The organism is Limnoglobus sp., assembly GCF_059499385.1.
Genome location: NZ_JCABYM010000111.1, coordinates 1 through 230,686, shown reverse-complemented (window position 1 = coordinate 230,686; position 230,686 = coordinate 1). Strand labels below are relative to the sequence as shown.

The window sequence follows — 230,686 nt, the reverse complement described above, 5'->3', positions numbered from 1 at the left end:
GAACAAGGCCGAGGAACTGAGGGCGATCCTTGACGTGTCGTTGCCGAAAGCGGGCGAGAAGCTCCGCGACTGGCAGGCGGTCGTGATCGGCGGGGGAATCATCAACGGCGTTAGCCAGCTGAACGTCTGGCCGGCCCCGCGCGTCCGCGAAGTCATCGGCCGGGACGCCGCCCTCGCCGCGCGGTGGGCCGCGGCGCTCGATGCCTCCGTGAAGATGGCCGACGACCCGAAGGTCCCGACCGGGACGCGGTACGACGCCCTGCGGATGATCCCCTTACTCGGATGGCAGAAGTCGGGGGAGCAGCTCGCGAAGTACCTGGCGAAGGGCACGAACGCGGAGTTGCAAATGGGGGCCGTGAGCGGCTGCGTGGACGTGGACGCGGCCGCGGCGACCGCCGCCCTCGTCGCCGCCCTGCCCCACCTCGCGGGGCAGAACCGCAAGCTCGCCCTCCAGGGGTTGCTGCGCACCGACAGCCGCACGGAGGCGTTGCTCGACGCGGTCGAAGCCGGCAAGGTGGCCCGCGACGCGCTGGACGCCGCGGCCGTCAGGTCGCTCCGCGAGTCGAAGTCCGAGACCGTCCGCACCCGCGCCGCGAAGCTGTTCGGCGGGCGGTGACCGCACCTCTTCGCCGCGTCCGCGTTTCGCTATTCTTGTCGGTGGCCCCCTCCCCGCGGTTCGAGAGAAATGGACCAACCGGACGCGACGAAAGTTCAGACCCACTTCCCCGCCGCAAGCACCCTGGCCCGGACGTTCGCCGAATCGCAGCCCGAGGAGTTGGCCCGCGCCTTCCACCGGCCGAACTGGTCGCACGACTACGAGTTGCTCGAGGAAATCGCCCGCGGCGGCATGGGCGTCATCCACCGCGCCCGCGACCGGCGGTTCGGCCGCGACATCGCCATGAAGATCGTCCGCGCCGACCAGGCGGACGCGGACACCGTCCGCCGGTTCCTGACGGAAGCGACCATCACCGGCCGGCTGGAACACCCCGGCGTGCCGCCCGTCCACGACCTCGGCACGCTCGACGACGGCCGGCCGTTCCTGGCGATGAAGTTGATCCGCGGCCGCACACTGGCGGACGGGCTCAAGGCGTCGGCGGGGGCCGACCGCGGGTCCTTCATCGACATCTTCGAGAAGGTCTGCCAGACGCTCGCGTTCGCCCACCGGCAGGGGGTCATCCACCGCGACCTGAAGCCGGCGAACGTCATGGTCGGCGAGTTCGCCGACGTGCAGGTCATGGACTGGGGCCTCGCGAAGGAGCGGCACGCGGCGGACGTTCCCGTTGCGGTCCCGTATTCCGACACGGCCGCGCGGGACATGACGCAGGCCGGCGTCGTGATGGGCACGCCGGCGTTCATCCCGCCGGAGCAGGCGCGGGGCGAGACGAACGGCGTGGACGAGCGGAGCGACGTGTTCGGGCTGGGGGCGATCCTCTGCTTCATCCTGACCGGGAAGCCGCCGTTCGACGGCGGCGACGCGCTCACGACGGTCAAGCTCGCCGCGGCAGGGGACACGGCGGCGGCGCTCGAACGGCTGGACGGCTGCGGCGCGGACGCGGAGCTGGTCGCCCTCGCGAAGCGATGCCTCGCCGCGAACCCCGCCGACCGGCCGGCGGACGCCGGGGCGGTCGCGGCGGCCGTCGTCGCGTACCGGGAGGGCGTCGCGGCTCGGCTCCGCGCGGCCGAGGTCGCGCGGGCGCGGGAGGCCGAGGCCCGCATGCGGCGGCGCGTCTCGTCGGTACTCGGGGCGGCGGTCCTCGGCCTCATCGCCCTCACCGTCGGCGGCGTCTGGTGGGCCGACCAGCAGGAGCAAAAGCGCCGCGGCGAGGCGGCCGTCCGCGCCGCCGGAACGCGGTCGGCCGTGGAGGCGGCCCTTTCCCAAGCCGACACCGCCGTGCGCGCGGGAAAGGTCGATGAGGCGGAGATCGTCGTCCGCCAGGCGGAGCAGCGCGGGGCCGAACTCAACGACGCGACGTTAGGGGAGGGGATCCAAGAACTGACGGCCGACATCCGGACGACCCGCGACCTCGACGCCGCGGCCGACGCCCGGTGGGCGTTGCACAAGAACCGTACCGACTACGCCGAGGAAGTCGCCCGGTACCAGCAAGCCTTCGACCGCGCCGGCTACACGGTAACGGCGGGCGATGCCGCACGAACGGGGGAACGGGTGCGGGCCTCGCGGGTCCGCGACCGGCTCGTCGCCGGGCTGGACGAGTGGCTGGAGATCGGCCCGGAGCAGCCCGGCCTGACCGACGTTCTCGCCGCCGCCGACCCCGACCCGTTCCGCAACCGCGTCCGGGCGGCCATCGCGAAGAAGGACTTCCAGCAGGTCCGCGAACTGTTGAACGGCGTGGACGGGGCCACGCTGCCGCCGTCGTTCGCGGCGACCGTCGGGAGCGTGAAAATCATCCCGGCGGAAGACGCCGAGCGGCTGCTCCGCCCCGCCTACGAGAGGCACCGGGACAACTTCGCCCTCGCCCTGTCCCTGGGGGCGGCGACGCTCCGGCCGCACGGCCTGACGGGCGACATGGACGAACCGCTGAGTTACTTCCGCGCCGCCGTCGCCCTACGGCCGAGCAACGTGCGGGCGCGGCTGATGCTCACGCTGGTCCATTCGACGCGCGGCCGGCACGACGAGGCGATCGCCGAGGCGCGGGCGACCGTCGCCCTCGCGCCGGACACGGTCCGCGTCCGCAACGCCCTCGGCAACGCGTACTACCAGGCCCGCCGGTACGCGGAGGCGGAGGCCACCTTCCGCGACGCGATCGCCCGATCGCCCGACCCGCAGCAACTGTCCGACGCGTACACCGGCATCGCCGGCGTGCGGTTCGAGCTGAGCGACTACGCCGGGGCCGCGGCGTGGTATCGGAAGGCGCTCGAACTGTTCCCCGCCCACGCCAGCACCATCTCCTACCTCGGCGACGCGCTCGAGGCCGACGGGCAACTCGACGCGGCGCTGGCCGAGTACCGGCGGGCCGTGGCGGCCGCGGCGGACGAGACGTACCCCCGGTACGCGCTGGCCCTCGCCCTCCACGGCCGGCGGCAGTACGCCGATGCCGAGGCGGCGATGGACCGCGTGCTCGCCTCGAAGCTCGTCGTCCTGGAAGAGACCTACCTGCTGGCCTCCCAGATCGCCCTGGAACGCGGCGACGTGCCCCGCGCCCGCGGGATCGTCGAGCGGCAGCTCGCCCTCACGCCCGCGCACTCCCCGTTCCGCGACGCCGCGGCGGCCGCGGTGGACCGCGTGACGGCCTACGAGAAGCTCGCGACGATGCCCGAGGCCGAGCGGTCCCGACTGGCGAAGCGAACGGACAATCAGAACCTGTCCAACCTGTTCATGCTCGGCGAGGTCTACCGATTCCTGGGCCGGTTCCCGGAGGCGGCCGCCTGCTACCGGCTCTGGATTCGGCAGGCGGATCGGTTCGGCATCCCGTTGCTTTCCGGCACGCTGCTCAGCGCGTCCCGGTCCGCGTGCCGGGCGGCCCCCGGCCGGTCGCCGGCGGACCACCGGTGGGCGATGGACCTGCTCTGGCGGTTGACGGAACGGATCGCCGAGGATCACACGACCTCGACCGGGCACGCCCGGCTCAAGGCGCGGAAGCTGGCCCTGTTCCTGGCGGTCGATCCCGACTACCGGGGCGTGCGGGACGCGGCCGAGTTGGCGAAGCTGCCCGCCCACGAGCGCGCGTTGTGGGAGCGCGTCTGGGCGCGGGCGCGGGCCGTCGCGGAACGGTCGGACAATTCGCCGCGGGAAACCGCGCCGCCGGCCCGCGCCGCGAACTGACCCTACCGCCCGGCCGCGGCGATCAGGTCGTTGATTCGCCGCGCGAACCCGACCGGGTCGGCCACCTTCGACCCCTCGGCAATCACCGCCTGGTCGAGCAAGAGCTGCGCGTAGCTGCCGACCCGCGGGTCGTCGGGGGCCGCGGCGTGGATGTCGCGGAGGAGCGCGACGGCCTTGTGATCCGGGTTCAGCTCCAAGACTCGTTTGTTGTCCGCGACCGCCTCGCCGAACTTCCGCATCAGCCGTTCGAGGTTCGCCGTCATCCCGCCGGCCGCCGCGACGAGGCACGCGGCGCTGTCCGTCAGCCGCTTCGTCAGCCGCACGTCGGCCACGTCCGGCAACTTCACCTTCAACGCCGTCAGCAAACTCGCGTACCAGTCGGCCGTCTCCGCCGGGATGTCGCCGCCGGTCTCCTTCAGGTCGCCGCGGTCCGCGGCTTGCAACTGCTTGCCCTTGTACGCCCCGTACTGCGGGATCGCGAACTCATCGACCGGGTCGGTGAGGAGCAGCACGTCGTACCCCTTCGCCCGGAACGATTCGAGGTACGGCGAGTTCCGCAACTGCCCGCCCGACTCGCCGGTGAGGTAGAAGATTTCCCCCTGCCCCTCCGGCATCTTCTGCACGTAGTCGGCGAGCGTCGTGTACGTACCGGCCGGGGTGTTCGCGGACTCGAACAAGAGCAGGTCGGCGACCTTGTCGCGGTTCGCCCAGTCGCGGGCCAACCCCTCCTTCAGCACCGGCCCGAGGCCCTGGTAGAACTTCACGTACTTGTCGTACTCGACGTTCTTCAGCCCCTCCAGCCCCGAGAGGATGTTGCGGACGACGTTCTTGCGGATCGTTTCGAGGTGCGGGTTCTGTTGCAGCAGCTCGCGGGAGACGTTGAGCGGCAAGTCGGCCGCGTCCACCACGCCGGTGACGAACCGCAGGTAGGGGGGCAGCAGTTCCTCGCAGTGGTCCATGATGAGCACCCGCTGGGCGTATAGCCGAAGCCCGCCCTTCGGCTCCTCCCAGTCCATCGCGAACGGCCGGTGTGCCGGGATGAACGCGAGCGCCTTGAACTCCGTCTTCCCCTCGACGGCGAAGTGCAGCACCTTCGCCGGCGGCTCCGGGTCGTGCGAAATCTGTTTGTAAAACTCCGCGTACTCCTCCGGCTTCACCTCGTTCTTCGGCCGTAGCCACACGGCCTGCCGGTTGTTGACGACTTCCTCCCGCGTCGTCTTCTCGCCGTCCTTCTCCTCCGTCACGTCGAGAACGATGGGGTGTTCGACGAAGTCCGAGAACTTGCGGACGAGTTGCCGCAGCCGATACGGGTCGAGGAACTCCTGGGCGTCGTCCTTCAGGTGCAGCGTCACGTCCGTGCCGCGGGCCGGCTTCGGCGCGTCCTCAACTGTGAATTGCCCCTGCCCGTCCGAGACCCACTTCACGCCGCGGTCCTGGCCGCCGGGCGGGCGGGTATGGACGGTGACCGTGTCGGCGACCATGTATGCGGAATAGAACCCGACGCCGAATTGCCCGATCAGCCCCGGCGCGTCGGCCTGCTTCCGCTCCTTGATCGCGGCGAGGAACGCCTTCGTGCCGGACTTCGCGATCGTGCCGAGGTGGTCGATCGCCTCGTCCCGCGACATGCCGACGCCGTTGTCGGAGATCGTCAACGTCTTCGCCGCCGGGTCCGGCACGATCTTGATCTTCCAGTCGCGATCGCCCTCTAGCAGCTCCTCCTTGTTGACGGAGTCGAACTGCACCTTCTGGATGGCGTCGCTCGCGTTGCTCACCAGCTCCCGCAAGAAAATCTCGCGGTCGGAGTAGAGCGAGTGCGTGATGAGGTGCAGGAGTTGCTTCAGTTCGGCCTTGAATTGCAGCGTTTCGGCGGACATGGTCGGTGGGTCTCCACAAAAAACGGGGTGAACGGAGTCGGTCCAAGCCCGATCGCGTAACGAGACGGCAGTGGTTGTTTTACGAGCGGTCGGCGCGAATCCATACAGTATCGCCACCTCCCGAAAAGCATTTCTCGGAGACCCCAGATGCGCGTCGTTACCCTCGCCCTGTTCGTCCTCGTCGGTTCGATCTCGGCACAAGAAAAAACGACTCGCGAACACCTCTCGCCATACGGCCTCGCGAAGCCGGTGCTGATCGCGACCGGCGGGTTGCCCGAGGGGTTTGAGAACAAAGACGACATCCCGGTGTTGGACGCGAAGAAGGACGCCCCGCCGACGGGCTTTCAGTTCCTGAAGGCTGCCGACGAACAACCGGCCGTCGGCAAAGTCGGCATCCACGTCCCGGCCGGGGCGGTCTTCCGGATTCAGAAGCGGACAATGGCGAACCTCGGCGAGGGCGTCGTGACGCTCCGACTCGCGAAATCGCCGACACGCGACGCGCGGGCGGTCGAGTTGGAGGGGAAGAAGACGGCCGATTACAACGAGCTGCGGCGGTGCGCGACGGAGCGGGCCGACGGCAGCCCGTACCCGCCGAAGGAGCCGGGCGTGCCGCACGTGCCGAAGGGGACGCTCGTAATCGTCGGCGGCGGCGGCATGACGCCGGACATCGGCAAGCGGTTCATCGACGCGGGCGGCGGCGAGGCCGGGCACTTCGTCGCGCTGCCGATCTCCATGCCGGACCCGATCCGCACGCAGCGGGAGGAAGACTTCCTCAAGAAGTTGGGCGCGAAGAACTTCACGGTCATCCCGTACCGCGAGCAGAAGGACCTGGAAGACCCCAAGGTGATCGAGACGCTGAAGAAGGCGACCGGCATCTGGTTCGGCGGCGGGCGGCAGTGGAATTTCGTGGACGCATACGAGGGCACGAAGCTGCCGGCCTTGTTCCGGGCCGTGCTCGACCGCGGCGGCGTCATTGGCGGGAGTTCCGCCGGGGCGACGATCCAGGGCGACTACATGGTCCGCGGCGCGCCGGCCGGGCCGCACATCATGATGTGCGAGGGGTACGAGAAGGCGCTCGGGTTCCTGCCGGGTGTCGGCATCGACCAGCACTTCTCCGCCCGCAACCGGTTCAAGGACATGACCGCATTCATGAAGGTATACCCGCAGTTCCTCGGCATCGGCCTGGACGAGAGCACGGCCATCGTCGTGGCCGGCTCGACGGCCGAAATCCTGGGCAAAGGGAAGGTCCACTTCTACGACCGGCGGAAGCCCGTGAAGGAGGGCGAACCCGATTACGAGGCTTACCCAGCCGGGGTGAAGTACGACCTGAAGAAGCGGGCCGTCATCGCGGACAAGTAATCATTCCGGCGCGGCCGGGTCGGTCGAGGCGGGGGCGTCCAGGGCCGCGACCAGCCCGTCGATCTTGACACGGAGTTCCTCGTTCTGCTCCTCGCCGACGCGGGCCTTCAACCGCTCTCGGAACCGCTTTCCCGCTTGGCCGAGTGACGCGAGGACATCGACGGCGATGCGCCGAATTCGCAACGCCGGGTCCGCGAGGGCGGCGGTCACGACGTTCGCGGCCTCGGCGTGGTCGGGGTCGTCGGCCAGCACCGCCCCGGCCGCGACGAGGCGGACCCGCGGGTTCGGGTCGTCGATCAGCCGGGGCCACACGTCCCGCGTTTGTTCCGCGGGCGTCGCCTTGAGCGCGACCGCCGCGTTCAGCCGCAGGCCGTCGTTCGGGTCGGCGACGCACTCGGTCAGCAACGGGACCGCCGCCGGGGGCAGCTGCTCGAGCCGGGAAACGGCGAACGCCGCGTTCGCCCGTACCTGCACTTCCGGGTCGCGGAGGCAGTCCACGAGCGATTGCACCGCGGCCTCCGGGATGCTCGCGGCCTTCATCCAGCCGGCCGTGGCCATCTTGCGAACCTCGGCGTTGCCGTCCTTCATCCCGTCCACGAACGCGGCCGCCGCTTCCGGCGGCTGGACGTAGGCCATCGCCCGCAGTGCCTGCTCGCGGACGGACGCCTCGCCGGTCCGCACGGCCCGCAACAGTGCGTCGCCGGCCGTCGCGGCCGCGGCCCCGATCACCCCGAGGGCCTGTGCCGCGGTGGCCTGTATCCACGGGCTGTCGTCTTCCAACAGCCGGCGGCACAAGCCGTCCACCACGGCCGGCGACGGGCCGAGGACTCGCGGCAACGCGAGGATCGCCTCGTACTTCACCTCGTCGTTCGCGTCCTCCAACAGCGGCAGCAGCTGATCCGCGGTCACGTCCGACGCCGGCCCACTCTTCCCCAGCGTCTCGGCGGCCGCGGCCCGCACGCGCGGGTCCGGGTCGCACAGGCCGGCGTGAATGACCCGCCGCGTGTTCGCCTCGGCCGGCGCGATCTCGCCGAGGGTTTGCAAGACGCGGGCCCGCACGCCCCCGTCCGGGTCCGCGACTACGGCGTCGAGCGCGGCGACGGCACTGGTCGCGGCCGCGCCCATCTTGCCGAGGGCCTCCGCGGCGTTCGCCCGGACGAGCGGGTTGATGTGCCGTAGCGACCGCACGAGCGCGGGGACGGCGTCCTCGGCCGACTCGCCGATTTCGCCGAGCGCCTCGGCCGCGACTGCGCTCACCCACGTGCTCTGGTCCCGCAGCGCCCGCACCAGCCCCGGCACGGCGACGGCCCCGGCCGCGTCGCCGATCTTCCCGAGCGCCTCGGCCGCCTTCGCGCGGACGTGGTCGTCACCGTTGGTCAGCGACGCCACCAGCGCCGGGGCGGCCTCCGGCGCGGCCTTGCCGATGACGACGAGCGCCTCCGCCGCCTGCACCCGGACCAGGCTGTCCGGGCTTTGAAGCCCCTCGACGAGCGACGCGGTCGCCTCCTGGGGTAACGAATCCATCCCGCCGAGGGTGTCCATCGCCGCCTGCCGGACCCCTTGCTCCGGGTCCTTCAGAAGCTCGATCAGCTTCGGCACGATCGCGGCCTTGGCCTGCTTGAACCCGCCGAGCGCCTTCGCCACCTCCGCCTTGACCGTCGGGCTGGGGTCGGCCAGCTTCTCGACGAGCGGCGGGACCGCGGCCTCGCCGCCGATCTGCCCGAGCGACTCGGCCGCCCGGCACTGCACCGTCTCGTCCGCGTCGGCCAGCAGGCGGACGAGTTCCGGCACGGCGTCAGCCGCCGGCGACCCGACGAGTCCAAGGGCGTGAACGGCGGCCAGCCGGACCGTCGCGGCCTCGTCGGACAGGGCGGCCCGAAGTGTTCCGACGATCAACTCGACCCGGTCCGGTTCCGGCTGATCCCCGACGGAAGCCCGGCGACGGAAAGGCCAGAACGAATGCCGCGACGCCCGTGCGGAAGCGGACAGGCGGGACCGCTTGCTCGCCGTCTTCAGGCCGGGACCGCCGATGACGCCCAGGGCTTCGACCACCTCCTGGCGGACGATTTCGCTCGCGTCGGTCCGGACCGCGACCAATCGCGGCAGCGCGTCGAGGGCGTTCAGCCGCCCGAGGGCCGCGGCGGCCACGGCGCGGACGCCCTCGTTCTCGTCGTTCAGGTGTTCGACCAGCGCCGGGATCGACGCCGGGCCGAGGGTGGCAATGACCTGCGGCAGCTGGTCCCGCTGCTCCCGCGTCATGGCCGGGATCGACCGGAGCGAGGCGAGCAGCGGCCGGACGACGCCGACGCCGTGCTGCGGGAGCGAGTTCCGTGCCCGCTCGTGGATCGGCGGGTGCGGGCTCCAGAAGTCGGCGATCGCCTCCGCGAGCGCCTGCCCCTGGCGGATCGACGCGAAGATCTGTTGCAGCAAGACGAGGGTGAAAAACGTCTTGTACGCGGTGAGCAACAGCCCCGCCGGCCACTTCGCCTGCGTGACGTGGTTGAGGCGGAGGAAGTTGTACGAGTTCACCACGTCCAGCAGATCGACGACGCGGTACAGGCTGATGAGCGAGTACGCCAGGAAGTCGGCGTAGCCGATCGACATTTTGTCGTCCCCCATCCGGAACCAGCTGCGGCCGACGGACTCGTACAGCCCCTGGTTCAGGAGCGCGAACCCGCCGATCGCGCCGACGGCGGCGGCCGCGAGCAGCAGGACGCCGACCCGGTCGCCGTGGCGGATCAAATGGACGGCGAGGGCCTGGCCCTTCATCGGGTTGTGGACGGCCTTGTACCCGCGTTCCACCTCGTACCGCTCGATGTCGATGAACATGTACGCGAGGCACGCCGTCACGCCCATGAACACGGCCGCCCCGCCGCACAGGACCGTGACGACCGGGGCGACGGCCGCGACCAGGTAGCCGTTCGCGATGAGGGCGAGGACGACGACGAGGAACTGCCACCACGCGGCGGACGAGAAGTATTGCTCCCAGAGGCGGAACCCGCGGGCCACCGTCCCCCGGACGACGGCGCTGAAGACGCGGAGGACCGCGCCGATGAACCCGACGCGGAACAAGACGTACGCCGCCACGGCGACGGCGGCGACGGCCAAAAGGATGATATAAGACGGCGAAACCCCGTCCGCGACGGACGGGGCGGTCGAGGCCCCTGGGAGTTGGTCCGCGAAGACGGGCATGGCGGGCTTTCGGGTCGATGGTCCGGGCCGAAAGTTATCTTACGGCCGCGCCGCCGGCGCGGATTGGTCGAGCAAGCGCTGCAGCGCAGCGGGGTCGATCGGCTTCACCAGGTGGTGGTCGAACCCGGCCTGCTCGGACTCCGCCCGGTCCTGTTCCTGGCCCCACCCGGTCTGGGCGATCAGCAACATGTCCTTACCCCACGGCTGCTCGCGGATGTGGCGGGCCGCCTCGTACCCGTTCATCTTCGGCATCCCGATGTCGAGCAGCACCACCCCCGGCCGGAACTCGGCCGCCACCTCGACGGCGGCGAACCCGTCGTGCGCCGTGCGAACGTCGTTGCCCATGAGTTCGAGCATCATGCCGAGGCTGTGCGCCGAGTCCACGTTGTCGTCCACGACGAGGATGCGGTGCGGCCGGGCCGTCGCGGGGCGGTCGGCGTCCACCGCCCGGCGGTCGTCCGGCGGGGCGGTCCCGGCGTGCGGCAGCCGGACCGCGAACTCGCTCCCCTGCCCCGGCCCGTCGCTGGCGACCTCGACCGTGCCGCCGTGCATCTCGACCAGCCGGCGGACGAGGCTCAGCCCGATGCCGAGGCCGCCCTGCGCCTTCTCCTCGTGGAGATCGACCTGGGAGAACAGGTCGAAGATTTGCGGCATCGCCTCCGGCGGGATGCCGATGCCGTCGTCCCGGACGCGGAGGACGATCGCGTCCGCCTCGCGGGCGGCGGACAGGCGGATGTTGCCGCCCGGCTCGGTGTACTTGGCCGCGTTGTTCAACAGGTTCGACAGCACCTGCGCCAGCCGGGTCGGATCGACCTCGACCCGGACCGGGTCGTCCGGGACCGATACTTGCAGCCGGTGGCCGGCGGCCTCGATCATCGGGCGGCTCGTCTCGATGGCGGCGTCGATCACGTCCTTCAGCGGCACCCACTCCTTGCGGAGGTCGAGCTTGTTCCGGTTGATCCGGCTGATGTCGAGCAGGTCGTCCACCAGCCGGACCATCTGGTTCACCTGCCGCTCCATGATGACTCGGGATTGCTCCATCGCCTGCCGGTTGTCCCCGGAGAGGCGGAGGATTTGCAGGGCGTTGCGGATCGGCGCGAGCGGGTTCCGCAGCTCGTGGGCGAGGGTGGCGAGGAACTCGTTCTTGCGGCGGTCGCCGTCCTGGATGTTCCGCACGAGGGCCGCGTTGTCGAGCGCGATCCCGGCCCGGCCGGACAGTTCCTGGGCGAGCGACAGGTCGTTCGGCTCCCACTGCCGGCCGGACACGCCGAGGCCGAGGGCCAGCGCGCCGAGCGTCCGGCCGCGGGCGACCAGCGGCAGCGCGAGGAGTGTCCCGACCGTCGGGCCGGGGTCGATCGGGCCGTGCGCGGGGACGTGGTTGATGGCGGGCATCGGCCGGAAGAGGTACGCCGGCTCCGGCAGCCGGGGCAGGAGTTCGAGCTGCCCGGTCTTCAGCACCCGCCGGACGACCGGGGCGAGCCAGTCGGCCAGGCCGGCCGGGTCGGCGAGCGAGTCGAAGTAGACCGTCGCCGACTCGTCGATCCACGCCACCTCGGTCCGGGCGGCGGCCCCGTGCTCGTCGATCAGCGTGACGAGCGCGATGTCGGACAACTGCGGCAGCGGCACGCGGGCCAGTTCGCGGAGCGTCGTCTCGTAGTCGAGGGAGCGGGCGAGGGCGCTGGTCGTGTTCGCCAGGAACGCCGCGCGGCGGGCCGCCTCCTCGGCGGCCGTCCGGCGGACCTCGGCCTCCGCCTGCCGGGCGATCTGCTGCCGCATCCGGTACAGGTCGATGAACACCCGGACCTTCGCCCGCAGGACCTCCGGGACCACCGGCGTCGGCAGGTAGTCCACCGCCCCGCTCGCGTACCCCTGGGCCGTCCGCACCTCGTCGGCGAACGCCGTCAGGAAGATGATCGGCGTGTGGGCCGACCGCTTCCGCGACCGGATCATCACCGCCGTCTCGAACCCGTCCATGCCCGGCATGTTCACGTCGAGCAGGATGACGGCGAAGTCGTGCTTGAGGATTTGCTTGAGCGCGTCCGGCCCGGACTCGACGGCGACGACCTCCGCCCCGAGTTCCTCCAGGACGGTCCGGTAGACCAGCCGCTTGTCCGGCAGGTCGTCCACGATCAGGACCTTCACGGGAATCGTCTGGCCCGTGGCGTCCCACCCGCGGTCGTCGTCGCGGCGGGGCGTGAGCGTCGGCGTGTCGGCGATGAGCATAAGCGTCGGGTGAGGTATCGGGGCAACGGTGTAGGTCAGTCGCGGTGCAGCCACGCCTGGAGGACGCCGATCATCAGTTGCGGGTCCACGGGCTTGGAGAGGTAGTCCCACGCCCCGGCCTCGATGCACTTCTCGCGGTCGCCCTTCATGGCCTTAGCGGTCACGGCCACGATCGGCAGCTTCTTCAAACGCGGGATCTTGCGGATCTCCCGCATCGTCTCCAGGCCGTCCATCTCCGGCATCATGATGTCCATTAGGACGATGTCCACCGTCGGGTCGTCCTCCAACGTGCGGATCGCGTCCCGGCCGTTGTCGGCCGAGAGGATGACCATGTTGTACTCCTCCAGCACCGTGGACAGGGCGAAGATGTTCCGCATGTCGTCGTCCACGATCAGCACCTTCTTGCCCTCCAGAATCTTGCCGGACTGGTGCAGTTCGTTGAGCACCTGCCTTTTCGCGGCCGGCAGCTTCGCGACCTTCCGGTGGGTGAAGTAGGTGCTGAGGTCGAGTAGCCGGTCCGGGGAGTGGATGACCCGGACCGTGCCGGCCCGGGTGAGCGTGTGCCGGGCGCGGTCGTCGAGCCGCGGGTCGAGCCGGCCGTAGACGATCATGGGCGTGCGGGTAAAGTCGGTGGCGAACGTCGCGAGCGCCTCCACGTCGGGGGTCGCGGCCGCCGCGCCGAGGACGACGCAATCGACCGGCTGCCGCCGCAACTCGGCCAGCGCCGCCGCCGGGTCCGGGACGGTCTTGACGAGCAGGTCGTCGGCGGCCACGGTCTCGACGATCTCGCCCGCCCGCGCGGCGTCGGGTTCGACGACGATCAGGCTCTTCGTCTCCCGCTGGATCGACTCGGTGAGCGCGTCCAGCAGGTTGTCCAGGATTTCCCGCCGCTGCACCGGCTTGGCGGTGAACCCCCACGCCCCGGACGCGAACGCCCGGTCGCGGGACTCGTCCGTGGACACGACGCAGACCGGGATGTGCCGGGTGAGCATGTCGTTCTTGAGCCGTTCGAGTACCCGCCACCCGTCGATGTCCGGCAGGTAGATGTCAAGAGTAATCACGTCCGGCTTGTACTCGTGCGTCATCGCCAGGGCGGTCGCGCCGAACGACGTGACGAGCCCCTTGAACCCCTTCTCGCGGGCCGCGTCCATGAGGAACTTCGCGAACCCGATGTCGTTCTCGACGATCAGGATGACCCGATCGCCGGGCCGGATGTCGTCGCGGTCGTCGCCGACCTCGTTGTTCGGCGCGGCGAGCGCCTCGATCATCCCGTCGTCCGGCCGGCCGTGCGGCAGCCGGCCGTTCCTCGGCTCCGCGTCGTCGCCCGGCCGGGCCGGGAACTTCTCCGCGGCGGGCAGGAGGCGGTTGGTCGGCCCGCCGGCCGTCATCTCGCTCCCGGACGGTTTCCGCGCCGCCCGCGGGAACGTGTAGACCGACGGCAGGTAGAGGGTGAACGTGCTCCCGACGCCGGGCGTCGAGGACAGGCGGATTTCGCCGCCGAGCAGCCGGGCCAACTCCCGGCTGATCGCCAGGCCGAGGCCGGTGCCGCCGTACTTGCGGCTGGTCGAGCCGTCCGCCTGCTGGAACGCCTCGAAGATGATCTGCTGCTTGTCCGGCGAAATGCCGATGCCGGTGTCCGTCACGGAGAACGCCAGCACCTCGGTCGCCCGGCTGAGTTCCTCGTGGATCGAACTCCACCCCTTCTCCACCACGTCCACGCTGAGCGTGACCTTGCCGTGGTGGGTGAACTTGAAGGCGTTCGACAGCAAGTTCTTGATGATCTGCTGGAGCCGCTTCGCGTCCGTGAACATGGACTTCGGCAGCCGCGGGTCGAAGTGGATGTGGAACCCGACGTTCTTCGCGTCGGCGACGTGGTTGAACGTCCGGGACACGTACCCGCGGAGTTCGTCCAGCCGCAGCTCGTTCGCGTCCACCATGACCGTGCCGGACTCGATCTTCGACAGGTCGAGGATGTCGTTGATGAGCATCAGCAGGTCGTTGCCGGACGAGTGGATCGTCTTGGCGAACTCCGTCTGCTTGCCGGACAGGTTGCCGTCCGCGTTCTTGCTCAGCTGGTCGGACAGGATGAGCAGGCTGTTGAGCGGCGTCCGGAGCTCGTGCGACATGTTCGCGAGGAACTCCGACTTGTACTTCGACGTGAGGGCCAACTGCTTCGCCTTCTCCTCGAGTTCCTGCCGGGCCTGCTCGACCTCGCTGTTCTTCCGCTCGACCTCGTGGTTCTGCTGGGCGAGCAGCCGGGCCTTCTCCTGCAACTCCTCGTTCGTCTGCTGGAGTTGCTGCTGCCGCGTCTGGAGCTGCTGCGCGAGCGACTGGGACTGCTTGAGCAGCCCTTCCGTCCGCATGTTCGCCTCGATCGTGTTCAACACGATCCCGATGGACTCGGTGAGCTGGTCGAGGAACGCCTGGTGCGTCGGGTTGAAGCCCTCAAAGGACGCGAGTTCGAGGACGCCCTTGACTTGGCCTTCGAAGACGAGCGGCAGCACGAGGACGCTGCGGGCGCTCGCCTCGCCGAGGCCGGACGAGATGCGGATGTAGTTGTCCGGCAGGTTCTCCAGGAGAATCTTCTGCTTCTCTAGCGCACACTGGCCGACGACGCCCTGGCCGAGGCGGATCTGCTTGCCGATGGCTTCTTTCCCCTCCGAGGCGTAGCTCCCGAGGAGGGTTAGGACTTCGGAATCCTCCTTCGTGTCGAAGACGTAGAACTCGGCCTGTTGCGCCGTGACGACCGGGCAGAGTTCGGACAGCACCATCCGGCCGACGTTCGTGAGGTCCCGCTGCCCCTGGAGCATCCGGCTGAATTTCGCGAGGTTCGTCTTCAGCCAGTCCTGCTCGCTGTTCTTGAGCGTCGTGTCCTTCAGGTTGCGGATCATCTCGTTGATCGTGTCCTTGAGCGCCGCCATTTCCCCCTGGGCGTCGAGGGCGATGGACCGCGTCAGGTCGCCCTTCGTCACGGCCGTCGCGACCTCGGCGATGGCCCGCACCTGCCGGGTCAGGTTGTCGGCGAGCTGGTTGACGTTCTCGGTGAGCGCCTTCCACGTCCCGGCCGCGCCGGGGACCTTCGCCTGCCCGCCGAGCTGCCCCTCGACGCCGACCTCGCGGGCCACCGTCGTCACCTGGTCGGCGAACGTGGCGAGCGTGTCGATCATGCTGTTGATCGTGTCGGCCAGTTCCGCGATCTCGCCCTTCGCCTCGACGGTGAGCTTCCGCTTGAGTTCGCCGTTCGCCACGGAGGTCACGACCTTCGCGATCCCCCGCACCTGGCCGGTCAGGTTCGCGGCCATCATGTTCACGCTGTCCGTCAAGTCCTTCCACGTCCCGGACACGCCCTCGACCTTCGCCTGCCCGCCGAGCTTCCCTTCCGTCCCGACCTCCCGCGCCACCCGCGTCACCTCGGCCGCGAACGACCGCAACTGGTCCACCATCGTGTTGATCGTGTTCTTCAGCTCCAGAATCTCCCCCTTTACGTCCACCGTGATCTTCCGCGACAGGTCGCCGGCGGCGACGGCCTTCGTCACTTCCGCGATGTTCCGGACCTGGCTCGTCAGGTTCCCGGCCATCGAGTTCACGCTGTCCGTCAGGTCCTTCCACGTCCCGGCCACGCCCTGCACCTCGGCCTGCCCGCCGAGCTTCCCTTCCGTCCCGACCTCGCGGGCCACCCGCGTCACCTCGGACGCGAACGACCGCAACTGGTCCACCATCGTGTTGATCGTGTCCTTGAGTTCGAGAATCTCGCCGAGAACGTCCACCGTGATCTTCTTCGACAGGTCGCCGTTCGCCACGGCCGTCGTCACGGCGGCGATGTTCCGGACCTGGGCCGTCAGGTTCCCGGCCATCGAGTTCACGGAATCGGTGAGGTCCTTCCACGTCCCGGCCACGCCCTTCACGTCCGCCTGCCCGCCGAGCTTCCCCTCCGTCCCGACCTCGCGGGCCACCCGCGTCACCTCGGACGCGAACGAGGAAAGTTGGTCCACCATCGTGTTGATCGTGTCCTTCAGCTCCAGAATCTCGCCGCGGACATCGACGGTGATCTTCTTGGACAGGTCGCCGTTCGCCACGGCCGTCGTCACGGCCGCGATGTTCCGGACCTGGGCCGTGAGGTTCCCGGCCATCGAGTTCACGCTGTCCGTCAGGTCCTTCCACGTCCCGGCCACGCCGGGCACGTCGGCTTGCCCGCCGAGCTTCCCTTCCGTCCCGACCTCCCGCGCCACCCGCGTCACCTCGGCCGCGAACGACCGCAACTGGTCCACCATCGTGTTGATCGTGTTCTTCAGCTCCAGAATCTCCCCCTTCACGTCCACCGTGATTTTCTTCGACAGGTCGCCGTTCGCCACGGCCTTCGTCACGTCGGCGATGTTCCGGACCTGGCCGGTGAGGTTCCCGGCCATCGAGTTGACGCTGTCCGTCAGGTCCTTCCAGGTGCCGGACACGCCCTCGACCTTCGCCTGCCCGCCGAGCTTCCCTTCCGTCCCGACCTCGCGGGCCACGCGGGTGACTTCCGACGCGAAGGAAGAAAGCTGGTCCACCATCGTGTTGATCGTGTTCTTCAGCTCCAGAATCTCGCCCTTCACGTCCACCGTGATCTGCCGCGACAGGTCGCCGTTGGCGACGGCGGTGGTCACGTCCGCGATGTTCCGCACCTGGCTCGTCAGGTTCGACGCCATGAAGTTGACGTTGTCCGTCAGGTCCTTCCACACCCCGGCCACGCCGGGCACTTCCGCCTGCCCGCCGAGCTTGCCTTCCGTGCCGACCTCACGGGCCACCCGCGTCACCTCCGACGCGAAGGAGCCGAGTTGGTCCACCATCGTGTTGATCGTGTTCTTCAGCTCCAGGATCTCGCCCTTCACGTCCACCGTGATCTTCCGCGACAGGTCGCCGTTGGCCACGGCGGTGGTGACGGCGGCGATGTTCCGAACCTGGGCCGTCAGGTTCCCGGCCATCGAGTTGACGCTGTCCGTGAGGTCCTTCCACGTCCCGGATACGCCCTCGACCTGCGCCTGGCCGCCGAGCTTGCCTTCGGTGCCGACCTCGCGGGCCACGCGGGTTACTTCCGACGCGAACGACCGGAGCTGGTCCACCATCGTGTTGATGGTGTTCTTCAGCTCCAGAATCTCGCCCTTCACGTCCACGGTCACTTTCTTGGATAGGTCGCCGTTGGCCACGGCCGTCGCCACCTCGGCGATGTTCCGCACCTGGCCGGTCAGGTTCCCGGCCATCATGTTCACGCTGTCCGTCAGGTCCTTCCACGTCCCGGCCACGCCCTTCACCTCGGCCTGCCCGCCGAGCTTGCCTTCGGTGCCGACCTCCCGCGCCACGCGGGTTACTTCCGACGCGAACGAGCCGAGCTGGTCCACCATCGTGTTGATCGTTTTCGCCGTCTTGAGGAACTCGCCCTGGAGCGGCCGGCCTTCGATGTCCAGCGCCATGAGTTGCGACAGGTCGCCCTGGGCCACGGCCCCGATCACCCGCGCCGTCTCGCTGGTGGGGTGGACGAGGTCGTCGATGAGGGTGTTGACGGACTCGACGGACGCCTGCCAGAACCCGCTCACGTCGCCGAGCGACGCCCGTTGGCTGAGCTTCCCCTCCTTGCCGACGACGCGGCGGAGCCGGGCCAACTCCTCGGCCATCCGCTCGTTCAACTCCACGACATCGTTGAAGGCGTCCGCCACCTTGCCCGCCACGCCGGTCCATTCGAGCGGCAGCCGCACGGCCGTCTTCCCCTTCTTGAGGGCGACGAGCGCGGTGAGCAGGCTGGTCATCTCGCTGACTTCGAGCGCGGACCCGTTGAGCGATTGCATGGCGACGCCCCGGAGGAGTGATGGTCAATGCGGCAGGCAGCGGCTCGCGACGGTGGGGCGTCCGAGACGGTATTGAGTTAGTGTCGCCGACCCCTAACGGAATGCAAGGGCAAGTTTCGCCAGAATCTACGGGGAACGGAAAGAGTCGGGGAAACGCGGTGTACGCAGCCGTGGGTCCGTCCGTCGGCGAAACTTTTCACCCCGATTGAAACGGCTTGTGGGCGATTTCCCGACCCGCTACCGTGTGAGTAATCCCACCCGAGGCGGTCGTATGGACCCTGACACGGCGCAAGAAATCTCCGAGCGGGACCAGTTGTGGGCCAGCTTGCGGTCGCTGCGGCCGGAGATCGACCGCCTCGCGGCCGGGACCTACGACGGGTCGCCGCGGCAGAACGAGGTGGTCCAGCTGGTTGCCCGGATCGTGGCCGCCGAAATGAGCTTCCGCGACCGGCAGGGGGCGGCCGCGAGTTGACCCGGTCAGCGGAAAAAGTACGACGCCCGCTCGCCGGGTTGCCGCGGCGTGACCGGGTAGGCGTCCGCCCCGATGATTGACAGCAACCAGGGGTGGGTCGTGCCGCCGTCGGTCAGGACCCCGGCCCGGAGGTAGCGGGCGGCGAGCCGGCTCGTGCCGTTTTCGCCCGCCGCCGGCGTCGGCTGGAGGTACTTCTCGCCGACGACCGGCGACGCCCGCGAGAACGACTGCCCGCAGTTGCTGACCGGCCCGGTCCGGGTGAACGCGCCGATCGCCCGGTAGCGGACCTCGCCGCTTTCCAACCGCTCCTTCCTCGCTTTCAACCGCTCGAAGTGGTCCGCATCAATATCGAACGGCCCCCACACCGACGCGCGGCCGCCGAACGAAGCGACGAACCCGAACGACTCGGCGAGCGTGAGGTTCACGCCCGGCTCCGTCCGCAGGGCGTAGGGGCGAATCTTCAGGGTCGCGGGCATCCAACTGATGGCGTGGCTTTCGACGACGACTTCCCCCGTCGGCGTCGCGGCCGTCCGCGTGAACGCGGCCCACGTGTGCGTGAACGGAACCCGGTACGGAACGGACTGCGCGCCAAATATCGTCAGGTAGTATCGGTCGCCACCGGGCCCCTGCGCGGACGCGCTTCCTGTCGCGAGTCGCAAGAGTATCGCTACCGCCACCGACACGCGAATCGACACGTCGTTCCCTCGTAACCCGGCCACACCCTTCCACTCGGCCCTCGTTCCCGAACGGCTTGAGGCGGAACCGACCGTTGCCCGGACGATCCGGTCCGGGGTCCGCTGCAACCGCTATCGACCGACCCGGCCCGTGGGGGAACCTGGATGATCGGCCGCGAACGGCTAGTTTCATTTCATGCGATTGCTGACGTACAACATCCACAAGGGCATCGGCGGGCGGGACCGGCGGTACGACCTCGACCGGATCATCCGCGTCATCGAGCACGAGAACCCGGACCTGATCTGCCTGCAGGAAGTGACCCGCGACGCCCCGCGGACGGCCCACGCCAACCAACCGGTGCTGCTGCGGTCCGCGTTCGAGGTGGCGGACCTCGCGTTTCAGATGAACGTGCATTACCGCGTCGGCGGGTACGGCAACCTCGTCCTGTCCCGGTGGCCGTTCGCCCGCCGGCATCAGGTGTCGCTCCGGCTCAAGTGGCGGAAGGCCCGCGGGTGTCAGCTCGTCGTCGTCGAAACGCCGGAGGGCGCGCTGCACCTCGCGAACTTCCACCTCGGCCTCGCCGAACACGAGCGGCACTGGCAGCTCAAGCACCTCCTGTCGCACGCCCTGTTCCGCGAGTCGGCCCACCTGCCGACGCTGATCGTCGGCGACACGAACGACTGGCGGAACACGCTCGCGGCCGGGTCGCTGGCGGCGCACGAGTTCGTCCAATTCACGTCGCCGCCGTCGCGGTTCCGGACGTTCCCGGCGTTCCTGCCGAGCCTGTCGCTGGACAAGGCGTACCACCGCGGGCTATTCGTCCGCGAGGCGCGGGTCGTCCGCACGCCGCTCGCGCACCGGGCGTCCGACCACTTGCCGGTGGTCATCGACTTCCACCTCCACGAGCGTCACCTGGGCTGAGGCCGCATCGCGACGGCGGTGGGAACGACGGTACACGCGGCCGCGGTCACGACGCCCGCCCACGTGGGCAACGACAGCGGGTGCAGTACGAAGAAGTCCGCCGCGAGGGGCCAGTACATCGCCGCGGCGTACAGCGGAAGGGCGACGACGGCCCACAGGAACAGCTTCCGGTCCTCGTTCGCGGCGACGACGGCATTCCCCACGCCCGCGAGGATCAACACGGACAGCACGACCGTCCGGGCGAACACCCGTTCCGCATCCGCGTGCGAGCCCAGCCACAGGTACAGTCCGACCGCGACGGCGCTCGTGGCCGCACCCGCGGTCAACACGAATCGGCCCACGTCCGCGAAAAACGCCGCGCGAACGGCGGTCGTCCGGGCCGTCCGGTCCGACAGGATGATGAGGGCCGGCCCGCCGATAGTTAGCGCGTTCAAGAGCGTCACCTGTTGCGGCAGGTACGGGAACGGCAGCCCGCAGACGCCGACCGCGATCAAGACGAGGGCAACGGTATAGACGTTCTTCAGGAGGAACAGCTTCGCCGCGCGGCGGACGTTCTGGACGACGCACCGGCCCTCCGCCAGCACCCGCGGGAGCGTGCCGAAGTCGTTCGTTTCCAGGACGATCCCGGCCACCGCCTTCGTCGCCGGGCTTCCCGCGCCCATCGCCACGCCGAAGTCGGCCCGCTTGATCGGCAGGATGTCGTTCACGCCGTCGCCGATCATGCCGACGTGCCGGCCGTTCTTCTGGAGCGTCTCGACGAGCGCGAGCTTTTGTTCCGGCGCCACGCGGCCGAACAGCCCGACACGCTCGGCCACGGCAGCCCGGTCGGGCGACTTCGCCCACTCGTCGCCGGTGACGAGGCGGTCGTCGTCGAGCACTGCGGACACCTCCCGGACCGTCGCCCGCACGGTCTCCGGGTTGTCGCCGGACACGACCTTGAAATGAATGCCCTGCTCGCGGAGCTGCTGGAGCACCGCGGCCGCCTCCGGCCGCAGCTCGTCCCGTAGCGCGACCAGAGCGAGCGGCCGGAATCGAACGTCGGGCAGCTTCCCGTCGAACCGGTTGCCGTCGGCCGGGCCGTCGGCGAACGCGAGGAGCCGTAGGCCGCTCGCGAGTAGTTCTTGCCACGTCTTTTCGACCGGTCCGCGTTTCTCTTCAGGGAAATGATCTTTCAGCGCTTCAAAGCTGCCGAGGACGAGTACCCGTTCCTCCGCCCCGACCCGCACGCGGACGGCGCTGTACCGGTTCTGAGATTTGAACGGGAGTTGATCCAGAACCTCCCCGCCGGGTGGGTCCGGGAGGAACGCCCGGATCGCCTCGATGCTCTTGTTCTTCTTGTCGATGCCGGCGTGGGCGAAGGCCGCGATCCACCCCCGGACCCGCGTCTCGTCTTCCTCGAACGGCACGACGCGGTCCACGGCCTGCCGCCCGGTCGTCAGCGTGCCGGTCTTGTCCGTGCAAATCAGATCGACGGCCGCCATCGACTCGATCGCGGAGAGCCGTTGCACGACCGCCCCGGTCCGGCTGAGCCGGACCGCGCCGAGGACGAACACGAGCGTCGTGAGCAGCACCAGCCCCTGCGGGACCATCGACGTGATCGTCGCCGCGACCATCTGCACCAGTTCCGTCGTCGAGAAACCGCGGACGAAGTAGAGCACGCCGTAGCCGAGGCAGAGGACGACGGCGATGACCGTGAGCCAACTCACGAGCCGGTCGAGCGTCCGCTGCGTCGGCCCCGGCTGATAGCGGTACTGGCGGGCGGCGGCCGAGGTCTGGTTCGCGAACGACTCGCCGCCGACCTTCTCCGCGACGTACTCCCCTTCCCCCGCGACGCACACGCTGCCGGACAGCACGCGGTCGCCGACGTCGTGGGGAACCGGGTCGGACTCGCCGGTGAGCAGCGCCTCGTCGATTTCCAAGAAGTCGGCCCGGACGAGCCGGCCGTCGGCGACGACGGTGTCGCCGGTCGCGAGCAGGACGCAATCGTCCTGCACGACCTCGCCGGACGCGACGACCTGCTCTTGCCCGTCGCGGCGGACGCGGACCTTCGACTCGCCGAGCAGCGAGAGGTGTTCGAGATGCCACTTCGCCCGCAGCTCGTGGGTCAGGCCGATGACGGTGTTCGCGACCGCCATCGCACTCACGGCCCACGCCCCGCGGTAGTCTTCCAACAGGAACAGCGCGACCGCGGCCGGGACGACGAGGGCGTTGAAGACCGTCAGCGTGTTCCGCCGCAGGATGTCGAGGTACTCGCGGGTGGCGTTCGACTTCGCGCGGTTCACCCGGCCCGCGGCCACGCGGCTCGCCACCTCTTCCGCCGTGAGGCCGTTCTCGGGGGTCGGGGGCATGCGCACAGTTCCGAATCAGAGGTAGGGCGAGGCGAGGCGGACGACGCCGTCGCGGAGCTTCTGGAACAAGTTCCGCCGGTTCAGGTCCGCCGTCGTCAACGGTCGGCTGACCTTTTGCTTCCGGTCGCACAGCTCGATCAACTGGGCGACGAGCGGCTTGTCGTAGCACTCCACGTCGAACTCGAAGTTGAGCCGCAGGCTCCGCGGGTCCCAGTTCGCGGACCCGAACAAACACCATTCGTCGTCCACGATCAACAATTTCGAGTGGTCGAACGGCAGCGGCGTCAGCCACACGTGGCAGCCGTGCTCGAGTACCTGCCCGATCTGGCCCATCATGGCCCAGTGGACCAGCCGCAAGTTGTTCTGCTCCGGGACGAGGATGTCCACGCGCACGCCGCGGAGGGCGGCGACGCCGAGAGCCGTGACGAGGCCGGAGTCCGGCAGGAAGTACGGCGTCATGACGCGGACCGACCGCCGGGCGCACGCCAGCGCGCCGAAGTACGTCGTCCGGAGCTTTTCGAGGTCGTCGTCCGGGCCACTACTGATGCCGCGGGCATCGACCGTCCCAGCCGGTTCGAGCGGCGGGTTCCATCGCGCGCCTTTGAGTTCCTCGCCGGTCGTGAACTCCCAGTCGGCGGCGAACACGGCTCGAAGGTCGGCGACGACCGGGCCGTCGAGCCGGGCGTGGAAGTCGAGGATCGGCATCCGCGGGTTGGTCCGCAGGTCGTGCCCGTCGCGGATGTTCATGCCGCCGGTGAACCCGACCGTCCCGTCGATGACGAGTATCTTCCGGTGGTTGCGGAGTTGCGCGTAGGCGAAGTGCCAGGGCAACAGCGACGGCATGAACCGGGCCGTCGGCACGCCGCCGCGCCGCAGGCGGCCGACGATGGACGGGAACGAGTACCGCGCGCCGATGGCGTCCACGAGGACACGGACTTCGACGCCACGGACGACGGCGGCGCTGAGCGCGTCCGCGAACACCTTCCCGGCCTGGTGGTTGTCGAAGATGTACGTCGAGAGCGCGACGGATTGCTTCGCCGCGGCGATGGCGTCGAGCATGGCCGAGTACGCGGCCTCGCCGGTGAAGAACGGCTGGACGCGGTTGCCGGTCCACACCGGGCGGCCGGTGAGCCGGTAGTTCAACCGCGCGAGTTGGCGGAGCTTACCCTCGTGCGGGTGGGGTTCGTGGGAGTCCGGCGTGACCGGGGCAGGCGACCGCTGCTTCTTCCGCTTGAGCCGCTTCGCCCGCCGCTGGATGCGGTTGATCCCGAAGAGAAAGTAGAGGAGGACCCCGAAGAGCGGGGCGAACCAGATCAGCCCGACCCACCCGACGACGGCCCGCTGGTCCCGCTTCTGAAGGACGGCGTGACCCGTTGCCCAGACCGCGGCGATAACGAGCGCGGCGCTCGTTATCCACGGCCAGTACGTCTCGAACAGTGCGGCCATGCCCCCATCTTACTCGCGCGCGGCCGCCGGTTCGGTCGGGCCGAGCGCAGGGGCGGGCCGGCCGACGCGGTCTTCCAGTACCACGGTCGTCGGTCGGTCCTTCCCCGGCACGATCACCGCCGCGTCCGGCGTGCGGTGCCGCCACACGTCGATGAGGGCGACGGTGACGACCAGGACGCACGGGCCGAGGACCATGCCGGAGATGCCGAACACGGCCAGCCCGCCGATGAACGCGATGAGCGTCGGGACCGGGTGCATTTTCATCCGGTCCCCGGCGGCGTAGGCGTAGACGTAGTTGCTCATCGGCCCCGCCATGAACAGCCCCCACGCGACGAGCGCGGCGATCGCCCCCCACCGGTCGAGCGTGGCCAGGTAGAAGCAGGCCGGTATCCACACCAGGAACGCGCCGAGGAACGGCAGGACGCTGAGGACGAAGATGACGAACCCCCAGAGGACCGGCACGGGCAGCCCCAGCCACCAGAACAACAGCCCGCCGGTGACGCTCTGGATGACGGCCGTGAGGAGCGTGCCGTAGACCGTGGCGTGGACCGCGTCGGCGGCGCGGTCGATGACCTTGTTAGCCGCGTCCGTCGGGAGCGGGAGGAGTTGTCGGACGGCGTTCAGCAGGTGGTGGCGGTCACGGAAGCAGAAGAAGAGAACGAACACCGAGACGAGGGCCTGGAGGACGCCCTCCATGACGGTCCCGATCACGCCGAGGGTCCGCATGCCGAGTTGGGCTACCGCCGTCCGGAGTTGCCCCTCGACCTCGTTCACGTCGATCCGGGACAGGCGGTCGCCGTAGTACGGGACCCGCGCGGCGTACTCCCGCCACCGGCCGCTGTACGTCTCCGCCTCGACCCGCTCGGCCGCTTTCGTTGTTTCCACGCCGAGCTGCATCCCGACTAGCACGACCGGCACGGCGATCACGAGGACGACGATGGCGGTGCTCAGCCCCGCGGCCCAGTTCGGGCTGTCCGTTGCCCGCAGGATTCGCCGATGCAGCGGTAGTCCGACGACGGCGGCGGCGACGGCCCACGCCACCCCCGGCAGGAACGGCACGGCGATCAGGTAGCAGAGGTAGATGCCGATGGCGGTGAGAGCGGTCAGGGCCGCGACGCGATGCCAGTCAAAGGAAGACCGCTCGGCGGGGGGTTCGGTATTCATGTTCAATGCTTGGGCAAGTTAAGTGCCGAGCGGCCGGGTGGCAAAACGCGAGCGGCCCGTCCGAACCGGACGGGCCGCGGTCGCGAGGGCGACTTCCCATCACGCGGAACAGGACTCGCACGCCTTCGCGTCCGGCTTCCAGCCTTGCTGCGTCTCGACGGAGTTCTTCGTCAAGTGGACCTTGTTATCGACGCTCTCGACCCAGCTCATTGGAATGAAGTGGTGCTGCCCGTCCGGGCTGTCGTTACGGGTCAACTTGATCGACTGCCCCTCCACGTGATCGACGACGCCGACCTTCGTGCCGCAGCAGGCGACCACGTCCATCCGCTCCTTCACGTCCGCGGCTTGGTTCTTGGTGCTCAACATGGCGTTCCTCCAAAACGACGATCCAACGGGCGACAACTGTTGGGGAGCAATCGGGATGCCGGACGGCACACGTCTTGCTCCTGACGATCCCGTCCCACGAGGTCCCTCATGAGCGCCTTCAACAACGCCGACTACCGCATCCTGGTCGTGGACGACAACCAGGACGCCGCGACCAGCCTCGGGTTCTTGCTGTCGAGTGCCGGGTTTCAGGTCGAGACCGCGTTCGGCGGGCCGCGGGCCATCGAGATCGCCCGCGACTACCGGCCGCACGCCTGCGTCCTGGACATCAACATGCCGGAGATGACCGGGTACGAGCTGGCCCGCCGCCTCCGCGACATGCACCCCGACCAGCCGCCGGTGTTCGCGACCGTCACGGCCTACAGCGACGACGCCCACCTGACGCAGGCCGTGGCGTCCGGCTTCGACCTCCACTTCACCAAGCCGGCCGACCCCACCGACCTGGCCGAGCAGCTCGAAGACGCGCTCCGCGAACACTACGCGACGACGGTTGCCAATTCGTGACCTCCGACTCGGCACTGGAGTTGCCTCAAGGCAATCGCTCACCGGCCCCTTCCGACGCTCCTGTCGGACGGGCCGGTGACGGCCTTTACCGGGAGGGGAACATGTCGATCCGGAAAATCGGTGGGGTGGCGACCGCCGCGGTGACGCTCGTGGCCGTGGTCACGTTCGCCTACGCCCAGAATGAAACGAAAAAAGCCGATCCCGCCGGGCACAGCGAGGCGATGATGGCCTGCGCGAAAGCCTGTTCGGACTGCCAGCGGGTGTGCGACATGTGCTCGACGCACTGCGCCCGGATGATCCAGGAGGGGAAGAAGGAACACTTCACGACGCTCCTGACCTGTCAGGACTGCGCGACCGTGTGTGTGGCCGCGTCACAGATCGTGGCGCGTGGCGGGCCGTTCACGAATGCGATTTGTCAGACCTGTGCGGACGTGTGCGGCAAGTGCGCCGCCGAGTGCGAGAAGTTCCCGAACGACACCCACATGAAGGCGTGCGCGGAGGAGTGCCGCAAGTGCGAGAAGGCGTGCAAAGACATGCTCGCCCACGCCCCCGGAAAGTGACTTCCTGAATTCGAGCAACACTTTTCCCACCCTGACGCCCGGCGTCAGGGTTTTGCGTTTCCCCACCCACTGGTGGAAATAACACAGGGAGGCAGCCTGAACCGGTTTCGTTCTTATGCTGAATCGGTAGCCCCACTTCCAGAAAGGATGCCTCGCCATGCCCTCCCTAACGATTCGCCCGCGCACCCTCGCCCTGCTGACCACCGCCGCCGTCTGCGGGTTCGCGATCGCCGCCGACCCGCCGAAAGGGAAGGTCGAAGGGTACACGGACACGCCGCTCATCCCCGGCAGCAAGTGGCACATCCACGACCCGAACCGGCCGCAGCCGCCGGTCGTCACGCCCGGCGAGACGTTCAGCCACCTGGCCCCGCCGCCGTCCGACGCGGTCGTCCTGTTCGACGGGAAGGACCTGGCAAAGTGGGTCGGCGAGAAGGGGAACGCGCCCGAGTGGAAGGTGGCCGACGGCTACACGGAAGCGACCAAGGGGAAGATTCGCACCCGCGACGAGTTCGGCGACTTCCAGTTGCACCTGGAGTTCGCGACCCCGGCGAAGGTCGAGGGGAAGGGCCAGGGCCGCGGGAACAACGGCGTCAACATCTTCGGGCGGTACGAGATTCAAATCCTCGACTCGTTCGAGAACCCGACGTACCCGGACGGGATGGTCGGCGCGATCTACGGCCAGCGGCCGCCGCTGGCGAACGCGTCGAAGAAGCCCGGCGAGTGGCAGACCTACGACATCATCTTCGAGTCGCCGCGGTGGGACGACGCGAAGAAGCTGGCGAAGAAGGCTTACGTCACGGTCCTGCACAACGGCGTCCTGCTCCACCACCGGCAGGAGTTGATCGGCCACACGCCGTTCCGCGCGGCGTCGAACTACGACCGCCCACACCCGCCGAAGGGGTTCATCGAGCTGTACTACCACAGCAACCCGGTCCGGTTCCGCAACGTCTGGATTCGTCCCGTGGCGGAGCGGACGAGCGATTGAAGCCGAACGCGGTCGAAACCCACGCCGGTCCGTTAACAAAGTGTAAACCCTTCGCATCGCGCTCGCCGCCGGTCGTGCATTTCCGGCGCGAGCGCGGCCGTCCCGTGGCGTAAAACGACCATTCCGTGCTAGTCTTTGGGCGAAAAGGATTTCCTCCTGCGGGACCATCCTTGCGGTCCTGTCACGGTATCCTTGTCTTGGATCGCCCGCCCATGAAGCCCACGCCGCCCGAAACCCCGGCCACCAGCCTCGACACGCACCCGGCCACGCAAGTCGTGGCGGTCGAAGCCGAGTTGCCGTGTACCCTGGTCACCACGCCGGTCCCGGCCGTCTTCGCGAAGGGCGACACCGCGTTCGACGAGGAGTCGCTCGTCAATTCCGCCAGCGGCCAGCGAACGGCGGCGCTACCCGTGCCCATCCTCGTGCCATGGGCCGAGCCGCAGCCGACGACCGCGAACGCGGAGATGCCGTTCCCGGCCGTCGGGACGAAGTTCCTCGGGTTCAACCTCATCGAGGAACTCGGCCGCGGCGCGTTCGGCCGGGTCTACCTCGCCGAGCAGGGCGACTTGGCCGCCCGCCGCGTGGCGCTCAAGGTGGCCCGCGACATGGCCAACGAGTCGCAGACACTCGCGCAACTTCAACACACGAACATCGTCCCGATCTACTCGTTCCACCGCGTCGGCACGTTCCAGGCGGTGTGCATGCCGTACTTCGGCCGGGTGACGCTGGCCGACGTGCTACGGAACGTGAACAGCCAGCCGCACCTGCCGAGTTCCGGGCGGCAGCTTCGGAGCACGATGCACCGGCATGGGGACGAATCGACGTGCCTGACCGGCCCGCGGTCGGCCGTGAAGCCGGAGCCCGACGTGCCGGAAACAGCCCGGCCGGTGATGCCGATCCCGGCCCTGGCGACCGACGGTTGGGGCCGGCTGGAAGAGTTGACCTACGTGGAGGCGATCCTGCTCCTCGGCTCGCAGCTCGCGGACGGGCTGGCCCACGCCCACGCCCGGGGCGTCCTGCACCGGGACCTGAAGCCGGCGAACGTGCTTCTCACCGACGACGGCCGGCCGATGCTCCTCGACTTCAACCTGTCGGACGACACGAAGGCCCGCGGCGGGGCGGAGCGGGCGAAGTTCGGCGGCACCCTGCCGTACATGGCCCCGGAGCACATCACCGCGTTCGCCCTGAACCACGGCGGCGGGGTCGTCGACGAGCGGAGCGACGTGTTCTCCCTCGGCGTCATGCTGTACGAACTGCTCACCGGCCGCCACCCGTACCCGACCCGGACCGGGAAAATTGGGACGGTGCTGACCGAGATGATCCAGGACCGGTACGTCCCGGTGACGCCGATTCGCGGGCTGAACCCGTCCGTCTCCCCGGCGGGCGCGGCGATCGTCGAGAAGTGCATGGCCGTCGAACGGACGGAGCGGTACGCCTCGGCCGACCAGGTCCGCGAGGACATCGAGCGCCACCTGAGCCACCTACCCCTCCGGCACGCGCCGAACCCCTGCGTCCGCGAGCGGGCGAGGAAGTGGGTCCGCCGTCACCCGCGGCTGGCGTCGTCCACGTCCGTGGGCGTCGTCGCCGCGGCGGTCGTGTTCGCGTGCGTCGGGTTCGCGTACCGCGCCTGGGACCGCGGCCGGGACGACGCGGCGGCGACGTTAATGGCGGAGCACCGGACGGCGTTCGCGGACGCGCAACTCTTCCTCGACGACCGCAACCAGTCGCGGCCGCGGCTGGACGCGGCACGGGAACGTCTCGGCGGGCTGTTGACCCGCTACGGCGTTCCGGCCGACGGAACCTCGGACGCTTGGCTCGCCGCCGACGCGGTCCGCCGGTTGTCCGCGCACGATCAGGAAAAAGTTCGGGCCGATGTCGGCGAGACGTTTTACCAACTCGCGGAAACCTCGCTCGTCCAGGCGCTCGGCACGACGGACGCGGCGGGCCGCGAGACGCACCTTCAACACGCGGTCGCGTGGAACCGCGCCGCCGGGCGGTACGCCGACGGCCGCCTCCCACGGGCCGTGCGGGAACAGGCGGTGGCCATCGCGGACCTCCGCGGCGAGCCGGGCGCGGCCCGACAGTTCCAGCAAGAGGCCGCGGCGACGCAACTGCACTCGCCCCGCGACCACTACCTGACCGGCGCGGCCCTGGCCCGCCTCGGCCGGAACCGGGAAGCCCTCCAGCACCTCCAGACGGCGACGCAGACCGACCCGAAGAACTTCTCCGCGTGGTTCGTCCGCGGCACGGTTCACAACACCCTCGGACAGGACGACCTCGCCGCGGCCGCCTTCTCGGCGTGCCTCGCGGTCCGGGACGACTTCGCCCCGGCCTGGATGAACCGCGGTCTCGCGTACGCCCGCCTCCGGTTCCAGGACCTCGCGGTTGAGGACTACAACCGCGCCATCGCCCTCGACCCGAAACTGACGCAAGCCTACCTCCTCCGGGCGGCCGCGAAGGACGTTCGCGGCGAGTTGGCCGCCGCGGAAGAAGACCTGTCGCTCGCGCTGGGGGCGGAGACTGCGCCGGTGCGGGCGTACTTCCTGCGGGCCGACGTGCGCGACCGCCGCGGCGACAAGGCCGGAGCCGCCGCCGACCGCGCCGCCGGGTTGAAGCTGACCCCGAAGGACGAACTGAGCTGGATCGGCCGGGCCGAGATGCGGGCCGCGACGGAACCCGCCGGCGCGCTGGCGGACGTGGAGGAGGCTTTAGCCCTCAACCCGTTCTCGCTCGACGCCCATCAAATGAAGGCGCACCTGTTAGCCGAGCGGCTGAACCGGCCGGCCGACGCCGTGGACGTGCTGAACCGAGCCGTGAAGTTTTACCCCGAGTCCGCCCCGGCCCGCGCCGGCCGCGGCGTGCTACTCGCCCGGTTGGGGAAGCGCGACGCCGCCCTCCAGGACGCCCGCGACGCGCTTCTCGCGGACCTGCACGCCCCGAACCTGTACCAGGTCGGCTGCATTTACGCCCTCACGTCGAAGGCGAACCCGGCCGACCGGGACGAGGCGTTCCGCCTCGTCTGGGCGGCGCTACGTTCCGGGTTCGGCCGCGACATCTTCAAGACCGACCCGGACCTCGACCCGGTCCGGAACGACCCGGCCTACGCCCGTCTGGTCGAGCGGGTCGCGGAGTTGGACCGGGCCGAGCGGGACGGGCGGACCAAGTAGATCGCATTTCAATATTTGCAACCGGCGCACAGTCAGGGTAGCATTGGCAGCACCTGCCGGGGCTTCTCCCCTGCCCCATGCCCCACCCGCCAAACGGGGGCGACATGCGTTCGGTCCTCGCGTTGTTGATTTGTTCCATCCTTATTCATCACGGTCGGTCGGCCGAGCCGGTGGACTACGCCCGCGACATCAAGCCGGCTCTCAAGGAGCGGTGTTACGCCTGCCACGGGGCCCTCAAGCAGGAGGCGGAGCTGCGGGTCGATACCGTCGCGTCGCTCATGAAGGCGGAGGTCGTGTCGCCGGGCAAGCCAAAGGACAGCGAACTCCTGTCTCGCGTTTCAGCACGTGACGCCAAGAGGATGCCGCCGGAAGGGAAGCCGCTGACTCCGGACGAGATCGCGAAGTTTCGGACGTGGATCGAACAAGGCGCGAAAGCCCCGGCCGACGAAAGGCCGGAGGAAGACCCGAAACAGCACTGGGCGTTCCTGAAGCCGGTTCGGCCGAAGGTCTCAGACACGTCCGCAAACCCCATCGACGCCCTGCTCGAAGTCGAGCGGTCGGCCCGCAACATAAAGTCCGCCGGCGAAGCGGACAAGGCGACGCTCCTCCGCCGCGTGTACCTCGACCTCATCGGCCTACCGCCGACGCGGGAGCAGCTTCACGCCTTCCTCAAGGACACGTCGCCGACGGCCTACGAGAAGGTCGTCGATCAGCTCCTCGCGTCGCCGCAGTACGGCGAGCGGTGGGCGCGGCACTGGATGGACGTGTGGCGGTACTCGGACTGGTACGGCCGCCGCGGCGTGCCGGACGTGCTGAACAGCTACGGGCAAATCTGGCGGTGGCGGGATTGGATCGTCCGGGCCGCGAACGAGGACCGCGGGTACGACCGCATGGTCCGCGACATGCTCGCGGCGGACGAGCTGACGCCGACCGACGACGCGAACGTCGTGGCCACCGGGTTCGTCGTGCGGAACTTCTACCGGTGGAATTACAACAACTGGATGCGGGACCAGGTCGAGCACACGGCGAAGGCGTTCCTCGGGCTGACGATGAACTGTTGCCACTGCCACGACCACAAGTACGACCCGATCACGCAGGAGGAATACTTCCGCCTGCGGGCCGTGTTCGAGCCGATCGAGATTCGCCAGGACCGCGTGCCCGGCGAGGCCGACCCCGGCGTCTACCCGAAGTACAGCTACGGGGCGTCGTACAAGCCGATCACGACGGGGATGGTGCGGGTCGTCGAAGAGAAGCTGGACGCGAAGACGCACTTTTACACCGGCGGCGACGAGCGGAACGTGGCGAAGAACCGCGACCCGATCCCGCCCGGCGTGCCGGAAAGCCTCGGCGGGACGTTCGAGGCGACGGCGGTGCAGCTACCGCCGGAGGCGTGGTATCCGGGCCTGAAGGCGTTCGTGCGGAAGGAAGAGACCGAACTTCGCACGAAGGCGATCGCGACCGCGGAGGCCGGCCGCGACGTGGCCCGCCGGGAGTTGACCACTGCCGTCGGCAAGGACGTGCTGCCCACGCCCGACGAACTGGAACCGACACTGCACGCGGTCCGAGTGGCGGATTTGACCCTCGCCGCGGCGAAGGCCGACCTCGCGGCGTTGCAGGCCCGCATCGCGGCGGACGACGTGGCGTACCTCGGCAAGCCCGGCGACAAGAAGGCGACGGCCGAGGCCGCGAACCGTGCAGAGTCGGTTCACCGCGTGGCGGCGGCGCAGCTGGCGGTCGCGAAGGCGGAACAGGCTGTGGCGACGGCGCGGCGGAAGAAGGAAACGGCCGCCCAGGTTCCGAACCTGGAGAAGCAAGTGACGGCGGCCAAGGCGGCGCTCGTCCAGACGGAAACGGCCGCGAAGGTCGTGACCGACAAGTACACGCCGCTGTCGCACCAGTACCCGAAGGCGACGACCGGCCGGCGGTCGGCCCTCGCGAAGTGGATCGCCAACCGGGACAACCCGCTGACCGCCCGCGTCGCCGTCAACCACCTCTGGGGTTGGCACTTCGGCCGGCCGCTCGTCGAGACGACGAACAACTTCGGCCGCAGCGGGAAGAAGCCGACGCACCCGCAACTGCTCGACTGGCTCGCGGTCGAGTTCATGGACAACGGCTGGAAGGCGAAGCCGCTGCACAGGCTGATCCTCACGTCGAAGGCGTACAAGATGTCGTCGAAGTCCGACGCGGCTCAACACGCCGCCGACCCGGACAACGTCTACCTCGCCCGGTTCCCGAGCGCGCGGGTGGAAGCCGAGGTCGTCCGCGACAGCCTGCTGCACGTCGCGGGTGAACTCGATCTCAAGATGGGCGGCGTCGAGATTCCACAAGACCAAGGAATGACGGTGAAGCGGCGGAGCCTGTACTTCGCGCACCACGGCGAGAGCCGGATGACGTTCCTCGACCTGTTCGACGCCGCGAACCCGTGCGACGCCTACCGCCGCAGCGCCGCCGTGCTGCCGCAGCAGGCGCTCGCCATGAGCAACAGCAACCTCGCGCTGCAACTCGGCCGGTCGCTGGCGGCGAAGCTGCCGGCCGCGGACGACCGCGCGTTCGTCGTCGCCGCGTTCGAGCAGGTGTTGTCCCGCCCGCCGACGGACGCGGAAGTTTCGGCCTCGCTCGCGTTCCTCGCCCGGCAGGTGAAACTGTTCGAGACGAGCAAGGCCGACGGTAAGCCGACGGCCCGCGCGAAGGAAAACCTTGTTCAGGCGTTGTTCAACCACACCGATTTCGTCACGGTCCGATAGCCATGAATCGTCGCACGTTCCTCGCCGACGTCGGGATGGGCTGCACCGGCCTCGCACTCGGGTCGCTCTTGCTCAACGACGGCCTCGCCCGCGCCGCGGGCACGGCCCCGCACTTCCCGCCGAAGGCGAAGTCGGTCATCTGGATTTACCTGTCCGGCGGCGTCAGCCAGATGGAGAGCTGGGACCCGAAGCCGGCGCTGACGAAGTACGCGAACAAGACGTTCGCCGAGACGCCGTTCCCGGACCCGCTCAAGTCGCCGCTGTTCGCGAAGCACTCCCGCGACGTGGTCGGCGGCGTCCGGCCGTACCCGAAGATTTTCCCGATGCAGGTCGGGTTCAAGAAGCACGGGCAACTCGGCGTGGACGTCGCCGACTGGTTCCCGGAGATCGCGAAGTGCGCCGACGACCTGGCGTTCGTGCGGTCCATGTACACGACGGACAACGACCACGGGGCCGAGTTCCAGTTCCATACCGGCCGGCACCAGCTCGACGAGCAGCAGCCGTGCATCGGGTCGTGGGCGAGCTACGGCCTCGGCACGCTGAACGAGAACCTGCCGCAGTTCGTGTTCCTCGGCACGTACACGGACACCCGCGTGAAGAAGAACTTCGCCGCCGACTACCTGGGGCCGCAGCACGCCGGGGTCGAACTCTCGCTCGACCCGGCGAACCCGCTGCCGTTCGCGGCCCGCGGCAAGGGCGTGCTGGCGAAGGAGCAGGAGAACCAGTTCGCGTTCGTGAACGAGTTGAACAAACTCACCCAGGTCGAGTACCCGGACGACGAGCAGTTGAGGGCAAGGATCAAGAGTTACGAGCTAGCATTCCGGATGCAGTCGGCCGTACCGTCGGTCCTCGACCTCGCTAAGGAGACGGCCGAGACGAAGAAGCTGTACGGCATCGACAACCCGACGACGGAACTCTACGGCCGCCGCCTCCTAGCCGCCCGGCGGCTTGCGCAGCAGGGGGTGCGGTTCACGCTCGTCTACCTCAGCGGGTACGGCGAGTGGGACTCGCACAACGACCTGAAGAAGCTCCACGCGGCGAGTGCGGCGAAGGTGGACCTGCCCATCGCCGGTCTGATCCGCGACCTGAAGCGGACGGGGCTGGACAAGGACACGCTCGTCGTCTGTTGCAGCGAGTTCGGCCGGACGCCGGGGCTGGAAACGCGGGACGCGTACAAGATGCCGACCGGCCGGGACCACCACCCGCACGGGTTCTCCGTCTGGCTGTTCGGGGCCGGGATCAAGCGGGGCGTGATCCACGGGGCAACGGATGAGTTGGGCTTCCACGCCGTGGAACACCCGCACTACGTGACGGACATTCACGCGACCGTGCTGAACCGCCTGGGCCTCGACTCGCACAAGTTGAACATCCCTGGCCGCAAGCGACTCGAAATCGACTACGGCGAGACGATCAAGGAGATTTGCACGTAGGGCGGGGCTGTATTCCCCTTCGCGGGCAACTCTCCATATAGCCGCCGGCTTGCCGGCGGGGTTTTGCGACGCCCAAAACCCTGCCGGCAAGTCGGCGGCTATATAAGTCGTCGATTTACCCTCCGAATACAATCCACCTACCTCTCATCACCAAGGCTACAAGAGAACGCGCCATGAGGTTTGCCACGTTGTTCGCGCTAGGAATCCTTTCATTTCCGGCCGGAGCTGATGACCCGAAGGCCGCGGCCGAGCGAATGGCGGCCGACGTGAAGACGCTGGCCAACGACCGGTTCGAGGGCCGCGGCCCCGGAACCCGCGGTGAAGAGCTGACCACCGACTTCATCGCGACCGCCTTCAAGAAGGCCGGGCTGAAGCCCGCCGGCGGGCGGGGGACGTACTTCCAGCCCGTGCCGCTGCTCAAGATCACGACCGACGCGAAGGCCACGCTTTCCGCGACGAAAGGCGACCAGCGCCTGACGTTCCGCGTGGAGGAAGAGTTCGCCGGCGTCGGCCAAACGCAGCAACCGCTGGAGGAGATCGACGCGGAGGCGGTGTTCGTCGGCCACGGCATCACGGCCCCGGAGTTCGCCTGGGACGACTACAAGGGTGTCGACGTGAAGGGCAAGGTGGTCGTGCTGTTCACGAACGAGCCGCCGTCCGACGACGCGACGTTCTTCGGCGGCAAGGCGCTGACGTACTACGGCCGGTGGTCGTTCAAGTACGAGGAGGCCGCCCGCCGCGGGGCGAAGGCGTGCTTCATCATCCACACGGACGAGACGGCCGGCTACCCGTACTCCGTGGTCAAGCGGCTGGAAGGGGCGCAGCTCGGGAACAAGGCCGACGACCCGAAGCTGGCGTTCGCCGGGTGGCTCTCGCGGCAGGCGGGGGACAAGCTGCTCGCGCTCGCCGGCCGTACCGTCGAGAGCGCGCTGAAGGAGGCCGACGCGAAGGGGTTCAAGGCCGTGCCGCTCGGGTTCAAGCTGACGGGGTCGTTCCCGACGAAGGTGGAACAGATGGTCAGCAACAACGTCATCGGCATGGTCGAGGGGAGCGATCCGGCGTTGAAGGACGAGGCGGTAATGTTCACCGCGCACTGGGACCACCTCGGCGTCGGCCGGGCCGTGATCGGGGACACCATCTACAACGGGGCCGCTGACAACGCGACCGGCTGTGCGATCTTGATGGAACTGGCCCGGCAGTGGGCCGCGCTGTCGCCGAAGCCGAAGCGGTCGGCCCTGTTCCTCGCGGTGACGGCTGAGGAGAAGGGGCTGCTCGGCTCGAAGTTTTACGCCCAGCACCCGGTCGTCCCGCTGGGGAAGACGGCGATCGACTTGAACTTCGACATGATCCTGCCGCTCGGCGTGCCGGAAACGGTCGTCGTCAACGGCGCGGAGCGGACGACGGCGTGGCCGGTGGTTCAGGAAATGGCGTCGAGGCACGGCCTCGTCATCGAGCCGGACTCGCGGGCGCACCTCGGCGTCTTCTACCGGTCGGACCACTTCTCGATGGCCCGCGCCGGCGTCCCGGCATTCTCCGTCGCCGCCGGGAAGCGGATCAAGGGGAAGCCCGCGGACTTCGGAAAACAGGCGGCGCAGGCATTCAACGACAAGGCGTACCACACGCCGCAGGACGAGGTGCGGCCGGACTGGGACTTCGCCGGGTTCCCCGTGCTGGCCGGGTTCGCGTTAGACGTGGCCCGTGCCGTCGCGGACGCCGATCGGCTGCCGACGTGGGTGGCCGGCGACGAGTTCCGCCCGGCCCGTGAGAAGAGCGGCGTGAAGTAGGGGCAACGGCGTGGCGAAATTGGTTTACTACTCCGGCAACGTGCAGGGCGTCGGCTTCCGTGCGACGGCCGCGTGGGTCGCCCGCCGCCACCCGGTCCGCGGCTGGGTTCGCAACTTGGCGGACGGCCGCGTCGAGCTGTTCGCCGACGGCACGGCCGCGGACGTGGACCGATTCCTCGCCGACGTGCGGGAGCGGATGGCCGAGAACATTTCGCGGGAAGAGAGTTTCGACCGCGACCCCGACGACACGCTGCACGGGTTCCGCGTCGTCGGCTAACCGTCACGGCCGCACGAACTTCGCGACCCGACCCTTCGGCCCAGCCGCCCAACCGTGGCCGTCCTTCGTGAAACTGACCGCGTTGTAGTTCTCGCGGTCGAGTTCCCGCCACGTCGCCCCATCCGACGATTCGTGCGACCCGGACGTGCCGACCGCGACCCATCGGTCCTTCGCCCACGCGACGGCGGAGCGGAACGGCAACGCCTTCTCGACGGGCTTCCACGTCTTACCGCCGTCGGCCGTGATTGCCGCGGTCGCGCCCAACTCCTTCGGCTTCTTGTAGTCGCCGCCGACGATGACCCCGTGGTCGCGGTCGCGAAAGGCGATGGAGAACGCCCCGGCCGACGCGGCCTCGGCGGCGACCGGCGTTACGGTCACGGTCCAGGTTCGCCCGCGGTTCGCGGAATGGAACACCCGCGCCGCCTTCGCGCCACCCGTCACGAACCACACGTCGTTCTCTCCTCGCGTCGTCAGGCACGTCCCGCTCGCCGCGAACGCGCCCTCGTCCTTCCGCGCCGCCGGCGTGTCCGCCGTCGGCAGCGGCTTCCACGTCGCGCCGCCGTCGTCGGTGGCGACCTGCCGGTAGTGCCCCTTCACCGGGTCGCTCATCGCGACGCCGGTGCGTTCGTCCCAGAAGGCGATGGCGTCATAGAAAGCATCGGGGTCCGCGTTTTGAAACTGCAATGCCCAGGACTTGCCGCCGTCCGTGGTCTTGTAGATGCGAGAGGCGGTGCCGGGGCCGATGCTCAGGACGTAGGCCGTCGAATCGCCGAACGCCTCCACGTCGCGGAAGTCGAGCTTCTCCGCGCCGGGCACGCTCACGATCTGCCACGTCCGGCCACCATCGGTCGTGCGGCCGACCGTCCCCTTCGTGCCGCTCACCCAGGCGACCGTCTTGCTGACTGCGCACAGGCCGCGGAAGTCGGCGTCGGTCGGGATTGCCTGCTTGTGCCACTGGGCACGGGCGTGGCCGGCCCAACACGCGAGGGCGGCGGCGAGGAGTGCGTGTCTCATTTCGTCTTTCTATCGGCGACGGCCACCGCCCTACGGCCGAAGAGCTGGTTCAGTTCCGCCTCGTAGCCGTCGAGGAGGTCGTCCGTCACCGACTCGTCGCCGGTCACGGTGCAAACCCAGCCGAGAACCTGCCGGCAGTGCCGTTCCTCGTCGCACGCGCCGGGGTTGAACTTGCGGAACAGCTCGAAGTTGAAGTCGGGGTTCTGCTCGTCGATCTCGCGGAACATCGCCCCGGCTTCGAGGAGCGTCCGCCTTCCGCGGACGAGGGCGAGCGCGACTTCCTTCTTCCGCTCCTGCCGGCACGCGACCAGTTGCCGCTTGTCGTCCAGGCTTTGGCCGAGGGCGTCGTCCGCGGCGGCGTACTGGATGCCGCGGAAGCCGGGGTCCGCGTCCGGCGGCGGCCGGTCCGCCGACACGGCCGCGATCAACGTGACGATCAAGACGAGGGCGACGCTGATCGCCGACGAGTAATGGGAATGAAACGCCCGCATGGCCGACCCCCGAATGAGAAGTGTGGTGCGAGGCCCGGTTCGCCCCAGGAACCGATGCGCTTGTGGGGAGTTCGTCGCGCTGGTGAGCAATTTCTCATCATTGCCCCGCCGTGTCAACAACCCGTTGGCGGCGGTTACGGTTTTGTTGCAATCGCGAATGAGAGTGGGGTGTCACCCGGCCCCCCTCGTCCGGGGTTTAAACGTGAGGCCAACGGGAATTCGACTCACACTTCAAAGAGGAACTGATGTAAAATCGCGCGAACGAGTTCGGAGGTCGGGACATGATTCGGATCGTGGGCGGGTGTCCGGCGGACGCGACGGCGATCACGCGACGCAGCTTCCTGCAAGCGGGCGTCCTCGGCGGACTGACACTCGCGGACGTGGCGCGGGTTCGCGCGTCGCAACCGGCGACGCGGAAGGACACGGCCGTGATCCTGTTCTGGATGAGCGGCGGCCCCGGCCACATGGAGACATGGGACCCGAAGCCGGACGCCGTCGAGCAATTCCGCGGGCCGTTCGGCTCGATTCCCACGGCCGTGCCCGGCGTGGCGTTCGGCGAGTTGCTACCCGAACAGGCGAAAGTGATGAAGAACCTGGCCGTGGTGCGGACGGTCAACCACGGGTCCGGCGACCACACGAAGGCCAACCACTGGATGTTGACCGGGTTCGAGGGGCCGGCGTTCAACGCCCCGGACTTCATGTCGCAGAAGCGGCCGAGCCTCGGGGCGGCCGTGTCGAAACTCCGCGGCCCGAACCGGCCGTCGCTGCCGGCCTACGCCGCCGTGCCGCACCTCCGCGGCGGGACGGACAACTTCTTCCACTACGCCGCGTACCTCGGCCGCCAGTTCAACCCGTTCGTCACCGAGTCGGACCCGAACGCGAAGGATTTCCGCGTCCGGAACCTGACGCTGCCGGTCGATCTGCCGATGACCCGGCTCGAAGACCGCCGCGGGCTGCTTGAAACGCTCGACCAACACCGGCGGACCAGTGACACGCTGGCGACCGACGACCCGTACCGGACGCAGGCGTTCTCGCTGCTGACCAGCCCGGCGGCGGCGAAGGCGTTCGAGATCGGCGCGGAGCCGGCGGCCGTCCGCGACCGGTACGGGCGGCACACATACGGCCAGAGCGCGCTGCTCGCCAGACGGCTGGTGGAGGCAGGCGTCACGTTCGTCACGGTGAACTGCGTGCCGTGGGACCACCACGCCACGGCCGGGCGGCACAGCACGGCCGAGGGCGGCAAGCTGTTCATCCCGCCGTTCGACAAGGCTCTGGCGGCTCTCGTCGCCGACCTGATCGACCGCGGGCTGTACGACCGCACGCTCGTCGTGGCGATGGGCGAGTTCGGCCGGACGCCGCGGATGAACGCCGAGGGCGGCCGCGACCACTGGGGCAACACGTTCAGCGTGCTCTTCGGCTGCGGGTCGATGCGAATGGGCCAGGTGATCGGCCGCAGCACGGCGAAGGGCGAGTACGTGGCCGACCGGCCGGTGACGCCGCAGGACGTGACGGCGACGATCTTCCGCCATCTCGGGATCGACGCGCGGAAGGTCCACTTCAACGACACGCTCGCCCGGCCGACGGCGCTCGTCGAAACCGGCGAGCCGATCCGAGAACTGTTCCTGTAACGAGAACGCGGCCCGGAAACATTGGCGGGCCGCGTGGGTTGGACACTCAGTCGGTCGCACAGAAGCACGACGCCGGGATGGTCACGTCCGCCCGCTGGAAGACCTTCGCGAACCGCTCACGCGCCTCCTGGGCCTCCGCCTTCTTGCCCTGGGCTTCGAGCGCCGTCCCCAGGCCGTGCAGCGACCAGCCGTTGTCCGCCCACCGCCGCAAGTCCTCGCGGTACACCTTCTCGGCGTCCGCCAGTTGTCGGTCCTTAAGCAGGAACGCGCCGAGGGCGTGGCGGACCGGGACGAACCAGTCCGGCGGCTCCGCGTACCGCAGCTTGTCCTCCGCCGCGACCGCCTTGCCGAGGTGCTCGATAGCGTCCTTCACCTTCCCCTCGCGGGCCAGGATTTCGCCTTCGAGCATCGGGTCGGCGACGGCGTACAGGTCCGCGGCCGTGTTGTTCCCGAACGTCGCCTCCTTCGGCGTCGCCTTCGCGGCCGCCCGGAACGAGGCGAGTTCCTCCCGCGCCTTCTTCGGCTCGCCCTTTGCCGCGAGCGCGACGCCGCGGGCGTGATGCCGCAAGGCGCGGGCGATGGGGAACAGTTCGGCCGCCTCCGGTTCCTCCAGAATCTCGTCCCACATCCCGAACCGCATCATCACCTCCAAGGGTGCGGCCAGGAAACCGTCGGCGATGGCCGCGTTCTCCTTCACCGCCACCCACTCCTTCGGCACGCCCGCGATCATCGTCCGGACGGCCGCCAGCGCCTTCTTCGACTCCCCCTGCATCATCGCGGCGAACGCTAGCATGTGGTGGTTGTGGGCCATGTACAGCCGGTAGAACCCCTGCTTCTCCGAAACCGCGCGGTAGGCGTCGTCGGCCCGGATCGCCTTCTCGTTCGCCTCGACGGCGTGCTGCCACCGGCCGCGGCGGACGTCGATGTGCGACGGCATGTGGACCATGTGCCCGAGCGCCGGCTGCAGGTCGCGGAGCCGGTCCGCGGCGGCGTCCGCCTTCTCCGGGTGCGGCGACGCCTCGACCGCGTGGATGTACAGGTGGCACGCCAGCGGGTGGGCCGGGTTCAGCTTCATCACCGCTTCGAGCGTCGCCACGACCTCCGGCGTCTCCGGCTGCGGCTTGCCGTCGGCCGTCCACAGGTCCCACGGCCGGAGGTTCATCAGCGACTCGGCGTACAGCGCGCCAATGTCCCCGTCCGTCGGGTGCTTCTCCCACGCGGCCTTCATCGCCTTCGCGTAGGCTTCGTCGAACTTCCGCGGGTCGGCCGGGGCGGGGTCCGCGAACCGCACCGCGGCCGCGGCGATCAGCGGGAGGTCCGCCTCCTTCGCCTTCAGTACGTGCCGCTCGGCCCGCTTCATCGCCTCGTGGGCCGCCCTCGCGCGGGCCGGCTCCACGGCCGTCTTATTAATGTGCATCCCGTTCGCGGTCGCCACACCCCAGTGCGCCATCGGGCACTCCGGGTCGAGGCCCGCGGCCTGCTCGAACGCCCGGATCGCCTCGTCGTGGTTGAACGCGAACAAGAACGCGAGGCCCTGGTCGAAGTAGGCTTGCGCCTCCTTGTTCTCACAGACCGGGCGGGTGTGCCGGCCCAAGCCGTCGAACCGCGGGACGCGGTCCGCCGGCCGGGCCAGGGCGGTCGGATGGAGGGCCGGCTTCGTCGCGAAGAAGGCCGCGAACAGCAGGCCGGCGACGGCGGCCGGGATCAGGTATCGGTGCATCGGTGTTCTCGGTTTCAGAGCCTCATGGGAAAGGAAACGGCGGACGCCAACCGGCGTCCGCCGCGGTGGTGGTTGTCCGTTAGCCTTGAATCTCAACGTCGTCGCCGTCGCCGCCGTCGAGCACGTCCAGGCCCGACCCGCCGACGAGCACGTCGTCGCCGGCCCCGCCGATCAGAACGTCGTTGCCCTCGCCGCCGACCAGCACGTCGTTGCCGTCGCCGCCGTCGGCCGTCAACTGGATCGCGCCGGCGGCCAGGCCGGACGCCTCGACCACGTCGTCCCCGGCCAGCGCGTTCACGGCCAGCCGGTCGTTCGCGGCTTGCGCCCCGGTGATGTTCACCTGGGCCGCCAAGCCGAACACGCTCGTCCCGGCCGCGTCCCCGACCACGAGGGCCACGTCGTCCCCGTTCGTACCTCGTACGGTCACCGTGTCGGCCGCGGCAACGCCCTCACTGAGGTTCAGGTTGATCTCCGTCACGTCCGTACCGGACAGGTCGTTGACGACGATGTTGTCCGCCCCGCCCAGGGCGTTGAACGTGATGGCTTCCGTGTCGTTCAGGTCCATCACGACGTTGGCGATGTCGCGGAAGAAGATGACCCGCCCGCCGTTGGCGGAGATGTTGATGTTCTCGGACACGTTCGCGCCGTTGAACACCATCTCGTCGAACCCGGCCTGCCCTTCGAGCGTGTCGTTGTCGTCGCCGGGGTTCCACACGAACACGTCGTCCCCGGCCCCCATCAGCGCCACGTCGTTGCCGTCACCGCCGTTGATGAGGTCGTCCCCCTCGCTGCCGATGAACACGTCGTTGCCCAGGCCGCCGTTCATCGTGAGCCGGATGCCGTCCGCTTCCAGCGACTGCGCGTTAATCACGTCGTCCCCGCCCAGGCCGTTGAGCGTCAGCCGGTCGTTCGCCTGCTCCTGGAAGAAGACGTTGACCTTCGCCGACAGGCCGAAGACGCTGACCCCGCCGGCGTCGCCGGCCGCCCCGAACTGGTCGGCCCCGTTCGTGCCGTTGACGGTCACGGTGTCGGCGGCCCCGTCCCCGCCCCCGTTCGGCCCGCGGAGGTCGAGGCTCACGTCCTTCGCGTCCGTGCCGGACAGGTCGCCGACGACGACGTTGTCCGCCCCGCCGAGCGCCCGGAACTCGATCGCCTCCACGTCGTCCAGGTCCATCGTGACGTTCGCCACGTCGCGGAAGAAGATGACCCGCCCGCCGTTGGCCGAGACGTTGATGTTCTCGCTGGCGTTGCTGCCGAAGAACAGCATGAGGTCCTTGCCGTCTTGGCCCTCGATGGTGTCGTTGCCGTCGCCCGGGTCCCACTGGAACACGTCGTCGCCCGCCCCGAGGAGGGCCACGTCGTTGCCGTTGTCGCCGAAGACGAAGTCGTTCCCATCGCCGCCGAGGAACACGTCCGCCCCCTGGCTGCCGAGGAGGGTGTCGTTCCCGGCCCCGCCGTCGAGGGTCAGCTTCACGACGCCGGCCGGCGTGGTCGTCGCCGTCACCCCGTCGTTCCCGCCGAGGGCGTTGATGACGAGGGAATCGTTCGCCCCTTCCGTCCCGGCCAGCGACACGACCGCGTGCAGCCCGACGACGGCCGCCAACGAACCGGCCCCGAACACGTCGATGATGTCGTTCCCGTTCGTGCCGTTCACGATCACCACGTCGGCCGCGCCGTCGCCGGCCTCGCCTCCGATCGTGCCGGACTGGAGGACGTTGACCTCCACCAGGTCCGTGCCGCTCAGGTCATTGATGGTCGTCGTGTCGGTCCCGGCGAGGGTGTTCAGGTCGATGGCCTCCACGTCGTCGAGGTCCATGACGATGTTGCCGAGGTTCCGGGTGAACAGCACCCGGCCGCCGTTGGCCGACGCGGCGAAGATTTCGTTCCCCGCGCTGCCGTTGAACAGCATCGTGTCCCGGCCGTCCTGCCCCTCGACGATGTCGCTGCCGTCGCCCGGATCCCACTGGAACACGTCGTCGCCGGCCCCCATGAACGCCACGTCGTTCCCTTGCTGGCCGTCGATGAAGTCGTTGCCGTCGCCGCCCCGCAGGAGGTCGATCCCGTTGCTGCCGAGGATGGTGTCGTTGCCGGTCCCGCCGTCCACCGTGATCTTGATGAGCGCGGCCAGGTTGCCGGTGGCGGAGAACTTGTCATCCCCGCCGTTCATGTTGACGACCAGGTTCTCGGACGTGCCGATGTCGATGGCGAACGGGGCCGGGTCGAGCCGGTCGAACCGGACGCGGGTTCCGTTCGCCGTCACGGTGAACGTCTCCGTCCCGTTGCCGCCGATCACCTCGACGGTGTCGTTCCCGGCCCCGCCCTCGTTCAGGTCGGTGTCGTCGCCCGGATTCCAGACCATGCGGTCGTCGCCGGACTCGCCGAACACCTGGTCGTCCGCGTCGCCGCCGGTCAGCACGTCGTTCTCCGTGCCGCCGAACAGGAAGTCGGTCCCGCCCTTGCCCAGCAGCGTGTCGTTTCCGGACTGGCCGAACAGCATGTCGGTCCCGCTGCCGCCGGTCAACACGTCGTTGCCGGTCCCGCCGAACAGGTTCGCCCGCGGCAGCGCGCCGTTCGTCTCACTCAGCGTGATCGTGTCGTTCCCACCGAGGCCGAAGACCTGAATCTGCGCCGTGTTCGCCACGGTCGGCGTGCCACCGAGGACCGGGACGGCCCCGCCGTTGACCAGTAGGTTGCCGGCCGCGTTGCGGCTGACCGTGACGTTGTTGTCCAGGTTGTCGCCGAAAACGGACAGGATGCCGCCGGCGAATGGGGTAAATGTGGCGATGACGGCCGGAACCTCGCGGCCCTCCAGCGGCGTCAGGCTCGGCGCGAACCGGCTCGGCTGCGGCGTCTTCCGCCCGGTCCGGCGGCGGGAGCCGCGAAGCAGGGCCTTGAACATGTCGCGTAACATTCTCGTCTTCTCCGGTGTCTGGGGCGACGGTGGGAAAGCAGTCGATCGGGACGCCGTTCGGGTACAATGATCGGGTTCGTCGGATCGTTCGGTGCTCACCCGTCAATCCGGGCCGGATCAAAACCCGGCCAAGATTTTCGGAGAACTTTTTCCGAGGCGGCGGAATGTCGATTCACGACTCGTTCGCTGAGCTGATGGCGCGGCTAAAGAGCGACGAGGACGCGGCCGCGCGGATGGTGTTGGAGCGGTTCACCCGCCGGCTCGTCGGCCTGGCGCGGGTGTCCCTGGACGCGCGGCTGCAACAGAAGGTCGATCCCGAGGATTTGGTGCAATCCGCCTACAAGAGCTTCTTCGTAAGGCATCGGGGGGGCGAGTTGGAGATCGGCGGGTGGGACGGCCTCTGGGGCCTGCTCACGCTCATCACCGTGCGGAAGTGCGCCGACCGGGCCGCGTTCTTCCGCGCCGAGAAGCGGGACGTGCGGCGGGAAATCGTCACCGACGGCGACAGCTTCGCCACCCCGTTGAACGAGTTGGTCCTCGACCGCGACCCGCGGCCGGAAGAAGCCGTGCAGTTGTCCGAGATGGTCGAAGGGCTGTTCCAATCCATCGACGACGCCGACGAGCGGGCGATCCTGGAATTGAGCCTCCAGGGGTACACGGCGGCCGAGATTAGCGAACAGACGGGCCGTGCCGAGCGGTCGGTCCGGCGGCTGCGGGAGCGGACGCGGAAACGGTTAGAACGGATGCAGGCGGAGGTCTAAACTTACCCTTTCGCCCACCACCGCCGCGACGCGGCGATGACGGGATTTCCTTCCAATGGGCAAGCCGGACGCGGACCACGAGAGCATTTGGGCCGAGCACGAGGCGGTCATCCGTTGCTTCGAGGACGCCTGGAAGAGCGGCGGCCGGCCCGACCCCTTCTCGTTCATCCCGACGAACACCCGCGACGCCGACCCGCTGCTCGCCGAGTTGGTGCAGATCGACCTGGAGTTCCGCTTCCGCGCCGGCGAGCGGCCGCGGGTGGAGGACTACACGGCCCGCTACCCGCAACTCGCAACGGGCGAGCGGCTCCTCGACCTGATCGCGAGCGAGCGGTCGCACCGGGCGGGGACCGCGTCGCCGTTAAGGGAAGACGAATTCGTCGCCCGCTTCCCGGAGTTGAAGGGCCGGCTGGCGACCCTCTTCGACGTGAAGACCGAGAACCAGCGGACGGCCGCGCACGTCCCCCGACAAGATTCTCCTACGCCGACCGCCCGGCCGGCCATCGCGGGGTACGAGATCACGGCCGAACTGGGGCACGGCGGGATGGGCGTCGTCTACCGGGCGGAGCAGTCGCCGCTCGGCCGGGCCGTGGCCGTGAAGACCGTGGCCGGCGTCGTCAGCGAGCGAACGCGGGCGCGGTTCCGCCGCGAGGCCGAGGCGATGGCCCGGCTCGACCACCCGAACATTGTGCCGATCTACGAGGTCGGCGAGTGGTCGAACGCCGGGCAACTCGTGCCGTACTTCGTGATGAAGCTCTACCCCGGCGGCAGCCTCGACGCCGACGCGGGGGCGAAGACGCCGCCGGAGAAGCACGTCCGGACCGTCGAGACGATCGCGCGGGCCGTCCACCACGCGCACCAGCGGGGCGTGCTGCACCGCGACCTCAAGCCGTCGAACATCCTGCTCGACGAGACGGGCGAGCCGGCCGTCGCCGACTTCGGCCTCGCCGGGTGGTACGACCCGAACGACCCGAAGCCGCTGACGGAAACGATCGTCGGCACGCCGGCGTTCATGGCCCCGGAGCAGGCCCGCGACCCCGGCCGGGTGACGACGGCCGCCGACGTGTACGGCCTCGGCGCGATCCTCTACCACCTGCTCACCGGCCGCCCGCCGATCGAAGGCCCGTCGCCCATCGCCATCCTCGAGCAGTTGTGCGTCCAGTACCCGAGCAAGCCGTCGTCGATGAACCCGGCCATCTCGCGGGACCTCGAAACGATCTGCTTGAAGTGCCTCGAAAAGGACCCGATGCACCGGTACGCGAGCGCGGGCGCGCTGGCGGACGACCTCGCCCGGCTGCGGCAAGGCCGGTCGATCTCCGCCCGCCGCCCGTCCGTGTGGGAGCAGGCGTGGCGGACCGTCCGCCGCCACCCGATCATCACCGGACTGACGGCGCTCACCGTGCTCTCCCTCCTCGGCATGGTCGCGACGCTCGCGGTGAGTTACTTCCGAATCCGCGAACAGAAGAACGAGACGGCGACGCTCCTCGACCGCGAGCAGAAGGCCCTCTACCTGGAACGGGTCGCGTCGGCCGCGCGGCTGTACCAGATGAACCACCTCGAGCAGGCGTGGCACACGCTCGACGAGTGCCCGCCGACCCGCCGGGATTGGGAGTGGTACTACCTCGACGGCCTCCGCCGGGCGACCGCCGTGGTCCGCCGCGGCCACGCGAACGGCGTCGTCGCGACGGCGTTCCTGGCGGACGGCCGCGTCGTCACCGCGGACGGGGCCGGCGAGGTCCGCGTCTGGGCGAACGACGAGCGGCCGACGTACCTGGACGTTCGCGGGTCGATGCTCTCGGCCCACCCGACAAAGAACTGGTTGGCCGTGGTGGACAAGGACAAGGAACTGAGCGTTTGGGACGCGGACGCGAAGACGGCTCTGTTCAAAACCCCCGCCACCAGCTGGGTGGGCTTCAGCCCCGACGGGAGTACGCTGGCGACCGCGGATGGGGTTCATCTAAAACTCTGGCAGGTCGGGACGTGGCAACCACTCGGCCCGTTAATCGGACACGCGCAAGCGGTCGTCACCGGCGTCTTCAGCCTAGATAGTAAGCTGATGTTCACGTCCGGCCAGGATCGGGTGGTCCGCCGCTGGGACCTCGCCACGCGAACGCCCGTCGGCAAACCGCTGGAGCGGCCCGCGGTCGTGCAGGCCCTCGCCCTCACGGCCGACGGCAAGACGCTGATCGAGGCGATGCCGACGTTGGTCCAGTTCACGGACGTTGAAACCGGCCTGGCGGTTCGGACGGCCGAGAACCTGACCGGCCGCCCGTGCCTCGCGACCGGTCCCGATTCCGCGGCCGTTTTGATGAACACGCCGACCGGCGAGTTGCTGGTCCGGCACGTCGGCACGGGGCACACGCTGCGGGCCTACCGCGGGCACGGCGGCGCGATCTACTCGGTCGCGGTCAGCCGGGACGGGAGCCGCTTCGCCACCGGGGGGGCCGACAACACCCTCCGCATCTGGGACGTGAAGCAGTCCACGGAGTTCGCGAAGGTGGCCGACCTCGGCGACCGGGCCGGCAGCCTGACGATCACCGGCGACGGCAAGCAGTTGGTCGTCGCCCCGCGGCCGTTCAGCAGCTACGGCGAGGACGAGGTCCGCGTCTACGACCCGACCACCGCGACGGAAACGGCCCGCGTCCCCGGACGGGGCGAGGCCGCGATCGACCACGGCGGCCGGTGGCTGGCGGCCGGCCGCGGGTCCGGCGATGTCGTCATCCGCGACGCCAAGACCGGGGCCGAGTTGAAGACGCTCGCGACCCGAACGTCCATCACCCGCATCCGGTTCAGCCCGACGGGGATGTTCCTGGCCCTCGGGGATTTGCAGGGGAACGTCCGCGTTTGGAACACGCTATCCTGGGCGGCGAGCGAGCCGTTGACCAAACTGGAAGGCCCGATCTACACGCTGTCCTGGGCACCGACCGGCGACCGGCTGGCCGTGAGCGGGACGGACCGAATCGAGGTTTGGGACGTGGCCAACCGGGTTCTCGAAAAGACCATCCCCACCGATCAGGTGACCCTGGCGCTCGACTTCAGCCCGAACGGGTACACGATTGCCGTGGCCGGACGGAATCGGACGCTGAGCCTCTTGGACGTTCGCACCGGGGAGGTGGCGAAGGCGTTCATCGGCAACCCGAGCCTGACGAACGCGGTCGCGTTCCACCCGTCGGCCTCCCGGCTAGCGACGGCCGGGGTGGACGGCATGATCCGGTTGTGGGACACCGATTCCGGCAAGGAGCTGCTCACCCTCGACGGCGGCAACTCCGACCTCGTCGGCCTCGTCTGGTCCGCGGACGGGCAGCGGCTCTACTCGTCCGGGACGACCCTCCGCGGCTGGATCGCGGAACGATGAATGAAATTTCTTGCCGACAACTGGACGACACGAATCGCAGGAATGCGGTCGCGGATGAGTTCTACGTTCGGAAAGAAAGGGGCGAGAGGGACGACGCGCGGGGGTGAGCAAATCGCCGCTCACGGCGGGTCCGGGTTCCACCGGTACAACACCAGCCACACGGCCAGCGCCGACACCAGGCACACCGTGTCGGTCACGCGAGCGACCGCGGCGCGTGCCAGCGGCCAGAACCGGTTGTGGTGTGTTTCCCCGGCGAGCATCAAGGTTGCCATGAGGATGTCCCCCGTTACCCCCACATCTTCAACGATTTGGGAGTGGCAACCGGTGTGCCCGATTCACGCCATTTCTCAGCCTTGTAAACCCTGTTTACAAGGCAACACCATGAAAACTCGCCGGGGCATGAAATCACCCGACGAAGACCCCGGCGGTGAGGGTTGAGACCCCGAACGGGTCGAGTTCCTGGTCGGCGGCCCCGTTCGCCAGGAGCGTCGGCGCGCGGTAGACGCGGACGCGGGACGGTTCCCGCTCGCCGCTGCCGGCGAGGAGGTCGGCCCGGCCGTCGCCGTCCACGTCGCGGAGGGCGGGGCGGACGCCGCCGCGAAGGGCCGGGTTGCCGGCGAAGAAGTTCGCCAGCCCGACGCCGGCCGCGGCCGCGTCGTCCAGCGACGCCGGGCGGACGGCCATCAGCCGGGCGGCGCTGACGATCCGGATGCGCGGCCCGCCGCTCGGCCCGCCGCCGAACGCAAGGTCGGCCTTGCCGTCCCCGTCCACGTCGCCGACGGCCACGAACGCGCCGTTGCGGAGCGTGGCCTCGAACGCGAAGAAGTCCGGGACGAGTCGAACCACGCCCTGGCCGACGCCGATCGGCTGGCCGTCGTAGACGGCGATCCGCGGGCCGCCGCGGAACCCGGCGGACACGACCAGGTCGGGCGTGCCGTCGCCGTCCACGTCCCCGGCCGCGGCGCGTGCGCCGCCGCGGAAGTTCGGGTCCTCGATGCCGAAGAACCGGTTCACCTGCCCGCCGGCGCTGTTGAACACGGCCACGACCGGGCCGCCGCCGCGGTCCGGGGTGACGATGACCTCGGACTTGCCGTCGCCGTTCAGGTCGGCCCCGGCGACGAACACGCCGCCGGTGAACGTTTTCTCGAACGCGAGCAGGTTGAAGACGGTCGCGCCGCTGACGCCGTCGATGACGAGGACGCGGGGTTCGCTCCCCGGCCCGGCCCCGGCGATGATGTCCGCCACGCCGTCGCCGGTCACGTCCGCGCCGGCGGGCCGCACGTCGCCGGTGAAGCCGGGGATCGGCATGAGCGTGTTGCCGAGCGTGTACGAGCCGGACACGGGGTTTAGCAACCGGACCAGCCCGCCCTGCCCGCCGACGACGGCCGGACCGATGTTCGGCCCCGACCCGTTGCCGTCGCCGCCGCTTCCACCACCCCCTCCGCCGCCACCGCCGCCACCGCCACCGTCACCCCCCCCGCCAGAACTGCCGCCGCCCCCGCCGAGTGGGAGGTCGCCGAGCAACTTGATGACCTCCGGCTTGTTACCCGCGACGGCGATCGACCGGTTCGGGTTGTTCGTGCCGACGATCACGATCTCCCCGCGGTCGTTCGTCGCCACCGCGCCGGTGAGGTCGGTGCCGCCGAAATCGTAGGTGCGGACCGCCCCCCCGTTGAACGCCGGGTCCGGGGCGAGCGTGTCGGCGGCCAGCCGCGTGGCGACGACGGACCCGGTGCTGCTCACCGTCCCGCCGGTGCTCGTCGTACCGACGAGGACGACGCGGCCCTGCGGGTCGAGCGTGATCCGGTCGTAGGGCGTGCCGGCCCCGAGCCGCACGGCCGTGCGGGCCTGCTCGTTCAGGTTGGCGTCCAACCGCAGCACGCCGATCTTGGCGTCGGTCGTCGTCGTCAGGATCGACCCGCCGACCACGACGGACCCGGTCGTCGGGTTCACGGCCACCCGGTTGGCGATGGCCCCGAGCAGCGGGCCGGGGACGGTCGGCGTCCAGTCGAAAGACTTCGCCACCACGCCGCCGAGGTCGGGGTTGAGCCGGGCCACGACGAACGTGCTGCCGCCGCCCGGCCCGGCGACGAACAGCTGGCCGGCCGCGTTCACCGCGAGCGCGTAGGCCGCGCCGAGGGCCGGGGCGACCTCGCCGACGAAGTTCAGGGCCGCGTCGTACCGGTAAACGGCGAACGTCTGCCCGGTCACCCCGCCGGCCAGGTAGATGTCGCCGGTGGACGGGTTCACGCCGATGGTGTTCGCCTCGTTGTTCCCGCCGGCCCCGCCGAGGTCGCGGGTGCGGACCGTCGCCGTCGCGCCGTCGGCCGAGACGCGGACGAGGGCGGCGTCCGCCTTGCCGTTCGCGTCCGTCGTCCGCCCGGCGACGAGGATCGTGCCGTCGGCTAGCACCGTGACCGCGTTCCCGGCGTCGGCCCCGCCGTTGACATCGATTGTCTTGATCCCGTCGCCGTCGAACGTCCGGTCCGGCGTCCCGTTCGCGTTGAACCGGGCGACGAGGATGTCCGTGCCGGGGTTCGTCACCGTGCCGACGGCAACGATCTTGTCTCCGGCCACGACCGTCACGTCGTTGAAGACCGCCTCCCCGGCGGTCGTGAGGATCACCCGCCCGCCGGCGGCGAAGGTGGCGTCCAGGTCGCCGGCGGCGGGGGCCAGCCGGTCTTCGAGGGCGGTCACGGTCGGGACGAATCGCGGGTTCGCGTCCATGAATGAGTCCTTTGTGTCGAGCGACGATGTCAATTCGGAAGGGGCGAACCGGCGAGTGTTTTTACGACGCGGGCGGGGTTCCCGGCAACGACGCAGTCCGGCGGCACGTCGCGGGTGACGACCGACCGGGCCGCGATGATCGCCCGGTCGCCGACGGTCACGCCCTTGAGGATGACCGCCCCGGCCCCGACCCACACGTCGTCCCCGAGGGCGACGGGGGCGACCTGCTCCGGCGGCGTCGGCAGCGCGGCCCGGCGGTCGGCGGCGTCCAGCGGATGGCCGTCCAGGTCATAGATCAGGGCACCGCCCGCGAGCAAGCAGTGCCGGCCGATACGGACCGAACGCGCGACGAAGAACCCGCACCCGTGGCCGACGAACGTGCCGTCGCCGATGACGAGTTCCGGCGGCGCGGCCCCGGCCCGGCCGAACGCGATGCTCGGCTTCCCGGACAGCCGCACGTTGTCCCCGATCACGATCCGGCCCTGGCCCTGGATGTACGGCAGGTCCTCCATCCAGAACCCGGCCCCGACGGATTCGCACTGCCCACGGAAAAGCGGCTCGAACCAGAAAAACCGCTTCGCCCAAATCAGCCCCTCGCGAACGGCGACGTGGACGCGGTAGAGGAACCGCGCGACCGGGCGGGTGATCGCATTCACCGGCAGGTGGAAGGACAGCACGGCCTTCGCCGTCCGTTTCATCGGCCCCCAGACCGGCCCCTGCCCCCGGCGAATCGCGGCCGTCCAGCTCATGGCGCTGCCCCCCGGCGGGTCATCATCCGCACCAACGACCGGGCCAGCAGCCGACCGCGGACGCAGGGCAACTTTACCTCGTCCCGCGGGAGCGGGACCGGCCACACGGCCAGCGCCTTCGCCGCCCGGACCGCCGCCGCCGCCGGCCGGCCGGCCGTCAGGTACGTGTACGCCGACGACAGCAGCATGTGCGCCCTCGCCTTCCGCCGGAGTTTCCACCGGCCCCGCAGCTCCGGGAGCGCGAACGACCGGTCGATCACGACGCGGTCGAAGTGTTCCATCCGCTCCGGGTGGCGGGACATACTCCCCGGCGTCTGCCGAATCCACGTCAGCGGCGCGGCCACGACCGCGGCCGGGAACTTGGCGCACACCCGCACCCACATGTCGCGGTCTTCCACCGACCGCAGCGCCGTGTCGAAGTCGCCGACCGCGTCGAAACAATCGCGGCGGACGAGAACGCTACTGGGGGCGAAGAACGTCCGCACGGCGACGGCCCCGGCCGTCACCGGCACGACCGGCGGTGCGGCCGGGATGTCGGCCCACGCCACCGGCTCGTCCGAGAACGCGGCGGTGGCCGCCAGTTTCAACTTCGGGTCCGCCGCGAGCGCGGCGAGTTGTAGTTCGAGTTTGCGGGGGTGGAAGGCGTCGTCCGAGTCGAGGAACGCGACCCACTCGCCGCGAGCCTCGCGGATGCCGGTGTTGCGGGCGGCGGACAGCCCTTGATTCTCTTTGCGAATCGCGCGAATGCGGTCGCCGTACTTCGCGAGGACGGCCGGCGTGTCGTCCGTGCTGCCGTCGTCGATGACGACGACTTCGAGTGGCGGCGCGGTCTGTGCGAGCGCGCTGTCGATCGCGTCGCCGACGTACCGGGCGTAGTTGTACGTCGGGATCACTACGCTGACGGTCGGCCCGGTCATGACGCCCTCCCCGCGGTTCGGCGGACGACCTGTTCGTAGAAGGCCGCCGCGTCCGCGGCCATTCGGTCGGAACTGAACCGCGCCTCAACGTCGGCGCGGCCCGCCGCGCCGAGTTTCATTCGCAGGCTTTCGTTCGTAAGCAACCGGACCAGCGCTGCGGACAGCTGCGTCGCGTCGGCGGGCGGGACGAGCAGGCCGGTCTCGTCGTGCTTCACCACTTCGGGGATGCCACCCGCCGTCGTGCCGACGACCGGCGTGCCCCACCGCATCGCTTCCGGGAAGACGAGGCCGAACGACTCGTACAGCGACGGCGCGACGAACACGTCGGCCGACTGCAGCCAGCGGTCCACGTCCGGCTGCGGCAACCGGCCGGAGAGTGTGACGCGCTCTTGGACCGCGGCCGGGAACTCTTGCTTCAAGTAGTCCGCGTGCGTCCGGTTGCCGGGGCAGTGCGGGCGGTCGGAGCCGATGAACACGAACCGCGCGTCGGGAACTTTCGCCAACACCTGCCGGACCGCCTGCAACAGTTCGGGCGTCCCCTTGCGGCGTTCCATCCGACCGAGGAACACGACCGTCGGCGGGCCGGGCGGCCGCGGCGGGCGGACCCACTCGCGGAAGACCGGCACGCCGTGCGGCACGACCGCGATGCGGTCTTCCGGCACGCCGACCTCTTCCGCCATCGCGCGGCGGTGGGCGGCGCTGTGCGTGACGAGCGCGGCCGCGCGGCGGGCCTGCCGACGTTCTCGCCACACGTCCCACCGCAACCGGCGGGTGTCCGGCAGGCCGTCGATCAGCTGCGTCTCTTTCGCGGACGTGTGCAGCCGCACCACGGTCGCGGTCGGGCCGACCGCCTGATAGACGAGGCCGAGGCCGTCCCAGTTCGGGAATTCGACGAGGTCGAGCTTCTCCCGCTTCGCCACATGCCGCACCGCGCGGCCGACCCGCCAGCACGCCCCCGCGCCGGGGAAGAACCGGTCCACCAGCGGCAGGTGGTTCGCGCGGCAGGTGTGGACCGTCACCGGGCCGTCGGTCGCGGCGTCGCCGTCGGCGGGCGTGACGACATGGACGCGAACCCCCAAGCGGCTCAGCCCGTGGGCCAGGTCGCGGGTGTACGTCCCGATCCCGCCGTCCCCGCTGACGCCGGGGTACGTCGGGGTGAAGAACCCGATCCGCATCAACTCAACCTCACGCAAGGACCCTGCTTTCCGTGGAACCCTGAGCGGAAGCGACGGGGTGTTAGTCACTCACCCCGTCGCTTCCGCTCAGGGTTCCACAACCGCAGACGCATCACGCCACCACTACCGGCTCGCCCCGCGCCTTCGCGACATCCAACGCCTCGCGGTAGACGGCCAGCGTCGCCTTCGCCGTCGCCGCCCAGGTGAACGCCGCCGCCCGCTGCCGCCCGGCGTCCGCCAGCTTCGCGCGAGCCGCGTCGTCGGTTCGGAGCGTGTGAACTGCCCGCGCGATCTCGTCTTCAGAGAACGGGTCCACGGCTAGCCCCGCGTCGCCGACCAGTTCGCCGGACGCGCCGACGTTCGCCACCACCGCCGGCGTGCCGCACGCCATCGATTCCAACGGCGTGAACCCGAACCCTTCCGTCAGCGCGACGTGTACCAGCCCCCGCGCCGCGGCGTACAGCCCCGGCAGCGCGCCGTCCGGCACGTACCCGATCGGCCGCACCCGCCCGTCGCCGGCGGCCAGCACGTCCTTCAGCGCCGGGTGGTCGTGCCCCTTCGCCCCGGCCAGCACGAGCGGGCAGTCGGCGTCCGGCGGCACGGCCGCGAGGTACGCCTTCACCATTCGGTCCACGTTCTTCCGCCGCTCCAGCGACCCGACGAACAGGAAGTACCGCCCGGCCGTCAGCCCGTGGGTCGCGAGCAACTCCTGCGGCAGCGGCACGTCCGGGTGGAACATGGCGTGGTCGATGCCGTAGTACGTGACCCGGAGCTTTTCCGCCGGCACGTTCGTCAGGCGAAGGATGTCGTCGCGGACGGCCCGGCACGGAACGGCGATCAGGTCCGCGTACTTTCGGTGCCCCTCGACGAGGGCCGCGTGCGTCTCCGTACTCATCAAGCACGAGCCGGGATAGAGGGCCGGGATCATATCGATGATGGAACCCACCGTCGCGCGGCAGCGTGGCCGGCTGCGGGACACGGTGACGGCGTGGTACACGTCGCACCCGGCGACGGCCCGGCTCATCAGCCCGCGGCGGACCCACGGCCGGTACACCAGCGGCACGAGCTTGTCCCACGGCACGTACCGCCCGCGGCGGCGGCTCATCCCGTCCAGCACGTCCACCCGCGACGTGAGCGGCCCGGTCCGAACCCGCGCGCCGGTCGCCCGGACTTCGTCCAGCAACTCCTCCGCCAGCGGCTCGAACACCGGGACGCGGACGGCCCCCTTCGGTAGCGACTCGGCGAGGCCGCGGGCCAGCTCGACCCCGTACCGCCACGTCCCGCCGCGGGGGTTCGCCGCCCCGGTAAAGTCCACCGCCACGCGCATCGACTAGGCCCCCACCAGTTCGGATTGCTTCCGCTTCACTGCCGCGCGGATCGCCGCGAGGTACAACTCGGCCGTGTGCGTCCAGGAAAACTCGGCCGCCCGCCTCAGCCCGCGGGCCGACAGGTCGGCTTGAAGCGTCGGATTCGTTAACACCCGCTCGAGCGCGTCCGCGATCTCCGTCGGCCGGTCCGGGCGAACGAGTAGCCCGGCGTCGCCAACGACTTCGGGTAGGGAGGTCGCGTCCGCGGCGATCGTCGGCGCGCCGCACGCCATCGCTTCCAGCGGCGGCAGCCCGAACCCTTCGTACAGCGACGGGTAGACGAACGCCGCCGCCCCGTTGTAGAGCGCCGCCAGGTCCGGGACGCGGCCGAGGAACTTCACCCGGTCGGCGATACCGAGTTCGCCCGGCAGGGCGACGATGCCTTCGCTCATCCACCCGGTCGGCCCGGCGACGGCCAGCTGGAGTTGCGGCACGCCGGGGCGGTTCAGGTACTGGGCGTACCCGCGGAACAGCGCCGCGTGGTTCTTTCGCGGCTCCAGCGTGCCGACGGTCAGCACGTACCGCCCGTACTCCAGGCCGTGCGGCGCGAGCTTCTCCCGAACATCCGCCTCCGGCAGCCGGCGGTAGCAATCCGCCGCCGCGAGCGGGACTGCTTGCACCACGTCCGGCCGGAGGCCGAGTTCGGCGACCGCTTCCTGGCGCGTGTGTTCCGAGTACGTGAATGCCACGTCCGCGTGCCGGCGGGCGGCGGCGAACACCTCGGCCCAGTGCTCGCGGTTCGCGGCCGTGTGGTGCTCCGGCGTGCGGAGGACGGTCAGGTCCGGGATCAGATACGCATTCACCCGGCGGCGGGACGCGCGATACCACGGGCAGGTGAACGTCAGCAGGGCGTCCACCCGGTTCACCCCGGACCGCACGGCGGCGGCCCAAGCCCGCACGGCGTACAGGCGGCCGCGGGGCCGGTCGAACCCCCGCACCGGGAACGCGATGCCGTGGTCGGCCGCGACCCGCTCGGCCGCGGCGCGGGCCGCCCGCCCGCCGGCCACGAACAGCACGACATCGGCCTTCAGTGCCGTTAACCCGCGGAGCAACCCGACCGCGTGGTAGAACAGGCCGGCCCGCTGCTCGTCGTGCGTGAAGTGGTGAACGTCGATGCCCAGCCTCATGCCCGCACCGCCCCTTCCGGGGCCGACCCCTTCGCGCGGATCGCGGCCCGCGTCGCCGCGAGGTAGCCGGCAGCCGTCCGGTCCCAGGTGAACCCGGCCGCTCGCGCGAGGGCGCGACGGGCGAGGTCGTCCCGGTACGGCCGGTCGGTCAGCACCCGCTCGAGTTGCGTCGCGAGGGTCGCGTCATCGCCGGGCGGGAACAGCAGCCCGGCGTCCCCGACGACTTCGGGCAGCGAGGTCGCGTCGGCCGCGAGGGTGGGCGCGCCGCACGCCATCGCTTCGAGCGGCGGCAGGCCGAATCCCTCGTACCGGGACGGGAACACGAACGCGGCCGCGGCCGCGTACAACTCAGGCAGTCCGTCGGCGTAGCCGAGGTACGACACCCGATCGGCCACGCCGGACGTGCGAATCAGGTCAAGGACCGGCTCGCCACTCGCCCACTTGCCGCCGACCAGTACCAGTCGGTTCGGCAGGGCCGGGTCCTTCGCCAAGAGCCGGGCGAAGGCCCGGATCAGCGTCGGGTAGTCCTTCCGCGTTTCGAGCGTGCCGACCGACAGGACGAACGGCACCCCCGTCAGCCCGTACCGCGCGAGGACGGGGGCGACGGCGGCCGCGGGCCGGGGCGTGAACTCCGGGCCGGCCGCCAGCGGCACCACATGGATTCGCTCCGGCCGACCGCCGACACGGGCCCGCACGTCTTGCTTCGTGTGCTCACTCCAGACGACGATCGCGTCCCCGGCCCGCACCGCCGTTTCGTAATACTCGCGGCACCAGTCGGTGTAGCCCGGCTCGCCGTAGTCCACCGCCAGTGGGATCACGTCCGGCACGGTGTACACGTTCGCGGTCGCCGGGCTGTGCGGGACGAGCGAGTTCATCAGGTGCCACACGGCGTCCAGCCGGCCGAGCCGGCCGTACCGCAGCCACAGCCGGTAGCACCGCCGCGGGCGGCGGACGAGCTTCACCGGCGGCGTGCCGAACGCCCGGCCGAGGGCGGCCAACTGGTCGGGCGGGTACGTGCGGCCGGGCCGCGGCAGGGCCAGCGGGTGCGGCCGATGCCCGGCCGCCGTCACCGCCCGCGTCAGCCGTTGCAGGAAGAAGTACAGCCCGGTCGGGAAGTCCGAGTCGAGCGCCTTCTGTACGTCGATGCCGATCCGCATTCCCCCTCCAGGGTCACGACCCGGATTGAATCAACTCGCCGCCCCTTTCGATCACCGCCACCGCGTTGGCCACCGGCCCGTAGGGGGCCTTCGCCTCCGCCGCCGTTACCTCCCGCCAGCCGAGCCGGATCACGTCGCGGACGAGGAACCGCACGGCCGCCCCCGCCGGACGGGCGGTCCCGAACACCCATTCGTCCGCGACCGGGTTCAACCCGATGGGGATCGTGATGAGGAACGCCGCCGGTTGCTTGGCGAACTGCTCGACGGCGGCCCGGAACACGGCCGGGTCTTTCGGCAGCCCGTAGTCGCCGTGGCCGAAGTGCTCCAGGGTGGACACGCACAGCACCCACGCCCCGGTCAGGTCCACGTCCCCCATCACGCACCGGTCGGTGACCTGCTCGTGCTCGTCGGCCGGATCGACGACCCGTGCCACCCGCCCCGGCCAGTAGTACGGGGTGACGGCCCCGACCTCGATTACCTTCCCCTTGGGGGCGCGGCGGAGCCACGCGTCCGCGAGGGCCAGCTCCACCGTCCGCTCGGTGGCGAACGCGCCGGGGAACCCGCAGTTGTGGTGATGGATGAAGTACGGGTAGTCGCGGCCGGCGAACCGGAACGTTTCCGCCGGCTTGCCGACCCCGCCGGAGCAGGCTTCGAGGACCGCCTCGTGCGTCAGCCGCAGCCGGGTCGGTTGAAGGATTCGGTTGGCCGCAGTCACGGCCGTCTTTCGCCAGCCCCTCATCGTTGGACCCCTTGTTCTTGATCGACGACCGACCACGCCCCCGGCAGGTACGTCGCCGCGACCCGCCCGTCGAGCGTCTTGCCCGTTTTGAACACGTCGGCCGGCGTCACCACCAGCCGACAGGCGTGCTCGATGCCGTCACCGCGGCCGTCGGCTGTCGCGTGGACGTTGACCCAGTACTCGCCCTCGGCCAGGTTCACCCACGGCACGTCGAGCCGGACCGTGCCCGCGGCCGGGGCCGGGTTCAGCAGGTCCGGGGCCTGGAACGTCGGCGAGAACGCGACCACCTTGCACCCGAAACCGTCCTCGATCACGATTCCGATCTTCAAGTCCTCGGCCGGTTCCGGCAAAGCGTAGCTCACGTCGAGCGTCAACCGCCCGCCCATCGGCAGCGTCGTCGTCGGTCGGCCGTCGCATCGGACGGCCAGCTTCGTCAGCACGGCCGCCGCGGCCGTGTGCCGGCGGTCGTTGCCGCGGAGGTCGAACTCGGACGCGTCGTCCGGAGCGGTCGTGCTCAGGTACCGGCGGATCTGCGTCCGCACGTCGCCGTCGCCGACCACCTTGCCCCGCTCCAAGAGGATGGCGCGGTCGCACAGGTTCTCGACGACCGCGAGGTTGTGGCTGACCACGAGCACCGTCATCCCGCTACGGCCGGCCGCCTTCATCTTCGCGATGCACTTCTTCTGGAACTCGGCGTCGCCGACGGCCAGCACCTCGTCCACGATCAGGATTTCCGGCTGCATGTGCGCCGCCACCGCGAACGCCAGCCGCACGTACATGCCGCTACTGTACCGCTTCACCGGCGTGTCCAGGAACTTCTCGACCTCGGCGAACGCGACGATCTCGTCGAACTTGCGGTCGATCTCCCGGCGGGACATGCCGAGGATGGAGCCGTTCAGGTACACGTTCTCGCGGCCGGACAGCTCCGGGTGGAACCCGGTGCCGACCTCAAGCAGCGAGCTGACGCGGCCGTCGAGTTCCGCCCGCCCGCCGGTCGGCCGGACGATGCGGGAGAGGATTTTCAACAGCGTGCTCTTGCCCGCGCCGTTGCGGCCGACGATGCCGACGACCTCGCCGCGGCCGATCTCGAACGACACGCCCTTGAGGGCCCAGAAGTCCTCGGCCGCCGCCCGACCCTCGCCGCGGAAGCGGGACATGATCGAGTCGCGGAGCGTGCGGTAGCCCCGCTCGCCGCCGTTGCCGGCGAGTTGGTACCGCTTCGTCACCTCGTCCACGCGAACCGCCGGGTACATGTCGGCCCTCAAATCACGTCCGCGAACCGGTCTTCCGCCCGTCGGAAGTACAGGCACGCGGCCAGGAACATAACGACCGCCGCCGCCGCCGCCACGCCCAGGCCGGCCCACGGCACGGGGCCGCCGACGACGCCGGCCCGGAACGCCTCGATCAGGCTCGTTAACGGGTTCACGGCGAGGAGCAGTTGCACAAACCCGCCCTCGTTGCCGGTCGGCCGCATGTAGATCGTCGGCGTCGCGAACATGCCGAGTTGGATGAAGAACGGCACGACGTACCGCACGTCCCGGTACTCGACGTTCAACGCCGCCAGCCACGTCCCAACGCCCGCGGCCGTCAGGCCGAGGAACGCCGCCACCACCGGCACCAGCACGATCTGCCATCCCGGCGCGACCGGGTAGCCGGCAACGGCGCACCCGATGGCGACCACGGCCAGCAACCCGGACGCGACGACGAAGTCCACGGCCGCCGCGCCGATGGCCGCGAACGGCACGACCAGCCGCGGGAAGTACACCTTCGTCACCAGCCGCTCCGACCCGACGACGCTCGCCGCGGCAGCCGACACGGCCGACGAGAAGAAGAACCACGGCACGACGCCGGCCAGGAAGAACAGCGGCTGCGGAATCGCGTCCCCGGTCGGCACGCCGGCCAGCCGGCCGAAGAACACGGTGAACACGGCCATCATCATCGCCGGCTGCAGCACGGCCCACGCCGCGCCGAGGGCCGTCTGCTTGTACCGCACCTTCACGTCCCGCCACGCGAGGAAGTAGAGCAGCTCGCGGTACCGCCACAGCTCCGCCACGTCGATCCACGCCCACCGGCCGGGTGGGGTGATGGCCGTTCGACGCCGGGGAACGTCCGGCGTCTCGGCCGGCGGCGGCTGCGGCGGGGCTTCCAGGTCGGTCGTCGCGGGCACGTCACTCTCCTCCGAACCGAGCGAACAGGGTCACGAACACCTTCACGCCGATCAGCCCGGCCACGCCGAGGATCGCCAGCCGCTTTAGCAGCCGGGCGTCCACGCGATACCAATCCGGCGGATCCCCCTCGGCGACGTTCAGGTACGCCGTGGCCAAGCCGAGGACGAGGGCCGTCGGCACGACGTAGTTCCGGGACAGCGACAGCATCCCCACGACGTAGCCGACGGCCATCGCGAACAGGAACGCCGGCAGCCCCGGTTCTAGCCGGGCCGCGTCGCGGAGGGCCAGCGCCGCGACCGCGAACACGCCGAGGAACACGGTCCCGCCGACGAGGCCGGTTTCCACGTAGGCGTGGACGAACGAGTTGTGCGCCACCTGCGGCAGTTCCTCGGCGTACTCGCCGGGGCCGATGCCGGTGACGGGGTTCATGTTGAACAGCAGTTCCAGCCCGTCGGACCAGAGGCGGATGCGCTCCTGGCCGGTCCCCTCGCCGAGGGTGATGTTCGTCTGCCGCCCGGCGAACACGGCCGCCGCCGCCGGAAGAAGCACGAGCAGCAATAGCAGCCCCTTCTTCGTGCCGTACCGCATCACGACGAACGCGACGGCGGCCGCCCCGAGGCCGAGCATCCCGCCGCGGGACTTCGTCAACGTGAAAGCGTACAAGAACGCGCCGATCGGCGCGAGCCAGCACAGCCGGGCCAACAGGTTCGGCGTCTCGAACCCGCGGTACAGGGCGCACACGATCCCGATGCCGAGGGCGAGGCAGAGGTCGTTCGGGTCGTTGAAGATGCCGGTCCCCCGCAGCCGCGGGTAGCTGATGACCTCGCCGTCGTCGTTCACGTCCGCCTGCTCGACCGGGGCGAGGGCCTCCCAGTCGATGTACCCGTGGTGCTGCATCAGCGCGAGCGCGGACACGCCGAGAACGAGGGCGACCAGCCACCCGAGGTAGGCGTCCAGCTTCCGCCGGGTGTCCAGTACGGCGACCAGCAGCAGGTAGAAGAGGACGACCTTGCCGAACTCGCCGGCGAACTCTTCGGCCATCGCGGTGCGGCCGCGCATTAGGTGGGAAAGCACGCCGGTGGCGAGCAGGCCGAAGACCCCGAGCGTGACCGGCTGCCACCGGAGGTCGGCGGGGGAGAGTTGGCGGAGGACGCCCGGCGCGGCGAGGACTAGCCCCGCCGCGATGGACAGGAGGTACAGCCGCGTCCCCGCCAGTTCGGGGAACAGTTCCTCCGGCCGGAGGAACAGCACGGCGGTGAGCAGGGCGAGCGAGGCGTAGCTCATGCGGCCCCTTCGCCCGCCGGGTTCGGAAGGCCGAGGACGCGGGCCACCCGCGTGCCGGGCACTTTGAACAGGTGCAACACCGTGCCGACCAGGATGCGGAACTCCAGCCACGGGCCGAACCCGGCCACGTACCGCAGGTCCGTCGCCACCTTCCGGCGGACGCTGTCGAGGTCCGTGTCCGGCGGTAGGAGGACTTGCGCGAAGCCGGTGACGCCCGGCTTGACCCGGTGGCGGTCGTCGTAATTCGGGATCGACTCGGCCAGGCTGCCGGCGATCTCCGGCCGCTCCGGCCGCGGGCCGACGAGGCTCATGTCTCCGCGGAGGACGTTCCAGAGCTGCGGCAGTTCGTCGATGTGCGACGCCCGGAGGAGCCGGCCGACCGGCGTGACCCGCTTGTCGCCCGGCGTGGACCACCGGATGCCGGACTTCGCCTCGCACTTGTCGTACATACTCCGCAGCTTCCAGATGGTGAACCGCCGGCCGTTCACCCCGACCCGGACCTGCGAGTAGAACGCGGGACCGGCCGACGTGGCGCGGACGGCGGCCGCGGCGAGCAGGACGACCGGGAGCGTCAGGACCAGCAGCGTGAAAGCCACGGCGTAATCGAACGCGGACTTCCACCACGCGAGCGACCCGTCCGCGGCCGGCACGACGGCCGGGCGGACGGCCGGCATCACGACCGTGTCGAGGGCAGACATCACGGCCGTGTCGAGCGGGATGCTCCCGCCTCCCCCGTCCAGCCGCAAGGCCGGGGGCACGGGTATCAAATTAACCGCGGAACTCATGTCTCGACTCCTCGTCATCCGTGGTGTCACTTCTGGGTTTGTTGGAGAGGTCAAGGGGAGGCCGGCGGTGTTTCGGCCAGGGCGCGATCCAAGGCGGGCAAGGCAAGGCCGAGGAAATCGGCCGCCGGGTCGGGGCGGCCGGGGGGGCCGGTCCGGTCTGTCAGGGCGTAGACCTTGTACAGCACGCCGGCGCGGGCGAACGCCATCCGCGGCCGGTCCGGGGCGTGCCAGCCGGGGTGCGTCGTCCGCCACGCCCAGCGGACGGTTAGCGCCTCCGGCACGGCGGCGGCCGGCTTCGTCATCGTCGCCGCCCACACGTTCGCGTCCGTCCCAGGGATCGGCTCGCGGGCCGGGGCCGTGGTCATCGCGTACCCGCTGGCCTGGTAGCACACGTCCGGCGTGTGGACGGAGAGCGGCCCGGACCGGCCGCACACGACGAACAGCGTCACCGCCCGCCGCCCGGCCGGGTGGCGGTAGACCCGCAGCAGGTGGCCGTCCACGCCGGCGCGGGCGACCTCCTCGGCGTCCAGCGGCAGGTCCTCGCCGACCCACGGGCCGATCGTTTTGGGTACGTCGGCCAGCCTCGCGACGGCCGCTGCCCGGTCCGGGGACCGGCCCCAGCGGTCGGTGTAGACGCCGTGCGCGGCCCCGGCCGCGACGACGGCGACGAGGAACCCGGCCAGCGGCAGGTGCGGCTTCACGCTCATACGGAGACCCTCACCTCGCTACCGCCGTTCTCCGGCGACGCGACCAGGGGGATCAGCGCGTCGGTGGAGGAGACCGTCTGGCCGACGGTCACGGGCTGCGACGGCGTGTACCGGTACAGCACCTGGGCCGCCCCGCTGAGGACGACGCCGAGGACGTTCGCCCCGACGGCCGCGAGCCGCTTCTGCGCCTCGGCCACGTTCTGCAACTGGCTCACGTCCCGGAGGACGGACATGACGACGCCGTCCACGTTCTTGGCCATCGCCAGCCCGTCCGCGACAGGCAGCAGCGGAGTCGAATCGACGACGACGTACTCGTGCGAGTCGGCCAACTGAGACAGCGCCGACTTCCAGCCGCCGGAGCAGACGGACCGGGACGCGTGCTGGTCCCACCGGCCGGCCGGGAGGAACGACAGGCCGGGCATCCCGGTGTCCAGGACCGCCGGCTGCATCGGGAACTCGCCGCGGAGGAATTCCGCCAGCCCCGGCCCGGCGGGCAGCCCGAGCCGGACGTGAAGCTCCGGCCGCCGCATGTCGCCGTCCACCAGGGCCGTCTTGTGCCCGGCCTGTGCCAAGCTAATGGCGAGTTGCAGCGCGACCGACGACTTCCCCTCGCCGGACATGGCGCTGACGACGAGGACCGTCCGGATCGGCGTCCCGGCCACGTCCTTGTTGAGCATGACCAACCGGGTGGCGGTCAACGACTCGGACAGCGCGACCTGCCAGTCCGGCGGGTTGTCGGCGACCGGTCGGCCCGCGGTCGCCGGGATGCGCGGCAACATGCCGACGATCGGCAGGCCGAGCCGGGTTTCCACGCACGCCGCCCCGACGACCCGCGGGTCGCGGACGACGCGGAGGAAGTTGAACCCGACGCCGAGCGCCAGCACGCCGACGAAGGCCATCCCGGCGTACCGGACGCGGCGGTAGCCCTCGATGCCGGGAACCGTGGTCGGCGGCTCCAACAGTTCTGCCCGCGACGGCGTGTCGAGTTCCACCCGGATCGCCTCGACCCGGCTGGCGAGCATCTGGGCCACCTTCTGCTTCTCGGCGATCTTGTCCTGCCGCTCGGCGATGTCGAACTGCCCGCCGTCGAGCGCCTTGACCTTTTTCAGTTGCGCCTCGGCGTCCACGGCCAGGACCTTCTCGTACTCGCGGAGGACGGCGAGCTGCTGGTTAATCCCGGCCACGGCCGCCTTGTCCGCCTCGGCGTTCTGCTGCTTGACGGCCGCGGCCGTGTCCGCCCGGACCTGGGCCGTCGCCTTCTCCAGGTCCTTCTGAACGGCGGCCAGTTCCTCCTCGGCCTTCTTCGTGTACTGCGCGACCGCGGCCGCCGCGAGCCGCTCCTTCTGTCGGGCGATCTGGTCCACGAGCGCCTTCCGGGCGGTAGTCAGCCGCTGCACCTCCGGGTCGGCCTTGAGGGCCAACTGGACGAGGGACTCGGCCGCGGTCGCCGAAGTCGCGGTGCTGCGGGCCTGGGCGGCCTTCAAGTCGATGTCCAGCCGGCGGATCTGGGCCTGCACGTCGAACAGTTGCTTCTGCGTCATCCAGTGCCGCTCGTCCGCGATCTTCTGCTTGGTCGCAATGACCGTCGGGTCGGCCGCGCCGACCGACTCCTGGAAGTTTCGGATGTCCCGCTGTTGGTTCGCGAGCTCCTCGGTGTAGGCGGCGAGCGTCTTCTCCGCGAGTTGCTTCTCCTTCCGCTTCAGGCTCCCCTCCTTGTGCCGCACGTCGTCCGTGTAGGCCGTGCCGATGGACCCGAGGACGGTTTCCAGTTGGTCCGCGTCGTCCCCCTCGATCGCCACCCGCATGAACTCCGGCCCCTGCCGGAAGTCCACCCGGACCTGGTTTTCCAGCCAGTTGAGCGGGTCGGACCGGTCACGGAGCATCGGCAGGTCGGCGACGCCCGGCTTCTTGAGCGCCTCGTTCAGTACGACCCGGCTCTTAACGGCGGTGGCCTGCCGCTGCCGGTACATGTTGAAATCGGTCCGATCACTGCCGACGGGCGTGATGAGGGTGTTAGGGGCGGCGGAGATTTGGAACGTCATGTACCCGGTCAACCGGGGCAGCGGCAGGAACGTCCACACTGCGGCGGCGGCAGCGGCGGCCAGCAGGACGGTCACGGCCGTCGTCCGCGGGTAGCGGTAGATCGCCGCCCAGAGGCCGCCGAGGTCCACGTTCGACCCGCCGGGTTGCGGCCGCGGGCGGGCGGGGCGTGCCGCCGCGTCGGTCGGCGCGAGGGCCGCGGACGGACGGCGGGGGAGTCGGTTCTTCGGGGAACGTGCCACGGTCAAACTCCTAACGGGCCGGCGGCCGGCCGCGCGACAATCAATCGGTTCAACACCCAGATTTCCAGCGCGATCAAGCCGGCGGCGACCGGCATCATGACCCACCCGGCGGCGTCGTGGATCACGACCATCGCCGCCTTGTCCGGCGTCCGGTCCGCGAAGACGCCGGTGGCGAGCAGCCGCAGGACGTTCACCGCCACCGCGATCGCCGGGGCGCTCAGTACGACGACAACCCGCTTCCAGGTTTCCATGCGGACCAACAGTGCGGCCGCCGTGGTCAGGGCGAAGAACGTCAGCATCATGCCGAGGCCGCTGCACGCCTCGATGACGCCGAGCCGCGCGCCGTTCTCCAGCACGACAACGTTCCCTTCCGGGACGGCCGGGATGCCGAGGGTCTGGAGGCCGAACGTCGTGGCCGTCGTCCCGAGCCTTTGGAGGCGGCCGCCGAGCGCCATTTGGAGCTGGTACGGCAGCGGGGCCATGAACAGCAAGAACGCGACGGCCGGCCACGCCCACCGCACGCCGTTCCGCCCGCCCCAACACGCGACCAGGCCGAGCAAGGTCACGGGCAGCGAGATCGCCTCGAACCACGGGAAGAAGAAAACCGCCCCGGCGGCCCAGACCGCGAACCCGACGACGGCGATCGACAGCCCCCAGTTCGCGGGGGCCGGCGGCCGCCCGGCGAGCCTGGCCCGACGGTCCCAGAGCAGGTACGCGGCGATGAGCGGGATGATCCACCCGTGCGAGAGCTGCGGGTCGTTCGCCCAGCGGTCGGCCATCTGGGTCAAAACCGGCCAGTACGCCCAGACCACGGCCGCCACGCCGAGGACGGCGAGGGGCGTGCGTGGACCGCTTCGCCGGTCGGCGAGGGGGGCGACCGGCGAGGCGGTCGGCGGCGGGTCCAGGAGGGCAGTCTTCCCCATCGGGGTCCAATCCTCGGGCGTGGTCGTTAGCGGCGCAGGGCCGATTTCAGTAGGTCGTACTCGGGCCGTTCGAGCGGGTGCAGGTCCGCTGCCGTGAAGCCGTCGCGGTGGGCCAGCGCCCATTCGGTCGCGGCTTTCAGCTTGTCCCCGGCCGCGAGGTGTGCGGCCGCCAGGTGGTAGCGGACCACCGACCCGCCGCCGGTCGCGACGGCGTCGGCCAGCGCCTCGACGGCGGCCGCCGGTTCCTTCCGCGCCAGTTGCACGTACCCTTCCGTGTCGGACACGTCCGGCGACGGGCCGACGGCGTCCTCGGCTTGCCTCAGAAGCGCGAGCGCGTCGTCGTGCTTCTGCCCCCGTGCGGCCGCCAGGAATGCGAGGTTATTCGCCGCGACCGCGACGACGGCCAGTTCCGGCTTCGTGTCGATCACTCGGCGGAACAACTTCGCCGCCTCGTCGTACTTCCCGCGGAAATCGGCGAGGAGCGCCTGTTGAAGCAGAACCTTCGGCTCGCCGGGGGCACGGCGAGCGGCCTCGGCCACCAGTTCGTCGGCCGCCGGGTCGTCCGCCCCGGCGCGGCGGCCGCCGTGGAGGACGTTCACCGCGGCCCGCGCCAGCGCCGCGGGCGGGATCGTGTCCCGCTTCTCCCGGAGGGATGCTACGGCGTCGGCCACCTTCCCCCGGCGGGCCAGGAACTCGGCGCGGAGAATCAAGCCCGTCGGGTGGGGCGCGGCGGCCGCGATCCGCGCGACGAGCGGTTCCGCCTTGTCGCCGAGGCCGAGGTCTTCCATCACCGGGAGTATTGCCGTCGCCCGGTCGCCGGGCCGGTCGGCGTACTTCAGCAACACGTCCGCGGCGGCGTCCCGGCGGTCGTCGGCGACGGCGAGCCGGGCCGTCAACTCGACCGTCGGCCGCGAGTCGGCGTCGAGCGTTTGCAACTTTTCGACCAGCGGCCGGGCGGCGTCGGCGTCGTTCGCCTTCAGCAGCCACCGGGCGTAGACCGCGAGATACGTCGGGTTCTCGCCGTTGGCCGCCACGAGCGCCGCGAACCGGCGGCGGGCCTTCGGCCGGTCGTCGATCGTGGCGTACAGTTGCGCGAGCAGGAACTGCTCCTCCGCGCCGAGCGGGCTGCGGCCCTCGACCCGTTCCAGTAGGGCCGCGGCTTCCGCCTTTTGCTTCCGGTTCGGCTGCGCCCCGAGGACGACGGCGCGGGCCTTCAGCGCCTCGACCGACTCGTCCGTGGCGTCGAGTACCTTTAGCGCCTCCGCGGCCGTTTTCTGGTTCGGCTGGGCCGCGAGGCTGATGGCGTACAGCCGGCGGGCGGCGGCCACGTCCGCGGCGGACTGCTTCGGCAAGGCGACGGCCCGCTTGAACAGGTCGGCCGCCTCCGCCGCGCGGCCGGCGCGGAGGGCGAACCGGCCGGCGTCCCGCAGTACGGCCGCGTCCGTCGGCTTCTCCTTCGCGAGGTCGCGGTACAAGTCGGCGGCCCGATCCGGACGGCCGAGCGATTCGTAACACGCGGCCAGCGCGGCGGGACGGTCGGTGGGAGTGATCCGCTTCGCGGCGGTCGCGGTCGTCTCTTCCGCCTCCGCCGGCCGGCCGGTCGCGACGAGGTAGCCGACGAGCGCGACCCACGGGGCCGGCTGTTCGGGAGCAACATCGATCGCCCGGCGGAACGGCTTCGCCGCGCCGTCCCGGTCGCCGGCGAGGAACCGGACTTGCCCCAGCCACACGAGCGCCGCCGCGTCCTTCGAGTCCTCCGGCACGGTGTCGGCCGCCAACTTCGCGGCGCGGCTCAGATCGCGAGAGGCGAGCGCGGCCTCTGCCGCCGCCCGCCCGCCGGTCCCCGGCAAGTCGCGGAGTAGTTGGTTCACCTCGGCGAACCGCTTCTGGGCCGTGAGAAGTTCCGTCAGCCGGCGGACCACGGCGGCGTCGCGGACGCCGAGTTCGACCGCCCGCCGGTACGCGGCCGTTGCCCCGGCCGTGTCCCCCTGGAGGTCGCGGACGGCGGCCAGCGCCAGCGGGATGCGGTTCCAGTGCGGCCGCGCCGGCTCGGCTTCGCCGAGCAGTTCGCCGGCCCGCCGCAGGTCGGCCGCGCGGTCGTCGCCGGCCGGCTTCGCCTCGGCGTCCTTCAACAGCAGAATGGCTTCCGACATCTTCGCGGACGTGCCGCCGAACTCGTCGAGCTTGCGGACCTCGGCGAGCAGCGCGACGGCCTTCGCCCGGTCGGCCCGAACGGCCCGCTCGAACCGGGCGAGCAGCACGCCGAGGTCGGTCGGCGCGGCGGCCGCGGCACGGTCGAGCAACTCGACCGCGACCGCGGGTTTGTTCTCCGGCACGAGGTCGGACAGCCCGACGAGCAGCCGCACGCGGTCGGCCGGCTTGAACTTCTCGGCCCCCGTCGCGAGGGCGAGGAAGTCGGCGGCCGGCAAGTTTGCGCGGACCAACCGTAGGTCCACGCGGTCGCCGACCTTCGGGTTCTTCTCGGCGGAATCGAGCCACCGCGCGGCCGCGGCCGGGTCACCGGCTCGAAGTTCCAGCGCCGCGAGCGCGAGGTACGGCTCCGCCGCGTCCGGGTAGGCGTCCCGCACGGCTAGCACGTCGGCCCGCACTTTCGCCGGATCGACCGACTCGGCGACGGCATGCTTGAGATCGACCTTGAGGAGGTCGCGCTCGGCCGTCGGCGGGGCGGCCTCCAGCGCGGCGGTGACGCGGGAGAACTCGCGGGCGACCGGCGGCCGGCGGCGCTGCTCGGCGAGCAAGAGTCGGGCGAGCGGGACCTTCGCGTCCGCGTACCGGGCGGCCAGGTTCTCGTACACTTCGGCGGCGTCGGCCGTCCGGCCGAGGTCCAACAGCGACGCGGCGAGCTTCGCGCGGGCAGGCATCCACAACGGGTCGGCCGGATCGACCGGCAGGGCCTCCCGCAGCGCGGCCTGTCGGCGGTCCGGCTGGCCGAGTTGCTCGAAGCACTCGCCCAGGAAGTATCGGGCCTCCCGTGCCAAGTCCGGGTTCGCGGCGAGGTCCGGCAGGGCCGCCTCACACGTCCGGGCGGCGGCCGGCCAATCGCCCTGGGCCGCCAACACCCGCGCCCGGCGGTAGCCGATCAATCCCTCGGGATGCTTCAATTCGCGGAGCCGGTCGATTTGCGCCTCGGCGTCGGGAAGCCGGCCGGCGCGGGTGAACGTTTCGGCCAACTGACCCACCAGCCCGGCGGAATTCGGGTATGCGTCCAGCCCGCGGGTCAGCCACGTTTCCGCCTCGTCGAACCGCCCGGCGTCGAGGGCCACGGCGGCCCGCGTGTGGTACAACTTCGCGATCCGCTCCCGCTGCCGCTCGACCTCGGCCCGGCCTTCGAGCGTCGCCGCGGCCGCGGGGAGCTTCGCGACCGCGATCCCGCCCTCGAGTAACTTCGCCGCTTCCGCGGCGGCGGCCCGCGCCGCGGCCGGGTCGTGCTTCCGCTCGGCTTCCCTGCTGCGGGCGATCGCGAGGTCGGCCGCGGCCTGCACGGTAGCGAGGTCGGTCGGCGTCAGCGCGAGGGCGGCGGCCACGGCGGCCGCGTGCTTCTTCTCGGCCGTCGGCCGCTCGGCCGCGGAGCCGGACCGGGTGACTTCCTTCCAATAGGTGGCCGCGGCCAGTTGCGCGTCGGCGGCGCGGGGATCGCGGTCGGTCATCTTTGCGACCAAGACATCGGCCTCGCGGGGCCGGCCGAGGCGGCCGCGGAGGACGCCGGCCAGCCGCGCGGCGGCCGGGACGTGGGCTGCGTTCAGCTTCACCGCGGCCCGGTAGTCGGCTTCCGCGGCCGGGAAGCTCTCGGCCAGTTCGTGGCACTTCCCACGGCTGAAGTACAGTTCAGCCTCGGGCGGGTGCGCGGCGATCAGCGCCGTGTAGTGTTCGGTCGCGCCGGGGAGCGTGTCCGTGCCGAGCGTCGTGCCGAGGGCCGCGGCCCGTCGCCGGAGGTCGTCGCGGGCGGGGTCTTCGCGGACCGCCTGATCGAGTACGAGGAGTGCCTGGAAGAGGCCGTCGGCGTCCGTCGCGGTGTCGGCCAACAACAGCCCGAACCGGCCGCGGGCGGCGGTGTCGGCGGGGGAGTGGACGAGGTACCGGCGGAGGTAGGTCGCGGCGGCCGCCTTGTCGCCGTCGCGTTCGAGGGCGTCGGCCCGCGCCAGGTAGAGGCCGGCCTGCTTGCCCGCCTGACGGCGGTGCGCCGCCCAGACGCCGCCGACGATCGCTCCGAGGAGGGTCAGCAGCGCGAGCAGGAATCGGACGTTCAACGTGTGGCGGCGCATGGTGTCGGTCGTGGGGATGATCTGCCCCGGCGTGGGTCGCACGGCCGGGGCAAGGGGGTTGTTGTTACGCGGCCGGACCGGCGGCCGGGGCGGATTGCCCCTTCCGTCGGAACGCGCGGAGGGCGAACCCGAACGCCGGGACGCCGATCCCACAGAGCAATAGCGCCGGCGGGGCCGGAATGGGGGTGACGGCCCCGATGTACGAGGTCACCGAGAACTGGCCGCTCCCGCCGGCCGGGAGGTTGATCGTCACGAGCTGGTCGAGGGTGTAAATCCCGTCCGGCTTCGGCGTCATGGCCTCGAACATCTGGGTCAGCATCGGGCTGCCGTTGACCGACACGGAGTTCCCGCCCGGAATGCTGCTGGTGGCCGTCGTCGTCACCAGCGGCGTTCCCGGCGCACTCGCGAAGGGGACGATCGAGGTGTGAATTACCCCGATGTTCCCCTGCGTCCCCGGCGGGAGGGTGAACTCGTCGTTCCGGATGCGGATCACGTACGTCCCGGCCGGGACGTACCCCGTGGTGCTGGACGGCGTCGACAGTGCGGCCTTGATCTGGAACGTCGTCCCGATCGAGGCGAACGTCGGGAACTGCTCCCGGCTCGATGAAATCGTGAGCCGGCCGTCGTCCGACGCGGTACTCCCGGACTGGAACGTGATGGCGTCCGGGAAACCGGCCGTCGTCGTGCCGGTCGTCGGCCCGGTGTACCCGGCCGGTGCCGACTCGATCGTCAGGGTAAAGGCGGCGCTCGCCGCCCCGGGGGTCAGGGTGGCGCACACGGCCACCGCGATCCCCCACAAGAGTCTTCGCATGATGCTCCTCATGTTGGCGGACTAAAGATAACGGAAGCTCATACCGGATGAAGCTTCCCGCCAGGGGCCGTCCGGCCGTTCGCGATCCTGGTCGGTCGTTCGCCGCCCGGGGACAATACCCGAGCGGCCAGTTCCCACGCCGTCACGTAGCTGTACCGAAATGCCGGGTCGCGGTCGGCCCGTTCGCGCAGGGCCTCATGAAACCGTACCGCCGGCTCGCCGAACAGAACCGGCATGTTCGATTCCTCCGCCCCGTGCGTGTGTAGTTTCGCGGCAAGTGTCCTCACGCCACTGTCCGGGATTTCCACACCCGCCCGCACCCAGTTATCAATTCGTTCACCCGTCGGCGGCTGGCTGCCCTGCAGGCAACCGTTCTCGATCCGCGGCAAGAGGCCGAACTTCGGCCGCGTCCAGTCCAGCACGAGCGGCCCCGGAATCATCAGCAGCGCCCCCGGCGGCTTCGGCCCGGCCGGAACCGGAACACCGGTGTCGTGGCTCTTCCGCTTGCCGGGCCGGCCGACCGCCCAGTAGAGCTGGTTGATCGTCCGCGTCTGCGTTTCGCTCGGCGCGGACGGCAACGTGAAGTCCGCGTAGCACCCGGTTTCCACCAGCACGGACAACTCGTTGTCCACGCCGCAGTGCCGGCCGTCGGCGCGGCAGTTGTCGAGCGCCCAATTCCCATGAATGAAACCGTACACGACCTCCCCCGTCCGCGGGTCGCGGCGGAGAAGGCCGTGGCGCTCGTGCAGGGTCGTCTTGAAGTCGATCAACGTCCTCCGCAGGTTCTCGGCCGTGTCCTCGTCGTGGTGGAGGTGGATTTCCACGTCCCCGTACCCGGCCCGGCACAGACCGGCGAGCGCGTCCAGGTATTCCGGCTCGTACTCCTCGGCCGGGTAGAAGAACGTGTGTTGCGGCGGCCGGCCGGCGCTGTCCCGGAACCGGTCGAGCTGCTTCGGGTACTCCTCGACCCACCGCCGCACCCGCTCGGCCGCGACCGCCGCCGGGACGCCGCCCCGCTTCGGCTCGAAGTGGTCGCACACGCAGATCAGCAGGTGAACCGGCTCGCCCGGCTTCGGCGTGCGCCGCCGGCCGACGGACGCGGCGTAGGAGGGCAGCCACCGGTGGAGGCCCTTCCGCCGCAACCCGGCCCACCCCCCGGCCGCGACGGCCAACGGGGTGAGCGCGAACAACCATTCCGGTCCCATGGGCAACACCAACCCTCGAATTACGTTTCGACGACCGCGAGCGCACTCGCCGCCGCCGGCTCGGCGACCGGCCGCTCGGTCCGCTGCCAGGTTCCCGTGTTGAACCCGCGGACCCACCGCAGGAACCCGACGAACAGCGCGGCGTTCATCAGCACGAACATCGACGGCAACCGAAGGACCTTCAGCGCCCGCGGCCTCGCCGGCAGCGGCAGCCGCCGCCCGGCCACGGCCAGGGCGTAGAACGCGACTTGTGCGATCAGTAACCCGGCGAAGAACGGCTGGCGGGCCAGCGCCAGGTTCGCCAGGAACGCGGCGAGCAGGAAGAACGGCCCGAGCCAGCGGAGGACTTTGTGCGACGCGAACGTCAGCGCCACCCACCCGTTCGCCGGGTTGAGTAGGCCGCGGAGCAGCACGATGCTCTGGAACCCGCCGGCCCCGATCCGGGCGCGGCGGCGGAACTCGGCCGCCAGGTCCGGCGCGGTCTCTTCCCGCGCCACCGCCTCGCGGTCATAGACGATCCGCCCGCCGGATTGGATTTTCGCGAGCATCGGCAAGACGAAGTCGTCCACCAGCGTGTTCGGCGGCAGCGGCACGAACGCCGGCTTGCGGAGGGCGTAGATCGCCCCGTTCGAGCCGAGCAGCGCGCCGAGCCGGCTCTCGCACAGCTTCAGGAACGTCTCGTACTTCCAATACAGACCGTCCGCGTTCGTCCCGGTCGCCCGGTCGGTGAGCACGAGCTTGCCGCACACGGCGCACACGTCCGGGTCGAGGAACCACGCGGCCAACTTCCGGGCCGCGTCCGGCTCGGTGTGCGTGTTCGCGTCCGAGAGCATGACCACGTCGCCGGTCGCCTCCGGGATGGCGTCGTTCAGCACGGCCGCCTTGCCCCGGTTCCGGTGGAACGCGAGCAACCGGACCCGCGGGTCGTCGAAGCCCCGGACGATGGCGTTCGTCCGGTCGGTCGAACCGTCGGACGCGACGATCACCTCGAACCGGTCGGCCGGGTAGTCGCTCGCCAGCGCGTTGGCGACCCGCGGCCCGATCTCCGCCTCCTCGTTGTGCGCGGCGATGACCAGCGACACGAACGGCAGGTCGTCGTCCGCCGCGGCCGGGCGGACGGGCTTGCGGCCGAACAGCCGGGACAACACCCAAATCAAGGCCGGGTAGACCGCGTAGGCGTACCCGACCGCCGCGAGGCTCGCGGCGAGGACCAACGGCAACAACCATTCGGACGTAGTCATCCCTCGGCTCCTGGTGCAAATCCTTCAGCGGGGGCGAGGTGCTGAGCGTGGGGGGTGGTTCGGTCCGCCGACCCGTTTAAGACGGACGCGCGGGAAAGATGGATGGGCGCAATCGCAGTATTCGTGCCTTCAATTGCCGTTGTCCTGACACCGCGTGAAGTCACTACGCGCGCGGGGATGCCGACGACCGTGGCGCCGGCCGGAACGTCGTGGACGACGACCGCGTTCGCCCCGACCTTCGCCCCGGCCCCGATGGTCACCGGGCCGACGACCTTAGCCCCGGCCCCGAGGAACACGCCGTCGCCGATTACCGGCGACTGCCGCTTTTCCGCACCGATGGTGACTTGGTGCTCGATAACGACGTTCGCGCCGCCGCGGACCGCGCCGTTGATAACCACGCCGTTCGCGTGGACGAGCACGAGGCCGGGGCCGAACTCCGCCCCGCGGCCGATGACGCACCCGCAGCACGCGGAGTTGATTCGGTTGAACAGCATCTCAAGCGGCGCGAGCCGCCACCGCCGCGCGGCTTGCATCAGCCGGTACCACACCATCGCCGGCGTGCCGTCCGTCAGGAGAGTGCGAAGAATCGCCCGGCGGCTCGTACTCTCGTACAGCCAGGCGGCCTTCGCGCGGAGGTCGGTCCGAAGGTCGGCGAACAGTCGGAAGCGAGGGCGGTTCATCGGACGCCCTTCCGAGAAATCGCGTTCTCAAAGTGCGTCCGGATTTCCTGCAACCGGGCCGACCAACTCTCTGTAGCCATCCCACGACTTCGCTCGGCCCTCACACCGGGTTGAGCGAGCGCCTTCTCAACGGTGGTAGCGAACTGCGCGTTTCCGTCGGCGACCGCGCAACAACCGAGGACCTCGACCTCCGGGATCCGCGTCGAGACGACCGGCAGCCCGGCCGCGAGATATTCACGAGCTTTCAAGGGGTTCGCGTTCAGCGTGACCTCCGTGACCGGGAACGGGATCACGGCCACGTCGAACCCCTTGCAGTAGGCGGGCAAGGAGGAATACGGCTTCCGACCGAGCAAGTGGACGTTCGGCTCCGCGGCGAGCAACGACACGTCCATCGTCGCCTTGCCGAGCATCACGAGCGAGCCGTGCCGGAAGTGGCGGGCGAGGTGGACGAGCAACGGCACGTCCACCCAGTCCTCGGCGATCAGCCCGAAGTAGCCGATGACCGGCCGCGGCAACCGCGCGATCTCGTCGGGGACGACGGTGGCCGCGTCGAGCGCCGTGCGGAAGTGCCGGTAATCCACGCCGTGCCGCACGAGCACGGCCTGGGCGTGCGGCGGCCGTTTCGCGTGTAAGAGCTTCTCCGCGGACACGACGACGAGGTCGGCCTTCGCGATCACGTCCCGCTCGACGGCCGCGAGTTGTTCCCGGTTCACTCCGCGGAACGCCGTGTACTCGTCCACGCAGTAATAGATGATGCGGTCCTCGCCGAGCGTCCCGGCGACGGCCCCGGCGGCGGGGTTGAAGACCCAGTTGATCGGCTTGCGGAAGCGGAGGTCGCGCATCGCCCGGCGGACCTGCCACCGCAGAAACTTAGCGTTGAACGCACGCACCGCCGGGAAGCCCCACGCCGGGACGACGAGCGGGTTGAGGACGAAGATGTTCGGCTCGACTTCACGCACGGGCGCGGCCGCCGCCTTCAGCTTCTGCACGACGCGGCGGAGGTCGTTCTTGCTACCGAGCGACGGCGTGCGGTAGCCGATGGAGTTCACCCAGAGGATGCGGTTGTCGCGGGCCAGTTCCCGCATCAGGTGCGTTTTCGAGAGAGGATCGCCGGTCCAGTCGTGGCTGAAGCAGATCATGTCTCGGCCGGTTAAGGGCAGGGCGTCCGTTGCCCGCGGCCGAGAAAGTGTCGAACTTGTCAAGCGGTGGCCTCGTGTATGCAGTCACGGGTGACCACTTACGCAGCCGGTGCGCCGGTTTTGTAAATTTTTCCATTCTTTTTTGGCATGAACATAAGGCGGTCATGCATTCCTTGAGCGTCGCCCACGTGTGCCTCTCGCTCGATGTCGGGGGCTTGGAACGGCTAATCCTCGGTTTGACGCAGGCAGGCGCGAACGAAGGTCACCGCGTCCGCGTGCTCTGCCTCGAACGGCCGGGCGAACTGGCGAATGAAGTCGTTTCGGCGGGTGGCCGCGTCGAGTGTCTCGAGAAGCGGGCGGGGTTTCGACCGCGCACCGTCGTGCGCATGGCCCGACTGCTCGCGAACGACTTGCCGGACGTGGTCCACACGCACCAGATCGGGGCGCTCTTTTACGCCGGCCCGGCGGCGGCTCTCGCAGGCGTCGGGGCGGTCGTCCACACGGAACACGGCAACCATTTGAGCGGCCGCCGCGGCGACGCCGGGAAGTCGCGTGCGCGAATGTTGTGGTCGGCGGCCGCGCACTGGGCCGACCGGTTCGCGTGCGTGTCGGCCGACATCGCGACCGCGGCCGCGGCGCGTGGGGGAATTCCGCGACGCAAGCTACTCGTTGTGCCGAACGGCGTGGACACGGAACCGGACGTGACGCGGGAAGACGTGGCGGCGCTGCGACGCGAGTTCGATCTGCCGGAAGGAACGCCGGTCGTCGGAACCGTCGGCCGGCTCGCGGCGGTGAAGCGGCAGGACGTGCTGATTCGCGCGTTCGCCGAGCTGCGTCCGCGATACCCGACGGCCCGGTTGCTGCTCGTCGGCGACGGTCCGGAGCGAGGGAAGCTGGAGGCGTTGACGCGCGACCTGCGGCTTGCCGGGGCCGTGCTGTTCGCGGGCCAGCGGTCGCGGCCGGAGCCGTTCTACCGGCTGATGTCCGCGTTCGCCCTGACGAGTAGCAGCGAGGGGATGCCGGTATCGTTGCTGGAAGCGTGGGCCGCCGGCGTGCCGGCCGTGTGTACGGCCGTCGGCGGGCTGCCGGAGATGATCGCGGAGAGAAAGACCGGGTTCCTCGTCCCGCCGAATGACCCCGCGGCCGTGGCGGACTCGCTGGACCGCATTCTGTCAAACCCGCCGCTCGCGGCGGCCGTCGGCGGAGCGGGGCGGAACGAAGTCCGCGCCCGTTACAGCCGCGCGGCCACGTTCCGAAAATACGTCGACCTCTATCAATCGCTCCTCGCCAAAGGAAAGCCGTGCGGGTTCTCGCGCTGACCAACCTCTACCCGACGCCGGCGCAGCCACACCGCGCGCCGTTCAACCGCCACCAACTCCGGCTCCTGGGCGAGCGACACGCGGTCCGCGTGATCGCGCCGATCCCCTGGACCGACGAAGCCCGTGCGCTCCGGCAGGGCAAGCCGCGGGCGCGGCGGGTCGAGCGCGACGGGCTGACCGTGGACCACCCGATCTACTGGTTCCCGCCGCAGGTCGCGCGGTCGCGGTACGGGCACTGCTTCGCGTGGTCGGCGAAGCGAACCTTCCGCCGGGTTGTCGGAGAGTTCCGCCCCGACATCGTGTTCGCGCCGTGGGCGTACCCGGACGGGTGGGCGGCGGTAAGACTCGGCCGCGCCGCCGGGCTGCCGGTCGTGTTACAGGTCCACGGGTCGGACGTGCGGCTGCTGGACGCCTACCCGGCCCGGCGGAAGCCGACGGCGGAGGCACTCGTCGCGGCTGACGGCGTCGTCGCGGTCAGCCGCGATCTCGCGGACCGCGTCATTGCGCTCGGCGCGGCCTCGGACCGCGTCCGCGTCATCCTCGACGGCGTCGATCCCGCCATCTTTCATCCCGGTTCAAAGGCCGAGGCCCGCGAGCGCGTCGGCGTGCCGCCCGGCGACCCGGTCGTGTTGTTCGTCGGCAACCTCGTCCCGGTGAAGGCGGTGGACGTGCTGCTCGACGCCCTCGGCCGCTTGAATGCGGACGGCATGAAGTTCCGCTTGATGCTCGCCGGCTCCGGCCCGCTCCGCGGCGCGCTGGAAGCCCAGGCGAGGCAACTCGGCCTCGCGGAGAAGGTGACGTTCCTCGGGTCGCGGCCGCAGGACGAACTGGCGGACTGGTATCGCTCCGCGGACCTGTTCGTGCTGCCGAGCCACAGCGAGGGGACGCCGAACGTGCTGCTGGAGGCGTCCGCGTGCGGGACGCCGTGGGTCGCCTCGAACGTCGGCGGCATCCCGGACATCGCCTCGCGCGGGGCGAGCCGGCTCGTCCCGCCCGGCGACCCAGTCGCACTCGCGACCGCCATCGGACAATCCCTAAACGAACCACCGCCCCGGCCCGCCCTTCCCACGAAGGCGCGGACCGAGGCGGTCGCGGAGTTGGAACAGTTCTTACTCGAAGTCCTGGGCAGACATCAGCCCCAGACCTTCACGTCGCCGAACGATGCGGTGTTGGTCCCTAGGCCCACGACGGCCGACCCGCCGTTGAGCGCCGCCCGGCCGGCCCGGTAGCCCCACCCGGTTTGCGTGAACATCCAGCCGGTCGGCTCGGCCTGGCCGTCCGCCCACACCTTCGCGCGGAGCGTACCGTCCGCCTCCTGCCGGAGCTTGAACCGGTACGACGCGCCGACCTGCCAGTTGAACGTGAAGGCGTTCCCCCACGCGACCCGGTCGTTCAGGAACTGGACGGTGTTGTTGTCCCGGAAGACGAGGTTGTAGCCCAACCCGTTGGCATCCGTCCCGACGCCGACGCCGGCGCGGGCGTACATGCCGGCGGTCCACGCATCGACCCGGACGCGGGCCTCGATCTCGTTCGCCGCGCCGGCCGCGAGGCCGGTGACGACCGCCTTCTTCTCCGGGGCCGCGAGCAGCGACGTTTGCCCCAGCGTGCCGTTCGTCACGCCCCAGCTGCCGCCGTTGGTCGTCCACGCCCCGCCGAGCGTCGAGCCGGAGAAGCTGTCGGTGAACAGCGGCGTCGCAATCACATTGTCGGCCGTCACGTCGTCGAACGAGACGGTCGCCGCCCCGCCGTCGCGGTTGGACGAGCCGTTGAGCGCCGGACTGCCGCCCGTGCGGTCGGCCCACCCGGACTGCGCGAACATCCAGCCCGCCGGCTCGGCCTGTCCGGCCGCCCACACCTTGCCGCGGAGCGTGCCGTCGGCCTCGGCCCGGAGTCGGAACTTGTACCAGACGCCGGCCTGCCAGTTGAAGGAGTACGCGTTCCCCCACGCGACCTTGTCGTTGAGGAACTGCACCTGCCCGCCGCTCCGGAACACGAGGTTGTAGCCCTCTCCGGCGGCGTTCGTCCGGACGCCGACGCCGGCCCGCGGGTACAGCCCGCCGGACCAACTGTCCACCCGCACGGACGCGGTGACCTCCTGCGCGGCCGACCAGGTCCGACCGCCGACGATGGCCTTGAACGGGTCGCCGACCGCGGTGGTGGTCTGCCGGAGCACGCCGCCGGACTGGACCCACGACCCGTTGACGAACGACCATGCGGGAGACGGGGTCGCGGCCGAGAAGTCGTCGGCGAACGCCGTCCCCGTCGCCGGGGCGGACGGCGCGGTCGGCGGCGGCGAAACCGGCGGGACGGTCGCGGCGACGAGTTGTTCCAGCCGCACCGCGTCCGCGATCACGTTCCCGTTCGCCAGCCCGTCCACCTCGACCGTGATCGCCGACCCGGCCGGCCGCACGGCGGTCGCCAGGTCCTTCCACGCCGCGCCGTCGGACCGGAGGTCGTTCGGGGCGAGTTGCTGGTTGACCGTGGCCGTCGTGAGCGACGTGCCGTTGGCGTCGAGGACGCGGAACGTCGCGTTCGTCGCCCGGTTCGCGGTCGGTGCCCACGTCGTCGAGAGGCGGTACGTCCCGCCGGGCGTGACCGGGATCGTCCACCGGGCCGCGGCCCCGGCCGTGCCGGTCGTCCGGTAGCGGGTGTCGGCCATGTACCACGTCCCGTCCCCGCGGGCCGTCTGCCACCCGGTCCCGGTCGTCGAGAATTCCGGTTGGCCGTCGTCGACCACCCGGACCGTCGCCGGCGGCGAAGCCGGCGGGGAAACCGCCGGCGATTCGTAGGCCCCGGCGTCGGCGGCCGCGCCCTGCACCCGCGGCGCGCCGGTGATGTCCGTCGGGGCGAGGTTCGTGGCCCCGCCCACGTCGATGGCGATGCTGCCGGGCCTCAGCCGGAAGTCGCCGTTGGCCGGGTCCACGAACAACTGCGTCGGGTCGGCGAACCCGACCGACTGCGTGTCCAGCCCGGTCCCGGTCCGCCACGCCGCGAGGCCGCCCCACACGCCGTCCGTGATGAGGAACTCCTCGACCGCGTTGTTGTTGCTGACCGTCCCGGCCAAGCTGTCGCCGGAAATACGGATCGACCCGGTGTTCGGGTTGCTGGTGTAGAAGATGTTGTTCGCGACCGTGTTCCCGGTGCTGTAGTCGTTCAGCGCCAGCGCCCACCGGCCGTTCGTTAGCGTCTCCGTGTTGTTCACCAGCACGGTGTTGTTCTCGATCTCGTTGCTCCGCGACGGCCCCGCCCCGTCCTGCCAGAACAGGGCGATCCCGGTGGCCATCGCGTTGTAGATCAGGTTGTTCCGGACGACCGAGTCCTCGACGCCGTCCAGGTTGATCGACGCCCCGCCGATCCGCCCGTTGCCGTGGATGACGTTCTTCTCGATGACGGCGTTCGAGATGATCCCGTCCCCGCCCTGGCTCTCGTCGGCGTTCAACTGGATGCCGCTGGCCGCGTTCCCCCACACGAGGTTGTTCCGGACGACCGGCCGGTCGGCGCTGTTCGACACGTAAATGCCGTGCTGCCGCAGGGACCGCGACGTTTCGTTGTTCTCGACGAGCAGGTCGGAACTGAACCCGGTGAAGATGCCCCAGTCGCCGTTGTTGTCGGCCCGGTTGTTGCGGAACGTGACGAACTGGTCGTTCACCGCCCGCAGCCCGGCCCGCGGCTGGTTGACGACAGTGAACCCGTCCACGGTGACGTGGCTCGCCCCTTCGAGGTTGATGCCGTCGCGGTTGTTCCAGGCGTTCGGCTGGTTGATGACGACCGATCCCTTCGCCGCGGCCGGGTCGATCTTGAACGTCACCTGGGCGGCGGCCGTGCCGCTGCGGGTCAAGTTGAACCCGCGGTACGTCCCGGCCCGGACGACGACGGTGTCGCCGGGGTTCACGACGTTGGCGGCGGCCTGGATCGTCAGGAGGGGGAAGTCGGCAGAGCCGGGGTTCACGTCCGAGCCGGTCGGCGCGACGTACAGTGTGGCGGGGACTTCACGGGCTTCCAAGGGTTGGAGCGAAAGCGACGGACGGGGCGAAGGGGCATCGTTCATGCGTAGTCAATCCAAGAGATTCAAGGGTGTGAGACCGCACACGAACCTCCGGCACGACGACGCAACGTCGTACCCGCGTGGGCGGGGGCGCTGACCCGTGGGCGTCGGGTACGAGAAGGCTAGTTCCACGGGTTGTGCGTGCAAGTGCGCGGGAAGGAATCCCGACGCCCGCGACGGGGAAACCCCGACGTTTTTCAACCCTCGCAACAGGGGTGAACGACGGCGCGAGAAAATCCGGAGACATTCATTAAAGTGAAATTTTGAACACTTTCAGACAATCACACGAGGTAATACCCGCCGAATTGGGAAATCGCCTTCCTCAACGCCTCGTCTTGCGATTCGCTAAGATTCAAGGCTCCGTACACCTCGGACGGGAAACAAGGTGCGCGTTTCATATCGTCCGCGCGGCGGGCGTCGAGGTCGGCGACCGTCGCGATCACGGCCGCCGGGATGCCGGCGACGACCGCTCCGGGCGGCACGTCCTTCGTGACGACCGCCCCGGCCGCGACGACCGCCCCCGCCCCGACCGTGACGCCGGGCAAGAGAACGGCCTCCGCCCCGACGAACGCCCCGGCCCCGACGGTAACTGGCGCGACCCACGTGCCGCCGGTGCGGCGGACGGACGACGCGTCATGGCAAAGGATGCGGACGCCGGGGGCGATCGTCGCGCCGTCCTCGATGGTGATGTGCCGGCCGTGCGTCCAGTCGAACCGCAGGGCGTCGCCGATGTGAACGTTCGCCCCGACGCGGATGCCGGGCGGCAGCACCTGCCGCCCGCGGAGCTTGCCGTACCAACGCAACAACTTGTTCACCGGCGACACCTCGGGGCTAACCTTGTTCTATACCCCGACCCGCGTAACCGTGACGGCAGCTGACGCGAGCGGTGTTTGGCGACCGGGTCGGGGTGAAAAAAGAGAGGCCGGGCGTGCCCGAGGGCAGACCCGGCCGTTCGCGGATGTTCGGCACGTTTCGGCGTGTGCAGTCGGGCTGACAGGAACGGCATATCGGTCTCTTAGTTTGGGGACTCGCGTTTGCAGCCCGCCACCAAGAGTCGAGTCACGCGGCTCACTTCTTCGCCTCCGGCAGCGGGATGCCGTCCAGGGTCAAGACCTTCCTCCGGTCCGTGATCACCACCTTCTCCCCGGTCGGGTCGAACGCGACGGAGTCCAGCCAGTTGCTGACCTCGACGGTGAGCAACTCATTCCCGGCCTGCGTGTCCAGAACCACCGCCCGGTTCGAGTTACCGGTGATGAGCCGTTTGGTGTCGGGGCCGAACGCGACGGTATCGAACGCTCTCGCATCGACCGGGAACGCTCGCACCTGTTCCCGGTTCGACACGTTCCAGACCCGACATTCTCCAGGTAGACCGTCCTCGGCGATGAACACGACCAGGTACTCCGTCCCGTCGGCACTCAACGTTCCGCGGTGTGAGTAGTACTTGATGGGTTCCGTCTTGAACGTCGTCTTGTGCCGACCAGTCTCGGCATCGTAAATGGCGATTCCAGAAAGGGTCAGTGAATTCTCGCCCATGAGTTCCAGCCAGACCTTCGTCCCGTCCGGGCTGAACCCGGCGTTGGCGAACCCGTCGAAGGCCCCCGCTCCAACTCCCGGTGTTCTCCGGTGTTCAAGTTCCAGAGGTCGCACCCGCGACCGCGACCCCTCACCAGGAGTCGTCCGCCATCGGCATTGAACTCCGGTCGATAGGCGGCGGCCGCGTCGATCTGGAACTTGCGGACCAACTCGCCCGTGTCAGCGTTGAACAGCCCGACGGTGTTCGTGTGCTGCTCCGGATCGTCGGTCTTGAGGAGGACACACGCGATGCTGCGGCCGTCCGGGGAGAAAACGTGATGGAACCCGGCCAGTTGGTACGGGAGCCGCTTGCCGGTCGGGTGTCCCAGACCGCCGTGCGCTCGAAGGTGGTGGTCAGTACGCGGTCGCCCGTTCGGTTGACCATCGCCCGCAGCACGCGGGCTCGCTCCTCAATGGCCGGCGGCCGGGCGGGCTCCTGAGTGTCCCAGATCCGAACCGTGCGGTCGTCGCCGGCCGTGACGATCTGCTTGCCGTCGGGGCTGAACCCACGCCCCACACCCTCCCTTCGTGCCCCAGGAGAACCCGGAGGAGGCTCCCGGTTTCCGGATCCCAGACTCGGGCCGCTTTGTCACTCCCGGCCGTCACGACGCGGGTGCCGTCCGGGCTGAACGCGTAGACGACGACTCCCGGTCCGTGCCCCACGAGGGTGACCGGGGTGTCACCGATCACCGGCCGACTGCTCTCCGAGCGGACCTTCCACACGCTCACCGAGCCGCCAATGGAGGACGTGAGCAGACGTGTCCCGTTCGGGTTGAGGAGGATCGCACGGGTCGCTTCCGCGAAGGGGTTTCGCGCTCACCTCGGCCTGAATCTCGGCGTCGAAGATTTTCACGGCGTACGTGTAGGGGACTCGCTCGCTGTCGGGATCGACTTTCTCGGCCTTCCAGAGTGATACGAACACCCAGCGGCCGGTAGGATCGAAGCAGACCTGAGAGAAATCCACGCCGTTATGGGTCTGCGACCAGACCTGCTCCCCGGTTTCCGCGTTCCAGACGGCGAGTTCCCCGACCGACTGCTCGTCGATCTTGATCCTCCACGTGCTGGTCGCGGTCACGATCCGTTTGCCGTCGGGGCTGAACGCCCCCCACGGGAACCGGCCCTTGCCGACGGGGATGTGTCGTACCGGCGTGCGGGTCTCCCGATCCCAAATCGTGATGCGATCGTTCAGAACGACGAGCACGCGGCGGCTATCGGGGCTGAAATTGGCTCTCTGCAACCCCGGCACGTCGTCGCACAAGGTGAACGACTTGTGTGTTGCGGCGTCCCAGATCTGGACGCACCCGGACGTGGACCACCGGAATCCGGACCCGCTCGGGTCGGGGGTCTTGACGTCGGTCGCGCCGGCCGTGGCAATCCAGCGGCCGTCCGGGCTGTATGAAGCGTGTTCCATCCGCTCGTGCGACCCGGTGAGCTTGACCCGTTCGCCGGGCCGGCACAGGCGGTTCAGTTAGTGCCACTCCCAGCCGCGGAGTTCCGGCCGGGTTTTGTCGAGCAGGGCGCGTGTCGTGCTGAACCGGTTCTCCTTCCAGGCCGTAGTCGCCTGCCGCATCCACACCGAGTAGTCCAGCCGGAGGATCTCCTGCTGTTTGGCGGCGAGGGCGGTGTTCGCCGAGTCCCGCTGGTCGGCCGCCTCCTTTCCGGCAATCAGGGCGGCGTCCCGGTCGTGTGCCGCCACCCGCTCGGCGAAAGTCGCCCGCACCGCCAGCAGCGATGCCACCGCCGCGCCGACGGCCATCAACAGGGCGAACGCGCACCCCACGCACTCCGCCGCCCTGTTCTTGCGGTACGCCTTCGCCAGCCGGTACCCCACGCTCGGCGGAACGGCCTGCACCGGTTCGCCGGACAGGTACCGCTGCACGTCGGCGGCGAACCCGTTCGCCGTCTCGTACCGGCGGGTGCGGTCTTTCTCCAGCGCCTTCATCACGATCCAGTCCAGTTCCCCGCGGACGAGCTTGGACAGTTTCGACGGCTCGGTCCGCCGTAGGTCGGCGACCAGCGGCAGCTCGTGTGACGTGGACAGCCGGTTGCTCGGCCGGGGCGGCTCCTTCTCCTTGATGATCCGCAGCATCTCCGCGAACCCGTGGGACTGGAGTTCCTGCCGGGTGAACGGCACCGTGCCGGTCAGCAACTGGTAGAGGATCACCCCCAGTGCGTACACGTCCGACCGGGTGTCGATGTCCAGGTTGTTCAGTTCCGCCTGCTCGGGGCTCATGTACTCGAGGGTGCCGATGACCGACCCGACCTCGGTGTACACCGACGCCTCGCTCAGCCGCTGGCCGGTCGCCTTTGCGACGCCGAAGTCGATGACCTTCGGCACCGGCCGGCCGGCCGTCGTACCGCCCGACCAGGATGTTGCTCGGCTTCAGGTCGCGGTGGATTACCCCCTTCAGGTGGGCGTGCTGGACGGCGTGGCAGACGGGCACGAACAGTTCCAGCCGTTCGCGGGGGGTCAGCTTCGCCTTGTCGCAATACTCTGTGATCGGCATGCCCTTGATCAATTCCATCACTCGGAGCCGGAATCGTCCCAGGGAATTTACTCCACCCGGCCGAGGGCGTTGCGGAGCCAAGCCCGGGCGTAGTCCCACTGGCGGTAGGCTGCTGAGCGGGACAGGCGTAGAACGCTTCCGGCCTCGCCGACCGACAGCCCGGCGAACACGTGCAACCGGACCAGTTCGGCGGCGTCCGCGTCTTCGGCGGCCAAGGCGTCGAGGGCGCTATCCGTACCGATCAACTCGTCGTCCGAGAAGCGGCAGGCCAGCGAGTCGAGTTCGACGGGCACCCGCTGCGAGTCGCCGCCGCGCTTCAAGGCCAACCGTGCCCGCGCGCGATCGACCAGGATGCGGCGCATGGCCTCGGCGGCGGCGAAGAAGAAGTGCCCGCGGTGGTCGAACCGCTGATCCCGTATGAGGCGGAGGTAGGCTTCGTGGACGAGGGCCGTGGAGTCGAGCGTCTGGCCGGGCTTCTCCCGCGCCATCCGCGCGGCGGCGAGCTTCCGCAACTCCTCGTAGACGAGCGGCAGTAGGTCCGCGGCGGCCTGACCGTCGCCGCGGTTTGCTGCTTCAAGGAGTCGCGTCACGTCGGTCACCATCGGCGAGTCTACACGCAAAGAGTCGGGCGGGCAAACAGGCGTCGTCCGACATGCCGACGTGTACTCCCGCCGGAGACGGGAGCGTATCCCCGAGACCGGCTGGTTGTCGAAAGACGAGACGCGGTCCGTAGTGACGCGCCGGGCGGTTCTGGCCGAGGAGCCGTACTTCATCCGGGCTGCCCCTGATAATCGCAACGTACATGTAGTCCAACGGGCGTGCTAAGCGGCCTCCGCCGGGACGTGCGGCGGCCGTGCGTCGCGAACCGAAAGTAATTCACCACGAGCGGGCGTCCTCGGTATCCAAAACACACTTGGCGAGGAGTAGTTACGGTGTCTGGTCTTCGGACGGACGGGAGGCCGGGTTACCGTGAACGGAGTCGAGAGCGTCCGGTCGCGGATGGTCGGGTTTCAGCAAAAGCGAAGCGGAAAGGGAAGTTGCTGCAACACAAAATGTGGAGGCGAAGGATTTACTAGCCACAGCTGCTTGCAGGAAATGGGGTTTACAGTCGGGCTGACAGGATTCGAACCTGCGACCTCTTGGTCCCGAACAAAGAGTGCGGAGCGTAGAAAAGTCGGAAAACCCCAGGAAACACGCCACTTCAGACCTTCCACAGATTACACACAGTGCACCAATCCGCCCAGGTCAGATGGTTTTTGGTGCACGAAGTGGTGCATGACCCGACCCACAAGGCCGCCGGCCTCGCCGCCCCACTCGGAAAGACCTGCGGGTACTCCCCCTCTCAGCTCGGGCGGAAGGCGTTCGCGTACACGAAGTTTCCGACCTCACGGCCCAGCTCCTGGCCCCGGAAGTCGTCGAAGTCGAAGTGCACGCCGAGGTAGATGCGGCTCCGCCCGTTCTCCGCGATGGCGTCCGAGAACCGCTGGTAGAACCGGGCGTGCCCGGGGATCTCGTCCGAGGTCAGCGTGAAGAAGCACTCGTCGGTCCCGTAGAACCGGATGAGCGTCTGGAACGCCGCCGCCCCGAACGTGGCGTGGCCGGACACGTACGCCGGGAACGGCGGCGAGCAGTGCGGCTTGACCGCGTACGGCGGCGGCTTGCCGTAGGGCGTCCAGCCCGGCTCCGCGTCGGTGTCGTCGTTCCCGTCGTCTTCCACCTCCCGGACGGCGTGGATCGGCCGCCACAGCTCGTGCTCGTACTTGGCCTCCCAGCAGACGATGCCGGCGTCGGCCAGCGCGACGTTCACCAGGGCGAACAGCCGGGCGTTCTCGGCGACCGTGTTCCCCATGAGCTTCGCGACGGTCCGGACGTTCTGGTTGTAGAGCCGGACCGGGGTGCCGAGCCCCGAGTCGTAGGACCAGAACACCCCCGACCGGGTCTGGTCCGGCGTCCGCGCGGGCTTGTCCCGGCGGCCGGTGATCACCTCCGGCTCGGAGTTCAGCTCGCCGAGCCGGCGGACCTCGTTGACCGCTTCGGCGTAGGCGGGCGTCTCGAGTGCCGGCGGGGCGGGCGGGCGGATGCGGTCCCGCTCGGAGTCGGTCACCACGAACCGGTCGACCCCGCCCCAGTGCGGGTCGAGGGCCCGCTGCATCGGGTCGAGCGGGTCCGGCCGCCAGTTCCCGGCCCCCGGGGTCGGGGTGTAGACGGCGGACGACACCGAGCCGTCGTCCTCCCGGGCGTCGAGGATGCGGCGGGCGGCGGCCCGGCCGTAGACGACCGACGGGGCGGTGGCCGGGGCCTGGTCGGTGTAGATGTCGAACAGGTTGTCGAGCCGTGCCTCCTGGAGCCCGAACAGATCGACCAGCGCGAAGTGGGCCGCGGACGCGACCGCGAGCCGCGTGTCCGCCCCGGACGGGGCGGCGGCGGGCGGAACGCTGGTGGACCCGTCCATGACCGGGAAGGGTTGGTAGCCGCCTTCGATCCCGACGAACGCGTCGCTCATCGCGATGTGGACGATGGCCAGCGCCCGGGAGACGCGGGTCGGCCCGCTCTGGTCCGAGCCGGTGCCATTGTTGAACGGCTGGAGGGAGTCGATCAGGGCGGCGTCGAGGGCGACCCGGTTCCAGTCGAGGATCGGGTCGGACGGGGCCGCCGGGTCTACGCCGGGCGGTTGTAGCATGGGCGATTGGAAGGGCGTCCCCCAGACCCGGAAGTCGGGCGAAGTGGCGTCGGACATCGGGGTAGCTCCGGGTACTCGGGGGGCGGGTCCGTGAGGCACGATCATACCCTGTCAGATCAACACGGTCGTCCGGAAAGACGAAAAACCGGTGCCGACTACCCGGGATCCCTTGAGAGGCGGTGGTGCTCGGACCACGATAGCGCCGCTAGGCGCGGTGCGCGGCCCCCACAGCCTCGGGCTCGGGCGAAGCAATCTGGTCCGATTGCGTTGACCAGGGTCTTATTGGCGTGTCGCCCGCACCTGTACCGGTTCGCACCGAGCCACCGTGGTTCAACGCGGCGCTGTCGACCGGAAGCGGAACCCGTCCGGCGTCCACTCACCTCACCCTAGTATTTAAGGGCTTGGAGGCGCGATCCCCCTCACGAGCGACTCGAACCGGCGTGCACAGCCTGGTGCGCTCCCCCCGCCCGTCCGTTCCGGCCAGGCAGCAAGTTTTCCCGCGGGCCGGCGGGTGAATCCGCGGCCCGCCCTTCGCTTCGACGAGCCCCGTTCCGTCGGTTCAAATGGGGACGGCAAACCGAGGCGGTCGCCCTTTGGCCGTGGGTCGGGCGCGTGTGTATGACTTACGTCATGGGGTCCCCCCGCCCCGCGGCCATTTCCGCCCGCCTCCTTCCCGAGGTCGGTCACGTGTGGCAACGTGCGGCCGCACGCCCGTGCGGGGCGGTCGGACGTCCCCATTCCCGGCGACCGACCGCGCGGGCTTACCGGACGAGGAGCGATGACCGACCAGCCGACCAACCACAGCCGCCCGGCCGCCGCCGGGTTCCCCGCCTCGCTCACCGTCGGCCTCCTGGCGGTGGTCCTCTTCTTCGTCGCCGGCGGGGTCGTGGCCTACCTCAACACGGCGACCCTCATGGGCAACGTGCTGCTCACGACCCGGACGCACGACGTGCTCACGGCGCTCGACGACGTGCTCGCGCTCGTCCGGGACGCCGAGACCGGGCAGCGGGGGTACGTCATCACCGGGGACCCGAAATACCTCGACCCCTACACCGCGGCCCTGTCCCGGATCGACGCCCGGCTCGAGGAGCTCGGGCGGCTCACCGCCGACAACCCCGACCACCAGGCCCGGCTCCCGGCGCTGCGGGAGAAGGTCGCGGTCCGCCGCGAGCAGCTCGCCGCGGTCGTCGCCGCCCGAAGGGACCAGGGGTTCGAGCCGGCCCGGGCCATCGTCGCGACCGACCGCGGGAAGGCGGCGATGGACGCCATCCGCGCCGAGGTCGAGGCGATGGAGGGGACGGAGCGGTCGGTCCGCGCGAATCGACTCGCCGAGACGCGGTCGGCCTACCGGGTCGCGGTGGGGAGCGGCCTGCTGACGGGCCTGCTCGGGGTCGCCCTGTCAGGGCTGGTCGGGTACCTCGTGCGGAGGAATATGCTGGCCCAGGCGCGGCAGGAGTGGCTCCAGTCCGGGAAGGTGGGCCTCTCGGGGGCGGTCGCCGGCGACCGGCGGGTGGAGGAGGTCGGGGACGGGGCCCTCAAGTTTCTGGCCGAGTACCTCGACGCCCAGGCCGGGGCGTTCTACGCGCAAGACGGGGGGGGATACCGGCGGGTGTCGACCTACGGGGTGCCCGCCGACGGCGGCGCCCCGGAGCGGTTCGTTGCCGGCGACGGGCTCCTCGGCCAGGCGGTCAAGGACAAACGCACGTTCGTCGTCCGCGACGTGCCGGACGGCTACCTCACAGTGGGATCGGCCCTCGGCCGTGGGAACCCCCGGCACCTGGTCGTCGCGCCGGTCACGGCCGACGGGGCGGTGACCGGCGTCCTGGAACTCGGGTTAGTGCACCCGGTCGGAGAACTTACGAACGAACTCCTCGACCAGTCGGCCGAGTTCGTCGGGGTCGCCCTCCGCTCGGCCACCTACCGGGCGAACCTCCAGAACCTCCTCGAAGAGACGCAGCGGCAGGCCGAGGAGCTCCAGGCGCAGCAGGAGGAGCTCCGGGTGTCGAACGAGGAGCTCGAGGAGCAGGGCCGCGCGCTCCGGGAGTCGCAGGCCCGGCTCGAACAGCAGCAGGCCGAACTTGAGCAGACGAACGCGCACCTTGAGGAGCAGACCCAGCTTCTCGAGGCCGAGCGGGACGCGGTGACCCGCGCCAAGACGGCGCTCCAGATCCAGGCCGACGAACTCGGGCGGGCGAGCCGGTACAAGTCGGACTTCCTGGCCAACATGTCCCACGAGCTCCGGACCCCGCTCAACTCGTCGCTCATCCTCGCGAAGCTCCTCGCCGACAACCCGGGCGGGAACCTGACCGACGAGCAGGTCCGGTACGCCGAGACCATTCAGTCGGCCGGGAACGACCTCCTGAACCTCATCAACGACATCCTGGACCTCTCCAAGATCGAGGCCGGGCACATGGAGGTCCGCCCCGAGCCGGTGCGGCTCGCCCAGCTCGTGGACGACCTCGCCCGCGTCTTCGAGCCGGTCGCCGGGCAGAAGTCGCTCGCCTTCACGGCCCGGCTCCTCCCGGGCTGCCCGGACGCAATCGAGACCGACCGGCAGCGGGCCGAACAGGTCCTCAAGAACCTCCTCTCGAACGCCATGAAGTTCACCGAGGCCGGCGAGGTCGAGCTCGCGGTCGGCCCGGCCCCCGGGGGCGGCGTCGCGTTCGCGGTCCGGGACACCGGCATCGGGATCGCCCCGGGCCAGCAGGAGATGGTGTTCGAGGCGTTCCGGCAGGCGGACGGGACGACCAACAGGAAGTACGGGGGCACCGGCCTCGGGCTCTCCATCTCCCGGGAGCTCGCGCGGCTCCTGGGCGGGACGATCGCCCTCGTGAGCGCGCCGGGCAGCGGGAGCACCTTCACGGTCACCCTCCCCGCGGCCTACGACCCGGCCAAGGTGCGGCCGCGGGCCGAGGCGGGTACGACGGGCGGCTCCGTTTCCTCGCCACCTACCCCCGCCCGGTCCGCGTCCCGGCGGGCGGACCCCGCGCCCCCCGCCCCCCGGCAGCGGCGGGTCCCGGACGACCGGGAGACGCTCACCGGCGACCGGCGGGCGATCCTCGTGGTCGAGGACGACGAGCCGTTCGCCCGAGTCGTGTACGACCTCGTGAAGGAGCTCGGGTTCCAGTGCCTGGTGGCCACGACCGCCGAGGAGGCGCTCGCGGTGGCCGCCCAGCACCGGCCGAGCGCCGTCGTGCTCGACGTCGGGCTCCCCGACCACTCGGGGCTCTCGGTCCTCGACCGGCTGAAGCACGACGCTCGCACCCGCCACATCCCGGTCCACGTCGTCTCGGGGCACGACTACTCGGAGACCGCGTACGCGCTCGGGGCGGTCGGGTACATGATTAAACCGGTGAAGCGCGAGCAACTCGTGTCCGCCCTTCAGCGGCTCGAGACCCGGCTCGAGCAGCGGCTCCGGCGGGTGCTCGTCGTGGAGGACGACCCGGTCCAGCGGGAGAGCGTGAAAAAACTCCTCGCGGCCGGCGACGTCGAGACGGTCGGGGCGGCGACCGCGGCCGAGTGCCTGGAGCGGCTGAAAGCCGGGACGTTCGACTGCATGGTGCTCGACCTCTCGCTCCCGGACGCCTCGGGGTACTCGCTGCTCGAGACGCTCAGCCGGGAGGACGCGTACTCGTTCCCGCCGGTCATCGTCTACACCGGCAAGGAGCTCTCGGCCGACGAGGAGCAGCGGCTCCGGAAGTACTCGAAGTCGATCATCATCAAGGGGGCGAAGTCCCCGGAGCGGCTGCTGGACGAGGTGACCCTCTTCCTCCACCAGGTGGTGTCGGAGCTCTCGCCCGACCGGCAGAAGATGCTGGAGCGGGCCCGGAGCCGGGACGCGGCGCTCGAGGGCCGGCGGATCCTCGTCGCCGAGGACGACGTGCGGAACGTGTTCGCGCTGACCAGCATCCTCGAGCCCCGCGGGGCCCGGGTCGAGATCGCCCGGAACGGCAAGGAGGCCCTGGCCGCCCTCGAGCGGTCCCTGGCCGACCCGGCCGCTAAAATCGACCTCGTGCTCATGGACATCATGATGCCCGAGATGGACGGGCTCACCGCCATCCGCGAGATCCGAACACGGGACGCGTGGAAAAAGCTCCCGGTCATCGCGCTCACGGCCAAGGCGATGCGGGACGACCAGGGGCAGTGCCTCGCGGCCGGGGCGAACGACTACATGGCAAAGCCCCTGGACGTGGAGAAGCTGCTCTCCCTCGTCCGCGTGTGGATGCCGAGGTAGGGGGAGGGCGAAGTGCGGGGGAAGACCGACGACATCGAGATGAGGCTCCTCCTCGACGCCATCCTCGGGGCGTACCACTACGACTTCCGCGGGTACTCGGTGGCGTCCCTGAAGCGGCGGCTCGGGCAGGCGAAGGACCGGTTCGACTGCCGGAGCTTCTCCCAGCTCCAGGACCGGGTGCTCCACGAGCCCGCGGTGTTCCGGGAGCTGCTCGCCTACCTCACCGTCCAGGTGAGCGAACTGTTCCGGGACCCGGCCTACTTTCTCGCCCTCCGGGAAAAGGTGGTGCCGCACCTCAAGACCTACCCGTCGCTCAAGGTGTGGGTCGCCGGCTGCAGCGCGGGCGAGGAGCTCTACTCCCTCGCCATCCTGTTCCGGGAGGAGGGGCTCGAGGACCGGACGCTCTTCTACGGGACCGACATCAACACCGAGGCGCTCAAGAAGGCGGAGGCCGGGGTGTACGAGGCCGACCGGGTGCCGCTCTTCACCGAGAACCACCGGAAGGCGGGCGGGAAGTCGTCGCTGTCGGACTACTACACCGCGGCCTACGGGGCGGCGGTCTTCGACAAGACGCTCCGGCGGCGGGCCGTGTTCTCCGACCACAGCCTCGTGACCGACCAGGTGTTCGCCGAGGTGCAGCTCGTGTCGTGCCGGAACGTGCTCATCTACTTCGACCGGGAGCTCCAGGACCGGGCGGTCGGGCTGTTCAAAGATGCGCTGGTCCGCAAGGGGTTTCTCGGCCTCGGGGCCAAGGAGAGCCTCCGGTTCTCGGCGCACGCCGCGGCCTTCTCCGAGTTCGCCCGGGACGAGCGGATTTACCAGAAGCGGGGGGAGGTATGACGGCCGCGCCCGCACCCACAGAGTCCGGCGCCCCGCCCCGCGGGCCGGTCGTCATCGGGGCCTCGGCCGGGGCGGTCGACGCCCTGTCCGAGATCCTCCCGGCCCTCGGCGGCGACTTCCCGCTCCCGGTCATGGTCGTCGTCCACCTCCCGCCCGACCGCAAGAGCGGGATGGCGGACCTGTTCCGGGGCCGGTGCCGGGTCGCCGTGAAGGAGGCCGAGGACAAGGAGCCGGCCGCCGCCGGCACGGTGTACTTCGCGCCCCCCGACTACCACCTCCTGGTCGAGCCGGACGGGCGGCTGTCGCTGTCGAGCGAGGAGCCGGTCCTCTACTCCCGCCCGTCCATCGACGTGCTGTTCGAGTCGGCGGCCGACGCCCACGGCGAGGCCCTCGTCGCGGTGGTCCTCACCGGGGCGAGCGCGGACGGGGCGAAGGGGCTCCGGGCCGTCTGCGCGGCCGGCGGGACGGCCCTCGTCCAGGACCCCCGCACCGCGCACTCCGGCACCATGCCGGGGGCGGCACTCGCCGCCTGCCCGGCCGCCGAGGTGCTGTCACTCGGGGCGATCGCGGCGCGGCTCGTCCGGCACGGGGGGACCAGATGAGCGACGCGCCGGCGGTCAAGTTCCTGCTCGTCGACGACCGGGAGGGGAACCTCACGGCGCTCGACGCCCTGCTCCGCCGGGACGGGCTCGTCCTCCTCCGGGCCGGCTCCGGGCCGGAGGCCCTGGAACTGCTGCTCGCGCACGAGGTGGCGCTCGCCCTCGTCGACGTGCAGATGCCGGGGATGGACGGGTTCGAGCTGGCCGAGCTCATGCGGGGGACCGAGCGGACCCGGCGGGTGCCGATCATTTTCCTCACGGCCGCCGAGCCCGACCGCCAGCGGCGGTTCCGGGGCTACGAGGCCGGGGCGGTCGACTTCCTGACGAAGCCCATCGAGCCGCACGTCCTCCGGAGCAAGGCCGACGTGTTCTTCGAGCTGTGGCGGGAGCGGCAGGCGGTGGCCCGCCAGCGGGACGAGCTCGAGGCCGCGACCGCCGAGAACGCCCGGCTCCTCGCGGAGACCCGCCGCACGGCGGAGGCGCTCCGGGAGGCGGACCGGCGGAAGGACGAGTTCCTCGCCACCCTCGCCCACGAGCTCCGGAACCCGCTCGCGCCGATCGCCAACGGCCTTCAGGTCTTGCGGCTCGCGGCGTCCCCGGACGCCGTGGCGAAGGCCCGGGACATGATGGGGCGGCAGCTCGGGCACCTGGTACGGCTGGTCGACGACCTGCTCGACATCTCGCGGGTGACGAGCGGGAAGGTCCGCCTCAGGCTCGAGCCGGTCGACCTCCGCGCGGCGGTCGAGGCGGCGGTCGAGACGAGCCGGCCGCTGGTCGAGGCCGGCCGCCACGAGCTCGCGGTCGTGCTCCCGGACGGCCCGCTGCCCCTGCACGCCGACCCGACGCGGGTGGCCCAGGTGGTGGCGAACCTGCTCACCAACGCCGCCAAGTACACCCCGGACGACGGCCGCATCGCCGTGGCCGCGGCCCGCGAAGGGGGCTGGGCGGTCGTGCGGGTCACCGACTCCGGGATCGGCATCCCGGCCGACATGCTGCCTAAGGTCTTTGACCTCTTCACCCAGGTCGGCAAGCACCTCGAGCGATCCCAGGGGGGGCTCGGGATCGGGCTGGCGCTCGTGAAGCGTCTGGTCGAGATGCACGGGGGCACGGTCGCGGCCGAAAGCGACGGCCAGGGGCTCGGGAGCACGTTCACCGTCCGGCTCCCGCTCGCCGCCGACCCGGCCGGGGCGGTGGCACCGGCCGCCGGGGGCGGGGGCACCGCCCCGCCCGCCGGGCGCAAAGAGCCCCGGCGGGTGCTCGTGGTCGACGACAACGAGGACGCGGCCGACAGCCTCGCCCTGCTCCTCGAGATGACCGGCCACCGGACGGCGGTCGCGCACACCGGGCCGCAGGCGGTCGAGGTGGCCAAGGCGTTCCGCCCGGAGGTGATCTTCCTCGACATCGGCCTGCCCGGGATGAACGGGTACGAGGTGGCGAGCGCGTTGCGCCGGGACGAGTGCTGCTCGGGCGCGGTGTTCGTCGCCCTCACCGGCTGGGGGACGGAGGACGACCGGCGGCGGTCCAGGGAGGCCGGGTTCGACCACCACCTGACGAAGCCCGTGGAGCACGCGCACCTCGAGGGCCTGCTCGACACGATCGCGGCCTCCCGCCCGTGACCCGTCACGCCACGCTGTTGACCGGGTACTGAAGGCCCGTGGGGCTTTCGGTGAGTTCCGCGTACTTCTTGAGGAGCGCCTGGAGGAACGCGTTCTTGAGCTCCAAGGGGTACGCCCGGGCCGTCGGCGTCCCCCACCGCCCGCGCTTGGGGATGGTGTGGCAGTCGAGCTCGTCTTTCGCCTCGTAGAACCGCTGCCTGAGGAGCTCGTGCACCTGGCGGTCCAGAGACGTCGTCCGGTCGTAGTTCCCGAGGAGCACGCCAGCGAGGTTGAGCTTCGGGTTGTACTGCTTTCGCACCTTCTCGATGGTGCGGGTCAGGGTCTCCAAACCCTTTAAGTCATACCCCGACGGGAAGCACGGGACGATATACCAGTCGGCCGCAATCAAGGCCGAGGTCATGAGGAAGTCGAGGTTCGGCGGGGTGTCGATCAAGACCACGTCGAACTGGCCACGGAGGGAGTCGACGGACTTTCGGAGCCGCATCCGGTGCTCGCGGCGGAGGTCCTCGCCGTCCAGGTCACTGTTGTCATCGCTCGCCATCAGTTGGAGCACCTCACTCTCGAGCCGGGCCGAGACCGACGAGAGTGCCCGGTGTCCCGGTATGACCGAGATGAGCCCGTCGAAGCGGTTCTCCGGGGTGATGGCGATGCGGGCGGCGGGCACCTTGTTGAGGTAGGCGTCGGCCAGCGTGAACTTCCCCGCCCTTAGCGTCTCGTCCGGATCGACGCCGAGGTTGTCGGTCGAGTTGCACTGGGGGTCCGTGTCCACCACGCACACCGAGTAGCCCATGGCCGCGAACGCCGCGGCGGTCGAGATGGTGCTGCTCGTTTTCCCGCACCCGCCCTTCTGATTCGCAAAGACGATGACCTGAGTTTCCCGAAATCGCATACGCAAACAGTCGCCCACAAAAACCAGCCGTTCGCGGGCCAGTATTCCGGAGTACCGGAGTTCCGGGCAAGACACAAAATGCACCGGGGCATATTCTCCTTCTGAGCTCCGGTACTCCGGGAGACCGGATAGTGACGCATGACGCACGGCTGTCTCCCGGTATTCCGGAATGCCGGACCACTCGTGCATATCGGAATGTGCCTGGTGTCCCGGTACTCCGGACACACGGAGCACAGACCGCCCGCTTCTCCGGAATTCCGGAACACTCGTTGCCGGCCCCGTTTTGGAGCCTTCCAGTACCGGGATTTCGGGCACACCTTCTTTCGACCAGGATTGTTTGCGGACACCAGGACGACCTGCAGGGGCTCCAGACGTCGATTCACGTTGCGGAATCCCCTGTTGGGGCTTCCGTGGTCCGGGTTTCGAGTCACTCAAAAGTGGCGAGGAGTGTGTGCTGTGCCGACGAATCTCACGAAGGCGAGTAAGGAACTCTTCAGGCGCAAACGTATTCCACTCTCGGGTACAGCTCATTCACCGTACCCATCCCGACCAGGCTGTCCGCCAGCGAATGTACCTTCTCGGAATGACCCTCTCCGCCTGCCGGCAGATCGAATCGGCGAAAGACGTCTTGTTCGCGTTGTTCGCCGAGGCCGAAAGTTGGGGGGATTGGAACCACGGGCAGAAAGCGAATCTACTACTCAGGCTATCGGCCTTCGTGTTCACCGTCCGTGACACGTCCCCCGATGCGTCAGTTCCCGAGGAGTGGCCCGCCATCCTGACCCTGTGGCTAAGCGGGATGGGCTCTTCGGACATGGTGCGGGAGGAGTCTGTGGCCTCACTCACCCGCAGCCCGAGTGAACTCAGCCTCCTCATCGAGGATCTCTGCGGCTACCGCCTCCCCTGGGGTCTGAACAGCATTCTCGTGCATTTGAAGTCGCTTGAAAGCGAGATGGGAAAGACGCTCCCTCCGGTCTGCTCGTTCTTCTCTGGGATGGTGAAGTACGGTCTGAGCGATCCCGTCGCGGTGTGCCTCCTCCCTTATCTGGACCAGGAGCGGACCCTGGCGTTAACGCTCGCTCCCATCTGCCCTCACGGCTTCGAGCGCCCCGACGAGGTCGCACGCTGGATCCTCAGTGTCACCCCCGAGTGGCTTGCCGAAGCGGGACTTGAGCCGGGTGTGGTAACCCAAGTCCTCAACGCCCGGAGTTGGCACAGGAGTGCCGAACGATCAGAGCGCAGCCGACGAAATGCACACCTAAAGATCTTGGCCGCCGCGGAGGTGCCGGACACGTTGGAAGCGGGCCACAAAGTACTTGTAGTCGCCGATGCCACATTGCCGGGGACATTCGACGTGCGGACGCTCCAGGGAGCAGTCGTTTCTCGCTTCACTCATCAAACGGCGGAGACGCCTTGGTGGGCCGACCCACACATCGTCGACGCCGAGGTGACGTGGGCGCATGACGATGGTTCCGAGAATCGGATTCTGGCGTTGAATATGGTCGAGAGCTGATCCGCCGGTGCCACTCCGCTCCCGCGAAGCACCGTCACATTCTAGGTGGGCGGCCGGTTCCGGTTTTGAGCGAGAGGTAATGCATCTCGATGAACAGGTGCTGGAGGGCGTCTTCGGCCTTTACCACAATCTGATAAAGGGGGTCGGTCGGTGGGAACTCTAGGTGTTCGAGCCGTCGCTTGAGCCGCCCGAGAAAACACGCGGTCGGCCGGATCGCCGCCCCGATTTTCGCCGCTTGCTCGGTCGTGATCTCGTCTCTCGTCACCGTCCCTCGACTGATTTTCGATATCGAAGGAGACTCTAAATCCGCCGGAAGTTGGCTGTCAACGGTCGAGATGCGATGTCGGAACGCCGCCTACGCTCAATCATCCCTTCCGACGCTTCGGGGCTTTCCGCTTCGCCGCCTGCGCCGGTGAGCCCTCCTCTCCACGGGAAGCCCTAACCATCACCTTCTCGCCGACACCGGGGACGCCGTTCCGCACCAGCCGCTCCCTCCTCCGGGTCACGCGACACGTCCTGGCACTGGCGAGCGTGGGTGCCTCGGGCGAGTCTCTTGAAAGCACAAGCCGCCGGACAGCCGCCCAAGTGTGTATTGTTACGCCGAGGAGACCTACGATGAACACAGAGCCGAACACCCACCCGATCCCGCCCGACGACCCGAGTCGCGCCCTCAAGGTCGCCGACCCGGAGGCCGACACCACGCTCCCGCACGTCGGGCTCGTCGGAAACACCTACACGATCCTGCTGTCCGGCAAGGACACCGGCGGCCGGTACTCGCTCATCGACATGCACGTCCCGCCGGGCGGCGGCCCGCCCCCGCACCGGCACGACTTCGAGGAGTCGTTCACCGTGCTCGAGGGCGAGGTGGAGTTCACGTTCCGCGGCGAGACGACAGCCGCCCCGGCCGGGGCCACCGTGCACGTTCCGGCCAACGCCCCGCACGCCTTCCGGAACGCGTCCGGCCGGCCGGCACGGCTGCTTTGTTTGTGCTCGCCGCCCGGGCAGGAGGAGTTCTTCCTCGAGGTCGGCGACCGGGTCGACGGCCGGACGGTCCCGCCGCCCGAACTCGACCATGCGGAGAAGGCGGCCCGGGTGGCGAAGGCCAAGGCGCTCGCCCCACGGTACCGGACCGAGCTACTCGGCCCCTGAACGACTCGGCACCGGGCGGCGGGCGGCGCACTCCTCGATGAGGGTGGCGACGAGCGCCGTCCACCCGGTCTGGTGGCTCGCGCCGAGCCCCCGGCCGGTGTCCCCGTCGAAGTACTCGTGGAAGAGGACGTGGTCCTTCCAATGCGGGCAGTGTTTGAACTTCTCGAACGTCCCGTGGCACGGCCGCGGGCGGCCGTCGACCGGCAGGAACAGCGCCCCGAGCCGGCGGCCGAGCTCGTCGGCCACCTGGTCGAGGGTCTTCTTGGTGCCGCTCCCGGTCGGGCACTCGACGGTGAAGTCGTCGCCGTAGAAGAGGTGGTACTTCCGGAGGGCTTCTATCAGCAAAAAGTTGAGCGGCATCCACACCGGCCCCCGCCAGTTCGAGTTCCCGCCGAACTCGGCCGTGTCCATGTCGCCCGGGACGTACCGGACGGTGAACGTGTGGCCGTCGGGCCGGAACACGTACGGGTCCTTCTCGTACACCTTCGACAAGGACCGCACGCCGAAGGGCGACAGGAACTCCTTCTCGTCCAAGAGGTAGGCGAGCACCCGCTGTAACCTTTCCCGGGTCGGGAGCGCCAGCAGCATCTGCCGGTGTCCGGGCTCGCCTTTCCGCTCGAGGGCCGTCACGTGCTTGAGCGCGTCCTTGCGGTTGTCTCGGAACCAGAGCATCCGCTTTTCGAACTCGGGCAGGTTCGGGTGGAGGAGCTGTTCTTCCAGGATGTGGTTCGCGAGGAGCGGCACGAGGCCCATCATCCCGCGGAGTTTCAGCGGCACGGAGCGTCCGTCGAGCTTCAAGCGGTCGTAGTAGAACCCGTCCTCCTCGTCCCAGAGGCCCGCCCCGCCGATGTTGTTCAGGGCGTCTGCGATCTGCACGAAGTGCTCGAAGAACTTGCTCGCCACGTCCTCGTACGCCTTCTTGTGGAGGGCGAGCTCCAAGGCGATCTCGAGCATCTGGGTCGAGTAAAATCCCATCCACGCGGTGCCGTCTGCCTGCTCCAGAGCGTCGCCGACGGGGAGCGCCTTACTTCGGTCGAAGACGCCCAGGTTGTCCATGCCGAGGAACCCGCCCCCGAACACGCCCCGGCCTTCCGCGTCTTTGCGGTTCACCCACCAGGTGAAGTTCATGAGCAGCTTGTGGAACGCCCGCTCGAGGAAATCGAGATCCTTCTTCCCGCCCGCTACATACACCTGCCAGCACGCCCAGGCATGGACCGGCGGGTTCACGTTTGACAGGTCGTACTCGAACGCCGGGAGCTGGCCGTTCGGGTGCAGGTACCACTCGCGCAGGAAAAGCAGAAGCTGATCCTTCGCAAAGTGCGGGTCGATCCGCGCCATCGGCACCATGTGAAAGGCCGTGTCCCAGGCGAAGAAGGCCGGGTACTCCCACTTGTCCGGGACCGACAGGACGTCCCGGCTGAACAGGTGCCGCCAATCACGGTTAATGCGGGTGTCCCTCACAGCGGGCGGGTTCGGGTGTTCCTTGTCCCCGTCCACCCAGTCCGGAACCACGTAGTGGTAGAACTGTTCACTCCACAAAAGCCCCGCATACGCCTGGCGGGCGACGGCCCGCTCGGTCTCGGCGAGGTTACCGGGAATCTTCTCGCGGTAGAACTCGTCCGCCTCCCGCACGCGGTGTGCGAACACGCGGTCGAAATCCTCGAACGCAGCGGCCTTCGCCTCGCCGTCCGCCGTCAGCCGCAGCCGGAGCGTCACCTCCCTTCCCGCAGGGACCTCGAACGTGTAGACCGCAGCCGCCTTCGTGCCGGAGTCGGTTCGGACGGCGCTTTCCTTCCCGTCCACCACGTAGCGATGGAAGGCGTCCTTGAACGGTCCGGCCGCGGCGAGCCCGACGGCGCGGGCGGCCTTGGCGAGAAGCCCTTCGCCGACGACGGCCGGGTTCGTCTCGTTCTCGGTGAACACCCAGGCCGACGGCCCCGTGTCGGCCGAAAGGTGAAAGCGCCCGAGCGTCTCGTGCTCGGCTATCACCCCGCCGCCTGCACGCGTGAGCTTCGGCTTCGCCCACTTCCCCTCCTCGTACGCCGACCCCCAGCCCCAGGTGTTCCGGAACCAGAGGGTCGGGAGGATATGGAGGGTGTCGCTATCGGGGCCGCGGTTTGCGACGGTGAACCTGATCAGCAAATCGTCGGGCGACGCCTTCGCGTACTCGACCATGACATCCCAGTAGCGATCGTCGTCGAACGCCCCGGTGTCGGTGAGCTCGTATTCGGGCTTTTCCCGTCCGCGGCGTTTGTTCTCAGCGCGGAGGTCCGCGTACGGGAACTCACGCTGCGGGTACTTGTAGAGGGCCTTCAGGTAAGAGTGCGTCGGGACAGCGTCGAGGTAGAAGTACACCTCCTTCACGTCCTCCGAGTGGTTTCCCTCGGGGTTCGTGAGGCCGAAAAGGCGTTCTTTTAAATGCGGGTCTCTCCCGTTCCAGAGGGTCGGGGCAAAGCACAGCCGGCCTTCCCGGTCGGTGACGCCGAGGAGCCCGTCCTCCCCCCACCGGTACGCCCGCGCGAGCGAGTGCTCGTACGGGAAGGACCGCCAGTTGTCCCCGCCCTCCGAGTAGTCTTCGCGGACGGTCCCCCACTGCCGCTCGGGCAGGTAGGGCCCCCACCGCTTCCAGTTCTTCTCGCGCCGCTCGTCCTCGGCGAGGCGCACGTCCTCGGCTGTCGGCTCCGGCATGGGGGCCTCCTCCCGGTCGTCTGTCACGTGACGGTTAGCCCCTTAGCCCGCCGCTCGCCGCCAGCCGCTCGCCGGTCACCCAGCGGGCGTCGTCGGTCGCGAGGAACACGGCCGCGTCGGCGATCTCTTCCGCCGTCCCCATCCGCCCGAGGGGCGTCATCTGGAGCGTCTGCTTCTTCTCGGCCGAGCCCATGCCGCGGTTCATGTCAGTGTCGGTCGCCCCGGGACTAATTGCGTTCACCCGGATGCCCCGCGGCCCGAGCTCGGTCGCGAGCACCTGGGTGAACATGTCGATGGCCCCCTTGGTGGACGTGTAGACGCTCGTCCCGGGGATCGCCATGCGGGTGATGTTGCTCGACACGTTGATGACGCAGCCGCCGTCGGGCAGGAGCTTTAGCCCCTCGACGATGCACAGGAGCAGCCCCCGCACGTTGGTCGCGTAGTGCCGGTCGATGTGCTCGGCCGTCACCTTCTCCACGGGCAGGTGCTCCATGATGCCGGCGTTATTCACGAGGACGTCGAGCCGCCCGTACGCCTTCTTGACCGCGGAAAACAGCCCCGGGATCTCGTCCGGGTTACTGACGTCGGCCTTGACCGCGAGTGCGTCCCCGCCCGCCTCTTTAATCGCCGCCACCACCTCGCTCGCCGGCCCCTCGCTTTTCGAGTAGTTGACGACCACCTTCGCGCCCTCGGCGGCGAGCCGCCGGGCGATGGCCGCCCCGATGCCCCGCGACGCCCCGGTCACGAGCGCCACCTTATCCGTTAACTTTGCCATGAGTTCCTCCTCTCGCCGGGCACAGCCGGCGTTCCGGTTGGCCGGTGATTAAACCCGCGATCGACAGGGTCTCACAGAAGGCCGGTCAGGGTCCGGCCGACGCCGCGTGCGCCGTCGGTCATTGGTAGTCGCCGCGTGTTCGGTGGGACCATCGGCCCGCGTGCGGCCGGTGCGAGATGCGGGAAGCTACCGCCAGCCCGGACGGTCTGGGAGCCCGTCATTTATTGCACATCCAGCGCCAGCGTCCTTCCACCCACCTGCCCGAGGCGGGCGAGGTAGGCCGTCGGTTCGAGCAGTTGATACGGGAAGTAGAGCCCGGCCGGGGTCGGCGGGCGGCCGTCGAGTCCGACGAGCCGCTCGAGCAGCATGGCGACCCCGAGCCCCGTGAGCGGCTTGTGCCCCCCGGGGTGGACGACCGCGTGGCGGGTGCGGAGCGGCCGGCCCGCGTGATCCTGGCCCGCGAGTTCGATGAGGATTTCGGTGGACGGCGGCCCGCCGTTGCGGCGGCTCGAACTCACCCCGGTCGCGAGGTGGAACCGGACGTTCGGCGCGCCGGTCGCGGCCCCGAGCCCGACGACATCGAAGGGCGAGAAGGCGGAGGCCTCCATCTCGGTGCCGTCGACGGCGCGGAGCTTCCTCGTCTCCTTGTGCCAGACGTAGCTTCCGCCCCGGAGAATTAGCGCCTGGGGCATCGTTTTCTCCAGCCGCTCGAAGTCCTCGGTGGTGGCGGGGCCGCCCGCGTCCTTTTCGTCCACCACCGCGCCGAGCGTGACGTCGTCGAGACGCCCGAAGGCCTTTGCGAACTTGAGGGTCGGCACGGTCGTGGCACCCACGAGCCACTCGGCCCCGAGGACGACCGCCGCGGCATTCGGCCGGTCCGCGAAGGCCGCGACCTCGGGGCCGATCTCGACGATGCCGCCCGAGATGCCGAGGTGCGGCACCATTCGGCTGAGAGCGAAGCGGAGCGCAGTTACCCGGTCGTCTTTCGGGAAAACGGCGACGGCACTGACCTGTCTATCGCCGAGACCGAGGTCGGCGGCCGCCATGTCGAGCGCCACGCCCTCCGCACCGCCGACTTCTGCGGCGACCTTCTCGGCTTTCGCCCGGTCGCGGCCGCCGATGAGGAGCTTTAGGTTGGGGTGGGTCGAGCGGAGGTAGTCGGCCGTCCACCGGCCGACGCCCCCGGACCCGCCCACAAGTAGAATTGGATCCCGTGACATTGCGAAGCCTCCCTGTCTCAGTGCGAGTCGAACATGGCGTTCACCGTCGCGAACGCCTGGTCGAAACTCTCGGTCTTGACCGCGTTCCGGAGCGGCTCGCACTGCTTGACCACCACTTCCGTCGCGTCCGGCCGCGTCGTCAAAATCTCCATCACCCCGGCGATGAACTCCGCGAGCGGCACGGCCCGCGGGTCGCTCGCCTGCTCCGGGCCGCCGAGTTCCGTCTGGACATAGGGCGGCGGGAGTTCGATCACTTGCACCTTCGTCCCCTTGAGCTGGTGGCGGAGGGACAGGGTGTACGAGTGCAGGAATGCCTTCGTCGCGGAGTACGTGGGCGAGGCGGCGAGGGGGACGAACGCGAGCCCCGAGGAGACGGTGATGATTGTCGCCTTCCGCTGCTTCAAGAGGTGCGGCAGAAGTGCCGCGTTGAGGCGAATCGGCCCGAGCACGTTGGTCCCGACCATCGCCTCGGCGTCGGAGACGTCCTTCTGTTCGGCGAGCTTCTCCATCCGTGCGATCCCGGCGTTGTGGACCACCACGTTGAGCTTCGGGAAGTCGGCCACGACCTTCGCGGCGAATGCCTTCACGCCGTCCGGGTTCTCGACGTCGAGCGAAACCGACTTCATGCCCGGGTTGGCGGCGATCACCCCGTCCAGCACGTTCGTCCGGCGGCCAGAGATGACGACCTGGTTGCCCAGCTTGTGGAACGCCTCGGCGAGCCCGCGGCCGATGCCGGAGCCGCCGCCGGTGATGAGAATCGTGTTGCCCGTCATGTCCATGGAAAAAAGTTCCCCCTCATAAAGTGTCGGTAGCCATGCTACGCGCCACAGTCACCGATAGGAAGTAGGCACTCCGGAGTGCTATACTTACCTCAAGGAGAGTGACCCCCATGGCGAAAGTGAAGCACGTCCCGAGCCCCGCGGTGGACGCCCTGGTCCGCGAGGTCATCGCCCGGGTGGCGGACAAGTGGACGATGCTCGTTCTGGAAGCCCTGGACGAGCACGGCACCCTCCGGTTCACGCGGCTTGCTGAGCTCGTCTCCGGCGTGAGTCAGAAAATGCTCACCAAGACCCTCCGGCAGATGGAGGCGGACGGGCTCGTGACCCGCACCGTCCACCCCGTCATCCCGCCGCACGTCGATTACGCCCTCACCGCGCTAGGGCGGAGCCTAGGCGAGGCGTTCTGCGGGGTATGGGTGTGGGCCGAGAAGAACCACGCGAAGGTGGAGGCAGCCCGGAAGGCGTTTCGAAAACCGAGCGAGCGGCCGAAGTGACGGACGGGAGTCTTTTTTGGGGGTGCTTGGCGGCGAAGAGGCGTCAATCGGCCTTGCGAACGCAGCAGAGGCGGCGCATAATCCTTCAAGTTTTTTGAAGGATCTTGCATGGCCCGCTCGTCCCGCGATTCCGCCCGAACGCTCGCCGCGATCGCCCGTTCGCAGGGCGGGTACTTTACCACGAAGCAAGCCCTGGAGGCCGGTTACGGCTACCCGCACATCGAGTACCACGAGTCGACCGGGACCTTCGAGCGGGCCGACCGGGGCCTCTACCGGCTGGAGGGCGTCCCGCCGGGCGAGCACGACGACCTCGTCCGCCTCGCGCTCTGGAGCCGGAACCGGGCGGACGAACCCCAGGCGGTGGTTTCCCACGAGACGGCGCTCGTGCTCCACGAACTCTCGGAACTGCTACCCCATACGGTCCACCTCTCCGTGCCGCCGAAGTTCCGAAAAGCCGCACCGAGGGGCGTAGTTCTTCACAAGTCGCACCTTCCGGACGATCACGTTGAGGAGCGGGAGGGGTTTCGCGTCACCACGCCGCTACGGACGCTTCTCGATGTCGCCGCCGGGGACGTCAGCCAGGAGCAGCTCGACAAGGCCGTGGCGGACGCCCTCGCCCGCGGCCTCGTGCGGCGAAAAGCACTCGACGCGGCCCTCCGCGGGTTCAGCCACGCCGACCGTTTTACCCGCCGGGTCGGCCGGACGAAATCGATTCGGTAGCGGCAAAGGACGGCCATGGCGAAATCGTTCAAGTCAGCCGCCGCGTTCAAGACGTCGCTCGAGGCGCGGATGCGGACCCGCGCGACCGAGCGCGGCGTCCCTCTTCAAACGCTCCAGATCAAGTTCGTGATGGAGCGGCTCCTCGCCCGCCTCTTCCATGCGCCCGACGCCCCCTGGCTTTTAAAGGGCGGGTTCGCGTTGGACCTCCGCTACCGCCCGCAGGCGAGGACCACAAAGGACCTCGACCTGTCCGTTGCGCTTCTCGACGGGGTGGCGTCATCGGAACTGAGAGACCGCCTTCAGGCCGCGGCCGACGCCGACCTCGGGGACTTTCTCGCCTTCCGCATCGGCGAGCCGAAGGCCGAGCTCACCAACGCCCCGAACGGCGGCGGCCGCTTCCCGTGCGAGGCGGTGCTCCTCGGCAAGACCTACGCGAAGTTCCACCTCGACGTCGGAATCGGTGACGCGGTGGTGGGCGAGCCGGAGCGGCTCACGGGCGACGACACGCTCGAGTTCGCGGGCATCGGGCCCGCTGTCGCCCTCGCCATCCCGAAGGCCCAGCAGTTCGCGGAGAAGATCCACGCCTACACCTTCCCGTGGTCGGGGCGGCTCAACACGCGGACGAAAGACCTCGTGGACCTGGTGCTACTCATCGAACGCGGGGCACTCGACGCGGGCGACATTCGCGCCGCCCTACGGGCAACCTTCACAACACGCGGGACGCATCCCCTACCCGAGTCACTCTCCCCGCCGCCCGCGCACTGGAAGACGGACTTTCCCGGAATGGCAACGGAGGCGGGCCTCTCGACGGCGGACCCCCTCCCGGCGTTCTCGGTACTCGAGGCGTTCTGGACGACCCACTCGCTCGGAAAATGAGGAGTGTTGGAAGTGAATTCGGCCGCAAGGATTTCTCGGTAGTTGCCCATAAGTACCGAGGAATCGTTGCAGCCGATTCCCGAGATCCACGAGTTCGTTCGCAGAGAGGGCGGTCAATTCTCCCACAGTCTGGAGCTTTCCGCGTCGCGACAGCGCCCGAAGAACCCTGTTTGGAACATCGCCCTTTAGCTGTTCCAGAGGAGTGTCCGGTGACAGCGACCGATCGGCGTGGGGGGTGTCAAGAAGTATCTGTGCGCGCACTCTCGCGGTCGGATCGTCGATGCCATCGACAGTCACTTGCATTGTGACGACAGCACCCTGCAACGAGTCAGCAGCGGCATGAAGCGAACGCAATGCTTTTAATGCCACAACCCCGCCCGGGCCTAGCCGCGGCAGGGCGAGGGCAGCTTGGTCCAAGTCGCCCTTCGAAAGGTCGGTTTGAACGTTGAACGAACTGTTGCCGTGCTCTGCTTTGATGTCCATGATTCATGGTGCAGCTTGTTGAGTTCTTAATCAACCAGCGCCTTCAACTCGCAATCATCTGGCGATACATCGCTCACGTCGCCGTCAAAGAGGCCGCGGCTCACCTCGTTGCCGTGAACGACCCAGCCGTGGACGGCCCGCCTGCCGAAAAGTTCGAGGTAGGGCCCCGGGCTCACCCGCTCGATGAGGGTCCGCACGGCTTCGGGCTTTGCCGAGTGCTCGTGGCGATCGGCGGAGAGCCAGTTCGGGATCGTGCGGTCGAGAAACGTCTGCTCGCCTTTGACGCCGAGGAGCAGGAACTCCGAGGCGCACCGCCAGTAGTAACCGGTGCCCATCTGCGGCTTCACCCACACGAACACCCCCTTGTAGCGAAAGCCCCAGGCGTCGAGCACGCGCTTGGCGTCAAAGAGAAACGAACTCGTCGTCCAGAGGTGGAGGTGGCACACGTCGGCGGCGAGTTCCGCAACGGGCAGCTTCGCGATGTCCTCGGTCGCGAGGGTCGGGTAGTGGTGCGCCGCCCCCCGCGGGCTCCGCTCGTACTGCCACGGCGGGTCGGCGTAGACGCTGCAGAACTTGCACCCGCGTGCGGTGAGGGCGGAGAGGTCACGCACCAGGTGTCCGGCGGCGGAAGGGAGCGGCACGAAACTACTCTCCTTCTCGGGTCGGTAACTCCCCCGCCGGCAATCGCTTCGCATCCGGGCCATGGAGCCGCCGCCGCTCGCGGTCCATCCGGTCGGCGAACAGGAGCAGGGCGTCTTTGAGGAGCGGGTACACTTCCCGAATGGCGTCTGCCTGCTCCTCCTCGCGGAGTAGCGGCGCGAACACCTGGACGACCTTCTGGCTCGTGGCGAACGCGATCTCGTGGCTGACGGCCGGAACGCCCATCGGGAACCTCCTGATGTAAGAAAGGGGCGTCCGTGCCCCGGCGTTCAGGAAAAATCACCGCTTCGCGTAGTAGTACCCGACCCGCCCGTCGCCGCTCGGCAACGTGGGATGGAGCGGTGTTCAAGCGATACGCGAGCGACTGGCCGAAGCCAATCTCAGGCTGAAAGGCGAGTAGATCCGTTTAGACCTTCAGCACGCTCGATGCTGGTCGTTTTCTGGAGCCGACGAAAACATACAGCGGGCAGTAACCCAGGGCCACATTGTGGTCGGACCTATCGGGATTCTTTCCACTTGTACCCACTGTCGCGATGAGGAGCGGAGATGAGCGATGTGTCGCTGATCGAGTGGACCAACCGCACGTGGAACTTCCTGCTCGGCTGCGAGAAGATCTCGCCCGGCTGCGCCTCCTGCTACGCCTGTAAGGAGTGCCTGCGGATGGCCGGGAACCCGGTCGCGAAAATCGCCGACGCGAACCGCGGCCTCGCCTACCGGCAGGACAACGGAGTCCTCAACTGGACGGGCGAGGTGCGGCTCCTGCCCGAGCGGCTCCTGAAGCCCTTCGAGTGGACCAGGCCGTCGAAGGTGTTCGTGAACTCGCTCTCCGACCTCTTCCACAAGGACGTCCCGCTCGAGTTCATCCGGAGGGCGTTCGCCGTCATGCGGGCGGCCGACTGGCACACCTACCAGATCCTGACCAAACGCGCCGAGCGGCTCGAAGAACTCGCCCCGCACCTCGCGTGGCCGGACAACGTGTGGATGGGGGTGTCGGTCGAGAGTCAGCCCTACGCGTACCGGATCGACCACCTCCGGCGGACGGGTGCGAAGGTGAAGTTCCTGTCGGTGGAACCGCTCCTCGGCCCCGTGACGCTCGACCTTTCCGGCATCGACTGGGTCATCACGGGCGGCGAATCCGGCCCGCGGGCCAGGGAGTTCGACCCGGCCTGGGCGCTCTCGGTCAGGGACCAGTGCCGGGCGGCCGGGGTGAAGTTCTTCCACAAGCAAAACGGCGGGCGGAACAAGAAGGCGACCGGCCGCGAACTCGACGGCGAGACGTACGACGAAATGCCCGACGTCCTGCCGGCGGCTGTCCCGCCCTCCCGGGAGCGGAAGGGCGTGTCCTTGACCGTTCTGAACCAGGCGTGACGAGTGGCCCCGCGGGGGCATTTGAGGAACGAGCCGTGAAGCTACTCACCCCGAAGGAGGCGGCCGACCGGGCGAAGGTGTCGCGCTCCCTCATCTACACCTGGTGCGACGAGCGACGCCTGCCCCACATCCGGGCAGGCGCGTCGGGCAAGCGGGGCCGGATCCTCATCAAGGAGGAGGACCTCGTGGCGCTCCTCACGGAATGCCTGGTGGAGCGCCACCCGCTTCTTTCGGCGGGCGGGTCGCCCTCGTAGCGGCGTCCTTCAGGTGCTCGACCCGGCCGGAGAGCCGGTTGTAGAAGCGGTGCAGGGTGGCGGTCGTCGTGTGGCCGAGAAGAGCCGCCACGGTCGCGTCCGGCACCTGCGCCTCCAGAGCGTCGGTCGCGAAGCTCGCCCGGTACGTGTAGGCGATGACGCCTTTAAGTTCCGGGTGCTTCTCCCGGAGCCGGCGGAACCGGATGCGGACCGCGTTTCTCGTCCACGGCTTCCCGCGGGCGTTCAAGAAGAGCGGCCCCTCGGGGTGCGCCGCGGCGAGCTCCCGCGTGAGTTCGACGGCCTCGGGCGGCAGGAACACCCGGCGGGGTTTGCCCGTCTTCTTCGCCGTCTTGTGCTTCTGGAGGACCCAGAGGCCGTACTCGAAGTCGACGTCGGCGGCTGTGACGCGGGCGACTTCGCCCGGCCGGCAGCCGGTGAGGGTCATGGCGTTCACGAACCGGCGGAACGCCAGGTCGCGGATGGCCGAGAGGACGAGCGTGCGTTCGTCCGGGGTGAGGGTGCGGTCGCGGGTCAGGGCCTTCGGCTTCCGGAGGTGGGCGACGGGGTTCTTCGGGATGTGCTCTTCCTCGACCGCCCAGTTGAACGCCCGCTTCACGGCCCCGACCGCCTTGTTCGCGGACGTCGGGTTGTAGCCCTTGGCCTTGAGCCACGCCCGGACGTGCTTCTTCCGGAGCCGGGTGACGCGGAGCTTCCCCCACATCTCCCTGAACGGGAGAAGGAGGTCCCGGTACCAGCGGGCGGTCACCGCCTCGTGGTCTTCCTCGCTGTGTCTGAGAAACGCGGTGACCACGTGCCCGACGGTCGCCCAGGCGGGGGCCTTGTCGGAGGAATCTTCGAGGTGGTCGTGGAGGGCGAGTTCGCGGACGAGCTGCTCTTCGGCGAGCTTTTTTCCGGCCCGGTCGTTCGGGGCCTTGACGAGCGGGAGCTGCTGGCGGGCCCCGTCCTTCCGGACGGTCGCGTACCACCAGCCGGTTTGCTTGCGGAACCAGACCTTCTGCATGGCAGACCCTCTTGGGAGGAACCTCGGCGGTCCCGCAAGGGTCTGCCAACTGAAGACCCCCTGGTTGCAGCCAGGGGGTCTTCTCTTTTCTTCGCTCGAAGTGGTGCACTCTTTTGGTGCACCGCTTTCCGCAACTCCAGTCGGGCTGACAGGATTCGAACCTGCGACCTCTTGGTCCCGAATCAGGCGCACACAAGCCGAAAAACGCTATCGGCAAGCTACACAGGAGTTTCCGGCTTACGTAGTTTACACGGCTTCCGGGGTTTTGGCCGAAGATCGCAGCTTTTCCGCCGAGTTCTCTGCACCTGCTCTGCACGACTGTAATCGCTGGACACCAAGTACGCACACGGCGGCGTGAGACTCTGCCCGTCCCTTGGAAGGGGACCGGTTCGAGCGATCGGTAAACGACGCTTACTCCTCGGCGGCAGTCTCGTCCGGGTGGCCGAAGCAGTAGTCTCGCTTCGCACGCTCAGAAACGAACTTGCCAAGCCCCGGGTAAGGCAGTTCAGTTCGTTCCTCCCCACGATACCGAAGGCCCATTGTCCGGTCCGCCCCGTTCTCAAACGGGCCGCCTGCCGCGAGCACCAGTCCTTCCTTCAGTCGGAACGTGGGGCTGATGAACTCCCGGACCTTATCGCAGATGAAGTTCGCTGCCCGCGTCAGCTCGGCCATCAGGTCCATGACCAAGTAGACGTGGCGCTCGTGTCGTTTCAAACCCGCCTCGAACTCGTCTTCCTCCAGCCACTCTTTCGGGTTGTAGCTCCGGGTTAGCCAGAGGCGATCCTTGCCGACCTGATCGGCACCCATCCCGAAGGTGTTAATCAGGTCTTCGAGCACCCGACGGAAGTTGAGGAAAGCCTTCTCAAGCGATGGATACCGGCCCGGCCACACTCGCGCGAGGATCCAAAGCTTGAGCTGTTCCAGCCGGTCAAGCCGCTCGGCGCGCATTCTGGGACGGCCGTTGGAGAGTACACCGTAGCTCCAGTCTGCCCAGTTATCGACTTCGGCAAGCCTGACCCACTCATCGACGTAGCCGGCGTAGATCAGGTCGTCACGCTGTTTGGCAGGATCTTCTTGGCCGAAGGTCGCCTTGATAGCGGCTTCGTGCTCCTTCTTCATCTGCCGGAGCACTGCTACCGTGAATGCGTTTACCTGGTCATCTACGATCTTGTGGCATTTGTTGCAGAGAATGATGAGGTTCTCGACAAGATCCCTCTTTTCCATCGGAAGCGGGTCGTCGTAGCGGGGTCCGTCCTTCTTCTTCGAGACGATGTGCGCTTCCTCGCCGACGATGGATGGGTCGTCGGTCAGCGTCGCGTCTTCAAACACGGTCTCCTTGCAGCGGGCACAGATGCTTCCGCTTGCACCCCAAAGCAGCTTGTGCGTTTTTAGCTGGATACTCACTGTTCACCACGCATCGCAACTCGGGGCCAGCAACGTCGAAGTTTACATCGCCGGCCGCCTCTGTAAAAGTCCCCTGCCGCGCCCGATGACCGATAACCGGACTTATCGGTAACGCGGAAATCGTCCCCAGATCAGCGTCAGAGGCCCTGAGACGCCTTCGAGGCATTTCGCGGTCACTCAGCTTCGGACGGCTCAGCCTCGAACACCTCGACCCTTGTAACGGCGAAGACGACTCCGCGAACCGGCCAGACGGCGCGAATCTTCCCTTTTGGGATTGCGATCGGGTCGCGTGGCTCGATCGGGTTCGGGCTTGCCAGCAGCCACGTCCGATCGCCGGGAAATACGCGCTTGATGACGCTGCCCACCCGGTCCTCGTCGGTCTCGACGACGGCCAGGCTGCCGCGGGCGACCTGATCGAACCGACTGTCCATCTTTCTCGCCACCAGAACTACCTGCCCATCTAGTGCGAGCGGTTCGAGGCTCGTGCCCTGGACGGTGATGCCGAAATGGCCGGCGATGTTGCTCGCCTTAAAATCCTGCCTCGGCGACCACTCGTTTGCGAGCTTCCCGCTTCCCCTCCCCAGCTCCTTTCGCGGGCCGTAGCAGACGCCGTTTACCCTTCGCACCTTGCAGTCACTTTTCCGAATGCTCACCGGGGCGACCCCCGCCGACGGGTTTACGGCTTCGAGGAACCAGGCGTTTCCGGCAGACCACCCGCGACGAAGGTAGCGATTACCGGCGAGGTCGAGAACGGCGACTAAATCGCCGTCGCCGGCCTCGTCGGAGAGAAGCGCCCACTGGCCCGGCCGGGCAACGGGGCAGAGAGTATCGCTTGAGACGAGGATCGCGCCGCCCGCCGGGAAGTCAGATTCCGACGGCTCCTCGGCGAGATCGACAACGCAGCCGTGGGTCTGCGCGGCGGCGGATCCGATGATGCGAAGCCGCACCGGCTCGGCCCACGCAGCCGCCTCTTCTCCGACTCGTAGCCGATCAAACGGGATGACCGCGGCGGGAGCTGGGCCGCTCGGGACGGCCGGGGTTGCCAGCAGCGGCAGGGAGCGGCTCTTTAGCACGCGCAGCCGCTCCGCTTCGAGGCGTTCGAGTTCGTTTTTGAAGGTGACGTCTAGCTCACGCAGCTCAGCGAGGCAGTCACGAATCATCGGCTCGGTCACGTCGGCCTCGGTCAGGCTGTGTGAGCCGGGGTCGAGCACCCGAGTCACCTTCTCTTCCCTCACCCGCTTGCCGATCTTCGCCTGGTTGGCGGAGGCGAGCGGATGCGGCGCTACGAGACCCAGATACTGGTCGAGCGAGTGCCGCAAGTTGTGCGGGTTGAAGAACGCCGTCGGGCTGTAGGCGTCGAGCGTGATGACCAAATCCTCTCGATACTTCCGAAGCTCGTTCGGCACGCTGGTCGTGGCGACCGCGAGCAGCTCCTCAGCCCGGTCGAGACGGTCCCCGGGTCGGTAGGTGACCTGCTTTGACCTCGTGCGGGGGTTTAGCTCGACGAGCCGCCCGGGGTGAAAGTCGGTCTTGCAGTTGTTTAGAAACTGCCGCTGATGGGTCGCCACCACCACCTGCGTCGTGGCAAGTGCTGGCTTTAGAATGTTTGCCGACCACGCCTCGCGGTGATCGTCGTCGAGAGAAAGAATCGGGTCGTCCATCACCACGAAGCCGAGACCGCCCGGGTGCCGCTCAAGCAGAGCGAAGTAGAAGGCGAGCGCGATGGCTCTAAGCAGTCCGGCGTTTGCGATGTGCTGGCCAGGCACCTCGAACGCGCCGGCACTTAAGTAAGCCTCGACCGACTTGTCTCGCCCCTTGTTCAAGTGCAGGCGGGACGGCGAGAGGTCGGGGTTTGCGTGCGGGTAGAGCTTTCGGGTGTTCTCGATGGTCTTCTCGCGGATGTCGGTAAAGACCCGCTCGACCTCGGCTGCGGCGTACTTCCCGATGGGCTTAATCGCTTCGAGTGCCGCGTGCATCTCCTCAAGCGCGGCAAGTGCGGCAGCGGCCGTCTTGATGCCGGCCGCTTCGAGTGCTGCATCCTTAAGCCCCTCCCGCACGGCCACGACCGGCTCGACATCGGCCGCCGCATGCTTGCCGCGCGCGAGCACGGCAAGAAGCGACGAGGCTTCGCCGGCGCTCGAATTGACGAGTACGAGGAGCCTCTGCGTTACCTCGGCCAGGTGCCTGGCTGCCCACCGGGCGACCGCGATCCCTCGCCTCGCCTCCCGGAGTGCTACGAGGAAGGGCGCAGCGGCTTCGGCAAAAGCTGAGTCCGCGTCGCCTGGAATCAGCTCCGAGGCCTCGAACTCGACCGGCGACAGCGACTCCGCGATTGCCTCGATGCCAGGGGTGAAGCGTTCCGTTACGGGTGCGAGTGCCCCACCCAGTTCATCACAGATCGCCGCCCAGTCCTCGCGCAGGCAACGCGCCGGGTCCTTCGCACTTAACCCCATGACGGAGGCGGGCACGGCGAGCCGGACTTCGTCGGCGAGGTTTCGAAAGAACTCCCGTAGGTTCGAGCGCAGGTCGGCCGACGCGCCCTTTAGTCCGGCGAGCTGCGAGGCAACGTCGCTGCCCGCGATCTCCTGCTCACACACCGGACAGGATTCGTCGGTCGGCTCGAAGTGGGCCGCGGCCTGGATGAGAAGCGTTGCCTTGCTGCCGGGGACAGCTTCCCGCTTCCACCACGCCAATCGGTCGGCGATTCGAGCCTTTGCGGTCTGCTCGAACTTGCTGAGCGCCTCGCCGGCCGAGCCGACAGCGCTCGTAGCCGTGGCATTTGCGGCTTCGGAGTCTGCCACCAACAGCGAGCGGAATGCGGGAAACAGCTCGTCGGTCGCTGCTTCCAGGATGCGCACCGCGGACGTTAGCGAGTCGGCAAGTCCGGCCGGCACCGCCCGGCCTTCTGCTCCGATTTCGAGAAGGGACGCAATGGCTGCCTCAGCGTCAACGACTGCTGTTGCGGCCAGCGCCATCACCTCCCCGATTCGGGCTTCGTCCGGCGGCACTTCGCGGGTGAGGGTCGTCACCTGCTTGCGAAGTTCGAGGCCGTCACGGAGCTTGTTCGGGAATGAGGACAAGAGAGCCTGCTGCCGCTGCCGCCGGGCTGCAAGCGCTTCGCGCTCGGCGTTTGCCGCTTTCGTCAGGTTGGTTGCAAGCGTCGTTACGAGGCTGCCGAGTTCTTCAAGCGGGTCGTAGCCGAGCATCATGCTGAGCAGATGCCGGGTGTCCGGTGACGACTCAAGAGTTCTGCGGCCGAACACGGTCGCGGCGGAGACCGAAAGCTGAACGTCGAGCGGACTAATGCCGTGCTCGGAAAGCGATGGGCACGGCTTCCACGCTTTGGCGTCATCGCTCTGCTCAAGGCCATGAGCGAGGGAGCGTCGCAGGTATAACGCTCGCTTTCCGTCTTCGGTTCTGAGTTCGAGCACCGCCCAGCAATCGGGGACGGCGGCGACCGGGTCGTCGCCCTGGGGCAGCGTGTGAATTGCTGGCCAGTCACGGAGCTTTGCGACCCGCCCGGCCGCGGTCGGCGGGGCGTAGAGGGTGAAGCTTTCCGCCTCCTCGTCGCAATCCGTCACGACTCGGCCGGTCAGCACCCACCCGACGGCGGCAAGCAGACTGCTCTTACCGCTGCCGTTTGGGCCATAGATGAGCATCGGCACGCCGTCGAAAGTGAACGTGACGGTGACGCCTGGCGGGGCGATGCCGCGAATGGAGTGCGAGCGAAGCTCGTGCAGCCGCCAGCGCGGTGTAGCGACCCGCTCATCTGGCGACGGCACAAGTCGCAGTGGCGTGACTTCGTTTGGACTCGGCAGAGCGGCAGCTACCTCGGTCGCCGCAGCTCCAGCGGCGAGATAGGACACTCTTGCGGCGGTCGCCTGGTCGGCCCCCTTGCGGCGGGAGAGGTCCGCCCGAGTTTCCCAGACGACTCGAAGGAGCTGGAGAGCTTTCGGCTCCAACGGGCCGACTACGGTCTTACCAGAGGTGAGCCTGCCGCCGCGAAGTAACTCCTCGATCGCGGCGTCGGCAGGGGTTGAAGAACTTGCGGACATGCTCACCTTCTTCTGTGCTTCGCACCTGCTCGGCCACGCGGGCGGGCACTGCTGGAACAAGTATACTTTTGGTCAGAAGGAACGCCACCCGTACCGTGTTCGTGGCGGCTCAGACGCGAACGAGAGCTTCGGATTGCACACTAGGGTGTCCGCGCCCTCCCCCACGATTCGTTGAGGACACAGGGAAGTTAGCCAAGGTTCTCCGTGAATCGCCTTCGGTATGACGGATTTCCGTGCTCCAGTAAAATCGCCGGGGCACATCGGGGTCTTGTTTCTAAACTGTTTGGCCGGAAGGGTTTACATCTTGCTCTAGTCAACTCGCCGAAGGCGGAACACCAACAGGAACCGCGGAGCGAAGCGAAGCGGCCCCGACTTCCCGCCGCGAAGCGGCGGCCGGCACGACCGGAATAACCGATCATGCCGGCCCGCGTCTGCGGTCAGCCGTCCTGCTTCGGCTGAAGTCCGTGCAGAAAGGCAACGGCTCGTTCGGCGTGGGCCGCTGCCCGGAAGATCGCCCGGTTGTCGTCTTTCAGCACCGAAAGCCAGGATGCGAGGTAGGCTGCGTGATCCTCGCGCGGCTCCGGGGTGATGCCGAGATCGGCTGAGAGGAACGCCGCTCCGAGTTCCGCGACAAGTTCCTCGACGGCGTAGCCCGCATCTCCCCACTGCTTCCGCCCGAAGTCGCGGTCGAGCCTTGACGGGTGCCGGGTCCAGTGGGTCAGCTCGTGAGCGGCAGTCGAAGCGTAGCTCTCGGCGTCGTGGAAGGTCTCAAACGGCGGAAGCTGGACGTAGTTCCCTTCGAGTGCGTAATATGCCCGGCTCCCGCCGTGGCGGATGTCGGCACCGGTCGCCGCAAAGAACCGGTCGGCCTCGGCGAGCCGCTCGACTTTCTCCCTGGGCGGCGCGGCCAGGGCGTAGAAGTGCTGGGGAAGGCCTTCGACCTGACAGGCGTTAAAGACGGTGTAGTCCTTGAGGAAGTAGACATCCTGCTCGACCTCCTTGCCCTCCTCGTCAGTGCCCTTCTTGGTGAAGCTGTTCGCGTAGACGACCGGCGTCCCCTTCTCGCCCTTCTTGACGAAGCCGCCGAGTTCCTTAGCCTGGCGAAACGTCAGCCAGAGGGGGGCAGTGTATCCCCTCGCCTCGGCTTCGATCCACAGCACCAGGACGTTGATGCCCCGGTACGGCTCGCCCGAGTGACGAAGCGGCCGGGAGATTCGGCCGGCGGCGTGCTCAACGCTCCAGGGCTTGTGCCACGGGCGGACCCCGCGTTCCAAGTCGGCCACAATCTTCGACGTGACCCGCGTGTAGACATCCTGGCGGGTCTGGGTGCTCGTCTCGCTCACGGTGCTGTCCTCGTCTCTTGATGTTTCGTTGTCCAAGTGAATGCCGCGCGCATTCGCTTGGAACGAAGGCACACTTGGGAAAGGGGGGAGCGGAGTCAGGGGCGTGCGGCTTGGAGGGGACCCGTCTGCACAAGCGAGGCTCTGGGAGCGCGGAAGATGGGGAGGAGTCGAGCCGCAGGCACTTGACGCCGCGGGGGGGGCTCCCCCATTCGCCTCAAGTTAAGCCGCAGAGCTTGGGGTTGGTCAGCAGTTGCAACGTAGACGGCTGCCTCTTCCGCGGCCGGCGGGGCCGGAGCCGGCCGAGCTGCGACCGGCTCCGCCGCAGCACCCGGACGAGCTGCCGGGGCGACCGGAGGACGGCCGCCAGCTCGACGGCCACCCGGCGGATGTGCCGCACCACCCCGGCCGTGTTCGCGCTCCACAGCGGGCCGCCGTTGAGCAGCCGCACCCAGTGGTGGACCACCATCGCCAGCAGCTTGGCGTACAGCTCGCACAGCACCCGCGGCCCGCTCCGTCCGCGGGAGTGGCCGTACCCGCCGTGCGACTTCCACAGCTTGAACAGCAGCTCCACCTGCCACCGCGTCCGGTACAGCGCCCACACGTCCGCCGCCTCGTACCCGGCCAGCGGCAGGTTGGTGACGAACACCGTCCACTCGCACAGCACCAGCAGCCGGTCGGACACCGGCCGGCCCTTCTCCCGCAGCCGGCGGACCAGCCGGTCGCGGCGGAGTCGGGCGACCGGGGCCGGGCAGCGGAGGGCGAGTAGCCGGCACGGCAGCGGGGCCGCCCCGCCGATCACCACCGGGATGTCCAGGCGGTCGAGCCGGGCACGCCCGAGCAGGGCGGCGGCCTCGTAGGGGATGTCGTCGCCCACCCCGATCAGCACGTGCGGGGGCAGCCGGCTTATCCAGTACACCCCCCGGGCCGAGTCGGCCCGCAGGCGGTCGAGGTCGAAGTACCCCAGGTCGGCCAGCCGGAGTGACCCGGCCGGCAGTGGGTCGCCGGCCGGCACGGCCGACCGGTCGGGCACCCGGCCCGGGTGGACAGCCATCGCCGTCAGCCGGCCGCTGGTCAGCTCCCACCGGACGGACAGCTTGAGGGCGGCCAGCCCTTCGGTCGGCTTGGCCCCGCCGCACCCGGGCCAGGCGGGGGCCAGGTCGTCGGGCAGCGGGGTGACGGTGGCGTCCTCGACGTACACCCCGGCGAACCGGTCGAGCAGCGGGACGCGGGCCGGGCGGGCGGCCACCAGCCGGCCGACGGCCGCCCGCAGCAGCTCCCGCAGGTAGTCGGCGGCCGTGGCGTCGAGCCGCTGGCTGAGGGCCTGTGGACTGACCGCGGCATCGAGGCGGCCGGCGAGCTCCTCGACGGACGCCCCAGGGTCTTCCAGCCAGCCGAGGACGAGGGCCTGGGCGAACGCCGGCCCGGTGATCTTGCGGCGGCGGCGGACGAACCCGGTGTCCCGGGCGAGCCGGTCGGCGTCGGTGGTGAGGGTGGCCCGGAGGGCGGTGGCGACGTGGGTCAGGGTGGCGGGCATCGGGTCCGTCCGGAGGAGGCCGCGCGTCCGGCGCAACCTCATCCTAGGACCGGCGATACAGCAACCCGCCCCGTTAACTTGAGACGTATGGGGGGGCTCCCCCGGTTTTAATGGCTCGGACGGATGTTCCTGGGATCGAGAAGCGACTTGGTGGGGTCAGAATGCGGGCAGCGGAGCTGACTTCGGAATCAGACGGGGACTTTGCCCTCGGCGGTCTCCTGCTGCGGCTCGACGGTTGGCCCTTCTCGTAGCAGCGGCGGTGGCGCGTCGGGCAACTTCCTGAGTTCGGCAGGTGCGGGTCGGCGGATCTCTTCTTCCGAGACGGTTATCTCGCCGACAGGCGAGTGATAATCGACGGCCCTCAGCCGATACGTGTGAACGGGCCGAAACGGCTGGCCAGTCTCGGGGATGGTGATGACCTTACTGCTCTCGTGGACGACCCACCGCTGCCCAAACGCCGTGTCGAGCGGACCAGGCTTCTTGATTACCTGCTCTCCGAGGTTGAACAGAAGCCGGGCGTCTCGCGCCTCGGCGAAGCTCTGCCTCTGGTGGTTTCGGAAGTTCTCAACCGACCACTCGACCGGGATGAGGATGCAGGGACGCTCCTCGACAACCGCTGGGTTGTCCACTTTGTGGAACGTGCAGTCTTCGCCTCGGCCGACCGCCGAGTAGTCCTCGCCGACGCTTACCCGGCTGACCAGCATCTTCGTCAGCCGCCACCGCTCCCCAAAGCCCGATTGGTTCGGGTTGTCAAAGACGACCACGTCTCCGACCTGAGCCAGCAAGAAGGTCCGGGCAAGAAGCAGGCGGGACATGCGATAGCTCTCGTACAGAAAGCCGCACGTGATCAAAAGGCAGACGGAGTTTAGAAGTAGGCGCTTCACGTGAATTGGATGCCGGAAGCGCGCGTTCGTCTCTACTCCCCTCGCCTCGCCTACCGCCGGTTCCTCGCGCACCACTCCGCGATCGCCTCACGAAACACCTTCTTAAGCGCGACCGGAAACGCCCGTGCGGTAGGTGAGCCCCACTGTCCTCGGGGCGGAACGTCGGAGAAGTTCAGGTAGGCCCGGGAATCGTAGAGGGCGGAAACGAGGCCGTGAAACATCTCCGACGCTTTAGCGTCCTTCTGCCCGCTGTAGGACTGGATGTGGTGGAGCAGCTCATCGACCATGCGAAGCGTTTCGGGGTTCATGTTCACCTGCTTCCTCGGCGGGCTCGGCTTGAGCGGCGAAGCGGGCGTGACCGACTCCTCGACGTACTCGGCGACGTGCAGCGGCGGCGGCACACGTGTCGGGGTGGGTTGTGGACGCGGTGGAGCGATCGGCTGCTCCCGCTGGACTCGCTGAACCGGCTCAACCTGCACGTAACTCTCGTTCACCGGCGGCGATTGGTAGACGGGCTGCGGAGCGAAAGCTTGGACGTTCTGTACTGGCGGCTGAGGAGCTGCGGGCGCAGGCACCGAATCCGGAACCGGCTCCTGCTGCACTCGACGCTCAGGTCTTGTCAGCGGGACATCGTCTAGGTATTCGCCAAGCTCCACCGGCCGACTAAGCGTTTGGGCGGAGACCCCGATTTGAAAAGACGACGGGAGTCCTCTTGGACGTGGTTTAGCCACCGAATCCTACCCTCCCCTCGCCTTCGATCACTTCCTCTTCCACTTCGTCTTCAAACGGCGGAGCCTGGATGCCCCCGATGAGACGCGGCACGACCTCTCCGGCAAGTGTTAAGAACTGCTCGGCCGGTTGCTGCCCGCCGGCGTGCTCAAAAATCGTCTGGCCGTAGACGGTAGCCTCTCGGTGGCGAACACTTCGGTTGATCTTGGTCTGGAAGACGAACCCTTCCGTAAACAGCCGGACAAGCTCGGCGTGGATGTCCGAGTCGAGCTTTGCGCGGCTGTCGCAGTTTCCGAGCAGTACGCCGAGCAGTCGGATGCCCGGGTTGTAGCGCTCTTGGACTTTCTTCACGTTGTTCACCAGCGACTCAAGGCCCTTTAGGTCGTAGCCGGAGGGAAAGACCGGGATGATGAACCAGTCGGCGGCGACGAGTGCCGTGGTCATCAGGAAGCCGAGGTCGGGTGGGGTGTCGATGAGGATGATGTCGCGGACCCCGCGAAGGCTCGCCAGTGACTGCTTGAGCCGGTGGCGGTGCTCGTTCTTTACGTCGTCGGCATCGAGGTCCGAGTAGTCACCGTTTGCGATCCCTGCTTGGAGCTGTGCTTCGAGGCGGTGCGAGACGGTGCCGATTCCTTTATGCCCCGGCACGACCGTGAGTAGCCCACCGAAGCGATCGCCGAAGTCGTACTCGATCTCCCGGGCCGGCTTCTTTGCGATGTACGCGTCGGCCAGCGTAAACCGGCCGTCTGCGGTCAGTTGGTCCCGATCAATGCCGAACGTATCGGTCGCATTACACTGGGGATCGGTATCGACAACGGCGACAGAGAAGCCTTGTGCGGCAAATGCCGCAGCCAGACTTACGGTTGTCGTCGTCTTCCCGCAGCCCCCTTTCTGGTTTGCAAGGGCGATGACATGGGTTCTTGCTAGCTTCATATCGTTACAGGGTTAGTGTCATTCGGTTACACCTCGGCTCGACCCCTCAAGTGCCGTTGGCCGGACAGTCTGACGGTCCGGGCCGGCTCCTGCCGCGGCGAAGGACACCGACCGGCCTACTTCAACGCACAAAAAGTTGGACGGCGAGTGTGCCTCTATACATCCATACCCGCCGAATCCGTCTGCCGGTGGAGAGGCACACCGAGGCCCAACTTGTGTGCCTGTCTACCTCCACACCCGTCAAGGAAAAATTTCAAGCCCTGACCCGCTCGCTGCGTGTGCCTCCACACCCGAGGAGTACGGCGCAATCACGCTTTGGGATGGCCAGGTGCCGACTCCCGCATCCCGTTTAAACCGTCTGTACGGCCCGCCAAGGGCTGTTTAACGGTCACGGCGGGGCATCCCCCACCTTCTGCCGCACGCGCCTCATGGGCGCGAAGCCAGGCGACCGCGGGAGCCGTGGCAAATCAAGTGGTATCGCAGAGCTGGATAGGAAAACCGAACCGGTGTGGAGGCATACCGGCAGACCGCCGGCCGAGGCGTATGCCGGCATACCGGTATACCCCCAAGGACGAGTGTGGAGGCATACCGGCACTCCGCCGCTCATTTCGGACTTAGCACTGCGGCATATAGCCCATCTTGTACCTTGCGAGCCTGGAACGCCGGTTGCAATGTCGCCGGGAATAGTAACGTCGCTGGGGGGTGACCCCCCAGCCGCGAGGAAGGTAATGACTATCGAGTAACGATCACCCGGACCCGGAAAGTAAAAAAGCGACCTGGCAGGGTCGCTTTTTTGGGGTCACTCCGTTTCAGTTGGCAGACCGAAACAGGGCAGTAAAAAATTGTCGGATAGTTGATACGCCTCAACTCTGCCCCGATTCCATGCCACGAGTCAATTGACAAAACGGCGAGGCCCGACGGTACCCGTGTGCCTCCATACCCGCACACGGCCCGGTGCTCGTTCCTAATTGCGTAGGAGCGAAACGAAATGGCTGCGTCGTTGGCCCGGTCTGACCGGGTGAGGGGAGGCTATGTCCTTATTCCAGTTGTGGAGCTTTGCTCGGCTTGGGCCGCCTACCGAACAAGCAGGATAAAACTCTTCGACCTGCGCGTCTGGCTTGCTGCAAAGGAGATGGCCGCTCGGCGCTCCTTTAGCTCCCGAGAGCGTCGCGCCATCTACACCACCGAAGAGCTTCACCGTCTGGTCGGCGGCGTTGGAGGTCAGCACGTCCGCGCTTCGCTTCGCCGCCTCCGTGCCGCCTCGCTCGCGGTGATGACCGGGGAGTCACTCAGTTTCCCGGACAGTAAGCGAGTTTCCGATGCTCAAGAGGGAACTCCGCTCGGCTCAATGCTCGCTGCCGTCCAGCTCACGAACCGAAGCGTCCCAGTTCCCCGGCGACTTCTTCGCCTGCTCGCCCGAGAGGGGACACGAGTTGGCATCGCCACGAGACTGGCTCATCTCATCCGATGCGTCTTTCGACGACGATTCAAGCTCGTCGCCATCGGCCGGTGTGCTGCCTCGTGGGTCGCCTCCGTCTTTGGCGTCGATGAGCGGCGGGTGAAGGAAGAGCGTAAGCGGCTTCTGAAGGAAGGCTGGCTTGTCTCCGTCGAAGACCCGACCTGGGCAAGGAACCGGTGGGGTATGCGGGTCCAGGTCAATCTGGATGTCGTCTCGGAGGCGGCACCTGTACGGCCGCGAGGTTTGTCCACAAGCAAAAAAGCACCCCCGCAGCTTCCGCCCACAACCGATTTGCCACCCCCTGTATCAAACCGAAAACTCCTAACGGAGTACAAACACCAGAAACCCGCCTCCGGCAGAGCGGCTGGTGCTAGGGCAAAGCAAGAAAGGGAGGCTTCGCCCGGAAGAGAACCTACTTGGCGAGACGTGACCGAAGCGGACCTTCGAGACACCGCGCGGCTTCTCGAACTTCACCGTCAGGGAGTTCAGGCCGGCTTTGTCGAGCGTGGCGAGCATGTCCGGCTTCAGTTCGTGACCGCCGCCGAGCACGCCCGGGCAGTTGCCAAGCAAAACCCGGCCGGCCTCTTCGTCCGGCTTGTCCGCCGTCGGCTCTGGCACTTTGCAACGCAAGCCGACGAAGACCAGGCGAGGGGACGCTTGCGAGCGTTCGACGCGGTGAGGCCTGTTGACGTGCCTGGAAAGCGAACTGGCCCTGCCGGGAAGCTGGAACAACCGGAAATCTGCTGGAAGAACCTGCTCGACTTCCTCGGCTTCGAGTTTCCGGCTCCCGGCCGCGCCGCAGCCCCATAACAGCGTTTGCAGTCTTAAGCACTGCGTCCAAGCTCGGGGCGAGGATGCCCGGAGCGGTCATCGAGACGGGCGGCACCGCCCACCAAAGCCGGCCTCACCAGCCGGCGAAAGGGAGCAGCGGTCTAACCAACCGCGGCCGAGGGTGCCGACGCCCGTAGCGCCGGATGCCACGAGAGTGGCTCGTCCGGTGCGATGGACGCTGGGCTGAGTAATCCCGTCCGGTCTCACGCTCCCCTCGTATGGGAGACGATTCCGGGCGGAGTAATCCAGTCCTTCGATCCAATGCCCTTTAGAAACAGGGCGACAAGGACACGCCACCTGCCCCGGGCAGCCGGGGAGTTGGTCGTGACGAGTGAAGCGGGTGCCGTCGCCTTTAAGGCGACGTAATCCCGCCGCAGGGGGTCCGGACCACAGCCGCACGATCGATGCGGCAAATCGGGTGAAAGTCCTGTCAGGTCCGTTCAACCGCGCCGGCGTGGGGAGTTCCCGAACTGGTAACAGTCGGGATCGGGTGCATGACCTGCACTCGGGGATTCTCGGACAAACCCGGGGACCGCGAAAAGCTCAACCATGAAAGGCCCGCAAGGGCTTGCCGGTCAGTTCCGTCGGAGACGCGAGGCCGAACCGCGAAGCAGCATCGTCGGCGGGTAGGGGAGACGCTTCTAGTTTCGGTCCCCCGAAATCGAGAGGGCAACCTTTCGGAAACTGCGCCCGGGCGGGAGCCCGGGACGTGCGACGATGTGGAGAGGGGTAGCACCCTCTAGCGACGTGACCGACGGAAGGACGCTTGTCACTAACTTGGGAAGGTCCCAGGCGGCCGGGGTGGTTCCTCGGTGCCCGGCAGAAGGTCAGCCGGGTGATTAAAAGGCTTGGGACTGGGAGCGGGGGGTAAGTAGGAGCCCGCCAGAAGCGGGGCACTCTCCGGGCAAGGCAGTCCGGGCGGTGTTGGTGCGTTTTACGGGTGGTGCCGGGACGCAGACGTTCGGAGGTGACTTCGTCCGGCGGCAGTATCGCCGGGCGAGGTGGTCTTCGACCGACAACCACGACGAAAGCCCTGACGGGATTTCTTGTCTCGATGACACGCAGACTGAAGGCCGGTTTTCGGACGCGGTCAGACGAGTCGGCCGCCGGGAGGCGACCGAGTCATTCGGCAGCGAACGGACGGCGGGCTTGCCCGGCATGGAGCCGAGAGTCCGCCGGCGGTTTGTCAGGCGCTACCGCCATAACTGGGCAACTGCAACCACTGAAACTAGTGGCAGCAGCCAGGGAAGCGACAGCGCGCGATGCAAAAGGTTCTCCACCGAAGGTGGCGAACGGCTTTGGGGACGTTGTGCCGGAAACAACGTCCCACCCTTCCTCCCTTCTGAAGCAGGAGGCGAAGTCGGGCTGATCGGCGGGGGATGAAGTACCGAGCCGAAGCCACCTCCCTTCCCGGGTTCGTCCAGCAGATCGCCGTCTCGTACGTGGCCAATGAGTACTTCTTCTACGTCACCGGGTCGGTTCCTGAGAGGAAGGATCCGACCCTCGTAGACCGGAAGCTTGTGGCCCGGTACGGGATCGACGTGTCGAAGTGGACCCGGTCGAGGCGGCGAAAGACCGGCGAGGCCGGCGTTCAGTACATTCGCTTCCGCCGGCTCTTCGTGGTGATGGCCACCCACGGCCAGCACCGGTTCTTCGAAGATGAGGGGGAGCAGGTCCGGGACCTCCGCCGTGTGCCGCTGAAGGTCGAGGGGTACTCGATTAGCTACCGCGAGGGGCGGGTGCAGGTCCGGATCGAACGGGAGGAGTACGGGCAACTAAAAGACCACTTCGTAAAGATTGCTCTTCGTCGCTCGGCAGAAGCCTTGGCCGACGAGTTCGAGTCCCTGCCGTATGTTCCCTATGCCCCGGTTCGGGGGCAGCTCCTTTGCATCTGGCGGGCGGTGAACCGGGTCCGGAAGGTGGCTGGCCTTGAGTTGGTGCCCCGGTCTTCGGTGCCGGCCGAGCGGCCCATCCTCCGTCCGTTCGGACCACGCGGCTCGTAACACGGGTGTCGTCGCTGGCCAGGTATTTGCCCGTCACCGGGTTATGGACCGCCGCCCAGGGTGCCGGCTGGCTGTGTCCAGCGGGAGTGGTCTTAAGCCGCGCCGAATGTCGGAGTGTCCGGACAGTTCGGGTTGACTTCTGGGGGTGAGGTGCCGATCCTATGGGTATGGGCCGTTTCGCGCTCACCCTCTGGTTCACGCTCACGACCCTGCTCGGGCCGGGGGTGTGCTGCTGCACGGTGGCGTCTGCAAAGCCGACCGAGGCAGGCGAGCATTCGCCTACGAAGCCTGTAAAGTCCTGCTGCCGCGACAACACGCCCCCGTGCTGCCCGGACAGCCAGCACCACCCTGAGCCGGGGACACCCGCTAAGTGCCCTTGCGAGAAGGGTAAGCAGGTGACGGCCCTGCCGTCGGCTGCGACCACTTCGGACCTTTCTGCTCAACTCAAGCTGGTCGATGCCCTGTTCGTCGGCTTGCCGTCTTCGATCGCATTTGACCTGTTTGCCCCCAGCTCGACTCCAGCCGCTCAGCTCCCTTCTGCCAGTGGACCATTCGGCCGCGAGCTTCTCGCGGCGTACTCCGTGCTTCGCTGCTAGCTCACTTCTAGCGGACGCCGTGTCCTGGCGTTCCCCCTCAATCGCTTGACCACGCGCGGCGTGCTCTACGCCAGCTTCCGTTAACGCTCGGGGTCCTCGCGTCATTCGTGATGCGACCTGGCCCAGTTCGTCCTCGGTTGGTCCCTACCGCCGGCGTCATCCGCCGCGCGCTGATATCCGCAATGGAGGGCCGTCATGGTCCGCTCGCTACGCTTCGTTCCAATCGCCGCAACCCTTGCCGGTGCGACGCTGATCCTTGCCGGCTGCAACAACCCCGCTGCCCCGTCCGCCGCCGATCCGTCGAAGGCCAACACCCCCGCTGCAACGGCCCCGCCGCCGAAAACGGACGGCGAGCACGGGCACAAGCCGACCGCTCACGGGGGGATTGTCGTGCCCATCGGCAGCGACAGCTATCACGCTGAGGCCGTGTTCGAGAAGGGCGGCATTCTGCGGCTGTACACGCTCGGGCAGAACGAAGCCACTGTTCTCGAAGTCGAGGCCCAACCGCTCACGGGATACGTCAAGGCCGAGGGCGGGATGGAGTCGGAGTCGTTCGTCCTCGCCCCGAAGCCGCAGCCCGGCGACAAGTCGGGCATGACCTCGCTGTTCGTCGGCCACCTGCCGAAGGAGGTGGCCGGGAAGAAGGTCGAGGTCACGATCCCGTCGATCCGTATCGGCAACGAGCGGTTCCGAGTCGCATTCAAGTCCGTCCCCGACGCCGGCGAACACGGGATGCCGTCGAAGGTAGCCGACGACGACGAGCGGAAGCTCTACCTGACCCCCGGCGGCAAGTACACCGAGGCCGACATCCGGGCCAACGGTGGGGTGGTCGCGTCGGTGAAGTTCAAGGGGCTTAAGGCGGAACACGACCTGAAGCCGAAGGCCGGTGAGAAGATTTGCCCGGTCACACTCACGAAGGCCAACCCGAAGTTTTCGTGGGTGATCGGCGGCAAGACCTACGAGTTCTGCTGCCCGCCGTGTGTGGATGAGTTCGTGGCGCTTGCCAAAGAGAAGCCCGACGAGATCAAGGAGCCGGAGTTCTACCGCCAGAAGTGACGGTCGGGCTTCGCACCAGTATTCCCCGAGCCGGCTGTGGGCCGCCCGGCTTAGGGATGTGACGAGCGGCCCGCCACTGCACGAGGTCGAGACAATGTTGACCAAGCTGTTCGTCGGGCTGGTGTCCGTCGCCGGTCTGGCCGCGTCCGGTCTGGCGTTTACGGGGGCCAGCAAGTCCTGCTGCTACCCCGGCTCCGAGTGCTGCTTCGCCGGCTCGCCCTGCTGCACCGACTGCTGCTCGGCCGGGGCCGACTGCTGCTACCCCGGCTCCCCATGCTGCGGGGACAACGGGGCCAAGGCCGCCCCCGCCGCCTGCTGTCAGCCGGGTGCCGAGTGCTGCGACGCCGGCTTGCCGTGCTGTGACGCTGCTCCCGCGAAGGCCACCGGGGGCTGCTGCCTGCCCGCCTCGCCGTGCTGCGTGCCGGGGGCCGAGTGCTGCGAAGTCAACTGACAGTTTCCCTGCCCGGCCCGCCCGCCTGAACGGGCGGGCCGGGCTTCCCGAGTCATCAGGAGTTCATCGTCCGATGCCGAACATTAAGACCCCGCTAGCCACACTCGCGTTGCTCATCGCGTTCGTCATGACCGGGTGTAACGTCAACAAGGACAAGCCCCAGCCCGATGCCCCGGCCGGCCAGACGCAGGCCGCAAGCGGCAAGACTGACGACGTGGCCGCCGAGCGGTCCAAGCTCTCGCCCGAAGACCGTGCCCTCGTCGAGGCGCAGGAGTGGTGCGTAGTCAGCAGCGAAGAACGTCTCGGCTCGATGGGGCCGCCGCTGAAGCTCGACATCAAGGGCCAGCCGGTCTTCGTCTGCTGCAAGGGGTGTAAGCGGAAGGCTGAGGCCGATCCGGACAAGACGTTGGCGAAGGTCGAGGGGCTAAAGGCCAAAGCGAAGGCTGAACGGGACGCCAAGAAGTAACCCGACGAACCGGAGGCCGACATGCGTGCCATCGTGTGGATCGCCGTCGTCGGAGTCGTCGCAGCCCGCCCGCCCGAGCGGGCCGGTGCTAGCGAACCGACGCCCGCCGAGGTGTTCGAGAAGCGTATCGTCCCGATCTTCAAGTCGCCGAACCCGTCGAGTTGTGTGCAGTGCCACCTCGCGGGGGTTGACCTGAAGGACTACATCCTGCCGGACGCCGAGCGGACGTTTCAGAGCCTCCGGGACCAGGGGCTTATCGACCTCGCAGCACCCGAGCGGTCGAAGATCGTCTCGCTCATCGACATGGGCGGGGACGGTGCTAAGGGGCCAAACGCGGTAAACGCCAAGCTCCGCAAGGCCGAGCGAGAAGCATTCGTGGCCTGGATCGCGGCGTGCGCCGCCGACCAGAAACTTAAGGCGACCCCGAAGCTGGAGGCGAAGGACCGGGCCGGGCCGAGTCGCCCGAACGAGGTAATCCGGCATGCCCGGACGGACCGGGTGCTGGAGTCGTTTGAGCGAAACGTGTGGGCGTGGCGGTTTCGGTGCATGAACTGCCACACCGAAGGCACCCCACAAAACGACAAGCACCGCAAGGAGTACGGCGACCGGGTGGCGTGGGTGAAGAAGGCCGGGGCCGGGGACACGATGAAGTACCTGATCGCCTCGAAGCTCATCGACCCGGTGAACCCCGAGCGGAGTTTGCTCCTTAGCAAGCCGCTCGGCGAGAAGCACGAGGGTGGCACCAAGTTCGTTGTCGGGGACGACGCCTACAAGGGGTTCCGTGCCTGGATCGAGGACGTGGCCGCGATCCGCGGCGGTAAGTACGCCGCCGCTTCGGACCTCCCGCCCGCCGACGTCGGTCCCGAGCGCTTCGGCACCGACCTCTGGCTGAAGCTGACCAACTGCCCCCCTGAGTGGGGCGACAAGTTCCTACAGGTCCGCGTCTTCGCCTGGGATGCCGGGCGGAAGGCGTGGGAGAAGACACCCGTCGCCGTCTCTGATCGGATGGTCTTCGGGAAAGGGAAGCTGTGGCAGCACAACCTCACCTTGCTCGCCCCGAAGGGTTCTGACCAGGCCAAGGTGTGGCGAGCGGGTAAGCCGTCGCTGCCCGAGGGCAAGTACTTGCTCAGGGTCTACCTCGACGGCGAGAGCAAGTTGCTCAAGGACTGGAAGGCCATCCTAGACGACACCGACTTCGCAGGTCTGGTCGAGTTCCCAGCCCGGTGGCGGGAGGGGTATGGCGCGATGACCGCCGTAGACGCGGGCAAGGTTCGGAAGTGACACCCTGGAGAATCACCATGCGGCTCACCCTCGCGGTCCTGCTTGCGACGCTTGTCGCCGGCTGCGGCCAGAAGCACGACGACCATAAGGCATCCGGCCCCGCCGACACCAAAGGCGACGGACACAAGCACGACCACGGCGGTCACGACGGCCACCGGCCGGCGATGACCGTGCTTGAGGTCCGGCCGGCTGGGGAGGTCAAGGCCGGTCAGGCGACGGAACTGGAACTCACCATCCCCGGCGGTGCCGGCGGACCGCTTACGGACTACGCCGTCGTTCACGACGCGAAAGTCCACCTGATCTTGATTCGGGAAGGTCTCGACCAGTTCGCCCACCTGCACCTGACGCCCGACCCGGGCAGCGGTGTCATGAAGGTGAAGCACACCTTCCAGGTCGGCGGCACCTACCACCTGTTCGCCGACCACCAACCAGTTGGGAAGGCGGCGGCCACGGCTGTCGCTCAGTTGAAGGTGGTCGGGGATGCCCCTTCTGCCCCGCCGCTCACCCCCGACGCGCCGGGGGTTGTTTCGGGCGACGGCCTGACGGCGAAGGTGGCTCTCGACGGGACAAAGCCCGGACAGGAGGCAACGGTGCGGTTCGAGTTGACTGACCAGTCCGGCCAACCGGTCGCCAACCTGGAGCCGTACATGGGGGCGACGGGCCATCTGGTCGTCGTCAGTGCTGACGCCGCGCGGTACGTCCACGCCCACCCCACCGAGGGGCAAGCCGGGCCAAAGAACGTGGTGGCGTTTGGGGCGATGTTCCCGCAGGCCGGAATTTACAAGGGTTGGGGTCAGTTCAAACGGGGCGGACAGGTGCGGGTAGTGCCGTTCGTGGTCCGGGTGCCCTGAAAGAAACAAACCGCCCGCGCGCTTAGCGGGCGAGGTGAGCCACGGTCGGGCGGACGGCCTCACGCCGGGATGGCGGGGGCCGCGCCCCAAGCCGTCGAGGGGGTGGGAAGCCGCCGGCGAGCGCGCCGCGGTGGCGAGTCGGCCCCCGGCTGGTGTCGGAAGGAGCGTCGTGGCCGCACCCCGGACAGGCCGGGGCTGCGGACGCGGCGGCACGATCGCCCCAAGGAGCTTCACCCATGACGACGAAACGCTTGCTCGGAGTCGCGGCGATGGCCGTGACCGTCCTGGTACTCGGGGGCGTCGGCGCGAGCCGGGCCGACCACCACTCGAAGCACTTCGAGGACTGCGCGAAGGTGTGCGCCGACTGCCAGGTCGAGTGCGAGAAGAACTTCCACCACTGCTTCAAGATGGTGGAGGCCGGGAAGAAGGAACACGCCAAGGCCGCGCACCTGAGCGCGGACTGCGCCGAGTTCTGCACCCTGTCCGCCAAGCTGACCGCCCGCAAGAGCGAGTTGGCGGTGCCGGCCTGCGAGGCGTGCGCGAAGGCGTGTGACGCCTGTGCCGCCGAGTGCGAGAAGTTCAAGGACATGCCGGAGATGAAGGCGTGTGCGGAGGCGTGCAAGAAGTGCGCGGCCTCCTGCCGCGAGATGGTGAAGATGGTCGGCCACGACCACGGGCACGAGAAGAAGTAGAGCCGTCACCGCCGGTGCGAGCCGACAGGCTCGCACCGGCCCTCAGTGACGATTCCGACGGAGGTTCAAGCGATGGATCTGACGCCTCGGACCCGTTCTCGGCTGACCCGACCCGCCGTCCTCGCATCCGGCTGCCTGCTGACCGTGGCCGTGGGGGTGCTCATCGCCCACGAGGGGCACACGCCGTTGCCGTCGAAGGGAGCGGAGGTGGATGTGGCAAAGGGCTTCATCCGCCTGAGCACCGACGCCAGGTCAGCCCTCGACGTGCGCTCGACGGAGATCGGCACGACCCCGCCGTCGGACACCGTGCTGGCCTACGCCACCCTCGTGACCCCGTGGAAGGGGCACGCCTTTGCGGTCAGCCGGTTGCCGGGCCGGATCGTCGCCCTGCACGCCCGGCCGGGCGACCGCGTTGCCGCAGGGCAGGTGCTGGCGGACGTGCAGAGCCAGGAGTTGGAGGCGCTGCGGCTCGATATTCAGAACGCCCGCACCGAAGCCCGTCTTGCCGGCCAGGTGTACCAAGGGGTCAAGGAGTCCGCCGGTGCCGTCCCCGACCGCGACATCCTCGCCGCCGAGGTGGCCCTTGAGCAGGCCAGGAACGCGCTCGATTTGGCCGGGGCGAAGTGGGTGGCCCTCGGCCTGCCGCGCGAGACGCTAGACGCGCTCCTCGCCGGCACGGCCACCCCGACGCCAACGCTGCCGATCCGAAGCCCGGTCGGCGGCACGGTGATCCACGCGGACCTGTCGGTCGGCAAGGTGGTCGAGCCGGGCGAACACCTGTTTGAGGTCATCGACCTCTCGACGGTGTGGGCCAAGGTCGGGGTGCTCGAGAAGGACATCACCCGCGTTGCGGCCGGCCTACCGGTCGAAGTTCGGCTAGCCGCGTACCCCGGCGAGGCGTTTAGGGGTACTGTTTCGGTCGTCGGGCAGTTTCTCGACGCGACCTCGCATTTAAACGACGTGTGGGTCGAATTTCGCAATCCCGCCGGGGCGGAACCCCGGCTGCTGCCGGGCATGTACGGGCAAGCCCGGATCGAGCTTCCCCCGGCCACCGGCACGAAGACGGTGCCGTTTACGGCCCTGGTCAACGACGGGGTGGATCGGTTCGTGCTGGTCGAGGAGGCGAGTGCCTCGGGGGTGTCCGAGTATCGCAAGAAGAGCGTGGTCGTCGTCCGCGAGACGCCGGACGTAGTCGAGGTCCGGTCGCCGGACCTTTTCCCCGGCGACCGGGTGGTGACACAGGGCGGGCACGAACTCGGCACCTTCTTCGCCCCCGGCGTACTACGACTGACACCCGAATCGGCCCGCACCATCGGACTCAAAGTCGAGCCTGCCGCGGCCCATCCGGTTGAGACGGTGGCCGAGGTGCCGGGGGTGGTCGATCTGCCGCCCGACCGCCGCAGCGTGGCTGCCGCCCGAATGCCCGGAGCGATCATGTCGCTCCGCGTGGACCGGGGCCAGCGGGTGAAGGCTGGGGACGTGCTGGCCGAGGTGTTCAGTCTCGAACTGCTAAATCTTCAACTCGACCTGCTCCGCGAACACCTGGCCGCCGACCTCGCCGGCCGGCAACTCGCCCGATTGAAGGAAGCAAAAGACGCCGTCCCCAACCGCCGGCTGGTCGAGACCGAGGCGGCGGCTGTGTCTGCGGCGAACCGCCGGGATAGCACCCGACGGCGGCTCGAACTGGTCGGGCTGGACGCCGGCCGACTCGACGCACTGGTGAAGCGGCGGGAGGTCGCCCCGGCGCTGCCGGTGCGGGCGGCCGCCGCCGGGACCGTTGTCTCGTTTGACCGGGTGATCGGCCAGTCGGTGCGGGCCGACGAAGCTTTGTTCGAGGTCCACGACCTCGGCCGGCCGTGGGTGCAGGGGTTTGTGTCCGAGGAGGAGTTGGCCCGCGTCCGCGTCGGGATGCCCGCCCGCGTCCGATTGGTCGGCGACCCGGGCGTCGTGCTGGACGGCAAGGTGGCCCGCAGCGGGCGGACGTTCGGGGCGACGCACCGGACGCTCTCCATCTGGGTCGAACTCGACCGCGACCCGCCGACTCCGCTCCGGCACAACCAAATGGCCCGCCTCACCCTGGCTGTCGATGCCCCGCCGCCCGTTCTCGCCGTGCCCGTCGCGGCCGTTATCCGCGACGGCACGCGGGCGTTCGTGTTCGTCCGAACCGGCGAGACCTTCGAGCGGCGGGAAGTTGCCCTTGGTAGGACGGACGACCGCTTCGCGGAGGTCACGTCCGGGCTAAAGCCCGGCGAGCCGGTCGCGGTCGCGGCTGCTGAGGAGCTGAACACGGCCTGGGCGTCGGTCAGGTAATGGGAGGAACCGATGCTCGACCGCGTGATTGCCTTCTCGCTTAAGAACCGCTGGTTGGTGCTGCTGGCCGCTGTGGTGCTGGTCGTCGCCGGCACCTACCGACTGCGGCACATGCCGGTGGACGTGTTCCCGGACCTGAACCGGCCGACCGTCACTGTGATGACGGAGGCCCCCGGCTTGGCCCCGGAGGAGGTCGAGGCGCTGGTAACGCGGCCTTTGGAATACCAACTAAACGGGGCGACCGGGGTTCGGCGCGTGCGGTCGGCATCCGGCATCGGGCTGTCCGTCGTCTGGGTCGAGTTCGATTGGGGCACGGACATCTACCAGGACCGGCAGGTCGTCTCCGAGAAGCTGCAACTCGCCCGCGAGCGGCTGCCGGCGGACGCCAACCCGATCCTGGCCCCGATCTCGTCCATCATGGGCGAAGTCATGATCGTCGGCGTCCGCTCGACCGACCCGGGAGCGACGCCCAAACAGAAGCTCGACAAGGCGATGGAGCTGCGAACGCTTGGCGAGTTCACCGTCCGTAACCGCTTGCTGGCCGTCGAGGGCGTGTCCCAGGTCACGGTGATGGGCGGGGTGCTTCGGCAGTACCAGGTCGTCACCTCGCCGGGCCGGCTCGCGGCCCAGGACGTAACCCTGGAGCAACTGACCAAGGCGGCCGAGAACGCCAACGTCATTGCCGGCGGCGGGGTGATGGAGCGGAAGCAGGAGGAACACTTAATCCGCATCAGCGGCCAGAGCCTGACGCCAGACGAGATCGGCGAGACGCCGGTCGTGTGGCGGGACAAGCGGGCGGTCCGCATCCGGGACGTGGCCGACGTGCGCTTTGCCGGCCCGGTCAGGCGGGGCGACGGCGGGGTAAGGATGCGCGGCCCGGACGGCGTCGTCGGCGGGGAGGCCGTCATCCTTGCGATCCAGAAACAGCCGGGGGCGAACACGCTCGAACTGACGCCAAAGATCGAGGCGGCGCTTGACGGGCTTCAGAAGGAGATGCCGCCGGACGTGCGGATCGAGCGGCAGATTTTCCGGCAAGCCGACTTCATCCAGGCGGCCATCGACAACGTGGTCGAGGCTATCCGCGACGGCACCCTCTGGGTGGTGCTGATCCTGTTCCTGTTTCTCGCCAACTTCCGCACCAGCTTCATCACCCTGACGGCGATCCCGCTCTCCGTGCTGGTCACTGCGCTGGTGTTTAACTACCTCGGGATCACCATCAACACGATGACCCTCGGCGGGATCGCGGTCGCCATCGGCGAGCTGGTCGATGACGCGGTAGTGGACATCGAGAACATCTACCGCCGGCTGAAGGAGAACCGGCAGAAGGCCGCCCCCGACCCGCCGCTCAAGGTGATTTACAAGGCGTCGAGCGAAGTCCGAAACTCCATCGTCTACGCCACGCTCATCGTGTGCCTGGTGGTGCTGCCGCTGTTCGTCCTGTCGGGACTGGAAGGGCGGATGTTCGCCCCGCTAGCGCTAGCCTACGTCGTCTCGCTGGTCGCATCCCTGGTCGTGTCGCTGACCGTCACGCCCGCCCTGGCGTCGCTGCTCCTGCCGCGGGCGCGGTTCATGGAGCGGAGGGGCGACCCGCTCCTCTTACGGGGGCTTAAGTGGCTCGACGCAAAACTCATCCGGTGGGCGCTTCGGCACCCCCGGAAAATCTTGGCGGTCGCGGCGCTGCTGGCATTCGGGTCGAAGTTCGTCGTCCTGTGGATGGGGTCTGAGTTCCTGCCGCCGTTTAACGAAGGCACGTTGACGGTGAACGTACAAACCCGGCCGGGCACCAGCCTGGAGGAGAGCAAGCGGGTCGCCGAGCGGGCCGAGGCGCAGTTGTGGGAAGTCCCCGAGGTGGCCGCAGTCGCGCGCCGGACCGGCCGGGCCGAGCAGGACGAGCACGCCGAGGGCGTCAACACGTCCGAACTCGAAGTCCGGCTCATCCCGCACGAGCGGCCCCGGCCGGGCGTCGGCTATGCCCTGCTGAGGGCCGTGCCGGGGCTCCACGGGCGGGGTGTCGAGACGACCGGGCGACCCCACGAGCAGGTTCTCTCCGACATCCGCGAGCGGATCACGAAGCTGCCGAACGTGAACGTCAACGTCGGCCAACCGATCAGCCACCGGCTCGACCACCTGATGAGCGGGGTCCGCGCCCAGGTGGCGGTGAAGGTGTTCGGGGAAGACTTGCGGGAGCTGGTGACGGCCGCCTACGACGTGCAGGACCGGATGAGCAAAATCCCCGGCGTGGTCGATCTCCAGGTCGAGCCGCAGGAGAACATCAAGCAAGTCCGGCTCGAAGTGGACCGGAAGGCGGCGGCTGAGTACGGCGTGGCCCCCGGAGACGTGGCGCGGCTTTTAGAGACGGCGTACAAGGGGCGGGTAGTGTCCACCGTCCTCGACCGGGACCGCTACTTCGATCTGGTCGTCTGGTACGACGAAGCCTCTCGCGCCGACCGGTCGGTGATCGGCCAGACGATCCTCGACACGCCCTCGGGCCGCAAGGTGGCGCTAAGTCAGGTCGCCCGTGTCCTTGACGCGCGAGGGCCGAACACGATCAACCACGAACACGTCCAGAGGCGAGTAGTCGTGGCGTGTAACGTCCAGGGCCGCGACCTCGGGCGGGTGGTCGAGGACATCAAGCGAGAACTCGGTCCGGTTGAAGACAAGCTCCGCACGCTACCTGGGAGCTACCGGGTTGAAGTCGGCGGCCAGTTCGAGGCCCAGCAGCAGGCGAACACGCTCCTGTTCTGGCTGTTCTGGGCGGTGCTCGTCGGGGTGTTTTTGCTGCTGTGGAAGTGCCTTAACTCCTGGGTGGCGGCGGCGATGGTGCTGCTCATCAACATCCCGCTCGCCGCGCTCGGATCGGTGGTAGCCCTGCTCATCCTGAACCGGCCGGACCCAGCGGCCCTCCAAGCCGCCGCGTGGTGGCAGTGGCCGCAGGTGTGGGCGTCGGCCACAACGCTGTCCGTGGCGCACTGGGTCGGGTTCATCACGCTTATCGGGATCGTCAGCCGGAACGGCATCATGATGCTTGCTCACTACATCCACCTGATGAAGGAGGAGGGCGAGCCGTTCGGGGACGCGATGATCGTGCGCGGCACCCTGGAGCGGCTCGCCCCGGTGCTGATGACGGCCCTGACGGCAATCATCGGACTGATCCCGCTAGCGATGGGTGCCGGGCAGACGGGCAAGGAAATCCTGCACCCGCTGGCGGTCGTGGTCATCGGCGGGCTGATCGACGCGACGCTGATGGACCAGATCGTCACTCCGGCAGCGTTCAAGCTGTTCGGCCGGTACGTCTACAAGAAACCCGACTCCCCGGCGGACGGCACCCCGGCGGCGGTTTGGGACGATGCGTGGCTGCGCGAGCCGGCGGCGATGCCGGTCAACCGGCTCGAAGCCGCGCCGTCGCTGCCGGCCGCCGTCGCGTCGCCAGCGTCCGCCGCCGAGCATCCCGTTGAACTCGTGCCTGCGACGCCGCACCCGGCACCCCCCAACGTCAACGGGACGGGAGGACACGGCCCGTGAGTGACGAACGCGAGACGGCGTACCTCCCGGCCCTCCGGTTCCGCCCGCTGACCCGGTTCTACGACGCCGTAATGTCGCGGCTCCTGCGAGAGCGGGCGTTTAAAGCCCGGTTGGTGGGCGATGCGGCCCTGGCCCCCGGCCTGCGTGTGCTCGACGTTGGATGCGGCACCGGCACGCTGACCCTCGCTCTGAAGCGGGCGTGTCTTGCGGCCGAGGTCGTTGGCGTTGACATTGACCCGGACGCATTGGGGTTGGCGGGTGGCAAGGCCCGGAGGGAGGCACTTGCGGTCTCGTTCCGCCGGGGGTCGGCAACCGGCCTGCCATTCCCGGACCGGTCATTTGACCGGGTTTGTTCCAGCCTGTTGCTGCACCACCTGTCGAGGGGGCAAAGGCGGACGGCGCTTGGCGAAATGGGCCGCGTTCTGACCGCAGGCGGTTCGCTGCTCGTAGCCGATTGGGGTAAGCCGCGAGGGGTTATCCCGTGGGTCGGATTCCAGGCCGTCCGGCTGCTCGACGGCTACGCCCTCACCGCCGACCATGCCGCCGGGCGGCTACCGGACATGGTCCGGGAAGCCGGCTTTACCTCCGTCGATGCGGTCGCGGCGTTCGACACGCCGTTTGGCACGGTTCAGATCATTCACGGGTGCCGCGACCCCTGGGCGGGGAACGGAGACAAGCACCCGGCGATGGGAGCAGGCCCGCCCGGTCGGGCGGGCTAAGGTGTTCGCTGTTCGCACGGCCGGTCGGGTGACCCCGGCGGACTTTCGCGGACGAATCGGGCGGCGTCACCGCCGCCGCTTCAGGAGGGATCGGGATGCGTCGAGTTCTCGTGTTGGTGGGAGCGTTCGCCGTGGCGGCGCTCGCGTCGGCGGGCGCTTCGGCGGCCGAGACGAAGGCCGAGCTGAAGAACGTGCATATGTGCTGCGACGGGTGCGCCGAAGAGGTGGCCGCGATCCTCGGCAAGGTCGAGGGTGTTGCCGGCGTCTCAACCGACAAGAAGACCCGGACGGCCACGTTCACCGCAACGGACGCCAAGGCGGCCCAGAAGGCGCTCGACGCCCTGGCCGAGGGGGGCTTCCACGGCGAGCCGGGGAAGGACAAGGGGTACGCCTTCAAGGACGACAGCGGGGTTAAGCCCGGGATGGTCAAGACACTGACCGTGACCGGGTTCCACAACTCGTGCGGCGGGTGCGTGAAGTCACTCCGGGAGGCGGCCAAGGACGTGAAGGGGGTGGCCGGGGTCAGCGCGAAGGCGAAGGTTTCAACCGCGGAAGTGACAGGCGAGTTCGACGCGGCCGAGTTGGTCAAGGCTCTGAACAAGGCCGGCTTCCACGTCAAGGTCGGGGAAAGGAAGTAGCCAGTCGCGTGGGGCTGGGGGCAGCGGTCCCAGCCCCGGTTTTCCCGGGTATCAGTGCCGTCGCACTGTCTAACTTCCTGCTGCCCGTCGGGCGGTCAAGCGTCACGATTGGGGCCTTTCACCGGCGGGCGAATCGGGGGATGATTTGTCATGGCAACCGACCCCGTGTGCGGGATGACCGTCGATCCGGCGAAGGCGCTTAACGCGGAGCGGGACGGCCAGACCTACTACTTTTGTAGTGAGCACTGCCGCCGGACCTTTCTTTCCGGGGCTTCTTCGCCCCCACAGCACGCTCACGCGCGCCACGAGGCGACGACGAGGACAGGCACCCCCGAGAGCACCTCAACCCAGCATGTCGTTTACACCTGCCCGATGCACCCGCAGGTCGAGAAGGTGGGGCCGGGGATGTGCCCGATCTGCGGCATGGCCTTGGAACCGAAGGCCGTCCAGCGCGACACGGGCGACGATCCCGAACTCACCGACATGACCCGAAGGCTCCGGGTCGCCGGTGTCCTGACCGCCCCACTGTTGCTGTTGGCCATGCTCCCGATGCTGGGGGTGCCGGTGGACCGGTGGCTCGGCGGATTCCACCCGTGGCTGCAACTCTTGCTAAGTACGCCGGTGGTGGTGTGGGCCGGCTGGCCGTTCTTCGAGCGGGGCGGTCGGTCGCTCGTCACTCGCAACCTCAATATGTTCACCCTGATCGCCCTCGGCGTCGGGGCCGCTTATCTCTACAGCCTCGTCGCCGTCCTTCTCCCCGATCTGTTCCCGGCCAGCTTCCGGCGTCACGGCCAGGTTGAGGTGTACTTCGAAGCGGCGGCGGTGATCGTCACGCTGGTGCTGCTCGGTCAGGTGCTGGAGTTGCGGGCGAGGAGCCGGACCGGGGCCGCCATTCGGGAACTGTTGTCGCTGGCCCCGCCGACGGCCCGCGTCGTTCGGGATGGCAACGAGCATGAAGTGCCGCTCGAAGAGGTCCGGGTTGGCGACACTCTTCGCGTCCGTCCCGGTGAGAAGGTTCCCGTAGACGGCATACTGACGGAAGGTACGAGTCCGATTGACGAGTCGATGGTGACGGGAGAGCCGCTGCCGGCGGTGAAGGCTGAGGGCGATCGGGTGATCGGGGGCACGGTCAACCAGACCGGGTCGTTCCTGATGGCGGCCGAGAAGGTCGGAGAGGACACGGTGCTGGCCCGAATCGTCGGCATGGTGGCCGACGCTCAGCGGAGCCGAGCTCCGATCCAGAAACTCGTGGACACTGTTTCGGGCTACTTCGTCCCCGCGGTGGTCGCCATCGCCGTCATCACCTTCGTGGCCTGGGCCGTCCTCCGACCGGAGGAGCCTGCGCTTGCCTGGGCCTTTGTCAACGCGGTCGCGGTCCTCATCATCGCCTGCCCGTGTGCTCTCGGCCTCGCTACCCCGATGTCGATCATGGTCGGCGTCGGCCGTGGGGCCAGGGAAGGCATCCTGATTAAGAACGCCGAAGTGCTTGAGAGGCTGGAGAAGGTCGATGCCGTTGTAGTGGATAAGACCGGGACGCTGACGGAGGGACGCCCGAAGCTGACCGAGTGCGTACCCGCTCCGCCGTTTAGCGAGGCTGATGTTCTCCGCCTCGCCGCCGGCGTCGAGCAGCACAGCGAACACCCGCTTGCCCGATCCGTCCTCCAGGGGGCAAGGGAGCGGGGCGTTCTCATCCCGGCCGTGGGTGGGTTCGAGTCCGTGACCGGCGGCGGAGTGCGCGGCACGGTCGAAGGTCGAGCCGTGACGGTCGGCCAGCGGTCGCTTCTGGAAACGCGCGGCGTGCAGAGCCTCGGTGCTCTCGACGACCGAGCCGAGGCGCTTCAGCAGCAGGGCCGCACGGTCATGTTCGTCGCCGTGGACGACCGGCTCGCCGGCATCGTGGCCGTTTCAGACCCGATCAAAGTCTCCACCCCGGAGGCGGTCCGCTCGCTCCATGCTCTTGGTCTCAGGGTCATCATGCTGACCGGCGACAACGAGCGGACGGCCCGGACGGTGGCAGATACGCTCGGGATCACCGAGTTTAGAGCCGGTGTCCGCCCGGAGGACAAGTACGCGCAAGTCAAAGCGTTGCGAGCCGAGGGCCGTCGGGTGGCGATGGCCGGAGACGGGATCAACGACGCTCCGGCACTTGCCGAGGCCGATGTCGGGATAGCGATGGGCACCGGGACGGATGTGGCGATCGAGTCGGCCGGCGTCACGCTCGTCAAAGGCGACCTGCGGGGCATCGTTCGGGCGCTAAACCTCGGCCGCCGGACGATGGGAAACATCCGCCAGAACCTGTTCTTCGCCTTCGTCTACAACGCCCTCGGGGTTCCACTCGCGGCAGGCGTCCTTTACCCGATCTCGGAACACCTCCTGCTGAACCCGATGGTCGCGGCGGCGGCAATGAGCCTGAGTTCCGTCTCGGTTGTGGCTAACGCCTTGCGGCTGCGGGCGGCGAGCCTGTCCTAGCCAAGACTCAGATTCCCTGCTTTTTTCGCTTGACCCCGTACCTAGGTACGGGCCGTAGAGTGCAAGTGTGGAGGCAATGACCATGCGGGCTATCAGCATCGGCCAGTTGGCAAAGGCCGCCGGTGTCGGCGTCGAAACGGTGCGGTTCTACGAGCGCAAAGGGCTGCTCGACGCTCCGGCCCGGAAGGGATCCGGCTACCGGCAATACGACGACGAGGCGGTCGAGCGGTTGCGGTTTATCCGGCAGGCGCAACAGGTCGGGTTCACCCTCAAGGAGATCCAGGATCTGCTTGCCCTCCGGGACGACCCGGACGCCCGCCGGGCGGACGTCCGCGACCGGGCCGCCGGCAAGATCGCCGATATCGACGCTAAGGTCCGCGATCTGTTGGCGATGCGCGAGTCGCTGGTCGGCCTCCTGGAGTCCTGCGAAGGGGACGGCCCGGCCTCGGGGTGCCCGATCATCACGGCATTCGAGGAGCCCAGCCGCCCGGAGCTTACCGGAGTGAGACATGACTACGTTGAAAATGAAAACTAACTTGCGGTGCGGTGCGTGCGTGAAGTCGATCCAGTCACTCTTCGACGCTGAGCCGGGCATCAAGCGGTGGGACGCCGACGTATCCACGCCGGACAAGGTGCTGACGGTCGAGGGAGATGGGGTGTCCGCGGCGCGGGTGGGTGAGCTGCTGCGGCAGAAGGGGTATCAGGTCGTTGGCGAGATTCCGGTCGAGTCCCCGGCCACTGGGACTCCGACCGCCGAGCAGCCGAAGACCAGCTACTACCCGCTCGTGCTGATCCTCCTGTACCTGCTCGGGGCGGTCGGACTATTCGAGGTGGCGGCCGGCGGGTTCGACGGGATGCGGGCCATGCGGCACTTCATGGCCGGGTTCTTCCTGGTGTTCAGCTTCTTCAAGCTGCTCGACGTGCCGACGTTCGCACTGTCCTACAGCAGCTACGACATCCTCGCCCGGCGGTGGCTCGGGTACGGCTACGTCTACCCGTTCCTCGAACTCGCCCTGGGGGCGGCGTACCTGGCCGACTTCCAGCCCCTCTTTACGAACGCGGCGACGCTCGTCGTGATGGGCCTTAGCACGGTCGGGGTGGTCGAGAGCCTACTTGCCCGGCGGCGAATCCGCTGCGCCTGCCTGGGGGCGGTGTTTAACCTCCCGATGAGCTACGTCACACTGGTCGAAGACCTGCTCATGGTCGGCATGGCGGCGGTGATGCTGGCGTTGACGTTCGCCCACGCTTAGCTTTGGGCCTAAGCCGCTGCCACCCGGTAGGGTCGAAGGCTTCCAACCGACCGAAGTCGGAAGGGGAGTTTCACTTGGCGGAAAATGATCTTCGGAGCGGATCGGTCACAGTTGCCGGCGCGACCCTCAGGTACGTCATCGAGGGGGTCGGCCGGCCGGTTCTGGTCATCGGGTCCGCGACCTACTACCGACGAACCTTCTCCCGTCGGCTCGGGCACCGCTGTACGATGGCGTTTACTGACCTGCGTCACTTCGCGCCGTCCGACCCGGCATTCGACCTGAGGCGAATTACTTTCGATACCTACGCGGACGACATCGACCGGGTTCGGGCAGCCCTCGGCTTCGAGCGGTTCGTGATCGCCGGTCACTCGAAGCACGGCAACATCGCGCTTGAGTATGCGAAACGCTTTCCCGGCCGCGTGTCTCACGTTGTCCTGATCGGCTCACCCCCGTGTGGGTTGCAAGAGGTGGTAAAGGCGCGGGCCGACTTCTGGGAGTCACACGCTTCTGAAGCGCGAAAGACCGCTCTTCGGCTCAGGTGGGACGCCCTCTCTCCGGCCTGCCTCGCCGCGCTGTCTCCGGCTGAAGCAGAGATTGCGCGTTACGTCGCCGACGGGCCGAAATACTGGTACGACCCGAACTACGACGCCTCGCCGCTGTGGCAGGGGATGCACATCAACGCGGGCGTTCTCGACAAACTCCACGGCCTGTTTCAGGGTTACGAGTTGTCGTGGAACCTGACCGATCTTCAGTCGCCCGTCCTCGTTGTGACGGGCCACTACGACTTCGCGGTTCCACACGTCCTTTGGGACGAGCAACTGCCCCGGCTTGAAAACGTGACGTATCAGTTATTCGAGCGAAGTGGCCACACCCCTCAGCTTGAAGAACAAGAGCTGTTCGACAACATACTCCTCGGGTGGCTCCAGGACCATCGGCCGTGGCAATGAAGTAGCTCAAGTACCGGCTGCCAGATCGGAGTTATTCGGGCGAGCAACGGACCGCCTCACGCCCCTTCACGGCGTTGATGACGAGCAGCGGCTAATGGGCCTCGAAGGGTGCAAACAGGCGGCACATCCGCTACGACTCAACTTCCCGGGTGCTGGCGGCCGATTGAGTTCCCATGCGGCGCGCGGTTTCCCTACTCCTGTTGGTCGCGGTACTGCTCTCGCAGTGGGTGCAAGCTTTCCGCCGCGAGACGGGCTGTCCGATCTGCGGCCGGCCCCCCGCGCCGCACGTCCACCTGCGGGAAGTGTTCGCCGTTGGAAAGCAGCAGCAAGAGTGCTGCTGCGGACAACGCACCGGCTCGAAGCGTGACGATCAGGTCCGCGCGGGAACTCGGGTGTGTTGTCAAGCAACGCCCACGCTGGCGGAGCAGCCCGGCTCAGGGAGGGGTTGCTGCGAGGATGTTCTGAGACTGCCGCCCGACTCCGGTTTGACGCTCCGATCCGCGGGTGGTGACGGCGCTCGTGACTTCGGGGACTGTGACGCCCTGCGTCCGACGCTGGCACCAAGCCGGCTGTTCGACGGGCTCCGGTCGCCCGTGCTCCATGTCGGCATCCCCAAAGCCCAGCCGGCCCGTCCGCTCCACCTATTGACGCAGACCCTTCTCATTTAGCCGGACCCTCTGGATTTACCCCGCGGCCCGCCCTCCACCCTCGTGGTGCCTCACGGAGCGGGGTGGCTCGGGCCGCGGACCCGGAGCCGATTTCATGCACGGTTATTGGCGTGGTCGTAAGGTCGCCTCCGGCGGTCGCGTTCGGGATCACCTCGCGGAATACGGGAAGGGCGATTATGCGAAGGATTTCCGGCCGACTCGCCGTGCTAGCTCTAGCTCCGCTCTCTGCCCTCGCGGGGTGTGCGACGCCGCGGACCCCGCAAGTGCCCGTGCCACAAGCTGCGGCATCTGCGACGCGGCCGAGAGGGACGGACATCGTGCAGGCCGGCTTCTCCCAACCTCCAAAGGTGGACGAGCCGCCCGACGGACGGCGAGGGAAGCAGGCCGCAACGGAGCCCCTGCCGAACCCGCGGCGAGTGACCGACAACGCAACCGGCTCAGCACAGCGGACGGCACCGATTGCTAGTCTCGGGCTGCCTGAACTGATCAACATGACAGTTGAGCGAAACCCGCGTCTGGCTCAAGTCGGGTGGGCCGTCGAAACCGCGCGGGGGCGGGCGGTCCAGGCTGGGCTGTACCCGAACCCTACCGTGAGCGTGACGGGGGACGAACTCGGGGACCGCTTCGGGCCGGGCGGCATCTGGACTGCCCCGTACGTCCAGCAGGAGATCGTGACCGCCAACAAACTCGGCCTGTCGCGGGCGGCCGCGCTAAAGGAGGTCGATCAGGCGACCCTCACCATGGTCGCCGAGCGGTATCGCCTTTTCACCGACGTCCGCCAGAACTACTTCGAGGTGGCGACCCTTCAACGCCGGGCGGACATCCTGACCGAGCTGGTCCGGCTTGCCGAACAGTCTGTCGCCACGGTGGAGAAGGTGCGGAAGGCGGGCGAGGCGGCCGCACTCGATGTCGTCCAGCTTGAGGTCGATCTGGAGCGCTACCGGGCGGACCTGGAGGCCACCCAACAAACGTTGCCCCCGGCGTTTCGCCGGCTCGCGGCAAGTGTCGGGGTGCCCGACCTGCCGGACACGGCGGTCGTCGGGCTGCCGGACGTAATTCTTCCGGACTACGATCTCGACCGGGTGCGGGCATACGTCGTGGGCATCCATCCCGAACTGCGCTCGGCCCAGGCCGGCGTCGAGCGGGCACAACTGGCTCTGCGTCGCGCGACCGTGGAGCCGATCCCCAACGTCACCGTCGGGGCCGGCTACGTCCGCCAGAACCAGAACCAGTCAAACGACTGGGTGGTCGCGGCGAGTGTACCGGTGCCGCTGTGGAACCGGAACCAGGGGAACGTGCTGGCCGCCCGGGGTCAACTCGGGGAGGCCGTGGCCGATGTCGGCCGGATCCAGAATGACCTCGTGAGCCGCACGGCGACCGCGTTTACCGGGTATGCGGCCGCCCGCCGACGGGCCGAGCGTTACAAGGCCGCGATCATCCCGAAGGCTGAGGAGAGTTACCGGCTCGCCCTCAAGGGGCAGGCCGGCGGGCAGTTGGAGTACCTGAAGGTGCTGCAAGCGCAGCGGGCCGTGGCTGAAGCGAACCTCGAATACGTCCGGGCGCTCGGGGAGATGTGGCGGTCGGCGTCTGAAATCGCCGGGCTTATGTTGGAGGACGTGTGGCCCGTTCAGCCGCCTGCTGCCGAGAAGCGGCCATAAGGCTTCGTCCGGGGGCGTCCTCCCGCCGCCCGGCTGAAGCGGCAAGCGGACACCCCCGGGGTGGTGTTAACCCAGTCCCTTGCAGGTGCAAAACGGGCCGTGATATCTTTGCCGGGTGAGCGAACACCTGGCGACTTCCTTCTTTCGGTTTTGCCTCGTCGGCCTCCTGGCCGTCGCCCGGTTGCTTTGCCCATGCCTGGCTGTTGAAGCGGCGACCTCCGCGGAGCCGTCGCACCGCACCGCCCACTCGTGTTGCGATGAATCGAAGTCTAAAACGCATTCGGGCCAGCACGACACCCGCCACTCGCCCTTGGATGGGTGTGAGCACTGTCCCGACGCCCCTCAGTTTAAGCCGCCTGTCAGTGAGGACAGAGACGTAGCGGCCGCGACGATCTTCGAGCCACACTCTCCCCCGACACTCGGACAAACTCTTTCGTTCGCCTCCCTCGATTCCCGGACCAGAGCGTCCGTGGTCGCGGCTCGTCCGGCGCAGTCGCTCGTTTTTCTTCGCACGGTCGTACTCCTCATCTGACTCCCCAAGCAAACCGCACAAGATAACGTCTCCGAGCCGAGCGGGGCCGGCTGCGGCAGGTGCCGCACAGGACACCCCACGTGCTCGGTGCTTGACACACTCAGATTCTCGGAACGACCGTATGAAACCAATACTTCTCTCTACCCTCGTTCTCCTCATCCCGCTCACCGCTTGCTCAGCGTTTACTCACAAGCAGGGCACATCACCCGACGCCTCTTGTTGCTGCAAAAGCGGCTGCTGTGGAGACGGATGCAAGGACGGGCAGTGCGCGAGTAAGGGATGTTGCGGCGGCGCGACCGGCGGCTCTTGCTCATCACACAGCCATACCGGTGATGCGGACCACAATTCGGCCCGGCCGCACACTCACTAAAGCGGCACGCCCTGGCCTCTGTTCTTCACCGGGCATCGCTTAACCCGCCACGTGGCGGTGTCGTGCGATGCCCGGCGGGCATGGATGAACGAGATGAGAAATCTCGAATGGACTACACATGACAAGCACACCTAGACGAGCGTTCCTCGGCACCCTGCTTCTGGCCCTCAGCGGCTGCGTCGGGCCGGTCGAAATCGCCCCCCTCCCGTACGCCCACCCGGCTAACCCAGACGCGCCTGCCGGCACGCTGCCTCCTCTTGGCTCGGCGCTGGAGCCGACCTCTGCGGCCGCGGCCACAGGTGCGATGGGCGGCAGTGGGGCGCACCAGGCAGCCGAGCATGGAAAGCCGGCCGGAACCCCGGCTGAAGAGGCGGGCGAGTTTCAGTGCCCTATGCACCCCGAGGTTCGCTCGGGCAAGCCGGGCCGCTGCCACATCTGCGGCATGTCTCTCGTCAAGCAGAGCGGCCACGAGGGGCATCATGAGCATTAAGCGGATCTACCTTTGCTGGCTGCTGGCCGCCGGATGCTCACCCGCTTCAACCCAGCCGGCACTTGACCGACTGCACGCCGACATCTCAGCGCGCTCGGCGGTGCCGGTGGACTGGGGTGTCGAGGCGAAGGGGAGCGAGGCGATCAGCCGCGTTGTCGCCGAGTTGCTTAGCGGCGAAATGACGGCGGACGACGCGGTCGCCGTGTCCCTGCTTAAGAACCCCTCGCTCTGGGCGCTCTACCGCGACCTCGGGGTTGCTCAGAGCGACATGACCACAGCCGGCCTGCCGGAGAGCCCAGTGTTTTCGACCGAGCGCCGCTTCCGCGGCAGGGCGGCCGAGTTCGACGTAGCTCAGGAGTTCATCAGCCTGATACTCATCCCTCTTCGGCGTCGGCAGGCGGCAAGCCAGTTCGACCGCGACCGGCTGCGGATCACCCACGAGGTCATCAACCACACGGCGGAGGTCCGCGGGGCGTACTTTCGCGCACAAGCGGCGGGGCAGGTCGTGGAGTTGCGACAGGAGGTAGTCGCGGCAATGGACGGAGCGCTTGAGGCTGCAAAGGCCCTTCGGGCGGCCGGCAACACGGCCGCCATCGACCTCGCAGTCGCCGAGCGGGGTGCAAACCAAGCCAGGCTTGACCTTGTAGACGCCGAGCTTGAAGTCGTGACGACGCGGGAGCGGCTTAACGTACTCCTCGGGCTGTGGGGCGAGGAGACCGGCTGGCAAATTCCGAAGCGGCTGCCGGAGCCGCCGGCTGAGACTCTTCAAGTAGGCGATCTTGAGCGGCTCGCCGTCTCGGGCCGGCTCGACCTCGCCTCGCTTCGGGCGGAGATCGAGTCGTCTGCACAGTCAAAGGCCCTCACGCGGGTGACAAGCGTTCTTCCCGAGCTGACAATCGGTGCGCATTCTGAGCGGGAGCCGGAGGGGGACACCACCCGTGGGCCGAGCCTGGAGTTCCCACTCTCCTTGTTCGGCCGTGGGCAGGCGGCCCGTGCTCGTTCCGGCTATCTGCTGCTGCAAGCCGAAGACCGCTTCGCGGCACTTGCCATCGAAGTCCGCTCGGAGGTGCGAATGGCGTTTGCCCGGATGGAAACCGCTCGAAAGAAGGCAGAGTTCTACCGCAGAGCGGTGCTTCCGGTGCAGCAGATCGTCACCGACGAGACGCAGCTACGCTACAACGGCATGTTTGTCGGCGTTTTCCAACTCCTTGAGGCGAGGCAGGAGCAGATTAACTCGGGCCGGGAATACATCGAGTCAATCGCTGAGTACTGGCTTGCCCGGGCGGAACTTGAGCGGGTGATCGGCCGGCGACTCGTCAAAGAAACGTCTCCTGCGGCCTCGGCCGGAAGGCCCGAGCAGGAACCGAGGATGCACCAACACGATTGAAGAGCGAGTAGGTAGGGACGATGGACAGGAAGAGCAGCGTTACGAGGCGGGACGTACTTCTTGGAGGGGCGACGCTGGCCGGCGGGGCACTTCTGCTCGCCGATCGGCGAGTGGTTCTTGCCGAGGATGTGCCTGGTGTCAAAGGGCCGCGGGTGGGGTCAGCGGCCGACACCGGGGAGAGCCATGCAAGCCAGGAGGCAGCGCCCCCGGCGATGGAGGGTCGAGACTACCTGCCCGTTGAGGTGCCTAACGGGAGAAAGCTCCCGTGGCGGCTCGTTGACGGGGTGAAGGTCTTTCACCTCGTCGCCGAGGAAGTTGAGCACGAGTTCGCGCCGGGGCTTCGGGCTACCTGTTGGGGCTACAACGGCTCGGTCCACGGGCCGCTCATCGAAGCGGTGGAGGGTGACCGGGTGCGAATCTTCGTCACCAACCGGCTGGCAGCACCGACAACAGTTCACTGGCACGGCATCCTGCTGCCGAACGGAATGGACGGGGTGGGGGGACTCAACCAGCGGGCCATTCGCCCGGGGGAGACGTTTAAGTACGAGTTCACTCTCCGACAGTCGGGCACGTGCATGTACCACGCGCACCACGACGAGATGACCCAGATCGCGCTCGGCATGACGGGCCTGTTTATCATCCACAGTCGCAAGCGGCAGGAGCCGCGTGTTGACCGCGACTTCGCGCTCATGCTCCACGAATGGCGGATCGACCCCGGCACCTCCCGGCCGAACCCGAACGAGATGACCGACTTCAACATCCTCACCGTGAACGCAAAGGCGTTTCCGGCGACCGAGCCGCTCGTCGTTAGGACCGGCGAGCGGGTCCGCATCCGCATCGGCAACCTCTCCCCGATGGACCACCACCCGATTCACCTCCACGGCTACCAGTTCCTCATCACCGAGACTGACGGCGGCCGCATTCCGGAGTCGGCCCAGTGGCCCGAGACGACAGTCCTCGTCCCGGTCGGCAGCACCCGGACGGTGGAATTCGTGGCTGACGAGCCTGGCGACTGGGCGATGCACTGCCACATGACCCACCACGTCATGAACCAGATGGGGCACGAGTTTCCGAACATGATCGGGGTAAAGCCGGGGGGCATCGACCAAAAGGTCAGGCCGCTTCTTCCCGGCTACATGACGATGGGGCAAGAAGGCATGGGGGACATGGCCGAGATGGGGATGCGGGTGCCGGAGAACAGCATCCCGATGGTCGGCGGGCCGGGCAAGCACGACTACATCACGATGGGCGGGATGTTCACTGTGCTCAAGGTCCGAAACGGGATCTCTTCCTACGCCGACCCCGGCTGGTACGAAAACCCGCCTGGAACCCTCGCAGCACCGGCTAGCGGTGACGACCTCGCGCGAAACGGTATCCGGTTGTAGGGTGCGGCGGCCAAAACAATTAAATCTCAGCAACAACATTTGAGACGGGTTGGCAGCCATGAAGTTTGCTCTAGGTTCGGAGCCGCCGGCGGGTGGAGTGTGTCGTCTGCCTTGGTTACGCTTCCGCCCGCGGACAGCTCCTCTGTATCTGGCGGGCGGTATACCGGGCTAGAAAAGTCGCAGGACTTGAACTGGTGTCAAGAAGCTCGGTACCCACCGGGCGTATCATTTACCAACCGTTTGATGAGTATGGGGGGGGTGAAGAACATTTCCCGGACGTGCGCCAGGTGTGGCAGAGTGAGGAGATGAAGGCGATTTCCCATACCCTCAATCATCACCGTGTCCCGCACCCCGTTCGGCGGTGCCGTATGACCGCGATGAGCCTGTTCATCCTCTTTCAGCCGAGCTGCCTCTTGGGCTGTTCCTCGCACGAGCATCCCCCAGTTCCACGCGAGCCATCGCCCGGCAACTCGACCGAAGCGCGAGAAGGTGAGGATGGTTTGCGGCACGACCCTCGAAAGCCGTGGGATAATTCACGCCATTCCGCACCGACGGGCCGCTCCGTCCACGTAGAATTCTCCGGGGGCGGGCCGGAAAGCGGTCTGGTTCAAGTTCATGTGGCGGTTCGGCCGAGTAAAGCGGTTGCCGCTGTTACGACAGCGGCGTTGCCGGTAGACGGACCGGGCAGTACGATACGGGGTTATGAAGTCCGTGGCGAGGCAGACCCTAGCCCTGGTGCTTTTGCTGACGCAGGCGGTGACGACGGTCACCGGCTCGGCGTTCACGCTTTGCATCAGTCCGATGGGTCGTGAGTGCATCGACACCCCTTGGACGATTTGCACCTGCTGCCGGGACGACGTAAGCCCTGATCCCGCCAATCACGCTTCCGGCGTGGCCGGCAACGACCAGCCCTGTCGGGCCGAACAGGGGTGTTCGTGCCGCAGCGGACACGGCGAAGCGTCTGCCGCCACCCCGTCCTTGGCCACTACCGCTCCCGATTCCGCGACTTGGAACGGGCACCCGTGTCGGTGCCAGCACATTCCGCTCATCGCGGTCAGCGACGGCCAAGTCGTGTCGGCCGAACGAATCTCTGTAGCCAACCCGCACGCTCTCGACCAATTCCTGTCCGCCCCCGTGACCTCGCCGTTCGGCGGTTTATCGCCCTCGCCTAACGCCGTCGCCCTTCTGCCCCTGCCGCCCCCGTCTGACCACCTGCGCGCTATCTCCTGCACCGTCCTGCGCTGCTAACCCACTTCTCGACTCGTCGGGCGTGACCTCTTCACGCTCCCGGCCAACCCCGTTTCGTCCGTCACCGTTCCCGCCGGCACCCCGCCGAGGGTGTGTCCGCGTTCCCGCACGCTGGAGGACAAGATCATGATCGACACCGTACTCGAACGCCCGCAGCAGGTGGCGGCGGACCCCCCGTCATCCCGCCTCCCACCCCGGCGGTCGCTGGCCCGGAAGATCGTCGCCGCCGTCCTCGGCGTCATCCCCGCCGTCATCACCTTCGGCGTGCTGGGCGGGGTCGCCTACTGGGGCTACCAGCACGACTGGACCCTGCCGAAGTTCTCGGCCCTGAACGGCGAGGCTCCGAAGGGCAAGGAGGACTGGTGTGCCGAACACGGCGTCCCCGAGTCCGTCTGCGTGGAGTGCGACACCGACCTGATGCCCAAGCCCGACCCGGTCGGCTGGTGCAAGCAGTTCGGCATCCACGAATGCCCGCTGTGCCACCCCGAGGTCGCTCAGACGGCGACCCCGCCCGTCCCCACGAAGGCCGACTTCGCCAGGGCCGAGCGGGCGGTGGCGTTCACCGACCGGCCCGAGAACAACCGCAAGTGCCAGATGCACCGGCGGCGGATTCAGTTCGTCTCCAAAGAAGCCGCCGACAAGGTGGGGATCGAGGTCGAGCCGGTGTGGACGGCCCCGGTCACCGAGGCCGTTTCCGGCAACGGAGAGTCCGGGTACGACCAGACGCGCATCGCCCGGCTGTCGGCCCGGCTGCCTGGCACCGTCTGGAAGGTGTTCCGGCAGCAGGGCGAGGCCGTCAAGGCCGGCAACGTGCTGGCCCTGATCGACGCCGCCGAGGTGGGCAAGGCGAAGGCCGAGTTGCTCCAGGCGTTCGCCTCGCTCCAACTGAAGACCCAGACCGTGGCCAGCGTCCGCAGTTCTGCCGGGGCCGTCCCCGAGGCCCGCGTCCGCGAGGCCGAAGCCGCCGTCCGCGAGGCCGAGATTCGCCTCCACGCCGCCCGCCAGACGCTGGTCAACTACGGCCTGCCGCTGGACGAGGCCGACCTCCAGAAGCTCACGTCGGCCCAGCTGGAATCGAAGGTCCGGTTCCTGGCCATCCCCGACGACGTGGCGAAGGCACTTGACCCCCGGACGGCGACCACCAACCTGCTCCCCCTGGTCGCCCCGATGGAGGGTGTGGTGGTGTCGCGGGACGTGGTGGCCGGCGAGGTCGTTGACAACGCCAAGCTGCTGTTCACCGTGGCCGACGCCCGGCGGCTGTGGGTGACCCTCGACCTGCGGCTGGAGGACGCCAAGCTCGTCGCCCTCGGCCAGGAGGTCCGGTTCCGCCCGGACGGCGGGGCCGAGACCAGCGGCAAGATCACCTGGGTCAGCACCGAGGCCGACCCGAAGACCCGCACCGTCAAGCTGCGGGCGTCCGTCGAGAACCCGGCCGGCCGGCTGCGGGCCAACACGTTCGGGGCCGGCCAGGTCGTGCTGCGGGAGGAGAAGGAGGCCGTCGTGGTGCCGACCGAGGCCGTCCAGTGGGAGGGCTGCTGCCACGTCGTCTTCGTGCGGGACAAGGACTACCTGAAGGACGGCTCGCCGAAGGTGTTCCACGTCCGCACCGTGCGGCCCGGCGCGAAGGACGGCAAGAACACCGAGATTATCGCCGGCGTGGTGCCGGGCGAACTGGTCGTGACGAAGGGCAGCGCCGCGCTGCGGGCCGAACTGCTCAAGAACAACCTCGGGGAGGGCTGCACGTGCGGCAAGTGACCTCCCCGGCCCGACGGCCCCTCAGCAAGGGGGTGTCGCCGTGCTGAACTGGATCATCGACTTCTCGCTGCGGAACCGGGGGCTGGTGATCCTGGCCACGCTCGCGGCGGCCGCCTTCGGCGTGCTGTCGATGCGGCGGCTGGACATCGACGCCTTCCCCGACACCACCCCGGTGCAGGTGCAGATCAACACCATCGCCCCGGCCCTCGGCCCGGAGGAGGTGGAGACGCAGATCACCTTCCCGGTCGAGCAGGCGCTCTCCGGGCTGCCGAAGCTCCAGACGCTGCGGTCCATCTCGAAGTTCGGCCTGTCGCAGGTGGTCGTCACGTTCGAGGACGGGACGGACATCTACTTCGCCCGCAACGTCGTGAACGAGCGGCTGGGGGCGGCGGCCCTGCCGGCGGGGGTCGAGCGGCCCAAGATGGGGCCGGTGTCTACCGGCCTGGGGGAGGTGTTCCACTACGTCGTGACCGGCAAGGGCAATGACGTGACCGAACTCCGCACCGTCCACGACTGGGTCGTCCGGCCCAAGATGAAGACGGTGCGGGGGACCGCCGAGGTCAACACCTGGGGCGGGTACGACCGCCAGTATCAGGTCCGCATCGACCCGGCCCGGCTGCACAAGTACGGGCTGACGTTCGAGGAGGTGACGGAGGCCGTCCAGAGGAACAACCGCAACGTCGGCGGCGGCGGCGTCAGCCAGGGCGGCACCATGCTGCTCGTCCACGGCGTCGGGCGGACGGCCAGCCTCGACCAGATCAGGGACATCGTCGTCACCGCCCAGGACGGCGTCCCGGTGCGGGTGCGGGACGTGGCCGACGTGGAGGTCGGGTACGAGGTCCGGCGGGGCGCGGTGACGATGGACGGCAAGGGCGAGGTCGTCCTCGGACTCGGGTTCCTGACGATGGGCGAGAACACCCACGAAGTCACCTGGGGGATGAAGCGGAAACTGGACGAGGTGAAGGCGTCCCTGCCGCCGAACGTGCAGGTCGAGCCGGTGTACGACCGCACCGAACTGGTCAATCACGTCATTCATACCGTCCGCAACAACCTGTTCGAGGGCGGGCTGTTCGTCGTCGCCGTTCTGTTTGCCTTCCTGGGCAACCTGCGGGCGGCGGGCATTGTCGCGCTGGCCATCCCGCTGTCGATGCTGTTCGCGTTCAGCGGGATGCTCCAGTGGGGGGTCGCGGCCAGTCTGCTGTCGCTCGGGGCCATCGACTTCGGCATGGTGGTCGATTCGAGCGTCGTGATGGTGGAGAACTGCGTCCGCCACCTGAGCCACGGCGAGGCCGAGCGGAAGGGCAAGCTCGCGGTCGTCCGAGACGCCGCCGTCGAGGTCCGCAAGCCGACGCTGTTCGGCGAGCTGATCATCATGATCGTCTACCTGCCGATCCTGACGCTGGAGGGGACGGAGGGAAAGCTGTTTCGCCCGATGGCCCTGACCGTCATCTTCGCCCTGGTCGGGTCGATGATCCTGTCCATGACGCTGATGCCGGTGCTGGCCAGCATCTGCCTGCCGAAGAAGCTCGCCGAGCGGGAGCCGCTGCTCATGCGGCTCGCCCTCGCGCTGTATCGACCGGTCATGCACTTCTCGATGAAGCACCGGCTGGCGGTGGTCGGGTTCGCCCTCACAGTCCTGCTGGTCGCGTTCGGCATGATCGCGCCGAGGCTGGGGTCGGAGTTCGTCCCCCGGCTCTCCGAGGGGGCGATCTGCATCAACGTCGTACGGCTGGCCGGCACTGACCTGGAGGAGTCCGTCCGGGCGAACACGAAGATGGAGGCGGCGATCCTGGCCGCGTTCCCCGACGAGGTCGAACACGTCTGGAGCCGGGCCGGCACCGCCGAGGTGGCGACCGACCCGATGGGCGTCGAGTTGACCGACGTGTTCATCACGCTGAAGCCCCGGCAGAGGTGGAAAAAGGCCCGCACCCAGGCCGAGTTGACGGAGTTAATCGAGAAGTTGGTGCGGGACATGCCCGGCCAGCGAAACGCCATGACCCAGCCCATCGAGATGCGGATGAACGAGATGGTCTCGGGCGTCCGGTCGGACGTGGGGGTGAAGATTTACGGCGACGATTTCGCCGTACTGGTGGCCAAGGCGAAGGAGGTCGAGGCGGTGCTGAAGTCGGTCCAGGGCAGCGCGGACATCAACGTCGAGCAGGTGACCGGCCAGCCGGTGTTGCAGGTGAAGATCAAGCAGGACGAGATCGCCCGCCACGGCGTCCCGGCCCAGGCGGTCCTCGACCTGGTCGAGTCCATCGGGGCAAAGTCGCTCGGCGAGGTGGTCGAGGGGCAGGTGCGGTTCCCGCTGGCCGTGCGGCTGCCGGACCGGGACCGCGCCAGCCCGGAGGCCATCGGGAACATGCTGGTCGCCACCCCGAGCGGGGGCCGCATCCCGCTTGCGCGGCTCGCCGACGTGCAGGTGGTCGAGGGGCCGTCCACGATTCAGCGGGAGTGGGGGCAGCGGCGGATCACCGTCACCTGCAACGTCAGGGGCCGCGATCTCGGCAGCTTCGTGGCCGAGGCCCGCCAGAAGGTGGCCGAGCGGGTGCAACTTCCCTCGGGCCGCTACTCCGTCGCCTGGGGCGGGCAGTTCGAGCAACTGGAGCGGGCCAGCTTGCGGCTCATGATCGTCGTGCCGGTCGCGTTCGTGCTGATCTTCGGCCTGCTGTACGCCACCTACGGCAATCTGCTGGATTCCTTCCGGGTGTTCACCGGCATCCCGTTCGCCTGGGTCGGCGGCATCTTCGCCCTGTGGCTGAGGGACATGCCGTTCTCGATCAGCGCGGGCATCGGGTTCATCGCCCTGTCGGGCGTGGCGGTACTCGATGACATGATCCTCGTCTCCTACGTCCGCCAACTGCGGGACCGGGGGATGGGCGTGACCGAGGCCATCGAGAGGGCCGCACTCACCCGCCTGCGGCCCGTGCTGATGACGACGCTGGTGGCGTGCCTCGGGTTCGTCCCGATGGCGTTCTCAACGGGCATGGGGGCCGAGGTGCAGCGGCCCCTGGCGACGGTGGTGATCGGCGGCGTGATCGGCGCGATGGTGATGTCGCTGCTGGTGCTGCGGGTGCTGTACCAAGCGTTCGAGATGACCTTCCGGGGCCGAGCCGCCCGGAAGGCGGGGGCGGCGACTCCGACCGAGGAGCCGGCCCTGGTGTGACGGTTCCGAGTGACCTGAAACGAGAGGATACTTCGATGGCGACGACGACGATCCGGCGGGCGGGCGTGTTAGCCGCCCTCACGCCGGTCCTGATGGTGCTGGCCCTCGCCGGGTGCGGCCAGAAGGACAACGCCGGGGGGCCGAAGGACGACCCGAAGGCGGTGGGCGAGAAGAAGAAGGACGGCGACAAGAAGGAGGCCGACGACGGCTGGTGGTGCAAGGAGCACGGCATCCCCGAACACGACTGCGCCCAGTGCGATGCGAAGGTTGCCGCCGAGTACAAGAAGAAGGGCGACTGGTGCAAGGAGCACGACCGGCCCGAGTCGCAGTGCTTCATCTGCAACCCGAAGCGGGCCGAGAAGTTCGCCGCCGCGTACCGGGCCAAGTACGGCAAGGAGCCGCCGGCCCTCCCGCCCGAGGCTAAGGACGAGAAGAAGTAACGGCCCGGGCCGGTAACGGCAGATTCCAACCTTCGCTTCGTGTGACCGGGGCGGGGGTTCGGACCACGCACCCGGCGGCGGAGTTGCAAGCGGGAGGAGCGCCATGAAGCCACTGGTGACTATCGCCCTGCTCGCACGGAGCCGCTCGGAGGGCGTTGGGGCCGCGGGTGCGGTTGCAGGACGAGAGTGGTCGTGGTTGGAGATTGCCGTGCTACCGACCAACGACATCGTGAGGTAAGGAACGTCGCGGGCAAGAGGGGGAATAGTTATGGCACAGGAGCGACCTACACTTCAGTTCCGGATTCACGGCATGGACTGCGCCGAGGAGGTGGCCGTCCTGAAGCGTGAAGTCGGCCCCGTCGTCGGCGGCGAGGGGAACTTGGCCTTCGACATCCTGAACGCCAAAATGTCGGTCGCTGCCGGGTCAACCGCGACGGCCGAGGCGGTCGGGTCAGCCGTCGCCCGCACCGGCATGCGGGCCGAGCCGTGGCGAGACGGCAAGGCCGCCCCCGCCCGGGAGGATTTTTGGGAGCGGAACCGCCGGACGGTGCTGACTACCGCGGGTGGGGTGCTCCTCGCCCTCGCGTGCGCGGTTCACGGGCTAGTTTCAGGTCTCCCGGCCGCGCTCGGTCTGACGGAGGGGGCGGCCGGCCCACCGTGGGGATCCCTCGCTCTCTACGGCTTGAGCATCCTCGCGAGCGGATGGACGGTGTTCCCGAAAGCCTGGGTCGCGGCCAGGCGGCTTAGCCCGGACATGAACCTCTTAATGACGGTCGCGGTCGGTGGGGCGGTCGGCCTCGGGGAGTGGCTGGAGGCGGCGTCGGTCGCTTTCCTGTTCGCGCTCTCCCTCGCCCTCGAAGCGTGGAGCGTCGGCCGGGCGCGGCGGGCGGTCGCGGCACTCATGGACCTCACCCCGCCAGCGGCCAGGGTGCTCGGCCCGGGCGGGTGGGAAGAGTTGGTGCCGCCGGAGGACGTGCCTGTCGGGGCGCGGTTCCTGGTCCGCCCCGGGGACCGGCTGCCGCTCGACGGGCGTGTGGCAGACGGGACCGGCGGGGTCGATCAGTCGCCCATCACCGGGGAGAGCGTCCCGGTTCAGAAGGGGCCGGGGGACGATGTGTTCGCCGGGACAATAAACGGGGACGGCCTCCTCACCGTCGAGTCCACGAAGCCCGCCTCCGACACGACCCTCGCCCGGATCACTCGAATGGTCGGCGAGGCGCAGTCCCGCCGCGCCCCGTCCGAGCAATGGGTCGAGCGGTTCGCCCGCATTTACACGCCGGCCGTGATGCTGATCGCGCTCGCCGTCCTCCTGCTCCCGCCGCTCCTCGCCGGGGGGGCGTGGGGGGCCTGGTTCTACCGGGCGCTGGTGCTCCTCGTCATCGCCTGTCCCTGCGCACTGGTGATCTCGACGCCGGTGACCATCGTTGCGGCGCTCGCCGCCGCGGCCCGAAACGGGGTGCTCGTGAAAGGCGGAGTGTACATTGAGACCCCAGCGCGGCTAAAAGCGGTCGCGCTCGACAAGACCGGCACGCTCACGGAGGGGAAGCCGGCGGTCGTCGAGGTGGTGCCGCTCAGCGGGCAGACGGAGGCAGCGCTGCTGGAACTCGCGGCAGCACTCGAAGCCCGGAGCACCCACCCGCTCGCCCGCGCAGTAGTCGCAGAGGCCGTCGCCCGCGGGCTCGCGGTGCGCCCGGCCGAGGACTTCCGGATCATCCCTGGGAAGGGAGCCGAGGGAATGGTCGGCGGCGTTCGTCACTGGCTCGGCTCGCACCGCTACTTGAAGGAACGGGGGCAGGAAACCTTAGACGTTCACAAGCGGCTCGATGCGATGACCCGGGCCGGGCGGACGGTGGTCGTTGTCGGCACGGACTCCCACCTCGCGGGACTCATCGCGCTCGCCGACCGAGTCCGGCCGGGCGCGAAGGACGTGTTAGCCGCGCTCCGCACGGCCGGCATCGAGCACGTCGTCATGCTCACCGGCGACAACCGGGGAACCGCCGAAGTCATTGCCCGCGAAGCCGGGGTGGTCGAGGTCCATGCGGAACTCCTTCCTGCGGACAAGGTGACAAAGGTGGAAGAACTCGTCGCCAGGTTCGGGGCGGTCGCCATGCTCGGAGACGGGGTGAACGACGCCCCGGCCCTTGCCCGCGCGACTCTCGGCCTCGCGATGGGGGCGGCGGGGAGCGATGCTGCTATCGAGACCGCCGACGTAGCCCTCATGGCGGACGACCTGTCGAAGCTCCCGTGGCTCGTCCGCCACTCGCGCCGGGCTATGTCCGTCATCCGCCAGAACATCGCCTTCTCGCTCGGCGTGAAAGGCGTGTTCGTGGTCCTGACGTTCGCGGGGTACTCGTCTATGTGGGGGGCCATCGCCGCCGACATGGGAGCGTCCCTCCTTGTCGTCTTTAACGGGCTGCGTCTTCACCGGGGGTAGCGGGAGACGGGGAGAGGGTCGGGGCCTTTACATCACGTCTTTGCTGGGCGGTGCTTGTGTGATACGGGGGAGCGATGATCCCCCTCCGGACAATCTTCTTGGTGGTGTGCAGTCTGCTCGTCCTCGCGACCGGAGGTTCGGCGTCCGGGTTCTCATGGTGTGTGCAAGGCGACGGGTCGATCCGTTTGGAGGCGGCCGGGCCGGACGGCCGGTGTCGGGATGCCGAAGGCTTAGCCGCCACCGACCCCGAAGCTCCGGCGGGTTTTCACTCGGTCTCGCGTCCGATGCCGTGCGTTGATCTCGCGGGGACGCAGGTGCGGCTCGCATCAAATCCGAAGTCCGAAATCGGGAGGGCCGCCCTCTTGACGCCGGTCGTCATTCAGATGGTCATCCCAGTGATCTCGTCGGTACTGACCGTCTCCGCTCCGCGACGGCCCGCGCCAACACGGGATAAGGCCATCTTCGCCGACATCACCTTCATCCGCGACACTGTCTCCCTCGTCATCTGACGCAGGGGACTCTCGTCTCTCGTCGAGAAGCGATCCGTGGTAGCCGCAACGGATCACGCGAAAACGAACAAGCCCTGTGTCCTCTATGCGATCCTGGCCAACGGCCGTCGCCGCACTCATCATTCCGCCTGTGCTCGTCCTCGGCTCCTCTACGTCTGTCCGTGCCGAGGACGAGCACTCTTTGCTCAACCTGCCTGCCGACGAGGCGGCAGTAAGGCTGTCTGCCGCCAACGTCGGAAAGGACATCGAGCCCCGCGGCGACCTCACACTCGCCGACGCCCTTGCGGCGGCCCTCTCAGGAAGTCCTGAGCTTGCTGCGTATAGCTGGGGGCTTAGGGCAAAGGACGCGGAGGTGTTGCAGGCCGGGAAGCGGCCGAATCCGGAACTCTTGATCAGTAACGAAAATCTGATCGGCTCGGGCTACTTCGGGAACCGGGAGCAGTATCAGAACACGCTCCAACTCAGCCAACTTGTCGAACTCGGCGGCAAGCGCGAGCGCCGCACCAAGGCCGCCGAGCGAGCAAGGGACAGGGCCGGCGTCGAGCAGGAACTGAGGCGGGTCGAGTTATTCGCGGGAACGACCGTCGATTTCGTCGCGGTGGTCGCTGATCAGGAAGGGGCGGCGATTGCCCGCGAGGCGACGAGGCACGCTGAGGCGATGCTCCGGTCGGTGAGGGAGCGGATTAAGGCTGGGAGTGGCTCCCGATTCGAGGAAGTGCGGGCGATCGTCGCCGTCCGGCGAGCCGGCGTGGATGAGGACCACGCCGGGCACGAACTCCTCACGTCGAGGCGGAACCTCGCGGCCCGCTGGGGGAGTAAGCTCCCACAGTTCACGCGGGCGACGGGCGATCTGTTCTCGGCCGGCGAGCTGCCGAGCTTCGAGGCGCTCGCGGCACGGCTCGGTTCCGCCCCGGAGCGGCGCGCGGCTGGTGCGGAGGAGCGGCTGCGGGCGGCGGCCGCGGCGCTTGCCCGTACCAAGCGGGTGCCGGACATCGGGGTCGGCCTGGGGTGGCGACAGGGACGGGACTGGGGGGACCAGACGGCTGTTGCCGAACTCACCGTCCCGCTCACGGTGTTCAACCGCTTCGAGGGCGAGATCGCGGCGGCTGACGCGCTCACTGCCGGGGCTTCGGCCGAGACGGCGGCGGTCGAGGTGCGGCTCGAACGGGTTCTCTTCGCTCTCTATCAGGAACTCCGCCACGCCCGGGACGAGATGGCCGCGATGAGAGATGAGATTGTCCCCCGCTCGGAAGAGGCGCTCGCGCTCGCCCGGAAGGGGTATGCAGAGGGATTCCTCTCGCAGCTCGAACTCATTGACGCCCAGGCAAAACTTACGGAGGTTCGCCGCGAGCGGCTTCGGGCGGCGAAGACCTACCACCAACTCGTCGCTGAGGTCGAGCGGTTGCTCGGCGAAAGGCTGTGAGGAACTTAATCGGAGCAACACACGGGTAAGCCATGAACGACACGCTTTCGAGAGTCCGCCGGGTCATCGCTCTCGGCGGTGCCGCGGTGATGGTTGCGATTTCCTTTCGGGTGGCCCCGGCGCTTACGGACGAGGAAGAGGAAGGACACGCGGAGGCGAAGGAACAGGCGGCGCTCGGCTCCGCGTCACTTGAACGGTACGGGATCTCGTTCCCGGCGGCCGGACCTGGGACCATCAAGCTCGCGTTGCCCCTTACCGGCATACTTGCCCCCCACGAGGACCGGGTGGCCGAGATCACCGCCCGGTTCCCCGGCGTCGTCCGCGAGGTGCGGAAGCGCCTCGGCGACCCGGTCGCCGTCGGAGAGGTGGTCGCGGTCGTCGAGAGCAATCAGAGTCTCCAGCGCTACGAGGTGCGGTCGGGTCTAGCTGGGTCGATCGTCCGGCGGGACGTGACAGTCGGGGAGTTCGCCTCCGACAGCAAGACCATCTTCGAGGTCGCGGACTACGGCGAACTTTTTGCCGACCTCTACGTGTTCCCGGCGGATTTCGGGAAAGTGCGGCTGGGCCAACCGGTCGTCGTGCGGTTCCCTGAGCAGGGCTGGGAGTCGGCCACGTCCATCTCCTTCCTCTCACCCGTGACCGACCCGGCGACGCAGTCCCGGTTCGTGCGGGCGGTAGTGCGAAACGACGACGGCCGATACCAACCGGGGATGTTCGTGACCGGCGACGTTGTCCTCGAAGAGGTGTCCGTCCCGGTCGCGGTCGCGGCGTCCGCGCTTCGCACGCGAAAGGGAGAGACCATCGTGTTTGTGGAGGAAGGGGCGAGTGTCGAGCCGCGGGAGGTGACGGTCGGACGGCGGGACGCGGCGTTTGCCGAAATCGTGGGCGGCCTTTCCGCCGGCGAGCGGTACGCAGCCGGGAACACCTATGTGCTGCTCGCGGAGTTTGAGAAGGGGGAGGCGGGTGATGACGATTAACCAGTTTCGACCGCGGGCCGCGCTCCGCCCCGGAGAGCCGCAATGCTAGAGAAGCTCCTCCACTTCTCGGTCTACAACCGCGTGCTCGTTGTGCTCCTTACGCTCGGGACGGCGCTGGTCGGTGCCAACGCGCTTACTCGGCTGCCTATCGACGCGGTCCCGGACATCACGAACAACCAAGTCCAGGTGAACACCGTCTACCCAGCCTTCTCCCCGCTCGACATCGAGAAGCAGGTGACGTTCCCGGTCGAGACGGCGCTTGCCGGCATCCCGGGGCTCGTCACCACCCGCTCGCTCTCCCGAAACGGCTTCTCGCAAGTGACGGCGGTGTTCGACGACGCGGTCGATGTGTACTTCGCCCGGCAGCAGGTGGGCGAGCGGCTGGCCCAGGCGCGGGCGGCGCTCCCGCCCGGAGCCGAGCCGGTCATGGGGCCGGTCTCGACCGGGCTCGGCGAGATCGTCATGTGGGTCGTCGAGTACCACGGAGACGGCAAGGCGACGGCCGGTATGCCTGGGCCGCAGCCGGACGGGTCGTACCTCACCCCCGAGGGCCGGTCCCTCCGCTCCCCGCTCGAGCGCGCGGCCTACCTTCGAGAACTCCAGGACTGGGTCGTCCGGCCGCAGCTCAAGACGGTCCCCGGCGTCGCGGGGGTGGACTCGATCGGGGGCTACCCGAAGCGTTACCTCGTCCAGCCGGACCCGCTCAAGCTCGTCGCCTTCGGCGTGACACTCGACGACCTGCTCCGCGCTCTCGAAAAGAACAGCCGGAGCACCGGGGCCGGGTACATCGAGGAGCGGGGGGAGGCCTACGTCGTCCGCTCCTCGGGCCTGCTTACAAGCGAGGAGGAAATTGCCGGCATCGTGATCCGCGAGCGGAACGGCGTCCCGGTCCAGGTCGGGCAGGTCGCGGTGGTCGGGGTCGGGTCCGAACTGAGGACCGGGTCGGCCAGCGAGAACGGCGTAGAGGTGGTCGTAGGCACCGCCCTCATGCTCATCGGCGAGAACAGCCGGACGGTCTCCCAGGCGGTCGATGAGAGGCTCGCCCAGATCAATCGCACGCTCCCCCCGGGCATCCGCGCGAAGCCGGTGGTGAACCGGACAAAGCTAGTCGATGCCACTATTGCGACCGTCGAGAAAAATCTGACCGAAGGGGCGATCCTCGTCGTCGTCGTCCTCTTCGTTCTTCTCGGAAACCTTCGAGCGGCACTCATCACGGCGCTCGCGATCCCCCTGTCGGTGTGCCTGACCGCGATCGGCATGGTCCAGACGCGGGTGAGCGGGAACCTGATGAGCCTCGGGGCCATCGACTTCGGCCTCATCGTGGACGGGGCCGTTATCATCGTCGAGAACTGCGTCCGGCAGCTCGCCGAGAGGCAGCACGAACTCGGCCGCCGGCTGACGCTGCCCGAGCGGCTCCGCACCGTCTATGAAGCAAGCGCCCAGGTCCGGAGCGCCACGGCGTTTGGCGAGGCCATCATCGTCATCGTCTACGTGCCCATCCTGTTCCTCACCGGGGTCGAGGGGAAGATGTTCCGGCCGATGGCCTTGACGGTCATCTTCGCCCTGGCCGGGGCGTTCGTGCTCTCCCTAACCTTCATCCCGGCGATGGCCGCCCTCGGCTTGGGCGGGAACGTCCGGGAGTCGGAGAACGTCGCCATCCGGCTCCTCAAGCGGGGATACCGGCCGGCGCTTCAGTTCGCCCTCCGCGTTCCGGCTTTGGTCGTTGCCCTCGCCGCCGCCATTTTCCTTTCTTCCGTCTGGCTGTTTTCGTCACTCGGGCAGGAGTTCGCCCCGACGCTCGACGAGAAGGACGTGCTCATCCAGGCCATCCGCGCGCCACGGACGAGCCTGACGCAGTCCCAACAGATGCAGTCCGAGGTCGAGCGGGCGGTGGGCGGCGAGCCCGAGGTGGCGCTCGTCTTCTCGAAGACCGGAACGGCGGAGGTGGCGGCGGACCCGATGCCGCCGAACGTCTCCGACACCTTCGTCATCCTGAAACCCCGCACCGAGTGGCCCGACCCGGCCCTCGAGAAGGGCGCACTCCTCGACCGGCTTCAGGGGCTCGTTGGCAAACTTCCTGGGAACAACTACGAGTTCACCCAGCCGATCCAGATGCGATTCAACGAACTCATCGCCGGCGTCCGAAGTGACGTGGCGGTGAAACTCTTCGGGGACGACTTCGAGCAGATGCTCCCTGTTGCGACCGCCATTGCCCGGGTGCTTGGCAAGGTCCCGGGCGCGGCTGATGTCAAGGTCGAGCAGGTGTCCGGCCTCCCCGTCCTCGACGTGACCGTCAAGCGGCAGGCGGCGGCCCGGCTCGGGCTCAGCGTGGACGACATCCAAACGGTGCTCGCTACGGCCGTCGGCGGGCGGGAGGCCGGCTTCATCCTCGAAGGCGACCGGCGGTTCGAACTGGTCGTCCGGCTCCCGGAGCACCTGCGCGGCGACGTGTCGAGGCTGAGACGGCTTCCCGTACCGCTCCCGGCCCGGGAAGAGGCGGCCGTCAGGAGCGGCTCGCCGCCGAGGCGGCCGGGGTTCGTGCCGCTGGAGAGCGTCGCCGACGTGCGGCTTGTCGAGGGGCCGAACCAGATCAGCCGGGAGGATGGCAAGCGGCGGGTCGTGGTCCAGACAAACGTCCGCGGGCGGGACCTCGCGGGCTTCGTCGCCGAGGCCGAGCGCGCGATAGGAGGGGAGGTGGAGATCCCGGTCGGCTACTGGGTCACCTGGGGCGGGCAGTTTGAGAACCTGGTGGCCGCAAAGGCGCGGCTGCTCGTCGTGGTGCCGGCCTGTTTCTTCCTCATCGGGCTCCTGCTTTTTGTCACTTTCGGCTCAGTCAGGCAGACGCTCATGGTCTTCACCGCCGTCCCGCTCGGCCTCTCGGGCGGCGTGGCGGCGCTATGGCTGCGGGGAATGCCGTTTTCGATCTCCGCCGCGGTCGGGTTCATCGCTCTTTCCGGCGTCGCGGTGCTAAACGGCCTAGTCATGGTGTCGTTCATCAACGGCCTCCGACGGGAGGGAGTCGCCCGCGACGCTGCGATTCTCTCCGGCTCGCTCACCCGGCTTCGCCCGGTGCTAATGACCGCGGTCGTGGCCGCCTTAGGGTTCGTGCCGATGGCGCTTGCGACGGGGACGGGGGCCGAGGTGCAGCGGCCGCTCGCGACGGTCGTCATCGGTGGGATCCTCTCCAGCACCATCTTGACGCTCTTCGTCCTCCCGGCACTCTACCGGCTGGTGATGCGTGAGGAGGATTGGGCCAGCGGCGATGCCGCTCTGGAGGCCACGTCAGACTGAGATCCGCTCGACGACGCTACGGCTGACCCGCTTTTGCCGGCGGTCGTAGAGGCGGGTGGTCCGCGGATCGGCGTGCCCGGCCAGGTGCTGTACCTCGTCGAGCGGAACACCTTGTTCGAGCAGGTCGGTTATCACTGCAACCCGGAACGAGTGCGGTGAGAGGTGGCTCGGAAGCCCGGCGTCAGTAAGCCGCCGCTTCACCATCCTGCCCATGTCGGCGGCACTCATACCTCGCCCGGTGAGCGTGCGCGAGCGCCCGGCCGCGGCGTGAAAGAGCGGCCCGATGCCGCCATCGGCTTTCGACCCCGCAGCACCGAGATAGGCGAGCAGAAATCCTTCCAAGTCGTGTCGCACCGGAATATCTCGCGCCTTGCCGCCTTTCTCTGCGAGCCGCAGGCTCCACTGCGTCCCGTCGTGGCGGAGGTCGCGGCGGTCGAGCTTGGCGACAGCTCCGACCCTTGCCGCGGTGTAGACGAGGACGCCAATCACTGCTCGGTCGCGGAGGCCAACGACGTGCGAAGTATCGACGGACGCGAGCAGCCTGCGGGCTTGGGAAACAGTTATCTCGGGAGTCTTTCCCTCGACGGCTCGGTAGCGCTCCGCCCGGACAGAAAGGGCGGGGTTGAGCAGAACGGCGTGGCGGACGACGAGCCGGTCGAATAGCCGCCGGACGGCGGCCAGATGCTGCTTCTTCGTCGGAATGCTGCCCGGGTGCTCACCGAAGTAGCGGCCAACGTGAGCCGGGCTGATTTGCGGAAGTCCCAGACCGCGATCCCGGCACCAGCCGAGGAATCGTCGGACGGCCCGCTCGTAAGCCCTCCGGGTGTGAGGGTTGGCAAGTTCGCCCTCGAAGAACTCTTCCCAGGCGAACTGAGCGGCCGACCCCGCCTCGGCCACGAGCCTAGGCATCCCTACACCGGACACAGCCTTTACCGCCACAAGTTCGGTGCTCGAATGGCCTTGTCCGGTCACTTCCCTCTTCGTCCCGAGTTGTGCTTGATAACGTCCTTTATGTACCACGCCGCGGCCACCCGCGGAAGGCAAGCCGCTTGCCCGCGATTGACGGCAATTCGCGCGCTCAGCCGGCCGCCGCCCGTCAGGATCGGCCTTGACACGAGTTCACGATTTCGTGTAATACTGGAATCCATCGAGGGTATCCAATGACGCCGAAGCAGGCCACCAATGCGACCAAGCCCAAGCAGCCGCAGGCCGAGAGCGGCGCGGGCTGCTCAACCCGGCCGGCCCTGAATGACCGCCCGCTCCTTTCGTTCGTGGAAGCGGTGAAGGTGATGGCTCTGTTCAAGGTGCTCGCAAACGACACGAGAATTCGCCTCCTCCACCACCTGGTTCGAAGCGGGGAGTCAACCGTCACGGATCTCGGGAAGGCCGTAGGGATGAAGCCGCAGGCGGTTTCGAATCAGCTCACGCGGCTCTCGGACACCGGCATGCTCGCTTCCAGGCGGGAGGGGAACAACGTGTTCTACCGAGTCGTTAACGGGTGTGTCTCGCCGCTGCTCGACTTGGCCCTCTGCCTGATGGAGGACGAAGGAAAGGGCGGCCGGGGCGAGTGTACTTAACGCGGGGCTGCTGCCACGCAAACGGAGGATGAGATGAGCAAGGTGATCACCGACGTTGTTCGGGAGAAGTACGCGGCGGTCGCAGTTAGCGACCTGTCGAGCGAGAACGCCGGTGTTCACGCCGTGGCCGAGGCGTTTGGCTACTCGGCGGAGGAGTTGTCCAGCATCCCGGCCGGGGCGAACATGGGGCTGTCGTGCGGTAACCCGACGGCCACTGCCAACCTGCGCCCCGGTGAGGTGGTGGTTGACCTGGGCTCGGGCGGCGGCCTCGACGTGTTTCTCGCGGCCAAGAAGGTCGGCCCGACTGGTAGGGCAATCGGCATCGACATGACGCCGGAGATGGTCGAGCGGGCCAACGCCAACGCCAACAAGCAAGGCCTTACAAACGTCGAGTTCCACCTCTCGACCATCGACAAGCTGCCGCTTCCCGACAACTCGGTCGATTGCGTTATCTCGAACTGCGTCATCAACCTGGCTCCGGACAAGGGGGCGGTGCTCCGTGAGATCTTTCGCGTGCTAAAGCCCCGCGGCCGAGTCGCAGTCTCCGACATCGCGCTTAAGAAGGAACTTCCTGCTGAGGTGGGCCAAGACCTCATGGCTTACGTCGGCTGCATCGCCGGGGCCATTCCGATTTCGGACTACGTCTCGGGCCTGAACGCCGCCGGGTTTTCGGCCGTGCAAGTTGTGGACGCGATGAAAGACCTAAACGCCTATGCCAAGGTCGATGGGCAGGGCGGCTGCTGTCCGCCGGCGATGGAGGATCCTACTCCGGCGGCTGCCTGTTGCACCCCGGCCCCGGCCGGCTCGTCAGCGTGCTGCACCCCGACAGGCGGCGAGAAGTCGCTCCAAGCGGTCGCAGCGGCCGAATGCTGCACCCCGGCCCCGAGCGGCTCGTCGGCCTGCTGCACGCCGAAGCCCAGCACCAAGGTGCAAACCGTTCACGGTGGGCTGGGCGAGCTGCTTCAAAAGTACGACGTGAACGAGTTTGCCGCCAGCGTCCAGGTCTACGCGGTGAAGCCGTAATGCCACTGACCGCGAACGGCGACCAGCCTCCGGTCGCATCGCAATCGGCCAAGCCCGGCACGCATTCCCTGCGGTTGCCTGGCGTTGAGTCGCCTTTTGTCCGGTCAGCGACGCGGGGACGGGAAGTAAATCACCAGTTGGAGAGGAGAGCGGCATGAGCGAGAAGAAGCGAGTTCTGTTCGTCTGCGTCGAGAACAGCAACCGAAGCCAGATGGCGGAGGCCTTCGCCCGAATCCACGGCGGCGACGCCGTCGAGGCGTACTCGGCCGGCAGCCGGCCTTCGGGGAAAGTAAATCCCCGGGCCATCCAGTTCATGAAGGAGAGAGACTACGACCTCTCCACCCATAACTCGAAGGGGATCGATCGGTTCAACGGCCAACCCATCACCGCGGCCGTCACAATGGGCTGCGGCGATGCCTGCCCGCTGGTTCTTGCTGAGCTGCGCGAGGACTGGCAAATCCCCGATCCGAAGGAGCTTCCCGACGACGAGTTTCGCCGCATCCGTGACCTCATCGAGGAGAAGGTGAAGTTGCTCCTCGCGTCCATCGGCGTGACCGGAGGCGCGGCATGAGTGCGACCGAAACCCACACCCCGCCGGCACCGGTCGAGTCGAACGACGCCCCCAAACGGATGAGCCTGTTCGAGCGCTACCTCACGCTGTGGGTGGCGCTTTGCATGGTCGCCGGTGTCCTCATTGGCCGCACGCTCCCCGAGGTGACCCAGGCCCTTCGCGGGCTTGAGTTCGGCAAAGGAAGCCAGATTAACGGGCCGATTGCGGTCCTCATCTGGCTGATGGTCGTGCCGATGATGATGAAAATTGACTTCGCGGCCTTGAAGGGCGTCTCGCGGAAGCCGAAGGGGCTTGCGGTCACGCTGCTCGTGAACTGGCTGGTGAAGCCGTTCGGGATGTTCGCCCTCGGGTGGCTGTTCTTCCAGCACCTCTTCCTGCCGCTCATCGGGGAAGACTTGGCCCGGCAGTACACCGCTGGGGTTGTCATCCTCGCCGCGGCCCCATGCACGGCGATGGTCTTCGTCTGGAGTTACCTGACGGACGGCGACCCGGCGTACACGCTGGTGCAGGTCGCGGTGAACGACCTGATCATGCTCGTGCTCTTTGCACCAATCGTCGGCCTCTTGGTAGGCGTGGCGGGACTCGCGGTGCCGTTTAACGTGATCCTGCTCTCGGTCGCGGTGTTCATCATGGTGCCACTGGCCATAGGGATCCTCGTCCGGCTGCTCCTGGTGCGGTCAAAGGGGAAGGAGTGGTTCGAGCGGGACTTCCTAGCTCGGTTCCAGCCGGTGGCGGTTTTGGCCCTGCTGGCAACGCTCGTGTTCATCTTCGCGTTTCAGGCGGACAACATCCTAAACCACCCGCTCCACGTCGGGCTTATCGCGGTGCCGATTCTGATCCAAGTCTACTTCAACTCCGGGCTGACCTACGGGCTGATGTGGGCGCTTCGCGTTCCACATAACGTGGCTGCCCCCGGCGCGCTTATCGGGGCGAGCAACTTCTTCGAGCTTGCGGTGGCGACCGCGATTGCCCTCTACGGTCCGGAGTCCGGGGCGGCGCTAGCGACCGTAGTCGGCGTCTTGGTCGAAGTTCCCGTGATGCTCTCTGTGTGCTCGTTTTGCAGCCGAACGCGGGGATGGTTTAGCGGTCCGCAGTTTGCTGCCTCCTGACCGCCCCGTGATGCCGTTTCAGGCAGGGGAGCTGTCTCCCTTGCCTGCTTCTTCCTCGCGTCGTGCCAAGTCGGCCACGGTGCACCAGCTAGCCCCGAGTCGTTGTTAAGCGGCTGGGTTGGCGCGGCTCACCAAAGGTCTTCGATAAACCGCTTCACATTGATCTGCGAAGCCCGGCCGACCGTCTTGATGATGTGCTCCGCGGCTTGGTCGTCGATATCCCGGTCCCACTGGGCGAAGTTCGCGGCCGGAAACTCTTCAAGGAAGATCTGCTTAACGGCATGCTCCGCATCTTCGATGCGGGTGATCATGCTCGAGTTCACCAGACAGGTAGCGATGACTCGGCTCTTCTTCACGTTCATCTCCCAAGGGGGGGGCGCACGGGTGCGGCCCGATTCATTCTCAACTTCCTTGCGGTGCGACCACGACTTCGACACGGAAGTCACCGGTGCGAACCGACACGTCGTTCTCCAGCGCGGCCGGATTGTCGCAGACGCCCGCCGGGTCGTAGACGAAGCAAACCAGAGCCTGGCAGTCCGGGTGAGAGCGGTATCGCTCTTTGTCCTCGGTCAGTTGGGAGATTACCTCACGCTGGTTCAGTGACCGGCGGGTCATCTTGACCTCGATCATCACTCGCTCGGGCTTGAGTAAGAAGTCCGTGCGGGTGGATCGCCCGCCGTAGCTCGGGGTCCACTCCTCGGCCCGGACGTCGGGAAAGTGCAGCCGGAGGAGCGCGTGCATGGCGTCCTGCACGTCGTACTCGTCGGTGAACTGAATGGTGTTGCGGCTCTCCCGGCGAACCTGAATCTGCCGGGCGAAGTGGTGGAACCGGCGACAGAGAACCGTCACAAGCTCTAGCGCGTCCTGGGTCGGCCGGCTCACCTGCCACGTGGCCGCGAGGTCCGACTCAAGGCGCTCGTGTGCGGCACGCCGGAGCGCGTGATACAGCACCGCGGCGCGGGCGACATCCGTCGGTTCGACTTGCGTGACCGCCGCGGTCTTGAGGATCGCCTCGTCAACCGCCCGAACGTCAAAGTGCTTCGTCCCGGCGTGCTCTGCGGCTGACGCGACCCACCGGAGGGCGGCAAGCTCCTCCGCCGTCTGACACGCAGCGGGTGCCGGCCAGTCACCCGACCACTTGACGCCGAGGTGAGACGCCGCAAGGCGGCCAATCACCTTCGCCCACAGGCCCGTTACCGCCGTGGTTTCGAGTCGGCGAAGAACACCGGCAAGCCACGCCCGCTCGGGCGAGTCGGCTGCGAGCAGCCTGCCGGCACCGAGAACGATGCCGTAAAGTTCCAGCGGGCGGAAAGGAAATGCCTGTCTGTCGGGCGGGAACGGGTTCTTCTCACTGAGCCGCTTTACCCCGGCTCGCCACTTCTCGGCCAAATCGGGCGGCGCGCTGCTTAAGTGAGCGAGCTGGTAGCCGGCCACGGCCAGAGCCGGCGCGCGGCCGACTTCAACACCGTCCAGCGCCGACAACGCAGGCCGGCCGGGCACGGGACCAGCTTCTCCGGCGGAATCGAACACATGCAGGGCGAACATTGCCTCGGGGCTGTCGGGCCGCCACTCCTTGGCGATGAACCCGACAAGCTCGTCCAGTTGGCGGCCGTAGCTTAGCAGCAGCGGTGAGGTCATAAGAACCACCGGTTGAAGCGCAACTTCGTGTTGAGCGTCGCCGGCGACCAGTCGCCGACGGCCGGGAGCCTGGCGAGTAGGTCGGCGATCAGCTCCGAGTAGTAGATGGTCACCGGGGCGTAAGCCGGAAGCGTCGAGCGCCAGGTGAGCGAGGTGAACTTCAGCACCTGCTCGGCGAGGTAGTCCAGGTCTCGGTACTGCGACTCGCGGTGGAGGTGGATGAGGAGCGGCGAGGGGAGTGGCGAGGCGGGCCGCTTGAGTTGGTGCGGCCCGTTCGTCGTCAGCAGCCGGGTGTACCGGCCGAGTTGGGCGATGGTCCCGCGGGCCGGAGCGAAGACCCCCTTTCGCCCTTGCCCTGGTCGCTTCTCGTGCCCCTGCTGTTCGCTGTCGAAGAGCTTAAACGAGTGGCTCGTCTCGATGGTCAGGAAGGCGAACTCGATGTTGAGGCCTTGCCCCACTTTGGTGACGCAGTCTCGGACGATCTGCGCCACCTCCACGTTCTTGAGCGGCTTCCTCGCGTGAAACACAACCCGGACGGTGTGGCCGGGCCGCCACCCGTTTCGCTCCCGCAGATCTTCCAGGAGGCTCGTGATCGTCGTGCGGAGCACCTCCGGGTACTGGGCGTAGTTGCAGACCCGGGAGACGTTTGACAGCAGGTAGTTGCCGTCGCCCCGGAACACGGTCGTGATGCCCGTGTAGCGGTGCCGCTCCTCGAACCGGCTGTTTGACAGCTCGGCCATGCCCATCCCGACCACGATCTCGTCGTCCGCGTTCTGGGCCTGGGCCACCGTCCACGGCGTCCCGCCGAGCTTGGCGTACATCGCCGTGGCGATGTTCGGTAGCTTCCACTGGAGGTCCGACTCGGCGGCCGAGATGGTTGAGAAGCGGCTCTGCTGGGAGACGATCCCGTGCATGAGCAGCGTGGCCTTGGCGTGCAGGTACGGGTTTATCGCGTCCGGGAGCCTCGCCTGGGCGTCTTGGAGGACGACAAAGGCGGCGTCGTAGCTTGCCTCTGTCGTCGCCAGGTGCTCTTCGATGGTCCTGCGGTAGGCGGGCGCGACCTGCTCTTCACTCAGTCCCAGCAGTTGCACCGAGACGGGGGTGAAGGTCGGGTTTGCGAGCCCGAACGTGGCGGCAAACCCCTTCTGGTAGGTCGAAGCTGACGCCGACGGGATGCCGTTCTTGAAGTGCCCGATGAACGTGCTCACACGCCCGGCGATCTTATCCGGGGTGATGACGAGGATCCGCGGGGAGCGCTTCGTGAAAATGTCTCGGTCAAACGGCCCGAAGCGGAGCAGCCCCGGCCACGCCCAGACGTGCCGCTTGGTCTTGGCGGCGTCGTAGCAGTGTTCGACATCGCCGGCGAACCGCACCGACTGGAAGTCGGGGGTGTTTGTCAACTCGATGCGGTCGAGCACGCGACAGCTAAGGCCGTGGGCGAGCGGGATCAAGTCCTTCTTCCAAAGGAACTTCCCCATCTCTGTGATCAGTTTGTCGAGGTCCGCCCCGAGAAACAGCTTGCCTTCCTCTCGCTGCCGCGCGACCTCGAACCGGTCGTACTGCCGCTCCCCGAGCAGGTGGCGGAGCGAGCGGGAGAAGGCCGAGCGGCTCCCCTCGACCCAGACATCTTCGGTCGGAACGCTTCGGGTGTCGTCGAACGATTCTTCAAGCTCGACGTGACCGCCTGCCACCGCCCGGATGGTGCCGACAAGCGCCTTCTGACCCGGCACGGGGGAGCGCCGGATGACCGCGAGGCCGGACAGGTCGATCCCGGCGGCGGACAGTTCGTCCACCGGTGCCCGAATCTGCCACCGGGTTTCGATGTCCACGAACAGGCCGAGCGTGGTCTCCCCCTCCCGGTCCTCGATGATCTTCGGCTCCAGGTTGAAGCGAGGCTTGATGCTGAACAGCTTGACGAGGGCGGGCAGATCTCGCCACCCGTTCGTCACGCGGCCGACGATCTCCATCTCCTGCTTCCGGGCCAGGAACGAGAACGACCGGCGGCGGCGGCGATACGGCGGGTAGTCGGGAAATAGGCTTGGGAGAACGTCGCCGATGCGGCCGGCGACGACGTGAAGCGTGTCGAGGTCGCTTGTGTTGTAGACGTGCCGAGCCCCCGGCTGCCGCTTCGGCGACTCGACGAGGGGGAGGCCGAGTACCCGGCCGCCGCGCCAGTAGAGGAACCACTCCTTGGCGTGCTCGTCTCGCAGGGCATCGACTGCCTTCGAGTCAGTCTGCTCCGCGACGCAGCCGGTAAAGGACTGATCGCTTAACTCCAACCGAAAGCCGTTTAGTGTAATTGCCATAAGGGACCGGGTTGGGCTTCGGGTTCAGTGCGGGTCGTGACGTGGTAGCTTCCTGACTTCCGTCGAGCGATCGCCCCAAAACCCCACGAGCATGCTGCTTCCAAATCGTGGCGGCAATGTCAGTTGCCGCGGTTCTCATTAGGCATTGTCCTACCGATGGAAGATCTCGCCGAGCACGGCGAAGAACTCACCCAGACGAAAGTCGTCCCGAAACAGTCGGTGTTCGCGCAGTCGCAGGACGCCGGCCGAGGTTGGCGTGCCGAAGTGGTCGCCCACGATCGCGCACCCTCTCACGAACCGGTCATCGGAGCGGCTCGCTTCGCCGAGCTGCCTGGCGCGGTCGTACTCCCCCTCGGTCATCATGCCGACGATGGTGTAGAGGTCGAGAGCGTGGTGCCGGCCGAGGTCCTTGTTCGCGTCCGCTTGGCGATCGTCGAACGCGAACAGCTTCATCATCAGGTACGGGAAGGCCTCCGGGACGAAGACGGTTGCCGTGTGCGCCTCGCCTCCCGAGCGGGTGCCGCTCACGGTGATTGAAACCGGTCTGTCTTCGAGGTAAAGCGCTTCCTTCGTCTCGTAGGCGTGAAGGCCGACACTCTTACCCTTCGGCCGCACCCGCGGCGGATTGACGTGGAGCTTCGAGCGGTGCTCGTCGGTTGGACCGACGAGTAGGTCGATTTTTACCTCCTGCGCCACCCCGCCGACCGCGACCGCGCGCCTCCACTGAAGGTACTCCGCCCCGGCCACCGGCTCGTAGCCGAGGCCGCGGATAGCTGCGGCCACGGCTTGGCTCCTTGTGACATCGGTCAGCACGTCAGCACGGAGGAATACGTCGATGTCGTTCGTCGCCCGCGGCTCCGGCAGCTCGGCAAAGAGTGTCCGCTCTCCGCGGGCGGTCAGGTGGTGGCGTTTGAGGAACAGGCCGAAGCCGCCGCCGACGGTGATCGGCACCCGCTGTCCGTCGAGGGCGAAGAGCAGGTCGAGGAGATTCGTCCGGAGCGGGTCCATCACCGTTCCTTCCTCCCTGCGGCGCGTGCGACCTCGTCGAGCACGACACGGCGGACCTGCTCGGCAGTCTCCCGGTCGCGCTTGTCACCCGACCAGAGTTCGAGAAGGGTCTGCACAGGCGAGGCGAGGAAACTCTCACGGCGGTCGAAGTAAACAGTGTCGTCGCGGGTCTCAACAAGGTTCAGGGTGGCAAAGCGGTCCGTCCTTTGAAACCGCTCGCCGAGGAATTTCACCAGGGCGTCGATTCTCGAACAGTAGAACGACTGGGCCGCTTCCCGGGCCATCACCGCGTAGCCACCCGCTGAACTCGGCCCGGTGAGCACGGCCCTGCCGCCGGTCTCGGCTTCCCACCGCGTAAGCATCGTCAACAGCTCCGCTGTCTCCCCCCGGAACTTACCCGTCAGGCGAGCACCGGTCTCGGGCGGAATAAAGTTCTCGGCCAGGAGGTCGATGAGCTTCTCCGGCTGGAGGAGATTTAGGCGGGTCGCCCCGTCCCGCGTCTTCTCGATGACGAGGTCGTCGGCCAGCGCCTTGCAGACCTTGGACACGGTGGCGAGCGTGACCCGCCCGCCGCGGCGGGTCAGCTCGTCTAGGGCGTCCTGCACCGAGGAGAACTCCGGGCAGGTCAGGAAGAGCCTGGCGACGACCGAGCTGGTCCGCCGGTAGACGTTCTTGATCGCGGATTCGGACCGGAACCGGTTAGGCTCTCCAGACCGGACCACCAGCCACCTTCCTGGTACGACGACGAGGCCGTTGCCGCACAAGTCGATGCCGCTGACCTTCTCGGATTCGAGCTTCGAGATGGCATCACGCCCCAGGAACGACGTGACGACGAGGGGCAAGGCGTTCCTTCTCGCGGCATACTGCTTTGCCTGCACGATGGCGTCATCGAGCGACTTCGCCGTCAGAAACCGCTTACACTCGGCAACGAAGGTGAGTGACGTCTCCTCCCACGAGAGCTGAAGGAGGGCATCGATTCGCTTGCCGGGTAGCCTGTCCATCTCGTCGGCCGACTGGACTGCGACGGAAAACGGATCGAACCTGATCTCCCCAAGTCGAAGCATAGAAAGGATTTCAGACTCGGTCGGCATTTGCCCCCGGGTCATGTCCGCCTCAGCTAGGGTGGTGGTTTCGAGTGCCATTTTCCGATTATAGACCATTTTCCTGTTCAGGAAAACAGCGCCTTTTAGGAAAGTGGCCCCGTAGCTGCCAAGAGGGGGACGCTAAACGGGTTAGGGCAGAAGCGGTCCGAGTTCCTTGGCCGTCGAGCGGAGAAGCTTGAGCGCGTCCTGCTTGGTCCCGTGCAACAACTCGTCGCACACGTCTTCTGCGTCCGTGTCGGGGATCACTGCCCAGAGGCAGACCGCGCGCCGTCGCTTGAGCCGGACGGCCTGGCGGAGGAGGAAGCGGGTGACGGACGGATGCTCGGGGCAGAACCGTTCGAGCCCGTCACGGGTGGCGATGCCGACGTAGGACTTGAGCATGATCCGGTTCTACCACGGCGCTGTACATCGGCTCAAGAAAATCGAACATCCGCCCGCGCGATGATCGCGCCGCGTGTTGGCCGACCCACCGCGAGCAGAGATCCGTGCCTGAGAACAAGGTGGGTCGGCCAACTGCTAGCGACAGAAAAACCGCTCACTTCCGCAAACTCGCACGCGCTACCAGTTACGGACAACGCCGTGCCGCGGAGCGCGGAATCGGCGGTGGTCATGGAACATGCCGCGCGAGGAAGCGCGAAACTGCCGTAAGCACGGCATCAAGTGAACGGGCAAGATGCCGCGCAGCAGACAGGCCGAGGGCGGTAAAGAGCGGGCACGGCCGCAAGCCGTGCCCGCGGTATTGGTCAGTACTCTTCGGGCAGCAGCACGGTCGTCAAGCTCCGGTCGGCCTCGGTGATGAGCCAGAACTTCACGCCGTCGTGCCGGTAGGCGGAGAGGAGGCGAAAGCCTTCTCGAAGGCTCAGCTCGTTCTCCTCACGATCATCTTGGTTTACCTCGCCCCAGTCACCGGAGACGTGTCGGCGAAGTGCTGCCCGCACTTGCTCTTCGGGAATGCTTTGAAGCGCCCCCGGGGTGATGACGACGGTGCCGAGCGAAAAGCGCGGCTTGGTTTCGGATGCTGACATGGTTCGTCCTCGCAGGTTGTTCGTTACCGAGTGGGCCTCTCCCCCGAAGGCCATGTTTTTCGCCCCGGGATCGGCCCTCTCACGCAAAGCTGGAGGGCGAGCCTGGGGTGAAAAACATGGAAACAGCCGGGTGAGGTGCCGGACGGAGGCGGACAGCCCGGCGCGTGCAAGCCCGTCAGTGACGGAGCCACGCTCCGGCACGGGCTTGCAGCCGGGAGCCGCCTTCGGCCGGTGCCGAAGCCGTCCGCAAGCGGGGAGCGAGGCAGAAGTGTCGAGCGAGGGGGGAGCGGGGGGCGTTGAGTGCGGGTGTTGTCTGGGGGTAGCCGTGGTTCAGTGCGAACCTGCCTGAAGAGCACTCCACGGAGCGGGTCGCCGCGTTAGGATTGTGTCGTCGGGCTAACCGGCTCGACCTTCAACTTCGGAATCTAATCGTTCTCTCCCCGCCAGGAGAAGTGAGTGGCTCTCTCGTGAGGGACCGCCACTAAAAACACCGGCAGGAGTCGGCGAGATGTGCCGTGGCACTTCCTCGCGGCTCATTACCTTCCACTCGTCCCGTCAGGAAGGAAAAACAACGACGGGAAAGCCCTTCACCGTGGTGAACGGCGAGTTGGACGAGCACGAGTAATGCCCCTGTAACGACGCTTCGGCGTGACTTCGTGGGGATTAACTCTGCTCGTCCTGGAGAAGGCCCCTTGTGGGTCTTCTCCCTTTTCGAGGTTACCGCGGTTCATTCTCCGTGAGGCATTGACGGCTTCCATGATGGAGTCGTCAAGCCTGTGCCCCAGGCGAAGGGTGGGGCTAAGACTCGGAGACCAAGGATGAAGAATGAAGTGATTGAAGGTCGGTACTGTAAGTGGATGCACATCGAGAACGGAAACACGATCGTGCGTCGGGTTCACCGGATCGAAGTGCAGGGAAAGGACGGCCGGCTTTACGTGCTTGAGGACGACGGGCTTCCCGACACGGTCGTGATGAACACGGGAGTTGGGTATCGGGGAAAGCATCTGGCCCAGGTGCTTCTCGACCCGAAGCCCACACTCGGCCGGGAAAGAGTTCAGCCAGGGGATAACCCCTGGCCGAACGGCCGTGACGCTCTGCACGTCTCGGCCGGCTTCATGGGACTGCTGGTGATTAGGGCTCTTGCTTACGGCGTGAGTGCCTTCGCCAGCGGGCTACACGAAGCGGTGCTCAGAACTACGAGTTGGTAGCGCACCAACTCCCCGGACGAGTGGGATTTCTCCCCGGGGTAAGGTTCAAGTTCAAGGTTCAAGTCACGCTGGCCCCGTTGGAGCGGGGACGGCGCAGACGGTTCGAGCGGGAGGTGAAAATCCCACTGCGGGTGCGGCTTGTATCGAGCAAGTCGCGCCCGCTTTTCGAACACCCCACTTGGCCATCAAGCAGCCAGAGGCGGGGTACTAACAACAAAGCCGAGCCGGGGATAAACCGGACGGCAACCAGTGAGAGAGAATACTGCCATGACTCAAACAACAATGAAAGGAGATTTTGTCGGCTTCGAGCACCCGAGCGGGCTGAAGTTCGAGGTGCCAGCAAGTGTCGTAAAGCTCGACCCGGGGGAGCTTCGCTCAAGCCCCTGTGCGAACCGACTGCTTGATGTCGAGGACACTTGCGTCGCCGTCGCCCGGCACGTGTCGATCGATTGGGAGGAGACGGTCACAAGCGAGCACGGCACGACTGCCCTTGAGAAGATGGGCAAGGCGCTACTCGTTTCGGTCCATCGTGACCGAGCCGAGACTGGATTCGTAGTCGTGACGTGTACGGAGCGTGGTGAGACGTGGGTGGTTCTTGAGGACGAGTTCCCGCCGCTGCGAGCACGGCGGGAACTAAAGCAGATGCACTAAGTAATCACCAAAAGGCCGGAGCGTATCTCACCACGCTTCGGCCGCTCACCGCTTACGCAATGAGTCGGGTCGGGGAGGGTATCAGCCCTTCCCGGCCTCTTTTTGTTTGCATAGGGCCGGCTCCGAAGTCAAGCGACAGGGTGCGTGCCGAAAGCCCCCGGGGTTAACCGGCTGATTTAAGGAGCAGGCAGACATCGTGGACCCGGGGGATGATGCTTATCGGGTACTCCTTACTCGCTGCCGATGTTGTGCCGTGACTGAACCGGATGATTTCCGGGGCCGCGAGTTCAAGCCCGACCTGCTCCGCGACCGCAAAGGTCCGAAAGGGCAGCGCGTGGTAACGGCCACCCTCGCGGTGATCGCCCATGAGAACACCCGTGACGCCGCGCGGGGTCATCACGCCGCGGCAGTTTGCGAGCACGTCCCCGAGGCGGGCAAAGAAGTCGTCAAGCGTCGGCGCGTTAGCAAGGCAGCGGGGGTCGTCGCTCCAGCGAATCATCTTCCAGTACGGCGGGTGCAGCCAGACGAAGTCAAACGTGCCAAGCCCCACGTAGGATGCCGGGTCGGCCGCGTCAAAGCCCGAGCGGATGTCCTTACTCACGCACTCGACCCCGAGTTCGAGACACACGTCGCGGCACGTCCCGCCGCCGGACATGGGGTCGAGCACCCGACGGGGCCGGTAGTAAAGGAGAAGGTCTCTGATAAGAAGGCCCGAGCAGTTGCCTCGGTAGGAAGCACTTCCGTACGCCCCGCGGCCGGGCGTGCCGTGAATGCTTGAGAGCCACGGCACTGGGCTTTTGGTTCTCGGCAGCGCCGGCAACGGGACATGCGTTCGGGCCTCCGGCGACCCCGGGTTGTGCGGCAGCTCACCCTTTGTCATGCTTACTCGACGCGGGTCCATCCGACGGCTCTCTTCGATGTATCGCTTCTTTTCCTGTTCCATCTTTGTGCTCCGACTTCTCGGGCCGAGACGCCGAAGCATCTTCCGACCACGGGTTTTCTGTCTGGCCCTGCCCGTCACGTTTTCCCGGTTCCGGGGGGTGGGCCTCTTCACCCCTGGTTGGGAGGCCCACCCCCCGTAAGCGGAGAAAACAAGATCTCGCCGCGGCCCTACCGGGCCGCGTCTGCCTGATTCAGGAGGCGCAAATCGCCGCGGTGGAAGCGGAGCCGGTGCATGGGCAGTGGCGAAGCGAAAGCGGAGCGAAACGGCCGCAAGGCCGGCACGCCCGTGCGGCGGAGCGGGCGGTTCGAGAGCAAGATTTGAAAGGCGAGAGCGGGAGGCGGGTGGCGCGTCCCCAGAAGTCAATCAGCGTCCGCTCTCTTCGGGCCAGCACGGTTCATCACCGGCCAATTCGGATAGAGCGGACGCTTCCGCGCTGACGACTACGGGGCGGCTTCCTCGGCGGCGACACCTTTCGCAGCTAAACGCTGCTCGTAGATCCAGGTGTGAGCCTGGTCCGCGAGTTTTGCCACGAGCGGAAGGTCATCCCGGTCGAAACTTGCTGCGTCGGCCCACTGGCCGGAGTCGTCCTTGTAGAGCCTAGAAAGGGTCACGGAGTGAAACGGTCCGCTGACCGAGTCGTTTTCCCAGACCGCTGCTCGAATGCGCCCCAGGCGAAGTTCGTGGACAGGTTTTTTCGCTGACATGCTGCCTCTGCTAAGTGAAGTGCCGGTTTGACGAAGCCCCCTTCCGACCGCGCGAGGCGGTGAAGACGGCCAAAGAGAAGACCGAGCCGAGGGAGGCGGGGGCTGAGGTCCGCTTCCCTCGAGTCGGTCGGGCAACGACAGCGGGCGCACGCCGTAGTGAGGCAGAGGGTCCGAGCACAGAAGAGTCTTCCGAACTGCCGTCGGCAGCTCGGGAAGAAAAACCGGAGCCGGGCGAATCGGTCAATGACCGACCCGCCCGGTCCCGGCGAGTGTCCCATACGGGACTAAAACCGCACCTATAACCTAATCTGTGGGATCCTCGGCCTCGTCCAGGCGGCCGCTTATCGGGGAGCCGCCCGGACCAAGCCGTGATACCTCGTACGCGAGAACAACCGCGTCCGTTATGCTTTGCTGTCGGCCGCAGATCGCCGAAACTTGAGACCGAACTTTAAGTCGTTGATAAAAAGTCTCGGCCGCGCCTACGGAGCGAGGAGCCCATCCTCGACCAGCACCGGGCCAAGCTCAATGAGCAGCGCCTGCACCTTCTTTAGAAACGGCTCGGCCTCGGGCCGAAGCTCAAACGCATAGAACTTCCACTGCGGCCTGTCGTTGCCCCGCCGCGGCTCGGCCCCGACGCGAAGAAGTTTCGCAAGTCCCTGCGGTGTCTGTTCGAGGCAGCCCATCGTGACGAGCCGACTGTACGAGACCGGCTGAAGAACGCCGGGGAACCTCTCGTATGCGTTAACTCCCGGGGATGGCTGGGTGTAGCCCTTGGCAAGGAAGACCGCGAGATCCTGCTTCACCTCCGGGGAGAGGGCTTTGGCTCGAAGCCTGTCCTTCTCCGCCTTCGTTTTCAGTGCCGCGGTTTCGAGATCGACTTTGGTCCTCTCAACCTCGGCCTTTGCCGTCTCCCGCCGGGCGTCCGCCCGGCCGGCAAGCCGAACCGCCTCGCCTTTTGTCTCCGCCATGAGCGCCGTCGCTTCCTTCCTGGCCACTTCGCGGGCAGCTTCGATGACCGTGGCGGCTTCTAACGCTTCCTGAAAGTCGATTGACTGTATCGCGGCCTGAAGCGTCGGCGTGCCGCTCGGCACCGGGCCAACCTTGGCGAGTGAAACGATGGCGGCGAGCCGGCTCCGCGAAGCCCGGGCGGCGTCCCTTGTCGTCCTGGCCCGGGCAAGAAGCTGTTGAAGCTTCTGCTGCGTGTCATCCGTCTGCTGAAAAGAGTTGTCAGGGGAGGCAAGTGCCTTCCTCACCGGAGCGACGACCTCGTCGGCCTGGAGTTTCATCCGCGCGAAGTCATCCTTGGCTGGCCGTTCGAGTTCGTAGACAGCGCGAAAGGCCCGAACGAGCTGAGCCTGTCCGGCGACCGCGCGGCCGGCGTCGTTTGTAAGGAGCGGCGTGATCTCCGCCTCGAAGCGATCGAGTTCGGCGAGGCCTTCGTCTGCGGTGCGACTGACCTCGTCGGCCACGCCGGCAGCCTGCTGCTGGGTAAACTTCGCCCGAGCCAGGATGTCGCGCCGCGCCGTCTCGGCCGCGACGGCGTCGTCGGCCTTCTTTCTCGACTCGATGGAGGTGGGGGAAGCGCCCGCCGGCGGCGGCTGGCCGCCGGTCGTCACCGCGGCGGCTGCCGGAGGTGTCGCGGGCGTCGTGGACGAGCTGAGGATCCCCGTCCGGCCGATCAACACGGCGGCAACACCCACCGCTGCGATGATGAGGAGCGTCTGGGGTCGAAAGAACCACCGGCTCGGCCCGGTCGCTGGCGGCGGCACGAGCGTCGGCCGGTTGAGGGGAGTGCCCGGGGCCGTCATCTGAGGCTCCTTGTGCTTCTGGCTGGGAGTGAGGGTCGTGGTTTGTGGGCGGTAGTTATCAAGGCTTGAGCGTTCTTCTGACTTCGGCCCACACCTTCGCGGCGTGAGCGGCGTTTAACGAGCCGGCGTCGCCGGCGACCGGAAGCCCGCCTGGTCCGAGGTCCGGCCAGTCCGCCGTCTGCCGCATGGCGTACTCCTCGGGCGAGATGTGGAACTCGCTGACGAGCGGCACCCAATAGCTGTGAAACTGCGTCAGCCCACTGCCCTCGCTAAACCGGACAAGGCTTTCAAGGGGAGTCGAGCTGATCTCGATAATGTCGTTTGCCTCCACCCGGGCGGAGCGGGTGTCGGAGACGCGAAGCTCGCCCGTGGCGGAGTCGGGTGAGAGCGGGTGAGCACCCGACTGAAACCAACTGAGCGTCACGTCCCGCTTCTCGCCGGAAGTTTCCTGAATTCTCTTTTGCTCCAGCTTGCTCGAAGCCTTAAACGCCTGCTCGAAACCGACGCTCGACTCGACCGTCTCGACCAGGTCGCTGCCGATCCGGCTCGCCTTGAGTTGTGCGACGTTCTGGTGGGCAAGGACGAGGCTGATCCCCATCGAGCGAGCTTGCTCTAATAATAGTGCAATATTTGAGCTAATGACCTGCTGAAACTCGTCGATGAAGACGTAGACCCGCTGCTTTGCCGTCTTGTCGCGCATGGCGGCGGCGGCAAAGAGCACGTAGAGGGCGAGTTTGGCGACCGCCGTAACGGTCGTCTTCTCGATGGCGGTCGAGAGGTAGAAGTAGACGACCTGGCTTTTTCGAAGCACGTCTGGAATCCGGATCTGCTCGGCAAACACCTCGGGCGGGGCGGTTGTGCCCGTAGGAGTTGCGACCAGTGGCCCGACACCTGCGAGTCTCTGGGCGAGAGCCGGCAGGTGCCGGGCCTCTTTCCAATCATCTCGGTTTCCCGGGTAGTGCCGTTGGTCGGAGAGGAGAGCCGAGAGGTCCCGAAACGACTCCCCGACGCCCACACGCCGGATGTATTCGAGGAGAACGATTTCGTTCATTGACGAGAAGAACGCCTCGCCGAAGCCGGCCCCGTACTCGGCCGAGAGCGCCTGGAGGATGGTCTGGGCGAGTTGATTCGTCGTGGTGAGGGACGCCAGGTGGTCGGGCGAGAGCGGGTTAAACACGTGGCTCGTCCGCCCGACGACGTTCGTAAACGCCTTAAACGGCACTCCGGCCGCCTTGGCCTCCAGGTAGCAGTTCCAGAGCAAACTCGAATCGCCCTTGAGGTCGAGGACGACTACGGAGCAGCGCTCGTCGGGGAGCGGCACCCCGCCCGCCTCGGCCTGAAGCTCGGCGAGCCAACTCTGCCGGGCTTCGGACTCACCCGCGATGAGTTGCGTGATGAGGGTTGCGAAGCTGAGCGAGGTCTTCCTCGACCCCGTCCCGCCGTGGATCCAGGCGTGGTTACTGAGCAGCCGTCGATCGAGATAAACCGGGTAGCGAAAATCCCGGCTCTTTCCCAGGTAGAGGTGCCGCCGCTCAAACTCATCTTTCGAGTAGAGGATGCGGGCGATCCGGTTGTCCCAGGCGACGTTTGACGCCGGCTTACCCCTTCTCGGAATCATGATTCGGTCTCTTCCCTTCGTTCGAGGCCTTCGTGGTATGCCTGAAGCACCGGCCCGGTGAGGAACACGAACGTCGCCGCGACGACCAGAAGTGGCACGAGGAGCGAGGCGACGGCCGTATGCAGAAGAGTTCTGTCGTAAGCGGCCTGAATCTCCCCGCGAATTCTTTCCTCTTCGTGACGCCGGTCCTTTAGCACCTGACAGTACGCCGCCAGCTCCTCCGAATCGGAAAGCCCGGCGACAAAGTCCCGCTCGTCGTCAGTGACGGCGGGGCAGGCAGGGTCGTACGGAAGCAGAGGGTGAGCTTGCGCCGGGTGAGTTGGCGGCAGCTCGACTGCGACCGAGGCTGAAAGAAGTGTGAAGACGATGAGCGCCGAGATGCCCCGCCACCGCCAGGCCCGAAGCCAGACGGTTGGGAAGCGGAAGAAGCCGGGTGCCTTCGCGCCGGCCCTGTCGTAGGTGAGAAAGACGCGGGCGGCATGAGCGCACGCCACCGACGCCCGGCCGACGCTCGCCCCACTCGGCCAGACGAATGGAGTCATGGCAGAAAGGGCCAGAAGGTAGCCGAGTGCCCCGTAGTAGCCAACCCGAGCGAAGAGAAGCCCGACCGCGAACGCTGGCAGAAGTGCTAGCGCCGCACGGTGGTAAGCGGCAACTTCCGGCGTCTTGTTAGCGCTCCACCCTTGCTCAAGCTCATCCCAGGCTCGCCGGCAGATATTTCCCGTTGACCAGTCGTTTAGAATGTTCGCCGCGGTGTAGAACACATACTGCTTGGCCACGAGGTGAGAGAGGGCGGCGGTAGCGAGGAGGCCCGCGGCAAAGAGCGTTTCGTAGCCGGCAAGGCCCGTGACGAGCGTTGCCTGCACCCTTGCGGCGGTCCATAGGATGGTCATCGTCAGACTGACCCCGAGGTAGTGGGCCGCGAATCGAGAGCCGGTGAGGAAGTGACAGGCGGTAAGCCCGACGAAACCCGCTGCGAGCCAGAGCGGGACATCAAGTGCGAGTGGGCCGAAGGTGCCGATGACCAAGCGGGGGACAAGGCCGAGAACGGCCGCGGTGATCGATACTGCGGCGATAGTCCGGACCGCCTCGACCTTCGTCTGCCGAAAGGCGAGTGGGCCGATGGGGTCGAGCCGCTCGTTTAGCTCGCACGTATCGACTGCCAGGTTGCCGTCTGCGTCGTGCGGCAGCCCTGCGACGTTCATCGGGTCCGGGGCCGGCTTCCAACTGGGGTACACGTTAAGCCTCGGAGACGAGTAGGGAGAGAAGGGACGGCACGACTTCGACCACGACCTCCACCGCATCAAAGAGGTCTTCGTCCGGGCGTGGAGACTGCCTCCTCAGCGCGTTACGGATCTGCCTTGACTTGCCGTCCGTCGCGGTGACGACGCCGACGGTAAACGAACCCTCAAGCATCACCGAGCGAAACGGCAGCAGCTCATCGCGGCGAAGGATTAGCCGCTGCACCTTCTTTGCAAGGCGACGGGCTTGAGCCCCGAGGTCCACCACTACGAGCCCGACCCGGCAGATGTCACCCGTTTGAAGGAAGTAAGCGGACGCCGGAAGCCCCCGCGACTGGAGCGTCGGGAACTGCGCTCGGAACTCGCCGGCTGTCAGCTTGACGAAACCCTTCATGGCACAGAACTCAAGCGTTCCAAACGCCGTAGCAAGTGCCTGCGGGCCGAGCGCCTTGGCTCGCCGGGGCGGCAGTCCGAGTTGTCGAACCCCCTCCCGGCCGTGGACGAAGTAGAACTGGCGGCCGACGAGCGGAAACGTTGCAAGGGTTCCGTTCTCGACCCGCTTTGCGAGCCACTTCTGAATTCCGTTCGCGCCGATGTCAAACGCCGGGCACCGCCCCACGTCCTCGGCGGTGGTCAACCCGAAGCGGTTGATCCGGTCGCGGATCCAAGCCAACCGGGTAGCTTCGTCGTCCATCCGATCCTCACCAGATTTCGTAAGGGGCGTCTTTTCGCCAGCAGGCCCAGTGAAACGCTTCGAGCCTCGCGGCCGGGTAGCCGGCTCCGAACTCGATGACCCGAGTCGTCTGTCCGCCCTCAGCCCGAAGCTCGGCGTCCGGCCGCTTAAGCCCGCGGCCCATCGCCGGTAGCAAATCTTCTCCGACCCACTGGCTTGCCATGTCCGGCAAGCGAACGAGGTAGTGCATGTAGACGGAAGACAGCCCGAGGTCGTGGGATGCCTGATACGGGGTCGGCACACGCCCGCGAGCGGTTCCGCCGAGGAGGTTAGCAGCCCGTTTTGCGGCGACGTAGACGGTGGTGCGTCTTGGCGGCTCTTTCCATCGGGCTTGGAGCCGCCGAGAGAGTTCGTGGAAGTCAGGGGCGGCAGAGCCAGCCTGCCACGCTGCCGCTGGGCCTTCGAGGCTCAGCACCGGCCGGGCCTGTAAGTACCGTCTGAGAAGCAGTCCCGCCTTGATGAGCAAGGAAAGACGCTTGAGCGCTGCCCGATCGGAAGCGGCCTCCGGCCAGAGCAGGCGAACGTGCTCCCAGGCAAGAAGCCTCACCTTCCCGCACAGAGCTTCGAGCAGGAGGAGGTCACGGGCGGTGAGCGTCATGGACCGCTCTCACCTCGTGGCCGCCGGTCTCTGCGAGCGGCCGACGGTCCCGGAGGATGAGTGAGGGCCGTCGAATTCGCGTTTGCCGCCACTGCTGCGGCGGCCTGAGCGATTTGCTGCGTGAGGGACGGTGAGGCTTTGGGCTGCTCTTGTTCGGACTCGCCGTCGCCGCCACCACCGGCTGACTTACCCGCTCCGAGGGCGGGCGGTGCAGGCGGGGTGGGGAGGACGGGGACCGCGCCCGCCGGCGGCTCGTCGCCGTCTGGAGGGCCGGGCCGGGAGGACACAGGGTCGATCTCGTCGAGCGCGTCCTGGACTCCGGCCAGCACTGCTTCTTTGAACTTGGCCCTGACGTAAGCGAGAATATTTAGCACGGCGGGAGAGGCTCCCAGATCGAAGGCGAGTTCGAGGCGCAACTGCCTCTATTCTCGCGCACGAACCCCCGTGCAGCACGAAACGGATACAGCGGGATACACGGGCTTAGCGGGGGAGATGCGGGCAAAAGGTGAAGCGTCGGCCGCGAAGGAGATGGAGAAGGCGATTTGTCGGAAGCGGGGGAAGGGCCGACGGTCGAAAACCGTCGGCTTGTCCACCCCCGCCTGGCGGCCCGGGTATCAAGCCCAGTGACCGCCGAAACCGAGGCGACTGATTTTACCTTCCACGAAGTTGAAGCGATCGTCCCGCCGGCGTTCCTCTCGGCCCAGCTCGACGGCCCACGTCATGTCCCAGTCGTCGGCGTCGAAGAACGCGTCCCAGGACACGTCCTCGATGACGCTCGGCATGCAGCAGAGCCAGGCGAGCTGGAAGAAGGTGAACCTGTCGAAGTTCTGGGTCAGAAACGCCAACCCCAGCACCTCCAGGTTAAACCACAGCGGCCGCGGCCCGTCCGGGTGGAACTCCGAGTCCGGCCTGCTGACCGACAGCCAGATGTCTCGCTGGTCGGACAGGTCCCGCCGGAGGAACACGTTGACGAAGAGCCGCTGGAGCAGGTCGATGAACTTCGGCCGCATCGCCTCGTCTGGCTCGATACCTTCGAACTCGTAGCAGACGTAGAACTCGGCCTTGTCCTGGACTTCAGCCAGCTCCGGTCGCAACTCTCGTGGCTTCAGATTGGCGCTCATGACTGACCCCTTGTGGAACGAGCACAGTTTTCCAGAGGTGAATCCGAAAAACTGCACATGTCCCACGCCGCTTAGGCACAGGGGCAGTTAACAACCGTCCTGTCGTCGGCCCTTCCCATGAGTGGTTATGCCATCCGCCGGCGCGAACGGCTCATAGAAGCGAAACTCGGACGCTCCGTATCATCTTTTGGGTGCCACGTTCACGGGGTTCCCAAGTATCCACCGGGCTTTCTCCAGGGGTGCGAGCATCTCCGTGAGCCGGTAATCACGGATTAGAAGCTCGCAGTCAGTAATTGACGCCCGAAACTCGGCTGTTGCGTCATCGTCTTTTCCGTCGAACACGAGGCCCGAAGCGTACTCAGGCCTAACGGCACCCTGAATCATCCTGGCAACAATGGGTGTGGGGAGGCTAGTTCCAATCTTGCTCTTGTTAACGATGGCGCCCTGGCCCGCTTTGAAATCTTCGTTGAGCTTCGCCTGAAGAAGGAAGTAGGCGGCGAGCCTCAGATACTTATCTGAATCAATCGACACATCGACCTGACTGACATATCTCAGAGCAGAACTCGCTGCGACGGAAGGTAGTTTGAAGGCCAGCAGCGGGTTGCCTAGCTTTTTGGCCTGCTCTCCGAGATTGTTTGCGCATAGGTATTGAGCGACTTGCATTCTGATCACGAAGGCTAGGCAGTAAACGCCAGCATGTTCACGGCACGGGTGGGTGTCAGCAAGGGCCGTAGCAGCCTCCGACTCTCGGTCGGCGACGCTTACCTGTCCACCTTGGAGGGCGGTAATGGCCATCAGTGTGCTGGCGTAGATACGAGCAGCCACGGCCCGACCTCGGACCGCGCCGAAGCTGCGTGTCATGATCTGGTCAAGAACCTGACACGTTTGTGAGAGGACCGTATAGGCTTCGACCGGCCTGCTCCAGGTGGCGACTATGCTTTCTTCGAGCGCCGCACGCTCGGCCTCAAGAGCCTCCTCGTCACGATTAAGCTCTGCAAGAACATTGCCGCGGTTTGCGTGGATCGTGCAAAGTCCAGGTGAGTAGATCGGCTCGATCCGTCTCTCTCGAAGCAACTTCTCTACCGCGATCGCCCGGTCGGCATCTTCAAGGGCCAGCAGATGGCGGGATCCCTTGTAGTGCCAGCCCGCTCGCATGCTGTAGAGTTCAGCAAGCCATCGGACACTTGTCGCATACGTGCTTGGCTGACTTTTTTTGGCCTCGAAAAGAGCAATAAGTGGATTGATGTCCGACTCGTATTCACCATCGCGTCCGAGCTTGACGAGGCAAAACCCGATGGATGCGATGCCTGCCGGGTCGCTAGGTTTGAGTGTCAAGGACCGTCTAAACGTTTCTAGAGCTTCCGCGCACTGGTCAGTCGCCAGCAGGGCACTCCCACGCAGAAGGCATGCGCGATAGGCGAACTCCGATGCCGAAGTGGCACCGGCTGCGAGTTGCTCTACCTCCTCTTTCGGGAGCAAGCTGAGGACTTCACTGTATCTGCTCTCGGCCTGTGCCAAGGCCGCCTCTGCCAAGCGGACCTTGCCGGCCACTTTGGGATTGTCCTGCTGCCGAGCTTTCAAAGTGGTAACGAGTGATCGCAGGCGGGTGACGACTTGCCTTTTCCGCGTCTCAGCCTGCTGGATGGCGAAAGTCCCCCCTACCGCTGGGACGTGCCGCCTTTCAGCCAAGATCAGGTCCGCCAGTTCGCCATGAACTTGATCCAGCTCGTTACATGTCCTCTCGTCTTCCGCTTGTAGCTGGATCGCGTGTTGCTCGGCCGCCTCGGCGCGCTGACGCTCCTGATGCTTGTCGTACCGCGTGTAAACCCACCCTCCGATAGCAATTAGTGGAATCAACACTGCGGCCACTCTTAGAGCAATTCGCCGGAAGCGGCCGATGCTTTCGACCGCTGCGACGACCTCTCGGGCGGAGGCGTATCGTTCCGAAGGCTTCGCCCGAAGGCACTTGGAACAGATGGCGCGAATAGGCCTCGGCATCCGCGACATTTGCTCTTTGCCGGCAGTGAATGATCCACATCCGGCCGGGCAGCCGGTAGACGTTTTGTGTTCACTGCACCGCGGTGGGAGCTGCCCTGTCAGTAGCTCGTAGAGCGTCACCCCGAGGTTGTACACATCGGATGGAATACCGATCTCCCCCCCGGCAAGCTGCTCCGGGCTTGCGTACTCGGGAGTGTACCCTCGCGGGACCGATCGCGAGCCGCCCGCTTCGAAGGCGAGGCCGACATCGATGATCTTCGGCGGCCCCTCAGCCGGAAGCTTGATGTTCTGCGGTTTGATGTCTTGGTGAACCCAGCCTTGGTCGTGAACAAGGGCGAGCCCTTTGGCGACCTCCCAGATGATCTGCTTGGCCTCGTCGGCCGGCAAGCCGTTCTCTCCTGCCTCACGAATGCGGGTGCTAAGCGACTCTCCCTCTACGTAATCCATGACGAGGTACGGCGGCTTGTGATTGGTATCGCTGCCAATCACGCCGACCAATCGCTCATTGCCTGCACGCAGTTTGAAGCCTGAGCGGGCTTCTTGCTCAAAGTGACTTCTGGCCGACGACTGCTTCTTGCCCCGCTTCCTCGGACTCTTCGCGTCTTTGGGCTCCCGCAGCACCTTGAGTGCTACGAGACTCTCCATCTTCGTGTCATACGCCTTGAAGACGTCCGATGTCCCGCCGCTGTCGATCCACTCCAGCACTCGGTAGAGGCCGCCAGCGAACGTGCCGAGGTCGTTTGGATGCCCGTCCGCCGCGGCACCCAAGTAGGGATAGCTCCGCTCACGCTGCTTTTTGACGAATGACTCGGCGCTCGCGCTCGGTTTCGGCAGTGGGGTAGCGAAATGGCTTGCGCCGCTGCTCGCAGCTTCAATGCGGTGCAGACGAGCATCGCAGTTGCTACACGCCGCCAGATGCTCAAACGCCCGTTGCTTCGCCGCGTCATCCAGACCGCCCTGGACGAGCGTGTTGAGCAGGCTGTCGTCGAGGCAATCCGTCGCTGACCGAGTGGCAGTACCTTCGGGGGCGTCGTCCGCGTCCATGCACGTCCCTCACCGGAAATCACTCGTCGGAACTCAACCCCTTGAACACTTCGCTGATTCGCTTCTTCATCTCCCACGTTACCCGATAGACCTGGGCTTCGGAGCACTTGAGTTCCTTTGCCACTGCCGCGACGGTCCCTTGGATGGGACGCTCAGCAATCTCGAAGTATTCGTTACCCTCTTCGTCGTGAGTCGAGACGATTCGAGTCTTCTCGAAGCACCGCCAGTCATCTGCCGCAACCTCATCCCGGACGATCTGAATCGCCTTCATAACCATGCTGGCCTTGACGCTTAGCTCCCACTGCCGGTCCAGCTCGGCGATGTCGTCCACGGTCACCGCCCTACCTCCCACGACCTTGCCCGCGACTCCGGCAAGCGCCTCGTCGCCACCGTTTGCTGCTGGACCGTTCTTCGCTCGTATCTTCATCGCGGCGCGTCGGGCGATGATGTTCACGAGACCCCGAAACCGCCCACCGCTCCTCTCGATGCCTCTTTCCTCGACGCGCTTCTTGACCTGAATCACGACCTCCTGCCAGACGTCATCCACATCCGGATGCCGCCTGCCCAGGATTAGCTGAGCCTGGCGACGGACGGGACCGGCGTAGACGTCCACAAACCAGTTCCACGCTTCCACGTCCTCGGGATCCTGAAGCCGCGGTACGAGCGACCATCTGGTCGTTTGCGACTGGCTGTCACCCACCACTTCCCTCCTTGGTGCCCCAGGGTTCTGGGGTCATTCCTTAGATTCTTTTGCCCTCGCCACGGAGAACTCAGCTCCCCGCGGAAGAGGTTGGTTAACGGGCCTTCAAAAAAGCCCAAAACCGAGCCTCGACTGAGGCTACTTCAGCGGAGATGACTTTGAGCAACGCACCTTCTGGCGAGGAGTCCGACCGGCGGAACTCTCTTAGCGGCCGCGAGCTTCAGCGGCGGATCGCCCGCGCGGGCTTCGCCATCAAGCTCGGCGGAGGAGCACACCCGCTCAAGATTCGCCACACGAGTCACTCCGCGACGCTGCACCTGCCGAACCGCCGGCACTTCAACAAGGTCCAGCTCGGCCTGTACCGGTCGAAGTTCGTCGCCGCCTTCGGCTGTGCCTCGCCGTTTTGATCCATTCGACCGGAATACAGGTGATTCCTGAACTCCTTCCAACCGTCCAGAGACGCGGCTTGACCTCTAGGCCGCACAATCGACCCATTCCGGGGAGGAACGATGAGCTTTCCAGCCATCCTCGGCGCGCTTAGTGACATGCGCACCGAGTTCGACAGGAGGCTGAGCCAGATCGAGAAGACCCTTCGCCGCGTCGCCGACGTGCGTGCCGACAAGCAGTACTTCACGGTGCGCGAGTTTGCCCGGCTCGTCGGTTGTAGGGAGGATACCGTCCGCTCGTGGGCGAGGCTCGGCCGGATCGCGGCCACCCGCACTCGTAGCGGACGGGGAGGCCGGTCCGAGCTTCGTATCTCCCGCGAGGAGCTTCTGAGGTACGAAGCCGAAGGCCTCCTCGGGGGCAGCGATGACCCCAAATGACCCCGACTGGGAGAGCGAGCGGCGGGTCAGCTCGCACCTCGTCCACGCCGTCCTCGCTGCCATCTTCGACCCGAGCCGCCCGGACCCGGGTACACCCGGGTTCTGGTCGTGGTTCGAGCCGCTCGTGTTCATGATCGAAGCCGAGATCATCGAGGCCGTGCTGGCCGAGCGCGACCGCTGTCTGACACCGTCCGTGAACTAACTGGCCTACGCTCGACAGGCGCTTCGGCGGCCCGTGGCCGCCGCCTGCGACTTCGTTTCGGGCTGTCTGCCGAGGGGAGCGGAGGAGGGGATGACGAGAAGTGTCCTGAGCGTGAGAGCTGCCGCGGAGCGCCTCGGGGTGTCGAGGTCACTGGTCTACGCCCTCATCGCCGCGAACAAGATTCGCCACGAGCGGCACGGGCTTGGCCGCGGCACCATCCGCATCCCCGAGGAGGCGCTTGAGGAGTACCGAAAGGGGGCCGAGGTCAAACCCCCGGCCCCGCCCCCGGAAGGGCTTACCCACATCAAGCTCCGGTAGCCCTCCGGGCGGCGTCTCGCATGTGCGTGACCTGCTGGGAGAGCTTCGAGTAGTGCCGCATGACCATGTCGGTCGAGGTGTGCCCGACGAGTTCCGCGACCTGGGCGATGCCGACGCCGTTGACCAGCGCGTCGGTCACGTAGGAGTGCCGGTAGTGGTAGCTAACCACATGCCCGAGTTCGGGGAGCTTCTTCCGAAGCCGCATGAACCGGCAGCGGATGGCGTTTCGCTTCCACGGCCGCTTACCGCGGTGGGTGCGAAAGAGGGGGCCGTCGGGCCAGGAGGCCATCAGCCGCCTCGTCATCTCGACCATCGGCGGGGTGAGGTAGACGACCCGCGGCTTGTGGGTCTTCTTCTCAGTCTTGTGCTCGGGCAGCACCCAGACGCCGATTTCGAGGTCGGCGTTCTCGGCGGTCACGCGGGCGACCTCCGACGGCCGGCAGCCGGTTTCCTGAAGGGCGGTGACGAAGTCCCGAAACGCCTGGTCGGGGATGGCCGCGAGGATGGCTTGCCTGGCTTCCTTGCTGACGCTTCCTTCCCGCCGCGGGCTCCTTCCGACGGAGACGGCCGCGAGCGGGTTCGTCGTCAGCAGGCCCTGCTTGTGGCCCCAGGTAAACGCCCGCTTGACGCAGTATGTGGCGTGCCGCCGGCCGCCCTTCCAGGACGGGTTCTGGTCGAGCCAGGTGGTGACGTGGTAGGGAATGACCTCGGCGGCGAGCCGCCGCCCGTGGGCGTCGCAGAAGTTTTGCAGGAAGACCTTGTGCCAGTCGAACGTCTCGGGCGAGTTGTGCTTCTCGCTCCACTTAAGGAACTCGTCGGCGAGCCGGGCCACGGTGAGCTTGTCCGGCTCGGGCGGGGCGTTTGCCTGCTGCTCGGCCATGACCCGGAAGTACGCCTCGTAGGCGGCCTTCTCGTTTCCGCGGCCCTTCACGAGCGGGATCTGGTCCTTGCCGAGCTGGACGTACCAGGTGTCGGTCTGCTTACGAAACCACGGCTTTGGTTGACGCATTGCTGAAGCCTCCGGGAGCTGGGTGAGCCGGAAGGCTTGCTCGATAGGCCCCTCGTCCGTGACAGCGGGCGGGGGGTCTTTTCATTCTATCTCTGCACGGAACTCTGCACAGCGTGCAGAGCCCGTAAAGAGGCGTCGTCGGAAGTGCTTACCTGACAAGGACTAACAAAGTCGGGCTGACAGGATTCGAACCTGCGACCTCTTGGTCCCGAACCAAGCGCTCTACCAAGCTGAGCTACAGCCCGTCACGGAAGACGTTCTACGAAATTCCCGGCCGCTGTCAACAGAACCTTTGGCCGGACCGCCGCGGGAACCCGGATTGTCCTAAAGGCATGATATCTCTTCTCGCCTTTGGTACGATCTCACCATGGGAAACGTCCTGTCCACCGCGAGCGACGACACGTCGCTGACGCTGCTGGGGCTGGCGAAGGGCCGCGACCCGGCCGCGTGGCGGCGACTCGTGCAGCTCTACAGCCCGGCCGTCTTCTCCTGGGCGAAGCGGGCCGGCCTCACCGACGAGAACGCCGCCGACATCGTCCAGGACGTGTGGACGGCCGTGGCCCCCGGCCTGGAAAAGTTCCGGCGGGACAAGGCGACCGGCACGTTCCGCGGGTGGCTCTGGACGATCACCCGGAACAAGGTCCGCGACGCCGCCCGCCGCCGGCACGACTCGGCCGTCGCCGCCGGCGGCACGAACGCGCAGATGGCCCTCAACAACGTCCCCGAAACCGAGCCGGCGGACGACACCGACGCCGACGCGCCGGGGATGGTCGAGCGGGCGCTCGACCTGATCCGTGGCGACTTCGCCGAGCACACCTGGCAGGCGTTCTGGCGAACCGTCGTCCTCGGCCAGCCGGCCCGCGACGTGGCCGGCGACCTCGGCATGGCGGCGAACGCCGTCCACCAGGCCAAGTTCCGCATCCTCAAGCGGCTCCGGCAGGAGTTGACCGCCCTCGGCGTCGTCGACGACCCGTCGTTCGCGGGAATTCTGCCGCCCGCGTAAGGCCGCCGCGTTATTGTCGGGTAAGGGGACGCCGCCATGACCGCCCGCTGCCCGCTCGACGACACCCTCCTCCGCTACGCCGCCGGCGACCTGGACGACGCCGTCGCCGCGGACGTGGACTCGCACCTCGGCACGTGCGAAACCTGCCTCTCGCGGATCGAGGAAGTTTCCAAGAACGACGCCCTCTTCTCCAAGCTCCGCGGCCAACGGGAACCGGCCCCGACGCCGGTGGCGCTCGACCGGGTCGTGTCCGCCGTCATTCACAACTTGCAGATCGCCGGGCCGCCCCCCGTGCCGGCCCGCCGCGTCCGGGACTACGTGCTGCTCGACGAGGTCGGCCGCGGCGGCATGGGCCAGGTCTACCGCGCCGCCCACCCGCGGCTGAACGTCGAAGTCGCGGTCAAGCTCCTCCGCCCCGGCCTCGACGGGCCGAGCTTGCGGGCGCGGTTCGAGGCCGAGCGCGAGGTGCTGGCCCGGATGGACCACCCGAACATCGCGAAGGTGTTCGACGCCGGCGTCAGCGAGGACGACCGGCCGTTCTTCGTCATGGAGTTCCTCCGCGGCTCGACGCTGACGAAGTGCGTGGCCGACGACGGCCTCGACCTCCGGTCCCGGCTGGGGTTGTTCCGCGAAGTCTGTCACGCGATCCAGCACGCGCACCAGAAGGGGATCATCCACCGGGACATCAAGCCGTCGAACGTCCTCGTCGTCCGGCAGGACGGGCGGCTCGTGCCGAAGGTCATCGACTTCGGCGTGGCGCGGGCCGTCGATCCGGGCGAGCCGCGGCACACCGAGCACGGGGCCGTCGTCGGCACGCTGGAGTACATGAGTCCGGAGCAGACGCTCGACACGGCCGCCGGCCTCGACACCCGCAGTGACGTGTTCGCCCTCGGCGTGCTGCTGTACGAGCTGCTCACCGGCGGCACGCCCACGGCCGCCCTCCGGGACCGGGACGGCCGCCCCCGCGACGTGGCGACGCTCATCCGCGAGGTGGACCCGCCCCCGCCGAGCGCCGTCGCGACCGTCCCCGTCCCGTCCCGCCGGGTCCGGGACGAACTCGACTGGATCGTGCTCAAGGCGCTGGAAAAAGACCCGGCCCGGCGGTACGAGTCGGCGGCCGCGCTCGCCGACGACGTGGGCCGACTCCTCGCGGACGAGCCGGTCCGTGCGGCCCCGGCGAGCCGCCGCTACCGGCTGAAAAAGTTCCTCCGGCGGAACCGCGCCGCGGTCGTCGGGTCCACCCTCGTCTTCGTGGCGCTGCTGGCCGGCGTCGTCGGGACGACGTGGCAGATGGTCCGGGCGCTGGCCGCCGAGGGCCGGGCCGAGGACCGCGCCACCGCCGCCCGCGACGCGGAGAAGAAGGCACGAGAGGAATCGGCGAAGGCGACGGCGGCCGAGGCCGGCGCGGTCGCGGACCGCAACCGGGCCGTCGATGCCGAGGCGGACGCGACCGCGTTCAACCAGTTCCTCGTCAACTACGTCCTCGCCGCGTCCCGCCCGGACCTCGCCGGCCGCGGCCTCGGCCGGACCGTCACGCTCGCCGAAGCCCTCGCCGTGGCCGAGAAGAACCTCGACAAGGCGTTCGCCGGCCGGCCGGCCGCGGAGATTCGGGCGCGGATCGTCCTCGGCCAGACGTGGTTCCAGTTCCGCCGATTCCCGGACGCCGAGCGGCACTACCTCCGGGCGATGGACCTCCTCGCGATGCAGCCCGTTCCGGACCGCGACGCCGTCCACGAGTGCCAGAGCCAACTCGTCGCGATCTACGAGCACACCAGCCGGTACGCCGCGGCCCGGAAACTGGCGGAGGAATGCCTCCCGGCGTTCGCCGCCGCCCACGGCCCGGACGACGACCGCGTCGTCGCCCTGGGCATGGAACTCGGCCTGGTCCTCCTCCACCTCGGCGAGACCGCTAACGCCCTGCCCCGGCTCAAGGCCGCGATGGACGCGCGGGCGAAGCGGTTCGGGCCGGACGAGGAGCGGACGCTCACCGCCACGAACAACTACGCCCTCGGCCTCCAGCAGGCCGGGCGGTACGACGAGTCGTTGCAGTTGCACCAGGCCGTACTCAAGACGCGGCTCGCCCGGCAGGGGAAGGATTACCAGTCCACCATCAGTTCGATGAACAACGTGGCAACACTACTCGCCCTGAAGAAGCGGCCGGAGCAGGCCGTCGTCCTACTGGAGAAGGCGCTCCCGTGGGCGCGCGACCACCTGAGCGAGGAACACACGACCACGCAGTCGATCCTCAACAACCTCGGCCAGTGCTACAAGGACACGGGCCGGACCGCCGACGCGATCCGCGTCCTCGAAGAGTGCCGGGCGCTGCGGCTGAAGCACCTCGGCCTGGGCAACGCGGACACCCACATCACGCTCTCGAACCTCGCCGCCGCGTACAAGGCCGCCGACCGGCTGGACGACGCGATCCGGCTCAACGAGACCGTCTACCGCGAGCGGCTGAAGCTCCACGGCCCGGCCCACGCCGACACCCGGCTGACGGGCAACAACCTCGGCAGCTACCTGCTCCTCGCCCGGCGGTACGAGGCGGCCGTCGCCGTCCTCGAACCGACGGCGGCGGCGGCGACGGCGGCCGACGGCCCGGACAAGTTCCAGACGATGGCCACGGCCTACTACCTCGCCCAGGCGTACTTCCAGTTGAACTTGCCGGACGCGGCCGAGCCGTGGCTCAAGCAGTCGCTGGCGTGCGCGACCGGCCCGGCCGGGGCGAAGACCGGCATCGGCAAGGCGGTCGTCGAGCTGTACGCCGGGCTGCTCGCGGGCCGGGGCGAGTACGCCGAGGCCGAGCGGTTGCTCCGCCCATTGATCCCGGCGGACGGCCCGGTCCCGAAGCCGACCACGATCACCGGCGGCAAGGCGCTCGCCGACCTGGGGCAGTGCCTAGCCGCCCGGAAGCAGTTCGCCGCGGCCGAGCCGCTGCTGCTGGCGGCCTTCAACTACCTCCGGCAGGCGCACGCCCGGTGGCACCCGGCGGTGACGGACGCCACGATGGCCGCACTCGTCACTCGCGTGGCCGACCTGTACCGCGACTGGGGGAAGCCGGACCAGGAGAGCGCGTGGCGGGACCGGAAGCCGACCCGCCGCGAACTCGCGCCGAGGCCGCGGGCGAAGGGCGGGGCCTAAGCGCTACGGGCCAGCGAATCGCGGCGAGCAAACATCTTCTTCCGTAGAACCCGGAGCGGGAGCGACGGGGTGTTGACGCACCCGACACCCCGTCGCTCCCGCTCCGGGTTCCACAATACCAGCCGGTGCTGGTTCGAGGCTCGCCGAAATATTACCGGCCCGTCGCGGGTTGTCGGACGCAGACGAGTTCCGTCCCCGTCCGCACGAGGATCGTCCCGTCCACCGCGGCCACGCCGTAAACCACGTCGCCGACGGCCGAGTACCGGGTCGCGTCGAGGTCGTCCTTCGGCAGCGGCGGGCCGCCGCCCGGCCCCTTCCCCTCCGGCGGCTTCGGCAGCGTCGCCGCGGCCTTCGCCCTGGCGTCGTCCTTCCGCTTCGAGAACTCGTCCGCCGACCACAGCCGGTTCGCTGCCACCTTCTCGAACGTCGGCCCGGCCTTCAGCACCGTCGTCACCCCGTCCTTCCCGAAGAAGTAGACGTGCTCCCCGGCCCCGACCGGCGTGGCCCAGCATTGGTTGTCCAACCGCTCGGCGTACCGCTCCTCGCCGGTCGTCAGATCGACGCAGTGGACGAGGCCGGTCTTCGTCGCGAAGTAGACGTGCCCCCGATGCACGAGCGGGCTGGCGTGGTGGCTGATCGCCTTCGTGCCGTCCCACACCTTCTCGAACGCCGGCTTCCCGTCCTTCTTGGTGAGCCGCACGCAGCAGTTCGACCGGGCCGACGCCGCGAGGTCCGGCTTCATCCGGTTCTCCCCGGCCCCGACGACGACCAGCCCGCCGGCGGCCGTGGCGGACGGGATGTTGTTCCCGACCAGCCCGTCGAGGGCCGCGAGTTCCTTCCCCGTCTCCGCGTCGTAGGCGGTCAACGAGCCGCTACTGCTGACGAGCACCGCGGGCTTGCCGTCGAAGTTGCCGACGACGGGCGAGGTCCACGACGACCGGCTCGGCCGGTCGGCCTTCCACGCCGGCCGGCCGGTCGCCTTGTCGAGCGCCACGAGGTACGACGGCCCCTGGTCATCGATCAGGATCACGACCGCCGACGCGGTTTGCGCCGGCGAGCTGCCGACGCCGTGGTTGTTCTTGAACGCGCCGTAGTCCGTCACGAGCGACCGCCGCCACCGCACGTCGCCGCCGGGCGTCAGGGCGATCGCGTCGCCGGACTCGAAGAAGGCGTAAACGCCGCCCCCGTCCGCGACCGGCGTGGGGCCGGCCCGGCTCATCATCGGGTTGTTCTTCCCCTTCTGCGACGCCGCGAACTCCTTCGCCCAGGCGACCGCGCCGGACCTCACGTCGATGGCGGCGACGATCAGCTTCTCCTTCTCCGCGCCGTCGATGGCGGTAACGTACGCGCGGTCCTTCCAGACGACCGGCGACGACTGCCCGTACCCAGGCAGCGCGGTCCGCCACGCGACGTTCTCCGTCGGCGACCACGTCACCGGCAGGTTCTTCGCGGCCGTGGTGCTCGTCCCGTCGCCGCGGAAGCCGGGCCACGTGTCGGCGGTCGTGGGGTCCGCGCTCAGCAGGACGGACAGCAGCAGCACGCTCATGGAATGATTCCTTGTTGGGTTAGAAGGCGTCACATGTCTTGTAGGGCGGGTCAAGGCTTTGCGCCGACCCGCCGTTGAGGTCCCGGCCGGTTCGGCGTGTCTTCGATTCTGGTCGCGGTCCCCCGGCGGGTCGGCGCAGAGCCTTGACCCGCCCCACGAAACCCGCCACGGTTAGAAGTCGTTGCCGGTGACGACCTCGCCGCCCGCGCGGGTGGCGAGTGCCCGCCAGGTTGTTAGCGCGATCGAGTCGCGGACGAACCGGACGCCGCCGTCGCCGAAGCAGACGTTGACGCCGCCGCTGAAGTTGCTCCGGGCGGACAGGAACCCCAGGCCGTGGGCCGTCGAGTCCGGGTCGGCGCTGTTCGGCGTCAGCGCGGCCGTGAACCCGTTGACGGTCGCGTTCGCCCAAATCCACGACCCGCCGCGGTTGCCCCGCCACGACGTGGCCGTTTGAAACTCGGTCGGACCGATCGGCGGGCTGGCCCCGTAGCCGGGGTTCGCGCCGCCCGGCCCGGTGTACAGCCCCTTGCCGGGGATGCTCGCCGTCTGCCGCCGCCGCTCGTCGCGGGACAGGTCGGCGAACGGCTTCGTCAGGTTCTGGTTCAGTCCGAGCAGGCACTGGGACATGAACATGGTATTGGTCGTGCCGTCCGTCACGTCGGCGAACCGCAGGCCGGGGCCGTAGTAGAACAGGCCGTCCGACGGGAACCGGGTGTCGTACCCGTTCGGGGCGGCCGCCCCCGCGCCGGCCGGCCCGGACCCGAGGTTGACGACGTAATTCGTGCCGGCGTGCGTGCCGCCGCCGGAGTTGACGGTGAACAGCGGCTGCCGGCCGTCGCCGGGGCAGAGGAACGTCTTCACGACCGTCCCCGCGGCCGGCACGACAGCAGGGTTCAGCGTGATGCCCGGGAACGTGCCCAGGAACAGCGGCTGCGTCATGTCGAATTGCCGGCCGAGCGGTTCCTGCTCGATGTACGGCAGCAGTTGGGCGTGGATCGAGTACCCGAACGACGTGCCGTTGCTCACGCCGGCGACCGGCAGCATCCCCGGCAGCCGGCCGTTGACGCCCTCGTAGTTGTGGAGCGCGAGGCCGAGCTGCTTGAGGTTGTTCTGGCTGCTCATCCGCGCGGCGGCCTCGCGGACCTTCTGGACGGCGGGGAGTAGCAACCCGAGGAGGACGGCGATGATGGCGGTCACGACCAGCAACTCGATGAGCGTGAACGCCGGACGACGGACCGGACCGGAACGCGACATGACATTTCCCCCGAGTGGGTAGCGCGGTACTCGAACGGAGATTAAGAACTTAGTTTACTTTCGTAATACTTTTTCATACCTCGTCAAGGTCCGTACGACGTAATACCGGAGTCGGTTCGGTTCTTTCCGCGAATGGGGAGCGAATGATTCCGGACTGATGCGAGATGATTCCAGACGGAAAATTCGATACAAAACCTTACAATTTATATATTTGCGTCATTCTCAAAAATGATTCCGGAGAATTGAAATGATTCCGGCGAGGGGTGAGGGTGGATTCCGAGGAATCATTTTCCGTCGTGAGGATGGGGCAATTGGGAAATGAAAACGCCACGAGGGTTACCTCGTGGCGTCGGGGAAAGCCGCCTCAGGGATTTGAACCCTGGACCCCGGCTTTACGAAAGCCGTGCTCTACCGCTGAGCTAAGGCGGCGGTCCGCTGCTTCTAACTTATCGACGCCCGCCGCCCCGACAAGGTTCGCCGGCCGGTCACTTCTTCGCCGGCAGCGGCTTCCGGCGGTCGTGGTAGATCGGGTCCTTCGGGTCGTCGGACACCTTCCAGACGTGGCCGTCCTTCATGTACATCTTCCGCTGCTCCTCGGCGTTGAACGGGCGTGCCCCGACGCGGCCGAACACGCCGATCTGGTGGCCGGACTCGTCCACCGCCCGGTCGCGGTCGAGCGGCTTGCCGACGCCGAGTACCTTGCCGCCGTGCGGGACCTTGTACGTCGCGATCAGCTTCGGGCACGGCCGCGGGCTGAACCCGTCGTTGCCCGGTTGCTGCGGGGAGGAGAGTTGCACGATCCGCATTCCGTTCGCGCCGTCCGCGACGTAGGCGAACGACGTGTTGTACGTGATCCCCAACTTGATGTCGCGAACGTCCGTCATCGCGCCGTTCGCGGTGAACACCTGGTCGAGCTTCGGCTCCTCGGCGTTCGTGATGTCGAGGATCACCATGCCCCGCTTCCCGGCCGACACGTAGGCGTAGGTCCGGGCCACGTAGATGTTGTGGCAGTCCGGGATGCGGATCAGCGACTTCGGCTGCGGCTTCGCGATGTCCGAGATGTCGAGGATTTTGATCCCCTCCTCGTCCACCACGTAGCAGTACCGGAACTGCGTCTGGATCGACTTCGGCTTGTGGATGAACTTCGAGTCGATGACCGTCTCGACCTTCGGCTCCAGCGGGTTGTCGAGGTTCACGACCACGAGGCCGGCGTCGCACGCGACGTAGGCGTAGTGGCCGACGATGTGGACGTACTGCGCCCCGCACAGCAGGCCGTCCGGGTTGAACGTCACCTGCCGCTTGAGGAAGTTGTTGATCGGGTTGCCGTCGATGGTCGTCCCGGCCCCGATGAGGATCAGCCCTTCCTCCGCGTCGGCAACGTACAGGAAGCCGAAGACGAGGTGGATCGGCTGCTCCTTGTTTTCCGGGTTCATCTTCCGCAGCGGGTCCACGGCCACGCTGGTCGGGGCGGTGACGTACCGGGCGTTCTTCGTGGGCACGTAGAACTTCTGGCCGGCCGGCGACACCGGCGCGGTCGTGATCCGCTCGGCGAACGCCTTGTCGTCGATGAACGCGATGTCGTACACCCGCACGCCGTTCTCGCCGCAGGCGGCGTACAGGTACTCGCCGCGGGCCTGAACTTGCAGCACCTCGTGAGTTTGGAACGGCTTCTTCAGCCCGAACATCACGTCGCGGCCGGGGTGCTCGTGGGCGTTCTTGAGGACGTTCCCGTTCTCGCAGAGCTTCTTGTAGTTGTCCGGGTAAGCGACGCGGTGCAGGTCGCTGCCGAACACCGCCTGCGGCTCAAACTGCTCCGTGAGCGTCACGCCGAACAGCCCCTCCTCGCCGGCCGCGATCCAGCCCACGCGGGTCATGTGGTTGAGGTACTGCGTGCCGTGCATGAGCAACTGGCCCATGATGGCGTTGTTGTCGTTGTTCTTCGAGACGTGGCAGTCCGTACACTGCTTCGTCTCCCGCCACCCCTTGCCGCGGACGGTGTGCGGGACGTTCGTGCTGAACGCCGTGCCGCCGTACCCGTCGGCCGAGATCGTCTGCTGCTGCGAGTAGATCAACTCGCGGTTGTTGTTGTAACTGCTCACGTGGACGGCGCACGACGACCGGGCCGGGTTGACCTTGTTCCCGGTCACGTCGCCGTCGCGGGCGAGCATGAAGATGTCCGTCCGCAGCGTCTGGAAGCAGTACGACGTGTAGTTACGGGTCACGTCGCCGTCGGCGTGCAGCACCGGCATCTTCATGTTCGCCCGCTGCGGCAGGTGGCAGCCGAAGCAGCTCGGGTTCCACGAGCTGTGGCACGCGATGCAGCTCATGTTGCTGTTCTGGTGCGCGGCGCAGCCGGGGTTGTCGTCCGGCAGGTCGCCCCAGACCATCTGCCCGCCCTCGAAGCGGACCGTCTTCGCCAGCGCCGACTTCTCGCTGTACCGCGGGTGCGTGCGGTCGATGGTGTCCTTCGTCTGGACGACCTCCCACCGGACGCCCTTCTCGACGGCCGAGTTCTGGAAGAACCGCTTCTTCCCGCCGGGCAGTTCCTCGACCTCGAACCGCGGCTTGCCGAACGGCGTCCGCATGGCGGCGAGGTTGCGGCCCTGGCCGTTCGGGTCGCTGGTGTACGCGGCCGGGCCGGACGACCGGAGCGACGTGTACTCCGTGCTCGTGCCGTGGCAGTCGATGCACGCGATCTCGGTGGCGGCCCGCACCTCCTGGTGCAGCCGGTTGTTCCCGTGGCCGTCCTGCGAGAAGTGGCAATCGACGCAGTGCATCCCCTTCTCGATGTGGATGTCCCGCAGGTGGACCGGCTGCCCGGCCCGCGACTTGTCGAACTGGTCCTCGGCCGCCTTCGCCTTCGGGGCCGTGTCGTGCTTCGTCTTGTGGAAGTCCTTCACCTTCGTGGCGAAGTCGGTCGCCGCCATCAGCTGTTGCGGCGTCGGGTTCGCGACGACGTTGCCGTAGTGGTCGCGGAAGTTGCCGACGCGGTCCCGCTTGTACACCGCGTTGAACGCCCACCCGTGGCTGTGGAAGTCCCCGAACTGCGCCTTCGTCATCTCCGGGTTGAGTTGCGCCATGTCCGCGACGAACTCCGGGTCGCGCATGTGCTGCTTCGCGGCAATCTCGTTCGGGTTCCGCATCAGCGACCGGATGAGTTGTTCCGGCGTCGGGTTCAACTGCTTGTCCGGGTAGACCTTCTCCGCGTGGCTGTCCTCGTCCCACCACATGTACCCGATGTAGCTGTTCATGACGGTCGTGCCGGGGTGGACGTGGCAGACCATGCACTGGCTCGTCGGGATCGAGTTGGTGAACCGATGCTCGATCGGGTGGCCGGATTCCGTCTTCGGGATTGTCGGGTCGGCGTTCACGGTCATGCCGCGGTTGCCGAACTTCGCGTAGGGGCCGGAGTGGACCGGCGACCGGTCGTTCGCGTACGTCACGTGGCAGGCCGTGCAGCCGCTGGACCGGTAGTCGCCGGGGTTGTCGTTCGTGCCGAGGAAGTTGAGCGTCGGGTCGAACAGCCGCGTCTTCGTGAGGCCGATGAACACCGGGTCGGTCCGGTTCTGCGTGCCGATGCCGCGTTCGCTCAACCGCGTCCGCGGGCGGCCGGGTTCTTCCTTCAGTTCGGGAATGCCCACGTCCGGGCGGAACCGGCCGCCCGGCTCGAAGATGCGGAGGATGTTCCCCGGCTGGCTGTTCTCGAACCGCGGCAGCGGGTCGAGGAACGGGAGCACGCCCTTCTTCGCCATCTCCTCTTCCGACGGTGGCGGCCACGTGACGAGCCGCAGGCCGGCCCCGTGCATCGAGTACGCCTCGCCGTACCGGGCCTTCTTGAACGGCACGGACCCGTTGTTGTAAAGGGCCGCGCCCCAGAGCATGCAGCCGGTCGTCATGATCTGCTTGCGGTTGACCTGCACTTCCTTCGGGTGGCAGCCGGCCGTGCCGCAGCTGATGTGCGCGATCCGGAAGTCGCCGGGGTTCACGAACCGGATGTACTCCGGCGACTCGTGGTTGAGCAGCGTGTACGACCGGACCGGGTTGCCGCTCGACGCCCAGAACTGCGGGAACCTTGCCCTCGGGTGCGCCGCCTCCTTCGTCGTCGCGCAGGCGTCGCCGCCGTGGCAGTCGGTGCAGCCGAGGCGGACGGTGTCCTTGTAGTGCGGGTCGTGGGCCGTCTGGTGGCAGACGATGCACCCGCCGCTCTTGGCCGACTTCTGCTCCTCCGTCTGCTCCATCAGCTTCACGCCGTCGAGTTCCGGCGGCATCGGGAACGGGTCGGTCGGGTCGGTCGAGTAGTTCGGCTCCCGCACGTCCTTCGTGCCGTCGCCGTGCGGCAGCAGCCGCTCGCGGGCGGCTTTCTTCGCCGCCTGCTCGCGGACCTTCTTCGCGTACTCGTTGACGGCCTTGTCGCCGCCGGGCAGCCGCGGATCGACGGCGTAACTGACGACGGCGAACGCCAGGTAGACGATTGCGGTGTACTTGACGAGGCGACGAAACGAGAACGAGCGGGCCGCGTCCATGAGCCATCTCCGCGAACGTACCGATACCGAGCGAGAGCGCAGGGCGTCCCCCATACCATCGGCTCCGGCCGTGTCAACGGATGAGCGCGGTTTTGACGGCTGTGACAACTAACGCGATCGGCGCGACGGGGTAAGCTGGGGAAGGTTTGAGGGCGAAAAGCAGCCCACCGGCACCGCCGCCACCGCCACGGGTGGTCCCCGTGGCGGAATCGCCACCTGGGTTAACGCGACCGGTATAATGAACATTTGGTCAAAACGAAGCCCGTTATCGAAACCGGCGAGCCGAGCGGCGTAAGCCGCTCGGCTCGCCGGTCCCTTCCCTTCCCCCCCGCGCCGCCGTATACTCTGCGAGCATCCCAACCCTCCCGCGGCCCTTCCCATGAAACACCTTCTCGCGCTTTCCGCCGTCCTCTTTCTCTCCGCCCTGGCCTCGGCCGCCGACCCGTGGATCACGCTGACCGGCGGGAACGGCGTCGGTAACGGCAAGCACGTCGTCCTTGTGAGCGGCGACGAGGAGTACCGGTCCGAGGAAGCGCTGCCGCAGCTCGCGAAGATTCTCAGCACGCACCACGGGTTCAAATGCACCGTGCTGTTCGCCATCGACAAGAAGGACGGCACGATCAGCCCCGGCGTCCTCGACAACATCCCCGGCTTGGAGGCGCTCAAGACGGCCGACCTGATGGTCATCTTCACTCGGTTCCGCAACCTGCCGGACGAGCAGATGAAACACGTCGTCGAGTACGTCGAATCCGGCAAGCCGATCGTCGGCCTCCGCACCGCGACACACGCCTTCAACCAAAAGAGCAAGACCTACGCCGGCTACCACTGGCAGAGCAAGGCGGACGGCTGGCAGGGCGGGTTCGGCCGTGCCGTCCTCGGCGAGACGTGGGTGGCCCACCACGGGCAGCACGGCAAGGAGGGAACGCGCGGCCGGTTCGCGAAGGGCCAGGAGTCGCACCCGATCCTCAAGGGGATCAAGGACGGCGAAATCTTCGGCACGACCGACGTGTACACGGTGAAGCTGCCGGCCGACTGCCACCCGCTGGTGATGGGCGAGGTGACGGAAACTCTGAAGCCGGACTCGAAGGCTGTCGCCGGCAAGAAGAACGACCCGATGATGCCGGTCGCGTGGACGCGGACCGTCAACAAGGCCCGCGTCTTCACGACGACGATGGGCGCGTCGCAGGACCTCGAGTACGAGGCGACGCGGCGGATGATCGCGAACGGCTGCCTCTGGGCGCTCGGCCTGGAAGACAAGATTCCGGAGAAGACGAACGTGGAGATCGTCGGCGAGTACAAGCCGCTGCCGTTCAAGTTCAACGGCCACAAGCCCGGCGTGAAGCCGGAAGACCTGCTCAAGTAACAGCGAACCCCTCGGAGTTTCCCGATGCGTCGTGTCCTCTCCGTGTTGATGCTGGCGGCGGTGTGCGTGCCGGCGTTCGGCCAGTCGTCGCCGATCGCCGAGCGGATGAAGCAGTTCGTCGCGTCGAACGACCTATCCGGCGCGGTCACCGTCGTCGGCCGGGCGTCGGGCGTCGTCGCGCACGACGCCGTCGGCTACGCCGACATCGACAAGCAAAGGCCGATGGAGAAGGAAACCCTTTTCCGCATCGCGTCGATGACGAAGCCGATCACGGCGCTCGGCATCATGATTCTCGCGGACGAGGGGAAGCTCTCACCGGACGACCCGGTCGAGAAATACCTCCCGGAGTTCAAGGGCCAGAAGTTGAAGTTGAAGGACGAGGTGAAGGACCCGGCCCGGCCGATCACGCTCAAGGACCTGCTCACGCACACCGGCGGGCTGCCGAACTACCCGGCCCCGGCGAACGATGTGTACCAGAAGCGGCACATGACGCTCGCCGAGACGACGGCGCTGATTGCGAAGCAGCCGCTGACGTTCGAGCCGGGGACGAAGTGGTCGTACTGCAACCCCGGCATCGACACCCTCGGCCGCGTCATCGAGGTCGTCTCCGGCGAGGCGTACCACACGTTCCTGCAGAAGCGCGTCTTCGACCCGCTCGGGATGAAGAACACGACCTTCTACCCGACCGCCGAGCAGGTGGCCCGCACGGCGGCGATTTACAACAAGAAGGACGGCCAGCTCGTCGCGGCGTCGAACCTCATCCTGGAGCTGCCGAAGGACGCGAAGCACCCGATCCCGGCCGGCGGGCTGTACTCGTGCGCCGGCGACCTGGCGACGTTCTGCCGGGCGATGCTCGGCAAGGGGGCACTCGGATCGACGCGGATCGTCAGCGAGAAGAACTTCCTGGAGATGACGAAGACGCAGACGGGAGATATCAAGACCGGCTTTGTAGACGGCATGAGCTTCGGGTACGGGTTCGCGGTGGTGAAGGAGCCGAAGGGCGTGACGGCGATGCTGTCGGCCGGCACGTTCGGCCACGGCGGGGCGTTCGGCACGCAGTACTGGATCGACCCGAAGCAGGACCTGTTCGTGATCCTGCTCATCGCCCGCACCGGCCTCGCGAACGGCGACGCATCGGTGATGCGCGAGGAGTTCCAGAAACTCGCGGTGGAAGCGATCAAGAAGTAGCATAACGCCCACGCCCGTGGAACCCGGAGCGGTAGCGACGGGGTGGGCGTGGCGAAACCCCGTCGCTGCCGCTCCGGGTTCCACCCCTCCTCTCCCGTGGAGTCACCGCGATGTCCCCCTCCCGTCGAAGCTTTTTGCAAACCTCGGCCGGCGTCCTCGCCGTCGCCGGGTCGTCGGCGACGGCGTTCGCCGCCAATGAGACGATCAACGTCGCCGTCATCGGCAGCGGCGGCCGTGCCCGGCACTTGCTCAAGTCGCTGGTGACGATCCCCTCCGCCAGCGTCACCGTGCTGTGCGACGTGTGGGACAAGGCACTCGACGAGGCGAAGAAGCTCGTCCCGGCGGCCGCGACCACAAAGAAGTACCAGGAGGTGCTCGCGAACAAGGACGTGCAGGCCGTGCTGATCGCGACGCCGGACCACTGGCACGTCCCGCTGACGGTCGCCGCGTGCGAGGCGGGGAAGGACGTGTACGTCGAGAAGCCGCTGACGCACGACCTGAGCGAGGGCAAGGCCGTCATCGCCGCGCAGAACGACCACAAGCGGATCGTACAGGTCGGGACGCAGCAGCGGAGCATGCCGCACATCGCGGCGGCCCGCGAGCTGATCCAGGCGGGCAAGATCGGGAAGGTTCTCAAGGTGCGGATGAGTTGGAACCGGAACAGCAACCGCGTCCAGCGGTTCCCGCTCGGCGTCGATCCGAAGTCGGTGGACTGGCCGACGTTCCTCGGCAACGCAAAGAAGCAGGAGTTCGACGAGTACCGGTTCCGGAACTGGCGGTGGTTCTGGGACTTCGGCGGCGGCATTTTCACCGACCTCATGGTTCACTGGGTGGACGTGGCGCACTGGGTGCTGAACCTGGACCACCCCACGAAGGCCGTGAGCCTCGGCGATTCCGTGACCGCGCGGGGCGTGTGGGAGACGCCCGACACGGTACAGACGCTCTTGAGCTACCCCGGCGACGTGCAGATGCACTTCGAGGGGACGTTCAGCAACGCCCACACGGCGGCCCGCATCGAGTTCCTCGGCACGGACGCGACGGTGTACATCGACCGCGGGCGGTACGAGCTGATCCCGGAGAAGAACAAGAAGATTCCGCCGCAGGAAATGATCCTCGGCACCGGGCCGCGGGGGGCGGACTTCTACGACAAGCCGGACGGCGAGCTGCTGCACCTGACGAACTGGCTGGAGTGTATCAAGAGCCGCAAGCCGCCGACGGCCCCGGCCGAGGCGGGCGTGTCCGGCGCGTCGGCGGCGCACCTCGCGAACCAGGCGCTCCGCACCGGGCAGACGGCCGAGTGGAAATAGACCGCGTCGAGGTGTTGCGTAGCCCGATATGGTTTTCACCCCGAAGGGGTGGGAGATGTCAGCCCAGGGCATGGAGCGCAGCGACGCCGCCCTGGGTGGGACCGCAACCACCCGCAGGCTGAAAGCCTGCGACAAGGCTACCCGCCGCCGGGCCATGCTCCCGCGCCCAAGGCGTTGCCCTGGGCTGAGCGCTCTCAGGCTTTCAGCCTGAAAACCTGCAAAGAAACCGGACTCGTTTCCCAAAACTTGACCCACTCGTTCCACTCGACCGGCCGGCCGCGTACCGCCGTCACCGCCCATAACCCGTCGAGTGCGGCGAGAACCCGTTTCTCGTCGGCGGCCGCCAGCCAGCCGCGGTCCACGACCTCGCCCCGGACCTCATCACCGTCGAGTTCCCAGCCGAGGACGAGCGGCGACGGCCCGTTCGCGATTTCAACCTCCACCCGCTGACAGCCGACTGTCACCACGCCGACCGACCCCGTGCCGACGAGCGGCAGCAGTTCCCGTTCGACGAGCTTACGGATCGCCTCGCGGGCGTGGTCGAGTTCGTGGTGAAGCTGGTGCGTCTTCCGGTCGGACGGGACCGACTCCTCGTGGTTCGCCCTGAGCTTGCGGAACAACTTCGGGACTGTCCCGGAGTGGAACCCCGGCCGCAGGAGCCCGCGCATCGTCTCGCCGTGGTGGCCGATGGGCACGGGGCGGAGGGTGTGCGACCGGTTCGCCGCGTACAGCCGCCAGTTCTCCTTTAGCTCCCACGCGATGAACCCGAAGATGCCGGGGACGGCGTTGACGATCATGCCCATCGTCCAGTTCGAGACGCCGAACAGCGCCGAGAGCTGCGGGACCATCGGCCAGATGACCTTGTGGGAAACGGTGACGACCGGGAAGTGCTTCACCGGGTTCACCTGCGGCTCGACGAGCAGGTAGAAGACGAACCGCGTCACGTAAGCGATCGGGAACCAGAGGACCGCGAGCACGGTCTTCAGCCACAGCGACCCCTCGGACTGCCCCTCGCGGAACCGCAGCCACTCGTCCACGGAATAGAGGACGCGCTCGACGGCGTCGGCCACTTCGCGGAACGCCCAAACGACCCACGAAATCAAGCCCGGAATGAGGCTCGCCCAGATGAACCGGCCGGTGTCCGTCAGCGCTTCGGCGAGCCGCTCGTAGAGCAGGCGGCCGGGCGGCGAGTGCAGGATGATCGCGGTCGTGAAGAACGCGCACGCCCCGACGACGACGGCGTAGGACGGCGACAGGTCGTACAGGATCGCACCGGCCGCAACGATCAGCCCGGCGGCAATCGGCAGTGCGAAGTTGTACCAGAGGAAGACCGTCACCGGGTTCCGCACGACCCGCCGGACGACCGGCGACGACCAGAGGAGCCTGGGAACGTCGAGGAAAACGGTCCGCAGCGCCGAGCCGACGAACTTCAAACCCTGCCAGACGCCGCGGCGGAACGGCGGCGAGTGGATCAGGCCGAGGAAGAACCCGCCGAGCACCGCGACGGACCACCACGTCACGACGTGGGCGTGCCCGGCCTCCGTGCCGTTCACGGCGGCGACGACGTTCTGAACGCCGTGCAGGACGTGCTGTAGGAATTCGAGGGTGAGGAACGCACCGAGGAACGGCAGCAACACGAACAGCGTGACACATCGGCCGATTCGCGTCCCGAAGCCGGCGGCGCTCATCCGCTGGATGCCGCGGAGGTAAACCTCGCCCCGCTGGTAGATGCCGAACAGTTCGTCCGCGAGCAGCTTGTCCGCCTTCAAGAGCGCGTCGCCGGCCCACAGCTCGCGCGGGCCGGCCACGTCCGGCAGCTTCAACTGGTTGCGGGCGATGGCGTCCCGCAGGTCGGACAGGCGGAAGAACCCGCGGGCGAAGACGACCTCGATCAGCTCGGCGACGAGCTTGTCGCGGGCGATCGTCTCGACGCGGCTCGTCGGGACTAGCCCGGCCCGCGTGATTGCGGCCGTGAGGATTGGTTCGAGCGTCCGCCGAATCCGGCCCTCGGCCGCGTGCCGCTCGTGGCGGAACAAGTCACCCGCCTCGTGCCGTTCCGACTCGGACAAGGGCACGCGCTCCAGCCGCTTCTCGGCCTTCGCGAGATGCCGTAGCAAGATCACGTCGCGGCCCTTGTCGAGCGGCTGGCGGACGGGTTTCTTGCCGAGCGACCGCACCCACTCGAACGGGGCGACGGCGTACAGCGGGCGGCTCAGGTCGTGCGTTAGCTTCTGGAGTTCGTAGAGCGCTTTCGTCGCGGGCGTCCACGCCGCCCCGGTCGTGTGCGGGAGCAGCGATGCGAGGGCGGCCTTCCAGCGGTCGCGTCGGCAATCGTCCCATTCGAGGACGCGCGCCAGGTCGTGGCCCAGTCCGTCGCGGAGGATGCCGACCGCGAGCGTGCGGTCTTCCGGACGGCGGTAGTATTCGATGGCCGCGCGGACGCGATTCCGGTGGTCGCCGACGGGTCCCGCGGGTGAATCGACCGACGGTTGATGTGACGGCTCCGGGTGGTGGGCGGCTTGTTTCGCGGGCGGTCGCGTGAACGCGTCGAGGAGCGCGTCCGTCGAAATGTTCTTTGCGTGCAACAGGGGGAAGTAATCGCCGACCGCGTCGGGCCGGTTCGCGAGCAGTTCGAGGTACGTCGGGATGAACGCCCGGCACGCCTCCGCGTCGGTCGCGTTCTCCGGAAGCCGGTACTCGGCCGCGAGCACGAACCGGACCTCGCGGCGGACGGGTTCCGGCAGCGTCCGGAACCGCCGGTCGAGTTCCGCGTCCGGCCAGTGCATTTGATCGCGCAGGAGTCGCGCGGGTTCGGCCGCGTCTACGAGGCGCTGATACATCGCAAGCACGGTGGCGTCGTCGTAGCCGTGCAGGAGGCGGTCGTCGGGCGTCGTCAACAACAAGACGGGTGAGCCGGCGGCGGCATTTGGAATGTCGAATCGGGCGGCGTCCGTCGGGTCGAGCCAGACGGGGAGCCATGCGTTCATCGGCAGCCGCGCGCCGCCGTCGATGAGCGTTCGCAGAATGCGGGTCAGCCGCCTCTCGGAGACGAAGTGCAGAGTCGGCACGCGGTCGCGGAGGCGGCGTTCGAGTTCGGCGGGGTTCGAGACGAACACGACACGGCCCCCCAGAGTTGCCGACTGTTGTACCGAAACGACGATCCCCCTTCTTGTGGAACCCGGAGCGTGAGCGACGGGGTGTCTCGCGCGAGACACCCCGTCGCTCACGCTCCGGGTTCCAAAATGAGTTATCGCTTCAGCGAGTACAGCACCGCCGCCGTGCCGAGCTTCAGCGCGCTGTCCGGCGAGTGACCCAGGCAGTCGGTCGATTTGTGCCGCTCCAGCGCGCAGCCGATGTCGAACTTGCTGTACACGACCACCCACCGGCCGTCGATCTTGATCCCCTCCAGGTGCGGCGGCAGCTCCTTGAACCCGCCGTCCGCCCCGCTGCCGTCGGCCTTCTCGCGGCGCTGGACCGTCTTGATTTGTACGCCGCTCTTCTTGTCGCCGGAATAGTAGAACTCATCGTCCAACGGGATAACCTCCAGCTTCCGGTCCGGGTACATCGTCGCCATCAACTCGCGGAACGATTTGTCGAACTCAGGCTTCCCGCACGCGGAGTCGGCGAACAACAACCCGCCGGTTTCCAATGTGGCCTGGATGTTCAGCACGTCCGCCGCGGACAGCGAGATCGGCTTCCGGCCGTGCAGGTAGATGAACTTGTACTTGTCCAGTTCCGCGTCGTTCGGCCGGACGAGCTGCTTATCGAGGATGGTGTCCACGCCCGTGGTGGTCTTGACGTGGTCCATCAGGTTCCGCATCGCGGCCGGGGCCGGCGGGGGGTCGCCCTGGACGAACAGCTGCGCCGGCTTCAGCGCCCCGCGCGGCGGGCTGAGGTCCTTCTCGGATTTCGCGATGGCCACCTTCGTGCCCCGCTGCTCCGGCGGTTGCATCCCGGTCGCGTAGGCGATCACGTTCCCGGCGAACTGGTACGCCCGTTGCCCCTTGTTCGTGGCCGGCGTGCCCTTCGACACCATGAACCGGCTCTCCTCCCAGTACCCGGCCAGCGGCTTCGTCGCGAGGACCACGACGGTCTTGCACCCCCGCTCCATCACCTCGACGCCGGGGATGTCGGCCGGGGAGACGTTGAAGAACGCCCGCCAGACCGGGTGCTCCGGCGGCATCGGCACGAGCTGGTTCGCCGGGAACAGCTCCTTCATGAGCGCCCGGAACTCGCGGGTGAACTCCTCGCTGCCGCAGCAGGCTTCCGCGAACAGGAACCCGCCCTCGTCGATGTACTGCTTGAGCAGGTCCTTCTGCGAGCCGGTCAGGTTCGGCCGCGTGTGCCCGTTGAAGTAGACGACCGGGCACGCGAGCAGCCCCTCGACCTCGCCCTTGAGCCGCTCGCCGGTGAGTTCGACCTTGCGGGCGTCGTACACCTGCCACGCCAGCGGGAGGCCGTTGAACAGCTCGCGGCTTGCGAACTCCGTCAAGTTGCGGGCGTCGTTCTGCTTGCGGTTCCACCCGACGACCTCCCGCGGCTCCCCGATCCCGGTCTCGTAGGCGAGTTTCGTCAACAGGATCGGCGTGCGGCCCTTCGACAGGAACAAGAGGGAGAAGCTGGTGGCGATGGTCGGGAACGTGTCGGCCGCGCGGCCGTCGCCCTTCCAGGAGCCGTCGCCGTTCTGGATGCGGGTCAGGTGGTCGCACCCCTCGCGGTACCAGTCGTACTTTCCGATGAACCGCTGGCCGGAGATGCGGCCGAGCCGCTCGATGCCGTAGATGTTGTAAAACGCCGACTTCAGGCCGGGGGCGGTCTCGAACGAGAACCGGTCGGCGATCCACTTCATCCCTTTCTGGACCGGGCCGTTCGTGGCGTACACGCCGCAGTTCGCGGCCACGCCGGTCGCCTCGTCGAGCTTCTGTTGGCTCTCGCTCAGCCCCATCCCGGCGATGAGCAGCCCGCACACGCCGGCCGTGGTCATGGTGAAGCTCGGCCCGCCGAGCGCCCCGAACCCGCGGGTATAGTCGTAGGTCCAGTGGCCGTCCGGCTTCTGGATGCGGAGGTACAGCTCGCGGATGTCGGCCCAGTGCTTGTCCTCGATCTTCACCCCCGCCTGCTTCGCCGCGTACAGGCCGAGCAGCGCGTACTGCGTGTTCGACGCATCCGGGATCGGATTCATCGGGTAGCTCCACCCCTGGAGCTTCCCCCCCTCGCGGATGCTATTCGCCAACAGCCAGTCGGCGTTCCGCTTGATCCGGTCCAGGTCCTTCGGCTGCCGGGCCTCGGCGAACGCCATCGTCGTCAGCGCGACCACGTAGGTCTTCTTCGGCTCCAGCTTGCGGAGGTACTCGAGCGCCCGCTGCATGACCTTGTCTTCGGGCGGGACGCCGCAGTTCAAGAGGGCGAGCGTGGCGAGCGCGCTCTGCCCGCCGACCTGGTCGCCGAGCGTTTCGAGGAGCAGCCCCTCCCAGTTCCCTTTGCCGGCCTCCCGCTCGAAGAGGTACTTCTTCCCCTTGTCGATGGCGCGGTTGACCTTCGTGACGAACTCCTTGTCGTCCGCACCGGGGACGGCGGGGGCGGCGAACAGCAGGGCGAGGACGCCGAACAGGAAGATACGGGTGGCGGTCATCGGTCGGCCTCGGCAGGACGGGCGGGTACGTCACATTTTAACAACCGGATCGAGCGAGGGGTGTTAGCAGATCCCGACTTCCGAAGTCCGGCTTCGACTTCGGAAGTCGAGGCGGGACCGGCACGCCGGGGATGGGAGGTACGCCCCCGCGCGGGATCGACTTCCGAAGTCGAAGCCGGACTTCGGAAGTCTGGGTGTTGTTCGCCGACCGGATGCTGCGATTTACCACCGTAGCGGCTTTTGCCACGCTTCCTTGAGTTCCGAGAGCTTCGCCCACACGAGCCACTCTCCGGCGGACGACGCGATCCGCAACCGCGGCTCCGCGACGGTCTTGCCGACGTTCGCGAACGGGAGGCCGGCGAAGACCTGGGCCAGCCGCTCACGGAACTCCGGCTTCGCCTCGATCACGAACCGCGTCGTCGATTCGCTGAAGAGCTTTACGTCGTCGGCCAACGGTTCGTTGGTGGGCAGTTCCTTCAATCCCGACACGTCCGCCCCCACGCCGCCGGCGAACGCCATCTCCGCGACGGCCACCGCGAGGCCGCCCTCGCTCAGGTCGTGGCACGCCCGCACCAGGCCGGACGCGATCGCCGCGTGAACCGCCGCGAAGACCTTCGGGGCCTGCGCCAGGTCCGGGCACGGCGGCGTTCCGCCGCCCGCGCCGGTGACGAGGTGGTAGTGCGACCCGCCGAGTTCGTTCCGCGTCACGCCGACGACGTACAGGTCGTTGCCCGGCTCCTTCAGGTCCATCGTCACGCACTTCGTCACGTCGGCGACGCGGGCGAGCGACGACACGAGCAGCGTGTGCGGGATGCTGATCCGTTTGTTCGCCGACTTGTACTCGTTGTTCAGGCTGTCCTTGCCGCTGACGAACGGGGTGCCGTAGGCGAGCGCGACTTCTCGACAGGCTTCCGACGTGCGAACCAGCGCGCCGAGCATCTGCGGGTCGGTGACGTTGCCCCAGCAGAAGTTGTCGAGGATCGCCGTGCGGGCCGGGTCGCCGCCGACGGCGACGACGTTCCGCACCGCCTCGTCGATGGCGGCCGCGGCCGCCGCCCACGGGTCGAGGTCGGCGTACCGCGGGTTGAGGCCGTTGCCGACGGCGAGGCCGACGGTCGAACCGAGGACCGGGGCGACGACCGCCGCGTCCGACGGGCCGTCTTCCACCTGCCCGACGAGCGGCTTCACCACGCTGCCGCCCTGCACCTCGTGGTCGTACTGACGGATCACCCACTCCTTCGAGCAGACGGAGTACGAGCCGAGGATCGCCTTGAGCGCGTCCTGCGGATTGAGCGGTTTCGTCGCCGGCGTCGGCACGGTCGGCGGCTTCGTCCATTCTGCCGTGCGGACCGTGTCCGGCCGGCCGTCGTGCAGGAAGTGCATCGACACGTCCGCCACCGTCTGCCCGCGGTACGTGAGACGCAGTTGCCCGGTCGCCTCGAACGTGCCGAGGATGGCGGCCTCCACGTCCTCGCTGGCGCAGAGCTTGCGGAGCTGCTCCCACTTCTCCGGCGGCACGGACAGGACCATCCGCTCCTGCGACTCGCTGATCCAAATTTCGGTGTAACTTAGCCCGTCGTACTTGAGCGGGGCGTTCTCCAGTTCCACCCGCGCCCCCAGGTCCGCGCCCATCTCGCCGACGGCGGAGCTGAACCCGCCCGCGCCGCAATCCGTGATGGCCGTGTAGAGGCCGCGGTCGCGGGCTTGGAGGATCACGTCGAGGACCTTCTTCTCCGCGATGGCGTTGCCGATCTGCACGGCCCCGCCGCTGATCTTCTCGGACTGTTCGGTCAAGCCTTCGGACGAGAACGTCGCGCCGTGGATGCCGTCCCGCCCGGTCCGGCCGCCGACGGCGACGATCAGGTCGCCGGGCCGCACTTCCTTCGTCTCCTTGCCGACCGGGATGAGGCCGACGGTGCCGCAGAAGACGAGCGGGTTCGCGAGGTAGCGGTCATCAAAGTAGACCGACCCGTTGACGGTCGGGATGCCCATGCGGTTGCCGTAGTCGCGGACGCCGGCGACGACGCCGTGCATCACGCGGCGGGGGTGCAGCACGCCGGGCGGCAGGTCCTCCGCCGCGAAGTCCGGCGGGGCGAAGCAAAATACGTCCGTGTTGCAAATCGGCTTCCCGCCGAGGGCCGTGCCAAGCACGTCGCGGATGACCCCACCGAGGCCGGTGTTCGCCCCACCGTAGGGTTCGATCGCGCTCGGGCGGTTGTGCGTCTCGACCTTGATACAGGCGTGGAAATTGTCGTCGAACTTCACGACCCCGGCGTTGTCCGAGAAGACGCTGACGCACCAGTCGTCCGCGCCGAGCCGCTTGCGGATCGCTTGCGTGGCCGCGAAGATCGTCTCCTTCAGCATGTTCTGGTAGGTCGTCGTGCGGGCCTTGCCGTCAATCGTTTCCGTGTACGCGATGCGGCCCTTGAGCGTCTTGTGCGAGCAGTGCTCGGACCACGTTTGCGCCACGGTTTCGAGTTCGCAGTCGGTCGGGTCGCGGTCCAGCTTCCGGAAGTGTTCCTGGATGGTGTGCATCTCGTCGAGCGTGAGCGCGAGTTGGCCGTCCTTGCTGACCTTCATCAGCCCGGCGTCGTCGAGCGACCGCAGCGGCACGGTAACGAGCTTGAACGTGTACGGCTTGCCGATGGCGAGGTGGTCGGCCTTCACCGGGCCGGTCACGACCTGCTCGATGGCGTCGTTCGCCAGCACCTTCCGGACGAGCGTGTCGCGGTCGGCCGACGGGATGCCGTCGTGGGAATAGTACCGGCGGAACGTGCGGACCTCGCTCACCGTCACGCCGATGTCGCGGGCCGCCTTCACCACGCTCTCCGTCACCGGGTCCATGACGCCGGGCTTGAGCAACACGGTGAACGCCGGGTCGTCGAGCTGCGTGCCGAGCGGCGACACTTTCACGCCCTCGACGAGCGGGTCGTGCAGCAGCACGTTGCACAGCTTCGCCACGTCCGGCGCGGCCAGGTCGCCTTCCAGCAAGTAGCCGCGGCTGGACGCGGACACGAGGTCGCCGCCCCGACTGCCGTGCGTCAGCAGGTCGAACTCGTCGCACACCCGCTCCCGTTCCGCGTCGCGGCCGAGCGGCCGGATTTCAACTTCCCAGAGCATCGCGCACCCGTTTCCCTTCGTTCAACCAGTGGATCAGGCCGGGGCCGTCGTCCGCGGCGAGGAGCGTGCGGAACGCCTCGAACCGGGCGGCGAACGCCTCGCACGCGGCCAGCACCTGCTCGCGATTCGTGCGAAAGATCGGCTCCCAAATGGCGGCCGACGCCGCGGCGATCCGAGTCGTGTCGCGGAACCCGCCGGCGGACACCGATAGCAGCGCCGGATCGACCGACCCGGCGAGCGCCGCGGCGACAATGTGCGGCAGGTGGCTGACGAACGCGACGGCTCGGTCGTGTTCCGCCGGCGTCATCGTCATCACGCGACAGCCGACGGCCTTCCAGAACTGTTGAACCTTCTCGACGGCCGACGGGTCCGTGTCGGCCGTCGGCGTGAGGATCGTGACGCGGTTCTCGAACAGGTCGGCGACGGCGTGAGCCGACCCCTTCTTCTCGGACCCGGCCATCGGGTGGCTGCCGACGAACCGCACGCGGCCCGGCAGCTTCCCGGCGAGCGCGGCGACGATCTCCTGCTTCGTGCTACCCACGTCCGTGACGAGGCAACCGTGCTTCGCTGTTTCAGCGATTTCGAGGACTTGCTTCGGAATCAGGTCCACCGGCGTGCAGACGACGACGAGGTCGGCGTTCGCCGTGCCATTCACCAAGTCGGTCGCGACAACGTCGATGGCCCCGGCGGCCTTCGCGTCGGCGAGTCGGGCGGCGTCCCGGCCGACGCCGACGACGTGCCGGACGAGGCCCCGCCGCTTGGCGGCGAGGCCGAGCGACCCGCCGAGCAGCCCGACGCCGACGATGGTGAGCGTGTCAAAGAGCATGGACATGGTTTACAAAAGGCCGCGGCCGTCACCAATCCTGCGGCGGCATCTGCCCGTCCGCCGGGTCGACAAGCAGGCGGAGCGTCCGCTCGTCGATGTTTTTCCGCGTGACCCGCACGGAGCCGTCGGCCATCAACACGAGGAGCGTCGGCTTGGCCGGGTCGCCGAGCACAGGCATCGGGCCGAACGGTTGCACCTCCATGTCCGCCGGCTCGCCCCACGGCCGCGGCTCCGCGCTCTCGGTCATCAGGATGGTGTTCGACGTGCCGTCCGCGAACCCGTGGATGGCGATCATCGGCTGCCCGTGCCGGAACGGCGTGCCCATGCCTGTGAACACGCAGAACCGCGTCTGATGCGTCTGCTCCGGGCCGGAGAGGTACGCCGGAACGACGGCGCTCGTGACGGTCGAGTTGGTCGGCCCGTTCCACGGCTCCCGTTGGTTGTAACGACGGAAGAGTTGGTCCTGTTCGACGTAAGGCAAAAGGTTCGTCCGCCAAGACGTGAGCCGTTGGGCCATCGGCACGGGCTGGTTGTTGAACAGCCGGATTTCGGGCGGCGTCGTGTAAGCCGCCGGGAGGCGGCCCATCGCGTCGTTGTGGTTGTGGAACGCGAGGCCGATCTGCCGGACGTTGTTGTTCGCCCTGTTTTCGACCTGTCGCTCGGTTCGCATGTTCCAGAAGAAGTAGATGCCAACGCCGGAGATGATACAGCCGACAACGGCCGAGGCGATCCCGGCGACGGCCATCCCCTTCCCGTCGCCGGTCCGGCCGGCCTTCTGAATGCCCATGACGCCGAAGATAATTGCCGGGATGCCGGTGATGACGTTCAGCAGGATCGACAATAGCCCGAGCGTCAGGCTCGTGCCGGCCGCGGGATTGCCTTCCGGCTCGCGACGGCGACGGCGGCGCGGGCGGTCGTAGTCGTCGTCATCATCGTCATCCCGCCGGCGGCGGGACGGCCGCCTGTCCTCGTAATCGTCATCGTCGCGCGACCGGCGGGACCGCGGGCGGTCGTCGTAATCATCATCGTCGTCCCGTCGGCGACTCCTTCGCGGGCGGTCGTCATCGTCGTCGTCGTCGTCGTAGCGCGGCATGACGGGCCTCACGCGGATGGTGACGACAGTTTAGCGGCCGCGAGTTTCGCCGCCACGCACACGGCCGAAATCAGGCTGCTCGCGTCCGCCACGCCCTTTCCGGCGATGTCGTAGGCCGTGCCGTGGGCCACGCTCGTGCGGACGATCGGCAGCCCGGCCGAGACGTTCACCGCCCGCCGGCCGCCGAGGAGCTTCATCGCGATGTGCCCCTGGTCGTGGTACATCGCCACGACGCCGTCGAACTTCGCCCGGTTGTGCGGCAGGAAGATCGCGTCCGACGCGATGGGGCCGACGGCGTCGATCCTTTCCACGCGGGCCGCCGCAACGGCGGGCGCGATGACCGTGGCTTCCTCGTCGCCGAAGAGGCCGCCGTCGCTGGCGTGCGGGTTCATCGCGGCGACGCCGATCCGGGCCGGGCGGTCGAGAAGTTGCGGGATGATCTTGTGGAGCAGCCGAATCTTGTCGAGTACGGTTTCGGCTGTGATGTGGTCGAAGATCGTCCGCAGGGCGCGGTGCAGCGTGACGTGGGCCACGGCGAGCGGCAACTCGTCGTCGTACAGCAGCATCGCGAAGGACGTGGCTCCGGTGCGGTCGGCGAGGATTTCCGTGTGGCCGGGGTAGTCGATCCCGGCCGCGTGCAACCCTTCCTTGTGCAGCGGGCACGTGACGATGCCGTCGGCCCGCCCCGCGAGGCACTCGTCGATGGCGTAGATCAGCCAGTCATACGCGGCCCGCCCCGCCTCCGCCGTGACGACGCCGAGGGGCACGCGGGAAAGGTCGGCCGCCGACGGGTTCGTGCACGGGATGCCGGGCGGCAGCCGGGCCGGGTCGCCGATGACGACGGGCCGACAGTACCGGCCGAGTTCGGGCCACGCCTTCGCGACGATCTCCGGGCCTATGCCGGCCACGTCGCCGAGCGTGATGAGCAGTCGCGGGAGGTTCATGAGTGTGAGGATACAAAGTCTTGTAGAACCCAGAGCGGAAGCGACGGGGTGTGGGACCAGCGCCCACACCCCGTCGCTTCCGCTCTGGGTTCTACAAGAAGCTACTGTTTGTCGCGGAACTTCGCGTGGCATAGCGTGCAGACGGCCGCCGATTTCGCGATCTCGTCCTTCGGATCGCGCTTGCCACGGACCGTCGCTTCCAACTTCTCGGCGGAAGCCAACCCGTCGTCGAGGAACTTGCGAAAGTCCTCGTTCCGGTCGGAGGTCGCGCGGCCGAGTTCCCGGTAATGTTCGACGAACAGCACCGCGTCCTTCTCAATCGGCGACTTCTTCAACCGGTCCCACGTCTCGTCGAGTTCGACCATCCGCTTCGTCAGGTCGGGAACGTTGGCCGTTTCGCGGAACGCGACCGGCTTGTCGTCGAGGTTCGGCGGCGGCAGCTCCGCGAGGGCGTACAGCCCGGCGTATTTCGGGTCCGTGCCGGCGTCCTTCAGAAACTGCGTCAGTTGCACCGCGGAACAGCGCGAATCGAGGGCGCGGATGGCGGCGACGGTCGCGGCAGGGCCGCGGTGCTTGCCGTGGTGGCAGTGGACGTACACCGGCCCCGGTAGGTCGCGGATCGCCTTGGCGAGTTCGACCACTCGCGATTCCGACATCCCTTCGTAGCCGATAGGCAGGTGGACGTACCGAAGGCCGTGCTTCTTCGCGGCGAGGATGTCGGGCACGGCCCCGTCCACGGACACGACCGTCTTTACGCCGAGGTCGGTGAGTGAGCGGAAGCCGTCGTCGCCTTCCGGGGAGCTGCCACTGAAGGCGCGGTCGGTCACGCGATAGACGTTGTGCAGCCCCGGTTTTTCCACGGCCATCGGCGCGAACGGGGGCGATGGGGACGAACACCCGGCGGCAAGGACCACGAGTAGCAACAAGGTTCGCATCACCGGCTCGAAGTAATCACGTCGGCCGGCGGCTTCGATTTCAGGGTGATGCGGATCACCTGCGGGTTGCACCGGAACCGCAGCGGTTCCTTCCCGCTCAGCCCGCGGCCGATGACCATGAGCGTGCCGTTCTCCTCGAACACGCCCATGTCGAACCGGCGGCTGTAGACGCTCGGCACGAAGATCGAGCCGACGACCGGCACGCGAATCTGCCCGCCGTGGACGTGGCCGCAGAGCATCAGGTTGATGCGGTTCTCTTGGCCCCAGTAGAAGTTGTCCGGCGTGTGGCTGACGCACAACTTAAACACGTCCGGCGGGAAGTCCTTCCACACCGGTTGCGGGGGCGGAAACCAGGGGCCCTCGTGGCCGACGACAACGCACGGCCTGCCGCGGATCGTCACCCCTTCGGGGCGGCTCGACAGTACGCGAAACCCGGCGTTCGCCAGCCCGTCCCGCACCAACTGCGCGTCGTGGTAGTCGTCGTGGTTGCCGAGGATGGCGAATGCGTGTTCCTTCCACTTCAACCGGCCGAGGATCGGCGCGATCCATTCGTGGTGCGTATCCGTGTCCACGTAGTCCCCGGCTAGGACCACGAGGTCGGCCGGCCCCTCGCGCTCGATCTCGTCGATGACGCGGTGGAAGAACGCCTGCGACGGCGAGCCGTGGAAGTGCAGGTCGCTGAGCAGCAGGATCGTGAGGTCGTCCCACTCCGGCGGCAGGTCGCGGGGGGCGAGCGTCAGGTCCGTGAAGTCCACGCGGAACACGCCGTTACCCGGCAGCTTCGTGAGCTTGTGCCACTTCCCCTCGCCGACGAGCTTCTCGCCGAGTTCCGGCCAGAGGTCGAGCGTGCGGGTCGATTCGCGAAGCACGGACCTGGGGTTGCGCCGAAGCTGGCGGGCGATGGTGATGATCGGGAAGATGATTAGACCAAGAGGTAGGCAAACGAGCGCCGTGTACGCGAGGACGAACCGTCCCCACAAGCCGTTGACCAGCTCCCAATCGTAGTTGATGAAGTCCATCCGGAATGCGGAAGCCAAGATGAGTGGGGCGGAAGCGATCACGACGCCGGTGAACAGCCGCCACGGTTTGAGAAACTTCTTGGTGATGGGACGGCCGTAGAAGTGGTTCAGCCAGAACGTCCAAAAGCAGGCGTGACCAACCCACGCGAAGGCACAAAGCAACAGAACTGTGGGAATGACGAGATCGCGAAGGGTCACGTTCAGCTCGCCGCCGAGACGGGTTGAGCGGTCGGGGCGGGCGGCTGCGGGGCGTTCACCGCGCCGACGACCTGCTCCGCCCGGAACGGCTTGAAGATGACGTGCTGTAGCCCGTCTTGCCGGGCCTTCACGATGCTGTGCTGGGCGTCGTACCCGAACCCGGTCGTGAACGCCACCCGGCACGTCGGCATGGCCACCCGGAACCGGCGGAACGCCTCGTACCCGCTCATGTCCTTCGGCCGAATTTCCTGCAACACCGCGTCGTAACTCACGTCGTTGACGAGCGCCAACCCTTCCGCCGCCGTGCCCACGGTTTCGACCTCCGCGCCGAGGCGGCCGAGCATCAGGTGGGCCTGCTTGCGGAACTGGCCGTCCTGCTCGACGACGAGCACCCGCTTGCCGACGAGCGGGCTGGCGTCGTCCGCCCCGGTCCCGACCATCATGTCGCGGCCGATCTTGTGGACGCACTCCTTCATCTGCCGGGCGTTCTGCATGATCCGCCGCAGGTGCGCCGCCGCGTCCGGGTCGGCGGCGTGCAGCCGGGCGTACAGGAGGGCGGCCCCGGCCAGCACCTCGTCCACCGGCAGTGCGAGTTCCTTGTTGACGGCTTCGATGGACTGCGAGATGGTGCAGGACTGTTGGGCGGTGAGGAGGTCGAGCGTGTTCAGCGCGTCGGCGATTTCGCGGCTGAAGAGTTCGGTAAACTTGAGGTCTTCCGGGCCGAAGGCGTTCGTCTTGTGGCTCTCGACGTTCAGCGTGCCGATCACCTCGTCGGCGAATTTCAGCGGCACGGTCAGCGAGCTTTTCGCCCCCTTCGCCCCTTCCAGGTAGTAGGGGTCGTTCGACGTGTCCGGACAGAGGTAGCTGTCGCCGGTGAACGCGACGTGGCCGGTGACACCGTTGCCGTCCGGCCGGGCGAAGAGGCGGCGGTGGGCGGCCTCCTCCGTCATGCCGTCTTCGAGCAGCGGCTTCAGCTCGCCCGTCCGCTTGTCGAGCAGCCGAACCTCAATCGTCTCGTATCGCAGCAGGTCGTGGACGTGCTTGCGGATGTTCTTCTTGAGCAACTCCACACGCGTCGGCACGGTCATCTCGGCGAGCAGGTCCGGCTCCAGGGCGGAGAGTTCGCGGCCCGCCGTGTGCAGTGCGTTCAGTTTCCGCTGCTGCTCGACTTCCGCCGTGACGTTCTGGAGGATCGCGATCAGTTGCAGGACCGAGCCGTCGGCCGCGAACACGGGGCGGATGCGGGTGTCCAGGTACGCCTGGGCCGCGGGTTCCTGCCGGTGGATGCGGAACGTGACGGACTTCCCGCCGGCCGCCGACTGGAGCGGGTTCGACACGTCGCTGGCGAGCAGAATCGAGGAGTTCGGCGAAGCGGAGAAATTCAAGGCGTCGAGGAGTTGCTGGCCGACCGGGTTCTTCGCACACCACCCGCGGAGGACGACGTTCGCCCACGTCACCCGGCCGGTCGTGTCGAGGGCGGCGATGCCCTGGTCGATGTTGCCGAGGATGATCTCGTCGCGGCGGTAGCGGTCGATGAGTTCGCTGGTGAGCGTGGCCGACGCGATGACGCCGTCGAACGTGCCGCCGCGGAGCCGCTCGGCCGCGTCCGTCGGGCTGACGGCGGCGGTAACGTCGGCGTGCGCGACCACCGCGCCCATGGCGGGCGGCGTCGGGCCGATCAACAGCAATCGCGGGCGGTGGTTCACAGGCTCGCTAACCTCAACGGGTAGAAAACCTTCCTGCAAGATTATATTCCCAAACCGGTCCCGACTACAAGCGCGGGCCGGGCGGATTACTTGCGCGGTCACGCCCTCGCCACGGGTGGTCACGGCCTGCACGGTTAAGACGGTCCTCGCGGTTCTCCCGCTTCCGGGGCCAACGATTTCGCGAATACGTCCGCCCGGCACGTCAGTTGTAAGATGAACCCGACCCGACCTCGATCCGGAGCTGCGACATGTCCGAAACCCGACTTACCCGCCGCGCCTTCCTGTTCGCCTCGGCCGCGATTTTGAGCCACCGGCCGACGCTGTTTGCGGCCGCCGACCCGAAGGAACTGCAAGCCGTCATCGACAAGGGGTACGCGTTCCTCAAGTCGAAGCAGAAGGACGAGGGTAACTTCGGCCCGCCCCGGTCCGGCGAGCCGGGGGTGACGGCGCTGGCCGTCGCCGCCCTGATCCGGTGCGGGAAGCCGAACACCGACCCGGTCGTGGAGAAGGGTCTGGCGTACCTCGAAAAGGCCGTGAAGAAGGACGGCGGCGTCTATGACCAGGGGCTGGCGAACTACACAACGTCGCTGGCGGTGATGGCGTTCAAGGACGCGAACGCGGACAAGAAGTACGACGCCGTGATCGCCGGGGCGACGAAGTTCTTGCGGTCGCTGCAGTACGGCGAGGGCGGGGACGTGGCCGAGTCGGACGCGAAATTCGGCGGGGCCGGGTACGACAAGAAAGGCGGTCGCGGCGGCGGGGCGGACCTGTCGAACACGCACTTCTTCCTCGAAGCGCTGGTCGCCGGGGGGGCCGGCAAGGACGACCCGGCCGTGAAGCGGGCGGTGACGTTCCTGTCTCGCAGCCAGAACCTGCCCGGCGAGTTCAACGACCAGGAGTTCGCGAAGAAGGCCGGCGATGAGGACCGGGGCGGGTTCATCTACAACATGTCCGCGGCGAACGACCCGAAGAGCGACAAGCGGTCGGCGACCGGCGGCCTCCGCAGCGAGGGGGGCATGACCTACGCCGGCCTGAAGAGCTTCCTGTACGCCGGCGTCAGCAAGGAAGACGCCCGCGTAAAAGCGGCCGTGGCGTGGGTGAAGCGGCACTACACGTTGAAGGAGAACCCCGGCATGGGCACGGCCGGGCTGTTCTACTACTACCATGTTTTCGCGAAGGCGATGGACGCACTCGGCGAGGAGTCGTTCGAGGACGCGAAGGGCGTCAAGCACGACTGGCGGAACGAACTGTTCACGACGCTCAAGGGCAAGCAGAAAGCCGACGGCAGTTGGGCGAACGACAACCGCGCGTTCCTGGAGACGCTGCCGGAGTTGGCGACGGCGTTCGCGCTGTTGGCCCTGAGCTACTGCAAGAAGTGACCCCGTAGGCCGGGCTTTCCAGCCTGACGGATCGCAACGGCAGGCTGGAAAGCCCGACCTACGGGCCTGCCGGCTTAGTGTCTCTCCGCCCCGCCACATGCGTGCAGGATGTGGCGGAACGCCTCGACCGCGAGTGGGAACAGGTCCGGGCCGGTGATGCCGCCGGTCGGCCCGCCGCCGCGGAGGTGCGGTTCCATCACCGCGAACCCGTCGTACCCGTGCTCCACCGCGTCCTTGATACTGTGCGCGATTTGCCCGTCGCCCGTGCCGGGGATGCGGCCGGTGTGCTCGTGCTCGCCACTCCCCTTCCAGTCCTTGATGTGGAAGTGCTCGACGTACTTCTTCGTCAGTTCCCACCCCTGGATCGGGTCGTATCCGCAGAATACCCAGTTCGCCGCGTCGTAGGCCTGCCGTAGCGACGGGTGATTGACCGACTTCATCAAGTCGGCCACCCGCTCCGGTGAGTCGCCGAAAATCTTGTGCTCGTTCTCGTGGAATAGCTTGATCTTCTCCTTCGCTGCTAGCTCGGCCTTCACGCGCATCCGCCGGATGACTTCCTCGCGGTACGGCGTCCAGTTCCCGTCGAACGGCTTGTCGGCCGGCGGGTAGTAGCTGAACACGCGGATGTTCGGCGTCGCCAGCCGGTGGGCCAGCTCCATTGCCCGCTTGAACTTGTCGAGGTGCGGCTCGAACGGCGCGTCGATCGCCACCTTCCCGACCGGCGACCCGATGGCCGAGAGCATGATGCCTTCGCCGTCGATGAGTGTCTTGAACTTGCCGATCTGCTCGTCGGACAGGGCGAGGACGTTCGTCTTGTAGATCGACCGGAACTCGATGTACCGGACGTTGGCCGCCTTCAGGACGGCGATCTGTTCGCGGGGGTCCGGCGAGATTTCATCGGCGAAGGCGGACAGCGTGAACATGGCGAACTCCTAATGAATTGCTCTCGTTGTACGAACCAGTTCGTTGTTCACTTCCGTTTTACCACCTTCATCTTGACCTTGTCCGCGACAAAAGTCTTCTCCCCGGCGGCCGGAAATCGCACCTTCACCCGCCGCAGCGCCCCGAAGCCGCTCAGGTCCGTGATCTGCCCGATGCCGTACTCGTCGTGCTGCACGACCGCGCCGACCATGAACTCGCTGGAATCCCCCGCGCCGACGCTCGGCTTGTACGGCTCCATCTTCCGCGGCAGCCCGCCGGGGCCGGGGACGCCACTGCCGCCGGAGTAGCCGGCCCGCTCCCGCCACTCGTCGATGGCGTTGCGGGCGAAGTTCCGCTCCTGCGAAATCTCGATCCGCTCCACATCCGCCGGCAGTTCGTCCAAAAACATGCTCGGAACCTGATACATCGCCTGCCCGCGGAACTCCCGCAGCCGGGCGTGGCAGAGGTACAGCTCCCGCATCGCCCGCGTCATGCCGACGAAGCAGAGCCGCCGTTCCTCCTCCACGTCGTCGTCCTTCGCCAGGCTCCGTTCGTGCGGGAGCAACCCCTGCTCCGTCGCGATCATGTACACGACCGGGAACTCCAGCCCCTTCGCCGCGTGCAGCGTCATGACGGAAACGTGGTCGGCCGCCTCGTCCCACCCGTCCACGTCGGACGCGAGGGTGATCTGCTCCAGGAAGTCCGAAAGCGTCCGCGAGTTGTCCTCGTCGTAGAACTGTTTCGCCGCGGTGACGAGTTCCTCGATGTTCGCCAGGCGGTCGGCGTCCTCCTCGTCGGTCGATTCCTGGAGCATCTTCCGGTAGCCGGACTTGTCGAGGACCATCGCGATCAGGTCGTGCGGCGGGTGTTCGAGCTGCGTCCGCAGCTCGGCGATCATCCGGTAGAAATCGCGGACGCCGGTGGCGGCCTTGCCCTTGATCTCCGGGATCTTCGCCACCATCCCGGCCGCGTCCATGAGGCTGATCTCGTTCCGCTCGGCGTAGCCGACGAGCCGGTCGAGGCTCGTCTTGCCGACGCCGCGGGCCGGCTCGTTGACCGCCCGGAGGAACGACACCGTGTCGTTAGGGTTGACGAGCAGCCGGAGGTAGGCGAGCACGTCCTTGTTTTCCTTCCGCTCGAAGAACGCCAGTCCCTTCACGATCTGGAACGGGACGCCGTGCTTGACGAACGCCGACTCCAGCGTCCGCGTCAGGGCGTTGATCCGCGTGAAGATGGCGAAGTCCCGGTACCTGAACTTGCCCTCCGCGACGGTCTTCTTGATCCGCTCGACGACGCCCTCGGCCTCCTCCAGCCCGGTGTTGAAGTTCAGCACCTTGACCGTCTCGCCCTGCGGGTTGCCGGTCGTGAGCGTCTTCTTCTTGCGGTGTTTGTTCCGGTCGATAAGCGTGCTCGCCGCGTGCAGGATGGCCTTCGTGCTGCGGTAGTTCTGCGTGAGCGTGATGACCTTCGCCGCGGGGAAGTCACGCTCGAAGTCGAGGATGTTCTTGATGTCCGAGCCGCGCCACTTGTAGATCGACTGGTCGGGGTCGCCGACCACGCAAAGGTTTGGGTAGTTCATCGACAATCGGCGGGCGATCTCGTACTGGGCGGAGTTCGTGTCCTGGTACTCGTCGATCAGCACGTACTTGAACCGCGAATCGAGGTCCGCCCGCAGCTCCTCGTTGTACCGCAGGGCCAGCGCGGGGAGGTACAGCAGGTCGTCGAAGTCCATGCCGTTCGCCGCCCGCAGCCGCTTCTCGTAGCCGTGGTAGACCTTCGCGGCCGTCTGGCTGAAGAAGTCGTGGGCCTGCTGCTCGTACTGCTTCGGCGTCAGGAGTTGGTTCTTCGCCTTGCTGATCGCCCCCGCGAGGCGGTCCGGCGTGAACTTCGTGTTGTCCATCCCGGTTGCGTCGAGGGCGTCCTTCACCAACTTGTTCCGGTCGTCCACGTCGTAGATCGTGAAGTTGCGGTCGATGTTCAGCCGGTCGGCGTACTGCCGCAGCAGCCGCGCGCCGAGGCTGTGGAACGTGCTGATCCAGAGCCGGTTGCCCGGCACGATCGCGTCCACCCGCTGCCGCATCTCGCCGGCGGCCTTGTTCGTGAACGTGATCGCCAGGATGCTGCCGCCCCGGACCCCCTGCTGGAGCAAATACGCCACGCGGCGGGTAATGACGCGGGTCTTGCCGCTGCCGGCCCCGGCCAGGATGAGTAGCGGCCCCTCCCCGTGCGTCACGGCCGCCCGCTGGTCGCCCGTCAAATCCGACAGCAAATCGGCCGACATTCGGTAAACTCCGCCGAAAAGGGGGGTTACATCCGTGCGATTTCTTCGCCAGAATGGAGATGGACAATTCTACCATTCCTCGCGGGTAGGGCGAATCCCGATGGAAATCAAGGGCTTGGGCACACAGATTCACGACTGCGCCCGAGTACGGAAGCTCATCGAGAAGCACGGCGAGAAGTTCCTCTACGAGGTCTTCACGGAACGCGAGATCGCGTACTGCAGCCAGCGGAGTCACAGCACGGAGTATTACGCCGCGTTCTGGGCGACGAAGGAGGCGGTCCTCCGCTCCCTCGGCACGAAGTGGAAGCGGGGCATGAGCTGGCATGACATCGAGGTGAGCAGCGAGAAGGCGGTCGGGCCGAAGGTCACGCTGACCGGCCCGACGAAGGACCGGGCGATCAAGCGGAAGGTGTCGAAGATGCGGGTGTCGTTCGCGTACGCCCGTCAGTTCGCCACCGCCACCGTGATCGCCCTCGGGTGAGCCGGGTCACACCCCCTCGGCGACTTCCTTGAGCATCTGCCGGGCGAGCTTGTACGCGATCCGCAGGTTCGTGACCCGCAGGTCGAGCTGGTCCTGGGTGAAAATCTTGTTCGGGTCGCACTTCGGCAGCCCCGCCAGTTCCGCGGTCAGCGGCAAGATTTGCAGGAACTCTTTGATCCGTTGGTTACGGACTTCCGCGGACACGTCGGCGCTCATGACGGCTCTCCCCAGGATGTGAGTGGGACAGCCCTCAGCGTATCGCGGATCGTCGTGGCGAACAAGAACGAGCCGCGGGCCGCCGTCCGTCAATTCCGGAAGTAGTCCACCGCATTGCGGAAGATCGCCAGGCCGTCGCCTTCCGACTTCAGCCCCTCGCGGGTCCAGCGGGGGTGGTGCGTCGGCAGCACGTGCCGCTCCGGGTGTGGCATCAGGCCCAGCACGCGGCCGGTCGCGTCCGAGATGCCCGCGATGTCCCCTTGCGAACCGTTCGGGTTGTGCGGGTACACCGGCGGCTCGCCGTTTGGCCCGACGTACCGCAGCACCACCTGACCCGCCTGGGCCAGCCCCTGGAGAATCCACTCCTTGCGGGCGATGAAGTTCCCCTCCCCGTGGGCCACCGGCACGAGCATCCCGGTCACGCCCTTCAGGAACACGTTGTTCCCAGGCGTCGCGAGCAACTTCACCCAGCGGTCCTCGAACCGGCCGGACGTGTTGTGCGCCAGCGTCGCGAGCGGGCCGTCCTCGTCCGGGGGGATCAGCAGACCTGACTTCAGTAGCGTCTGGAAGCCGTTGCAGATGCCGAGGATGAGCTTGTCGGCGTCGCGGAATTCGCGGATTGCGTCCGCGAGGAAGTGTTCGAGCTGCGTCGCCAGAATCTTCCCGGCCGCCACGTCGTCGCCGTAGCTGAACCCGCCGGGCAGAAGCAGCACCTGGTAGTTCTTGAGCTTGTGCGGCGATTCACGAAGTTGGTTGACGTGCAACTTCTCGACCGTCGCCCCGGCCTTCTGAAAGGCGAACGCGGCCTCGTTATCGCAGTTCGTGCCCGGCCCGCGGAGGATCAAGACGGTCGGCGTCGGCATCGATGAAAATTCCAAGAGGGAGTACGATTTGTCCTTGACCCGGCTTCCCGCAGCCGTCATGATCTTTCTAACGTCAGGCCGCCCGCGAAACTAGGGCGAAACCCCTGACTTCTGGCTCTCCGCCAACCCTCCAAAAACCATCTCACTGGGGGGCAGAGTTCTTTTTCCCATTTTCTTTCCCCTGGGCGTTGACACTTCGGCCCCCGCCGGTAGACTGTTCCTACCGAAGCAGCGATGCGACGGTGAAACGAAAGCGACGCGGGATAGCGAAGTACCTTCGCGACGACGGGTCTCCTTTCAGCCGATCTTTGACAAGTTGGTAGCGTTACGAGCCTTACGGATGAGTGGGTCGATGCCGTTGGTCGGTATGGACTCACTCGGAGACGGGCAACTCGTGAGCAATCATGAGCGGTCCGTCGAAGTTTGAGTTGTAACCGAGCAACGAAGCAGACGAACACTTAAAAGTTTCTCGGGGCTTGCCCTGGGAACCAATAAACTTTTGAAGGGTTTGATTCTGGCTCAGAACGAACGTTGGCGGCGTGGATTAGGCATGCAAGTTGAGCGAATCCCAGCAATGGGGGAAGCAGCGTAAGGGGCAGTAATGCGTGGGTATCTACCCTGGGGTCTGGCATAGCCCTTCGAAAGAAGGGGTAATTCCAGATGATGTCGTGAGACCAAAGGTCCGCCGCCCTGGGAGGAGCCCACGTGATATTAGCTAGTTGGTGGGGTAACGGCCCACCAAGGCGAAGATGTCTAGCGGGTGT

Annotated in this window: 168 protein-coding genes, 2 tRNA genes, 1 rRNA gene and 2 pseudogenes (1 of these 173 cut by a window edge); 75 read left to right on the top strand and 98 right to left on the bottom strand. The window is 67.7% G+C overall.

From position 1 onward, the window contains the following. Nucleotides 1-616, top strand: the end of a protein-coding gene (locus AC5JJ2_RS20710; RefSeq protein ID WP_495859933.1) for a neutral/alkaline non-lysosomal ceramidase N-terminal domain-containing protein. It extends 4,844 nt beyond the left edge of the window; 616 of the gene's 5,460 nt are visible here — the last part of the coding sequence; the start codon falls outside the window, past its left edge; it ends in the stop codon at nt 614-616. A 69-nt stretch (nt 617-685) separates the two neighbouring features. Then, on the top strand, nt 686-3,781 hold the full coding sequence (locus AC5JJ2_RS20705) for a protein kinase domain-containing protein (RefSeq protein ID WP_495859932.1): 3,096 nt from the start codon (nt 686-688) through the stop codon (nt 3,779-3,781). 2 nt (nt 3,782-3,783) lie between these two features. Here AC5JJ2_RS20705 and htpG read toward each other — a convergent pair whose 3' ends face one another. Continuing rightward, a complete protein-coding gene (gene htpG / locus AC5JJ2_RS20700) occupies nt 3,784-5,655 on the bottom strand; it encodes a molecular chaperone HtpG (protein ID WP_495859931.1) in 1,872 nt (623 codons plus the stop codon). A gap of 147 nt (nt 5,656-5,802) precedes the next feature. Between htpG and AC5JJ2_RS20695 the strand changes: the two genes are divergently transcribed. Continuing rightward, nucleotides 5,803-7,014 (top strand): cyanophycinase, encoded by a 1,212-nt coding sequence (locus tag AC5JJ2_RS20695; RefSeq protein ID WP_495859930.1) that lies wholly within the window; start codon nt 5,803-5,805, stop codon nt 7,012-7,014. Here AC5JJ2_RS20695 and AC5JJ2_RS20690 read toward each other — a convergent pair whose 3' ends face one another. Genes AC5JJ2_RS20690 through AC5JJ2_RS20680 form a run of 3 tightly spaced genes read right to left on the bottom strand, consistent with a single transcriptional unit; the run spans nt 7,015 to nt 18,245 of the window. Then, the gene (locus AC5JJ2_RS20690) at nt 7,015-10,206 is read right to left on the bottom strand and encodes a HEAT repeat domain-containing protein (protein WP_495859929.1); all 3,192 of its coding nucleotides are present in this window, start codon (nt 10,204-10,206) and stop codon (nt 7,015-7,017) included. Nucleotides 10,207-10,245: 39 nt separating this feature from the next. After that, entirely contained in the window at nt 10,246-12,429 is a 2,184-nt protein-coding gene (locus tag AC5JJ2_RS20685; protein WP_495859928.1) for a hybrid sensor histidine kinase/response regulator, read from the bottom strand. Between the two features lie 35 nt (nt 12,430-12,464). Beyond that, on the bottom strand, nt 12,465-18,245 hold the full coding sequence (locus tag AC5JJ2_RS20680) for a HAMP domain-containing protein (protein WP_495859927.1): 5,781 nt from the start codon (nt 18,243-18,245) through the stop codon (nt 12,465-12,467). 271 nt (nt 18,246-18,516) lie between these two features. On the opposite strand from AC5JJ2_RS20680, the gene AC5JJ2_RS20675 reads away from it, so the two are divergent. After that, the gene (locus AC5JJ2_RS20675; protein WP_495859926.1) at nt 18,517-18,717 is read left to right on the top strand and encodes a hypothetical protein; all 201 of its coding nucleotides are present in this window, start codon (nt 18,517-18,519) and stop codon (nt 18,715-18,717) included. A gap of 5 nt (nt 18,718-18,722) precedes the next feature. Here the strand turns inward: AC5JJ2_RS20675 and AC5JJ2_RS20670 are convergent, their stop codons facing one another. After that, nucleotides 18,723-19,412 (bottom strand): hypothetical protein, encoded by a 690-nt coding sequence (locus tag AC5JJ2_RS20670; protein WP_495859925.1) that lies wholly within the window; start codon nt 19,410-19,412, stop codon nt 18,723-18,725. A gap of 175 nt (nt 19,413-19,587) precedes the next feature. On the opposite strand from AC5JJ2_RS20670, the gene AC5JJ2_RS20665 reads away from it, so the two are divergent. Then, complete coding sequence (locus tag AC5JJ2_RS20665; protein WP_495859924.1) at nt 19,588-20,313, top strand: endonuclease/exonuclease/phosphatase family protein; 726 nt, start codon at nt 19,588-19,590, stop codon at nt 20,311-20,313. On the opposite strand, the gene AC5JJ2_RS20660 is transcribed toward AC5JJ2_RS20665, so the two are convergent. The 4 genes from AC5JJ2_RS20660 to AC5JJ2_RS20645 all read right to left on the bottom strand — a co-directional run bounded on the left by AC5JJ2_RS20660 (nt 20,301) and on the right by AC5JJ2_RS20645 (nt 25,637). Next, nucleotides 20,301-22,661 (bottom strand): HAD-IC family P-type ATPase, encoded by a 2,361-nt coding sequence (locus tag AC5JJ2_RS20660; protein WP_495859923.1) that lies wholly within the window; start codon nt 22,659-22,661, stop codon nt 20,301-20,303. The genes AC5JJ2_RS20665 and AC5JJ2_RS20660 overlap by 13 nt on opposite strands. Nucleotides 22,662-22,676: 15 nt before the next feature. Continuing rightward, complete coding sequence (gene cls / locus AC5JJ2_RS20655) at nt 22,677-24,107, bottom strand: cardiolipin synthase (protein ID WP_495859922.1); 1,431 nt, start codon at nt 24,105-24,107, stop codon at nt 22,677-22,679. 9 nt (nt 24,108-24,116) lie between these two features. Further along, nucleotides 24,117-25,271: an AI-2E family transporter gene (locus AC5JJ2_RS20650; RefSeq protein WP_495859921.1), complete on the bottom strand. Its 1,155-nt coding sequence runs from the start codon at nt 25,269-25,271 to the stop codon at nt 24,117-24,119. Nucleotides 25,272-25,370: 99 nt separating this feature from the next. After that, entirely contained in the window at nt 25,371-25,637 is a 267-nt protein-coding gene (locus tag AC5JJ2_RS20645) for a DUF2171 domain-containing protein (protein WP_495859920.1), read from the bottom strand. A 108-nt stretch (nt 25,638-25,745) separates the two neighbouring features. Here AC5JJ2_RS20645 and AC5JJ2_RS20640 point away from each other — a divergent pair, with 108 nt between their 5' ends. From AC5JJ2_RS20640 to AC5JJ2_RS20605, 8 genes are all read left to right on the top strand, one after another. Further along, nucleotides 25,746-26,159 carry a response regulator gene (locus AC5JJ2_RS20640; protein WP_495859919.1) on the top strand — a complete coding sequence of 138 codons (414 nt, stop codon included), beginning with the start codon at nt 25,746-25,748 and terminating at the stop codon, nt 26,157-26,159. 101 nt (nt 26,160-26,260) lie between these two features. Continuing rightward, nucleotides 26,261-26,719, top strand: coding sequence for a four-helix bundle copper-binding protein (locus tag AC5JJ2_RS20635; protein WP_495859918.1), 459 nt, complete (start codon nt 26,261-26,263; stop codon nt 26,717-26,719). 157 nt (nt 26,720-26,876) lie between these two features. Then, nucleotides 26,877-27,704, top strand: coding sequence for a 3-keto-disaccharide hydrolase (locus AC5JJ2_RS20630; RefSeq protein ID WP_495859917.1), 828 nt, complete (start codon nt 26,877-26,879; stop codon nt 27,702-27,704). Between the two features lie 212 nt (nt 27,705-27,916). Further along, nucleotides 27,917-30,871 (top strand): protein kinase domain-containing protein, encoded by a 2,955-nt coding sequence (locus AC5JJ2_RS20625; protein ID WP_495859916.1) that lies wholly within the window; start codon nt 27,917-27,919, stop codon nt 30,869-30,871. A gap of 104 nt (nt 30,872-30,975) precedes the next feature. Further along, the gene (locus AC5JJ2_RS20620) at nt 30,976-33,615 is read left to right on the top strand and encodes a PSD1 and planctomycete cytochrome C domain-containing protein (RefSeq protein WP_495859915.1); all 2,640 of its coding nucleotides are present in this window, start codon (nt 30,976-30,978) and stop codon (nt 33,613-33,615) included. Nucleotides 33,616-33,617: 2 nt separating this feature from the next. After that, nucleotides 33,618-35,045 carry a DUF1501 domain-containing protein gene (locus AC5JJ2_RS20615; protein ID WP_495859914.1) on the top strand — a complete coding sequence of 476 codons (1,428 nt, stop codon included), beginning with the start codon at nt 33,618-33,620 and terminating at the stop codon, nt 35,043-35,045. 173 nt (nt 35,046-35,218) lie between these two features. Further along, the gene (locus AC5JJ2_RS20610; protein WP_495859913.1) at nt 35,219-36,829 is read left to right on the top strand and encodes a M28 family peptidase; all 1,611 of its coding nucleotides are present in this window, start codon (nt 35,219-35,221) and stop codon (nt 36,827-36,829) included. 10 nt (nt 36,830-36,839) lie between these two features. Next, nucleotides 36,840-37,106, top strand: coding sequence for an acylphosphatase (locus AC5JJ2_RS20605; RefSeq protein WP_495859912.1), 267 nt, complete (start codon nt 36,840-36,842; stop codon nt 37,104-37,106). Between the two features lie 3 nt (nt 37,107-37,109). Here the strand turns inward: AC5JJ2_RS20605 and AC5JJ2_RS20600 are convergent, their stop codons facing one another. After that, on the bottom strand, nt 37,110-38,120 hold the full coding sequence (locus AC5JJ2_RS20600; RefSeq protein ID WP_495859911.1) for a WD40/YVTN/BNR-like repeat-containing protein: 1,011 nt from the start codon (nt 38,118-38,120) through the stop codon (nt 37,110-37,112). Further along, nucleotides 38,117-38,611 (bottom strand): hypothetical protein, encoded by a 495-nt coding sequence (locus AC5JJ2_RS20595; protein ID WP_495859910.1) that lies wholly within the window; start codon nt 38,609-38,611, stop codon nt 38,117-38,119. Before AC5JJ2_RS20595 ends, AC5JJ2_RS20600 begins: the two co-directional genes overlap by 4 nt. Nucleotides 38,612-38,892: 281 nt before the next feature. On the opposite strand from AC5JJ2_RS20595, the gene AC5JJ2_RS20590 reads away from it, so the two are divergent. Continuing rightward, a complete protein-coding gene (locus AC5JJ2_RS20590; protein WP_495859909.1) occupies nt 38,893-40,239 on the top strand; it encodes a DUF1501 domain-containing protein in 1,347 nt (448 codons plus the stop codon). A gap of 46 nt (nt 40,240-40,285) precedes the next feature. On the opposite strand, the gene AC5JJ2_RS20585 is transcribed toward AC5JJ2_RS20590, so the two are convergent. Together AC5JJ2_RS20585 and AC5JJ2_RS20580 are read right to left on the bottom strand one after the other, a co-directional pair. After that, complete coding sequence (locus AC5JJ2_RS20585; RefSeq protein ID WP_495859908.1) at nt 40,286-41,959, bottom strand: hypothetical protein; 1,674 nt, start codon at nt 41,957-41,959, stop codon at nt 40,286-40,288. A gap of 79 nt (nt 41,960-42,038) precedes the next feature. Next, nucleotides 42,039-44,870, bottom strand: coding sequence for a beta strand repeat-containing protein (locus AC5JJ2_RS20580; RefSeq protein ID WP_495859907.1), 2,832 nt, complete (start codon nt 44,868-44,870; stop codon nt 42,039-42,041). 164 nt (nt 44,871-45,034) lie between these two features. On the opposite strand from AC5JJ2_RS20580, the gene AC5JJ2_RS20575 reads away from it, so the two are divergent. Both AC5JJ2_RS20575 and AC5JJ2_RS20570 read left to right on the top strand, forming a co-directional pair. Next, a complete protein-coding gene (locus tag AC5JJ2_RS20575; protein ID WP_495859906.1) occupies nt 45,035-45,631 on the top strand; it encodes a sigma-70 family RNA polymerase sigma factor in 597 nt (198 codons plus the stop codon). 55 nt (nt 45,632-45,686) lie between these two features. Then, entirely contained in the window at nt 45,687-48,986 is a 3,300-nt protein-coding gene (locus tag AC5JJ2_RS20570) for a WD40 repeat domain-containing serine/threonine protein kinase (RefSeq protein ID WP_495859905.1), read from the top strand. Between the two features lie 119 nt (nt 48,987-49,105). Here AC5JJ2_RS20570 and AC5JJ2_RS20565 read toward each other — a convergent pair whose 3' ends face one another. The 22 genes from AC5JJ2_RS20565 to AC5JJ2_RS20460 form a co-directional block, all read right to left on the bottom strand. Beyond that, complete coding sequence (locus AC5JJ2_RS20565) at nt 49,106-49,258, bottom strand: hypothetical protein (protein ID WP_495859904.1); 153 nt, start codon at nt 49,256-49,258, stop codon at nt 49,106-49,108. 133 nt (nt 49,259-49,391) lie between these two features. Next, on the bottom strand, nt 49,392-51,713 hold the full coding sequence (locus tag AC5JJ2_RS20560) for an FG-GAP-like repeat-containing protein (RefSeq protein WP_495859903.1): 2,322 nt from the start codon (nt 51,711-51,713) through the stop codon (nt 49,392-49,394). A gap of 29 nt (nt 51,714-51,742) precedes the next feature. After that, complete coding sequence (locus AC5JJ2_RS20555) at nt 51,743-52,462, bottom strand: acyltransferase (RefSeq protein WP_495859902.1); 720 nt, start codon at nt 52,460-52,462, stop codon at nt 51,743-51,745. Further along, nucleotides 52,459-53,379, bottom strand: a complete 921-nt coding sequence (locus AC5JJ2_RS20550) for a glycosyltransferase family 2 protein (protein ID WP_495859901.1) — start codon at nt 53,377-53,379, stop codon at nt 52,459-52,461. The genes AC5JJ2_RS20555 and AC5JJ2_RS20550 overlap by 4 nt, the downstream gene beginning before the upstream one ends. After that, entirely contained in the window at nt 53,376-54,554 is a 1,179-nt protein-coding gene (locus tag AC5JJ2_RS20545) for a glycosyltransferase family 4 protein (RefSeq protein WP_495859900.1), read from the bottom strand. Before AC5JJ2_RS20545 ends, AC5JJ2_RS20550 begins: the two co-directional genes overlap by 4 nt. Before the next feature lie 112 nt (nt 54,555-54,666). Beyond that, nucleotides 54,667-55,881, bottom strand: a complete 1,215-nt coding sequence (locus tag AC5JJ2_RS20540; protein WP_495859899.1) for a glycosyltransferase family 4 protein — start codon at nt 55,879-55,881, stop codon at nt 54,667-54,669. 3 nt (nt 55,882-55,884) lie between these two features. Further along, nucleotides 55,885-57,048 carry a glycosyltransferase family 4 protein gene (locus tag AC5JJ2_RS20535; protein WP_495859898.1) on the bottom strand — a complete coding sequence of 388 codons (1,164 nt, stop codon included), beginning with the start codon at nt 57,046-57,048 and terminating at the stop codon, nt 55,885-55,887. Then, nucleotides 57,045-58,205, bottom strand: coding sequence for a glycosyltransferase family 4 protein (locus AC5JJ2_RS20530; protein WP_495859897.1), 1,161 nt, complete (start codon nt 58,203-58,205; stop codon nt 57,045-57,047). The genes AC5JJ2_RS20535 and AC5JJ2_RS20530 overlap by 4 nt, the downstream gene beginning before the upstream one ends. A gap of 13 nt (nt 58,206-58,218) precedes the next feature. Then, the gene (locus tag AC5JJ2_RS20525) at nt 58,219-58,920 is read right to left on the bottom strand and encodes a hypothetical protein (protein WP_495859896.1); all 702 of its coding nucleotides are present in this window, start codon (nt 58,918-58,920) and stop codon (nt 58,219-58,221) included. A gap of 20 nt (nt 58,921-58,940) precedes the next feature. After that, the gene (locus AC5JJ2_RS20520) at nt 58,941-60,197 is read right to left on the bottom strand and encodes an ABC transporter ATP-binding protein (protein WP_495859895.1); all 1,257 of its coding nucleotides are present in this window, start codon (nt 60,195-60,197) and stop codon (nt 58,941-58,943) included. 8 nt (nt 60,198-60,205) lie between these two features. Beyond that, entirely contained in the window at nt 60,206-61,111 is a 906-nt protein-coding gene (locus AC5JJ2_RS20515; protein WP_495859894.1) for an ABC transporter permease, read from the bottom strand. A gap of 1 nt (nt 61,112) precedes the next feature. After that, nucleotides 61,113-62,396, bottom strand: coding sequence for an O-antigen ligase family protein (locus tag AC5JJ2_RS20510; RefSeq protein WP_495859893.1), 1,284 nt, complete (start codon nt 62,394-62,396; stop codon nt 61,113-61,115). Beyond that, on the bottom strand, nt 62,393-63,181 hold the full coding sequence (locus AC5JJ2_RS20505) for a sugar transferase (protein WP_495859892.1): 789 nt from the start codon (nt 63,179-63,181) through the stop codon (nt 62,393-62,395). Before AC5JJ2_RS20505 ends, AC5JJ2_RS20510 begins: the two co-directional genes overlap by 4 nt. Before the next feature lie 50 nt (nt 63,182-63,231). Then, the gene (locus AC5JJ2_RS20500; RefSeq protein ID WP_495859891.1) at nt 63,232-63,888 is read right to left on the bottom strand and encodes an exosortase-associated EpsI family protein; all 657 of its coding nucleotides are present in this window, start codon (nt 63,886-63,888) and stop codon (nt 63,232-63,234) included. Further along, nucleotides 63,885-66,170, bottom strand: a complete 2,286-nt coding sequence (locus AC5JJ2_RS20495; protein WP_495859890.1) for a polysaccharide biosynthesis tyrosine autokinase — start codon at nt 66,168-66,170, stop codon at nt 63,885-63,887. Before AC5JJ2_RS20495 ends, AC5JJ2_RS20500 begins: the two co-directional genes overlap by 4 nt. Nucleotides 66,171-66,172: 2 nt before the next feature. Further along, a complete protein-coding gene (locus AC5JJ2_RS20490) occupies nt 66,173-67,093 on the bottom strand; it encodes an exosortase/archaeosortase family protein (RefSeq protein ID WP_495859889.1) in 921 nt (306 codons plus the stop codon). A 26-nt stretch (nt 67,094-67,119) separates the two neighbouring features. After that, nucleotides 67,120-71,376 (bottom strand): tetratricopeptide repeat protein, encoded by a 4,257-nt coding sequence (locus AC5JJ2_RS20485; RefSeq protein ID WP_495859888.1) that lies wholly within the window; start codon nt 71,374-71,376, stop codon nt 67,120-67,122. Nucleotides 71,377-71,440: 64 nt separating this feature from the next. Beyond that, on the bottom strand, nt 71,441-72,187 hold the full coding sequence (locus tag AC5JJ2_RS20480; RefSeq protein WP_495859887.1) for a hypothetical protein: 747 nt from the start codon (nt 72,185-72,187) through the stop codon (nt 71,441-71,443). A 38-nt stretch (nt 72,188-72,225) separates the two neighbouring features. Beyond that, complete coding sequence (locus tag AC5JJ2_RS20475; RefSeq protein ID WP_495859886.1) at nt 72,226-73,392, bottom strand: hypothetical protein; 1,167 nt, start codon at nt 73,390-73,392, stop codon at nt 72,226-72,228. Between the two features lie 20 nt (nt 73,393-73,412). Beyond that, nucleotides 73,413-74,633: a glycosyltransferase family 2 protein gene (locus AC5JJ2_RS20470; RefSeq protein ID WP_495859885.1), complete on the bottom strand. Its 1,221-nt coding sequence runs from the start codon at nt 74,631-74,633 to the stop codon at nt 73,413-73,415. Then, nucleotides 74,630-75,313: a serine O-acetyltransferase gene (locus AC5JJ2_RS20465; RefSeq protein WP_495859884.1), complete on the bottom strand. Its 684-nt coding sequence runs from the start codon at nt 75,311-75,313 to the stop codon at nt 74,630-74,632. Before AC5JJ2_RS20465 ends, AC5JJ2_RS20470 begins: the two co-directional genes overlap by 4 nt. Next, nucleotides 75,310-76,452, bottom strand: coding sequence for a glycosyltransferase (locus tag AC5JJ2_RS20460; RefSeq protein ID WP_495859883.1), 1,143 nt, complete (start codon nt 76,450-76,452; stop codon nt 75,310-75,312). The genes AC5JJ2_RS20465 and AC5JJ2_RS20460 overlap by 4 nt, the downstream gene beginning before the upstream one ends. A 164-nt stretch (nt 76,453-76,616) precedes the next feature. On the opposite strand from AC5JJ2_RS20460, the gene AC5JJ2_RS20455 reads away from it, so the two are divergent. Both AC5JJ2_RS20455 and AC5JJ2_RS20450 read left to right on the top strand, forming a co-directional pair. Further along, nucleotides 76,617-77,771 (top strand): glycosyltransferase, encoded by a 1,155-nt coding sequence (locus AC5JJ2_RS20455; protein ID WP_495859882.1) that lies wholly within the window; start codon nt 76,617-76,619, stop codon nt 77,769-77,771. Then, nucleotides 77,753-79,000, top strand: a complete 1,248-nt coding sequence (locus AC5JJ2_RS20450; RefSeq protein WP_495859881.1) for a glycosyltransferase family 4 protein — start codon at nt 77,753-77,755, stop codon at nt 78,998-79,000. The genes AC5JJ2_RS20455 and AC5JJ2_RS20450 overlap by 19 nt, the downstream gene beginning before the upstream one ends. Here the strand turns inward: AC5JJ2_RS20450 and AC5JJ2_RS20445 are convergent. The 10 genes and pseudogenes from AC5JJ2_RS20445 to AC5JJ2_RS20400 all read right to left on the bottom strand — a co-directional run bounded on the left by AC5JJ2_RS20445 (nt 78,904) and on the right by AC5JJ2_RS20400 (nt 88,632). After that, complete coding sequence (locus AC5JJ2_RS20445) at nt 78,904-81,819, bottom strand: right-handed parallel beta-helix repeat-containing protein (RefSeq protein ID WP_495859880.1); 2,916 nt, start codon at nt 81,817-81,819, stop codon at nt 78,904-78,906. The genes AC5JJ2_RS20450 and AC5JJ2_RS20445 overlap by 97 nt on opposite strands. A gap of 278 nt (nt 81,820-82,097) precedes the next feature. Next, nucleotides 82,098-82,631: an acyltransferase gene (locus AC5JJ2_RS20440; protein WP_495859879.1), complete on the bottom strand. Its 534-nt coding sequence runs from the start codon at nt 82,629-82,631 to the stop codon at nt 82,098-82,100. Nucleotides 82,632-82,884: 253 nt separating this feature from the next. Further along, nucleotides 82,885-83,463 carry a WD40 repeat domain-containing protein gene (locus tag AC5JJ2_RS20435; protein ID WP_495859878.1) on the bottom strand — a complete coding sequence of 193 codons (579 nt, stop codon included), beginning with the start codon at nt 83,461-83,463 and terminating at the stop codon, nt 82,885-82,887. Between the two features lie 16 nt (nt 83,464-83,479). Further along, nucleotides 83,480-83,905, bottom strand: coding sequence for a hypothetical protein (locus AC5JJ2_RS20430; protein ID WP_495859877.1), 426 nt, complete (start codon nt 83,903-83,905; stop codon nt 83,480-83,482). 113 nt (nt 83,906-84,018) lie between these two features. Then, a pseudogene (locus AC5JJ2_RS20425) lies at nt 84,019-84,078 on the bottom strand (hypothetical protein); the annotation flags it as partial. Next, the gene (locus tag AC5JJ2_RS20420) at nt 84,068-84,646 is read right to left on the bottom strand and encodes a WD40 repeat domain-containing protein (protein ID WP_495859876.1); all 579 of its coding nucleotides are present in this window, start codon (nt 84,644-84,646) and stop codon (nt 84,068-84,070) included. The gene AC5JJ2_RS20420 and the pseudogene AC5JJ2_RS20425, both read right to left, overlap by 11 nt. Nucleotides 84,647-84,856: 210 nt before the next feature. Then, entirely contained in the window at nt 84,857-85,726 is an 870-nt protein-coding gene (locus AC5JJ2_RS20415) for a protein kinase domain-containing protein (RefSeq protein WP_495859875.1), read from the bottom strand. Nucleotides 85,727-85,760: 34 nt separating this feature from the next. Next, nucleotides 85,761-85,913 (bottom strand): annotated as a pseudogene (locus tag AC5JJ2_RS20410) (serine/threonine-protein kinase); the annotation flags it as partial. Between the two features lie 29 nt (nt 85,914-85,942). After that, a complete protein-coding gene (locus AC5JJ2_RS20405) occupies nt 85,943-86,485 on the bottom strand; it encodes an ECF-type sigma factor (RefSeq protein ID WP_495859874.1) in 543 nt (180 codons plus the stop codon). Between the two features lie 752 nt (nt 86,486-87,237). Continuing rightward, nucleotides 87,238-88,632 (bottom strand): vanadium-dependent haloperoxidase, encoded by a 1,395-nt coding sequence (locus AC5JJ2_RS20400; protein ID WP_495859873.1) that lies wholly within the window; start codon nt 88,630-88,632, stop codon nt 87,238-87,240. Between the two features lie 721 nt (nt 88,633-89,353). On the opposite strand from AC5JJ2_RS20400, the gene AC5JJ2_RS20395 reads away from it, so the two are divergent. Genes AC5JJ2_RS20395 through AC5JJ2_RS20380 form a run of 4 tightly spaced genes read left to right on the top strand, consistent with a single transcriptional unit; the run spans nt 89,354 to nt 95,864 of the window. Beyond that, on the top strand, nt 89,354-92,809 hold the full coding sequence (locus tag AC5JJ2_RS20395) for a response regulator (RefSeq protein WP_495859872.1): 3,456 nt from the start codon (nt 89,354-89,356) through the stop codon (nt 92,807-92,809). Between the two features lie 12 nt (nt 92,810-92,821). After that, entirely contained in the window at nt 92,822-93,649 is an 828-nt protein-coding gene (locus tag AC5JJ2_RS20390) for a CheR family methyltransferase (RefSeq protein ID WP_495859871.1), read from the top strand. Beyond that, nucleotides 93,646-94,251, top strand: a complete 606-nt coding sequence (locus AC5JJ2_RS20385; protein WP_495859870.1) for a chemotaxis protein CheB — start codon at nt 93,646-93,648, stop codon at nt 94,249-94,251. The genes AC5JJ2_RS20390 and AC5JJ2_RS20385 overlap by 4 nt, the downstream gene beginning before the upstream one ends. Then, nucleotides 94,248-95,864, top strand: coding sequence for a response regulator (locus tag AC5JJ2_RS20380; protein WP_495859869.1), 1,617 nt, complete (start codon nt 94,248-94,250; stop codon nt 95,862-95,864). The genes AC5JJ2_RS20385 and AC5JJ2_RS20380 overlap by 4 nt, the downstream gene beginning before the upstream one ends. 4 nt (nt 95,865-95,868) lie before the next feature. Here the strand turns inward: AC5JJ2_RS20380 and AC5JJ2_RS20375 are convergent, their stop codons facing one another. Next, the gene (locus tag AC5JJ2_RS20375; protein WP_495859868.1) at nt 95,869-96,753 is read right to left on the bottom strand and encodes a ParA family protein; all 885 of its coding nucleotides are present in this window, start codon (nt 96,751-96,753) and stop codon (nt 95,869-95,871) included. A gap of 583 nt (nt 96,754-97,336) precedes the next feature. On the opposite strand from AC5JJ2_RS20375, the gene AC5JJ2_RS20370 reads away from it, so the two are divergent. After that, entirely contained in the window at nt 97,337-98,263 is a 927-nt protein-coding gene (locus AC5JJ2_RS20370; protein ID WP_495859867.1) for a hypothetical protein, read from the top strand. 34 nt (nt 98,264-98,297) lie between these two features. Here the strand turns inward: AC5JJ2_RS20370 and AC5JJ2_RS20365 are convergent, their stop codons facing one another. Continuing rightward, entirely contained in the window at nt 98,298-98,528 is a 231-nt protein-coding gene (locus tag AC5JJ2_RS20365; protein ID WP_495859866.1) for a hypothetical protein, read from the bottom strand. A 350-nt stretch (nt 98,529-98,878) separates the two neighbouring features. Between AC5JJ2_RS20365 and AC5JJ2_RS20360 the strand changes: the two genes are divergently transcribed. Then, nucleotides 98,879-99,412 carry a cupin domain-containing protein gene (locus tag AC5JJ2_RS20360; RefSeq protein ID WP_495859865.1) on the top strand — a complete coding sequence of 178 codons (534 nt, stop codon included), beginning with the start codon at nt 98,879-98,881 and terminating at the stop codon, nt 99,410-99,412. Here AC5JJ2_RS20360 and AC5JJ2_RS20355 read toward each other — a convergent pair. The 4 genes from AC5JJ2_RS20355 to AC5JJ2_RS20340 all read right to left on the bottom strand — a co-directional run bounded on the left by AC5JJ2_RS20355 (nt 99,398) and on the right by AC5JJ2_RS20340 (nt 104,874). Further along, nucleotides 99,398-102,100, bottom strand: coding sequence for an MGH1-like glycoside hydrolase domain-containing protein (locus AC5JJ2_RS20355; RefSeq protein ID WP_495859864.1), 2,703 nt, complete (start codon nt 102,098-102,100; stop codon nt 99,398-99,400). The genes AC5JJ2_RS20360 and AC5JJ2_RS20355 overlap by 15 nt on opposite strands. Nucleotides 102,101-102,134: 34 nt before the next feature. Continuing rightward, entirely contained in the window at nt 102,135-102,875 is a 741-nt protein-coding gene (locus AC5JJ2_RS20350) for an SDR family NAD(P)-dependent oxidoreductase (RefSeq protein ID WP_495859863.1), read from the bottom strand. Between the two features lie 221 nt (nt 102,876-103,096). After that, complete coding sequence (locus AC5JJ2_RS20345) at nt 103,097-104,095, bottom strand: NAD(P)-dependent oxidoreductase (protein ID WP_495859862.1); 999 nt, start codon at nt 104,093-104,095, stop codon at nt 103,097-103,099. Between the two features lie 17 nt (nt 104,096-104,112). Then, nucleotides 104,113-104,874, bottom strand: a complete 762-nt coding sequence (locus AC5JJ2_RS20340; RefSeq protein ID WP_495859861.1) for an SDR family oxidoreductase — start codon at nt 104,872-104,874, stop codon at nt 104,113-104,115. A gap of 110 nt (nt 104,875-104,984) precedes the next feature. Between AC5JJ2_RS20340 and AC5JJ2_RS20335 the strand changes: the two genes are divergently transcribed. The 3 genes from AC5JJ2_RS20335 to AC5JJ2_RS20325 all read left to right on the top strand — a co-directional run bounded on the left by AC5JJ2_RS20335 (nt 104,985) and on the right by AC5JJ2_RS20325 (nt 106,964). Beyond that, on the top strand, nt 104,985-105,368 hold the full coding sequence (locus AC5JJ2_RS20335) for a winged helix-turn-helix transcriptional regulator (RefSeq protein ID WP_495859860.1): 384 nt from the start codon (nt 104,985-104,987) through the stop codon (nt 105,366-105,368). Nucleotides 105,369-105,476: 108 nt separating this feature from the next. Beyond that, a complete protein-coding gene (locus AC5JJ2_RS20330) occupies nt 105,477-106,088 on the top strand; it encodes a type IV toxin-antitoxin system AbiEi family antitoxin domain-containing protein (RefSeq protein WP_495859859.1) in 612 nt (203 codons plus the stop codon). A 15-nt stretch (nt 106,089-106,103) separates the two neighbouring features. Beyond that, complete coding sequence (locus tag AC5JJ2_RS20325; RefSeq protein WP_495859858.1) at nt 106,104-106,964, top strand: nucleotidyl transferase AbiEii/AbiGii toxin family protein; 861 nt, start codon at nt 106,104-106,106, stop codon at nt 106,962-106,964. A 509-nt stretch (nt 106,965-107,473) separates the two neighbouring features. On the opposite strand, the gene AC5JJ2_RS20320 is transcribed toward AC5JJ2_RS20325, so the two are convergent. Further along, nucleotides 107,474-108,058, bottom strand: coding sequence for an MT-A70 family methyltransferase (locus tag AC5JJ2_RS20320; RefSeq protein WP_495859857.1), 585 nt, complete (start codon nt 108,056-108,058; stop codon nt 107,474-107,476). 34 nt (nt 108,059-108,092) lie between these two features. Continuing rightward, nucleotides 108,093-108,332: a hypothetical protein gene (locus AC5JJ2_RS20315; RefSeq protein ID WP_495859856.1), complete on the bottom strand. Its 240-nt coding sequence runs from the start codon at nt 108,330-108,332 to the stop codon at nt 108,093-108,095. Nucleotides 108,333-108,653: 321 nt separating this feature from the next. Here AC5JJ2_RS20315 and AC5JJ2_RS20310 point away from each other — a divergent pair, with 321 nt between their 5' ends. After that, nucleotides 108,654-109,475, top strand: coding sequence for a DUF5131 family protein (locus AC5JJ2_RS20310; protein ID WP_495859855.1), 822 nt, complete (start codon nt 108,654-108,656; stop codon nt 109,473-109,475). Further along, nucleotides 109,472-109,729 carry a helix-turn-helix domain-containing protein gene (locus AC5JJ2_RS20305; RefSeq protein WP_495859854.1) on the top strand — a complete coding sequence of 86 codons (258 nt, stop codon included), beginning with the start codon at nt 109,472-109,474 and terminating at the stop codon, nt 109,727-109,729. The genes AC5JJ2_RS20310 and AC5JJ2_RS20305 overlap by 4 nt, the downstream gene beginning before the upstream one ends. Here the strand turns inward: AC5JJ2_RS20305 and AC5JJ2_RS20300 are convergent. The 8 genes from AC5JJ2_RS20300 to AC5JJ2_RS20265 form a co-directional block, all read right to left on the bottom strand. Continuing rightward, nucleotides 109,671-110,750 carry a tyrosine-type recombinase/integrase gene (locus AC5JJ2_RS20300; RefSeq protein ID WP_495859853.1) on the bottom strand — a complete coding sequence of 360 codons (1,080 nt, stop codon included), beginning with the start codon at nt 110,748-110,750 and terminating at the stop codon, nt 109,671-109,673. The two genes, AC5JJ2_RS20305 and AC5JJ2_RS20300, sit on opposite strands and share 59 nt — an antisense overlap. Before the next feature lie 411 nt (nt 110,751-111,161). Beyond that, nucleotides 111,162-112,079, bottom strand: coding sequence for a hypothetical protein (locus AC5JJ2_RS20295; RefSeq protein WP_495859852.1), 918 nt, complete (start codon nt 112,077-112,079; stop codon nt 111,162-111,164). A gap of 248 nt (nt 112,080-112,327) precedes the next feature. Continuing rightward, entirely contained in the window at nt 112,328-116,209 is a 3,882-nt protein-coding gene (locus AC5JJ2_RS20290; RefSeq protein WP_495859851.1) for an AAA family ATPase, read from the bottom strand. Nucleotides 116,210-116,646: 437 nt separating this feature from the next. After that, nucleotides 116,647-117,552 carry an ArdC family protein gene (locus tag AC5JJ2_RS20285; protein WP_495859850.1) on the bottom strand — a complete coding sequence of 302 codons (906 nt, stop codon included), beginning with the start codon at nt 117,550-117,552 and terminating at the stop codon, nt 116,647-116,649. Between the two features lie 214 nt (nt 117,553-117,766). After that, a complete protein-coding gene (locus tag AC5JJ2_RS20280; protein ID WP_495859849.1) occupies nt 117,767-119,086 on the bottom strand; it encodes an IS4 family transposase in 1,320 nt (439 codons plus the stop codon). Between the two features lie 188 nt (nt 119,087-119,274). Next, the gene (locus AC5JJ2_RS20275; RefSeq protein WP_495859848.1) at nt 119,275-119,901 is read right to left on the bottom strand and encodes a hypothetical protein; all 627 of its coding nucleotides are present in this window, start codon (nt 119,899-119,901) and stop codon (nt 119,275-119,277) included. A gap of 119 nt (nt 119,902-120,020) precedes the next feature. Beyond that, the gene (locus tag AC5JJ2_RS20270; protein ID WP_495859847.1) at nt 120,021-120,371 is read right to left on the bottom strand and encodes a hypothetical protein; all 351 of its coding nucleotides are present in this window, start codon (nt 120,369-120,371) and stop codon (nt 120,021-120,023) included. 322 nt (nt 120,372-120,693) lie between these two features. Beyond that, nucleotides 120,694-121,632, bottom strand: a complete 939-nt coding sequence (locus AC5JJ2_RS20265) for a ParA family protein (protein WP_495859846.1) — start codon at nt 121,630-121,632, stop codon at nt 120,694-120,696. 988 nt (nt 121,633-122,620) lie between these two features. Here AC5JJ2_RS20265 and AC5JJ2_RS20260 point away from each other — a divergent pair. The 28 genes from AC5JJ2_RS20260 (at nt 122,621) to AC5JJ2_RS20125 (ending at nt 164,906) form a co-directional block, all read left to right on the top strand. Continuing rightward, the gene (locus AC5JJ2_RS20260) at nt 122,621-123,901 is read left to right on the top strand and encodes a hypothetical protein (protein ID WP_495859845.1); all 1,281 of its coding nucleotides are present in this window, start codon (nt 122,621-122,623) and stop codon (nt 123,899-123,901) included. Nucleotides 123,902-125,301: 1,400 nt separating this feature from the next. Next, complete coding sequence (locus tag AC5JJ2_RS20255; RefSeq protein WP_495859844.1) at nt 125,302-125,925, top strand: hypothetical protein; 624 nt, start codon at nt 125,302-125,304, stop codon at nt 125,923-125,925. Between the two features lie 986 nt (nt 125,926-126,911). Next, nucleotides 126,912-127,577, top strand: coding sequence for a hypothetical protein (locus AC5JJ2_RS20250; protein WP_495859843.1), 666 nt, complete (start codon nt 126,912-126,914; stop codon nt 127,575-127,577). 94 nt (nt 127,578-127,671) lie between these two features. Next, the gene (locus AC5JJ2_RS20245; protein WP_495859842.1) at nt 127,672-128,028 is read left to right on the top strand and encodes a hypothetical protein; all 357 of its coding nucleotides are present in this window, start codon (nt 127,672-127,674) and stop codon (nt 128,026-128,028) included. Between the two features lie 73 nt (nt 128,029-128,101). Beyond that, nucleotides 128,102-128,494 carry a hypothetical protein gene (locus AC5JJ2_RS20240; protein ID WP_495859841.1) on the top strand — a complete coding sequence of 131 codons (393 nt, stop codon included), beginning with the start codon at nt 128,102-128,104 and terminating at the stop codon, nt 128,492-128,494. A gap of 21 nt (nt 128,495-128,515) precedes the next feature. After that, nucleotides 128,516-129,775 carry a hypothetical protein gene (locus AC5JJ2_RS20235; protein ID WP_495859840.1) on the top strand — a complete coding sequence of 420 codons (1,260 nt, stop codon included), beginning with the start codon at nt 128,516-128,518 and terminating at the stop codon, nt 129,773-129,775. A gap of 17 nt (nt 129,776-129,792) precedes the next feature. After that, entirely contained in the window at nt 129,793-130,626 is an 834-nt protein-coding gene (locus AC5JJ2_RS20230) for a DUF8832 domain-containing protein (protein ID WP_495859839.1), read from the top strand. Between the two features lie 236 nt (nt 130,627-130,862). Beyond that, nucleotides 130,863-131,318: a four-helix bundle copper-binding protein gene (locus AC5JJ2_RS20225; protein WP_495859838.1), complete on the top strand. Its 456-nt coding sequence runs from the start codon at nt 130,863-130,865 to the stop codon at nt 131,316-131,318. A gap of 72 nt (nt 131,319-131,390) precedes the next feature. Next, entirely contained in the window at nt 131,391-133,628 is a 2,238-nt protein-coding gene (locus AC5JJ2_RS20220) for an efflux RND transporter periplasmic adaptor subunit (protein ID WP_495859837.1), read from the top strand. Nucleotides 133,629-133,640: 12 nt separating this feature from the next. After that, on the top strand, nt 133,641-137,150 hold the full coding sequence (locus AC5JJ2_RS20215) for an efflux RND transporter permease subunit (RefSeq protein ID WP_495859836.1): 3,510 nt from the start codon (nt 133,641-133,643) through the stop codon (nt 137,148-137,150). Then, on the top strand, nt 137,147-137,869 hold the full coding sequence (locus tag AC5JJ2_RS20210; RefSeq protein WP_495859835.1) for a class I SAM-dependent methyltransferase: 723 nt from the start codon (nt 137,147-137,149) through the stop codon (nt 137,867-137,869). Before AC5JJ2_RS20215 ends, AC5JJ2_RS20210 begins: the two co-directional genes overlap by 4 nt. Before the next feature lie 95 nt (nt 137,870-137,964). Then, nucleotides 137,965-138,507, top strand: coding sequence for a heavy-metal-associated domain-containing protein (locus AC5JJ2_RS20205; RefSeq protein WP_495859834.1), 543 nt, complete (start codon nt 137,965-137,967; stop codon nt 138,505-138,507). Nucleotides 138,508-138,657: 150 nt separating this feature from the next. Continuing rightward, nucleotides 138,658-140,976 carry a heavy metal translocating P-type ATPase gene (locus tag AC5JJ2_RS20200; RefSeq protein ID WP_495859833.1) on the top strand — a complete coding sequence of 773 codons (2,319 nt, stop codon included), beginning with the start codon at nt 138,658-138,660 and terminating at the stop codon, nt 140,974-140,976. A gap of 82 nt (nt 140,977-141,058) precedes the next feature. Then, nucleotides 141,059-141,511, top strand: a complete 453-nt coding sequence (locus AC5JJ2_RS20195; protein WP_495859832.1) for a heavy metal-responsive transcriptional regulator — start codon at nt 141,059-141,061, stop codon at nt 141,509-141,511. Further along, nucleotides 141,486-142,226, top strand: coding sequence for a heavy-metal-associated domain-containing protein (locus AC5JJ2_RS20190; protein ID WP_495859831.1), 741 nt, complete (start codon nt 141,486-141,488; stop codon nt 142,224-142,226). Before AC5JJ2_RS20195 ends, AC5JJ2_RS20190 begins: the two co-directional genes overlap by 26 nt. 74 nt (nt 142,227-142,300) lie before the next feature. Beyond that, nucleotides 142,301-143,173: an alpha/beta fold hydrolase gene (locus AC5JJ2_RS20185; protein WP_495859830.1), complete on the top strand. Its 873-nt coding sequence runs from the start codon at nt 142,301-142,303 to the stop codon at nt 143,171-143,173. A gap of 1,084 nt (nt 143,174-144,257) precedes the next feature. After that, entirely contained in the window at nt 144,258-145,499 is a 1,242-nt protein-coding gene (locus AC5JJ2_RS20180) for a TolC family protein (protein ID WP_495859829.1), read from the top strand. Between the two features lie 1,020 nt (nt 145,500-146,519). Further along, nucleotides 146,520-146,891, top strand: a complete 372-nt coding sequence (locus AC5JJ2_RS20175) for a heavy metal-binding domain-containing protein (RefSeq protein WP_495859828.1) — start codon at nt 146,520-146,522, stop codon at nt 146,889-146,891. Further along, nucleotides 146,881-148,278 carry a TolC family protein gene (locus AC5JJ2_RS20170; RefSeq protein WP_495859827.1) on the top strand — a complete coding sequence of 466 codons (1,398 nt, stop codon included), beginning with the start codon at nt 146,881-146,883 and terminating at the stop codon, nt 148,276-148,278. Before AC5JJ2_RS20175 ends, AC5JJ2_RS20170 begins: the two co-directional genes overlap by 11 nt. Before the next feature lie 20 nt (nt 148,279-148,298). Further along, complete coding sequence (locus AC5JJ2_RS20165; RefSeq protein WP_495859826.1) at nt 148,299-149,663, top strand: multicopper oxidase family protein; 1,365 nt, start codon at nt 148,299-148,301, stop codon at nt 149,661-149,663. A gap of 1,374 nt (nt 149,664-151,037) precedes the next feature. Then, nucleotides 151,038-152,666, top strand: coding sequence for an efflux RND transporter periplasmic adaptor subunit (locus tag AC5JJ2_RS20160; RefSeq protein WP_495859825.1), 1,629 nt, complete (start codon nt 151,038-151,040; stop codon nt 152,664-152,666). A gap of 40 nt (nt 152,667-152,706) precedes the next feature. Next, the gene (locus AC5JJ2_RS20155) at nt 152,707-155,832 is read left to right on the top strand and encodes an efflux RND transporter permease subunit (protein WP_495859824.1); all 3,126 of its coding nucleotides are present in this window, start codon (nt 152,707-152,709) and stop codon (nt 155,830-155,832) included. Between the two features lie 35 nt (nt 155,833-155,867). Then, the gene (locus AC5JJ2_RS20150) at nt 155,868-156,272 is read left to right on the top strand and encodes an RND transporter (protein WP_495859823.1); all 405 of its coding nucleotides are present in this window, start codon (nt 155,868-155,870) and stop codon (nt 156,270-156,272) included. Nucleotides 156,273-156,582: 310 nt separating this feature from the next. Further along, nucleotides 156,583-158,706: a heavy metal translocating P-type ATPase gene (locus AC5JJ2_RS20145; protein WP_495859822.1), complete on the top strand. Its 2,124-nt coding sequence runs from the start codon at nt 156,583-156,585 to the stop codon at nt 158,704-158,706. A gap of 74 nt (nt 158,707-158,780) precedes the next feature. After that, nucleotides 158,781-159,215: a hypothetical protein gene (locus AC5JJ2_RS20140; protein ID WP_495859821.1), complete on the top strand. Its 435-nt coding sequence runs from the start codon at nt 158,781-158,783 to the stop codon at nt 159,213-159,215. An 85-nt stretch (nt 159,216-159,300) separates the two neighbouring features. Next, nucleotides 159,301-160,638, top strand: coding sequence for a TolC family protein (locus AC5JJ2_RS20135; RefSeq protein WP_495859820.1), 1,338 nt, complete (start codon nt 159,301-159,303; stop codon nt 160,636-160,638). A gap of 32 nt (nt 160,639-160,670) precedes the next feature. Next, a complete protein-coding gene (locus tag AC5JJ2_RS20130) occupies nt 160,671-161,615 on the top strand; it encodes an efflux RND transporter periplasmic adaptor subunit (RefSeq protein ID WP_495859819.1) in 945 nt (314 codons plus the stop codon). Nucleotides 161,616-161,657: 42 nt separating this feature from the next. Next, entirely contained in the window at nt 161,658-164,906 is a 3,249-nt protein-coding gene (locus AC5JJ2_RS20125; RefSeq protein WP_495859818.1) for an efflux RND transporter permease subunit, read from the top strand. On the opposite strand, the gene AC5JJ2_RS20120 is transcribed toward AC5JJ2_RS20125, so the two are convergent. Further along, nucleotides 164,898-165,803: a tyrosine-type recombinase/integrase gene (locus AC5JJ2_RS20120; protein ID WP_495859817.1), complete on the bottom strand. Its 906-nt coding sequence runs from the start codon at nt 165,801-165,803 to the stop codon at nt 164,898-164,900. The two genes, AC5JJ2_RS20125 and AC5JJ2_RS20120, sit on opposite strands and share 9 nt — an antisense overlap. Nucleotides 165,804-166,066: 263 nt before the next feature. Between AC5JJ2_RS20120 and AC5JJ2_RS20115 the strand changes: the two genes are divergently transcribed. The 4 genes from AC5JJ2_RS20115 (at nt 166,067) to arsB (ending at nt 169,186) form a co-directional block, all read left to right on the top strand. Further along, nucleotides 166,067-166,483: an ArsR/SmtB family transcription factor gene (locus tag AC5JJ2_RS20115; protein ID WP_495859816.1), complete on the top strand. Its 417-nt coding sequence runs from the start codon at nt 166,067-166,069 to the stop codon at nt 166,481-166,483. A 33-nt stretch (nt 166,484-166,516) separates the two neighbouring features. Then, entirely contained in the window at nt 166,517-167,506 is a 990-nt protein-coding gene (gene arsM, locus AC5JJ2_RS20110) for an arsenite methyltransferase (protein ID WP_495859815.1), read from the top strand. 154 nt (nt 167,507-167,660) lie between these two features. Further along, a complete protein-coding gene (locus AC5JJ2_RS20105) occupies nt 167,661-168,077 on the top strand; it encodes an arsenate reductase ArsC (protein WP_495859814.1) in 417 nt (138 codons plus the stop codon). After that, nucleotides 168,074-169,186 (top strand): ACR3 family arsenite efflux transporter, encoded by a 1,113-nt coding sequence (gene arsB, locus AC5JJ2_RS20100; protein ID WP_495859813.1) that lies wholly within the window; start codon nt 168,074-168,076, stop codon nt 169,184-169,186. Before AC5JJ2_RS20105 ends, arsB begins: the two co-directional genes overlap by 4 nt. A 128-nt stretch (nt 169,187-169,314) precedes the next feature. On the opposite strand, the gene AC5JJ2_RS20095 is transcribed toward arsB, so the two are convergent. The 7 genes from AC5JJ2_RS20095 to AC5JJ2_RS20065 form a co-directional block, all read right to left on the bottom strand. Next, nucleotides 169,315-169,497, bottom strand: coding sequence for a hypothetical protein (locus AC5JJ2_RS20095; protein WP_495859812.1), 183 nt, complete (start codon nt 169,495-169,497; stop codon nt 169,315-169,317). A 91-nt stretch (nt 169,498-169,588) separates the two neighbouring features. Beyond that, nucleotides 169,589-170,824 (bottom strand): PD-(D/E)XK nuclease domain-containing protein, encoded by a 1,236-nt coding sequence (locus tag AC5JJ2_RS20090; RefSeq protein ID WP_495859811.1) that lies wholly within the window; start codon nt 170,822-170,824, stop codon nt 169,589-169,591. After that, complete coding sequence (ago, locus tag AC5JJ2_RS20085) at nt 170,821-173,130, bottom strand: protein argonaute (protein ID WP_495859810.1); 2,310 nt, start codon at nt 173,128-173,130, stop codon at nt 170,821-170,823. The genes AC5JJ2_RS20090 and ago overlap by 4 nt, the downstream gene beginning before the upstream one ends. Nucleotides 173,131-173,280: 150 nt before the next feature. Beyond that, a complete protein-coding gene (locus AC5JJ2_RS20080) occupies nt 173,281-174,141 on the bottom strand; it encodes a hypothetical protein (RefSeq protein WP_495859809.1) in 861 nt (286 codons plus the stop codon). Beyond that, nucleotides 174,138-175,280, bottom strand: a complete 1,143-nt coding sequence (locus tag AC5JJ2_RS20075) for a hypothetical protein (protein WP_495859808.1) — start codon at nt 175,278-175,280, stop codon at nt 174,138-174,140. Before AC5JJ2_RS20075 ends, AC5JJ2_RS20080 begins: the two co-directional genes overlap by 4 nt. Before the next feature lie 90 nt (nt 175,281-175,370). Next, nucleotides 175,371-175,622 carry a hypothetical protein gene (locus AC5JJ2_RS20070; protein ID WP_495859807.1) on the bottom strand — a complete coding sequence of 84 codons (252 nt, stop codon included), beginning with the start codon at nt 175,620-175,622 and terminating at the stop codon, nt 175,371-175,373. A gap of 362 nt (nt 175,623-175,984) precedes the next feature. Further along, nucleotides 175,985-176,266: an SH3 domain-containing protein gene (locus tag AC5JJ2_RS20065; RefSeq protein ID WP_495859806.1), complete on the bottom strand. Its 282-nt coding sequence runs from the start codon at nt 176,264-176,266 to the stop codon at nt 175,985-175,987. An 818-nt stretch (nt 176,267-177,084) separates the two neighbouring features. On the opposite strand from AC5JJ2_RS20065, the gene AC5JJ2_RS20060 reads away from it, so the two are divergent. Further along, nucleotides 177,085-177,474, top strand: coding sequence for a hypothetical protein (locus AC5JJ2_RS20060; protein ID WP_495859805.1), 390 nt, complete (start codon nt 177,085-177,087; stop codon nt 177,472-177,474). Between the two features lie 267 nt (nt 177,475-177,741). Then, nucleotides 177,742-178,125, top strand: a complete 384-nt coding sequence (locus AC5JJ2_RS20055; RefSeq protein ID WP_495859804.1) for a hypothetical protein — start codon at nt 177,742-177,744, stop codon at nt 178,123-178,125. Nucleotides 178,126-178,288: 163 nt separating this feature from the next. On the opposite strand, the gene AC5JJ2_RS20050 is transcribed toward AC5JJ2_RS20055, so the two are convergent. The 10 genes from AC5JJ2_RS20050 to AC5JJ2_RS20005 all read right to left on the bottom strand — a co-directional run bounded on the left by AC5JJ2_RS20050 (nt 178,289) and on the right by AC5JJ2_RS20005 (nt 190,633). Next, the gene (locus tag AC5JJ2_RS20050; RefSeq protein ID WP_495859803.1) at nt 178,289-179,068 is read right to left on the bottom strand and encodes a hypothetical protein; all 780 of its coding nucleotides are present in this window, start codon (nt 179,066-179,068) and stop codon (nt 178,289-178,291) included. A gap of 440 nt (nt 179,069-179,508) precedes the next feature. Next, nucleotides 179,509-179,772 (bottom strand): hypothetical protein, encoded by a 264-nt coding sequence (locus AC5JJ2_RS20045; protein WP_495859802.1) that lies wholly within the window; start codon nt 179,770-179,772, stop codon nt 179,509-179,511. Nucleotides 179,773-180,251: 479 nt separating this feature from the next. After that, nucleotides 180,252-181,580, bottom strand: coding sequence for a hypothetical protein (locus AC5JJ2_RS20040; RefSeq protein WP_495859801.1), 1,329 nt, complete (start codon nt 181,578-181,580; stop codon nt 180,252-180,254). A 58-nt stretch (nt 181,581-181,638) separates the two neighbouring features. Continuing rightward, a complete protein-coding gene (locus AC5JJ2_RS20035) occupies nt 181,639-183,198 on the bottom strand; it encodes a type IV secretory system conjugative DNA transfer family protein (RefSeq protein WP_495859800.1) in 1,560 nt (519 codons plus the stop codon). Next, on the bottom strand, nt 183,195-184,436 hold the full coding sequence (locus AC5JJ2_RS20030) for a hypothetical protein (RefSeq protein ID WP_495859799.1): 1,242 nt from the start codon (nt 184,434-184,436) through the stop codon (nt 183,195-183,197). Before AC5JJ2_RS20030 ends, AC5JJ2_RS20035 begins: the two co-directional genes overlap by 4 nt. Before the next feature lies 1 nt (nt 184,437). Further along, entirely contained in the window at nt 184,438-185,133 is a 696-nt protein-coding gene (locus AC5JJ2_RS20025; RefSeq protein ID WP_495859798.1) for a hypothetical protein, read from the bottom strand. 7 nt (nt 185,134-185,140) lie between these two features. Next, the gene (locus tag AC5JJ2_RS20020; RefSeq protein WP_495859797.1) at nt 185,141-185,770 is read right to left on the bottom strand and encodes a hypothetical protein; all 630 of its coding nucleotides are present in this window, start codon (nt 185,768-185,770) and stop codon (nt 185,141-185,143) included. Nucleotides 185,771-186,384: 614 nt separating this feature from the next. Further along, nucleotides 186,385-186,891 carry a hypothetical protein gene (locus AC5JJ2_RS20015; protein ID WP_495859796.1) on the bottom strand — a complete coding sequence of 169 codons (507 nt, stop codon included), beginning with the start codon at nt 186,889-186,891 and terminating at the stop codon, nt 186,385-186,387. 180 nt (nt 186,892-187,071) lie between these two features. After that, nucleotides 187,072-189,933 carry a serine/threonine-protein kinase gene (locus AC5JJ2_RS20010; protein WP_495859795.1) on the bottom strand — a complete coding sequence of 954 codons (2,862 nt, stop codon included), beginning with the start codon at nt 189,931-189,933 and terminating at the stop codon, nt 187,072-187,074. Nucleotides 189,934-189,952: 19 nt separating this feature from the next. Beyond that, on the bottom strand, nt 189,953-190,633 hold the full coding sequence (locus AC5JJ2_RS20005) for an RNA polymerase sigma factor (RefSeq protein WP_495859794.1): 681 nt from the start codon (nt 190,631-190,633) through the stop codon (nt 189,953-189,955). A 158-nt stretch (nt 190,634-190,791) separates the two neighbouring features. On the opposite strand from AC5JJ2_RS20005, the gene AC5JJ2_RS20000 reads away from it, so the two are divergent. The 4 genes from AC5JJ2_RS20000 to AC5JJ2_RS19985 all read left to right on the top strand — a co-directional run bounded on the left by AC5JJ2_RS20000 (nt 190,792) and on the right by AC5JJ2_RS19985 (nt 191,977). Further along, entirely contained in the window at nt 190,792-191,040 is a 249-nt protein-coding gene (locus AC5JJ2_RS20000; protein ID WP_495859793.1) for a hypothetical protein, read from the top strand. Between the two features lie 102 nt (nt 191,041-191,142). Continuing rightward, a complete protein-coding gene (locus AC5JJ2_RS19995; RefSeq protein WP_495859792.1) occupies nt 191,143-191,457 on the top strand; it encodes a helix-turn-helix domain-containing protein in 315 nt (104 codons plus the stop codon). Continuing rightward, nucleotides 191,444-191,659, top strand: a complete 216-nt coding sequence (locus AC5JJ2_RS19990) for a hypothetical protein (protein WP_495859791.1) — start codon at nt 191,444-191,446, stop codon at nt 191,657-191,659. Before AC5JJ2_RS19995 ends, AC5JJ2_RS19990 begins: the two co-directional genes overlap by 14 nt. 90 nt (nt 191,660-191,749) lie before the next feature. Continuing rightward, entirely contained in the window at nt 191,750-191,977 is a 228-nt protein-coding gene (locus AC5JJ2_RS19985) for a helix-turn-helix domain-containing protein (RefSeq protein WP_495859790.1), read from the top strand. Here AC5JJ2_RS19985 and AC5JJ2_RS19980 read toward each other — a convergent pair. Continuing rightward, on the bottom strand, nt 191,964-192,986 hold the full coding sequence (locus AC5JJ2_RS19980; RefSeq protein ID WP_495859789.1) for a tyrosine-type recombinase/integrase: 1,023 nt from the start codon (nt 192,984-192,986) through the stop codon (nt 191,964-191,966). The two genes, AC5JJ2_RS19985 and AC5JJ2_RS19980, sit on opposite strands and share 14 nt — an antisense overlap. Before the next feature lie 171 nt (nt 192,987-193,157). Beyond that, nucleotides 193,158-193,231, bottom strand: a tRNA-Pro gene (locus AC5JJ2_RS19975). Between the two features lie 122 nt (nt 193,232-193,353). On the opposite strand from AC5JJ2_RS19975, the gene AC5JJ2_RS19970 reads away from it, so the two are divergent. Together AC5JJ2_RS19970 and AC5JJ2_RS19965 are read left to right on the top strand one after the other, a co-directional pair. After that, on the top strand, nt 193,354-193,989 hold the full coding sequence (locus tag AC5JJ2_RS19970; protein ID WP_495859788.1) for an RNA polymerase sigma factor: 636 nt from the start codon (nt 193,354-193,356) through the stop codon (nt 193,987-193,989). A gap of 36 nt (nt 193,990-194,025) precedes the next feature. Beyond that, on the top strand, nt 194,026-197,127 hold the full coding sequence (locus tag AC5JJ2_RS19965) for a protein kinase domain-containing protein (RefSeq protein ID WP_495859787.1): 3,102 nt from the start codon (nt 194,026-194,028) through the stop codon (nt 197,125-197,127). A gap of 151 nt (nt 197,128-197,278) precedes the next feature. Here the strand turns inward: AC5JJ2_RS19965 and AC5JJ2_RS19960 are convergent, their stop codons facing one another. From AC5JJ2_RS19960 to AC5JJ2_RS19945, 4 genes are all read right to left on the bottom strand, one after another. Next, entirely contained in the window at nt 197,279-198,673 is a 1,395-nt protein-coding gene (locus AC5JJ2_RS19960; protein WP_495859786.1) for an outer membrane protein assembly factor BamB family protein, read from the bottom strand. A gap of 171 nt (nt 198,674-198,844) precedes the next feature. Continuing rightward, the gene (locus tag AC5JJ2_RS19955; protein ID WP_495859785.1) at nt 198,845-199,927 is read right to left on the bottom strand and encodes a DUF1559 domain-containing protein; all 1,083 of its coding nucleotides are present in this window, start codon (nt 199,925-199,927) and stop codon (nt 198,845-198,847) included. Nucleotides 199,928-200,284: 357 nt separating this feature from the next. After that, a tRNA-Thr gene (locus AC5JJ2_RS19950) sits at nt 200,285-200,356 on the bottom strand. Between the two features lie 56 nt (nt 200,357-200,412). Beyond that, complete coding sequence (locus AC5JJ2_RS19945) at nt 200,413-204,450, bottom strand: LVIVD repeat-containing protein (protein WP_495859784.1); 4,038 nt, start codon at nt 204,448-204,450, stop codon at nt 200,413-200,415. Nucleotides 204,451-204,829: 379 nt separating this feature from the next. On the opposite strand from AC5JJ2_RS19945, the gene AC5JJ2_RS19940 reads away from it, so the two are divergent. The 3 genes from AC5JJ2_RS19940 (at nt 204,830) to AC5JJ2_RS19930 (ending at nt 208,308) form a co-directional block, all read left to right on the top strand. Then, nucleotides 204,830-205,813 carry a ThuA domain-containing protein gene (locus AC5JJ2_RS19940; RefSeq protein WP_495859783.1) on the top strand — a complete coding sequence of 328 codons (984 nt, stop codon included), beginning with the start codon at nt 204,830-204,832 and terminating at the stop codon, nt 205,811-205,813. A gap of 24 nt (nt 205,814-205,837) precedes the next feature. Further along, nucleotides 205,838-207,001 (top strand): serine hydrolase domain-containing protein, encoded by a 1,164-nt coding sequence (locus AC5JJ2_RS19935; protein ID WP_495859782.1) that lies wholly within the window; start codon nt 205,838-205,840, stop codon nt 206,999-207,001. A gap of 110 nt (nt 207,002-207,111) precedes the next feature. After that, on the top strand, nt 207,112-208,308 hold the full coding sequence (locus AC5JJ2_RS19930; RefSeq protein WP_495859781.1) for a Gfo/Idh/MocA family protein: 1,197 nt from the start codon (nt 207,112-207,114) through the stop codon (nt 208,306-208,308). Nucleotides 208,309-208,502: 194 nt separating this feature from the next. On the opposite strand, the gene AC5JJ2_RS19925 is transcribed toward AC5JJ2_RS19930, so the two are convergent. The 9 genes from AC5JJ2_RS19925 to AC5JJ2_RS19885 all read right to left on the bottom strand — a co-directional run bounded on the left by AC5JJ2_RS19925 (nt 208,503) and on the right by AC5JJ2_RS19885 (nt 223,781). Then, nucleotides 208,503-211,424: a hypothetical protein gene (locus tag AC5JJ2_RS19925; RefSeq protein WP_495859780.1), complete on the bottom strand. Its 2,922-nt coding sequence runs from the start codon at nt 211,422-211,424 to the stop codon at nt 208,503-208,505. A 131-nt stretch (nt 211,425-211,555) separates the two neighbouring features. Next, nucleotides 211,556-213,940 carry a DUF4159 domain-containing protein gene (locus tag AC5JJ2_RS19920; protein ID WP_495859779.1) on the bottom strand — a complete coding sequence of 795 codons (2,385 nt, stop codon included), beginning with the start codon at nt 213,938-213,940 and terminating at the stop codon, nt 211,556-211,558. Nucleotides 213,941-214,162: 222 nt separating this feature from the next. After that, nucleotides 214,163-217,060, bottom strand: coding sequence for a phosphoribosylformylglycinamidine synthase subunit PurL (gene purL, locus AC5JJ2_RS19915; protein WP_495859778.1), 2,898 nt, complete (start codon nt 217,058-217,060; stop codon nt 214,163-214,165). Further along, nucleotides 217,044-217,892 carry a prephenate dehydrogenase gene (locus AC5JJ2_RS19910; protein WP_495859777.1) on the bottom strand — a complete coding sequence of 283 codons (849 nt, stop codon included), beginning with the start codon at nt 217,890-217,892 and terminating at the stop codon, nt 217,044-217,046. The genes purL and AC5JJ2_RS19910 overlap by 17 nt, the downstream gene beginning before the upstream one ends. A 22-nt stretch (nt 217,893-217,914) precedes the next feature. After that, on the bottom strand, nt 217,915-218,979 hold the full coding sequence (locus AC5JJ2_RS19905) for a DUF1559 family PulG-like putative transporter (protein WP_495859776.1): 1,065 nt from the start codon (nt 218,977-218,979) through the stop codon (nt 217,915-217,917). Nucleotides 218,980-218,987: 8 nt separating this feature from the next. Beyond that, on the bottom strand, nt 218,988-219,923 hold the full coding sequence (locus AC5JJ2_RS19900) for a PdxA family dehydrogenase (protein ID WP_495859775.1): 936 nt from the start codon (nt 219,921-219,923) through the stop codon (nt 218,988-218,990). A 101-nt stretch (nt 219,924-220,024) separates the two neighbouring features. Next, complete coding sequence (locus tag AC5JJ2_RS19895) at nt 220,025-220,858, bottom strand: hypothetical protein (RefSeq protein ID WP_495859774.1); 834 nt, start codon at nt 220,856-220,858, stop codon at nt 220,025-220,027. Then, nucleotides 220,858-222,075, bottom strand: coding sequence for a metallophosphoesterase (locus tag AC5JJ2_RS19890; RefSeq protein WP_495859773.1), 1,218 nt, complete (start codon nt 222,073-222,075; stop codon nt 220,858-220,860). The genes AC5JJ2_RS19895 and AC5JJ2_RS19890 overlap by 1 nt, the downstream gene beginning before the upstream one ends. A gap of 2 nt (nt 222,076-222,077) precedes the next feature. Continuing rightward, entirely contained in the window at nt 222,078-223,781 is a 1,704-nt protein-coding gene (locus tag AC5JJ2_RS19885) for a GAF domain-containing protein (RefSeq protein WP_495859772.1), read from the bottom strand. A 248-nt stretch (nt 223,782-224,029) separates the two neighbouring features. Here AC5JJ2_RS19885 and AC5JJ2_RS19880 point away from each other — a divergent pair, with 248 nt between their 5' ends. Continuing rightward, nucleotides 224,030-225,160 carry a prenyltransferase/squalene oxidase repeat-containing protein gene (locus AC5JJ2_RS19880; protein WP_495859771.1) on the top strand — a complete coding sequence of 377 codons (1,131 nt, stop codon included), beginning with the start codon at nt 224,030-224,032 and terminating at the stop codon, nt 225,158-225,160. A gap of 74 nt (nt 225,161-225,234) precedes the next feature. On the opposite strand, the gene AC5JJ2_RS19875 is transcribed toward AC5JJ2_RS19880, so the two are convergent. Further along, on the bottom strand, nt 225,235-226,083 hold the full coding sequence (locus AC5JJ2_RS19875) for a sugar phosphate isomerase/epimerase family protein (RefSeq protein ID WP_495859770.1): 849 nt from the start codon (nt 226,081-226,083) through the stop codon (nt 225,235-225,237). A gap of 47 nt (nt 226,084-226,130) precedes the next feature. After that, nucleotides 226,131-228,362 carry an ATP-dependent helicase gene (locus AC5JJ2_RS19870; RefSeq protein WP_495859769.1) on the bottom strand — a complete coding sequence of 744 codons (2,232 nt, stop codon included), beginning with the start codon at nt 228,360-228,362 and terminating at the stop codon, nt 226,131-226,133. Between the two features lie 115 nt (nt 228,363-228,477). On the opposite strand from AC5JJ2_RS19870, the gene acpS reads away from it, so the two are divergent. Beyond that, nucleotides 228,478-228,843 carry a holo-ACP synthase gene (gene acpS / locus AC5JJ2_RS19865; RefSeq protein ID WP_495859768.1) on the top strand — a complete coding sequence of 122 codons (366 nt, stop codon included), beginning with the start codon at nt 228,478-228,480 and terminating at the stop codon, nt 228,841-228,843. 6 nt (nt 228,844-228,849) lie between these two features. Here acpS and AC5JJ2_RS19860 read toward each other — a convergent pair whose 3' ends face one another. Both AC5JJ2_RS19860 and purQ read right to left on the bottom strand, forming a co-directional pair. Then, entirely contained in the window at nt 228,850-229,059 is a 210-nt protein-coding gene (locus tag AC5JJ2_RS19860; RefSeq protein ID WP_495859767.1) for a hypothetical protein, read from the bottom strand. A gap of 89 nt (nt 229,060-229,148) precedes the next feature. Beyond that, nucleotides 229,149-229,922, bottom strand: coding sequence for a phosphoribosylformylglycinamidine synthase I (gene purQ, locus AC5JJ2_RS19855; RefSeq protein WP_495859766.1), 774 nt, complete (start codon nt 229,920-229,922; stop codon nt 229,149-229,151). 496 nt (nt 229,923-230,418) lie between these two features. On the opposite strand from purQ, the gene AC5JJ2_RS19850 reads away from it, so the two are divergent. Beyond that, nucleotides 230,419-230,686, top strand: a 16S ribosomal RNA gene (locus AC5JJ2_RS19850); the annotation flags it as partial.

What these genes read in the sequence shown, in the direction of transcription:
- htpG (WP_495859931.1), bottom strand. Translation starts at nt 5,655, where the DNA reads ATGTCCGCCGAAACGCTGCAATTCAAGGCCGAACTGAAGCAACTCCTG.
- AC5JJ2_RS19935 (WP_495859782.1), top strand. Translation starts at nt 205,838, where the DNA reads ATGCGTCGTGTCCTCTCCGTGTTGATGCTGGCGGCGGTGTGCGTGCCG.
- AC5JJ2_RS19895 (WP_495859774.1), bottom strand. Translation starts at nt 220,858, where the DNA reads ATGCGAACCTTGTTGCTACTCGTGGTCCTTGCCGCCGGGTGTTCGTCC.
- AC5JJ2_RS19870 (WP_495859769.1), bottom strand. Translation starts at nt 228,362, where the DNA reads ATGTCGGCCGATTTGCTGTCGGATTTGACGGGCGACCAGCGGGCGGCC.
- arsM (WP_495859815.1), top strand. Translation starts at nt 166,517, where the DNA reads ATGAGCAAGGTGATCACCGACGTTGTTCGGGAGAAGTACGCGGCGGTC.
- AC5JJ2_RS20500 (WP_495859891.1), bottom strand. Translation starts at nt 63,888, where the DNA reads ATGAGCGTGAAGCCGCACCTGCCGCTGGCCGGGTTCCTCGTCGCCGTC.
- AC5JJ2_RS20490 (WP_495859889.1), bottom strand. Translation starts at nt 67,093, where the DNA reads ATGGGGAAGACTGCCCTCCTGGACCCGCCGCCGACCGCCTCGCCGGTC.
- AC5JJ2_RS20485 (WP_495859888.1), bottom strand. Translation starts at nt 71,376, where the DNA reads ATGCGCCGCCACACGTTGAACGTCCGATTCCTGCTCGCGCTGCTGACC.
- AC5JJ2_RS20235 (WP_495859840.1), top strand. Translation starts at nt 128,516, where the DNA reads ATGCGTGCCATCGTGTGGATCGCCGTCGTCGGAGTCGTCGCAGCCCGC.
- AC5JJ2_RS20340 (WP_495859861.1), bottom strand. Translation starts at nt 104,874, where the DNA reads ATGGACATGACGGGCAACACGATTCTCATCACCGGCGGCGGCTCCGGC.
- AC5JJ2_RS20075 (WP_495859808.1), bottom strand. Translation starts at nt 175,280, where the DNA reads ATGGCACTCGAAACCACCACCCTAGCTGAGGCGGACATGACCCGGGGG.
- AC5JJ2_RS20325 (WP_495859858.1), top strand. Translation starts at nt 106,104, where the DNA reads ATGGCGAAATCGTTCAAGTCAGCCGCCGCGTTCAAGACGTCGCTCGAG.
- AC5JJ2_RS20015 (WP_495859796.1), bottom strand. Translation starts at nt 186,891, where the DNA reads ATGAGCGCCAATCTGAAGCCACGAGAGTTGCGACCGGAGCTGGCTGAA.
- AC5JJ2_RS20275 (WP_495859848.1), bottom strand. Translation starts at nt 119,901, where the DNA reads ATGTCCCGCCTGCTTCTTGCCCGGACCTTCTTGCTGGCTCAGGTCGGA.
- AC5JJ2_RS20445 (WP_495859880.1), bottom strand. Translation starts at nt 81,819, where the DNA reads ATGAACGATGCCCCTTCGCCCCGTCCGTCGCTTTCGCTCCAACCCTTG.
- AC5JJ2_RS20585 (WP_495859908.1), bottom strand. Translation starts at nt 41,959, where the DNA reads ATGCACCGATACCTGATCCCGGCCGCCGTCGCCGGCCTGCTGTTCGCG.
- AC5JJ2_RS20550 (WP_495859901.1), bottom strand. Translation starts at nt 53,379, where the DNA reads ATGACCGGGCCGACCGTCAGCGTAGTGATCCCGACGTACAACTACGCC.
- AC5JJ2_RS20330 (WP_495859859.1), top strand. Translation starts at nt 105,477, where the DNA reads ATGGCCCGCTCGTCCCGCGATTCCGCCCGAACGCTCGCCGCGATCGCC.
- AC5JJ2_RS20045 (WP_495859802.1), bottom strand. Translation starts at nt 179,772, where the DNA reads ATGTCAGCGAAAAAACCTGTCCACGAACTTCGCCTGGGGCGCATTCGA.
- AC5JJ2_RS20115 (WP_495859816.1), top strand. Translation starts at nt 166,067, where the DNA reads ATGACGCCGAAGCAGGCCACCAATGCGACCAAGCCCAAGCAGCCGCAG.
- AC5JJ2_RS19970 (WP_495859788.1), top strand. Translation starts at nt 193,354, where the DNA reads ATGGGAAACGTCCTGTCCACCGCGAGCGACGACACGTCGCTGACGCTG.
- AC5JJ2_RS20575 (WP_495859906.1), top strand. Translation starts at nt 45,035, where the DNA reads ATGTCGATTCACGACTCGTTCGCTGAGCTGATGGCGCGGCTAAAGAGC.
- AC5JJ2_RS20505 (WP_495859892.1), bottom strand. Translation starts at nt 63,181, where the DNA reads ATGAGTTCCGCGGTTAATTTGATACCCGTGCCCCCGGCCTTGCGGCTG.
- AC5JJ2_RS20350 (WP_495859863.1), bottom strand. Translation starts at nt 102,875, where the DNA reads ATGGCAAAGTTAACGGATAAGGTGGCGCTCGTGACCGGGGCGTCGCGG.
- AC5JJ2_RS20010 (WP_495859795.1), bottom strand. Translation starts at nt 189,933, where the DNA reads ATGGACGCGGACGACGCCCCCGAAGGTACTGCCACTCGGTCAGCGACG.
- AC5JJ2_RS20130 (WP_495859819.1), top strand. Translation starts at nt 160,671, where the DNA reads ATGAACGACACGCTTTCGAGAGTCCGCCGGGTCATCGCTCTCGGCGGT.
- AC5JJ2_RS20280 (WP_495859849.1), bottom strand. Translation starts at nt 119,086, where the DNA reads ATGCCCGCCACCCTGACCCACGTCGCCACCGCCCTCCGGGCCACCCTC.
- AC5JJ2_RS19900 (WP_495859775.1), bottom strand. Translation starts at nt 219,923, where the DNA reads ATGAACCTCCCGCGACTGCTCATCACGCTCGGCGACGTGGCCGGCATA.
- AC5JJ2_RS20460 (WP_495859883.1), bottom strand. Translation starts at nt 76,452, where the DNA reads ATGATCTGCTTCAGCCACGACTGGACCGGCGATCCTCTCTCGAAAACG.
- AC5JJ2_RS20345 (WP_495859862.1), bottom strand. Translation starts at nt 104,095, where the DNA reads ATGTCACGGGATCCAATTCTACTTGTGGGCGGGTCCGGGGGCGTCGGC.
- AC5JJ2_RS19860 (WP_495859767.1), bottom strand. Translation starts at nt 229,059, where the DNA reads ATGAGCGCCGACGTGTCCGCGGAAGTCCGTAACCAACGGATCAAAGAG.
- AC5JJ2_RS19910 (WP_495859777.1), bottom strand. Translation starts at nt 217,892, where the DNA reads ATGTCCATGCTCTTTGACACGCTCACCATCGTCGGCGTCGGGCTGCTC.
- AC5JJ2_RS20590 (WP_495859909.1), top strand. Translation starts at nt 38,893, where the DNA reads ATGATTCGGATCGTGGGCGGGTGTCCGGCGGACGCGACGGCGATCACG.
- AC5JJ2_RS20400 (WP_495859873.1), bottom strand. Translation starts at nt 88,632, where the DNA reads ATGTCCGACGCCACTTCGCCCGACTTCCGGGTCTGGGGGACGCCCTTC.
- AC5JJ2_RS20050 (WP_495859803.1), bottom strand. Translation starts at nt 179,068, where the DNA reads ATGGAACAGGAAAAGAAGCGATACATCGAAGAGAGCCGTCGGATGGAC.
- AC5JJ2_RS19930 (WP_495859781.1), top strand. Translation starts at nt 207,112, where the DNA reads ATGTCCCCCTCCCGTCGAAGCTTTTTGCAAACCTCGGCCGGCGTCCTC.
- AC5JJ2_RS20685 (WP_495859928.1), bottom strand. Translation starts at nt 12,429, where the DNA reads ATGCTCATCGCCGACACGCCGACGCTCACGCCCCGCCGCGACGACGAC.
- AC5JJ2_RS19940 (WP_495859783.1), top strand. Translation starts at nt 204,830, where the DNA reads ATGAAACACCTTCTCGCGCTTTCCGCCGTCCTCTTTCTCTCCGCCCTG.
- purQ (WP_495859766.1), bottom strand. Translation starts at nt 229,922, where the DNA reads ATGCCGACGCCGACCGTCTTGATCCTCCGCGGGCCGGGCACGAACTGC.
- AC5JJ2_RS20480 (WP_495859887.1), bottom strand. Translation starts at nt 72,187, where the DNA reads ATGCGAAGACTCTTGTGGGGGATCGCGGTGGCCGTGTGCGCCACCCTG.
- AC5JJ2_RS19965 (WP_495859787.1), top strand. Translation starts at nt 194,026, where the DNA reads ATGACCGCCCGCTGCCCGCTCGACGACACCCTCCTCCGCTACGCCGCC.
- AC5JJ2_RS20230 (WP_495859839.1), top strand. Translation starts at nt 129,793, where the DNA reads ATGCGGCTCACCCTCGCGGTCCTGCTTGCGACGCTTGTCGCCGGCTGC.
- AC5JJ2_RS19960 (WP_495859786.1), bottom strand. Translation starts at nt 198,673, where the DNA reads ATGAGCGTGCTGCTGCTGTCCGTCCTGCTGAGCGCGGACCCCACGACC.
- AC5JJ2_RS20225 (WP_495859838.1), top strand. Translation starts at nt 130,863, where the DNA reads ATGACGACGAAACGCTTGCTCGGAGTCGCGGCGATGGCCGTGACCGTC.
- AC5JJ2_RS19880 (WP_495859771.1), top strand. Translation starts at nt 224,030, where the DNA reads ATGTCCGAAACCCGACTTACCCGCCGCGCCTTCCTGTTCGCCTCGGCC.
- AC5JJ2_RS20135 (WP_495859820.1), top strand. Translation starts at nt 159,301, where the DNA reads ATGCGATCCTGGCCAACGGCCGTCGCCGCACTCATCATTCCGCCTGTG.
- AC5JJ2_RS20520 (WP_495859895.1), bottom strand. Translation starts at nt 60,197, where the DNA reads ATGTACCCGGCGGTTCGCGTGGACGAGGTGACGAAGCGGTACCAACTC.
- AC5JJ2_RS20260 (WP_495859845.1), top strand. Translation starts at nt 122,621, where the DNA reads ATGGCTGCGTCGTTGGCCCGGTCTGACCGGGTGAGGGGAGGCTATGTC.
- AC5JJ2_RS20570 (WP_495859905.1), top strand. Translation starts at nt 45,687, where the DNA reads ATGGGCAAGCCGGACGCGGACCACGAGAGCATTTGGGCCGAGCACGAG.
- AC5JJ2_RS20465 (WP_495859884.1), bottom strand. Translation starts at nt 75,313, where the DNA reads ATGAACCGCCCTCGCTTCCGACTGTTCGCCGACCTTCGGACCGACCTC.
- purL (WP_495859778.1), bottom strand. Translation starts at nt 217,060, where the DNA reads ATGCTCTGGGAAGTTGAAATCCGGCCGCTCGGCCGCGACGCGGAACGG.
- AC5JJ2_RS20625 (WP_495859916.1), top strand. Translation starts at nt 27,917, where the DNA reads ATGAAGCCCACGCCGCCCGAAACCCCGGCCACCAGCCTCGACACGCAC.
- AC5JJ2_RS20290 (WP_495859851.1), bottom strand. Translation starts at nt 116,209, where the DNA reads ATGTCCGCAAGTTCTTCAACCCCTGCCGACGCCGCGATCGAGGAGTTA.
- AC5JJ2_RS19980 (WP_495859789.1), bottom strand. Translation starts at nt 192,986, where the DNA reads ATGCGTCAACCAAAGCCGTGGTTTCGTAAGCAGACCGACACCTGGTAC.
- AC5JJ2_RS20470 (WP_495859885.1), bottom strand. Translation starts at nt 74,633, where the DNA reads ATGACTACGTCCGAATGGTTGTTGCCGTTGGTCCTCGCCGCGAGCCTC.
- AC5JJ2_RS19990 (WP_495859791.1), top strand. Translation starts at nt 191,444, where the DNA reads ATGACCCCAAATGACCCCGACTGGGAGAGCGAGCGGCGGGTCAGCTCG.
- AC5JJ2_RS20090 (WP_495859811.1), bottom strand. Translation starts at nt 170,824, where the DNA reads ATGACCTCACCGCTGCTGCTAAGCTACGGCCGCCAACTGGACGAGCTT.
- AC5JJ2_RS20035 (WP_495859800.1), bottom strand. Translation starts at nt 183,198, where the DNA reads ATGATTCCGAGAAGGGGTAAGCCGGCGTCAAACGTCGCCTGGGACAAC.
- AC5JJ2_RS20630 (WP_495859917.1), top strand. Translation starts at nt 26,877, where the DNA reads ATGCCCTCCCTAACGATTCGCCCGCGCACCCTCGCCCTGCTGACCACC.
- AC5JJ2_RS20595 (WP_495859910.1), bottom strand. Translation starts at nt 38,611, where the DNA reads ATGCGGGCGTTTCATTCCCATTACTCGTCGGCGATCAGCGTCGCCCTC.
- AC5JJ2_RS20385 (WP_495859870.1), top strand. Translation starts at nt 93,646, where the DNA reads ATGACGGCCGCGCCCGCACCCACAGAGTCCGGCGCCCCGCCCCGCGGG.
- AC5JJ2_RS20680 (WP_495859927.1), bottom strand. Translation starts at nt 18,245, where the DNA reads ATGCAATCGCTCAACGGGTCCGCGCTCGAAGTCAGCGAGATGACCAGC.
- AC5JJ2_RS20455 (WP_495859882.1), top strand. Translation starts at nt 76,617, where the DNA reads ATGCATTCCTTGAGCGTCGCCCACGTGTGCCTCTCGCTCGATGTCGGG.
- AC5JJ2_RS20690 (WP_495859929.1), bottom strand. Translation starts at nt 10,206, where the DNA reads ATGCCCGTCTTCGCGGACCAACTCCCAGGGGCCTCGACCGCCCCGTCC.
- AC5JJ2_RS19875 (WP_495859770.1), bottom strand. Translation starts at nt 226,083, where the DNA reads ATGTTCACGCTGTCCGCCTTCGCCGATGAAATCTCGCCGGACCCCCGC.
- AC5JJ2_RS19945 (WP_495859784.1), bottom strand. Translation starts at nt 204,450, where the DNA reads ATGGACGCGGCCCGCTCGTTCTCGTTTCGTCGCCTCGTCAAGTACACC.
- AC5JJ2_RS20560 (WP_495859903.1), bottom strand. Translation starts at nt 51,713, where the DNA reads ATGGACGCGAACCCGCGATTCGTCCCGACCGTGACCGCCCTCGAAGAC.
- AC5JJ2_RS20615 (WP_495859914.1), top strand. Translation starts at nt 33,618, where the DNA reads ATGAATCGTCGCACGTTCCTCGCCGACGTCGGGATGGGCTGCACCGGC.
- AC5JJ2_RS20355 (WP_495859864.1), bottom strand. Translation starts at nt 102,100, where the DNA reads ATGCCGGAGCCGACAGCCGAGGACGTGCGCCTCGCCGAGGACGAGCGG.
- AC5JJ2_RS20200 (WP_495859833.1), top strand. Translation starts at nt 138,658, where the DNA reads ATGGCAACCGACCCCGTGTGCGGGATGACCGTCGATCCGGCGAAGGCG.
- AC5JJ2_RS20245 (WP_495859842.1), top strand. Translation starts at nt 127,672, where the DNA reads ATGTTGACCAAGCTGTTCGTCGGGCTGGTGTCCGTCGCCGGTCTGGCC.
- AC5JJ2_RS20175 (WP_495859828.1), top strand. Translation starts at nt 146,520, where the DNA reads ATGACAAGCACACCTAGACGAGCGTTCCTCGGCACCCTGCTTCTGGCC.
- AC5JJ2_RS20640 (WP_495859919.1), top strand. Translation starts at nt 25,746, where the DNA reads ATGAGCGCCTTCAACAACGCCGACTACCGCATCCTGGTCGTGGACGAC.
- AC5JJ2_RS20535 (WP_495859898.1), bottom strand. Translation starts at nt 57,048, where the DNA reads ATGAGGCTGGGCATCGACGTTCACCACTTCACGCACGACGAGCAGCGG.
- AC5JJ2_RS20695 (WP_495859930.1), top strand. Translation starts at nt 5,803, where the DNA reads ATGCGCGTCGTTACCCTCGCCCTGTTCGTCCTCGTCGGTTCGATCTCG.
- AC5JJ2_RS20255 (WP_495859844.1), top strand. Translation starts at nt 125,302, where the DNA reads ATGAAGTACCGAGCCGAAGCCACCTCCCTTCCCGGGTTCGTCCAGCAG.
- AC5JJ2_RS20300 (WP_495859853.1), bottom strand. Translation starts at nt 110,750, where the DNA reads ATGCAGAAGGTCTGGTTCCGCAAGCAAACCGGCTGGTGGTACGCGACC.
- AC5JJ2_RS20360 (WP_495859865.1), top strand. Translation starts at nt 98,879, where the DNA reads ATGAACACAGAGCCGAACACCCACCCGATCCCGCCCGACGACCCGAGT.
- AC5JJ2_RS20635 (WP_495859918.1), top strand. Translation starts at nt 26,261, where the DNA reads ATGTCGATCCGGAAAATCGGTGGGGTGGCGACCGCCGCGGTGACGCTC.
- AC5JJ2_RS20025 (WP_495859798.1), bottom strand. Translation starts at nt 185,133, where the DNA reads ATGGACGACGAAGCTACCCGGTTGGCTTGGATCCGCGACCGGATCAAC.
- AC5JJ2_RS20315 (WP_495859856.1), bottom strand. Translation starts at nt 108,332, where the DNA reads ATGGGCGTTCCGGCCGTCAGCCACGAGATCGCGTTCGCCACGAGCCAG.
- AC5JJ2_RS20665 (WP_495859924.1), top strand. Translation starts at nt 19,588, where the DNA reads ATGCGATTGCTGACGTACAACATCCACAAGGGCATCGGCGGGCGGGAC.
- AC5JJ2_RS20205 (WP_495859834.1), top strand. Translation starts at nt 137,965, where the DNA reads ATGCGTCGAGTTCTCGTGTTGGTGGGAGCGTTCGCCGTGGCGGCGCTC.
- arsB (WP_495859813.1), top strand. Translation starts at nt 168,074, where the DNA reads ATGAGTGCGACCGAAACCCACACCCCGCCGGCACCGGTCGAGTCGAAC.
- AC5JJ2_RS20195 (WP_495859832.1), top strand. Translation starts at nt 141,059, where the DNA reads ATGCGGGCTATCAGCATCGGCCAGTTGGCAAAGGCCGCCGGTGTCGGC.
- AC5JJ2_RS20265 (WP_495859846.1), bottom strand. Translation starts at nt 121,632, where the DNA reads ATGAAGCTAGCAAGAACCCATGTCATCGCCCTTGCAAACCAGAAAGGG.
- AC5JJ2_RS20370 (WP_495859867.1), top strand. Translation starts at nt 97,337, where the DNA reads ATGACCCTCTCCGCCTGCCGGCAGATCGAATCGGCGAAAGACGTCTTG.
- AC5JJ2_RS20660 (WP_495859923.1), bottom strand. Translation starts at nt 22,661, where the DNA reads ATGCCCCCGACCCCCGAGAACGGCCTCACGGCGGAAGAGGTGGCGAGC.
- AC5JJ2_RS20150 (WP_495859823.1), top strand. Translation starts at nt 155,868, where the DNA reads ATGGCGACGACGACGATCCGGCGGGCGGGCGTGTTAGCCGCCCTCACG.
- AC5JJ2_RS20240 (WP_495859841.1), top strand. Translation starts at nt 128,102, where the DNA reads ATGCCGAACATTAAGACCCCGCTAGCCACACTCGCGTTGCTCATCGCG.
- AC5JJ2_RS19995 (WP_495859792.1), top strand. Translation starts at nt 191,143, where the DNA reads ATGAGCTTTCCAGCCATCCTCGGCGCGCTTAGTGACATGCGCACCGAG.
- AC5JJ2_RS20620 (WP_495859915.1), top strand. Translation starts at nt 30,976, where the DNA reads ATGCGTTCGGTCCTCGCGTTGTTGATTTGTTCCATCCTTATTCATCAC.
- AC5JJ2_RS20070 (WP_495859807.1), bottom strand. Translation starts at nt 175,622, where the DNA reads ATGCTCAAGTCCTACGTCGGCATCGCCACCCGTGACGGGCTCGAACGG.
- AC5JJ2_RS20040 (WP_495859801.1), bottom strand. Translation starts at nt 181,580, where the DNA reads ATGACGGCCCCGGGCACTCCCCTCAACCGGCCGACGCTCGTGCCGCCG.
- AC5JJ2_RS20380 (WP_495859869.1), top strand. Translation starts at nt 94,248, where the DNA reads ATGAGCGACGCGCCGGCGGTCAAGTTCCTGCTCGTCGACGACCGGGAG.
- AC5JJ2_RS20530 (WP_495859897.1), bottom strand. Translation starts at nt 58,205, where the DNA reads ATGCGGATCGGCATCGACGTACAGAAGGCGCTCGACTCGGACTTCCCG.
- AC5JJ2_RS20160 (WP_495859825.1), top strand. Translation starts at nt 151,038, where the DNA reads ATGATCGACACCGTACTCGAACGCCCGCAGCAGGTGGCGGCGGACCCC.
- AC5JJ2_RS20475 (WP_495859886.1), bottom strand. Translation starts at nt 73,392, where the DNA reads ATGGGACCGGAATGGTTGTTCGCGCTCACCCCGTTGGCCGTCGCGGCC.
- AC5JJ2_RS20675 (WP_495859926.1), top strand. Translation starts at nt 18,517, where the DNA reads ATGGACCCTGACACGGCGCAAGAAATCTCCGAGCGGGACCAGTTGTGG.
- AC5JJ2_RS20060 (WP_495859805.1), top strand. Translation starts at nt 177,085, where the DNA reads ATGAAGAATGAAGTGATTGAAGGTCGGTACTGTAAGTGGATGCACATC.
- AC5JJ2_RS20395 (WP_495859872.1), top strand. Translation starts at nt 89,354, where the DNA reads ATGACCGACCAGCCGACCAACCACAGCCGCCCGGCCGCCGCCGGGTTC.
- AC5JJ2_RS20145 (WP_495859822.1), top strand. Translation starts at nt 156,583, where the DNA reads ATGGACTGCGCCGAGGAGGTGGCCGTCCTGAAGCGTGAAGTCGGCCCC.
- AC5JJ2_RS20125 (WP_495859818.1), top strand. Translation starts at nt 161,658, where the DNA reads ATGCTAGAGAAGCTCCTCCACTTCTCGGTCTACAACCGCGTGCTCGTT.
- AC5JJ2_RS20310 (WP_495859855.1), top strand. Translation starts at nt 108,654, where the DNA reads ATGAGCGATGTGTCGCTGATCGAGTGGACCAACCGCACGTGGAACTTC.
- AC5JJ2_RS20510 (WP_495859893.1), bottom strand. Translation starts at nt 62,396, where the DNA reads ATGAGCTACGCCTCGCTCGCCCTGCTCACCGCCGTGCTGTTCCTCCGG.
- AC5JJ2_RS20190 (WP_495859831.1), top strand. Translation starts at nt 141,486, where the DNA reads ATGACTACGTTGAAAATGAAAACTAACTTGCGGTGCGGTGCGTGCGTG.
- AC5JJ2_RS20095 (WP_495859812.1), bottom strand. Translation starts at nt 169,497, where the DNA reads ATGATCACCCGCATCGAAGATGCGGAGCATGCCGTTAAGCAGATCTTC.
- AC5JJ2_RS20565 (WP_495859904.1), bottom strand. Translation starts at nt 49,258, where the DNA reads ATGGCAACCTTGATGCTCGCCGGGGAAACACACCACAACCGGTTCTGG.
- AC5JJ2_RS20020 (WP_495859797.1), bottom strand. Translation starts at nt 185,770, where the DNA reads ATGACGCTCACCGCCCGTGACCTCCTCCTGCTCGAAGCTCTGTGCGGG.
- AC5JJ2_RS20555 (WP_495859902.1), bottom strand. Translation starts at nt 52,462, where the DNA reads ATGAGCTGGACGGCCGCGATTCGCCGGGGGCAGGGGCCGGTCTGGGGG.
- AC5JJ2_RS19985 (WP_495859790.1), top strand. Translation starts at nt 191,750, where the DNA reads ATGACGAGAAGTGTCCTGAGCGTGAGAGCTGCCGCGGAGCGCCTCGGG.
- AC5JJ2_RS20650 (WP_495859921.1), bottom strand. Translation starts at nt 25,271, where the DNA reads ATGAATACCGAACCCCCCGCCGAGCGGTCTTCCTTTGACTGGCATCGC.
- AC5JJ2_RS20140 (WP_495859821.1), top strand. Translation starts at nt 158,781, where the DNA reads ATGATCCCCCTCCGGACAATCTTCTTGGTGGTGTGCAGTCTGCTCGTC.
- AC5JJ2_RS20600 (WP_495859911.1), bottom strand. Translation starts at nt 38,120, where the DNA reads ATGAGACACGCACTCCTCGCCGCCGCCCTCGCGTGTTGGGCCGGCCAC.
- AC5JJ2_RS20610 (WP_495859913.1), top strand. Translation starts at nt 35,219, where the DNA reads ATGAGGTTTGCCACGTTGTTCGCGCTAGGAATCCTTTCATTTCCGGCC.
- AC5JJ2_RS20540 (WP_495859899.1), bottom strand. Translation starts at nt 55,881, where the DNA reads ATGCGCGTGGCGGTGGACTTTACCGGGGCGGCGAACCCCCGCGGCGGG.
- cls (WP_495859922.1), bottom strand. Translation starts at nt 24,107, where the DNA reads ATGGCCGCACTGTTCGAGACGTACTGGCCGTGGATAACGAGCGCCGCG.
- AC5JJ2_RS20220 (WP_495859837.1), top strand. Translation starts at nt 131,391, where the DNA reads ATGGATCTGACGCCTCGGACCCGTTCTCGGCTGACCCGACCCGCCGTC.
- AC5JJ2_RS19955 (WP_495859785.1), bottom strand. Translation starts at nt 199,927, where the DNA reads ATGTCGCGTTCCGGTCCGGTCCGTCGTCCGGCGTTCACGCTCATCGAG.
- AC5JJ2_RS20215 (WP_495859836.1), top strand. Translation starts at nt 133,641, where the DNA reads ATGCTCGACCGCGTGATTGCCTTCTCGCTTAAGAACCGCTGGTTGGTG.
- AC5JJ2_RS20645 (WP_495859920.1), bottom strand. Translation starts at nt 25,637, where the DNA reads ATGTTGAGCACCAAGAACCAAGCCGCGGACGTGAAGGAGCGGATGGAC.
- AC5JJ2_RS20065 (WP_495859806.1), bottom strand. Translation starts at nt 176,266, where the DNA reads ATGTCAGCATCCGAAACCAAGCCGCGCTTTTCGCTCGGCACCGTCGTC.
- AC5JJ2_RS20170 (WP_495859827.1), top strand. Translation starts at nt 146,881, where the DNA reads ATGAGCATTAAGCGGATCTACCTTTGCTGGCTGCTGGCCGCCGGATGC.
- AC5JJ2_RS20165 (WP_495859826.1), top strand. Translation starts at nt 148,299, where the DNA reads ATGGACAGGAAGAGCAGCGTTACGAGGCGGGACGTACTTCTTGGAGGG.
- AC5JJ2_RS20375 (WP_495859868.1), bottom strand. Translation starts at nt 96,753, where the DNA reads ATGCGATTTCGGGAAACTCAGGTCATCGTCTTTGCGAATCAGAAGGGC.
- AC5JJ2_RS19920 (WP_495859779.1), bottom strand. Translation starts at nt 213,940, where the DNA reads ATGACCGCCACCCGTATCTTCCTGTTCGGCGTCCTCGCCCTGCTGTTC.
- AC5JJ2_RS20705 (WP_495859932.1), top strand. Translation starts at nt 686, where the DNA reads ATGGACCAACCGGACGCGACGAAAGTTCAGACCCACTTCCCCGCCGCA.
- AC5JJ2_RS20335 (WP_495859860.1), top strand. Translation starts at nt 104,985, where the DNA reads ATGGCGAAAGTGAAGCACGTCCCGAGCCCCGCGGTGGACGCCCTGGTC.
- AC5JJ2_RS20580 (WP_495859907.1), bottom strand. Translation starts at nt 44,870, where the DNA reads ATGTTACGCGACATGTTCAAGGCCCTGCTTCGCGGCTCCCGCCGCCGG.
- AC5JJ2_RS19905 (WP_495859776.1), bottom strand. Translation starts at nt 218,979, where the DNA reads ATGCCGCGCTACGACGACGACGACGACGATGACGACCGCCCGCGAAGG.
- AC5JJ2_RS20105 (WP_495859814.1), top strand. Translation starts at nt 167,661, where the DNA reads ATGAGCGAGAAGAAGCGAGTTCTGTTCGTCTGCGTCGAGAACAGCAAC.
- AC5JJ2_RS20545 (WP_495859900.1), bottom strand. Translation starts at nt 54,554, where the DNA reads ATGCGGATCGGGTTCTTCACCCCGACGTACCCCGGCGTCAGCGGGGAC.
- ago (WP_495859810.1), bottom strand. Translation starts at nt 173,130, where the DNA reads ATGGCAATTACACTAAACGGCTTTCGGTTGGAGTTAAGCGATCAGTCC.
- AC5JJ2_RS20055 (WP_495859804.1), top strand. Translation starts at nt 177,742, where the DNA reads ATGACTCAAACAACAATGAAAGGAGATTTTGTCGGCTTCGAGCACCCG.